At 59.9% G+C, this 230,686-nt stretch carries 183 protein-coding genes, 3 pseudogenes and 2 riboswitches (2 of these 188 only partly in view); of the genes and pseudogenes, 102 read left to right on the top strand and 84 right to left on the bottom strand.

All coding sequences use genetic code 11. The annotated features are described in order from the left end of the window. A protein-coding gene (gene mobH, locus GH769_RS09605; protein ID WP_153649626.1) for a MobH family relaxase crosses the window boundary here: on the top strand, positions 1–1,312 show its 3' portion. 413 nt of this gene lie to the left of the window's left edge; the window shows 1,312 of its 1,725 coding nt (coding positions 414–1,725); its start codon lies off the left edge, out of view; its stop codon occupies positions 1,310–1,312. Between the two features lie 17 nt (positions 1,313–1,329). On the opposite strand, the gene GH769_RS09600 is transcribed toward mobH, so the two are convergent. From GH769_RS09600 to GH769_RS29050, 12 genes and pseudogenes are all read right to left on the bottom strand, one after another. Further along, a complete protein-coding gene (locus tag GH769_RS09600) occupies positions 1,330–3,237 on the bottom strand; it encodes a hypothetical protein (protein WP_153649625.1) in 1,908 nt (635 codons plus the stop codon). Next, the gene (locus tag GH769_RS09595; RefSeq protein ID WP_153649624.1) at positions 3,234–3,782 is read right to left on the bottom strand and encodes a hypothetical protein; all 549 of its coding nucleotides are present in this window, start codon (positions 3,780–3,782) and stop codon (positions 3,234–3,236) included. The genes GH769_RS09600 and GH769_RS09595 overlap by 4 nt, the downstream gene beginning before the upstream one ends. Continuing rightward, positions 3,779–4,948, bottom strand: a complete 1,170-nt coding sequence (locus tag GH769_RS09590) for a dsDNA nuclease domain-containing protein (RefSeq protein ID WP_029290812.1) — start codon at positions 4,946–4,948, stop codon at positions 3,779–3,781. The genes GH769_RS09595 and GH769_RS09590 overlap by 4 nt, the downstream gene beginning before the upstream one ends. Positions 4,949–5,284: 336 nt before the next feature. Beyond that, entirely contained in the window at positions 5,285–5,593 is a 309-nt protein-coding gene (locus tag GH769_RS09585) for a hypothetical protein (protein ID WP_029290810.1), read from the bottom strand. After that, a complete protein-coding gene (gene avs1c, locus GH769_RS09580) occupies positions 5,583–5,834 on the bottom strand; it encodes an AVAST type 1 anti-phage system protein Avs1c (RefSeq protein WP_175581887.1) in 252 nt (83 codons plus the stop codon). Before avs1c ends, GH769_RS09585 begins: the two co-directional genes overlap by 11 nt. A 19-nt stretch (positions 5,835–5,853) precedes the next feature. Further along, positions 5,854–11,658, bottom strand: coding sequence for an AVAST type 1 anti-phage system protease Avs1b (avs1b, locus tag GH769_RS09575; protein WP_153649623.1), 5,805 nt, complete (start codon positions 11,656–11,658; stop codon positions 5,854–5,856). Then, positions 11,648–12,835 (bottom strand): AVAST type 1 anti-phage system MBL fold metallo-hydrolase Avs1a, encoded by a 1,188-nt coding sequence (gene avs1a / locus GH769_RS09570; protein ID WP_029290804.1) that lies wholly within the window; start codon positions 12,833–12,835, stop codon positions 11,648–11,650. The genes avs1b and avs1a overlap by 11 nt, the downstream gene beginning before the upstream one ends. After that, positions 12,828–13,082 carry a hypothetical protein gene (locus GH769_RS09565; RefSeq protein ID WP_153649622.1) on the bottom strand — a complete coding sequence of 85 codons (255 nt, stop codon included), beginning with the start codon at positions 13,080–13,082 and terminating at the stop codon, positions 12,828–12,830. Before GH769_RS09565 ends, avs1a begins: the two co-directional genes overlap by 8 nt. Before the next feature lie 396 nt (positions 13,083–13,478). After that, entirely contained in the window at positions 13,479–18,764 is a 5,286-nt protein-coding gene (locus GH769_RS09560) for an AAA family ATPase (RefSeq protein ID WP_153649621.1), read from the bottom strand. Between the two features lie 148 nt (positions 18,765–18,912). Further along, positions 18,913–19,224, bottom strand: coding sequence for a hypothetical protein (locus GH769_RS09555; RefSeq protein WP_029290800.1), 312 nt, complete (start codon positions 19,222–19,224; stop codon positions 18,913–18,915). 147 nt (positions 19,225–19,371) lie between these two features. Next, the gene (locus tag GH769_RS09550; RefSeq protein ID WP_029290798.1) at positions 19,372–20,250 is read right to left on the bottom strand and encodes a putative phage abortive infection protein; all 879 of its coding nucleotides are present in this window, start codon (positions 20,248–20,250) and stop codon (positions 19,372–19,374) included. 808 nt (positions 20,251–21,058) lie between these two features. After that, positions 21,059–21,624 (bottom strand): annotated as a pseudogene (locus GH769_RS29050) (IS5/IS1182 family transposase); the annotation flags it as partial. Between the two features lie 399 nt (positions 21,625–22,023). Here GH769_RS29050 and GH769_RS09540 point away from each other — a divergent pair. From GH769_RS09540 to kefC, 5 genes are all read left to right on the top strand, one after another. Next, positions 22,024–22,356, top strand: a complete 333-nt coding sequence (locus GH769_RS09540; protein WP_029290796.1) for a carboxymuconolactone decarboxylase family protein — start codon at positions 22,024–22,026, stop codon at positions 22,354–22,356. Positions 22,357–22,401: 45 nt separating this feature from the next. Continuing rightward, positions 22,402–23,508 (top strand): alkene reductase, encoded by a 1,107-nt coding sequence (locus GH769_RS09535; protein ID WP_029290793.1) that lies wholly within the window; start codon positions 22,402–22,404, stop codon positions 23,506–23,508. Positions 23,509–23,538: 30 nt separating this feature from the next. After that, the gene (locus GH769_RS09530; RefSeq protein WP_029290791.1) at positions 23,539–23,757 is read left to right on the top strand and encodes a 4-oxalocrotonate tautomerase family protein; all 219 of its coding nucleotides are present in this window, start codon (positions 23,539–23,541) and stop codon (positions 23,755–23,757) included. 108 nt (positions 23,758–23,865) lie between these two features. Further along, positions 23,866–24,387 (top strand): glutathione-regulated potassium-efflux system oxidoreductase KefF, encoded by a 522-nt coding sequence (kefF, locus tag GH769_RS09525; RefSeq protein ID WP_029290789.1) that lies wholly within the window; start codon positions 23,866–23,868, stop codon positions 24,385–24,387. Next, positions 24,388–26,214: a glutathione-regulated potassium-efflux system protein KefC gene (gene kefC, locus GH769_RS09520; protein ID WP_135196265.1), complete on the top strand. Its 1,827-nt coding sequence runs from the start codon at positions 24,388–24,390 to the stop codon at positions 26,212–26,214. A gap of 29 nt (positions 26,215–26,243) precedes the next feature. Here kefC and GH769_RS09515 read toward each other — a convergent pair whose 3' ends face one another. The 6 genes from GH769_RS09515 to GH769_RS09490 form a co-directional block, all read right to left on the bottom strand. Next, positions 26,244–26,573, bottom strand: coding sequence for a co-chaperone YbbN (locus GH769_RS09515; RefSeq protein WP_029290787.1), 330 nt, complete (start codon positions 26,571–26,573; stop codon positions 26,244–26,246). A 64-nt stretch (positions 26,574–26,637) separates the two neighbouring features. After that, the gene (locus GH769_RS09510) at positions 26,638–27,336 is read right to left on the bottom strand and encodes a DsbA family oxidoreductase (protein WP_029290786.1); all 699 of its coding nucleotides are present in this window, start codon (positions 27,334–27,336) and stop codon (positions 26,638–26,640) included. A 3-nt stretch (positions 27,337–27,339) separates the two neighbouring features. Continuing rightward, positions 27,340–27,930 (bottom strand): TetR/AcrR family transcriptional regulator, encoded by a 591-nt coding sequence (locus tag GH769_RS09505; protein WP_029290784.1) that lies wholly within the window; start codon positions 27,928–27,930, stop codon positions 27,340–27,342. A 92-nt stretch (positions 27,931–28,022) separates the two neighbouring features. Then, positions 28,023–28,796, bottom strand: a complete 774-nt coding sequence (locus GH769_RS09500; protein ID WP_029290782.1) for an SDR family NAD(P)-dependent oxidoreductase — start codon at positions 28,794–28,796, stop codon at positions 28,023–28,025. A 72-nt stretch (positions 28,797–28,868) separates the two neighbouring features. Further along, complete coding sequence (locus tag GH769_RS09495; protein ID WP_029290780.1) at positions 28,869–29,423, bottom strand: OsmC family protein; 555 nt, start codon at positions 29,421–29,423, stop codon at positions 28,869–28,871. A gap of 702 nt (positions 29,424–30,125) precedes the next feature. Continuing rightward, on the bottom strand, positions 30,126–30,686 hold the full coding sequence (locus GH769_RS09490; RefSeq protein ID WP_029290777.1) for a TetR/AcrR family transcriptional regulator: 561 nt from the start codon (positions 30,684–30,686) through the stop codon (positions 30,126–30,128). Between the two features lie 449 nt (positions 30,687–31,135). Between GH769_RS09490 and GH769_RS09485 the strand changes: the two genes are divergently transcribed. From GH769_RS09485 to GH769_RS09420, 15 genes and pseudogenes are all read left to right on the top strand, one after another. Further along, positions 31,136–31,426 carry a type II toxin-antitoxin system ParD family antitoxin gene (locus tag GH769_RS09485; RefSeq protein WP_029290775.1) on the top strand — a complete coding sequence of 97 codons (291 nt, stop codon included), beginning with the start codon at positions 31,136–31,138 and terminating at the stop codon, positions 31,424–31,426. A 2-nt stretch (positions 31,427–31,428) separates the two neighbouring features. Beyond that, positions 31,429–31,785, top strand: a complete 357-nt coding sequence (locus GH769_RS09480) for a type II toxin-antitoxin system RelE/ParE family toxin (RefSeq protein ID WP_029290773.1) — start codon at positions 31,429–31,431, stop codon at positions 31,783–31,785. Between the two features lie 713 nt (positions 31,786–32,498). Continuing rightward, positions 32,499–32,736 (top strand): annotated as a pseudogene (locus tag GH769_RS29045) (integrase); the annotation flags it as partial. Between the two features lie 613 nt (positions 32,737–33,349). Then, positions 33,350–34,078 carry an AraC family transcriptional regulator gene (locus GH769_RS09475; protein WP_019820103.1) on the top strand — a complete coding sequence of 243 codons (729 nt, stop codon included), beginning with the start codon at positions 33,350–33,352 and terminating at the stop codon, positions 34,076–34,078. A 182-nt stretch (positions 34,079–34,260) separates the two neighbouring features. Continuing rightward, positions 34,261–35,325: an SDR family oxidoreductase gene (locus tag GH769_RS09470; protein WP_072434674.1), complete on the top strand. Its 1,065-nt coding sequence runs from the start codon at positions 34,261–34,263 to the stop codon at positions 35,323–35,325. Then, entirely contained in the window at positions 35,322–36,581 is a 1,260-nt protein-coding gene (locus GH769_RS09465) for an aspartate aminotransferase family protein (protein WP_020301469.1), read from the top strand. Before GH769_RS09470 ends, GH769_RS09465 begins: the two co-directional genes overlap by 4 nt. A 15-nt stretch (positions 36,582–36,596) precedes the next feature. After that, positions 36,597–37,040 carry a type II toxin-antitoxin system RatA family toxin gene (locus GH769_RS09460; protein ID WP_019820107.1) on the top strand — a complete coding sequence of 148 codons (444 nt, stop codon included), beginning with the start codon at positions 36,597–36,599 and terminating at the stop codon, positions 37,038–37,040. Positions 37,041–37,043: 3 nt separating this feature from the next. After that, complete coding sequence (locus tag GH769_RS09455) at positions 37,044–38,186, top strand: acyl-CoA/acyl-ACP dehydrogenase (RefSeq protein ID WP_014718384.1); 1,143 nt, start codon at positions 37,044–37,046, stop codon at positions 38,184–38,186. After that, a complete protein-coding gene (locus GH769_RS09450; RefSeq protein ID WP_014718383.1) occupies positions 38,183–39,010 on the top strand; it encodes an SDR family oxidoreductase in 828 nt (275 codons plus the stop codon). Before GH769_RS09455 ends, GH769_RS09450 begins: the two co-directional genes overlap by 4 nt. Positions 39,011–39,020: 10 nt before the next feature. Then, a complete protein-coding gene (locus tag GH769_RS09445; protein ID WP_014718382.1) occupies positions 39,021–39,980 on the top strand; it encodes a fatty acid desaturase in 960 nt (319 codons plus the stop codon). A gap of 46 nt (positions 39,981–40,026) precedes the next feature. Beyond that, positions 40,027–40,842 (top strand): DUF3050 domain-containing protein, encoded by an 816-nt coding sequence (locus GH769_RS09440; protein ID WP_032902186.1) that lies wholly within the window; start codon positions 40,027–40,029, stop codon positions 40,840–40,842. A 29-nt stretch (positions 40,843–40,871) separates the two neighbouring features. Next, entirely contained in the window at positions 40,872–41,939 is a 1,068-nt protein-coding gene (locus GH769_RS09435; protein WP_032902184.1) for an HlyD family secretion protein, read from the top strand. Then, positions 41,936–43,453, top strand: coding sequence for a DHA2 family efflux MFS transporter permease subunit (locus GH769_RS09430; protein ID WP_014718379.1), 1,518 nt, complete (start codon positions 41,936–41,938; stop codon positions 43,451–43,453). Before GH769_RS09435 ends, GH769_RS09430 begins: the two co-directional genes overlap by 4 nt. 22 nt (positions 43,454–43,475) lie before the next feature. Continuing rightward, the gene (locus tag GH769_RS09425) at positions 43,476–44,819 is read left to right on the top strand and encodes a TolC family outer membrane protein (protein WP_014718378.1); all 1,344 of its coding nucleotides are present in this window, start codon (positions 43,476–43,478) and stop codon (positions 44,817–44,819) included. An 87-nt stretch (positions 44,820–44,906) separates the two neighbouring features. Continuing rightward, the gene (locus tag GH769_RS09420; RefSeq protein WP_019820111.1) at positions 44,907–45,803 is read left to right on the top strand and encodes a LysR substrate-binding domain-containing protein; all 897 of its coding nucleotides are present in this window, start codon (positions 44,907–44,909) and stop codon (positions 45,801–45,803) included. 2 nt (positions 45,804–45,805) lie between these two features. Here GH769_RS09420 and GH769_RS09415 read toward each other — a convergent pair whose 3' ends face one another. Further along, positions 45,806–46,261 (bottom strand): hypothetical protein, encoded by a 456-nt coding sequence (locus GH769_RS09415; RefSeq protein WP_019820112.1) that lies wholly within the window; start codon positions 46,259–46,261, stop codon positions 45,806–45,808. Between the two features lie 388 nt (positions 46,262–46,649). Between GH769_RS09415 and mexE the strand changes: the two genes are divergently transcribed. The 3 genes from mexE to GH769_RS09400 are packed head-to-tail and all read left to right on the top strand — an operon-like array spanning position 46,650 to position 52,495. Beyond that, positions 46,650–47,891 carry a multidrug efflux RND transporter periplasmic adaptor subunit MexE gene (gene mexE / locus GH769_RS09410; protein ID WP_020302065.1) on the top strand — a complete coding sequence of 414 codons (1,242 nt, stop codon included), beginning with the start codon at positions 46,650–46,652 and terminating at the stop codon, positions 47,889–47,891. A 12-nt stretch (positions 47,892–47,903) separates the two neighbouring features. Continuing rightward, a complete protein-coding gene (locus tag GH769_RS09405; RefSeq protein ID WP_003191086.1) occupies positions 47,904–51,083 on the top strand; it encodes an efflux RND transporter permease subunit in 3,180 nt (1,059 codons plus the stop codon). Continuing rightward, positions 51,080–52,495, top strand: coding sequence for an efflux transporter outer membrane subunit (locus tag GH769_RS09400; RefSeq protein ID WP_014718375.1), 1,416 nt, complete (start codon positions 51,080–51,082; stop codon positions 52,493–52,495). The genes GH769_RS09405 and GH769_RS09400 overlap by 4 nt, the downstream gene beginning before the upstream one ends. An 85-nt stretch (positions 52,496–52,580) precedes the next feature. Here the strand turns inward: GH769_RS09400 and GH769_RS09395 are convergent, their stop codons facing one another. Continuing rightward, entirely contained in the window at positions 52,581–53,597 is a 1,017-nt protein-coding gene (locus GH769_RS09395) for an AraC family transcriptional regulator (RefSeq protein ID WP_032902182.1), read from the bottom strand. A 168-nt stretch (positions 53,598–53,765) separates the two neighbouring features. On the opposite strand from GH769_RS09395, the gene efeU reads away from it, so the two are divergent. The 4 genes from efeU to efeO (GH769_RS09375) are packed head-to-tail and all read left to right on the top strand — an operon-like array spanning position 53,766 to position 57,984. Further along, the gene (gene efeU, locus GH769_RS09390) at positions 53,766–54,611 is read left to right on the top strand and encodes an iron uptake transporter permease EfeU (RefSeq protein WP_014718373.1); all 846 of its coding nucleotides are present in this window, start codon (positions 53,766–53,768) and stop codon (positions 54,609–54,611) included. A 10-nt stretch (positions 54,612–54,621) separates the two neighbouring features. Then, complete coding sequence (gene efeO / locus GH769_RS09385) at positions 54,622–55,824, top strand: iron uptake system protein EfeO (RefSeq protein WP_032902179.1); 1,203 nt, start codon at positions 54,622–54,624, stop codon at positions 55,822–55,824. Positions 55,825–55,838: 14 nt separating this feature from the next. Further along, positions 55,839–57,143 carry an iron uptake transporter deferrochelatase/peroxidase subunit gene (gene efeB / locus GH769_RS09380; RefSeq protein WP_032902191.1) on the top strand — a complete coding sequence of 435 codons (1,305 nt, stop codon included), beginning with the start codon at positions 55,839–55,841 and terminating at the stop codon, positions 57,141–57,143. Between the two features lie 25 nt (positions 57,144–57,168). Then, entirely contained in the window at positions 57,169–57,984 is an 816-nt protein-coding gene (efeO, locus tag GH769_RS09375; RefSeq protein ID WP_014718370.1) for an iron uptake system protein EfeO, read from the top strand. A 71-nt stretch (positions 57,985–58,055) separates the two neighbouring features. Here efeO (GH769_RS09375) and pssA read toward each other — a convergent pair whose 3' ends face one another. Continuing rightward, positions 58,056–59,399 carry a CDP-diacylglycerol--serine O-phosphatidyltransferase gene (gene pssA / locus GH769_RS09370; protein WP_019820125.1) on the bottom strand — a complete coding sequence of 448 codons (1,344 nt, stop codon included), beginning with the start codon at positions 59,397–59,399 and terminating at the stop codon, positions 58,056–58,058. A gap of 124 nt (positions 59,400–59,523) precedes the next feature. Here pssA and GH769_RS09365 point away from each other — a divergent pair, with 124 nt between their 5' ends. Further along, the gene (locus GH769_RS09365) at positions 59,524–60,087 is read left to right on the top strand and encodes a TetR/AcrR family transcriptional regulator (RefSeq protein ID WP_032902190.1); all 564 of its coding nucleotides are present in this window, start codon (positions 59,524–59,526) and stop codon (positions 60,085–60,087) included. A 54-nt stretch (positions 60,088–60,141) separates the two neighbouring features. Beyond that, a complete protein-coding gene (locus GH769_RS09360; RefSeq protein WP_019820128.1) occupies positions 60,142–60,621 on the top strand; it encodes a nuclear transport factor 2 family protein in 480 nt (159 codons plus the stop codon). A gap of 153 nt (positions 60,622–60,774) precedes the next feature. On the opposite strand, the gene GH769_RS09355 is transcribed toward GH769_RS09360, so the two are convergent. Both GH769_RS09355 and GH769_RS09350 read right to left on the bottom strand, forming a co-directional pair. Beyond that, positions 60,775–61,932, bottom strand: a complete 1,158-nt coding sequence (locus tag GH769_RS09355; protein ID WP_014718366.1) for a PQQ-dependent sugar dehydrogenase — start codon at positions 61,930–61,932, stop codon at positions 60,775–60,777. Positions 61,933–61,944: 12 nt separating this feature from the next. After that, positions 61,945–62,253 (bottom strand): hypothetical protein, encoded by a 309-nt coding sequence (locus tag GH769_RS09350; protein WP_032902176.1) that lies wholly within the window; start codon positions 62,251–62,253, stop codon positions 61,945–61,947. Positions 62,254–62,438: 185 nt separating this feature from the next. Between GH769_RS09350 and GH769_RS09345 the strand changes: the two genes are divergently transcribed. Continuing rightward, positions 62,439–63,278, top strand: a complete 840-nt coding sequence (locus GH769_RS09345) for a Ku protein (RefSeq protein ID WP_014718364.1) — start codon at positions 62,439–62,441, stop codon at positions 63,276–63,278. Between the two features lie 24 nt (positions 63,279–63,302). Continuing rightward, positions 63,303–65,822 carry a DNA ligase D gene (ligD, locus tag GH769_RS09340; RefSeq protein ID WP_032902173.1) on the top strand — a complete coding sequence of 840 codons (2,520 nt, stop codon included), beginning with the start codon at positions 63,303–63,305 and terminating at the stop codon, positions 65,820–65,822. Positions 65,823–65,840: 18 nt separating this feature from the next. Here the strand turns inward: ligD and lpxO are convergent, their stop codons facing one another. Both lpxO and GH769_RS09330 read right to left on the bottom strand, forming a co-directional pair. After that, positions 65,841–66,740, bottom strand: a complete 900-nt coding sequence (gene lpxO / locus GH769_RS09335) for a lipid A hydroxylase LpxO (protein WP_032902171.1) — start codon at positions 66,738–66,740, stop codon at positions 65,841–65,843. Between the two features lie 263 nt (positions 66,741–67,003). After that, positions 67,004–68,329 (bottom strand): Wzz/FepE/Etk N-terminal domain-containing protein, encoded by a 1,326-nt coding sequence (locus GH769_RS09330; RefSeq protein ID WP_014718361.1) that lies wholly within the window; start codon positions 68,327–68,329, stop codon positions 67,004–67,006. A 340-nt stretch (positions 68,330–68,669) separates the two neighbouring features. Here GH769_RS09330 and GH769_RS09325 point away from each other — a divergent pair, with 340 nt between their 5' ends. Beyond that, positions 68,670–69,056, top strand: coding sequence for a TIGR03067 domain-containing protein (locus GH769_RS09325; RefSeq protein ID WP_032902170.1), 387 nt, complete (start codon positions 68,670–68,672; stop codon positions 69,054–69,056). A gap of 318 nt (positions 69,057–69,374) precedes the next feature. Here the strand turns inward: GH769_RS09325 and GH769_RS09320 are convergent, their stop codons facing one another. After that, a complete protein-coding gene (locus GH769_RS09320) occupies positions 69,375–70,187 on the bottom strand; it encodes a bifunctional 2-polyprenyl-6-hydroxyphenol methylase/3-demethylubiquinol 3-O-methyltransferase UbiG (protein WP_032902168.1) in 813 nt (270 codons plus the stop codon). A 154-nt stretch (positions 70,188–70,341) separates the two neighbouring features. On the opposite strand from GH769_RS09320, the gene GH769_RS09315 reads away from it, so the two are divergent. From GH769_RS09315 to GH769_RS09305, 3 genes are all read left to right on the top strand, one after another. Next, positions 70,342–71,580: an MFS transporter gene (locus GH769_RS09315; RefSeq protein WP_014718358.1), complete on the top strand. Its 1,239-nt coding sequence runs from the start codon at positions 70,342–70,344 to the stop codon at positions 71,578–71,580. 142 nt (positions 71,581–71,722) lie between these two features. Continuing rightward, positions 71,723–73,309, top strand: coding sequence for an ABC-F family ATPase (locus GH769_RS09310; protein ID WP_003191057.1), 1,587 nt, complete (start codon positions 71,723–71,725; stop codon positions 73,307–73,309). A gap of 420 nt (positions 73,310–73,729) precedes the next feature. Further along, positions 73,730–74,902 carry an MFS transporter gene (locus GH769_RS09305; protein ID WP_014718357.1) on the top strand — a complete coding sequence of 391 codons (1,173 nt, stop codon included), beginning with the start codon at positions 73,730–73,732 and terminating at the stop codon, positions 74,900–74,902. Here GH769_RS09305 and GH769_RS09300 read toward each other — a convergent pair. Both GH769_RS09300 and GH769_RS09295 read right to left on the bottom strand, forming a co-directional pair. Beyond that, positions 74,896–75,933: a dienelactone hydrolase gene (locus GH769_RS09300; protein WP_032902166.1), complete on the bottom strand. Its 1,038-nt coding sequence runs from the start codon at positions 75,931–75,933 to the stop codon at positions 74,896–74,898. The genes GH769_RS09305 and GH769_RS09300 overlap by 7 nt on opposite strands. 191 nt (positions 75,934–76,124) lie before the next feature. Continuing rightward, positions 76,125–76,736: an FMN-dependent NADH-azoreductase gene (locus tag GH769_RS09295; protein WP_003191051.1), complete on the bottom strand. Its 612-nt coding sequence runs from the start codon at positions 76,734–76,736 to the stop codon at positions 76,125–76,127. Positions 76,737–76,861: 125 nt separating this feature from the next. Here GH769_RS09295 and GH769_RS09290 point away from each other — a divergent pair, with 125 nt between their 5' ends. Further along, positions 76,862–77,770 carry a LysR substrate-binding domain-containing protein gene (locus GH769_RS09290; RefSeq protein WP_014718355.1) on the top strand — a complete coding sequence of 303 codons (909 nt, stop codon included), beginning with the start codon at positions 76,862–76,864 and terminating at the stop codon, positions 77,768–77,770. Then, complete coding sequence (locus tag GH769_RS09285; RefSeq protein ID WP_014718354.1) at positions 77,767–78,123, top strand: MmcQ/YjbR family DNA-binding protein; 357 nt, start codon at positions 77,767–77,769, stop codon at positions 78,121–78,123. Before GH769_RS09290 ends, GH769_RS09285 begins: the two co-directional genes overlap by 4 nt. On the opposite strand, the gene GH769_RS09280 is transcribed toward GH769_RS09285, so the two are convergent. Beyond that, on the bottom strand, positions 78,112–78,495 hold the full coding sequence (locus tag GH769_RS09280; protein ID WP_032902164.1) for a DUF1294 domain-containing protein: 384 nt from the start codon (positions 78,493–78,495) through the stop codon (positions 78,112–78,114). The two genes, GH769_RS09285 and GH769_RS09280, sit on opposite strands and share 12 nt — an antisense overlap. Continuing rightward, a complete protein-coding gene (locus GH769_RS09275) occupies positions 78,492–79,322 on the bottom strand; it encodes an undecaprenyl-diphosphate phosphatase (protein ID WP_014718352.1) in 831 nt (276 codons plus the stop codon). Before GH769_RS09275 ends, GH769_RS09280 begins: the two co-directional genes overlap by 4 nt. A 226-nt stretch (positions 79,323–79,548) precedes the next feature. Here GH769_RS09275 and GH769_RS09270 point away from each other — a divergent pair, with 226 nt between their 5' ends. Then, positions 79,549–81,183, top strand: a complete 1,635-nt coding sequence (locus GH769_RS09270) for a methyl-accepting chemotaxis protein (RefSeq protein WP_019820153.1) — start codon at positions 79,549–79,551, stop codon at positions 81,181–81,183. 47 nt (positions 81,184–81,230) lie between these two features. On the opposite strand, the gene dctM is transcribed toward GH769_RS09270, so the two are convergent. The 8 genes from dctM to GH769_RS09230 all read right to left on the bottom strand — a co-directional run bounded on the left by dctM (position 81,231) and on the right by GH769_RS09230 (position 89,957). Continuing rightward, on the bottom strand, positions 81,231–82,511 hold the full coding sequence (gene dctM / locus GH769_RS09265; protein WP_032902162.1) for a C4-dicarboxylate TRAP transporter large permease protein DctM: 1,281 nt from the start codon (positions 82,509–82,511) through the stop codon (positions 81,231–81,233). After that, complete coding sequence (locus GH769_RS09260; protein ID WP_153649619.1) at positions 82,511–83,152, bottom strand: TRAP transporter small permease; 642 nt, start codon at positions 83,150–83,152, stop codon at positions 82,511–82,513. The genes dctM and GH769_RS09260 overlap by 1 nt, the downstream gene beginning before the upstream one ends. A 199-nt stretch (positions 83,153–83,351) precedes the next feature. Next, positions 83,352–84,335, bottom strand: coding sequence for a C4-dicarboxylate TRAP substrate-binding protein DctP (gene dctP, locus GH769_RS09255; protein WP_014718349.1), 984 nt, complete (start codon positions 84,333–84,335; stop codon positions 83,352–83,354). A 214-nt stretch (positions 84,336–84,549) separates the two neighbouring features. Further along, the gene (locus GH769_RS09250) at positions 84,550–85,368 is read right to left on the bottom strand and encodes a CoA ester lyase (protein ID WP_032902160.1); all 819 of its coding nucleotides are present in this window, start codon (positions 85,366–85,368) and stop codon (positions 84,550–84,552) included. Positions 85,369–85,382: 14 nt separating this feature from the next. Continuing rightward, on the bottom strand, positions 85,383–86,576 hold the full coding sequence (locus tag GH769_RS09245) for a CaiB/BaiF CoA-transferase family protein (RefSeq protein ID WP_032902158.1): 1,194 nt from the start codon (positions 86,574–86,576) through the stop codon (positions 85,383–85,385). Between the two features lie 10 nt (positions 86,577–86,586). Then, a complete protein-coding gene (locus tag GH769_RS09240) occupies positions 86,587–87,936 on the bottom strand; it encodes an MmgE/PrpD family protein (RefSeq protein WP_019820158.1) in 1,350 nt (449 codons plus the stop codon). A 10-nt stretch (positions 87,937–87,946) separates the two neighbouring features. Beyond that, positions 87,947–89,110, bottom strand: a complete 1,164-nt coding sequence (locus GH769_RS09235; protein WP_032902156.1) for an acyl-CoA dehydrogenase family protein — start codon at positions 89,108–89,110, stop codon at positions 87,947–87,949. A gap of 28 nt (positions 89,111–89,138) precedes the next feature. Continuing rightward, positions 89,139–89,957, bottom strand: a complete 819-nt coding sequence (locus GH769_RS09230; protein ID WP_032902188.1) for a MaoC family dehydratase N-terminal domain-containing protein — start codon at positions 89,955–89,957, stop codon at positions 89,139–89,141. A gap of 284 nt (positions 89,958–90,241) precedes the next feature. Here GH769_RS09230 and GH769_RS09225 point away from each other — a divergent pair, with 284 nt between their 5' ends. The 3 genes from GH769_RS09225 to GH769_RS09215 all read left to right on the top strand — a co-directional run bounded on the left by GH769_RS09225 (position 90,242) and on the right by GH769_RS09215 (position 93,889). Further along, on the top strand, positions 90,242–91,141 hold the full coding sequence (locus GH769_RS09225) for a LysR family transcriptional regulator (RefSeq protein ID WP_014718343.1): 900 nt from the start codon (positions 90,242–90,244) through the stop codon (positions 91,139–91,141). 116 nt (positions 91,142–91,257) lie between these two features. Then, positions 91,258–93,081: a serine hydrolase gene (locus tag GH769_RS09220; RefSeq protein WP_032902153.1), complete on the top strand. Its 1,824-nt coding sequence runs from the start codon at positions 91,258–91,260 to the stop codon at positions 93,079–93,081. A gap of 16 nt (positions 93,082–93,097) precedes the next feature. Continuing rightward, the gene (locus GH769_RS09215) at positions 93,098–93,889 is read left to right on the top strand and encodes a MipA/OmpV family protein (RefSeq protein ID WP_032902151.1); all 792 of its coding nucleotides are present in this window, start codon (positions 93,098–93,100) and stop codon (positions 93,887–93,889) included. Positions 93,890–94,026: 137 nt separating this feature from the next. Here the strand turns inward: GH769_RS09215 and GH769_RS09210 are convergent. Continuing rightward, positions 94,027–95,303, bottom strand: a pseudogene (locus GH769_RS09210) (ATP-binding protein). Continuing rightward, on the bottom strand, positions 95,304–96,011 hold the full coding sequence (locus tag GH769_RS09205; protein WP_014718339.1) for a response regulator: 708 nt from the start codon (positions 96,009–96,011) through the stop codon (positions 95,304–95,306). It lies immediately after the preceding pseudogene. Positions 96,012–96,168: 157 nt separating this feature from the next. Between GH769_RS09205 and GH769_RS09200 the strand changes: the two genes are divergently transcribed. Continuing rightward, the gene (locus tag GH769_RS09200) at positions 96,169–97,368 is read left to right on the top strand and encodes an MFS transporter (protein ID WP_032902149.1); all 1,200 of its coding nucleotides are present in this window, start codon (positions 96,169–96,171) and stop codon (positions 97,366–97,368) included. Here GH769_RS09200 and GH769_RS09195 read toward each other — a convergent pair. Beyond that, complete coding sequence (locus GH769_RS09195) at positions 97,324–97,926, bottom strand: tRNA-(ms[2]io[6]A)-hydroxylase (RefSeq protein WP_014718337.1); 603 nt, start codon at positions 97,924–97,926, stop codon at positions 97,324–97,326. The two genes, GH769_RS09200 and GH769_RS09195, sit on opposite strands and share 45 nt — an antisense overlap. A gap of 149 nt (positions 97,927–98,075) precedes the next feature. Here GH769_RS09195 and GH769_RS09190 point away from each other — a divergent pair, with 149 nt between their 5' ends. Next, positions 98,076–98,939 carry a universal stress protein gene (locus GH769_RS09190; RefSeq protein ID WP_014718336.1) on the top strand — a complete coding sequence of 288 codons (864 nt, stop codon included), beginning with the start codon at positions 98,076–98,078 and terminating at the stop codon, positions 98,937–98,939. 134 nt (positions 98,940–99,073) lie between these two features. On the opposite strand, the gene GH769_RS09185 is transcribed toward GH769_RS09190, so the two are convergent. Continuing rightward, a complete protein-coding gene (locus GH769_RS09185) occupies positions 99,074–99,541 on the bottom strand; it encodes a DUF1289 domain-containing protein (RefSeq protein WP_003190830.1) in 468 nt (155 codons plus the stop codon). Positions 99,542–99,936: 395 nt separating this feature from the next. On the opposite strand from GH769_RS09185, the gene acnB reads away from it, so the two are divergent. From acnB to GH769_RS09160, 5 genes are all read left to right on the top strand, one after another. Beyond that, positions 99,937–102,546 (top strand): bifunctional aconitate hydratase 2/2-methylisocitrate dehydratase, encoded by a 2,610-nt coding sequence (acnB, locus tag GH769_RS09180; protein WP_003190828.1) that lies wholly within the window; start codon positions 99,937–99,939, stop codon positions 102,544–102,546. Positions 102,547–102,910: 364 nt separating this feature from the next. Continuing rightward, positions 102,911–103,804: an alpha/beta fold hydrolase gene (locus GH769_RS09175; protein WP_032902147.1), complete on the top strand. Its 894-nt coding sequence runs from the start codon at positions 102,911–102,913 to the stop codon at positions 103,802–103,804. A gap of 25 nt (positions 103,805–103,829) precedes the next feature. Then, positions 103,830–105,101 (top strand): glycosyltransferase, encoded by a 1,272-nt coding sequence (locus tag GH769_RS09170; protein ID WP_032902145.1) that lies wholly within the window; start codon positions 103,830–103,832, stop codon positions 105,099–105,101. Positions 105,102–105,218: 117 nt separating this feature from the next. Further along, the gene (locus GH769_RS09165; protein ID WP_032902143.1) at positions 105,219–105,944 is read left to right on the top strand and encodes an autoinducer binding domain-containing protein; all 726 of its coding nucleotides are present in this window, start codon (positions 105,219–105,221) and stop codon (positions 105,942–105,944) included. 28 nt (positions 105,945–105,972) lie between these two features. Then, on the top strand, positions 105,973–106,551 hold the full coding sequence (locus GH769_RS09160; RefSeq protein WP_032902141.1) for an acyl-homoserine-lactone synthase: 579 nt from the start codon (positions 105,973–105,975) through the stop codon (positions 106,549–106,551). Between the two features lie 52 nt (positions 106,552–106,603). On the opposite strand, the gene GH769_RS09155 is transcribed toward GH769_RS09160, so the two are convergent. Next, positions 106,604–107,881 (bottom strand): serine/threonine transporter, encoded by a 1,278-nt coding sequence (locus GH769_RS09155; RefSeq protein ID WP_014718329.1) that lies wholly within the window; start codon positions 107,879–107,881, stop codon positions 106,604–106,606. Between the two features lie 415 nt (positions 107,882–108,296). Between GH769_RS09155 and GH769_RS09150 the strand changes: the two genes are divergently transcribed. The 5 genes from GH769_RS09150 to GH769_RS09130 all read left to right on the top strand — a co-directional run bounded on the left by GH769_RS09150 (position 108,297) and on the right by GH769_RS09130 (position 112,383). Then, complete coding sequence (locus GH769_RS09150) at positions 108,297–108,791, top strand: DUF4822 domain-containing protein (RefSeq protein WP_019820181.1); 495 nt, start codon at positions 108,297–108,299, stop codon at positions 108,789–108,791. 90 nt (positions 108,792–108,881) lie between these two features. Further along, positions 108,882–109,295: a hypothetical protein gene (locus GH769_RS09145; protein WP_032902139.1), complete on the top strand. Its 414-nt coding sequence runs from the start codon at positions 108,882–108,884 to the stop codon at positions 109,293–109,295. 148 nt (positions 109,296–109,443) lie between these two features. After that, positions 109,444–110,397 (top strand): 2-hydroxyacid dehydrogenase, encoded by a 954-nt coding sequence (locus GH769_RS09140; protein ID WP_014718326.1) that lies wholly within the window; start codon positions 109,444–109,446, stop codon positions 110,395–110,397. 129 nt (positions 110,398–110,526) lie between these two features. Then, on the top strand, positions 110,527–111,594 hold the full coding sequence (locus tag GH769_RS09135) for a phosphotransferase family protein (RefSeq protein ID WP_020301516.1): 1,068 nt from the start codon (positions 110,527–110,529) through the stop codon (positions 111,592–111,594). Between the two features lie 21 nt (positions 111,595–111,615). Continuing rightward, positions 111,616–112,383 (top strand): SDR family oxidoreductase, encoded by a 768-nt coding sequence (locus GH769_RS09130; RefSeq protein ID WP_014718324.1) that lies wholly within the window; start codon positions 111,616–111,618, stop codon positions 112,381–112,383. Between the two features lie 51 nt (positions 112,384–112,434). On the opposite strand, the gene GH769_RS09125 is transcribed toward GH769_RS09130, so the two are convergent. Together GH769_RS09125 and GH769_RS09120 are read right to left on the bottom strand one after the other, a co-directional pair. Beyond that, positions 112,435–114,165: a hypothetical protein gene (locus tag GH769_RS09125; RefSeq protein WP_177480943.1), complete on the bottom strand. Its 1,731-nt coding sequence runs from the start codon at positions 114,163–114,165 to the stop codon at positions 112,435–112,437. 24 nt (positions 114,166–114,189) lie between these two features. Continuing rightward, positions 114,190–117,558 (bottom strand): calcium-binding protein, encoded by a 3,369-nt coding sequence (locus GH769_RS09120; protein ID WP_032902135.1) that lies wholly within the window; start codon positions 117,556–117,558, stop codon positions 114,190–114,192. A gap of 161 nt (positions 117,559–117,719) precedes the next feature. Here GH769_RS09120 and GH769_RS09115 point away from each other — a divergent pair, with 161 nt between their 5' ends. Continuing rightward, on the top strand, positions 117,720–119,153 hold the full coding sequence (locus tag GH769_RS09115) for a PLP-dependent aminotransferase family protein (RefSeq protein WP_019820194.1): 1,434 nt from the start codon (positions 117,720–117,722) through the stop codon (positions 119,151–119,153). A gap of 84 nt (positions 119,154–119,237) precedes the next feature. Next, on the top strand, positions 119,238–119,639 hold the full coding sequence (locus GH769_RS09110; RefSeq protein WP_014718320.1) for a cupin domain-containing protein: 402 nt from the start codon (positions 119,238–119,240) through the stop codon (positions 119,637–119,639). A gap of 127 nt (positions 119,640–119,766) precedes the next feature. On the opposite strand, the gene GH769_RS09105 is transcribed toward GH769_RS09110, so the two are convergent. Continuing rightward, positions 119,767–120,396, bottom strand: coding sequence for a DNA-3-methyladenine glycosylase I (locus GH769_RS09105; protein ID WP_014718319.1), 630 nt, complete (start codon positions 120,394–120,396; stop codon positions 119,767–119,769). A 215-nt stretch (positions 120,397–120,611) separates the two neighbouring features. Here GH769_RS09105 and GH769_RS09100 point away from each other — a divergent pair, with 215 nt between their 5' ends. The 3 genes from GH769_RS09100 to GH769_RS09090 all read left to right on the top strand — a co-directional run bounded on the left by GH769_RS09100 (position 120,612) and on the right by GH769_RS09090 (position 123,500). Further along, positions 120,612–121,937: a C4-dicarboxylate transporter DctA gene (locus GH769_RS09100; RefSeq protein WP_178128934.1), complete on the top strand. Its 1,326-nt coding sequence runs from the start codon at positions 120,612–120,614 to the stop codon at positions 121,935–121,937. Between the two features lie 158 nt (positions 121,938–122,095). Next, complete coding sequence (locus GH769_RS09095; protein WP_014718317.1) at positions 122,096–122,797, top strand: FadR/GntR family transcriptional regulator; 702 nt, start codon at positions 122,096–122,098, stop codon at positions 122,795–122,797. Between the two features lie 16 nt (positions 122,798–122,813). Beyond that, positions 122,814–123,500: a GntR family transcriptional regulator gene (locus GH769_RS09090; RefSeq protein ID WP_014718316.1), complete on the top strand. Its 687-nt coding sequence runs from the start codon at positions 122,814–122,816 to the stop codon at positions 123,498–123,500. Between the two features lie 184 nt (positions 123,501–123,684). On the opposite strand, the gene GH769_RS09085 is transcribed toward GH769_RS09090, so the two are convergent. Beyond that, positions 123,685–128,553, bottom strand: a complete 4,869-nt coding sequence (locus GH769_RS09085) for an NAD-glutamate dehydrogenase (RefSeq protein ID WP_032902133.1) — start codon at positions 128,551–128,553, stop codon at positions 123,685–123,687. Positions 128,554–129,035: 482 nt separating this feature from the next. Here GH769_RS09085 and GH769_RS09080 point away from each other — a divergent pair, with 482 nt between their 5' ends. From GH769_RS09080 to GH769_RS29025, 11 genes are all read left to right on the top strand, one after another. Further along, a complete protein-coding gene (locus GH769_RS09080) occupies positions 129,036–129,389 on the top strand; it encodes a hypothetical protein (protein WP_003190803.1) in 354 nt (117 codons plus the stop codon). 265 nt (positions 129,390–129,654) lie between these two features. Then, positions 129,655–130,614, top strand: coding sequence for a MoxR family ATPase (locus tag GH769_RS09075; RefSeq protein ID WP_020301524.1), 960 nt, complete (start codon positions 129,655–129,657; stop codon positions 130,612–130,614). A 5-nt stretch (positions 130,615–130,619) separates the two neighbouring features. Then, complete coding sequence (locus tag GH769_RS09070; protein ID WP_014718313.1) at positions 130,620–131,552, top strand: DUF58 domain-containing protein; 933 nt, start codon at positions 130,620–130,622, stop codon at positions 131,550–131,552. Continuing rightward, on the top strand, positions 131,549–132,043 hold the full coding sequence (locus GH769_RS09065; RefSeq protein WP_003190798.1) for a DUF4381 domain-containing protein: 495 nt from the start codon (positions 131,549–131,551) through the stop codon (positions 132,041–132,043). The genes GH769_RS09070 and GH769_RS09065 overlap by 4 nt, the downstream gene beginning before the upstream one ends. Then, positions 132,036–133,124 carry a VWA domain-containing protein gene (locus GH769_RS09060; protein WP_019820200.1) on the top strand — a complete coding sequence of 363 codons (1,089 nt, stop codon included), beginning with the start codon at positions 132,036–132,038 and terminating at the stop codon, positions 133,122–133,124. Before GH769_RS09065 ends, GH769_RS09060 begins: the two co-directional genes overlap by 8 nt. Continuing rightward, positions 133,121–134,860: a tetratricopeptide repeat protein gene (locus GH769_RS09055; protein WP_032902131.1), complete on the top strand. Its 1,740-nt coding sequence runs from the start codon at positions 133,121–133,123 to the stop codon at positions 134,858–134,860. The genes GH769_RS09060 and GH769_RS09055 overlap by 4 nt, the downstream gene beginning before the upstream one ends. Further along, positions 134,857–136,497 carry a BatD family protein gene (locus GH769_RS09050; protein ID WP_019820202.1) on the top strand — a complete coding sequence of 547 codons (1,641 nt, stop codon included), beginning with the start codon at positions 134,857–134,859 and terminating at the stop codon, positions 136,495–136,497. The genes GH769_RS09055 and GH769_RS09050 overlap by 4 nt, the downstream gene beginning before the upstream one ends. 103 nt (positions 136,498–136,600) lie before the next feature. Beyond that, positions 136,601–136,723 carry a hypothetical protein gene (locus GH769_RS29040; protein ID WP_254989527.1) on the top strand — a complete coding sequence of 41 codons (123 nt, stop codon included), beginning with the start codon at positions 136,601–136,603 and terminating at the stop codon, positions 136,721–136,723. A 103-nt stretch (positions 136,724–136,826) separates the two neighbouring features. After that, a complete protein-coding gene (locus GH769_RS29035; protein WP_254989527.1) occupies positions 136,827–136,949 on the top strand; it encodes a hypothetical protein in 123 nt (40 codons plus the stop codon). Between the two features lie 103 nt (positions 136,950–137,052). Continuing rightward, entirely contained in the window at positions 137,053–137,175 is a 123-nt protein-coding gene (locus GH769_RS29030; protein WP_254989527.1) for a hypothetical protein, read from the top strand. A gap of 103 nt (positions 137,176–137,278) precedes the next feature. Continuing rightward, entirely contained in the window at positions 137,279–137,401 is a 123-nt protein-coding gene (locus GH769_RS29025; protein WP_020301528.1) for a hypothetical protein, read from the top strand. Between the two features lie 156 nt (positions 137,402–137,557). Here GH769_RS29025 and GH769_RS28815 read toward each other — a convergent pair whose 3' ends face one another. After that, positions 137,558–138,028, bottom strand: coding sequence for a hypothetical protein (locus GH769_RS28815; protein ID WP_173877528.1), 471 nt, complete (start codon positions 138,026–138,028; stop codon positions 137,558–137,560). A gap of 408 nt (positions 138,029–138,436) precedes the next feature. Between GH769_RS28815 and GH769_RS09040 the strand changes: the two genes are divergently transcribed. The 4 genes from GH769_RS09040 (at position 138,437) to GH769_RS09025 (ending at position 144,325) form a co-directional block, all read left to right on the top strand. Then, complete coding sequence (locus GH769_RS09040) at positions 138,437–138,685, top strand: DUF6124 family protein (RefSeq protein ID WP_032903195.1); 249 nt, start codon at positions 138,437–138,439, stop codon at positions 138,683–138,685. A gap of 173 nt (positions 138,686–138,858) precedes the next feature. Further along, positions 138,859–140,100 carry an exonuclease SbcCD subunit D C-terminal domain-containing protein gene (locus GH769_RS09035; RefSeq protein ID WP_032903194.1) on the top strand — a complete coding sequence of 414 codons (1,242 nt, stop codon included), beginning with the start codon at positions 138,859–138,861 and terminating at the stop codon, positions 140,098–140,100. After that, positions 140,097–143,735 carry an AAA family ATPase gene (locus GH769_RS09030; RefSeq protein WP_032903193.1) on the top strand — a complete coding sequence of 1,213 codons (3,639 nt, stop codon included), beginning with the start codon at positions 140,097–140,099 and terminating at the stop codon, positions 143,733–143,735. Before GH769_RS09035 ends, GH769_RS09030 begins: the two co-directional genes overlap by 4 nt. Further along, positions 143,732–144,325: a glutathione S-transferase gene (locus GH769_RS09025; RefSeq protein WP_019820206.1), complete on the top strand. Its 594-nt coding sequence runs from the start codon at positions 143,732–143,734 to the stop codon at positions 144,323–144,325. Before GH769_RS09030 ends, GH769_RS09025 begins: the two co-directional genes overlap by 4 nt. Before the next feature lie 115 nt (positions 144,326–144,440). Here the strand turns inward: GH769_RS09025 and GH769_RS09020 are convergent, their stop codons facing one another. The 5 genes from GH769_RS09020 to GH769_RS09000 all read right to left on the bottom strand — a co-directional run bounded on the left by GH769_RS09020 (position 144,441) and on the right by GH769_RS09000 (position 149,861). After that, positions 144,441–144,620 (bottom strand): hypothetical protein, encoded by a 180-nt coding sequence (locus tag GH769_RS09020; RefSeq protein ID WP_003190784.1) that lies wholly within the window; start codon positions 144,618–144,620, stop codon positions 144,441–144,443. A 156-nt stretch (positions 144,621–144,776) separates the two neighbouring features. Beyond that, complete coding sequence (locus GH769_RS09015) at positions 144,777–145,949, bottom strand: lactonase family protein (RefSeq protein WP_019820208.1); 1,173 nt, start codon at positions 145,947–145,949, stop codon at positions 144,777–144,779. Further along, positions 145,939–146,226: a DUF5629 family protein gene (locus GH769_RS09010; protein ID WP_014718303.1), complete on the bottom strand. Its 288-nt coding sequence runs from the start codon at positions 146,224–146,226 to the stop codon at positions 145,939–145,941. Before GH769_RS09010 ends, GH769_RS09015 begins: the two co-directional genes overlap by 11 nt. 203 nt (positions 146,227–146,429) lie before the next feature. Then, positions 146,430–148,805, bottom strand: coding sequence for an RND family transporter (locus GH769_RS09005; protein ID WP_032903192.1), 2,376 nt, complete (start codon positions 148,803–148,805; stop codon positions 146,430–146,432). Positions 148,806–148,823: 18 nt separating this feature from the next. After that, the gene (locus GH769_RS09000; protein ID WP_032903191.1) at positions 148,824–149,861 is read right to left on the bottom strand and encodes a YCF48-related protein; all 1,038 of its coding nucleotides are present in this window, start codon (positions 149,859–149,861) and stop codon (positions 148,824–148,826) included. A 431-nt stretch (positions 149,862–150,292) separates the two neighbouring features. On the opposite strand from GH769_RS09000, the gene GH769_RS08995 reads away from it, so the two are divergent. Further along, on the top strand, positions 150,293–151,408 hold the full coding sequence (locus GH769_RS08995) for a Gfo/Idh/MocA family protein (RefSeq protein WP_032903189.1): 1,116 nt from the start codon (positions 150,293–150,295) through the stop codon (positions 151,406–151,408). A 114-nt stretch (positions 151,409–151,522) separates the two neighbouring features. Here GH769_RS08995 and GH769_RS08990 read toward each other — a convergent pair whose 3' ends face one another. From GH769_RS08990 to GH769_RS08945, 10 genes are all read right to left on the bottom strand, one after another. Beyond that, complete coding sequence (locus GH769_RS08990; protein WP_032903188.1) at positions 151,523–153,226, bottom strand: AMP-binding protein; 1,704 nt, start codon at positions 153,224–153,226, stop codon at positions 151,523–151,525. A gap of 31 nt (positions 153,227–153,257) precedes the next feature. Then, positions 153,258–154,556 (bottom strand): acetyl-CoA C-acetyltransferase, encoded by a 1,299-nt coding sequence (locus GH769_RS08985; protein ID WP_032903187.1) that lies wholly within the window; start codon positions 154,554–154,556, stop codon positions 153,258–153,260. Beyond that, positions 154,553–155,443, bottom strand: a complete 891-nt coding sequence (locus GH769_RS08980; protein WP_032903186.1) for a MaoC/PaaZ C-terminal domain-containing protein — start codon at positions 155,441–155,443, stop codon at positions 154,553–154,555. The genes GH769_RS08985 and GH769_RS08980 overlap by 4 nt, the downstream gene beginning before the upstream one ends. A gap of 3 nt (positions 155,444–155,446) precedes the next feature. Next, on the bottom strand, positions 155,447–156,790 hold the full coding sequence (locus GH769_RS08975; protein ID WP_103452261.1) for a 3-oxoacyl-ACP reductase: 1,344 nt from the start codon (positions 156,788–156,790) through the stop codon (positions 155,447–155,449). Positions 156,791–156,941: 151 nt separating this feature from the next. After that, a complete protein-coding gene (locus GH769_RS08970) occupies positions 156,942–159,452 on the bottom strand; it encodes an acyl-CoA dehydrogenase (RefSeq protein ID WP_020301538.1) in 2,511 nt (836 codons plus the stop codon). Between the two features lie 217 nt (positions 159,453–159,669). Further along, complete coding sequence (locus GH769_RS08965) at positions 159,670–161,115, bottom strand: outer membrane protein transport protein (protein ID WP_014718294.1); 1,446 nt, start codon at positions 161,113–161,115, stop codon at positions 159,670–159,672. A 141-nt stretch (positions 161,116–161,256) separates the two neighbouring features. Beyond that, positions 161,257–161,742, bottom strand: a complete 486-nt coding sequence (gene praB / locus GH769_RS08960) for an alkane oxidation protein activator PraB (protein WP_014718293.1) — start codon at positions 161,740–161,742, stop codon at positions 161,257–161,259. Positions 161,743–161,876: 134 nt separating this feature from the next. After that, positions 161,877–162,371, bottom strand: coding sequence for an alkane oxidation protein activator PraA (gene praA, locus GH769_RS08955; RefSeq protein ID WP_019820220.1), 495 nt, complete (start codon positions 162,369–162,371; stop codon positions 161,877–161,879). Positions 162,372–162,496: 125 nt separating this feature from the next. Continuing rightward, the gene (locus tag GH769_RS08950; protein WP_014718291.1) at positions 162,497–163,777 is read right to left on the bottom strand and encodes an alkane 1-monooxygenase; all 1,281 of its coding nucleotides are present in this window, start codon (positions 163,775–163,777) and stop codon (positions 162,497–162,499) included. A gap of 297 nt (positions 163,778–164,074) precedes the next feature. Next, positions 164,075–165,073, bottom strand: a complete 999-nt coding sequence (locus GH769_RS08945) for an alpha/beta fold hydrolase (RefSeq protein ID WP_032903562.1) — start codon at positions 165,071–165,073, stop codon at positions 164,075–164,077. A gap of 286 nt (positions 165,074–165,359) precedes the next feature. Here GH769_RS08945 and GH769_RS08940 point away from each other — a divergent pair, with 286 nt between their 5' ends. From GH769_RS08940 to GH769_RS08930, 3 genes are read left to right on the top strand one after another with little or no spacing between them, the layout of a single operon-like run. Beyond that, on the top strand, positions 165,360–166,898 hold the full coding sequence (locus GH769_RS08940; RefSeq protein WP_032903561.1) for an NAD(P)/FAD-dependent oxidoreductase: 1,539 nt from the start codon (positions 165,360–165,362) through the stop codon (positions 166,896–166,898). Next, a complete protein-coding gene (locus GH769_RS08935) occupies positions 166,895–167,785 on the top strand; it encodes an SDR family oxidoreductase (RefSeq protein WP_032903558.1) in 891 nt (296 codons plus the stop codon). The genes GH769_RS08940 and GH769_RS08935 overlap by 4 nt, the downstream gene beginning before the upstream one ends. A gap of 15 nt (positions 167,786–167,800) precedes the next feature. Further along, complete coding sequence (locus GH769_RS08930; RefSeq protein ID WP_019820224.1) at positions 167,801–168,658, top strand: metal-dependent hydrolase; 858 nt, start codon at positions 167,801–167,803, stop codon at positions 168,656–168,658. A gap of 121 nt (positions 168,659–168,779) precedes the next feature. On the opposite strand, the gene pepN is transcribed toward GH769_RS08930, so the two are convergent. From pepN to GH769_RS08900, 6 genes are read right to left on the bottom strand one after another with little or no spacing between them, the layout of a single operon-like run. Then, positions 168,780–171,437 (bottom strand): aminopeptidase N, encoded by a 2,658-nt coding sequence (gene pepN / locus GH769_RS08925; protein WP_019820227.1) that lies wholly within the window; start codon positions 171,435–171,437, stop codon positions 168,780–168,782. A gap of 13 nt (positions 171,438–171,450) precedes the next feature. Continuing rightward, positions 171,451–172,281 carry a DUF2797 domain-containing protein gene (locus GH769_RS08920; RefSeq protein ID WP_032903556.1) on the bottom strand — a complete coding sequence of 277 codons (831 nt, stop codon included), beginning with the start codon at positions 172,279–172,281 and terminating at the stop codon, positions 171,451–171,453. Next, complete coding sequence (locus GH769_RS08915; RefSeq protein ID WP_003190750.1) at positions 172,278–172,538, bottom strand: YeaC family protein; 261 nt, start codon at positions 172,536–172,538, stop codon at positions 172,278–172,280. Before GH769_RS08915 ends, GH769_RS08920 begins: the two co-directional genes overlap by 4 nt. A 14-nt stretch (positions 172,539–172,552) precedes the next feature. Beyond that, positions 172,553–173,422: a rhomboid family intramembrane serine protease gene (locus GH769_RS08910; protein WP_019820232.1), complete on the bottom strand. Its 870-nt coding sequence runs from the start codon at positions 173,420–173,422 to the stop codon at positions 172,553–172,555. Continuing rightward, positions 173,419–174,393, bottom strand: coding sequence for a metallophosphoesterase (locus tag GH769_RS08905; protein ID WP_162236638.1), 975 nt, complete (start codon positions 174,391–174,393; stop codon positions 173,419–173,421). Before GH769_RS08905 ends, GH769_RS08910 begins: the two co-directional genes overlap by 4 nt. Then, positions 174,390–175,280: an NAD(+) kinase gene (locus GH769_RS08900; RefSeq protein ID WP_003217892.1), complete on the bottom strand. Its 891-nt coding sequence runs from the start codon at positions 175,278–175,280 to the stop codon at positions 174,390–174,392. Before GH769_RS08900 ends, GH769_RS08905 begins: the two co-directional genes overlap by 4 nt. A 144-nt stretch (positions 175,281–175,424) precedes the next feature. On the opposite strand from GH769_RS08900, the gene GH769_RS08895 reads away from it, so the two are divergent. Further along, positions 175,425–176,372, top strand: coding sequence for a DUF1853 family protein (locus tag GH769_RS08895; RefSeq protein WP_032903555.1), 948 nt, complete (start codon positions 175,425–175,427; stop codon positions 176,370–176,372). Between the two features lie 322 nt (positions 176,373–176,694). On the opposite strand, the gene GH769_RS08890 is transcribed toward GH769_RS08895, so the two are convergent. The 5 genes from GH769_RS08890 to GH769_RS08870 form a co-directional block, all read right to left on the bottom strand. Further along, a complete protein-coding gene (locus GH769_RS08890) occupies positions 176,695–177,297 on the bottom strand; it encodes a VWA domain-containing protein (RefSeq protein WP_019820242.1) in 603 nt (200 codons plus the stop codon). Between the two features lie 53 nt (positions 177,298–177,350). Beyond that, the gene (locus tag GH769_RS08885) at positions 177,351–178,355 is read right to left on the bottom strand and encodes an ATP-binding protein (RefSeq protein WP_019820244.1); all 1,005 of its coding nucleotides are present in this window, start codon (positions 178,353–178,355) and stop codon (positions 177,351–177,353) included. Positions 178,356–178,480: 125 nt separating this feature from the next. Continuing rightward, the gene (gene cobN / locus GH769_RS08880) at positions 178,481–182,242 is read right to left on the bottom strand and encodes a cobaltochelatase subunit CobN (protein WP_032903554.1); all 3,762 of its coding nucleotides are present in this window, start codon (positions 182,240–182,242) and stop codon (positions 178,481–178,483) included. Positions 182,243–182,244: 2 nt separating this feature from the next. Continuing rightward, positions 182,245–183,306, bottom strand: a complete 1,062-nt coding sequence (cobW, locus tag GH769_RS08875; protein ID WP_014718278.1) for a cobalamin biosynthesis protein CobW — start codon at positions 183,304–183,306, stop codon at positions 182,245–182,247. 92 nt (positions 183,307–183,398) lie between these two features. Further along, positions 183,399–183,599: riboswitch (cobalamin riboswitch) on the bottom strand. A gap of 64 nt (positions 183,600–183,663) precedes the next feature. Beyond that, complete coding sequence (locus GH769_RS08870) at positions 183,664–185,031, bottom strand: M10 family metallopeptidase C-terminal domain-containing protein (protein ID WP_003190737.1); 1,368 nt, start codon at positions 185,029–185,031, stop codon at positions 183,664–183,666. A gap of 191 nt (positions 185,032–185,222) precedes the next feature. Next, a riboswitch (cobalamin riboswitch) is annotated at positions 185,223–185,435 on the top strand. Between the two features lie 95 nt (positions 185,436–185,530). On the opposite strand from GH769_RS08870, the gene GH769_RS08865 reads away from it, so the two are divergent. From GH769_RS08865 to cobM, 4 genes are all read left to right on the top strand, one after another. Next, positions 185,531–185,719, top strand: a complete 189-nt coding sequence (locus GH769_RS08865) for a CbtB-domain containing protein (RefSeq protein WP_003190735.1) — start codon at positions 185,531–185,533, stop codon at positions 185,717–185,719. A gap of 11 nt (positions 185,720–185,730) precedes the next feature. Next, entirely contained in the window at positions 185,731–186,435 is a 705-nt protein-coding gene (locus GH769_RS08860; RefSeq protein ID WP_020301552.1) for a CbtA family protein, read from the top strand. Further along, positions 186,432–186,824, top strand: coding sequence for a cobalamin biosynthesis protein (locus GH769_RS08855; protein WP_019820250.1), 393 nt, complete (start codon positions 186,432–186,434; stop codon positions 186,822–186,824). Before GH769_RS08860 ends, GH769_RS08855 begins: the two co-directional genes overlap by 4 nt. 70 nt (positions 186,825–186,894) lie before the next feature. Further along, positions 186,895–187,641 carry a precorrin-4 C(11)-methyltransferase gene (gene cobM, locus GH769_RS08850; protein WP_032903553.1) on the top strand — a complete coding sequence of 249 codons (747 nt, stop codon included), beginning with the start codon at positions 186,895–186,897 and terminating at the stop codon, positions 187,639–187,641. A gap of 115 nt (positions 187,642–187,756) precedes the next feature. Here the strand turns inward: cobM and nfuA are convergent, their stop codons facing one another. Further along, entirely contained in the window at positions 187,757–188,341 is a 585-nt protein-coding gene (nfuA, locus tag GH769_RS08845) for a Fe-S biogenesis protein NfuA (RefSeq protein WP_003190728.1), read from the bottom strand. 214 nt (positions 188,342–188,555) lie between these two features. Here nfuA and GH769_RS29020 point away from each other — a divergent pair, with 214 nt between their 5' ends. Further along, the gene (locus GH769_RS29020) at positions 188,556–192,908 is read left to right on the top strand and encodes an SET domain-containing protein (protein ID WP_032903551.1); all 4,353 of its coding nucleotides are present in this window, start codon (positions 188,556–188,558) and stop codon (positions 192,906–192,908) included. Positions 192,909–193,096: 188 nt separating this feature from the next. Here GH769_RS29020 and GH769_RS08835 read toward each other — a convergent pair whose 3' ends face one another. Next, positions 193,097–195,388 (bottom strand): fatty acid cis/trans isomerase, encoded by a 2,292-nt coding sequence (locus GH769_RS08835; RefSeq protein WP_032903546.1) that lies wholly within the window; start codon positions 195,386–195,388, stop codon positions 193,097–193,099. A 167-nt stretch (positions 195,389–195,555) separates the two neighbouring features. Here GH769_RS08835 and metH point away from each other — a divergent pair, with 167 nt between their 5' ends. The 3 genes from metH (at position 195,556) to GH769_RS08820 (ending at position 205,015) form a co-directional block, all read left to right on the top strand. Next, positions 195,556–199,266 (top strand): methionine synthase, encoded by a 3,711-nt coding sequence (gene metH / locus GH769_RS08830; RefSeq protein ID WP_032903545.1) that lies wholly within the window; start codon positions 195,556–195,558, stop codon positions 199,264–199,266. Positions 199,267–199,899: 633 nt separating this feature from the next. Then, the gene (locus tag GH769_RS08825; RefSeq protein WP_032903544.1) at positions 199,900–204,744 is read left to right on the top strand and encodes a dermonecrotic toxin domain-containing protein; all 4,845 of its coding nucleotides are present in this window, start codon (positions 199,900–199,902) and stop codon (positions 204,742–204,744) included. A gap of 52 nt (positions 204,745–204,796) precedes the next feature. Beyond that, the gene (locus tag GH769_RS08820; protein ID WP_014718269.1) at positions 204,797–205,015 is read left to right on the top strand and encodes a DUF2970 domain-containing protein; all 219 of its coding nucleotides are present in this window, start codon (positions 204,797–204,799) and stop codon (positions 205,013–205,015) included. On the opposite strand, the gene GH769_RS08815 is transcribed toward GH769_RS08820, so the two are convergent. After that, complete coding sequence (locus tag GH769_RS08815) at positions 205,012–206,079, bottom strand: ABC transporter substrate-binding protein (protein WP_014718268.1); 1,068 nt, start codon at positions 206,077–206,079, stop codon at positions 205,012–205,014. The genes GH769_RS08820 and GH769_RS08815 overlap by 4 nt on opposite strands. Positions 206,080–206,504: 425 nt before the next feature. Between GH769_RS08815 and GH769_RS08810 the strand changes: the two genes are divergently transcribed. From GH769_RS08810 to poxB, 4 genes are all read left to right on the top strand, one after another. Then, a complete protein-coding gene (locus GH769_RS08810; RefSeq protein ID WP_032903543.1) occupies positions 206,505–208,163 on the top strand; it encodes a nitrite/sulfite reductase in 1,659 nt (552 codons plus the stop codon). After that, the gene (locus GH769_RS08805) at positions 208,147–208,641 is read left to right on the top strand and encodes a DUF934 domain-containing protein (RefSeq protein ID WP_032903542.1); all 495 of its coding nucleotides are present in this window, start codon (positions 208,147–208,149) and stop codon (positions 208,639–208,641) included. Before GH769_RS08810 ends, GH769_RS08805 begins: the two co-directional genes overlap by 17 nt. Before the next feature lie 134 nt (positions 208,642–208,775). Beyond that, positions 208,776–210,008 (top strand): NADH:flavin oxidoreductase/NADH oxidase family protein, encoded by a 1,233-nt coding sequence (locus GH769_RS08800; protein WP_032903541.1) that lies wholly within the window; start codon positions 208,776–208,778, stop codon positions 210,006–210,008. Positions 210,009–210,086: 78 nt separating this feature from the next. Then, positions 210,087–211,811 (top strand): ubiquinone-dependent pyruvate dehydrogenase, encoded by a 1,725-nt coding sequence (poxB, locus tag GH769_RS08795; protein ID WP_032903540.1) that lies wholly within the window; start codon positions 210,087–210,089, stop codon positions 211,809–211,811. Positions 211,812–211,863: 52 nt separating this feature from the next. Here the strand turns inward: poxB and GH769_RS08790 are convergent, their stop codons facing one another. Beyond that, positions 211,864–212,421 (bottom strand): NADPH-dependent FMN reductase, encoded by a 558-nt coding sequence (locus GH769_RS08790; protein ID WP_032903539.1) that lies wholly within the window; start codon positions 212,419–212,421, stop codon positions 211,864–211,866. A gap of 227 nt (positions 212,422–212,648) precedes the next feature. Here GH769_RS08790 and GH769_RS08785 point away from each other — a divergent pair, with 227 nt between their 5' ends. Next, positions 212,649–212,885 carry a hypothetical protein gene (locus GH769_RS08785; protein WP_032874044.1) on the top strand — a complete coding sequence of 79 codons (237 nt, stop codon included), beginning with the start codon at positions 212,649–212,651 and terminating at the stop codon, positions 212,883–212,885. A gap of 49 nt (positions 212,886–212,934) precedes the next feature. Here the strand turns inward: GH769_RS08785 and GH769_RS08780 are convergent, their stop codons facing one another. Then, complete coding sequence (locus tag GH769_RS08780; RefSeq protein WP_020301563.1) at positions 212,935–213,273, bottom strand: hypothetical protein; 339 nt, start codon at positions 213,271–213,273, stop codon at positions 212,935–212,937. A 183-nt stretch (positions 213,274–213,456) separates the two neighbouring features. Here GH769_RS08780 and GH769_RS08775 point away from each other — a divergent pair, with 183 nt between their 5' ends. Then, positions 213,457–214,365, top strand: a complete 909-nt coding sequence (locus GH769_RS08775; protein WP_014718261.1) for a LysR substrate-binding domain-containing protein — start codon at positions 213,457–213,459, stop codon at positions 214,363–214,365. Between the two features lie 4 nt (positions 214,366–214,369). Here GH769_RS08775 and GH769_RS08770 read toward each other — a convergent pair whose 3' ends face one another. From GH769_RS08770 to dnaQ, 3 genes are all read right to left on the bottom strand, one after another. Beyond that, positions 214,370–214,939, bottom strand: coding sequence for a GNAT family N-acetyltransferase (locus tag GH769_RS08770; protein WP_032903567.1), 570 nt, complete (start codon positions 214,937–214,939; stop codon positions 214,370–214,372). A gap of 20 nt (positions 214,940–214,959) precedes the next feature. Continuing rightward, positions 214,960–217,215, bottom strand: coding sequence for an Orn/Lys/Arg decarboxylase N-terminal domain-containing protein (locus GH769_RS08765; RefSeq protein WP_108538502.1), 2,256 nt, complete (start codon positions 217,213–217,215; stop codon positions 214,960–214,962). A gap of 585 nt (positions 217,216–217,800) precedes the next feature. Then, a complete protein-coding gene (dnaQ, locus tag GH769_RS08760; protein ID WP_164692278.1) occupies positions 217,801–218,541 on the bottom strand; it encodes a DNA polymerase III subunit epsilon in 741 nt (246 codons plus the stop codon). A gap of 202 nt (positions 218,542–218,743) precedes the next feature. On the opposite strand from dnaQ, the gene GH769_RS08755 reads away from it, so the two are divergent. After that, complete coding sequence (locus GH769_RS08755; protein WP_032903831.1) at positions 218,744–219,049, top strand: DUF2388 domain-containing protein; 306 nt, start codon at positions 218,744–218,746, stop codon at positions 219,047–219,049. Positions 219,050–219,184: 135 nt separating this feature from the next. Here GH769_RS08755 and rnhA read toward each other — a convergent pair whose 3' ends face one another. Then, a complete protein-coding gene (gene rnhA, locus GH769_RS08750) occupies positions 219,185–219,637 on the bottom strand; it encodes a ribonuclease HI (protein WP_003173571.1) in 453 nt (150 codons plus the stop codon). Between the two features lie 31 nt (positions 219,638–219,668). Beyond that, positions 219,669–220,427, bottom strand: coding sequence for a class I SAM-dependent methyltransferase (locus GH769_RS08745; RefSeq protein WP_003190694.1), 759 nt, complete (start codon positions 220,425–220,427; stop codon positions 219,669–219,671). 65 nt (positions 220,428–220,492) lie between these two features. Between GH769_RS08745 and gloB the strand changes: the two genes are divergently transcribed. The 8 genes from gloB to GH769_RS08705 all read left to right on the top strand — a co-directional run. Then, positions 220,493–221,260, top strand: a complete 768-nt coding sequence (gene gloB, locus GH769_RS08740) for a hydroxyacylglutathione hydrolase (protein ID WP_032903833.1) — start codon at positions 220,493–220,495, stop codon at positions 221,258–221,260. A 98-nt stretch (positions 221,261–221,358) separates the two neighbouring features. Further along, positions 221,359–222,759, top strand: a complete 1,401-nt coding sequence (locus GH769_RS08735) for a transglycosylase SLT domain-containing protein (RefSeq protein ID WP_032903834.1) — start codon at positions 221,359–221,361, stop codon at positions 222,757–222,759. Positions 222,760–222,995: 236 nt separating this feature from the next. Then, positions 222,996–224,825 (top strand): extracellular solute-binding protein, encoded by a 1,830-nt coding sequence (locus GH769_RS08730; protein ID WP_014718255.1) that lies wholly within the window; start codon positions 222,996–222,998, stop codon positions 224,823–224,825. Then, entirely contained in the window at positions 224,822–226,660 is a 1,839-nt protein-coding gene (locus tag GH769_RS08725) for an extracellular solute-binding protein (protein ID WP_014718254.1), read from the top strand. Before GH769_RS08730 ends, GH769_RS08725 begins: the two co-directional genes overlap by 4 nt. Continuing rightward, entirely contained in the window at positions 226,661–227,734 is a 1,074-nt protein-coding gene (locus tag GH769_RS08720) for a microcin C ABC transporter permease YejB (RefSeq protein WP_153649617.1), read from the top strand. It abuts the gene before it with no gap. A 1-nt stretch (position 227,735) separates the two neighbouring features. Further along, positions 227,736–228,755: an ABC transporter permease gene (locus GH769_RS08715; RefSeq protein ID WP_153649616.1), complete on the top strand. Its 1,020-nt coding sequence runs from the start codon at positions 227,736–227,738 to the stop codon at positions 228,753–228,755. Position 228,756: 1 nt separating this feature from the next. Beyond that, positions 228,757–230,358 (top strand): ABC transporter ATP-binding protein, encoded by a 1,602-nt coding sequence (locus GH769_RS08710; RefSeq protein ID WP_020301569.1) that lies wholly within the window; start codon positions 228,757–228,759, stop codon positions 230,356–230,358. Between the two features lie 35 nt (positions 230,359–230,393). After that, positions 230,394–230,686 carry the beginning of an AraC family transcriptional regulator gene (locus GH769_RS08705; RefSeq protein ID WP_032903836.1) on the top strand. It continues 601 nt past the right edge of the window, so 293 of the gene's 894 nt are visible here — the first part of the coding sequence; it begins with the start codon at positions 230,394–230,396; its stop codon lies off the right edge, out of view.

The raw sequence follows: 230,686 nt of genomic DNA, 5'->3' as shown, positions 1-230,686 counted from the left end.
AGGCAAGATTGCCGTGGACCTGCTGGTCGAACGCCAGGATGGCCGTGTTTGGCATCCTTGGCAGGGCTCCCTGGATCAGCCCTACCGTTTTCGTTACATCAAGGGTCGTGACTACCACCTGCACGGCGCCGCCGCAGGCTTGCTCTACACCCACATTCTCGACCGCCCAATCCTCGATTGGCTCAGTGGATTTCCGCCACTGTGGGCCAGTCTGCTGTATGTCCTGGCGGGCCAGTACGAACGTGCCGGCGTTCTCGGTGAGTTGGTGATGCAGGCCGACCGTGTTTCCACCGCGCAGAACATCGGTGGCAACCCGAAGAAGGCACTGCAGGCCCCGACGCATTCGCTGCAACATCACTTGACCACCGGACTACGTCATCTGGTTCAGCACGAGCTGAAACTCAACCAGCCGGGTGCCGCGGGATGGCTGACCCAGGACGCCCTCTGGCTGGTCAGCAAGACGGTCACGGACAAGCTGCGAGCCTATCTGCTGTCGCAATCGATTGAAGGCATTCCTTCGTCCAACCTAGCGGTGTTCGACGAGCTGCAATCGCATGGGCTGGTCGAGTCCACCCCGGAAGGTAAAGCCATCTGGACCGCGCTTGTGGCACAGGGAAATTGGCAGCAGAGTTTCACCTTTCTGCGCCTTCAACCAGCACTGATTTGGGGAAACGAAGACCGGCCCGAGGCTTTCAGCGGAACGGTTAGCATTGCAGCCCATGACCACTCAACTGACACCCAGATACCAACACCAGCGCCCGAGACAGTCAGTGCACGATCAGGTCAAAGCCAACCGCAGCCGGATCCCACGGCGCTAGAGGATGCCGATTACCTCGGCACGCTGCTGGACATGTTCGAGTTGGAAGAGCCTGAGGCCAGTGACGCACCGTCAGAAAGCGCTCTCGAAACTTCAACCCTCCCTTCGGATAACCCTGGCCAGGCATTTCTGAATTGGGTCAAGGAAGGCATCCTGAGCCACAAGCTGGTCATCAATGACAGCAAGGCAAAAATCCACACGGTGAGTGGCAGCGTATTTCTGGTCACGCCTGGTCTCTTCCAACGCTACGCGCAGGAGTTTCCCGACATCTCACTAGGGGCCGATTCCGCAGGTGAGGAATGGCGATGGGTGCAAAAGCAGTTTGAGAAACTGAAGGTCCACAGAAAGAGAGACAATGGCCTAAACATATGGGCATGCCAAGTGCAGGGCCCTAGGAAGAGAACCACCTTGAAGGGGTACTTGATTGAGGATCCGAAGCAATTTTTTGAATTGATACCACCCGACAATCCTTTTCTTAAAATCGCAGAGCCTTAATACATGGTATGAAGGCGTCACCCAACATAAGGCTTGGTGAGTTTGTTCCTATGAACGCCTTCTAGGCCCTGGAAGGAAGCACCCGTGATGATGACTTGCGCTCCCGCATAAGCTTCTTGGCCCAAAAGGTCGATGAAAGGTTGAACGATAAAGTTCTCTTTGTCCTCGACCGACTCTCCCAGAAAGTCTCCGGGGAGGTCGATAATCGTCAAGCCCGGGTAGTGATACCCAGGCGTGGCACTTAGCGAGAGAAGGCCGTAGTGGTACGACATCAGGAAATACAAAGTGTCCGTCCCGCCCAAAGCAGAGTTCCACCGTCTGGTGCCAACCTTGATGCTGAAGCTTGACCGGGAAAGATTCACGTCTGGTGCGCTGTGCCGCCAGACTTTGGGTTTTAGGGTGTTAAGTGAGTTCAAGTAAGTAGACATACCTGCCGCGAGCATTTCTTCGCCATGACTAAAATCCGTCGTACGCATCTTTGCGTCGACCTGATCCTGCAACGGCTCAATGGTAGTTTCCATCTCCTGGATCTGTGCGGTCAGTTGCTCACCCAACTCGAGCGCCCCTTTGAGACGCTGTACTTGGCACTGCCGCTCGTTTAGCTCACCCATGGACATGTCAATCGCGCGTAGATCCTCGTTGACCAGGGCGGAAACCGCTTGCCGTGCCGGCGCAAGCTCAGTCTCAGCAGCCTTGAGTTGCTCATTGAGTGTCTCGTGCCTACGGGCAAGTCGTATTGCCTCCCGTTCCAAAACATCGAGTAAGCTTTCCGCTTCGTGCATCTCACCGGTGAGCCGATCGTTCTCGAACTGCAGACGTGCAGCGCCCATGCCCTCAACCATCGGGTCGCTCGGCAGATGCTGATGGCACAGATGGCAGCTAACGTCGGCGACAGCTTGAGCCGCGACGGGCTGATCACATGCGGGGCAATGCGTGACTTTCAAGTCGGCAAAAACTGCGCCTGCATCTTCTGCACGATGCAGCCGAGCCAGCTCATTATTTAGATCGTCGCGGTAGCGCTTCATTTCCTCAAGGCGCTCATTCGTCGCTTTGGCCTGAATAAACAGCTCCTCCCGTTCTATGATGAGAGTCGCCCTTTTTTCGCTCAATGCATCGATGCGACCACGCGACTCGGTCGCAACAACTTTATCCCTCCCATAGGTGAGCGTCCTGTTGCGTTGGACGTGCAGGTCGTCGAGTTTCCCAATGATGCACTCTTCTGCCAGTCGGACCATTTCTGAATTTACTGTCAGATCGAGGCCTTCAGCGGTCAAAAGGTCGCCGGCGAGCTCACTAAGCGTAGCGCCATACTGTTCACGACGCGCTTTGAGTCGCTCCGCAGTGAGCTTCATCTCTACCAACTTTCCATACTCGTCGGTATAGATATGCTCGGCGAGCCCGAGAAACTGCAGCATGCAGGCATGCTGTTCTGCGTCGATCTGCTGATCCGCGATCCCACCCCAGAATCGCTGCTGTCGATAGATGTGGCGCAATAACATCCGGAAGCTGAGCTCAGGCCACGTTTGGCCCGAGAAGGGATTGCCCTTCGGAAAGTGCAACAACGGAATGCCCAGCTTGTCGAGCAACACATGCTGAAAATCGCGAGGTGACAGCGGCTCGCCATCAACGAATACTTTGCTTTTGCTACCAGGCTCTTTCCAGCGCCTCTCAACATTCAGCATTTGCTCGCCGATTACAAGCTCGGCGCTGATCGCGTCATATTTCTCGTAGAGCTGCTCATCGAACGTGGACTCAAAGGAAGATGGATCACCCAACAGATGATCAAGCATCTGCAGCCACTTTGTTTTGCCCGTATTGGGCTGGCCAATCAGTAGATTGACGCCTGGCTGGAAAGTTAGTGCTTCCGTGGTGCCGGTAGTGAGCCGTCGAGACAATCGCGCGATCGAAAGGTAGGGGGCGCTCATGCCTCGATCACCTCGCCGAGACGACGCTGTCCAACTTCTTCATCAAAGACTTTGTAAATCATCTGCTTGAGCGAGGAGCCGCTGCGAGCGCCAAAAGCGCGCTTTACATCCTTCATACGATCCACAATTGGCTCAAAGGATGGAAGACCGAGCAAACGTTTCGCTCGACTTTGCCCGAGTTCGGTCAGGGCGATTTGATATGAGTTCTTCTCTTTAGTCAGCGAAATCAATCCCTTTGCTTCCAGATTTGCCAGCACGTGATAGTAGCGCTTGTCCCAAGGACCATAGTGATGCCGCACCATGGCTGATTCGACAGCGTGATCACTCCCCACTGTTCCGACCGACTGATCGCGCGCGACATTGAAGAAGTCTGGGTATCTAACGAAGAAGTCTAGCTTTGCCATCTTAGTCAAACCGTCAATTCGGCCTGCGGTCCCACATAGTTTCAAGAGCAGCAGCAGTCTTGCCATATGAAATTCGATGACGTCGTCGGCCGCTAGCGGCAAGCTCACTGCACGGCTACCCAAGCGTTCGAGTGACTTCATCGTAGTGGTCTCCCAAATCGGTGCAAGCATCGATCTGTGATGTCGTACATACATCCCTGTAAGAAGGCCGAGCGATCCTGCTCACTGTCAGGCCGTGCTTCGTTCACTTCGTCCAGGCGGTCCAAGCACAGTGAAAGGAACTCCACCCCGTCGATGTCCAGGTGCCCTGCAGAATATCGTGCTCGCAAACGCATCATTTCCGACTTAACCCGCTGTTGGAGCTCAGCTGTTTCGTCCGCTTCCATGTAACGAGGGGTCCTCATCAGCGCGGCATAGTCTCTTCTCAACTCAACAGCAAGCGCTATCATCTCGCTGCCAGCACCGATTTCATCGAGCTTGTGTGAGAGTTTGCCCCCTCCGGGCGCTGCGGCTCCGTCGCGAATTTCTGCTGTACGCCGCTCCCACCAAGCGCAAACTTCATCGCGCGCTATGACCTTCTTGTCACGATCGGGAGTCCATCGCGCCTCTCCAGCCCTTTTTGCCCATTCCCGTAATTCTGTGAGTAACACTTGAGCTTGCTCAGGAAGTAAACAACGACTATCGAGAGCAGATAGTTCGATCAATTTGATCAGATTTGCATTGGCGATGTTGCTTTGGTCGTTTCGAATGTCCCAGACGCAATTTTCAATCCAAAACTGTGTGTCGTTGCCCTTCGGCGATTTGGCGTCAGGGTGGTACTCGCTAATTGCGGCCTGCAGCGCAACTACAGCACTCCCATCTGATTCTCGTCCGAGCGAGCCGAGCGGATATGTCAAAACGCGAAGTGGAGGCGCTACGGGCCTATGGGTGACCAACCTGAAGAGAGAAGGTAGATCGTGCCGGTCACGAGCTAGCGAAACCTCAAAAATCGAAGTCCCTAAGCCTTTCTTGCGAGTACAGAGATTGGCTACGGACCATAGCTGGTCCAGCTGGTTACCTTTGACCTGGACAAACTCGGCATATCGAATACCGTCGATACATCGAACTATTAGAATGTCATCGTGCGATTCGCAATGAACCTTTACGATAGCTGAAGAGCGCAGCATCTCAATGAGAAAGCCAACGGCAACTTCATCCTGATAACTGAAGCCAGCTCTGGCAATTGGGCCTCCCTCTTCTTGTGGAGGGATTTCGTCTATAGATGGCCAGACAATGGGCCCAGGCAGGGTATCGTCAATAACGGTCATCAATTTTTTCCATTTTTCGCCCTTCCCTGGATGCCGCTCGATAAGTTGCGGCAACTTAACGCTTGAGGGCCGTTTCGGCTTTACAGGAGTGTGCCTGTGTGAGCCCTAGACTCGCAAGCAGTTGGCCGCCAGAAAAGAAAGGCATGAGACGGTCACGGTCCTCAGCGCGACATCTGGCACAGTGAAACTGGCGAAACTGACGTAGGGCGGTGAGCGACCTTAGATTTTATAGGCTCTCACGGAACGTCAATACACACGTCTCATTGCCGACTGATCAGGATCCAAGGCGAATGCTCATTCAATACCTATTCGGACAAATTTTGCCCCATTGGTTCGCTAGCTGGAAAAATGTTTGGCATAGCAATCAATCAGGGCTGACGCCTGAGTTACCTCGCGAAATGCGATCTGGTCTTCAATGTCTAACGAGGGCAGCATATGGATAAGCTGATCATCGGCATACAACCTCAGCACTGCTTCCGGCTCAAGCCCATTGCTGATACGGCCAGTAATCCTCTGAGCCATCTCGATAGCCGCGCCGATCATCACGTCGGCGAGCTGCACGGCGGGGCTATTTGATGTAATCCTTTTATGGCAAGCCGTTATGATCATCTCGTATGAATTGTGAATGGTGGGTTCAATCTTCATCGGAATCAAATGAGGGGGCGAACGTTGGCATTTGATGAGCCATATTCGCTTGCAAGCGAGCAGACTCGTCAATACTGAGGAAATCGACCCTGCCATTGGGCAGATATCTGACCCGAGAGATGCTGTCATACCCCCCTACTCCTTCGACAAAGCGCATACGGCCGGTTCGGCACATTTCTACCAGGACTCCCATCCGCTCCTCAAAATCAGCCCGGGTTTCTGGCGTATCAAAAGTAGCCATAATTTAAATCTCCTTTCTCTCAAGACTTCATTACTGCCCAGACTTTTCCATTCAGCCGAAGCTCCCAGCCGATATTCCACCCAGGCGGAAGTGTCAAAGCACCTTCATGAATGGCAAGCATGGCCGCCTCACAGCGACGACTGCCCCCGTTCGCCGCGACCGTACTACCATCACGCCAGTGATAGCGAACGGTGGCTGACTCACTGACACCGATCAACTGAAGAAATTTGCGCGTCGGTACGGAAGGCGTGCGCGACGCAAAATAGGCCGCCGTAGGCCGAGCGCGAACGCAAATTGCCATCTGCCCGTCAGGCGCCTGTGGCGCATCCTGGTTGGCCTTGAACCCCTCAAGCGATACGAAAGGTGACTGCCGAGGATCGGGTGAGCGGAGATGGGCCAGCAGCTCAACGGTGACAATTTCCCCATTCAATTCGATCACACATTGCACGTCGAGAAAAACTAAACCCTGACTGAATGGCCGAAAGCCCTTTAGCGAGCGCATCTTGAGCGATGCAATAAGGTCAGAGAGAAACTGATGACCATTCGGAGGTGCTGCACAATGGTTAGGGTTATGGCACCGTAACAGTTCTTCGATGACGTGCAACTGCTCGCGGGACATGGATTGGTAAAGGCCGAGATTGAACGCATAACGGACTTTGTTCGCCCAGCGGCCCGTCGGGATTTGTTCCGGCTCTCTGAAGTTTTCTGCAACACGCTGCTCCAAGAGATGTGTGACCTCCGTCGACAGCGGCGAGCAGAGTTGCGCCAGCACCTCTTCAGTTTTGTTCCGCGTGCTTGCCGTAATCAGACCTAGCCTTGCCAATGTAGCCCACTGCGAACGCAGCCCCTGTGGGAAGTGGCTCGGCGGAGCGATCGGATCGTCAGATGGCTCAGTGGCTTGCTGGTCTAGGACGGTATTTAGAGTGGTCTGTGCGGCCTGCGCGGTGGTGCTATCCTGCTCTGCGGCACGATCAACGATCCGGGAAAGAATGGCCAGGCGCGATACGTGTCGACATTCGACGAGCAGCATAGCTAGATCGAGATGCGGAGCAAGGCGCTCCCACAAGGCCACAGGATTGCGGCGGGACAATACGTCCAAGACTGCTGCAGCGAGATCGGCCCGATTGTGTGAATCCATCGAAAACGCCAGCCGTATAACGGGAACAAAATAGGTCTCTCCCGTGCTCACTAACCAAAGCAACATAGCTGCCGCGCTATCCCGCCGCTCCCAAGATGGATGATCGAGCGTCCACAAGAAAAAATCGAATAACGCTACCTCTACACTCGTGGTTGCGCCTTCCAGATACTCAAATTCCTGCGTCGCGTTTTCTCCGACCATGTGGCCGACGTGCTCGATAGCATGGTGGAGTAGCGTGCATTGTTGATCCGCGTTCAGCTTGCTGGCCACCTTATCGATCATGTGCGACGCAATCAGCCAACGTCGAACATGGCGCTCTTCTAGCGCCAGGGGACCATACAGTCTGGCTAAGGCGTCAGCCTCTGGAACCGCGTCTTGTATTATTTTTTCTGCGGCTGATCCGGTGTGGTTGCTCGTCCAGACGGACCAGCCGCCATCCTGCAGTGTCTGCAATACGCGAACCGCTGCTTTGACTGCCGCGGTAGTATTACCCCTACGCTTGAGCGTTAGCGCGGTTTGCAACTCGACGCGCGCCTGCTCATCAAACGAGAACTTTCCAAAAAGCCCGGGCTGGTAAAGCGACTCCTCCACCGAGGTGTCGCCAACAGATTCTGCCTTTGACTCCGACTCAGGTTCAGCCGATGTGGGCTGAGCAGTGGCGGCGGCACGACTGAAGCTGTCTGTGAACTGCTCAAAGGGTTCAGGTCCTGCGCTCGTCTCAATAATCGCAAGCACAGGCTCAAAAATAGCTGTATGTGTCGTCGGTAAGGCGGCAACCAAGGCTCGTAGCAGGCGGAGCGATCGTTCGGCATTCATATTCTGCGAGATAGTTCGGACGCGCCCCTCCGCCCACTTTAGGTCATCAGAGCCGACAACCATGGCGCTAATTAACCGGGCATAGTGCATCCCCCAATCGTCAAGATGACGGTCATCACCACTTTGAAAGACCTCCAACAAAGCCCAGTACAACCGCCAATCTAGACTATCGGGCGTTTCCCATAACAGCGAGAGTAATGCGGCCTGCTCTTCAAGCGCACCTCCCGGGAAATGCATGCCGGTCAACGGCGCCACCCGATCCAAGCCCCCTGCTGCCGCTTGTTCATAAAGTTGGGGCGACGTTCCACATGTTTGGTGCTTGAAGTAATCAACAGCCTGGCTGTACAGGGCTCGTCGGCATAGTTGAGCTATGAAGTTGCCCTTATCTGCCCGCACATAGCGCTGGAATGTCATCTCCCCGCTTGCACGTTCAAGATACGCAGCAATTTGCTGCAGTGAGGCGGTCGGTATCGATGTAGCCGCTGGCAGCGCTGCCAGCGTGCTGGACATGAGCGAAAGCTGGTCCTCCTTATACCAACTGGGCCCCATGGAGAAGCGCAACACCGTCTGATAAGTTTTGACCGCCTCTTCCTCCGCGTCCAGTCGCTTCAGTAATGGGACAATACGCAGTAATTCAGGAATGAGCTCGTAGCGGTTCTCGACGTTTGTCTGGACGAAATCACGCCACCGGATTAGCAAGTCAAACAGCGCATCGGCGATAGTCGGTTGCAGCTCCATGGTCATGAACTGATCCGCCACCATGGCCAATGTTTGTCGAAACCCTTCGTTGTATAGGCCCAGTTGCTCGGCAAACCCCTGCTTGAGTACCGTTAACAACTGGCCGACGAATTGTGGCAGGCATTCCACCAGCAGTTTTGCCAATCGCTGGAACAGCGCAGGGAAAATGGATTCCGGTATGGCATAGGCGTGCTTCCAGTGCATGCGCTCACTCAAAGGACGCGTCATGTTCGGCAGAACGCGGTCCGATAAGTACGACCACACCTGACCCAGTACTTGCGCGTCATTAATGGCTTTTGCTCGGCGGGCGGTGCCATCCGCCCAGGCGACGGAAGCCACCAGCGAGCGTAACCACGCCTCCCAGTCGGCCCCAACCTCTGAGCCAATCGCCGGTTCCTGATAGCTTTCATTGAGAAAGTCCGCTGCCCGCCACAGCTCGTACGATTCTAGGAATCCCGTAAGGTCCGGTCGTGCGCGATTGGACGAATACAACATCAATGGCTGGACTTTGGTGAGAGTGGGACCCCCACACTTGCTAATGAGCTGCGGTGATGCCCCGCTTTCAATCAAAGTATTGACTGTGCTTAAAGATAATTCGGTAGGTTGGTCGAGCCGTTGACTAGCCTCGTCCAGATCACTGAGCAATGGTCCAACCATGCTTGCAGACAAGGGTATGCCATACAGATGCGAATTGATTCTGGCATGATTGAGCACGCCGAGCAGTGTCGAGACCACTGCCTCAGGCGGAATAGCTGTCAAAGGCAATCGCGCAATCGGGGTATACAGTCCTTCCAGGCATAACTTTGCCCCGTAGAAACTGCCGCCCAGATTGGCGATAACCTCGCCCAAGTCGATCTCACCGAAAGCCTCAGGGACAGCGCGGACCTGTCGTATCGCCGCTGCTAAGATAGGGTTTACGGGTGGTTCGCCACCAGCTGCGCTTTCCAATGCCAATCCATGCAGGCGCAGCATTACGGTCTGGAGAAACACATCCGTTTCAATGCTGCCTGTCGCTTGAAAATTTTCAAAAACCGAATCCAATGATTGATGCATTGCGTCAATCAGCTGCATGGCTTGCGCTGTACTGCCCATCCGAATCAAAGCATGAACGACTGCACAAGTACCGAGGGGAGGAGCAACAAGACGACCATTGCGAATCAGATGGCGCAGCGCCTGGTCGGTATGCCCGAGCGCGCACAAGGCCAAGGCCACTTGTTCAGCGGCTTGGGTAAACAGGGTGTTGTAACGAAAGGTCAGGCGTTGCGACAACAGCAGCAAGCGAATCGTATCTTGGGCGGCACCGATCTGAGTCGCTGCGGTAAGCGTAGCCTCAATGTCTCCCAAGAGTACGTCCGGTTCGGCACCGAGCGTGACCGAGGTGTCCACCCAGGTTTGTTGGCAGTGCTGGATTGCCTGTTTTTGCCCCGCTGTGCCGCCCAACAACCCGTGGTAAACCCGATTCAGCTGACCATAGTCTCCGCTCTGGACCAAGTAGCAAAACTCGGCCAGCCGTTCTTGTAGACGCTCCCCCACCGTAGAGGTTTTATGCTTGATGAACTCTGAAAACGAAGCATGGTAAATCTCGGTATTTCCCGCTTCAGAAAACAGATGACGGATTCTCGCGAGCGTGGGGACATATACCATGCTCTCGGCTGGTTCCAGCATCGCGACCAGGTCCTTGGTGGGGAGTCCCCAGCGTAGGCGCGCCACAAGCCCCAGCAAATTCACCGCATCCTGGTCGGTGAGCAACTGTCCCCACAAGGTTTCATAGTAGTCTTCAATGGTGCCGCTGAATGCCGGCATCTGGATAATATCGGCTTCGCTTGCCCCGTCGTTCACCATATCAGTAAGGTAGCGCAGGTACAGCGGATGCCCTTTTGCCCGGTCACACAACAGGCTAACTAGCTTTGAAGTTGCTACGGTCGGGTCGAGTAACTCTGTACACAGCTCTTGTTGACTGTCTTGCCCCAGTGCGGGCAAGGTCAAACGAGCAGCACCCTGTAACAAACCGCCCATGCTCGCTGCATGTACATCCAAGCCGGCGACGGTTATGACAATCACCAACCCAGTCGGTAACGTTGGTGGTATTAGCGCGACGAGTCGTTGAAGAGCGTCCGTGCCGACGCTAGCGGCTTCGTTCAGACCGTCGATAAAAATGACACCGACCTTGCCCACTGCCGCTTGGCGGTGTGCCAGATCCTGGATTCGTTTATGGCTGGTTCGGATCAGCTCTGGATAAGAGAGCTCCTGCAAACGCGCCGGTTTTCCGCTCACCGCACTCGACCACAGTGAATTGATCCAATCGAAAAATACTTCCGGCTGGGCCTGATGCGCCGGAGTGATCCCGCGCCCCCGCTCAGATAGCGCGTATATCCCCAACACTTCGAGCGACTTACTAACAGGTTCAAATTGCCGGCAGTAGGTTGACTTGCCGATACCATGGGCCCCCTCCATGACCAAGTAACCGTTCTCGAGTGTGGCCAAGCGTTCTTCAAGCAATCGGTCGAATTCGGGTCGAGTACCAAAAGGCATACGTTGTACCTCAACTGAGGCAACGTCTGCCAGTACACCATTGGCTTCGAGGAAAGGAGATAGCTGGTGGAAGCTTATTGCCGCGAGCGCAGTGTTGACGCTTACGCGTAACATTCCGCGGCACTCCCCTTCGACCATCAACGCCGCGCCAGAGAGACCACCATAATCTGTCAGGTGGGTGTCCGGGCTGACTGATAGATCTAGATCGACCCCATGAACGAGTTCGTCTAATGCTTGCTGGATCCCGCCGTTGAGTAAGTGGCCCAAGTTAAGCTTGTGCACGGCATAGCCGAATGCGGACCATTTTTCACCGCCCCTGAGCCGCCGGGTGCTGATTACTAGTGGTTCAAATGGATGCTCGATAGGTAGACGGAGAAGGCAGATATCCAGGTCTGCATCTTGAGCCTGAACCGTCACGTTATGCTGCAACGATGCGTCGCCGGAGCCAAACTGAACGATGATGTCTGCGCCTGAAGCTACAGCCGCCTCAACGCAGTGAAAGGCCGTTAATACGAGTGAGGGGGTAATAAGCCAGCCGGTGCCTTCTTCGTGGGCATTGCTGACACGGCAAGTTGCTTGTTTTACCACTTCATCCGCCACAGTTGACGTCTCCTAATTGAATCCATTCATCCTTGACGACGTGAACACTGAAGCGCGCCCCGGATTGTGATGAGTGACTCCGCAGCCGTTGCACGGATGCGGTTTCATAATTGAAATAGAGCTTGCGCTCAAAAGTCGCAGGTCGATCTACGATCGCTGCCAAGACTTCGAAGTCTGGATGACAGTGCCTGCTTCCGTTGGAGGAAACGAGGTAGCAAGGCGCATCGATCAACGCGAGGAGTTCCGGACTGGTATTACAGAGGCTCCCGTGGTGAGCGACTTTAATCGCACTGAACATCAAGCCCTGAGCGCCCGGGTAGTGTCGTTGCAATGCCTCGACAACTTCTTCGGCCCAAGCGTCGCCCAATAGGAGCACACAAGCCGAGCCAGCAGAAAGCACCAACACAATGGAGCTGCCATTGGCTCTTGCCGTATCCGGTGTGTAGGCATCGGCGAGGGTTCGATCGCGCCGAGCAGCAATGGGGCGAACACTGGGTACGCGCGATTGTTGCGCTGCATGGCTGCACCACATCTCGTAAGCGTCGTCTACTAAATCGTTGCTCAAAGGCTTACCCCGGTAGCCCAACCGACGCATCTCTTGTAACCACAGTTTACTTAGGGCTTCCAATCGCTCAAGGGTAGGCCCCAGTACTTCCAGTTGCACCTGGTTGCCCAAGGTGTAAGGAGCACAACGGTTATCGATCGAGCGAGAGCCATCACTATGATTCCAATGGTAGCCCTTGGATCTGAGAAGCTTAGCCAAGGAGCTTCCTTGGCTCGCCCCGATAGGATTAGGGGAAAGCGCCGGCGGCACAGGAAAACCGCGGCGTTTAAAGGCCTGTAGAACGCCAGCATGATCGCCCAGGTCTGGTCCATCAGACGTGTACGGCACCGAACGCAGACTATTGTGCCAGACAGCGTCAACCTCGATCCTACGAGAACCGGGATCACCGTTATCGTCGAAGAAGGCCAACAACCCACCGATGTGATCTGCGTCGATGTGACTGCAGACCACCAGACTAAGACGCTCTCCCCGCTCCGCTAGCATGGCCAAGTCGGGGGAAATGCAAGACGTGTAGGTGCTGGCATAACCTCCATCAATCAGAACGTACTGACCGTTAGCATTGATCAAAAAGGCATCGCCGTTTTTGGCCGGATACATCTTCAACTCAAGCATAAGCGGGGCAACCAGTGGACAGACCAATAGCAGAAGTGAATTGCGAACTACGCCAGACATACAGGGAGTGGGCCTGCCTTTTAGCGCAAGCCACCCTTACGTAAAATCGGCGGCCTGCGTTTTCTAGCCACTTAACGTCTGTTTTCTCATTTCCTTTGGGAAATGTGCTGCCCTCTAAACCAACCGCGGTCACCGCCTGAAATTGCTGCTTCCTGAAACGCTTGATAGTGATGCGACGCAAATGCATACGTCATCTTCCTTGTTCGACGCGATCGCACCGTGATATCAGATTTATCGATCCACCACAATCAATGCCCCCTGGACATCACGGGTGTAGCGTTGCTGTTCGCCGGGCGTTTGCCCGGATTGCAGGTGATTATCCGGCAGCCGGTGATGTTGCGTCGCCACCCCCAGGAGGCCGTCCGGGAGAATGAACGCAATAGCTTAGGGATTAACCTCGCACGAGGCCTCGCGGCACAGCAGTGAATGCAACAACCAACCCTGCGGCTGAAGCTCGTTTGGTCCGTCCTAGAGTGAAGCGAAATCGAATGAGCTTAGGTAACTCACTAGATTTACTCTGGGAGCAAGCGAACTTGAACTGATCGGACACGGGCGGAGCCTTCACTTTGTTGGCGACACACAGTCAGCAATTTTTGCGTACAGCTCTGAACGCTTCACTTTGCTCTAAGGCACAACTGCGACGGTCACCTAGATCGATCAACGCGTCGAGTATACGCAGCAAGCCAAGCGACTGGCTCTGATCGAGAGGGAAGTACCTGTCGGCGAGGCGCTGTACAACAGCAGCAATACGTGCTGGTAGTGTAGAGCCCGTCCAGCTTCCGTGGGCCCGCTCAAGGGATTCAAGTGCAGCTGACACCTGATGGATGAACGCATCCAAAGGATAGACATCTGCAGCTCGTTCACAAAGGCTCAAAAACTTACCCATTACATACGACGACCAACCGATGGAGGACATGATTTTAGTAATCAATGGCATGACTGCCTCGATTTCTGACCAGTTGCCGTTCGCGAATCGATTCGCACCTGGCTTATCCTCTGTCGCTACAAACAGCAACGCATCGATGAGTCGTGACAACGCATTATCGTGGACAGAACCATCATTTCGTTTTGAAAACGCCCGATCACTGATCAGCCTTTCAGTACACATGTCTAACAACGGCAAAGTGCTCGAGGGAATGACGGGAGCACCTACAATATGGCGGATCGTCAAGGACTGAGCGATACGGCTTAGCATTTGAAGTGCATTCCGCTCTGGCACTAAAAACGGCCTTAAGCAGGAATCGATGAACCATCGCTCTTCGACTAGTGGTGCTGAGCGAGCAAACAAATCACCGAGTGAGGTATGCCAGTCGTACTCCTCTGGGTGATGTTCTTTCCCTCCTTCAGGCATGGGTGGAACCAGCCTCGAAGCCGTCCATGCTGCGAGGTCACCAAGCGCCGACTGCCAAAAATCCCCATACACATCTGAAGAGCACCACCGTTCAACGGGGAAGTACTTAAAGATTCCCGCGGCAAAATGCCAGTCAAAGAATGGGTCAGGATCACGCAGGACCTGATCGCCCTCCTTACCCATAGCCTCTGATAACTGCTCCCAGGGCTTTGGCATACTTGGGAACTGAGTAGGATGTGCCTCAGAAAGCGCTTCATGGGCGAGCAGCAGAGACTGATCACGATTGATGCGGTCTCTGGAATGGTCGTGGCCATCTTTGGGTGTCCAGGACGAGCGCCAACGAACGGCCATCCGCATGGCTAACTGGGCAGACACCCAAGTTACTGCCAGGTCAGGATCTTGGAACAATCCTGAAAAAGCCAGAGCCGAAACACCCTCCAGCGGATGAGAGGTCAGATCGATTAACGCTGTAACGGCATCGACATCCAGGCTATCGGTTTGCCTTTTATGCACCAACGCCACAATTAGGTGGTTAAACGGATGCCATGAAACCTGCGAGCCATTTAGAGGGCGTTCCCGCATATTCCAGACGCGCCCCATGACCTCCCAAGCCCACTCAAGCTCCCCGCTCTCCTCTGAGCCAAGCCGTATGACGCATGCGGCAATGCAGGAAATCGCACTCTGCACCGCATGATCACCTACGTCGTAACGCACCTCAAACATCTCATCGGTGTCGTATTGTTTGGCAAATGCAATCGCGCGCTCCAGATTTAAGCGAGGCTGTAACGCATTTTGCTCGAGTGATCGGGTTGCCCAATCAAGTACGCTCGATGCGTGAAGAAACGCCGTCGTCTCCTCCAGTCTTATCTGTTGCTCTGTATCCAATGGCACTGGTGACTCATACAAAATTTCGGTAAGGCCCGATTGTGTTGGAACTGCTCGGTAGTTATCACTATCACCTTGTCCCGCCCACAGCACTGCTAACTCCATAAAGCGCTTGGTGGTGAGAGCATCATTAGCGTCTTCTTCAAATTCGAAAGGGAGCGCGGTTGGGAATGCGGCGAGGGCAACCCGAAAACGATCACGTAACTGATCATTACCCGTCATCGCAAAAGCTGCTGCGAGTTGCCGCACATTACGTTTCCGACTATTCCGTGCTTTCAAAAAAGCTTGGGCTTGGGCTTTGTCCCCCATCAACCTTGATTCCAGGCCGAGTCCAAAAATGTCGATGTCCAAGGTAGGCGTTTGGACCACCCTTTTTAGGTCATGCTGCCAGAGCCTTTGGCAGCCTACCAATACCAACGTGGTTTCGGACACATGAAGCGATTCAAGTGCAATAACCAGGGCCAATCCAAGAGCAGCGATACCATCTGAGTTTTCTACGATCAGCCGGATGATTTCGTCTGTCGGCCGGCCATGTTCAAGTTGTTGGAATGCCCAATAGCTAAGCGCCAAGTATGCACATTCGAGCGGGGCGGCGCCTAATTGGCCCTGAGACCAGCTGTAGACTGGCCAATCGCCCCAAAAAGCCTGCACGCCCCAAGGAAATTCCAGTATGACTGGCACGGGAGTCTTCAGGTCATCCCGGAGTGCATGAACCTGCCGCCAACCCTTCACTGCGTGGTTGGACATATCGTTTATGAGCCCGAGAGCTTGATCAGGGGCGTGGGCAAATAGGCTGGCAAACGGCTCGTGCAGAGCCGAGGGATCAGAGTAGTAGCGGTGGTATTTTCTGATGCCTGACTCATCGATCTTCGGAAGCTGTTGGCCCAAGGAGTGAAACATATGGCCCAGCAGTTGCTGTTGCTTAGGAGATCGTTCTTCTTCAGGAATTGCGCGTATGGCTTTCCTGCGCTCGGCGCTCCTTCGACTTTCCTCTTCCTCGCGTGCAAAGCGATCACCAGGCAACTCGTCCAGCAACTCTGCTTTGGCTAGTTTAACGACGGCCTCTGGATTAACGGACGCCATAACGTGTGTGTATGCCATTAGCGTACTGTATGCATCATCTCGTAAGTGCTCGGTATCCGCTGCGCGCGTGTAAAGCTCAACGGCTGCATGAGGGAATGCAGCTGCACTTCGTAGGATAGCGCGGCGAAGAGAAACGGCGAGCTGATTGATGGCGTCACGGCCAAGATCGACCCATTTCCGGTGATTTGAATCAGCACGGTTCGAGGTTTCAAGATGCAGCAGCCAATTGCTACTCTGAGCCACGATACCGCGGGTGCGCTTGTTGCCGTGGTTGGCCCACATGTTCAGCCATACTTCAAAAACATCCACCACACATGGAATCAGGCGACCGGGCAATGTATCGGCAACTGATAACAACCAATCTATGAGCCGGCCCCAGCTTCTGACATCCGAAGGCCAACCCAGAAGGTGCGCAATACGTATGGAGTCCTCCCCGTCCTCAACACCTCCAGCACGCTCTAATACCACGGGGTTGGGAATAGTGTGCTCCGCCTGAAACCACACTAAAAGCTTTTCTAAGAGTTGGAAATCGACCTTCTGCATGGCAGAAGTGAATTCTGCTTGTGTGCCTTCTGCAATGAAGGCTGCGGTGAAAGGGGGCGCGGTCAGCCAGACTCTTCGCCATTGCGGCCTCAGTGGCCTGCTCTCCAGCAAACGATATCCTTGCGTCCATTGTCCCGGAACACCCAGGCTCCGCTGGGCGAGTAATCCCACCACTCGACCGAGTAAGGGGGGCTCGCCGGCTTCACCGATCGCGCCGTGCCAATCAGGGCCAAGATCGATTAACAATTGATAAAACGCCCACTCAAAGAAAATATCGTGGGTAAAAGAGACGGCCGCTCCATCATCATGGTCGCGAACAATGAGGTCAGCCTTGAGCGAGGCTAGCTGGGACACGGTACTAGGCTCTAATCTGCGAAGCCGAACACTTTTACCCAACTCTCCTACACCTTTCTCCGCGAGATCGAGGATGGCGCGTCGCCTTACGTAAGCGGAATCGGGTGATGCATCGTAGCCTGCACGGGACCACCAGGCTGCGATCAGATCAATTTCTGTCTGCAGCGCTGAGCCTTGAATTGTTGCGCTGTTTCTCGCTAGTACTGCGGCGAAAAAAGGCCGCCGTGCAATTTCCTTCACCGCAGATGAGTTACTTAGCAGCGAACGGAGTGCTGGAATTTGGTCCGCCAGCCTACCGGCTTCCGCATCCGAAAAGGGTTCTACAAAGACATCGCCAATCCCGTCATCGTGATAGAAACTGCTTGGAAACCATGCTCGGTACGGTTCTAACCCTTGGTCCCGAGATGTTGCTAAGACTCTCCAATTGCTGAGGGTCTCATGGGTTTCAATGACCCTCAGCAGATCAATGATGATGCCCTTACGATCCAAAGGGACGCGATCAATGCCGTCGATAAACAGGATCGGTGTACCCGTGCTCCCGATTTCAGCAAGGATTTCTTCTGCGGCATGCCTTAGGCCCAAGGTTGCGGAGAATGCTGACCAGCTATTTCCGAACAATCGGTCAGACTTGATGAATAGGCATGGTCCCTTCGCGGAGGCAGTCTTAACGAACTGCTTTAAAACCACCGATTTCCCGCAACCAGGCAAGCCCGTTAGATTTACCAGCCGAAACTTCTCTAGATGTGCAGCAACTTCCTTGGCAACACTGGGTCGCTCGACGTGGTAACTGCCAACATCCTCCAGGATGTCAGCCATGCCGTCCGTAGAATACCGTTGAATCAGGTCAAGGTCCGCGACATAGCTGGGAGCGCACCGGAGTGGCACTGCGCCCCGCAACTGCTGCACAAGTGTCGTTCGCGTCCATTTTCTAGCCTGCCCAGCCCCATCGCTTGCGATCTGGCATAACCGATTGAACAACAACTCTGCAAGCCCTTCCTGATCGCTAGCGATCACCCCTTTCAACTGGGTGATTACGGCGCCACGATAAATGCCGCCCTCACCGAGCCCGTCAATACGCAGTGCTACAAGGTGTTGATAGAAGTCCTTTTCTTCGTTCTTTGTCTGTGTCTCAGTCAACGGCTGCAGTTCTGTCCGCAAAGAACGCTCTGAAGCGGCCGCAGTTCCCCCGACCTCGAAGCGCCTAGCAAAATCTTTTCCACAGACATCTGCGCGGGCCCAGTCAATCAACCGGTTGATCGAACGGTAACTCGCCACCGCAACATGCTCGGTCACAAAGCCATAGGCATCGCGGCCGACCTGGAAAGTCGGCAGCCGCCGGGTAGCGGCAGCGGCAGTCATAGTGCTGAGAAAATCTGAATTGCTAGCCGCCGCAGTGAGCCGCAACGAACGTTTTACTTGCAGGCCGAGCACTCGCTTACCGGCTTCGTCCTTCATCTCCACGATAAGATCATCCATCGGATGATCGGCCGCCTGCTGTACCGCAACGGACCTGACCACCCCGGTACATCCCGCCGCATGTCCTTCGAGCAGTAGCGCCACGAGGTAGTAGGCCACTACTTGGTCTTCGTAGTTGAATCCTGCCCCACCAGTCAGTTCCGTGGAGGTGGATTGGCTTCTGCTACCTGCAGTCATGAAGAGTCCTTTCGATTTTGAATTCTTTGGGTTTCAGCAAGTGAGCGCTACGAAATGCTCGATCAAAACCGATGCAGGGCTTACGCCTTAACCCCCCTTAATACAGTGAGGGCCAAGATGAGAATTGTAGAGTTTCTGAACCTTGCTGTCAGTGGTCGATGAACCATTGCAGTTTGCCCATGAGGTAGGCTATGTCGATATTATCCACCTTCAGATCGACGCGCCGTTGCGAGCCATCGATCTTCAGGTTTACGGCTGGCTGACGCTTGCTCTGCAACGTGCCCCGCAGTTGAGCTAAACGGGCTCCCACGAATCCAAAGCAGCTCGCGACTGTTTCCAGGAGCACGGACCGATTAGCAACATAGCCATGTTGATGACCCTGCGTCGCGTGGATCATAGAGACCTCGAAGATGAGGGCAAAGGCCCGCGTGATAGCAATGACAGAGTCATCACTGCGCATCGGTTTCGTAGCACATTCAGAGATTGGGCAGCCGAATGTATACACCATGCTCGAGAGGTCTAAATCACGCCCATTTTTTAGACACCTTGCGGGCTAATGATGCACCCTAGCTTTCCGAGAGACCAACCCCGCTCGCTTGCAGTCGTCCTACAAAAAACTCGTCGTCGGCAACAACTGCATATGACTTTTATGAAGGAGAAGATCAGCGGGTAAGTTTCTCAAAAAACCCAACTCTAAAACCAGCTTTTTCAACCGAGCTTGATCGTGAAGAGCAACATGATAAAAAACTAATATTTTTTCATATTCCGATAGCTGAGCAGATACCATCGACAGGTAGGGTTCATTTGAACTGGACTCCGACTCTATATATCCCAAAATTACTGAAAGGCTTTCATGCCAGCTATGCAAATTTTTTCTAGTAGGCTCCCAATACTCAACATACATAGATTTTAGTTCCTCCATACCTTGCAGTGTCATGCCATCAAAAGACATTCCATTGCCTTTAAATTTACTACGGTATTTTGTTTTTAGCCTCAAATGGAAGCGAGCCATACAGTCTGTCCCGGTGACGGTCTTGTTGGCTTTTACTAACAACAGATCTATCGACTGGGTAAGCGCGGAGTGAATCTCGAGCATTTTCAAAAAAGTCACCTCAAAGCTCTGCTTCCTGAAGGCCACTACCTGCTCACTCAAAGCATCTGCGGAGCGCTTCATTTCCTCCCTTGAATCTCTTAGTTCCACTTTCTGAACAACTATTGTCAGAAGCAAGCCCATAAATGTAAGGAACGTCAAAAAAGGGTTGGCCACTCCGCCAAAAAAATCACCAAAAACCCCGTGACTTGGTTCGCTCTCCTTATTTGTGGAGAGGGTCAATGCCACATCGATTAAAAAAATCGCCGAAACAACTAATAATGCGAAAATAAAAATTCGATATAGTCCTTTGACGCCAAGATCATCTCCTGGTTTAACGAAAGACTCAAACCATTGAAATGGCCTATTCATTAACCTCGCCATCCAAGCTGCCATACTAATGCTCCTGCTTTCGAATGGCATCATAATGCTATGCCTCATCCTCGGCGTAAACCGACGCCAAGACTTATTAGGAGCGGCACAATCGAGCTTGGGGCGGAGCACTGCTAGAGGAACACCTACAGCGCCCGCGGATGGCGCCTTCGCGCTATTTCATCTCCAAGTAGGCAAATTGCATCAGCTGGGCTACTCGTGCGACCGACCGGCTTTCTCGTCCGAGCCTGCCAGCGCAGCACGGGTCCAGGCTGTCATCAACCATCTCGCAGACCAAGAATGACTGGCTAGGAAAACTCTCACACCGATAGATGTATGGTGCGGAAAATATCAGCGGAGCAAAAAGTGGCGACAAAATATGATTTCACAGTAAGCGACAAAACAAAAAATCCAACCACAGCTAAGTGATTGGATTCTTGAGAAAAGTATGGTCTGGACCGAGTATTCAAGCACTTGCCCCCTAGCACGCCATGCAGGCAGTGGAGGTTCACTGACCGAGTTGCATTCTCGAGGAGCACTAGGCATTGGCCGAGTATGATGAGCTCCTAACCGCGACTCCCCCTTAGGGTGGATGGACGCACACTGAAAGTCACCCAGAGCCATACTGGATTTCGTCAGGAATCGCCATTCGTGATCGCTCGCCTACGGTATGTGAGCGGGGGCAAAATTGGGGGCACATTAAGATTCTTTCAAGCTGAAACTACTGTGCTAGAGCCCAGTCAAAATGTTTTTTGGCTTGCCTGAGAGTCTCTAACCCTCTCTGGACGGTCGAATTGGTTGTTTGATCACTTCGAAGCAATAAACGGGCGCAGCGATTCGACGTGCATCGCGGTTTCATTGCGCAGCCCCTGCATTTCGAACTCCAGTAATGGTGCAGCGTCAGGCCTTTTTCAACGTTGGTATAACGCCAAATCAGTGCTTCTGCGTCCGGGTAAATATATTCTTTTTTTGCCGCGTCATAGATGAAGGCATCGTTATTGAAACACCCATCCGCTTTGGCTCCAGAGGTCATCTGGATTGGGCACATAGGCATTGATGCCTGCATCGTGACAAGCAAGAATCTCCTCGCTTTTCAAGTAACCTCGATCAGCCACTACCGACAGAAATTTTTCTGAAGCTACAACCTCGCGGGCCTGCATGGCCATCGAGCTGAGTAGATCGCAGTCGGGACCGACGTTAGTGACCTCATGTGCAACGATCAAATGGTGTTGGGTATCGACGGCTGTCTGGATCGGTCAGTGAAACCTGTGTGACCGGAGAGTCGTTGAGCTGGACTTCGTGCGCCCGAAGCTCCTTAATTTGAGTTTCGAGCTTGCCGATTTTCTCTTCCAGCCGCACGGCACTTGGCTCAGGGGCTGTCGATTCTTGCAGATCAGCATACCTTCATCTGTTGCGCCTCAAGTGCTCGCGTAGCTAGCAGGTGGGCTGCTGCCGGATGGGATGTTTTCTAAAAGCAAAGACTTAGAGTCTTAGCTCCCTTGGAAGCTGGGAGCGCGGTAGCAAATCAATAAGCAGTCGCACCGCGAATCAACCAAACGCCTCAGCTACCTTCATGTAGGCCTGTACTTCAGAAAACATACATGAGCATGAGAGTTGATACAGCCGCTCTTCCAACGTGCCGCTCGCAACCTCTTTCATAAAACAAACAATAAACCGTTTATTCGATTGCGTTGATAGTGAAAATCACCACAGAACCGTTGAAAACCTACCAACTGGATGGTAGCTTTGTTTAGTGTTTTAAATCACTACAAACAACGCCATCCCTGTGAGAATCCCATGCAAGATTGGAAGCAAACCCGCAAAGACATCAATACTCGTTTGGTAGAGCTCAACGGCCTGTCGCCGGAAACGATGAAAGGCATGGCCGCACTCGGCGCCGCCGGTGGGAAAACCAACCATCTGGACGCCAAGACTCGCGAGCTCATCTCCCTTGCAGTGGCCGTGACGACCCGCTGCGACGGCTGCATTGCCTTCCACGCAGCAGAAGCCAAGAAGCTCGGTGTAACCAGCGAAGAGGTAGCTGAAGCCTTAGGCGTAGCCATCAACATGAATGCTGGTGCTGCGATGGTTTACAGCACCCACGTACTCGACGCGTTCGATAAGTCCTAACTCAAACGCCGATTTTCTTCCCCTTCAACGACGTCGAGATTAACCATGAATAAGCTGTTCACTCCTTACGATCTGGCCGGTATTTCTTTGAAAAACCGCGTTGTCATGGCCCCTATGACTCGCACACGAACCTTGAACAACATTCCCAATGAGTCCAACGCGCTGTACTACGCGCAACGTGCTTCTGCAGGTTTGCTGATCACCGAAGGTCTGCCGATTTCCGATGAGGCTCGCGGCTATCTGTACACCCCTGGCATTTACGAAGATGTGCACTTACCAGGCTGGCGCAAAGTGACTGACGCGGTGCACGCCAAGGGCGGGAAGATTTTTGCGCAGCTCTGGCACGTAGGCCGTATGTCCCACACCTCGGTACACGGCATGGTGCCAGTCTCCTCGGGCACGGTGCCTGCGGTGGACACCACGGTGTATGCCTGGATCGAGCCAGGCAAATCTGGCCCTGTACAGCCCAGCTCTCCACGTGCGCTGGAAACTGCAGAAGTGAAACGCGTCATCGCTGACTTCGTGAAGTCCGCACGGATGGCCATGGACGCCGGCTTTGACGGTATCGAAATCATGGCAGCCAACGGCTTCCTGTTCGACCAATTCCTGAGCAGCGCCCTAAACACTCGGACAGACCAGTACGGTGGCTCCATTGCCAACCGTCAGCGCTTCCTTCTGGAAACCATTGACGCGATTGCTGCTGAAATCGGCGGATCTAAGATCGGTGTGCGCTTCTCTCCTTTTGGTCGCCTCTACGACTTCGGTGTGTACGAAGGCGAAGAAGAAACCTGGATGAGCATGGCAGCTGCCCTCAACGAAAGAGAGCTGGCATTTGTTCACCTGAACTACCAACCGACCATCCTCGCCGCGCAAACGCCACCAGGTTTCGGCGCTGCATTCCGTGAAGCGTACAAGGGCACCTTGATGGCTGCGGGCGGCTTCACCAAAGAGATCGCAGAGTCTGAGCTGGTTAAAGGCGAGCTAGATCTGATTGCTTTTGGCACAGCCTACATTGCCAACCCTGATTTGGTAGAGCGTATGCAGAACGATTGGCCATTGGCCGAGGGTGATCGCGCGACCTACTACGGCGTAAGCGGTTCGATTGATAAGGGCTACACCGACTATCCGGAATACGCAGCCGCCAAAGCCTGATATTCCTTCACAAACATTTAGGAGAACACCATGCCACTCGTAACTATCAAAGGGATTGAAGGCGTTTTTTCCGACGAACAAAAGGCTGAAGTGATTCGCAAAGTGACTGACGCTATGGTGTCGGTTGAAGGCGAAAATATGCGCGCCCTCACGTGGGTCATCTTCGAAGAGGTGAAAAGTGGAGACTGGGGTATTGGTGGCAAACCTGTGACCGCGCAGGAAGTATTGAAGCTGCAAGCCGGTCAGTAAGGCTTCTCCTTCAGGTCATTAGCTCCCTGTTCGTTGAGTGCGGTTATGCTCAACGAACAGGGAGCTTTTTCCGTTCTTAAAGAACGCCAGGTTTGTGGGGACTACTCCGTGATTCTGATCATCTACGCCCATCCTTACCCTGATAAATCTAACGTCAACATGTTGATGCTCAAGCTGGCAGCCAACAATCCCGATGTCGCAATCCGTTCGCTGTACGACATGTACCCCGATTTCAATATCGACGTTGAAGCTGAGCAGAGGGCGGTGGAACAGGCAGATCTCCTCGTTCTGCAACACCCTCTGTACTGGTATAGCTACCCACCTCTCTTGAAGCTGTGGATCGATAAGGTTTTCACACAGGGCTGGGCCTACGGCGCGGGCGCTACTGCCTTGAAAAACAAAAAAATGCTGTGGGCCGTGACTACTGGCGGAGAGCATGATCATTTTGAAGGCGGCGACCACCCAGGTTTTGCGGTGCTGTCCCAGCCCATTCAGGCGACGGCGAATTACTGCGGGATGCGTTGGTTGAGTCCAGTCGCAGTCCATGGTGCTTACAGAGCAGATCAAACCGCATTGCTTAAACAGATCCGGAATTATGGCGAGCGCCTGACGTCATGGAGGGAAGATTGAATGGACACTCACAGTCTGATTGAAATGCTTATCTACCTGGGCTCGGCTGCCTTGATAGTCCCAATTGCCGTCCGGTTAGGGCTCGGCCCGGTTTTAGGCTACCTGATAGCCGGCTGCCTGATCGGCCCATGGGGTTTAAAGCTTGTGACCGATGTCGAGTCCATCCTGCACTTTGCTGAAATTGGCGTGGTGTTGATGCTGTTCATCATTGGTCTCGAGCTCGACCCCAAGCGTCTTTGGGCTATGCGCCGCATGGTTTTCGGCGGCGGCGCTTTACAGATGCTGGCATGCGGTGCGGCCATCGCAGTTTTCTGCGCTGCACTTGGGTTGAATTGGACGGCTGCGCTGTTGGTCGGGCTGACGTTGAGCCTGTCTTCGACTGCTATCGCCATGCAGGCCATGAACGAACGAAATATGACCTCGACCGCTGTGGGTCGCAGCAGCTTTGCCGTGTTGCTTTTCCAGGACATCGCAGCCATTCCCTTAGTAGCAATGATCCCACTGCTGGCCGCAAATGGTGGTACGCCTTCCGGTGCAGAGTTGGCCCTGTCCATTGCCAAAATCGTAGGTGCAATTGTCGCAGTGGTTCTCTTGGGTCAGTACGTCTCTCGGCCCGTCCTTCGCTTTGTAGCGCGCTCAGGCCTGAGAGAAATCTTTAGTGCCGTCGCACTGTTCTTGGTGTTCGGGTTCGGCCTCTTGTTGGAAGAGGCCGGCTTATCCATGGCCATGGGCGCTTTCTTAGCCGGCGTCCTGTTGGCCAGCTCGGAGTATCGGCATGCTCTGGAAAGCGATATCGAACCCTTCAAAGGACTTTTGCTGGGTCTGTTCTTTATCGGTGTAGGGATGTCGATTGACTTCGGCACGCTGATCGATTCGCCGCTGAAAGTCATCACCTTGACCTTGGGCTTCATCCTGATCAAGCTGCTCGTGATCAAGCTCCTGGGTCGCTTCCTGAATGTCCCAAGTGACCAGCGTTCATGGCAGGCGGTGTTCCTTGGCCAAGGCAGTGAGTTTGCCTTTGTAGTATTTGGCGCAGCGACCGTCGCCGGCATCCTGGTCGACCCTTGGGGTAAGAGCCTGACGCTAGCGGTGGCGTTGTCCATGTGCGTGACGCCTTTGTTGATCCTTTTACTCAATCACCTGGAGTCGTCGAGCAAACAGGGCAGTAATGAAGCTGACACCATTGATCAGAGCAATCCTCGGGTCATCATTGCTGGCTTCGGTCGATTCGGTCAGATCGCTGGGCGTCTGTTGATGTCCTGTGGTTTTGAGGTAGTGGTCTTGGATCATGATCCAGACCATATCGAGACGCTGCGTAAGTTCGGGGTCAAGGTGTTCTATGGGGATGCCACCCGCCTCGATTTACTGCACGCTGCGGGTGCTGCCCAAGCCGTGGTGCTGATCAACGCCATCGATAATCAACACGATAACCTGGCACTGACCAAGTTGGCCCAGGAGCATTTTCCATCCCTAAAACTGGTGGTGCGCGCTCGAGATATGGGGCACATCATTACCCTACGTCAGATGGGTGTGGAAGAAGTCGAGCGAGAGACATTTGAAAGCGCATTGTCCCTGGGGCGCAGGGCTTTGGAGCAACTCGGGATAGGACGCTACGAAGCTCGTGAGCGTGCGGATCGATTCCGTCGCCTTAACTTGGAAATGCTAGAAGAGATGGCCGCTCAGCCCGAGGACGATACCGAATTCAAGTACGACGCTTACAAACGAGCCAACGCTTTACTAACGGAAATATTCAATGAAGATCGCGCTCATCCAATTGACGCAGGCCCAGGAAAGGTGAGCCTTCCACGCAGCGAGTCAGATAGCTGACTGACTTACCGGTCGAGGAGGATGCTTGTTTAGCTAGCGTCCTCCAGCTCAGTGACGATTGCTTTTTTCAAGGCTGAAACTGATTTAGACCCGGCGAAGACTTTCAACAATCGGCCTTCGTGGAACACTGCCAAGGACGGCACAGTACGAATGCCATACATCTGCGCAATCGTCGGTGATACCGCAATATCAATTTTTCCAAACACTGCCAGAGCATGGAGCTTTGCTTCCAAGTCCACGAAGACTGGCTTCATCTCTTTACAAGGTTTGCACCAAGATGCTGAGAACAGTACGACACTGCTGCCTTTGGCAACAAAGCGGGCAAATTGGGGAGCGCTCAACTCAACGATACGGCTCATTTGGGTCTCACGTGTTGTATTAAGGAAAAGGGGGCACCTTGTGAGTGCCACGTTCCGTTGCCGATCAAACTTTGCAGCCATCGACGCCGCAGACTTGGCCTATCAATGAGCTATCGTCGACTTTCGCGCTTTCTACCATTTGATTGAGCGCGTCAAGAAAAGCAGCTTCAGGTTGTGCACCGGAAACAGAGAATTCTTCGTTGAAGACAAAGAGAGGCACGCCAGAACCCAACTGGGCGGCGAAATGCTCATCCGCTTCCATCTCTACGCGCAGTTCTACAGATGACCACGCCAATTGAATTGCCGCATCCGACACACCTGCATCTTTCGCAATCACCGCCAAGCTGGCGCGATCAAAAAGTGACTTACCGTGGCTGGTGCTTTTTTCGTACAGCGCTTCCACAAGGCGCTTTTTCACTGCCCCGTCTTCAACCGCTTTCACCAAGACATGAGCATCAGCAGTATCGCCGAACATCATAGTGTCGAAGCGGTAATCCAGCCCGTCGGCCTGGCCATATTTACTCACAGTGTTCATCATCGCTGCTGCGGAATCTGGGTTGCCGAGCTTACGTTTCAGTGCTGCGACCATCGGTTCAGGGGCGTGATTTGCAGCCAGTCGATAGGCCCGAACGTTGACCTGTACATCGTCTTTCTGCGGGAAGTTTTCGAGCGCTTTTTCAAAACGACGCTTGGCAATCCAGCACCAAGGACACACATAATCAGACCAGATATCGACTACATATTTTTTCGAAGGGGTTTGCATAATTTATCCTGCACGGAGAAGTGAAGATTGCATTGCGGCTATTTCAAGCAGATGGTTAAAGCCAGCCAACGGGTCGGCTGAGCGACCCAGTGTCCAATCAATGAGACTTGCTCCCTCCAGCATGCTCAGCAGCATGAAAGCGAAGTGCTCAACAGATGTTCCCAGCAACCAGCTGTGCTGCCGGACTGCGTCATTGAGGGTGCTTTGGAGCCAGGTGAGCTGCGAATTGAAGAAGTCCCTTGTGAGGCCTTGGAGCGACAAAGGCAACGCAGCCATTTCTGCCGCCAAGGCGCCGCATAACGGCAGCAGCCCCTCATTCGCGCTTATCACGAAAAGTCGGGAAAAAGCCTGTAAGCGCTGCTGTGGCTCGGGATGCATGATCTCGATTGACACCAACGTCTCGTTGAACCGAGCGATGTAGTCGTTGATAAGCTCCGCGCCTAAGCACTCCTTGGTAGGAAAGTGATGGTGAATACTGGCTTTTCTAATACCGACTTTCGCTGCGAGATCCGCGTAACTGAACGCTGAGTAACCCTTTGAGCGCATCTGGGTTTCCGCGTAGCTCAGCAGCGCGGCTTTTGTCGTGATAGACATTTGAAACTCCTACAGCCAGCACCCTTGTCACCGAAGCAACTGCTGGAACGCGCCCCAATGAGAGGCGCTTCACGCAGCGCTTGCCTCGGTGTTTAGGCACGTACCGCCATCACCCCTGCATCAACATCCCAGATAGCACCGGTCACCCAGGAGGTTTTATCGGATAGTAAGAAGAGGATGGTATTGGCGACGTCTTCAGGAACACCGACTCGACCCAGTGGGTGGAAATCGTTTAGCGACTTCATCGCATCCGGGATCGCTTCCTTGTCCATGAAGCCTTCATAGATCGAGGTGTGAACGATGCCAGGCGAAACGGCATTGACTCGGATACCTGAGTGAGCCAATTCAATTGCCAGGTTTCGAGTGACTGCGTGCAGGCCCGCCTTGGCCATCGAATAAGCAGTTGCTGGAGAGCCGGCCAGCGCAGCTTGCGCGCCAATCGAACCGACGTTGACAATGGAGCCTTCGCGCTTGGCAGCAAGCATATTTTTGACCACTGCCTGCGTGATAAAGAATGTGGCGCGGTTCAGATCCAGGTACATGTCGTAGTCAGCCTCATCGTGCTCGATGAAAGGCTTCGGAATGAATATGCCTGCAGAGTTCACCATAAAGCCGATGTCACTGTGGTTGGCATTGATTTCGCTGCGTACATGATTCATCCCTTCCTCGGTCATGAGGTTGGCAACGATCACTGATACGTTCCCCAGCGGACTCAGCTCGGCGCGCACAGCATCGGCTTTATCCTGTTTACTGCCGGTGAGAACCACGCTGCCACCCGCCTTTAAAAACTGGCGCGCTGTTTCCAGACCCATGCCGCTCGTGCCGCCGACGACCAACAGTTTTTTGCCTTTAAAAAAATCGTCCATTACAGACTCCGGTATCAGATAAGTGAGAGGTGGTCAGCGGCCAGGTGCCGTGCTGACCTGTGACCAGGACAGTTAGCCTTCGATGACTTCGAGCTTAGGGAGCATGCGGATGGCTTTAGAGAAGTTGGCGTAGTTGACCGAAGTCTTGAGCACCACGTTGTGCAGCTCCTCAACACGCTCACGCGAAGCATCTGTGTGCAGGCGAATCACGACACTCACCTCGTCGTAGCCTGGGTTAACGCTTTCGTCGATCCCCAGGAAGCCACGCAGGTCGAGAGTGCCGTCGGTCTCAATTTCCAGGCTGTGAATCTTGATGCCCATCATTGCGGCATTGGCGGCATAGCCGACCGACATGCAGGCGTTTAGAGCAGCCATCAGCAGCTCCTGAGGGTTGGGCGCGGTGTTCTCGCCCAGCAATTCATTCGGCTCATCGGCTGCAATTTCAAAATCGCGGGAATAGGTCTCACCGGCCAAGCTGTAACGGCTGACTTTGGCTACAGAACGGGTCTGACCCTTCCAAGCGGTTTTAACGTTGAAGCTTGCGTGGCGCTTGGTCGCATCACCAGCAACGCCTTCGGCGAAATTCTGGAGTGCGGCGACATCGATACCATTCAGGTTGCTGCTCATGTGGACGTTCCTCTTCAGATAAGCCGGACGATTAGACCGGAAGAGAAACAAGCCTACCAAGTAGTAGGTTGGTTTACAAGAGAGGTGACGATACCAATAGTTTTGAAAAGCTAGGCTGCATAGAGGAATTGGGAATATTGATGACAACACAGTGAGTGTCGTGACCAACAGAGTCACTTCGAAAGCGACGCCATGAAACGATCTTTCACACCTCTATGCATCGGGTGAAATTTGTGTGATCGTACGAATTGATGGCATAAGGCCGTCACCACATGGATAAAAATCAGGGAGGTTTTATGGCTGCTTATGCACCAGGGCACGTGTTGGGGCGAGATGGAGGTTCGTTTCAAGAAGTCACTTTGAACGCAGCCAAGAGCGCGGTCGTCGCTAAGCATGGACGGTACTGTACAATTCGCGATCACGAAAAAGCGCCGCCTACAAGCAAGCCTTCGCGTCATTGGCTGCAAATCTACCGCACACCAGATAATACCGAGTGATCTATTCGGTGGATTTTAGTCTGCACTAATTGATACAAGCGTAGATCGGCACGCGGCCCTGAATCAAATAACTCAAGGCCGCCTGCTCTTGGCAGGCGACCAAATCGAGAAGCTTTTGAAAGATGTACTAAAGATACAGCGATGAAAGATGCCCCCTGGAAAGGGAATGCAGCGATAGAGTCGATAAGTGTGCTTGCTAGAGCTTTCAGTGACGAAGGGTAGATAAAATCAAATCAAATCCCGAAGATTTCTCGTAATCATCGCTCATCGCCCAAGAAACAAAGCTCGCACCTTCCAAAGTATTCAATATGAACCTTGAAACTCTGATTACATCCAGGTCGGCTTTAAGCTCTCCTCGATCTTGACCCTGCTTAATGTTTGCTTGGAGCCAAGTGAGATGGATCTCAAAGAAATCCTTTGTCATTTCTTTGAGGCTTTCAGGCAGGGCCAGAAGCTCTGCGGCGAGGGCTCCACAGAGTGGGAGCATCCCGTTTAGACTGCTGTGTGCGAACATCAAGGCGAACGCATTCAGCCGGTCGACAACACTGACGTGTTCATCATTGATAGCGTCCAGCTGCTTTTTAAACCGGAACAGGTAGCTCTCGACGATGGCAATTGCCAAGCCTTCCTTGGTCGGGAAGTGATGGTGAATACTCGCTTTTTTAATGCCGATGTCGTCCGCAAGGTCGGCATAGCTGAAGGCCGCATAGCCTTTCGTGCGCAGCAGAACCTCGGCGCTGGTCAAAAGGTCTGAACGTGTACTCATGATCGTGTATCCAAATTTATCATCTAGACATCATAAATTAGTCACACCTCATAAGACAGCGTTCGCCTTGCAAAGTACTGAGCTGCCTATACTTTGTGCCTCCTGCGGAATGCTTCTTCCATCTTGAGGCCTGTACGGAAACGCGGCATAGGACAAACGTCCGCGGCGCGTTCAAACGATCGGTGAGAACGCCGGACACATCAAGCAGGGCTTGTCCAGGCTGAGGCCTCAAGGCCCACACGAATCAAACGGCCCTCAACGCCCCGCCTGCTACATCCTTTGAACTCTGTGCGCATGCAGTCCGGAGCCAGCACGCGCTGTTCGGCGCGAAGGATGACCCCGCACGACACAGTTCGTCAGATACAAGTCCCAAACTATGTGCTGGCAGGTAAAATGGCATAATATGCCAATAGTCGAAAGGACCTGTATGTCCAGAGCTGGAGCTAATCATGGCGACGCGAAACGTTGTACTCACCCCTCACCAGGAACAGGTTATCCATGACCTGGTGCAGTCCGGCCGTTATCAGAATGCCAGCGAAGTGATGCGAGAAGGTTTGCGGCTATTGGAACAGCGCGTCGCCGAAGACACCGCCAAAATTGAGGCCCTGCGTCAGGCGACCTCTATCGGCATCATGGACCTTGAGCAAGGGCGCTTTACTAAGTTGAACGAAGGGGATCTGGAGCACTACCTCGAGGGCTTGAGCCTGGAGGCAACCCTACCCGCGCGCGAGAAACACTGAGCATGTCGCAGTATCGGATTTCCAACGCGGCGCGCGCCGACATTGTCGACATCCTCAGGCTCTCCCAGACGCAGTTCGGCGATCAAGCACGCCAGCGGTATCAGGCGCTAATCCTCGCCGCGCTGCAAGCGATTGCCGACACGCCTTATCGCATTGGCAGCTACGAACGCGGTGAGCTGGCACCGGGCCTTCGCAGCTATCACCTCATCTATTCACGCCAGCAGGCCAAACAGCCCCATGGGGCGGTCAAAAGCCCACGCCATATCGTGTTTTATCGTGTAGCAAGCGACGACGTGATCGAGGTCGTCCGACTCCTTCATGACGCCATGGAAGTGCAATTGCACTTGCCTAATGACTGATCCTGGCCCAAAGGCTTAGCTGTCCATGAACAGCGAAGGTAAGGCGCCCGCCTCAACATGCAACCTGAGCGCCTTCGCTGCCCGCCGACTCAGTGGCCAATTGAAGCGGGAAGTTATGGGCCCGACCGGATTATCGAGACCCACCACCAGAAGCACGATGCGCAACGTTGCCTGCCACTTTCAATACCGAACAACCGCTTCTTAAGCGCTTTCCGTGGCCAGGCGCCTGGCATTACGCTCCGGTTGTCGATGGACACGCGGATCGATCTCTCTGGCGACCGGCGCCATTGCAACATCTCGCAGAGCATGAGCATTTCACGCTGCCAATTTCAGGACAGGTGCTGAAAGGCGGCCCGGACAACTCCGATTAAGGATATCGACTCATCTAACGACCAAGAATTTTCCAGATTCGGGTTGGTCATCCAGTACACAAAGGCGCACTGAATGCCAGTCACGGCCACCCCGCTCCGGGTCAGAAATAGCCATTCGCGATCGCTCGCCCACCCTGTGCAATTGGGGGCAAAACTGGGGGCAAAATTTGTTTTTTCCAGCCTGTAAATACCGATCTAGAGCCTAGTCAAAATGTTTTTCGGGGACCCCGATAGCCTGTAATAGAATTCCACTAAATTCCATAAACCCGTTTTATAACAATAATTTATTGGTTATTTCAGTCCATCGTCGTCTGTCTAAATCCAACGATTGCGCAGTCAGTAGGCAAAGGCTGGGTGTTCGTCTCTCCGGTCTATCCGGGACGTCCCATAAACCCGACCTCTATGCTCAAGTCTTTTCAGCGCATCTGGCCGGAGTACAACATGACGGCCCATGGCTTTCGTGCCCTACAGGACCATTGCACACGAGCATTTGGGTATAGATCCTATCGTGCTTGAACTGTCTTTATCCCACCGAATGCCGGCTGCGCTCGGAGCAGTGTACGCACGGGCTCAATTGCTCTTGACGGTGTACTTGTTTATTACGGGGTTCAAACACGAAAAGAAGAACGGTGGATACCGGCTATACCCACCACCAGCCCCCACACGTCAGGGCAATGACCGCGCCTACTCCCAGCAGCCACCAGAACAGGGTGCGCTTACGCACTTGTGCACCCGCAGGTACGCATTCAGGAGGGCCCTCAGGGAGCGGTTCAATTGGCACAATCACCACGGGCAAGTTGTCTCGGTTGAAGGGCTCTATACCGGCAAGCCCCATGCAGCGAAAGCCAACGTGGAGGGAATCGTAATCAGCAGGTCGAAGCAGGCTCTGACAGCCCGTGAGGGTGAAGAAAAACAAAAGAAGGCAGGCCTGGTTTTAACATGGCGTCCGTGCGTCCTTGCGGTAAAAACAGGCATTATGCCGGCGATTGATCCCATGCCCAATTCGCAGCTCCCCCAGGTCAAAGCGTTTTTGCAGAGCAAAGGGGGCTCCTTTGGCGACCCGATAGCCTCTAAGCGTCGAAAGTCCGGCATGCGTGCGGCGTTATGCCGGTAACCCACGCTTGAATCCAGACCTGCACAGGCCTACCCTGCACGCGTCGAACAATCACCCAACACGTCAAGGAAGACTTCAAATGTGGGATGGCAGCGTTACTTTTGGCGACTCATGGGCCGGTTACATTGGCCGTGCCGATCAAAACACTGCTCACTCCCATGTCGCCATCCAACTGTGCATCGGCGTAGGCCAACCCGCCACCCTGGAGCTGCCGGGAAAGGTGATCCGTGCGGCAGGCGTGATCATCGGTCCCAACGTCGAACACCGTGCCGTGGCCGAAAGTCATCCGGTGGCATTTTTGTATGTCAGCCCGGACACGGCGTTGGGCCGTGCGCTCAATGCGTTGCTGCAAGACGATGGCATCGCCCTGGCCAGTGACGAACTGCTGGAGTGTTTTCGCCGGAGCACGTCCCTGTCGCACTTTGTCGACGCCCTCTCGCGGCTGCTGGCAATTACCCCGCCGATCGACCACAGGCTCTACAAAGCGCTGAATATTTTGCGCCTTGACCGCGACGGCCCTGGTTGCGTCAGTCGCGCAGCCCAAGCGGTGGGGTTGTCCAGCCCGCGCTTGCGCTGCGTCGCCACCCACCAGATGGGTGTTTCCCTCTCCCAATGGATCATCTGGAACAAATTGGAGCGCGCCTCCAAATCCCTCGCCGGTGGGTCGACGTTGTCGGACGCCGCTGCCGACGGCGGCTTCTCCGACCAGGCGCATCTGGCTCGCATGATGCGCCGCATGATTGGCATGACGCCGCGCACCGCCGCCGAGGTTTTGCGTAAGACAAGCGTTTCGTTCAAGACGCGCTGATATCAAAACGCCAATATCAATCGCATCTTATTCGCGACCACGTTAAGCGCTGAGCACCGGCTCCCAGAGCACCTCAGCGCCACCGAAAGTGAATAGAAGAGTGTTCGCCCGGGGCACCTGTGCCTGCGATTCGGCGAAACGCACCATGAATTCTTTCGATGAATCCGCAGGATGCGCCCTACATGTCAGCACAGCAAAAATTAACCGTCCTTCTCACTGGAGGCTCAGGGGTGCTCGGTGAGTCACTGATCGACTGCCTGGCAGAGGACTTTCACTTGGTCTGCCTGGCGCGCAAAAGCCGTATCCGCGATCCCCGAGTGGAAGTGCTCAAGGGTGATATTTGCAGCGCTGACCTGGGCCTGGCCAGCGACGTTTATGCGGCGCTGGTTGAGCGTGTCGACTGGGTGATCCACGCCGCGGCGGTGACGCGACTGGACGGTGATATCGACCAGATTTTTTCGGTTAACTACCTCGGCACCGAAAACGTCGTGGCCTTTGTGCAGCAAGCCAAGGTGCCGCTGTATCACATCAGCACCGCCTTTACTCACCCCTGCGACTATTACGAAGGCGTACAAGCAGAAACGCCTTACGAAGTCGCCAAGCGCCAGGCCGAAACCCTGGTGCGCTCGGCCGGCATCGACGTGTCGATCTTTCGTCCGTCCATCATTATTGGCGACGCCAGCACCGGGCATATGCCCAACTTCCAGGGTTTCCATATGACCATGGGGCTGATGATGTCTGGCGTGCTGCCCATCGTGCCCTGCCCGCCTGCTGGCTATGTCGACCTGATCGCCCGTGACGTCGCGGCGCGAGCGATCGCCAACGCGCTGCACCAGCGTTTGATCGGCGACGATTATTTTCTCACAAGCGGCCCGCAGGCCCTGGATCTGACGGGTCTGCTGGACCTGATGTGCCAGTCCATGGACACCCAGAAACAACCCTTCACACGGCCACGCTGCATGGCGCCGGACATTTATGAACGGTTGATCCGCCCGGTATTTCTACCGGCGCTGAGCGGCAATATCCAGGCCGCCCTGACCCGTGCCACCCAGTTGTGCCGCTATGCCTGCCTGCGCACGCCACTGCCCACTTCATTGCCGCAGTTACTCGGCGAGCCGGCATTCAGCCAACGCGACGTCAGCCGTGAGTTGCTGCTCTCGCTCAACCACCTGGCGCCCAAGCTGGGGGCTCTGACGCGCATGCTCAAGCAGCCGGTGACAACGCCCACAGAAGCGAGCGTGGCATGAACCACACTGTTATCGAACCTACTCTCGACGCCGCACAGGTCGACCAATACCTGCGCCAGCACGTCAACTCAGGCTACGCACGCCTCGCGTCGCTGATGAACCTGCCAATCGAGCAGTCCAGCCGTGGCGTCTACATCTACGACGAGCAAGGCCGCCAATACCTGGATGCAGGCGGCTATGGCGTGTTTTTCCTCGGGCACGGCCACCCGGTCGTCGTGGAAGCGGTTACTCGGCAACTGCAGCAAAACCCTTTGGCCAGCAAGTTGTTGCTCAACCCGCAACAGGCCTTTGCTGCCCACGCTCTGGCCGCACTGTGCCCGGGTGACCTGGACTATGTGTTTTTTTGCAACTCGGGCGCCGAGGCCACCGAAGCCGGCTTGAAACTCGCCCGCCTCAACGGTTGCCGCCGCACGCTGTCGACGCTCGGAGGCTTCCACGGCAAGACCCTCGGCGCCCTCGCGGTCACTGGCCGCGAGAGCTACCGAGAGCCTTTCAGCGGGTTGCTCAGCAACAGCGAGTTCGTGCCGTTTGGCGACAGCGTCGCGCTGGAGCAGCAACTGCGCGCATCGCCGGACAAGGCTTGTGTGATCCTCGAACCGATCCAGGCCGAAGCGGGGGTGATCCTGCCGCCATCCGGCTACCTCAGGCGCGTGCGCCAACTGTGCGATCAATATGGCGCCGTGCTGATTATCGACGAAATCCAGTCTGGCCTGGGTCGCACCGGCTATTGGTGGGGCTGCGATCAGGAACAGGTGGTGCCCGACATCATGCTGGTGGGTAAAAGCCTGTCCGGCGGCTGCGTACCGGTGAGCGCCATGGTGGCCCGCGCCGAGATCTACGCGCCGTTCAATCGCAACCCTACGGTCCATACCTCGACCTTCGGCGCCAACCCGCTGGCCATGGCGGCTGTGCAGGCCACGCTGCAAGTGATGGTGCAAGAAGACCTGGTCACGCGTGCCCGCCTGCTCGGCCAGGACCTGCACGCCCGCTTCAGCGCGCTGTTGCAGCAACAGGGCTTGGCCGAACGCGTGCAACTGCGCAGCGCGGGCTTGCTGCTGGGCTTTGAATTCGCCGAGGCCTCAATCGCCGCCAACATGGTCATGGCGCTGATCGAGCAACGCATCATTGTGTGCCACTCGCTCAATGACCACCGGGTGCTAAGGCTCACGCCGTCGCCACTGCTGACGGCCCAGGATTGCAACTGGCTGATCGAAGGCTTCGCCCAGGCGCTGACCACTTCGATGCCATCCCTTTAAATGGAGTTTCCCCCCATGCAAGAAGTCAACGTGCAGGCCCATATCCCCCATGCCTGCGCTGATGAAGTATTTGCGGTGATCAGCGATTTCAGCAACTACGTCGAGCTCTGCGAATCGGTGCGCAATATCAGCATCAACAAGGTCAGCGACCAGGTGTCGTTCACGTCCTGGGAGGTCAACTTCCACAGCGGCATTCTCAAGTGGCAGGAGCGTGACACCTTCAATGCCGACACCCGAGAGATTCATTTCGAGCAGATGGCCGGCGACGTCGATCACTTCTCCGGCACCTGGCACGTCTTGCCGGATGGCAAAGACGCGATCATCACCTTCAAATCACGCTTCGACCTGGGCCTGCCGATGCTCGCGGACATGCTCGACCCTGTGGCTAAACAAGCTATCCGGGACAACATCCACTCGATCATCACCGGCCTGTTTCCGGCGAGCTACTTGAAGGCCTGAACCATGTCACTGTCGTTACTCAATCGCTCACGCGATTTGCTTGAACGCTACGCCCCGGGTTTTGACGAGCGTTTGGCGGCCATTCCGAGTGCCCAGCGCGAAGCGCCACAGAGCGAGGTCATCGCCCTGTTCAAGCAACATGGCCCGGTAGGTCTGCTGGTCAACCGTGAAGCCGGCGGGCTGGGCGCGAACATCCTTGACGCGGTGCATGTGCAGATCGCCCTGGGCGCCCGCTCGCCCTCGCTGGCGGTGGCCAGCACCATGCACCAGTTTTCCGTGGCGAGCCTATTGGCACTCACGCAAAACGGCGGCGGCGCCGAAGGCCTGTTGCTGGCCGCCGTCGCGCAAAACCGCTTGCTGCTGTCTTCGGGGTTTGCCGAGGGCACCTCCGGAGCGGGCATTCTCGACTCGGCCATGCAGGCAGTGCACACCCCAGACGGGGTGTTACTCAGCGGCAGCAAGAAGCCCTGCTGCCTTGGGCAGTCGATGGACTTGCTCACCGCCAGCTATATCCGCCAAACCCCTGGTGGCGAAGAGCTGATGGTCGCATTGATTCCGGCCACTGCAGCGGGCATCAGCCGTAATCCTTTCTGGCAGAACAGCGCCCTGGCCGGCGCAGAAAGCATCGAAGTACGCCTCAACGAAGTGCTGGTGCCCGAGCGCATGGTGTTTTCCGCCGGTTACACGCACCAACTGGGAGACGTGCAAACCGTGGGTTTCATCTGGTTCGAACTGTTGATCTGCGCATCTTATGTGGGTGCCTGCGCCAGCCTGATCGAGTCGGTCACAGACGCCGCTCGCTGGACCGCGCATCACCGCGTGGACCTGGCAGCCGACCTGCAATTGGCGATCAGTGCCCTGGAAGGCGCGGCCCTGGATATCGAGCGTAACCCACAGGACTTGCCTAACGTGTTGGCCCGTCTGCTGCTGGTGCGTTACGGCATTGAGCAACGGCTTGCCCAGCTCTCCGACCAGGCCCACGCCATGTTGGGCGGGATGGCGTTCATCACCAGCAACCTGAGTTCCAACGGACTGATGGCCTGCCGCGGCTTGCAATTTCATCCACCGGCCAGGATCTCGATGGCGACCAACCTTGACACCTACCTGTCAGCATCAACCTTCAGCATGACCGGAGCGCACTCATGAACCTGCTCGGAAAAACCATTGTTATCACCGGTACCGCGCGCGGCCTGGGTTTCGCCGCGGCCAGCAAGCTCAAGCGACTGGGCGCCACCGTGATTGGCCTCGATATCCTCGCACCGCAAGACAGCGGCCTGCTGGACGCGTTTTATCAAGTCGACCTGTGTGACCGCCACGCCGTGGCCAACGTGATCAGCGCTATCAGCACCGATTTCGGCGACATCGACATTCTGGTCAATAACGCCGGCACCCTGACACTGGAACGCGGCGAAACCGGGGTCACCGATGAGGTGACCCGCGCAGTGGACGTCAACCTGTTCGCGCCTTGGCAACTGACTTCGGGGTTCCTGCCGGGGCTACTGCGAAAGCGCGGCAAAGTGGTCAACGTGTCCTCATTGTTCGCGCTGGTGAATGCGCCCTACGTGGCCGCCTATGCTGCGAGCAAACGGGCGCTGAGCGCTTATTCGGATGTGCTGCGCATGCAGTATCGCGGGGAGCTTGACGTGGTCACGGTGTACCCGGGGTTCATCGACACGGCGATCCACTTGCCCGCGCAGCGTGTGGGCCTGTCGGTCAAACGCCTGGTGACCTTCAAGTGGGGTGACAAGACCCTGCTGTCCCTGGAAGAAAAACTGGATGCCGCCGCGAACGGCCTGGTGCGCGCCTGCCAGAAAAATGGCCTGCGCAACCGGGGGCTGACGTTCATGGGCACGCTGGCCATGTACACCGCGCGCAGCGTGCCGAGCGTGGTCGATGCCTTTATCGCCATGCGCCTGCGTACGCTCACGCGTGGCGGTCATCTGGTGCTCAACCCTGAACTGATCGAGTAAGCCCTCGCCAATGGCCAGCCATTTACACCCCAAGCCCCAGGTCCGTCTCGACCGTGCCTTGTTCAAGGCCCGATCGAGGGAATCCTTGCTGATCATCGCCTACACCTTGAGCCTGTACCTGCTGCCACTCGCGCTGTTTGTGTGGGTGGCCAACACAGCCTCCACCCTGTGGACGCTGGTGTGTTTGCCATTGGTGGTATTGGCGGGATATGGGTTATTTCTGCAAGCGATCCTTGGGCATGAAGGCTTCCACTTCAACCTGAGCGCGAACCCCATGCGCAGTTGCTACCTGGGCATTGCTACCAGTTCGCTGCTGCCGGGGTTCTGTGTGACCGGTTACTTCGTCGACCATTGGCAACACCACCGGTACAGCAACAGCGCGAAAGACCCGGACTACCAGCTCTTTTCGCGTTATCACACACTGGCGAGCCGCATCACCCTGTCGCGCTTGATTGCCACCCTGCGTTATCTGCAGACCACCTGGCGCCTGGCGTTCGGGCCATTGGTCAATCCTTCGGCGCTGCCGTTGAGTTCGGCGCAAGTGCAATGGCTGGCCCGCTGCAATATCGCCTGCCAGGTTGTATGGCTCAGCCTGTATGGGCTGGCTATCTGGCTAGTCGACGGCCTGTTGTTGGGGTTTTCCTTGAGCCTGGCGGTGGCGTTCCTGCTGTCGGCGGTCAACGCTTATCAGGAACATGCTTTCGACACAGGCCATCTGTTGCCGCCAGCGCGTTCACGCACTTCGCGTCTCAACACCTGGCTGCACGCGGGCTCGAACTTTCACCTGGAACATCATTTTTACCCCGCGGTGCCTTGCTGGCGACTGCCCAAGGTACACCGTCAACTGCTGGAAGCGGGATGGTACGAAAGCCGGCAATACCTGCTGGAAAAGCACTTTGTGCGCTCCTTCCGGTACGCCACCGGTCGCCATCCTTATCGTACAAACACGGTAAACGACACACACCCTTAATTTCCGATGGATTTTGGGCCTGACCCTTCAGGCCGCAGGAGCACGCATGCCTTTTGATATCGACAGCCACATTGAAACCGAGCGCGAACAGCTGTTCAGTCACCCACTGTTCGGCAGTATCCGCAGCGTAGAAGATGTACGCACCCTGATGGAGTTTCACGTGTTCGCCGTCTGGGACTTCATGACCTTGCTCAAGCGTATCCAGCGCGACCTCACGTGCGTGGAGTTGCCCTGGGTACCGCCGGTCCACATCACCGCCGCGCGCCTGATCAACGAAATCGTGGTGGGTGAAGAGACCGACGAGCACCCCGCGGGCGGTTTTATCAGCCACCTGGACCTGTACCTCGCCGCCATGGATGAAATCGGCGCCGACAGCAGCGTATTCCGCCGCTTCCTGGCCGCCATCCAGGCCAAGGTACCTCTGGCTAAGGCGCTCAACGACGCGCAGATTCCGACGGCCGCCAAAGTGTTCATGTGCCAGACCCTCGATGTTGCACAACACGGCAGCACCGAAGCGGTCCTGGCGTACTTCTTCTTCGGGCGTGAAGACATTATCCCCGACATGTTTGGTCGCCTGCTGTCGCAATGGTCGGTCAGTGAACGCGATGTACCGATGCTCACGTATTACTTGAAGCGCCACATCGAGATGGATGGTGACGATCACGGCCCGGCGGCCAAACGCATCATCGCCGAAATCGTCACCAGCCCCGCGCAACACCTGCACATGGTCGAGAGTGCGAAAACCGCAATCAACTCACGGATTGACCTGTGGAATGGCGTGCATCAGTTCCTGCTGGACAAGGCTCAGCCGACGGTGAGCCGTCCTGCGCGGGAGGTCCACACCGTTTCTGAGCCTGCTTGACCTCAACGCGCATCGACAGGGAGTACCACATGACCAAAGGCAAGTTGATAAAACTGACGCTGTGCGGCGTCGTGGTCGGCGGGTTGCTGATACTGGGCTGGCAGCGCTGGCAGTATTCCAGCACCTACGTGAGTACCGACAACGCCGAGCTCGACGGGGTGATCATCCCGGTACGAGCCAAGCTTTCGGGCGTGGTGATCAGTGTGCCGGTGGTGGACAACGTCAGGGTACAAAGCGGCGACCTGCTGTTTCAGATCCGCGACAGCGAGTACCGCTATCAGTTGCAGCAGCGCGAAGCACAGTGGCAAGCATTGCTCGCCGCCGCCGGGCGCGCAGGCGTGCCCGGCGCGCTGGACAGTCAGGTGCTCGGCGCGGTGGCCATGCGCGAGGCCGCGCAGGCGGCCCTGGCTCAAGCAAGCGCCAACCTTGAGCAAGCGCGCAACGACTACCAGCGTGCCCGTCGCCTCGGCGCCCAAGGCGTGCTGAGCACCCAGGACCTGGAAGTGGCCAAGGCGCGTTTCGACGCCCTCAGCCACGCCCAGGGAGTGGCGCGCAGCAACGCCCAGGCCGCCGCTCAAAGTACCTTGGCCAACAAAGCCGAACTCAAGGTGCAGGACTATCGGATCGCGGCCGCGCAAGCGGAGCTGGAACAATCCAGGATCCAGCTCAACGACACCCGCCAGACCGCGCCGATGCGCAGCATTGTCTCGAAAAAAGAGGTGGAACCCGGCCAGTTTGTGGTCGCTGGCCAAAAGCTCATGAGCCTGATCGCCACCGACGCACTGTGGATTACCGCCAACTTCAAGGAGACCCAGGTGGGCCGCGTGCGCGTGGGCCAGACTGCCCGTGTCACCGTGGACGCCTTCCCCGGGCACGCCTTCGACGGCGTCGTCGAAAGCCTGGCACCGGCCACCGGAGCCAAGTTCTCATTGTTGCCCCAGGAGAATGCCACGGGCAACTTCACCAAGGTGGTGCAGCGCGTGCAGGTACGCATCGCGCTCCACGATGTGCCGGATGACTACAAGCCGCTGTTGAGCCCGGGCATGAGCGCGTTTGTCGAAGTGGCCGCACCTGACGACACCGGCCACACGCTATGAAGTCGCCCTATCTGATTGCGCTGACCGTCACGCTGGTGTCGATGATGGAGCTGCTCGATGTCACCATCGTCAACGTAGCGATTCCCAGCCTGATGGGCACCTACGGGGCGTCGGTGGATGAAATCTCCTGGGTCTCCACCGGTTATGTGGTGGCCAACGTGGTGATTCTGCCGGTCAGTGGCTGGCTGTCGGCGTGGTTCGGCCGGCGGACTTATTACCTGGTCTCTACCGCGCTGTTCGTGCTGGCATCGTTGGGTTGCGCGATGTCTGCCGAACTTTGGCAACTGGTCGCGTTCCGGGTGCTGCAAGGCCTGGCGGGCGGCGGGTTGCTGGGGATTTCCCAGGCAATCATCTACGACGTGTTCCCCAAGGAAAAGGTCAGCAGCGGCATGGCGCTTTACGGCGTGGGCGTGATGATGGGGCCCACCTTGGGTCCGACCGTCGGCGGCTACCTGATCGACACGTTGTCGTGGCATTGGATCTTCTTGATCAACTTGCCGATCGGTGCCGTGGCCTTGTTGTTGTGCTGGCTGTGCATCAACGACTCGCCCAACGAACAAAAACCTTCCAGTGTCGACTACAGCGGCTTTTGTTTGCTGGCGCTAGGCGTGGGCAGCCTGCAGATCCTGCTGGAGCGCGGCGAGCACTGGGACTGGATGGCGTCCAACTGGACCGTGGCCTGCCTGTTGCTCAGCAGCTTCAGCCTGGTGGGTTTCTTCTGGTGGGAGCGGCGTGTGGCCAACCCGATCGTCAACGTCGCGCTGTTCCAGAACCGCGAATTCCTGATGGGGTGCATCTGCGCGTTCTGCGTGGGCTTCGGGCTGTACAGCACGTTGTTCATGGTGCCGCTGTTCTTGCAGACCCTGCTGGCGCAGAGCGCTTACCAGAGCGGGTTGGTGATTTTCCCTGGGGCGGTGGCCAGCGCCATCAGCACCTTGGTGATCGGCAAGCTGTCCCAGGAAAACAAGATCGACGAGCGTGTGTTCGTCACCCTGGGCATTGTCATGTACTGCTATGCGATGTTCCTGCACACCCAGTTCACTCTCGACAGTAACCCCGACTCGCTGTACTGGCCCTTGGTGATCCGCGGCCTGGGGCTGGGCATGATCTTCGTGCCGCTGACCAACCTGGCGATGCGTCGCCTGCCGCTGACATTGATCTCCGGCGCCTCAGGCGTACTCAACCTGATGCGCCAGTTGGGGGGCAGCGTGGGCATCGCCATCGCAGCCACCTTGCTCACACGGTTCTCGTGGGAACGCTACCGCCTGCTCTCCGAGCATGTCACCGAATCGAGCCTGGTGGCCAGTGGTTGGGGAGGTGTGGAAACCGACCCGTTGTTTCTTTCCCTGGGCTTGGCGAGCCATCAACAAGCCCTGGCCCTGATGCCTTACCTGCAAGCGCGCGAACAAGGGCAAATGCTGGCGTTCAGCATGCTGTTCGGCACCTTGGGAGCGGTGATGGCCATCGGGATTCCCATGGTGCTGATGATGCGCAGAAGCCACATCAGTCGATAAATCTTTCAGTGGAGCACACCCCTTGCGTATTCCAGGCCTGCATCTGAACACCACCCCGCTGCTCATGCCGCTGTATTGGCTGGCACTCGCCTGCGCGCCCACTCAGGTGTTGGCAGATGACTTGTACCAGCTGTACCAGAAGGCGTTGACCCACGACATGCAGTTCGCCGCCGCCCAGGCCCAGCAATTGGCCACGGCAGAAAAGGAACCGCAAAGCCGTGCCAACCTGCTACCGGACCTGTCTGTCACCGGCGGCGCGGCCTGGGTCGATGCCGAGGATTCCTCCGACTATCATCGCAATCGCAATAACACCAACGCCTACGCCGTGGTCCTCACACAGCCGCTGCTGCGTTGGCAGAATGTGATCGCACACGACCAAAGCAAACTGTTGATCAGCGCCAGTGAACTGCACACCGAACAGGCGCGCCAAGCGCTGATGCTGCGCGTCGCCCGCGCTTATTTCGACGTACTGCTCAATCAGGAACTGTTGAACACCCGCACGCAACAGCTACAAACCTTGCGCGAGAGCCAGACGCGCAGCCAGCGACTGCTGGCCGACGGCGCCACCACCGCTAATGCGCTCGCCCAGGTGCAGGCCAAGTACGACCAGGCATTCGCCGAACAGGTGGCCGCCCGTGGCGCACTGGACATTGCCAACGAAACGCTCACCCAATTAACTGCCGCACAGGCAGGCCCGTGGTCAGGCAAAGAGCCGCAGTTCAGTGCCCCGGTGCCCGCTGCCATCGATGATTGGGCCACGACCGCGCAACAAGGCAACCTTGCCGTACAGGCCGCGCAGATTGCCCAGCGCCTGGCCGAAATGGACATCGACAAGGAACGGGCCGGCCATTTGCCGACCCTGGATCTGATCGCCGCCCATGGCCGCTTCGCCTCTGTCGGCGGTGATGTCTACGATGTGACGTTGCCGGAAAACCGCTATAACCAGACCGTGGTCGGGGTCAAACTGAGCGTTCCTCTCTACAGCGGTGGCCGCACCAGCAGTCGCGTGCGCGAAGCCCATGCACTGCAAAGCAAGGCGGCGGACGAAGTCGAAGATGCACGTCGCAACGCCGGGCTGAAGGCGCGCCAGGCTTACCTGCAAGTCACCAACGGCATGAGCCAATACCAGGCACTCAAGCAGGCCTTGAACTCTAGCCAGATCAACCTTGCCGCCGTGACCCACGGCTTCGAAGCCGGTTCCCGCATCAACACCGACGTGCTGGATGCCCAACAAAAAGTCACCGATACCCAGCAACGCCTGGCCCAACAACGTTATGCGATCCTGATGGCCCAGTTGCACCTGTTGGCATCCACCGGCAACCTGAGCGACGCGCGCCTGCGGGATATCAGTCATACGCTGAACTGACGCACTGATCAGTAATGCGCTGACATTCGCTCAACGTGAGGGCTGATTTGGATTAAGCTTGGGCATCTCAAAAATGGAACACTGCCCATGTTCGACCTCAACGAACTCTTCCTCTACGCCAAGGTGGTCGAGCACGGCGGGTTTGCGGCGGCGGGTCGAGCGTTGAACCTGCCCAAATCGACCTTGAGCCGCAGGGTCAGCCAGCTTGAAGCCAGGCTGGGGGCACGGCTGATACAGCGTTCGACGCGCCAATTCCAGGTGACCGATATCGGCCATGCCTATTACCGCCATTGCGTGGCGATGATTGCCGAAGCCGAGTCAGCAGAAGATGTGATTGCCTTCAACAAATCAGAGCCGCGGGGCGTGATCCGCCTGAGCTGCACCACCGCATTGCTCAACTACTGGGTGGCGCCGATGCTCGCCCAATTCATGGCGCAATGCGCCAGCGTCGAACTGAACGTGAAGAGCTTCAACCGCAAGGTCGACATCATCAGCGAAGGCTATGACATGGCCTTGAACCTGTGTTTCCCACCGCTGGAAAGCAGTGAGCTGGTCATGAAGGTACTGGCTAAAAGTCCTCAGGTACTGGTGGCGAGCGCGACTTTTTTGCAGGACGCTCCCCTGCCCTCGCTACCGGCTGACCTTGCCGGGCTGGCGACTATCCATTGGGGCAACCCGTTGCTTCAATACCTGTGGGACCTGACCGGGCCGGACGGCGCGACGGCCCAGGTCGCGCACACGCCGCGCCTGGTCAGTGATGACATGTCGACCCTGAAAAATGCAGCACTGGCGGGCGTGGGCATCGCCAACCTGCCCCAAGTCGTCGTGAAAGACGAGTTGGCCGATGGCCGCCTGATTGCCGTATTGCCTGAATGGCAACCCGCTGAAGGCGTGATCACCGCCGTGTTCCCCTCCAGGCGCGGGCTGATGCCGTCGGTGCGGTCCTTGATCGACTTTCTGGGCGATGCGTTCGAGGCGCCGTGATCTTAACTAGCCGCCGTTGCATGAACCAAAGCTAGGCCGGCTACATCATAGACCACACTGTCATATTCAAATGCCAGGTAAAATTGAGCCTGGATGGTATCTTTGTCACCGTCCTTGAATCTTTTTATATTCAATTTCCCACTGTCCGCCTTGATGAGCGACGGTAAAGCAAAAGTAGCATTAACACCTGCCTCATCCCTGCTTACGTCATGCTCGCCATCTTTTATAGGTGGCGGCATCTTGAAGGTGAGCAGCTCAAATCGCCCCGTCTCCTCTTCATTAAGGCTCCCACGAAGAATAAGAACGCCATCGTCCGACTCATAATAGCGGAACTCTAATGCCCTCCAAAATTCCTCTACCATAGGAAAGGGAGGAGCAAACATGAAGTTAAAATAATCAGCGCCGACCTTTGAATTCTTCGCTGCGCCAGAAGACTCGCTGGGTTTAGTGTTATTCATGGCTCAATTCCTTGAACTGATTGATTAATCTACGCTCGGCATTTCGAGAGCCCTCCGGGCATGAATATCAGCCTACGCAAACGCCATTAATCAAACTACTGTCAGACTTCTCAGTTGACATCTGTGCCATGTGATGCGCATTAGCTTCTGGCCGAATCAGCGACACCACTGCCCATCGATACCTACTCGGGCTGCATCCATGCATTCGCTGCAACAGTCTTTTGTCATCAATCACATTGATAGCTCCCTAACAAAAGCCCCATGCTAGAGGGCTGACTCCGCGCTTATATCATTCCGAATGATAGTTACCTTTGCTTCATTCGATTCGTGACCTAGCACCTCCCCGCGCATGATCCGCCCATCTCAAATACATTGGCGGATGCACCTCATGGAACAGTCACTCAAACTTTTGCGCTTCCCCTTGGCGATCTTGGCCGTGGTGGTGATCAGCGCGTGCGGCAAGTCTCCCGAACAAGCGGCCGCCATGCCCCCAGCCAAGGTCAGCGTGGCCAAGGTGCTGGAACAACCGGTCAACGAGTGGGACGAGTTCACCGGGCGCCTTGAAGCGCCGGAAACCGTGCAGATTCGTCCGCGGGTGTCCGGCCAGATTGACCAGGTGGCGTTCACCGAAGGCGCGCTGGTGAAGAAAGGCGACCTGCTGTTCCAGATCGACCCTCGCCCATTCCAGGCCGAAGTGCGCCGCCTCGAAGCCCAGCTTGCGCAGACTAAAGCCGCCGCCACTCGCAGTGAAAACGAAGCGCAACGTGGCGAGCGCCTGCGCCAGAGCAATGCGATCTCTGCCGAACTGGCCGACTCGCGCACCACCGCCGCCCAGGAAGCCCGCGCCGCCATGGCCGGGATCCAGGCGCAGTTGGACCTGGCACGCCTGAACTTGAGCTTTACCCGTGTCACTTCGCCTATCAGTGGCCGCGTCAGCCGTGCCGAAATCACCGCCGGCAACCTGGTGACCGCCGATACCACCGCGCTGACCAGCGTGGTCTCCACCGACAAGGTTTACGCCTACTTCGACGCCGATGAGCGTGTATTCCTCAAGTACACCGAACTGGCCCGTGAAGGCCGGCGTGGCGCCACCACCCCGGTGTATCTGGGCCTGTCCAACGAAACCGGCAACCCGCACCTGGGCCAGATGAACTTCGTCGACAACCAGGTCAACCCGGCCACCGGCACCATCCGTGGCCGCGCGGTGTTCGACAACAGCAAGGGCGAATACACCCCTGGCCTGTATGCGCGTTTGAAGCTGGTCGGCAGCGGCACCTATTCGGCGGTGTTGATCAATGACGAAGCCGTCGGCACCGACCTGGGCAAGAAATTCGTGCTGGTGATGGACGGCGACAAGCCGGCTTATCGCGCGGTGGAACTGGGGCCGAAAATCGAAGGCTTGCGCATCGTGCGCAGCGGCCTGACCAAGGATGACACCGTGATCGTCAAGGGCCTGCAACGCGTGCGCCCTGGCTCGCCGGTCGCACCGGAAACCATTCCGATGGCCAGCAAGGAAACCCTCGCCGCCTTGGCCCAACAACGACAAGCGCTTGAAGCCAGCAACCTGGAGCAAGTAGCGCCGCAAACCGCAGCGCCCAAGCTCGCCAGCGCTGCGACTCCACGCGGTTAAGGGATACCTAAGATGAATTTTTCCAAGTTCTTCATTTCACGGCCGATCTTCGCAGCGGTGCTGTCGCTGTTGATCCTGATTGCCGGTGCAATCTCGCTGTTCCAACTGCCGATCAGCGAATACCCGGAAGTGGTACCGCCGACCGTGGTGGTGCGCGCCAACTTCCCGGGCGCCAACCCCAAAGTCATCGGTGAAACCGTGGCCGCGCCGTTGGAGCAAGCCATCACTGGCGTTGAGAACATGCTGTACATGTCCTCGCAATCCACCGCCGACGGCAAGCTGACCCTGACCATCACCTTCGCCCTGGGCACCGACCTGGACAACGCGCAGGTGCAGGTGCAAAACCGTGTGACGCGTACCCAGCCCAAGCTGCCGGAGGAAGTGACACGCATCGGTATTACCGTGGACAAGGCCTCCCCCGACCTGACCATGGTGGTGCACTTGACCTCCCCGGATCAGCGTTATGACATGCTGTACCTGTCCAACTACGCGATCCTCAATATCAAGGATGAACTGGCCCGCCTGGGCGGCGTCGGTGACGTGCAGTTGTTCGGCATGGGCGACTACTCCCTGCGCGTCTGGCTGGACCCGAACAAAACCGCTTCGCGCAACCTGACCGCCACCGATGTGGTCACGGCGATCCGCGAACAGAACCGCCAAGTGGCAGCCGGTGCCCTGGGCGCCCAACCCGCGCCGAGTGACACCAGCTTCCAGTTGTCGGTCAATACCCAGGGCCGCCTGGTCACTGAAGAAGAGTTCGAGAACATCGTGATTCGCGCCGGCGCCAACGGTGAAATCACGCGCCTCAAGGACATCGCCAGGGTCGAACTGGGCTCCAGCCAATACGCGCTGCGCTCGCTGATCGATAACCAGCCCGCCGTTGCGATTCCGATTTTCCAGCGTCCCGGCTCCAATGCCATCGACATCTCCAACGATGTGCGCAGCAAGATGGCCGAGCTGAAAAAGAGCTTTCCGGCGGGCATGGATTATCGCATCGCCTATGACCCGACCATCTTTGTACGCGGCTCCATCGAAGCGGTGGTGCATACCCTGTTTGAAGCACTGATCCTTGTGGTGCTGGTGGTGATCCTGTTCCTGCAGACCTGGCGCGCTTCGATCATCCCGTTGGTGGCGGTGCCGGTTTCATTGATCGGTACCTTTGCGGTGATGCACCTGTTCGGGTTCTCACTCAATGCCCTGTCATTGTTTGGCCTGGTGCTGGCGATCGGTATTGTGGTGGACGACGCCATCGTGGTGGTGGAAAACGTCGAGCGTAATATCGAGTTGGGGCTTGAGCCGTTCCCGGCGACCGAAAAAGCCATGAGTGAAGTGACCGGCCCCATCATCGCCACGGCGCTGGTGCTGTGTGCGGTGTTCATTCCGGCCGCCTTTATCAGTGGCTTGACCGGGCAGTTCTACAAGCAGTTCGCCTTGACCATCGCGATCTCAACCGTGATCTCGGCGTTCAACTCCCTGACCTTGTCCCCTGCCCTGGCCGCTGTGCTGCTGCGCGGCCACGACGCGCCGAAAGACCGTTTCTCCAAGTTCCTCGACAAGGTCTTCGGGGGCTGGCTGTTCCGTCCCTTCAACCGCTTTTTCGAAAAGGCCAGCCATGGCTACGTAGGCACCGTACGCCGAGTGATTCGCGGCAGCGGTATTGCCTTGTTCGTCTACGCAGGTTTGATGGTGCTGACGTTCTTCGGGTTTGCCCACACGCCGACCGGTTTCGTACCGGCCCAGGACAAGCAATACCTGGTGGCCTTCGCCCAACTGCCCGACGCCGCAAGCCTGGACCGCACCGAAAACGTGATGAAGCGCATGTCGGAGATCGCCCTGAAACAACCCGGCGTGGAAGCTGCGATTGCCTTCCCGGGCCTGTCGATCAACGGGTTCACCAACAGCCCAAACAGCGGCATCGTGTTCGTGACCTTGAAGCCGTTCGATGAGCGTAAAGACCCGAGCATGTCCGCCGGTGCGATTGCCGGTGCACTGAACGGCCAATACGCCAATATCGAAGAGGCCTACATGGCGATCTTCCCGCCGCCGCCGGTACAAGGCCTGGGCACCATCGGGGGCTTCCGCCTGCAGATCGAAGACCGTGGCAACCTCGGCTATGACGAGCTGTATAAAGAAGTGCAGAACGTGATTGCCAAGAGTCACAGCGTGCCTGAACTGTTCGGCCTGTTCACCAGCTACACGGTGAACGTGCCGCAAGTGGACGCGGCCATCGACCGCGAAAAGGCCAAGACTCACGGCGTGGCGATCAGCGACATCTTCGACACCCTGCAGGTCTACCTGGGTTCGTTGTATGCCAACGACTTCAACCGTTTCGGGCGTACCTATCAGGTCAACGTGCAGGCCGAGCAGCAGTTCCGCCAGGACTCCGACCAGATCGGCCAATTGAAAGTGCGCAATAACAGAGGCGAGATGATCCCGCTGGCGACCTTTATCAAGGTCAGCGACACCTCGGGCCCGGACCGTGTGATGCACTACAACGGCTTCATCACCGCAGAAATCAACGGCAACGCCGCGCCGGGCTACAGCTCTGGCCAGGCCCAGGCCGCGATTGAAAAGCTGCTCAAAGATGAACTGCCCAACGGCATGACCTACGAGTGGACCGACCTGACCTATCAGCAAATCCTCTCGGGCAATACCGCGCTGTTCGTATTCCCGCTCTGCGTACTGCTGGCGTTCCTGGTGCTCGCCGCCCAATACGAAAGCTGGAGCCTGCCGCTGGCGGTGATCCTGATCGTACCGATGACACTGCTGTCGGCCATTACCGGGGTGATCATCTCGGGCGGCGACAACAACATCTTCACCCAGATCGGCCTGATCGTACTGGTGGGCCTGGCGTGCAAGAACGCGATTCTGATCGTCGAGTTCGCCAAGGATAAACAGCAGGAAGGCCTCGACCCGCTCGCCGCAGTACTGGAAGCCTGCCGCCTGCGTCTGCGGCCGATCCTGATGACCTCGTTCGCGTTCATCATGGGTGTGGTGCCGTTGGTGCTCTCCAGCGGTGCCGGTGCCGAGATGCGCCATGCCATGGGCGTGGCGGTGTTCTCCGGGATGATCGGTGTGACCTTCTTCGGTCTGTTGCTGACACCAGTGTTCTACGTACTGATCCGTCGCTATGTCGAGCGCAGTGAAGCGCGCAAAGCGGCCAAGGCCTTGAAGCTGGAGACACAGCAATGAGTGTGAAAGTATTCCTGCCGAGCCTGTTGGTGCTGGCGCTCGCCGCCTGTGCCGTAGGCCCGGACTACAAGACCCAGCCACTGGAGGCGGCCAATATCACGGCCGCCGCCGACAGCAAAAGCTACGACCATGCCAAGTACGAAGGCATCTGGTGGCAGCAGTTCGAAGACCCCACGCTCAACCAGCTGGTAACCCAGTCGCTGAGCGGCAACCGTGATTTGCGCGTAGCCTTTGCCCGCCTGCGGGCGGCACGGGCTATCCGTGATGACGCGGCCAACGACATCATGCCGGTGGTCACCTCCCGCGCCAGCAGCGATGTGGGCAAGGGCCAGATTCCCGGGCAGACCACCAAGCGTGTCAACAGCGAGCGCTACGACCTGGGCCTGGACATGGCCTGGGAAGTGGATTTGTTCGGGCGCATCCGCCGCAACCTGGAAGCCAGCGACGCCGACCAACAGGTGGCCGAAGCCGACCTGTACCAACTGCAAGTCACCATGATTGCCGAACTGGTGGATGCCTACGGTCAACTGCGTGGAGCGCAACTGCGTGAACGCATTGCCCTGGACAACCTGAAGAACCAGCAGGAATCGCGCACCATCACCGTCAGCCTGCGTGATGCCGGCGTCGGTGATCAGCTCGACGTGGAACGTGCCGACGCGCGCCTGGCAGCAGTTGAAGCCAGCGTGCCGCAACTGCAGGCCGAACAAGTGCGCGAGCGCAACCGCATCGCCACCCTCCTCGGCCAGCGCCCCGACAAACTGAGCGTGGACCTGAGCCCGAAAGACCTGCCAGCGATTGCCAAGGCGTTGCCGATTGGCGACCCGGGGCAACTGCTGCAACGACGCCCGGACATCCTCAGCGCCGAACGCAAACTGGCCGCCGCCACCGCACGTATCGGCGTGGCCAAGGCCGACCTGTTCCCACGGGTGAGCCTCAGCGGTTTCCTCGGGTTCACCGCCGGGCGCGGTTCGCAGATCGGCTCCGCCGCGGCGAATGCCTGGTCCCTGGGCCCGAGCATCACGTGGGCCGCGTTTGACCTGGGCAGCGTGCGTGCGCGTCTGCGTGGCGCGAATGCCGAAGCCGATGGCGCGTTGGCGACCTATGAACAGCAAGTGTTGCTGGCATTGGAAGAGTCCGAGAACGCCTTCAGCGATTACGGCAAGCGCCAGCAACGCCTGGTCTCGCTGATCCGCCAAAGCGAATCCAGCCGCGCCGCCGCCGACCTCGCGGCGATCCGCTATCGCGAAGGCACCGTGGACTTCCTGGTACTGCTCGACGCCCAGCGCGAACGCCTGGCCGCCGAAGACGCCCAGGCCCAGGCCGAAGTGGATCTGTATCGCGGCATCGTGGCGATCTACAAGGCCTTGGGTGGTGGCTGGCAGCCGGATACGGTGGTCGCCAGCAACCGGTGAGGTAAGAGCTCCTTTGGTTGGTCGCATCCAGCCAATTTTTAGCCCTGCGGTCCATTCGGTCGCGGGGCTTTTTTTCGTGTGGGATTTAGCTGGCCTCACCCAGAATCAGGCTACGGTAATGCCCCGGATTCGATCCCACCCACTTACGAAAGGCCTTGTAGAACGAACTCGCATCGGCAAACCCCAGCCGCGTGGCGATCTCGGCAAAACTGATCTGCGGCTCGGCCAACCACACAATCGCCAGTTCCTTGCGCACGCTGTCCTTGAGGCCCTGATAGGTCTGCCCTTCTTCCGCCAGGCGGCGGCGTAGTGTGGACGCAGAAATACACAACCTGGCGGCAAGCGCCTCGGTTTCCGGCCAGGTGTCGGGGGGCATCTGCCGCAAATCGTGCTTGATGCGCGTGGCGAGGCTTTCCGGGTCGCGGTATTTCACCAGGATGTTAGCCGGTGCATGAGCCAGGAAACGTTGGAGCTCCTGCGGGCTGCGCTTGATCGGCAGGTCCAGGCAGTCGGCAGAAAAAATCATGCGGGTGCGTGGCCGATCAAAGCGCAGGTTGTCAGAAAACATCACCTGATAATCGTCACAGAAGTCCGGCTGCGCGCAACGCAACTCGATGGCGAGGATCGGAATGCGCCGCCCTGCCAGCCAGCAGGCGACGCCGTGGACGATCATCCAATAGGTGAAGTAGGTAAACGCACGCTTGGGTTCATGCTCAGGTTCGAGCAGGACGATCTCCGCCAGGCTCTGTTGACGCACCAGCTGGGCTGGCATGTGCTCCAGCATCAACGACAGAAACCCCAGGCCGGTTTCCAGGCCCGCTGCCAGGCTGGGTTGCGCCACGGCGGCGCGACACAGGAACGCCAAGCTGCCGGACTTGAGCTTGCGCGGGTCCATGCCAAAAAACTCATCGTCCCTGCGCCGCGCCAGCAAGCGCCACAGGCGTGCATAGGCCGTGGCCGCCACGCGAGCGTCGGGCTGCTCAAGCAACGCCGGATCAATCCCGACTTTGCTCAATGCCTCAACGGTGGCCGCTCCCGGCGCGCAACTCTGCAACAGCGCTTCGCGCACGAGGTGGATGGAGATGGTGTCTTTTTCCGACATGGGGCGTTGAGCTATCCGGCTGCGGTCTGATTGCCCCGCATCATAAAGGCGGTTGCGCTTCGCCACCACTGTTCAGCCCACGTTCAGCAAAGGTCAATATTTCTTGTTTAGCAATGAGTATCATTATGTTACAACTTAGCTCCCTAACTAGTTGCGCCCGGGTGCCCGATGCTCGTTCCTTTTTTAATCATGCTGCGCGAAGGCATTGAAGCGGCATTGATCGTTGGCATTATCGCCAGTTACCTGCAACAGACCGGGCGTGGCCAGTGGATGCCTGCAGTGTGGATCGGCGTGTTCCTGGCGGCCGCGCTGGCGCTGCTGGTGGGCGGCGGCCTGGAATTGGTCAGTGCGGAGTTCCCGCAAAAGCAGCAGGAATTGTTTGAAGGTGTCGTCGGCCTGGTCGCCGTGGGTATTCTCAGTTCCATGGTGTTCTGGATGCGCAAAGTGGCGCGCTCGATTAAACACTCGCTGCATGAATCTCTCGACCATGCGTTGGCCGGCTCCAGGCACCAGGTGTTTGCCCTGATCGCCATGGTGTTTTTTGCCGTGGCCCGCGAAGGACTGGAGACGGTGTTCTTCCTGTTGGCGGTGTTTCAGCAGAGTGAAGGCCCAGGCGCTCCGATAGGCGCCCTGCTCGGCCTGGTCCTGGCCATTGTCGTCGGCTTGCTGATTTATTCCGGCAGCATGCGCCTGAACCTCGGTGCATTTTTCCGCTGGACCGGCCTGTTCATCCTGGTGGTTGCGGCCGGCATTCTCGCCAACTCGGTGCAGGCCCTGCACGAGGCCGGCGTGTGGAACCACTGGCAGACCGTGCTGTTCGATTTCAGCGCTGCATTACCCATGGACAGCCCGCTCGGCTCGGTACTGGCCGGCATGTTCGGTTACCAGGAGGCGCCAACCGTCAGCACCCTGGGCGCCTATCTGATTTACCTGGTGGTGGCCCTGGTGATGTTCTTCCTGCCCTCGGCCCCTACCCAGCCCGTTGCCAATACCTCTTCCGTTTCCAGCCAGTAAGGACCGTCTCTTGTCCAACCCAACCCCTCAATCGGCCCCGCCATCCCGCGCCTTGCGCTGGGGCGTGGCCGGCTCGGTGGTGGTGATGATCGCCGCCGGTGGCCTGTTCTACTACGCCTCGCAATTGGCCGCGACCAAGCGCCAGACCAACCACAATGAAATCGCGGTCACGATTCACAGTCACGCCTGCGAGCCCAACGCTCTCACCGTGCCGGCCGGGCGCGCAAGCTTTCGTATCATCAACCGCTCCGACCGTGCGGTGGAGTGGGAAATCCTCGACGGCGTGCTGGTGGTCGAAGAACGGGAGAATATTGCCCCGGGCCTGAGCCAGGTGATCAATGCCAACCTGTTGCCCGGTGACTACGCCATTACCTGTGGCCTGTTGAGCAACCCGCGCGGCACCTTGCATGTCACGCCCACGGCAGAGTCTGACGCCCAGGCCAAGGCCAAGCCGTCGATGGTGGCCTTTATTGGCCCGTTGTCGGAGTTTCGCGTGTACCTGAGCGGCCAAGGCGGTGCACTGGTCAAGGCCGTGACGGCGCTGCAACAGGCCATCGCCGCCGGTGATCTGGCCCAGGCGCAGGCCATGTATGTGCCGGCCCGTGAGGCGTATCAGCGCCTGGCGCCGGCGTCCCAGCGCCTGGCCGAATTGGATAACGCGATCAACGCCCGCGCCGATTACTTTGAAAAGCGCGAGCAAGACCCCGCCTTCAGCGGCTTCCATCGCCTGGAATACAGCCTGTTCCAGCAACACAGCCTTGATGGCCTGGCGCCGGTCGCCCAACGCCTGGTTACCGACGTCACCACGCTCAAGCAACAGTTACTGGCCCAGTCCCTGCCACCAGAGCAACTGGTGAGCATTGTGGTACGCAACCTCGACAGCCTGGCAGACGTTCGCGCGGCGAGCGGTGAAGAGGAACGCTACAGCCACATCGACTTGAACGGCTTTGCCGCCAATCTTGAGGTGGCCCGCAAAGTGGTCGACCTGATGCGCCCGTTACTGGGCAAGTCCGCCGCCGACCTGTTGCCCGCTATCGACAGCGCGCTCAACGCCTTCGACACCGAACTCGAGGGGCTCAAGGTGAATGACCGCTACCCAACCTACGACAAGGTTACAGCCGATCAGCGCAAGCAGATCGCCGATAAGGCCAAGGCACTGGCCGTTGCACTCGATGGAATCGACCCCGCCCTTGGCCTTTCCGGCCTGCAGTGAAGACGACCGCATACATGAGTGATACAGAACAGTTTGACCTCCAACGTCGCCGCGTCCTGTTGGGCATGGCGGCCACCGGCGCTGCGATTGCCGGCAGCAGCCTGAGCTGCCCGGCGATGGCGGCAGCGGCCGAGCAAGTCACCACGGCCCCGCGTAGCGACAAGACCCAGGACCACCAAGCGTTTTTCGGCAAGCACCAAAGCGGCATCGTCACCCCGCGCCCGGCCTGCGGCATGGTCGTGGCGTTCGATGTACTGGCCAGCGACCGCGAAGACCTGGAACGCCTGTTCCGCACCCTCAACGAGCGCATCGCGTTCCTGATGACCGGCGGCACCGTGCCCCAGGTCGACCCGAAATTGCCGCCTGCCGATTCCGGCATCCTTGGCCCGGTGGTCACGCCGGATAACCTGACCATTACCGTATCGGTCGGCGAGTCGTTGTTCGACGAACGCTTCGGCCTCGCGGCGGCCAAACCCAAGCGCCTGAGCCGCATGGTCGGTTTTCCCAACGATGCGCTGGAACCGGCGCAGTGCCACGGCGACCTGAGCCTGCAGTTCAGCTCCAACACGCCAGACACCAATATCCACGCGCTGCGCGACATCGTCAAAAACCTGCCCGACCTGCTGCTGGTGCGCTGGAAGCAAGAAGGCAGCGTGCCGCCCCAGGCACCGACCAAACCCGGTGAGCCGGCGCAGAGTGCGCGCAATTTCCTGGGCTTTCGCGATGGCTCGGCCAACCCCAATTCCAACGATGACAAGGCCATGGACCAGATCGTCTGGGTACAGCCCACCAGCGACGAACCGGCCTGGGCCGCCCATGGCAGTTACCAGGCCGTGCGCATCATCCGTAACTTTGTCGAGCGCTGGGATCGCACCCCGTTGCAAGAACAGGAAAGCATCATCGGCCGCGTCAAACCCACGGGCGCGCCCATGGACGGCCAGCATGAAACCCAGGTCCCGGACTACAGCAAGGACCCTGAAGGCAAGTTGACCAAGCTCGATGCCCACATCCGCCTGGCCAACCCGCGCACCCCGCAGGCCCAGGCCAACCTGATCCTGCGGCGGCCGTTCAACTACTCCAACGGCGTCAACAAAAATGGTCAACTGGACATGGGCTTGTTGTTCATCTGCTACCAGGCTGACCTGGAGAAAGGCTTTATCAGCGTGCAAACCCGGCTCAACGGCGAGCCGCTGGAGGAGTACCTCAAGCCCGTGGGTGGCGGGTATTTCTTCACCTTGCCAGGGGTCACCGGCCCCAAGGATTTCATCGGGCGCACGCTGCTCGCGGCAACGCACTCTCAAACTCCTGCCAAGACCTAAAACACACCAGAGCGGAATGTCTCCCATGAAGAAGTCGTCTATTGCGTTGTTGTTACTCAGCCTTTCGCCACTGGCAAGCTTCGCCGCTACTGCGCCGTTGGACCTGGTGGGCCCGGTGTCGGATTACAAAATCTACGTCACCGAAGAAATCGGCGAACTGGTCACCCAGACCCAGGCGTTCACCGACGCTATCAATAAAGGCGACCTGGCCACGGCCAAGAAACTCTATGCGCCAACCCGCGTGCACTATGAGTCCATTGAGCCGATCGCCGAGCTGTTCAGCGACCTCGACGCGTCCATCGATTCGCGTGTCGACGACCATGAAAAAGGCGTGACGGCCGAAGACTTCACGGGCTTTCACCGGATCGAATACGCGCTGTTCTCGCAGAACTCGACCCAGGGCCTGCAAGCACTGACGGCCAAGCTCAACGCGGACGTGAATGACCTCAAGACCCGCGTCGACGGCCTGACCTTCCCGCCGGAAAAAGTCGTCGGTGGTGCCGCTGCGTTGCTTGAAGAAGTCGCGGCCACCAAGATCTCCGGTGAAGAAGACCGCTACAGCCACACCGACCTGTACGACTTCCAGGGCAACATCGACGGCGCGAAGAAAATCGTTGACCTGTTCCGTGGCCAGATCGGGCAGCAGGACCAGGCCTTCCTGGCAAAAGTCGACAAGAACTTTGCCAGCGTCGACAAGATCCTGGCCAAGTACAAAACCAAGGATGGCGGCTTCGAGACCTATGACAAGGTCAAGGACAACGACCGCAAGGCCCTGGTCGGCCCGGTCAACACCCTGGCCGAAGACCTCTCGACCCTGCGCGGCAAGCTGGGTTTGAACTAACTGCCGCGCACAAAAAAACACCCAGTCCCTGTCGAGGGGCCTGGGTGTTTTTTTGCCGGCACGTTGCTCAGTTAGAGAATGCGGTACAGCAAGCGCTCGATCCGCACCCGGCTGACACGCCGCAGGAACTTGCCGACAGCGGGCGGGTAATCCACCAGCGTCTGCAATTGCTGGTAACCCTGGATACGCGTGGTGTGTTGGAAAATATTCGCAAGCTCAGCGCCTCGCGGCCCTAGCCATTGGCCTTGAGGGTCGTCGATCAGCAAGCCGTTTTCCAGGTCGAGGCGAAACGCCCGCGGGTTGAGGTTGTTGCCGGTGAGCAAGGTGTAGCGCTCATCCACCCACATGCCCTTTAGGTGATAGGTGTTATCGCCGTCGCGCCATAGGTGCAGGTTCAACTGGCCGCTGTTGATCATCGGCTGGTGCCGTTTGGCAAAGCGCCGCAGGCTGATCTCGTACAGGTACGGCAACGCCGCAATCACCTTGAAGGGTTCAGTGGGCGGAATATAGAAGTCGTTGGCGGTTTTGTCGCCCACCACGATGTCGATCTTCACACCGCGTGCCAGGGCACGGTTGATCTCGCGGGTCACCGGCAATGGCAGGTTGAAATACGGCGTGCAGATGGTCAGTTGCTGCTGGGCGCTGGCGATGAGTTCGAGGATCACCCGGCTCAACGGGTTGTTCTTGCCGACGCCCAGCAAGGGGCTGACCGACAGATGGCCATTGGGCAACTGCCCGGCTGTGGTGTCGTAGGTCGCATGCTTGAGACGGCTGCGCAGGTCGCCGATGTCGTTGCGCAGGCTGCGAGTGGTGGGCGGGTTTGGCAGGTCCAGGCGATGCACGGCCTTGGACGCCACCAAGCCGTGTTCCACCAGGTGCTGCATCGAATCGGCCAAGGGTTGGCTATGGATCAGGTGATAACGGTCGAAGCGGTATTTGTCGAACTTGTGCAGGTACACATTGTTCAGGCTGGCGCCGCTGTACAGCACGCTGTCATCGATCACGAAACCCTTGAGGTGCAACACGCCGAACAGCTCGCGGGTTTGCACCGGCACGCCGTACACCGGCACTTCGGTGGCGTGGCGCTGGGTCATGGCCTGGTACCAGGCGCTGTTGCCCGGTTGCTTGCCAGCGCCGATCAGCCCGCGCTGGGCGCGCAGCCAATCCACCATCACCACGATGTCCAGTTCGGGCCGTGCGGCCTTGGCGGCATGTAGCGCGTCGTAGATTTCCTGCCCCGCCTCGTCCTGCTGCAAGTACAAGGCAACGATGTAGATACGCCGCGTGGCCTGGGCGATTTTCTCCAGCAGGCAGCGACGGTAGGCGTCGGCGCTTGGCAGCACCTCAAGGGCCTCGTTGGACAACGGAAAACCGCGCAGCTTGGGCAACAGGGAGCGTTTGAAGAACGACGGCATAGGGCTCGCAATGGGTCGAATCCGAAGAGGCCCAAAGCTTACACCATGAGGCTGCTCAGGTCTCGCAACGGGCAATCGAAAAAGACTGTTGACCATGAAGAACGATCGTTCCACTGTACTCGACATGAACGATATAACCCAGAATGAAACCCGCGACATTATTCTCGACGTCACCGAGAAGTTGATCTATCGCCACGGCATCGCTGCCACCGGTATGGACTTACTGGTAAAAACCGCTGGCGTGTCGAGAAAAAGTATCTATCGCTACTTCGCCAACAAAGATGAGTTGGTGGTGGCCGCCTTGCAACGCCGCGACGAGCGCTGGATGCACTGGCTGCGCAGCGAAGTGGAACGCAGCGACGACAGCGGCGAACGCCTGCTGGGGCTGTTCAGCGCGCTCAAGCGCTGGTTCGGCTCGGCAGACTTTCGCGGTTGCGCCTTTATCAACACCAGTGGTGAAACCGGCGATGCCCAAAACCCGGTGCGCCTGCTGGCCAAGGCCCATAAACGCAAACTGTTCGAGTACGCACTTGAACTGTGCCAAGCACATGGCACCCCCGACCCGGAGCAGCAGGCCGCGCAACTGCTGATCCTGATCGATGGCGCCATTACCGTTGCCCTGGTCATGGGTGATTCAACAGCTGCCGATAATGCGCAATGCATGGCGCGGACCTTACTGCAACTTTGAACCCACAGCCCAGGCAACTTTCGACCCAACCTTTATTGCATTGAGGAGTCGCCCATGTCAGCCCAAGAAGAAGTCCGCCCGCCCCTGCCGCCGTTTACCCGCACCTCTGCCATCGAAAAAGTCCGCCTGGCCGAAGATGGCTGGAACTCCCGCGACCCGCAACGTGTATCCCTGGCCTACACCCTGGACACGAACTGGCGTAACCGCGCCGAATTTGCCCATAACCGCGAAGAAGCCAAGCAGTTCCTGACCCGCAAATGGGCCAAGGAGCTGGATTATCGTCTGATCAAGGAATTGTGGGCCTTTACTGATAACCGCATCGCCGTGCGCTATGCCTATGAATGGCACGATGATTCGGGTAACTGGTTTCGCTCGTACGGCAACGAAAACTGGGAGTTCGACGAGAACGGCTTGATGGCCAACCGCTTTGCCTGCATCAACGATATGCCAATCAAGGAGAGCGAGCGCAAGTTCCATTGGCCGCTGGGGCGGCGCCCGGATGCGCATCCCGGCCTGTCAGAGCTGGGGCTATAACCCCGACTCTGCAGACCGAATGAGATCCAATGTGGGAGCTGGCTCGCCTGCGAAAGCGCCTGACACACCGCCTTCGCAGGCAAGCCAGCTCCCACACTTGGATCGCGGGGCGTCAATTGGATCTGCGTCTGCTGCCAGCCCCCTCCCACACGTTTAGTCCTGATTCAGCCCAACGCGATACAACACACCATCATCCTCATCGGTCAGCACATACAGAAAGCCATCCGGCCCCTGTCGCACATCGCGGATCCGCGCTTTCAATTCGCCCAACAAGCGTTCCTCGTGGACCACTTTGTCACCCTCGAACTGCAACCGAATCAGCTCCTGACTCACCAGCGCACCGACAAACAGGTTGTGCTGCCATGCCTTGAACCGGTCGCCGTCATAGAACGCCATGCCACTGACGCCCGGCGACTTCTCCCACACATGGTGGGGCGCCACTGTGCCCTCTGCCGTTTTGCCCTTGGCTTCGGGAATTGGCAGCAGGGAATAGTTGATGCCATGGGTTGCCAACGGCCAGCCGTAGTTCTTGCCGCGCTCGATGATATTGACTTCATCACCGCCACGGGGCCCGTGTTCATTTTCCCAGATCGTGCCGCTCCAGGGATTCAAGGCCAGCCCTTGCGGGTTACGCTGCCCATAGGACCAGATCTCGGGACGCACGCCGGGTTGACCGACAAAAGGGTTGTCATCCGGCACGCGCCCATCCGGGTAGATGCGCACCACTTTGCCTTGCAACTTGTCCAAATCCTGGGCCGTGGGGCGGTCGTTGTTCTCTCCAAGAGTCACGAACAGGTAGCCATCACGGTCGAAGGCCAGGCGCGAGCCGAAGTGGTTGCCGGTAGACAGCTTGGGCTCCTGGCGCAGGATCACCTTGAAGTCCTCCAAGCCGCTCAAGTCAGCGGCCAAGCGACCACGCCCTACGGCTGTGCCGGCCTTGCCACCCTCGCCACCGCCTTCGGCGTACGACAGGTACACCAGGCGGTCCTGCTTGAAGTCTGGCGACAGCACCACATCCAGCAACCCGCCCTGCCCTTTGGCCCATACCTGCGGCACGCCCTTCAAGGGCGCAGACAGCTTGCCGTCCGGGCTGACAAACCGCAGGTGCCCAGGTAACTCGGTCACCAGGAAACCTTGCTGGTCCGGCAAAAACGCCAGCGCCCATGGATGGTCCAGGCCCTTGGCGACCGGCGTGGCGGTGATGCTGCCTTGCTCAGTGGGAAACTGTTGGCTATCGACGGCATACGCCGCGCTCAACGGCAGCAACGCGGTGGCGCACAGGGCGGCTAGCAGGGTTTTACGTACAAACATAAGGCGAAATCCTCAGTGGCGATTGCCGTTGGCATCATAGGTGGGCGCTTTGGGTGCGGTGGCCGGGCGGCTGGGGGCCGCCTCCTGCTTGGGGTAGCGGTTGCCGATGCCACCGTTTTCCAGCGTTGGCCGCGGGTTGGCCGGGACGGGCTGGATACTGCGAACAGCCGGTGCATTGGGCTGGGTGCCCTGCATGCTATTGGGGTTGGCCCGGTGAATAGGGCCGTGGTCGCTACGCCCCGGCAGGTTTTGCGCCTGGGCCAATGGCGCAAGGGCCAGGCCCAGCGCCAGTGCTGCGAGATGACGTACACAACGGTTCATGGCCAAACCTCTCTATGCCAAGTACTACGTGCTTTCGATAACACGCTACGCCGCGGGTTCGCGTTGTGACACTAAATAGTTTCTCATCAGGTGTAACACGATCTGTCCGAGCATCTATCCGCCGAAACTTTTGCCCTGCCCTGTGAGTCACCAGCACACAGGCTCTTCGTTGAGGAATCACACCTATGCCACGGGCAATCTGGAAAGGCGCCATCAGTTTCGGCTTGGTTCACATCCCGGTATCGCTGGTCTCGGCGACCTCTTCACAAGGCGTCGACTTTGACTGGTTGGACAAGCGCAGCATGGACCCGGTGGGCTATAAGCGCATCAACAAAACCACCGGCAAGGAAGTCACCAAGGAAAATATCGTCAAGGGCGTGGCCTTTGAAAAAGGACGCTACGTGGTGCTCAGCGAAGACGAAATTCGCTCGGCCCACCCCAAGTCCACCCAGACCATCGAAATCATCGCCTTCGTCGCCAGCGACCAGATCCCCCTGCAAAACATCGACACGCCCTACTTCCTCGCTCCGGATAAACGCGGCGGCAAGGTCTATGCACTGCTGCGCGAAGCGCTGAAAAAAACCGGCAAGGTGGCCCTGGCCAATGTGGTACTGCACACCAAGCAACACCTGGCCGCGTTGATGCCGCTGGAATCGGCTCTGGTGCTGGTCATGCTGCGCTGGCCCGCTGAAGTGCGCAGCCTGGATGAGTTGGAACTGGGCAGCGATGTGACAAAGCCGACCCTGGCCAAAGGTGAGTTGGACATGGCCAAGCGCCTGGTGGAAGACATGAGCGCCGATTGGCAGCCCGATGAATACCGTGACAGCTTCCAGGACAAGATCAGGGCGCTGGTGGCGAAGAAGGCCAAGGCCGGCAAGATCGAAGATGTGGAAACGGTCGAAGGCGGCGAAGAGCGAAAATCCGCGGATGTCATCGACCTGACCGAACTGCTCAAACGCAGCCTGGCGGGTAAACCTGCGGCGAAAAAAAGCACCGCGAAAAAGTCCAATAACAAGGCCTCTTGAGCCTGCCATTGACGGGAGAATGACATGGCAAAGCCCCTGAGTGAGTACAATCGCAAGCGCGATTTCAAGATTACCGCCGAACCCGCCGGCAGCTCACCCGCCAGCAAACGCAACGTCTCGGCCCTCAGCTTCGTGATTCAAAAGCACGATGCGCGCAACCTGCACTATGACTTTCGCCTGGAACTCGATGGCGTGCTGCTGAGCTGGGCGGTGCCCAAGGGCCCAAGCCTGGACCCGAGCCAGAAACGCCTGGCGGTGCATGTTGAAGACCACCCACTGAGCTATGGCAGTTTCGAGGGCAGCATTCCCGCCGGCCAATACGGTGCGGGGGATGTGATCGTATGGGACCGAGGCATTTGGCAGCCCCACGATGATCCGCGCAAAGCCTACGCGGCGGGCAAGCTCAAATTCACCCTGGTCGGTGAAAAACTCTCCGGTGACTGGGCGCTGGTACGCACCCGGCTCAAGGGCAGCGGCGACAAGGAGCAATGGCTGTTGATCAAGGAAAACGATCAGCAGGCGCGCCCGGCCTCTGAGTTCGATATCGTCCAGGCCGAGCCCGCCAGCGTGCTCAGCGATGCGGTGGTGGGTAAGCCAAAGGCAAAGGCCAAGGCCAAACCCAAGGCCGCGCCAAAAGCCAAAACGCCCAAGCGCATCGCTGCCCTGCCGGATGAGTTTGCCCCCCAATTGGCAACCTTGGTGGACCGGGCGCCCGAAGGTGATTGGCGCTACGAGATCAAGTTCGACGGCTACCGCATCATGGCGCGCATTCGCGACGGCGAAGTGCGCCTGTTCACCCGTAACGGCCACGACTGGACCGAACGCCTGCCACGTCAGTGCAAAGCCTTGCAAGCCCTCAAGCTCAAGGACAGTTGGCTGGATGGCGAAGTGGTCAGCCTCAATGGCGACGGGCTGCCGGATTTCCAGGCGCTGCAAAACGCGTTCGATATCGGCCGCAGCCTGGACATTGTCTATTACCTGTTCGACGCACCGTTTTTGAACGGCCGCGACCAGCGTGAAGACCCGGTCGAAGAGCGTCGGGCTGCGCTTAAATCTGCGCTGTCCGCCAGCCGAAGCAAACTGCTGCGCTTCTCCGAAGCCTTTGCCGCCAGCCAGCGCGATATTTTCGAGAGCGCCTGTGACCTGGCGCTCGAAGGCGTGATCGGCAAGCGCGCCGGCAGCCCCTACGTGTCGCGGCGCAGTGCCGACTGGATCAAGCTCAAATGCCGCCTGCGCCAGGAGTTCGTGATTGTCGGCTACACCCGCCCCCAAGGTTCGCGCAGCGGCTTTGGGGCGCTGCTGTTGGCGGTCAACGATGACACCGGCCTGGTATATGCCGGGCGCGTGGGCACAGGCTTTGACCAGGCGGCGCTGAAAAGTATCTATGCCAAGCTCACCCCGCTTGAGCGCAAGGACTCGCCCCTGCAAAAACCATTGACCAGTGCCCAGGCCCGTGGCGTGCATTGGGTTGAGCCGAGCCTGGTCGGCGAGGTGCAATTTGCCGAATGGACCCGCGAAGGCGTGGTGCGCCAAGCCGCGTTTGTGGGCCTGCGCACCGACAAGCCAGCCTCGCAGATCATTCATGAACAGCCGCGCGCGGCCAAGTCGGTCAAGGCACACGAAACGTCGAAAGCCGGTAAAGCGCAGGCAACGGTGAAGAGCGTGAAAATCACTCACCCCGAGCGCATTATCGACAAGCACAGCGGCACGCAAAAACAGCAACTGGCGCAGTTCTACACCGATATCAGCGAATGGATCCTGCCCTTCCTGCGCGCACGTGCCGTGTCATTGCTGCGGGCGCCTGAAGGGATCGAAGGTGAGCAGTTCTTCCAGAAGCACTCAGAGCGTATGGCCATCCCCCACATCAAGCAATTGGACCAGGCGCTGGACCCAGGCCATGCGCGCCTGATGGAAATAGACAGCGTGGAGGCCCTGGTCGGCGCGGTGCAAATGGGGACGGTCGAGTTTCACACCTGGGGCGCCACTGCAGACAAGATTGAAACGCCTGACCTGTTTGTTCTCGATCTCGACCCGGACCCGGCCCTGCCCTGGAAAGCCATGCTGGAAGCGGCCCAACTGACCCTGTCGGTACTCGATGAGCTGGGCTTGCAAGCTTTCGTCAAAACCAGCGGCGGCAAGGGCCTGCACTTGATCGTGCCGTTGGCCCGGCGCGACGGCTGGGACACCGTGAAGGCGTTCGCCAAAGCCATTGCCCAATTCATGACCCGGCAACTGCCCGAACGCTTTACCGCCACCAGTGGCCCCAAGAACCGCGTCGGCAAGATATTTATCGATTACCTGCGCAACGCCCGTGGCGCCAGTACCGTAGCGGCGTATTCCGTGCGGGCCCGCCCGGGCCTGCCAGTGTCGGTGCCGGTGAGTCGAGAGGAGTTGAAAGGATTGCGGGGCGCCCAGCAGTGGACAGTGGCGAACCTGCATCAGCGGCTGCAAACGTTGAAGGATGACCCCTGGGCGGGGTATGCCAATCGCCAGAAGATCAGCAAAAAGATGTGGGACAAGCTGGGCGCGCAACCCCCTGGGTGATCCGCGCCTTGAGCCAGGTCAGATAAGAATGAAGATCAGCGCCAGACCGGCAAAGATCGCCCACTTTTCCAGGTAGTAGCGCGTGCGATTGCGCTTCTTGAGCTCTTTGCCACGCAGGCGAATCTTGTACAGACGGGTAAAGGCACGGTTGAGGCCGCCGGTCTTGTCGCCCTCATCGTTGGGCGAACCCGCGGCCGCCATCACATTGCGGCTGAACCAGCGGTTGAACGCAGCTGCCCAGCGGTACTTCATCGGCCGTTCGATATCACAGAACAGAATGATGCGGTTCTGTTGGGTGGTGTTTTCCGCGTAGTGAATGTAGGTCTCGTCGAACATCACCGGCTCGCCGTCGCGCCAGTAATAGCTTTCGCCATCCACATTGATGTAGCAACCTGGATCGTTAGGGGTATCCAGCCCCAGGTGATAGCGGTACGAGCCCGCATACGGGTCACGGTGACGTACCAGCTTGGAGCCCGGTGGCAGCTCGGCGAACATGGCCGCCTTGATCGAGCCGATGCTCTGCACCAGCTCGGTGGTACGCGGGCACAGCTTCATCGCCGAGGGGTGACTGTCGCCGTACCACTTGAGGTAAAAACGCTTCCAGCCGGTCTTGAAAAACGAGTTGAACCCTACGTCGTTGTAGTGCTCCGAGCGTTTGATCTCCCCCGCCCGCATCAGATTCTGGCCTTCTTCGCGGATCTCTTCCCAGTGCTCCTGCAATGGGCTCAGGTCTGGAAAGTCGCTGGGCGAGAGGTAGGGACGGCTGGGCTGCTTGGAGAACAGGTACAGGAAACAGTTGATCGGCGCCAGGAACGTCGAGTGATCGCTAAGCTGGCGACCCAGCTTGTGTCGCACCCGACCGCGCAGGTGTACATACGCAATGGAAGCAACGTAGAGAGCAACAATGATGAGTTTCAAGGGATTCGTCACACGTCAGGGAGAGAACAGGCTGCTCCTGCGGGCCCACAACGGCCGAGGATGGATAAGCAGCACCTGAAATCACAATTCACATATAGGCGACACGGCCGGCGGATAACCGCCTGCGTGCGACCATTGGCAGTTATTTAGCCACACTTTGTAACCAAAGGTTAACTAAGAATTGTGAAAAGCTGTCTACTGAGTGTGCTGGGGGTAGGAGCAGGCAGGCCCTTGAGCCTGCCTGTTTGAGGGCGTTTGAAGGGTTACAGCGGCGAGTCGTTACCCTCGCGGCGATCCCCTAATGCCGTATAGGGCACGGCCTGAGTGCGGCTGCGAACGAAGTAGCGGATCAGCGCAATCATCAGGCCCAGCAACAGGCCGCCAACAAGGCTCAACGCGATAACCAGCGGCTTTTTCGGCTTGATCGGCGACAGAGGCTCCTGGGCTCGACGGTCAATCGTCACCAGCTTGAGGTTGCTCATATCGATATTCAAACCACGCAACCTGGCGACTTCAGCGCGAAGCGGCTCGACGTCCTGCAAGAAGATGTCTTCATTGCCACGCTTGCGCAGCACCTCAACCTCGCGGTTGCTTTCCAGCAGTTGCAGCTCTTTGCCGATCTCGGCAATGCGCGGGTTGGTGAAATCGTCGCTGGTACGCTGCTGCAATGCAGCGCGTTCGGCTTCCAACGCCTCGGTCCCCATGAAATACAGCGGGATCTTCTGGTTGTTCACCTCGGTCCGCATGACCTGGCTCGAACCCGTGCGGGTGGAGTCGGCCATTGAGGACGGCGTTGTCGGTGTACGAATGCCCATGGACTTGGCAATGCTGATGGCTTCGGCCAACTCGGCGAGGCGGTTGGTGCGTTCCATCTTCATCTGCAGGCGCAGGGCGCTGAGTTCATCCTGCAGTTGGGCACGCTTGAGCCGGTCCGCTTCCAGCAGCTTGGCGATTTTCGATTCTTTATCGGTATCGTAGTTGGCGCGGGCGGCGTCGATCTTGCCCTTGAGCTCGCTCAAGCGGTTATTGACGATCACCTTGAGGTCGGCCCCCACTTGCTGGCGCTCGGCGGCAATGGCGTAGTCCACAAAACCGTTGAGGATCGCAACACCATCGACGTCGGTCGGGTATTGCAGTTCCAGACGGATATAGCTGCTCAACGAATCGGATTTCTTGGGGTCAGGCAAAATCAGATTGACCGAATTGCGGTTGAACGCCTCAAAGCTCTGCTCAAGGGTTTGCCCCGGTTTCTTGAACGCCTTGAACAACTCCTCATGATCCTTGAAGAACCCCAGGCGTGCATCATAAGAGTCCAACTGCGCGCCCACTTTGAGCAGCGCATCGGCAGGCGGCAACTTATACACTTCCGAACGGTTCAAGGCGTCTAGCTCGTTGATTGCAGCAGGCCGCAACACACTGCTGACTTCATAGGTCTTGGGTGCCAGGAAGGCATAACCTGCGCCTAATACCCCGGCCAGAAGCGTACACCCGATCACCAGCTTTTTTTGTCGCCAGATGGCGTGAAACAATTCAAATAAATCAATTTCATCAGACGCTGCGGAAGGCGGAAGCGGGGAAGTACGATTCAAAATAAGAACACCTTAAAATAATACTAAAAGGCCATCATTCTCAGAAGTCTAAAAGACTTCAAAAATCAGGGACAACGCCCTGGATACGGCAGACCAATGGCGATGTGACCACTCAGTCCCCTGAAATATCCCACAAACTTAGGGATTATTTCGGTTTCATTTCGGTGAGTAAGCCAAATGACACAGCCATGTCAGACTGATCTGGTTGCAAGCGTAGTCAATACAACATGAAAAAGCTGTCAAATAGCTGTCTTATAAAGAAAAAAATTTCGCCTACAGGCGGAACAGTGTCAGCCTCAATACAATTGAACATTTTTTTGAACAGCAATAAGGAGTTTGCATGTCACCCCTTTCCGCTTCGGACTTTCGCGCACTGCAAGGCACTTGGGAACAAACAGCCCTTGAAGACAGTGGCGTGCTTGACCCCGGGGATGCCCACAGCGCGCCGGGAGCAACGACGACAATTGCGGGGGATCGCTTCGAAGTGACCACGGTCAGTGGCGAAGTATTATTGGCGGGACGCTTCGTACTGGACGCCAGTACCACGCCCAAAAGCATTACCTGGACGGACGACATGGGCGATGATGCAGGCAAGCAACTCCCCGCCAGTTACCGGCTCGACGGCGATGATTTCGTATTTATCGCAGCGGATGAAGGCATGCCCAGGCCCACTGTATTCAGCACTGGCCCAGGGCAAACCATGCGCACCTTCGTGCGGCGCTCTTGATCAAATGTGGGAGCTGGCTTGCCTGCGATAGCGGTGGGTCAGTCAACTAATCTGTCACTGATACACCGCTATCGCAGGCAAGCCAGCTCCCACAGGTTTGAACGCGGGGCGTCAGGCAGATAGGCGGTGGCTGGCAGGCCGTTACGGGAGCAAGCTCCCTCGCCACAGGTGGACACATAAGCCGTGATTATCCGATTTGATCACGGCATTTTCACAAGGACTTCACTTTTCGACCTATAAGGTCAGGCCTACCTACTCCAGTGAATCACTTGGCCCGCCCTCTCCTCGCGGGCCTTTTTTTGCGTGCGCAAACCTTGATCAGCCATCACGCCTGATCGCTGTCATGGTAAAGCACAGGGGCAGTTGCGCGGCCTGATGCTCATATTGATCGTAGAGTTCTTCCCGGTTTGAATGCGGGTATTCCTGCAAATGAGCGATCTGCAACTGCGCTGCGATAGCCCCGCTGACTACATTGCCCAGGGTATGTACATACCAATAGGAGGTCGGCCCGGGCCGCTCATCCTTCCCTTCATAGACAATTGCCTCCTGCAGCACAAAGGGTTCACGCTGGAAGTAAGAACTGGCAGGCAGCATAGGGTTGGCCCCACAGGGGTCAAACATCTCAAGAAAGGGATGGGTTTCGTACATGACCAACGTACCGCCGGGCTTCAGCACACTGGCAACCTGGCGCATGAACAACGCCACATCCGGCATCCAGCCCAGCACGCCGATGGTCACCAGGGCAATATCGAACCGTGCCCGCAAACCCTCGGGCAAATGGTGGATATCGGTCTCAATGAACTCAGGGCTGTGTGGCGAGGCCTCGGCCAACTCCCGCGCCTGTTCAAGAAACGCCCGGGATTGATCAACCCCCACCACCGAACGGGCGCCCAAGCCATACAACGAAAGGCTTTCGCGCCCGTTGTTGCAGCACAATTGCACCACGTCCTTGCCCACCACGCCTACCTCTTGCAGCAAGGTGGTGATGGTCGGGTCCAGGCAGGAAAAATCAGGCTCGGCTACCGAGGCCAGCAGTGCCGCCCAGGTCGCGGTGTCTTTATGCAAGCCGGCGGATTCGTCCCAGGCATTTCTATTGCTGGCGATCGCCTCTTGCGCTGAGGGCATGTCCATTGCTTCTCCAGAAATTCATTCCAGTGGGCTTCGGAAAGTAAATTAAATGCGCGCAGGAGGAAACCCTGGCCCACCGCGAAACTTATCACCCAGCCCACCAGTCATTAATCCAACGCGTGTTCAGCCCCTGAACGCCGCTCTTGAAGGTCGCATCGTGGCCCGTCATTCAGACCTGCGTATCGCTTTATCCCTGGACAGCCTGAACTTCTTTCTCGCCGATGTACGCGACGGTCTCGGACCGTACCTGGCGATCTACCTGCTGGCCGTGCATCAATGGGAGCCGGCCAGTATTGGTGTGGTCATGACCCTGGCAGGCATCGCTGCCTTGCTGACCCAAGGCCCCGCGGGTGCGCTGATCGATCGCACTCGCAACAAACGCGCGGTGGTTGCCATTGCTGCGCTATTGGTGACGGGCAGTTGCCTGATGCTGCCCTTCGTCAGTTCGTTTGGCTGGGTAGCGTTGACCCAGGCTGCCAGCGCCGTAGCCGCCTCTGTCTTTGCCCCGGCAATTTCCGCCATTTCGCTGGGGATCACCGGGCCCCGCGCCTTCACCCGGCGTACCGGGCGCAACGAGACCTTCAACCACGCTGGCAATGCCGTGGCCGCGTTGCTGGCCGGCGGGCTGGCCTACTTGTTCGGACCGGTGGTGGTGTTCTACCTGATGGCGTTTATGGCGGTTGCCAGTGTCATTGCGGTCAGTTGCGTGCCGGCCAAGGCGATTGACCATGAGGTCGCCCGTGGTTTCGATCCGGCCCATCACACCGACCACGAACAACCCTCGGGCCTGAAAGCGTTGCTGACCAACCAACCGCTGCTCCTGTTCGCCATCTGCTGCGCACTGTTTCACTTGGCCAACGCCGCAATGCTGCCGCTGGTCAGCCAGAAACTGGCGCAGATCAATTTGCAGATGGCCACCCCGCTGACTTCAGCCTGCATCGTCGCCGCCCAATTGGTGATGGTGCCGATGGCCTGGCTGGTCGGGCTCAAGGCCGATGTCTGGGGACGCAAGCCGCTGTTGCTTGTAGGTTTCCTGATACTGCCGTTGCGTGGCGTGCTCTATACCTTATCCAGCGACCCCTACTGGCTGGTGGCGGTGCAGATGCTCGACGGTATCGGTGCCGGCATTTTCGGCGCCCTGTTCCCGGTGATCGTCAAAGACCTGACCCAAGGCACCGGGCGCTTCAACGTCAGCCTGGGCGCCCTCTCCACCGTATTCGGCCTCGGCGCGGCGCTCAGTAGCAGCCTGGCCGGTTTCGTGGTGCAGCAGGCTGGCTACAACGCGGCGTTCCTGACGTTGGCGGCAGTTGCAGCCGCTGCCTTGATGCTGTTGTGGCTGGCGATGCCGGAGACCTTGGCAAAACCATCCTTCGCTCGCCATACAACTGTCGCCTGACATATGCGACAATGCGCGCCAAATTCCAACACACATCCCAAATTTTGTGTTCAGCGACCGGGTTTCGCGCCTTGATGTCGCTGTTGACGCATGCCTGAAGGCACCTGCCGTCACGCTCGCAACCCATTGATAGGTAAAGTAATTGATCTCCACAGCTAACATCACCATGCAGTTCGGCGCCAAGCCGCTCTTCGAGAACGTCTCGGTCAAGTTCGGCGCCGGCAACCGCTATGGTTTGATCGGTGCCAACGGTTGCGGCAAGTCGACCTTCATGAAAATCCTCGGTGGCGACCTCGACCCGTCCGGCGGGCAGGTCATGCTCGAGCCGAATGTGCGCCTGGGTAAACTGCGCCAGGACCAGTTCGCCTACGAAGAATTCACCGTGCTCGACACCGTGATCATGGGCCACGAGGAGCTGTGGAAGGTCAAGGCCGAGCGCGACCGCATCTACTCGCTGCCGGAAATGAGCGAAGAAGATGGCATGGCCGTGGCCGAGCTGGAAACCGAGTTCGCCGAGATGGACGGCTACACCGCCGAATCCCGCGCCGGCGAGCTGCTGCTGGGCCTGGGTATTCCTCTGGAACAGCATTTCGGCCCGATGAGCGAAGTCTCCCCCGGCTGGAAGCTGCGCGTACTGCTGGCCCAGGCGCTGTTCTCCGACCCGGAAGTGCTGTTGCTCGACGAACCGACCAACCACTTGGACATCAACACCATCCGCTGGCTGGAAAACATCCTGACCCAGCGCTCCAGCCTGATGATCATCATCTCTCACGACCGTCACTTCCTGAACAGCGTGTGCACCCACATGGCTGACCTGGACTACGGCGAGCTGCGCCTGTTCCCGGGCAACTACGACGAGTACATGACCGTGGCGACCCAGTCCCGCGAGCAATTGCTGTCGGACAACGCCAAGAAGAAAGCGCAGATTTCCGAACTGCAATCCTTCGTCAGCCGCTTCTCGGCCAACGCCTCGAAAGCCAAGCAGGCGACCTCCCGTGCCAAGGCGATCGACAAAATCCAGCTGGCCGAAGTCAAGCCGTCGAGCCGTGTGAGCCCGTTCATCCGTTTCGAGCAGAACAAAAAGCTGCACCGCCAGGCCGTCATGGTCGAAAAAATGGCCAAAGGTTTCGACGGCAAGCCGTTGTTCAAGGACTTCAGCTTCCAGGTTGAAGCCGGCGAGCGCGTGGCGATCATCGGCCCCAACGGTATCGGCAAGACCACCCTGCTGCGCACCCTGGTCAACGAACTGACCCCGGACGCCGGCAGCATCAAGTGGACCGACGCCGCCGAGCTGGGCTACTACGCCCAGGACCACGCCCACGACTTCGAAGACGACGTGAGCCTGTTCGACTGGATGGGCCAATGGACCCAAGGCGAGCAAATGATTCGCGGCACCCTGGGCCGTATGTTGTTCTCCAACGACGAGATCCAGAAGTCGGTCAAAGTGATCTCCGGTGGTGAACAAGGTCGCATGCTGTTCGGCAAGCTGATCCTGCAAAAGCCGAACGTGTTGATCATGGACGAACCGACCAACCACTTGGACATGGAATCCATCGAAGCGCTGAACCTGGCGCTGGAGAACTACCCGGGCACGCTGATCTTCGTCAGCCACGACCGTGAGTTCGTATCGTCCCTGGCCACCCGCATTATCGAGTTGAGCCCTAGCGGCGTGATCGACTTCAGCGGCACCTATGACGACTACCTGCGCAGCCAGGGTGTGGTGTTCTAAGAGCAGCACTTAGCTGCAAGCTACAAGCTGCAAGAAAAAGCCCTGTCCCTGTGACAGGGCTTTTTGCATCCGCACTGTGCCGGGCGCTGATTTTATGGGCCATGCATAACCAGTGTGGGAGCTGGCTTGCCCGCGATAGCGGTGGTTCAGTTAAAGATGCAGTGACTGACAGGCAGCCTTCGCGGGCAAGCCCGCTCCCACAGGGAATCGGTGCCAGGCGCTGATTTTATAGGCAATACATAACCCGTGTGGGAGCTGGCTTGCCTGCGATAGCGGTGGTTCAGTTAAAGATCACCGATCTGACACACCACCTTCGCAGGCAAGCGCGCTCCCACAGGGGCCTCTGTAGGCGTCCCCTCGCTCCTACAGTCGTGCGGGATATGCCATGATGCTTCACCGCCCGCCAGCGATTGAGTATTCATGCCTGCCGCCCCCTCCTCCCTGTCGATCACCCTGCAGATCGTTTCCATCGTGTTCTACACCTTCATTGCGTTTATCTGCATCGGCCTGCCGATTGCGGTGATTCCAGGCTATGTGCACGAGCAACTGGGCTTCAGCGCCGTGGTGGCCGGGGTGACCATCGGTTCGCAGTACCTCGCCACGCTGCTCAGCCGCCCGATGGCCGGGCGAATGTCGGATAACGTCGGCACCAAACGCGCGATCGTGCTGGGCCTGGCCGGTATTCTGATCAGCGGTGTGCTGACCTTAATCGCCACGCTGCTGGACAGCCTGCCGAGCTTGAGCCTGGGTATTCTGATCGCCGGTCGCCTGTTGCTCGGCGTGGCCCAGGGCCTGATTGGCGTGGGGACCATCAGTTGGTGCATGGGCGCAGTGGGCGCCGAACACACCGCACGCTCGATTTCCTGGAATGGCATCGCCTCCTATGGCGCCATTGCCATTGGTGCGCCACTTGGCGTGGTGATGGTGGCTGATTATGGCTACGCCAGCCTCGGCCTTGCACTGGCGGTGCTGGCGGCGTTGGGCCTGGTGCTGATCCGTAATAAACCCTCGGTGCCGGTGGTACGCGGCGAACGGCTGCCGTTCTGGGCTGTGTTTGGACGTATCGCGCCGTTCGGCGCCAGCCTGTGCCTGGCCTCGATTGGCTACGGCACGCTGACGACCTTTATCACCCTGTATTACCTGAATCGTGGCTGGGCCGGTGCGGCGTATTGCCTGACGGTATTTGGTGTGTGCTTTATTCTCTCGCGCCTGGTGTTTATCTCAGCCATCAGCCGGTTTGGCGGGTTCACCGCCGCCATCGCCTGCATGCTCATTGAAACCCTGGGCCTGACGCTGTTGTGGCTGGCACCGTCTACCGGCGTGGCCTTGATCGGCGCCGGGTTGACCGGTTTTGGTTTATCGCTGGTTTACCCGGCGCTCGGCGTGGAAGCTATCAAGCAAGTGCCGGACAGCAGCCGCGGCGCGGGGCTGAGTGCGTATGCGGTGTTTTTCGACCTGGCCCTGGCGATTGCCGGGCCGTTGATGGGCGCCGTGGCATTGAACCTCGGCTATGGCTGGATCTTCTTCTGCGCGGCGTTGCTGTCGGTCAGTGCGCTCGGCCTGACCGTACTGCTCAGGCGCCGCGCCTACTGATCAGCGGTCTGCAAGCCGGCGCGCGTGGCCTCGCCCAGGGTATGGCTGAAAAAACGCCCGGCCTCGGAGACCAGATCGCGGTGGATGCCTTCGCGATCGACACCATCGGCATCCGTGCAAATGGCGGGCATGCTTGCCAGTTGGTCACTGTCACACGGCGCCATGAAAACAAAGTGCCCGGCCCCGGCCAACAGTTTGAAATCCGGTGGCTGCGGCAGCTTGCGCGCCAGGGCGGCTGCGTTCTTGTCCACGGCCACCAACTGGTCGCCATCGCCACTGTAGAGCAGCACCGGCACATGCACATCTGCCAGAGTGTGGCGGCCGAACATCAAGCTCAGCGGCGCCATCAGCATCAAGGCATGGATACGCGGGTCAGCCTGGGGTTGCAAGTCGTCGCGATCAACCACCAACTCGCCCTTGGTGGTGCACGCGTCGCGGTCTTCGGGGCGTTCCTGGCAGTAGCGACGCAGACGTTCGAAATCAGGCTTGGCGCCGGCCAGGATCAATGCCGTTTCGCCACCGGCTGAATAACCGATGACGCCGATCTGATCAATATCCACAAAGGGCGACAGCATCGGCTCGGCCAAGGCGGCGGTGATCGCCTGGGAGATCTGGATCGGCCGCCCATACAAATTGCTCACGGTGCCCAGGCGGCTGTGGTCCTTGTAGTTGTCACCGGGATGCAGCACCGCCACCACCACAAACCCCTTGCGCGCCAAGGCGGTGGCCAGGTCATGCAGGGCCAGCGGCGTGCCGGTATTGCCGTGGGACAACATCAGCATCGGGAAACGCCCGATCGCCACCTTGGCATCTTCGCTGGCCGCCACATGGTAGGCGCCCAGCGCGGTAGTGCGCTCGGCATCGGTAGAGGGATAGAAGGCGATGGCTTTCATCGGCTGCGCATCCAGCGGGTCGAGAAAACTCATGCGATGAAACCCCACACTCCAATGGGGGTGCGGTGCCGGCGCGGCGTGCACTGAAACCACGCCGCCCAACAGCGAAAGAACCAAAACAGCACAAAGACGCATCATGGGGATGTCCACCTTTGCTGCACAAGAACCGGCCTGTCGAAGAAAAAGTCCAGGGTATCGAATGGATGTCTGCATAACCTGGGCCACAACGAAAAAACTCCGTACTCCGCTCGCGTTCAGGCGATCAGAATACAGAGTTTAGGCGCTCGGTTTCAGAATGAAACCGAGGACAGGGCACATTTACATAAGCCTTACGCAGCGGCGAACAGTTGCTCGTTGATGCGCACGTTGGCGTCGCTCATGGCTTTGCTGCGCACTTCATCACCGTAGGCCAGGCCTTCGGCGCGGACGATCTCGATGTCGGTGATGCCGAGGAAACCGAACAACAGCTTCAAGTAGCCTTCGTGGGCAGCGCCCGAAGCTTGGTCGGCATGCAGGCCGCCGGCGGTGGAGACAATAATGACTTTCTTGTTGCCGCACAGGCCTTCAGGGCCGGCTTCGGTGTAGCGGAAGGTCTGGCCGGCCACCGCGATGCGGTCGATCCAGGCTTTCAACTGGGTGGGAATGGTGAAGTTGTACATCGGCGCACCGACTACCACGGCATCGGCGGCGAGGAACTCAGCCAGCGACGATGCACTCAGTTCAGCCTCGTGCTTTTGCGCCGCATCACGCAGTTCAGCGGCAGTGCCCAAGGCGCCCAGGGTAGCGCCGGAGAAATGGTTGATGCCTTCGCTGGCGAGGTCACGGTAAGTCACTTCCACGCCCGGTTGGGCGGCTTGCCATGCCTTGACCACACCCGCGCTGAGCTGGCGGGAGGCCGAGTTGTCGCCGAGGATGCTGGAATCGATGTGCAAGAGTTTCATGATGGATCTCCGAGGTGGGATCGACAGTGGCGATCAGATGGTGGTGATGCTACGCATGAAACCAATGGTCGATAAGCCGCCTGAAATGCGATAGTTTGTCCCACTGACAGGACAATAGGCCCACCATGCAAGACCTCAATGACCTCTACTATTTCGCCAAAGTCGTCGAAGCCGGCGGTTTTGCTGCGGCTGGCCGGCTACTCGGGATTCCCAAATCCAGGCTGTCGCGGCGCATTGCCGAGCTGGAAGACCGCCTGGGTGCACGCCTGCTGCAACGCACTACCCGACAACTGACGCTCACCGCCGTGGGCGAGCGCTACTTGCGCCACTGCCAGGCCATGCTGTTGGAGGCGGAAATGGCCGACGAGGCCGTGGCCAGCATGTCCAGCGAGCCACGGGGGCGCTTGCGGGTCAGTTGCCCGGTGGGGCTGGCCCAGCAGATTCTGCCAGAGCTGGTAGCCGGTTTTCTGGCCGCGCACCCGTTGGTGCAGTTGGACATGACCCTGGTGAATCGCCGCGTCGACCTGGTAGCCGAAGGCATTGATGTAGCGCTGCGCGTACGCGAACTGGGCGACGAAGACCCGTTACTGGTCACCAAACGCCTGCGCCAGGCGCATACCGTGCTGGTGGCCAGCCCCGTTTTCATGCGTGAGCGGCGGGTCGAAACCCTGGAAGACCTCAAGCAGTTGCCAATCCTTGGCGCACTCGAGGCGGACCGAATGGTGCACCAACGCATCATCGACCCCCAGGGCAACATGCACGAGCTAGTGATGGAGGCGCGCCTGGGCATCGAAGACTTTATCGTGCGCAAGGCCAGCGCAATGATGGGCGTGGGCTTTACGGTGCTGCCAATGATGTACTGCGAAGAAGAACTGGCCAGCGGCCGCCTGGTGCAACTGCTGCCGCAATGGTCATTACCAGGCGGCTGGCTGCAAGCGGTCTACCCGCACCGGCGCGGCGTGCTGCCGGCCATCCGGGCCTGGATCGACTACCTGGAAGAAGGCTTCAAAGGCTGTGGAGATCGGCTGTTATGAGCATGACGGAAGAACAAGTCGCACGTTTTTGCCTGAGCCTGCCAGGCGCACGGGAAGACTATAAATGGGGCGGCGTGCGGGTGTTCTCGGTTGCTGGCAACAAGATGTTCGCCTTGCAGAACCTGCGCGGTGAGTCGCTGGCCTTCAAGGTCGACAAAGAACTGTTCCTGGGTCACGTCGACCGCCCGGGCATTCACCCGGCGCCTTACCTGGCGAGGGCGCAGTGGGTCATCATGAACACGCCCTACCCTTTGGGCGCAGAGGAACTGCGTGGCTTGTTGCAGCGCTCCCACCAGTTGGTGGTGAGCAAGCTGCCCAAGCGCACACAGATTGGCTTGTGGCTAGAGGATTGACAGCAAGGTGCCGCCAAGAAACAGCTGGTCCAGCCAGAACACCTGGTGCAACAGCACAATCACCCAGAACAGCACCTGGTAAGACACCTTGCGCGTCTTGTGCCGGAGCACCTGCTGGGCAATCAACGCCCCCGGCCAACCGCCCGCCAGCTCCACCGCATGCAGGATGTTTTCCGGGGTGCGCCAGCCTTCGGTCTGCGCCTTGCGCTTGTCGCTCCAATAAAGAAAGAACGCCACCACACTGACCACGCCGTAGGCCATCAACGGAATCGCCGTTTCGCCGCGATACCACAGCAAGGCCGAGCCCAGCAGCGGCGCGGCACACAGCAGTACAAAGATCAGCGCCTTCAGGCGTGGGTGCTGGATAGTCATGGCTTGACCGCAGTCCAGTCGATCCAGCCGAACTGCCAGGTCGCCAGGATGACCAGGCCAAAGGCAATCCGGTACCAGGCAAACACCGCGTAGCTGTGGCTGGCGATGAATTTGAGCAAGCCCTTGACCGCAATCATCGCGAAGATGAACGAGGTGACAAAACCAATGGCGAACACTGGAAAATCCGCCGGCTGGAACAGATCGCGGTACTTGTAACCCGAGTACACCGCCGCCCCAACCATGGTCGGCATGGCCAGGAAGAATGAAAATTCGGTGGCCGTCTTGCGCGACAGGCCGAACAACAGGCCGCCGATGATCGTTGCACCGGAGCGCGAAGTGCCCGGGATCATCGCCAGGCACTGGGCCAGGCCGACCTTGAGGGCGTCTTTCCAGGTGATGTCGTCGACGGTTTCAGCCCGCACTGCATGTTGGCGGCGCTCGGCCCACAACATGATCACGCCACCCACTACCAGGGCAGTCGCTACAGTGATCGGGTTAAACAGGTAGTGCTTGATCAGGTCGGCAAAAATCACCCCCAATACCACCGCCGGCAACACGGCGATGATCAGGTTGACGGTAAAGCGCCGGGCCTTGGGCTGGGTCGGCAGGCCGATGACCACGTCAAAGATCTTGCGCCGAAACTCCCAGACTACCGCCAGGATCGCGCCCAGCTGGATGATGATGTTGAAGGCTTCGAAACGCTCGCCGCCAAAATTGATCAGGTCGGCGACGATGATCTGGTGGCCAGTGCTGGAGATCGGCAAGAACTCCGTAAGCCCCTCGACGATGCCGAGAATCAATGCCTGTATGGCGGTCCAAAAATCCATGCTGTCTCCAAAGGTCATGCGCGTGGCATGCCTCTTAGTCTTTTTTAAGTTCACTGACGACGAGCGCACACAAGCGCCCGCGGTTGATTCTCAACGCCGGTCTGCAAAAATTCCGTGAAAAATCAGGCAGTACTCAGGTTTTTCGATTCCGGGCCGAAAGCCTATCAGACACGCCGGAAATCTCGAAGCAGCACCACAATTATAAAGAGCAGGGAGTGACAGGACGATGAACAGTTTGCGCAGCATGTCGATCAGCCGCCGCCTTTGGCTGATCCTGATAGTCGCCGTGTTGATGCTGCTGGCCTTGGGGCTGTTAATGCTCAACCAGATCCACGGCGACCTCTACCAGGCCAAGCGCCAGCAGACCCAGCACGTGGTGCAGACCGCCAGTGGCGTACTCAGCTATTACCAGAGCCTGGAAAAAACCGGCGTACTGACCCGCGACGCCGCGCAACAACAGGCCCTGAGCGCGGTGCGCGGGCTGCGTTATGACCATGACGACTACTTCTGGATCAACGACCTCACCCCCGTGATGATCATGCACGCGGCCAACCCCAAGCTCGACGGCCAGAACCTTTCGGCGATTCGCGACCCGGACGGTTTCGCCGTGTTCAACGAATTCGTGAGCCTGGCCAAGGCCAAGGGCGCCGGCATCGTCAACTACCGCTGGCCGAAGCCCGGCGCCGAAGCGCCGGTAGAGAAAACCTCGTACATCCAACTGTTCGAACCCTGGGGCTGGATTATCGGCTCCGGGGTCTACGTGGACGATGTGCAGGCCGAATTCAGGGGCCAGGTGTGGAAAGCCTCGGCCATTGGCCTGGGCATTGCGCTGATGATGGCCGTGCTGGTGGTGCTGATTGCCCGCAGCATCGTGCAGCCGTTGCAGGCCGCGGTGAATGCCATGGGCAATATTGCCAGTGGCGAAAGTGACCTGACCCACAGCCTCGATACGCACGGCCGTGACGAATTGACGCAACTGGCCCAGCACTTCAATAGCTTCACCGCCAAGCTGCGCCAGGTGGTCGGCCAGTTGCAGGTGTGCGCGAACGCCCTGGGCCAGTCGTCCAGCGAGCTGGGCCACAACGCCAGCCAGGCCCACGACCGCAGCCAGCAGCAGTCCCAGCAGATGGAACTGGTGGCCACCGCCATCAACGAAGTCACCTACGGCGTGCAGGACGTGGCCAAGAATGCCGAGCACGCCGCCAGCGAAATGCGCGATGCACAGGCCCAGGCACAGCAGGGCCAGGTCAATATCGACGGCAGCTTGCAGCAGATCGACCAGCTCTCCACCACTATCAGCCAGGCCGTGGAGGTGATCCGCACGCTCTCCAGCGAGAGCACGCAGATCGGCGGGGTACTGGAGGTGATCCGCTCCATCGCCGACCAGACCAACCTGCTCGCCCTCAACGCCGCCATCGAAGCCGCCCGTGCGGGCGAGCAAGGCCGCGGGTTTGCGGTGGTCGCCGATGAGGTGCGCCTGCTGGCCCAGCGCACGCAGAAATCCACCGCCGAGATCCAGGTGATGATCGAGCGCCTGCAAGGCCACTCCGAAGCGGCGGTCAAGGTCATCAGCGACAGCCACAGCGCCTCGCAACTGACCATTGAACAAGCCGGCCAGGCGGGCGCAAGCCTCACCGCCATCGGCCAGGCGCTGCACAACCTCAACGGCCTGAACGCCTCGATTGCCAGCGCCACCCTGCAACAGGCCCACGTGGTGGAAGACATCAACCAGAACGTCACCCAAGCGGCCGGGCTGTCCCACAGCACCGCGCTGGCAGCGGAGCAATCGAGCGTGGCGAGTGCACAGTTGCGTGGTTTGAGTGAACAGCTTGATGGGCTTTTGCGTCAGTTCAAGGTTTGACATCCCTCAGCGGTGGGAGGGCTGCCCTCTCCCACCGTCTAGCGGCCTCACATCCCCAGCCACTGCGGCAGCGCGAGGGAAATGAACGGCAGGTAGGTGACCATAATCAGGAACACCAACAGAATCATCAGCCACGGCATCGCGGCGCGAATGGTCTGCCCTAGAGTCAGCCCCGTCACCGCCGAGGTCACGAACAGGTTCAGCCCCACCGGCGGGTGCACCAGGCCGATTTCCATGTTCACCACCATCACGATGCCCAGGTGAATCGGGTCAATCCCGAGCTTCATCGCAATCGGGAAAAAGATCGGCGCCAGGATCAGCACAATGGCCGAAGGCTCCATAAAGCTGCCGGCAATCAGCAGCACCACGTTGACCATGATCAAAAAGCCAATCGGCGTCAGCCCTTCGGAGATCACCCAGGCCGTGATTTCCTGCGGGATCTGCTCGGTAGTCAGCACGTGGGCAAACAGCATGGCGTTGGCGATGATGAACATCAGCATGATCGACAAGCGCCCCGACTCCAACAGCACCTTGGGGCAGTCGCGCAGCTTCATGTCCTTGTAGACGAACAGCGCGACGAATGCTGAATACACGGCTGCCACTGCCGCCGCTTCGGTCGGGGTGAACATGCCGCTGTAAATGCCGCCGAGGATGATCACCAGCAGCAACAGCCCCCAGAACGCTCGGCGTGCACAACTCAGCCACTCACGGAATGTCGCCTGGGGTTGCGCCGGCAGCTTCTTGATACGGGCGACGATGTAGATCGCGACCATCAACATCAGGCCCAGCAGCAAGCCCGGAATCACCCCGGCCATGAACAATTTGCCTACTGAGGTTTCGGTCGCCGCCGAATACACCACCATCACGATCGACGGCGGAATCAGAATGCCCAAGGTCCCGGCGTTGCAGATGATGCCCGCCCCAAACTCCTTGGGGTAACCGGAACGCACCATGCCCGCCACGGCAATCGAGCCCACCGCTGCCACCGTGGCCGGTGATGAGCCGGACAGCGCCGCAAACAGCATGCACGCCAGCACCGCCGCAATCGCCAGGCCACCGCGGATATGCCCGACACAGGCGTTGGCAAAGTCGATCAGCCGCTGGGCCACGCCGCCGGTGGTCATGAAGGCGCCGGATAACAGGAAAAACGGAATCGCCAGAAAGGTATAGGCGTCGCTGGTTTCAAACAGTTTGATCGCCAGGGAACTCACAGAGTCCTGGCTGAACATCAGGATCGACACCGCACCGGACAACCCCAGGGCAATCGCAATTGGCACGCCCAGAAACATGAACACGAACAACAGGAGAAACAGACAGAGCACGGCCATCAGTGACGCTCCTCATGGCTGCCGGCCAACTTGCTGGCCTCGCCGGCCTCGTCGGCCTCGTCGGCCAGGCCCAACCCGACCTGGCGGTGGGTAAAGATGCGGTAGAAAATTTCCAGGTAGCGGATCAAGACCAAGGCAAAGCCAATGGGCACGATCACCACGATGTCGCCGACATCGATGCCGAACTGGTCGAGGTCTTCGGCGCCGATATGCGCGGTCATCACCGCACTCACCCACTTGTAGCTGGCCACCATGAACAGCCCGGCATAGGCCAGGCAGCACAGGCAGGCGAGCATGCCGAGCAGGCGTTGCACCGGGCGCCGGGTCAGCCGCACCAGCGCGTCCACGCCCAGGTGGCCAGCGGTGCGCACGCCGTAGGAAATGCCGAAGAAAATCAACCAGCCGAACATGGCCTTGGTCAGCGCCACACTCCAGGTCATCTCTTGGGCCCAGGCCATGGTGCCGTCGCCCAGGGCATTGAAGAAGGCGCTGCTCCAGGCCCATTTGTCGGCCAGGGCAAAAAACAGGGTGTAGACGTTGTTGAGCATGACGTAGACGAATGTCACCAGGGTCATGGCGGCCAGCAGGAAAGCAATGAAGCCTTCCTCCAGGTGCTCCCAGACGCGCCTTAGCGTTTGCATGGCAAAACCTCGCGTGGCAGAGATAGGTAAAAACCAGGTCAACCTGTAGATCGTTCCCACGCTCCGCGTGGTAATGCCGCCCCGGACGTTCCACGTCCTGTATCACGCCGTGCGTAAGGCGACGCGGAGCGTCACGGGATGCATTACCACGCGGAGCGTGGGAACGATCAGTCGCGGGCAAGCCCGCTCCCACAGAGGTTTACTGGTTGGAAGCGTCCGCCGCCTTGATCAGGTCAGCCCCAATCTCGCCCTCGAACTTCTGCCACACCGGGCGCATGGCTTCGCGCCACAGCGCACGTTGCTCGGGGGTCAGTTCGATGATTTCGCTGGTCTTGGCGTCGACGATCTTCTGCTTGGCCGACTGGTTCAGCGCTTCGGCCTGCTTGTTCACCTCCACGGTGACCTCGGCCATGATCTGCTCCAGGGTGCTGCGCACATCCGGCGCCAGGCCATTCCAGAACTTCGCGTTGGTGATCACCATGTAGTCGATCAGGCCATGGTTGGACTCGGTGAAGTACTTCTGCACTTCATTGACCTTCTGGCTTTCATAGTTCGACCAGGTGTTCTCGGTGCCATTCACGGTACCGGTCTGCAGGCCCTGGTAAACCTCGGCAAAGCTCATCTTGCGCGGGTTGGCGCGGATCGCCTTGAACTGTTCTTCGAGCACACTGGAAGCCTGCACGCGGAACTTCAGGCCACGGGCGTCCTTGGGTTCATGCAGGGCCTTGTTGGCGGAGAGTTGCTTGAGGCCGTTGTGCCAATAGGCCAGGCCGAGGATGTTCTTATCCTGCATCGAGGTCAGCAGTTGCTTGCCCTGAGCGGCCTGGAAACGGTCGACGGCGGCCAGGTCGTTGAACAGGAACGGCAGGTCGTAGATCTGCACTTGTTTGGTGTAGTGCTCGAATTTGGCCAGGGACGGCGCCAGCATTTGCACGTCACCCAACAGCAATGCTTCCATTTCCTTGCCATCGCCAAACAGCGACGAGTTCGGGTACACCTCAACCTTGACCTTGCCGGGCAGGCGCTCTTCAGCAAGTTTTTTGAACAGCAGCGCGCCCTGGCCTTTGGGGGTGTTTTCGGCCACCACGTGGGCGAACTTGATCACAATCGGGTCTGCCGCCTGGGCCAGGCCAGCGGTAAACAAGGTGGCGGCGCACAGCAGCGCCCGGGAAAGCTTGAGCATGGGAATCACCTTCTTATTGTTGTGTTTAAGGCAAGGTGCCTGATGTAACGCGTGTCGTGAATTTCGAATTTTAGATACCTGCGTTCGGCCTGGCCGAACGCGCCCAGTGTGGGAGCTGGCTTGCCTGCGATAGCGGTAGAACAGTCAATGTCTGTGTTGCCTGATACACCGCTATCGCAGGCAAGCCAGCTCCCACATTTGGCTCCAGGTTCCGTCAGTCAGAGCTGGCAGTGAGCAGCCGTTGCGCGCGCAGCAGTACCGGCGCATCCACCATCTGCCCATCAATCTGATAAGCCCCTGCCCCATGGGCGCCCGCCTGCACCACCCGCCTGGCCCAGGCCAGCTCTTCAGCGCTCGGCGCCAGCGCAGCATGGATCACCGCGACTTGCTTGGGGTGAATGCACAATGCCCCGGCAAAGCCCATTTCATAAGCGTGCCGGATCGAGCGATGCAAGCCCTCGGGGTCGTCAATGGCCGGGTGCACACCGTCCAGCGGCGCCGCCAGGCCAGCGGCGCGCGAGTGCACGATCAACGCCAGGCGCGCCTGGTCGAGGGCCAATTCGGCGGCACGGGAGTGACTGCTCAGGTTCAGGTCCAGCGCCAGGTCCAAGCCACCGAACGACAGGCGCTCTACCTGGGGCGCCTGGGCAATCTGCGCCAGTGCCAGCAAACCGCGTGCGCTTTCGATAATCGGCCAGATAGCCTTGCCGGTAGCGGCCACCACAGCCACCTGGGCCGCGCTTTCGACCTTGGGCAGCAATACCCCGGCGACATTTGCATGGGCCTTGCAGAAGGCCACGTCCTCAAAATGTTCGGCATGTTGCGGCGCGTTGATGCGCACCCACACCTGGGCCTCGGGATGGGCGCACAGGAATGCCCCCAGATTATCCCGGGCCTGACGCTTGAGCGGTTCTTCCACCGCGTCTTCAAAATCCACAATCACTGCGTCGGCGCCGCTGGCCAGGGCCTTGGCAAACCGCTCCGGGCGGCTGCCCGGCACAAACAGCGCAGAACGTACTAAAGGCTTTGGCATCACTTGATTCCTGATTAGATAACGCCGCGCTCGCGCAGGCTGTTAATGGCCTCAACGGAGTAACCCAGCTGATCGAGGATGCCTTGGCTGTGTTGCCCCAGCGCTGGCACGCCGTCCATGCGCGGGGTAAACGCGGCGTTACGGGCCGGTGGCAGCAGCGACGGCAACGGCCCCGCCGGGCTGTCGACGTCGCGCCAGCTGTCGCGGGCCTTGAGTTGCGGGTGGTCCCACACGCCTTGCATATCGTTGACCCGGGCGCTGGCAATTTGCGCGTCTTCCAGGCGCTGGATCACCGCCTCGACGTCCAGTTGGGCAAAGCGCTCCACGATGATCTGGCGCAGCACCTCGCGGTTGGCCGAGCGCTTGAAATTGGCGCTGAAGCGTTCGTCCATGGCCAGCGCCGGGGTGAGCAGCACTTTGTCGCAGAACGCCGCCCATTCGCGCTCGTTCTGCAAGCCGAGCATCACGGTGCCGCCGCCCCCGGTGGGAAACGGCCCATAGGGGTAAATCGTCGAATGCGCGGCACCCGCACGCGGTGGCGGCGCCGCGCCGTCGAAGGCGTAATACATCGGGTAGCCCATCCACTCCACCAGGCTTTCGAGCATGCTTACATCGATGCGGCTGCCCTGGCCGGTTTTGCCGCGTAGCAGCAGCGCCGACAGAATGCCGCTGTAGGCGTACATGCCGGCGGAGATATCCGCGATGGAGCAACCGGCCTTGGCCATCTGTTCTTCTTCTGGGCCTCCGGTCACCGAGAGGAAGCCGCCCTCGCTCTGGATCAGCAGGTCGTAGGCTTTCTTTTTCTCGTAGGGCCCGCCTTCGCCATAGCCGGAAATATCGCAGACGATCAGGCGTGGAAAACGTACGTGCAGCGCCTCGAACGATAAGCCCATGCGCGCCGCCGCGCCGGGGGCAAGGTTCTGCACCAGCACATCGGCATCGGCCAGCAGCGCATCCAGAATGGCGCCCGCCTCGTCCTGCTTGAGGTCCAGGGTCAGGCTTTCCTTGGAGCGGTTGGTCCAGACGAAATGTGACGCCAGGCCACGCACCCGCTCGTCATAGCCACGGGCGAAATCGCCGGTGCCGGGGCGCTCTACCTTGATGACCCGGGCACCGAGGTCGGCCAGTTGGCGCGTACAGAACGGCGCGGCAATCGCGTGTTCCAGGCTGACGACGGTGATGCCGTCCAGCGGTCGTTGTTCAGTCATGACAAATCCCTCAAAGCCAATGGGCCATGGACGCGGTAGTTCGCAGGTTCCACACCTGCTCGATCAGGCGGTTGGCCTGGGCCGGGGTGCGGGCGCCACTGAAGTCGGCCAGGCGCTGGAACTTGTCCGCCAGCTCGGCACGGCTCAGGGTGTTGCCCGGGTCGCCCTTGGGTTCATCAATGGCACCGTGCAGCGTGCGGCCATCGGTGGTGGTGACGGTAACGCGGCCCAGCCAGCGTTGCGGGTAGGCGTTGTCGACTTCGGGGTCCAGGCTCATGCAGACCTTGTCGCGAAACGCCGCGACCGCAGGATCGGTCAACGCCAGCTCATGGAATTCAGGCAAACCGGCTTTGCCATGCACAGCGATCAGCCCAAGCACCGTGCCCATGGAAAATTTGGCCTGGTGCACGGTGGTCGGCACCGTCACTCGGCCGAGTACGTCAATGGCGCCTTGGTGCACGTGGGTTTGCACCTGGGAGATCTGCGCAGCGCTCAGGCCTTCACGCTGCATCACGTCCAGCAGCGCATCGGCAGCAGGATGGGTGTGGCGACAGGAGGCGTGGAATTTGAACGAGGTTTCCACCAGCGCCCAACGGCTGCCCAGCTCGGAAGACAATTTGCCCGGTTGGGCATCACTGGACATCCCGGCCGCCAAACCTTGCTCACCTTCAAGGATATTGCGCGCGCCGGTCAGCCCATCGGCCGTAAGGTAAGCCGCCAGCAAGCCGTCCGCCGCCGCCTTGGCCGTGTGCAGTTGCTTGGAGTCGGCGGCATCGCGCAGAAACTCCCACAGCCCGGCAGCCTGGGTGCCGGCGCTGCCGAGCAGGTTGATGAATTGTTCTTCGTTGAAGTCGAGCAACTTGCCCACCGCGACCGCCGCCGCCAGGGTGCCGACCGTGGCCGTGGTGTGGAAGATGCGGTAGTGGGAGCGGCCCATGAACTCACCGATGCGAATCCCCGCCTCATAGCCGGCTACAGAAGCCAGCAACAGCTCACGGCCAGACTTGCCGAGGTCCTGGGCAGCCGCCAATGCAGCGGGAAACACCACGGTGGCCGGGTGCAGCACGGAGCTGTTGTGCAGGTCATCCTGCTCCACCAGATGTGAGGAAGCGGCGTTGACCAGTGCGGCAAAATACGCGCTGGTGCCGGTGCCGTTGACGATCACCTGGGCCGGGCCGCTGCTCGGGCCCATCTTCTGCGCGTAGCGTTCAAACAAGGGGATCGGGTGCGCGCCTTGGCTGGCCAAAGCGGACGCGAGCCAATCCAGATACAGCTCTTCGGTGCGCGCCAGCACGGGCTCGGGCAATTGTGAGTACGTCAGCTCGGCCAGGAACCGGCACAGGGCTTGGGTAGGGCTCATGCTCAGGCCCTCAGAAGCTACGTGGCAATTCGAGCAAATGCTCGGCCACGTAGGACAGGATCAGGTTGGTGGAGATCGGCGCCACCTGGTACAGGCGGGTTTCGCGGAACTTGCGCTCCACGTCGTACTCGCAGGCAAAGCCGAAGCCGCCGTGGGTTTGCAGGCAGGCATTGGCCGCTTCCCAGGACGCCTTGGCCGCCAGGTACTTGGCCATGTTGGCACTGGCCCCGGCGTTCTTGCCGCTGTCGTATTCCTCGCAGGCACGCCAGCGCATCAGGTCGGCCGCTTCGATCTCGATATGCGCCTCGGCAATCGGGAACTGCACGCCCTGGTTCTGCCCGATGGGCCGGCCAAACACCACACGCTCGCGGGCATAGGCGCTGGCCTTTTCGATGAACCAGCGGCCGTCACCGATGCACTCGGCGGCAATCAGCGTGCGCTCGGCATTCAGGCCATCAAGGATGTATTTGAAGCCCTTGCCCTCCTCGCCAATCAGGCTGTCCAGGGGCAGCTCCAGGTTGTCGAAGAACAGCTCGTTGGTCTCATGGTTGACCATATTGGCGATGGGCTGCACGGTCAGGCCGTTACCGATGGCCTGGCGCAGGTCCACCAGGAAGATCGACATGCCTTCGGATTTTTTCTTTACGTCGGCCAAGGGCGTGGTACGTGCCAGCAGAATCATCAGGTCGGAATGCTGTACCCGTGAGATCCAGACTTTCTGGCCGTTGATCACGTACTTGTCGCCGCGCTTGATCGCCGTGGTCTTGATCTTGGTGGTGTCGGTGCCGGTAGTGGGTTCGGTGACGGCCATCGACTGCAAGCGCAATTCACCGCTGGCCAGCTTGGGCAGGTAGTAGCGTTTTTGCGCCTCGCTGCCATGACGCAGCAGGGTGAACATGTTGTACATCTGGCCGTGCACGGTGCCCGAGTTGCCGCCGCAGCGGTTGACTTCCTCAAGGATCACCGAGGCTTCGGCCAGGCCCAGGCCGGAACCGCCGTATTCCTCGGGGATCATTGCCGACAGCCAACCGGCGTCGGTCAGGGCCTTGACGAAGGCTTCGGGGAAGCCTTTTTCTTCATCGATCTTGCGCCAGTAAGCGGCATCGAACTCGGCGCACAAGGCGCGCACGCCGTCGCGGATCGCATTGAGTTCTTCGTTGTCATGGGCATTCATCTACGGCTCTCCGCCTGTTGTTATCGGGTTATTCGAAATGCACCTGGGCGGTCTGTGCCAGGCCTTCAGTGTCGCCAGCCCAGAGTTCTGCGACGCCGGTGGCGGTGATGCGCCCGCCGACCTGAAAAGGCTGTGGCGCAATCAGTGGGCGCACGCCGCGATAGGCAAAGCGGCGCAAGGTCGCCTCAGGGTGCGCTCGGCAAAACGCACGCAGGTTCAAGGTGGCGATCAGCGGGCCATGCACCACCAGGCCGGCATAGCCTTCGGTGCCGGTGACATAGGGGTAGTCGTAGTGGATGCGGTGGCCGTTGAACGTGACGGCGCTGTAGCGGAACAACAGGGTCGGCGTCGGCTCGACGGCCTCTGTCCATTCGCCCCGGGCCAGCGCGTCGCCGCTGCCAGGCTTGGGTGGCGTGGGTTCGCGGTAGACGATGTCCTGCTCCTCGCGGATGGCCAGGCGCCCTTCCTGGGAGTAGTCATGGCGCACGGTGACAAATAGCAGTGAGCCGGTGCGCCCGGTCTTTTCTTCGACCTGGGTGATGGTCGACACGCGCGTAGCCGCCTCGCCAGCCCGCAGTGGGTGCAGAAATTCAAGACGCCCACCGGCCCACATGCGATTGCGGTTATCGGCCGGCGGCAGAAACCCGCCGCGTGCCGGGTGGCCGTCGCTGCCCAACGCCACCTCCGGCAGCGGGTCCTGGAAAAAGCACCATTGCCACAACGCAGGCACAGCGTCGCCGTCCGCAGGCACCTCTTCACCTAATGTGGCGGCGATGCGCTTGAGCAGGTTATGGCTCAGGTGGTCGTAGGCGGTCTCACTTCGGCCGATCCAATCAGTGGCGCTCATCGGGTGCAGGTCCTCAGGCAGTGGGTGTCTGCCGAGGATCATGCAAGGGCCAGCCCGTTCTGAGAATTTGCATTTCAATAAACCAGCGTTCGGTTATGCTGAACGCTTACAGCCACACCGTGAACCAATGTGGGAGCTGGCTTGCTGTGGCGAGCAAGCTTGCTTGCGCTGGGGTGCGTAGCGCCCCCAAAAAAGCCGGCTCCAGCTGCGCTGTCGAGCGGGAGCAAGCTCCCTCGCCACAGCAAGCCCGCTCCCACAGGAAACCTGTTGTCCGGGAGCCTTGCATGCACTTCGATCTCGCCGACCTGCGCCTGTTTATCCATATCGCCGAATCCCCCAGCCTCACTCAGGGTGCCAAGCGCGCCTTCCTGTCGCCGGCTGCCGCCAGTGCGCGGATCAAGGCCCTGGAAGGACAGCTCGACACGCGCCTGTTGTACCGTGACAGCCGGGGCGTGGAAATCACTCCGGCAGGCGAGCGCCTGTTACACCATGCGCGGTTGATCATGCGCCAGGTGGATTACCTCAAAAGCGAGTTCACCCAATACGGCGTGGATTCGGCCGGGCATATCCGTATCTTCGCCAACACCACGGCGGTCACCGAGTTTTTGCCGGAAGTCCTGGCAGGCTTTCTGTCACAGCGCCCGGGCGTCACCGTCGACCTGCAGGAACGCCTGTCACGAGACATCGTGCGCGGGGTGCTCGATGGCACCAGTGACATGGGTATCATCGCCGGCCCCGTGGAAGCCTCCGGCCTGCAAGTGTTGCATTTCAGCACCGATGAACTGGTGCTGATGGTGCCCGTCGGGCATGCCTTGGCCGAACTGCCTTCGGTCACCCTCGAGCAGACCCTGGCGTATCAGCATATCGGCCTGCATGAAGGCAGCACGCTGTTGAGTTTCCTGCGTGAACACGTCGAGCGTCTGGGCAAGCAATTGTCGCTGCGTATCCAGGTCTCGAGCTTCGAGGCGATCTGCCGGATGGTCGAGGCCGGCGTGGGCATTGGCATCATTCCAGAGTCCGCCGCCCTGCGTCACAGCCGCACCATGCAGCTGGTGACGGTGAAACTGGACGAGCCCTGGGCGATTCGCGAGCGCAGCATCCTGGTACGCGAGCTGGAAGCGCTGCCGGGGACCATACGCGCCCTGATCGCCACGTTGATGCCTGCCCCCCTGGGCAAATCCTGATGTTTTTATAAGCGGCCGTTAACAGTCTTTGACAGTTTCCCGACAAAGCACCCAAAGATTCTCAGCACCCGCCGCCCTAGCATTCCAGCATCCAAATCATCATTCGGGTGCTCTTGATGTTTCGCAGACTGCGCGGTATTCCGCTATTGGGTTGCCTGTTGGGCAGTATCGGTTGCCACTCGCAACCGCCTGCCCCGCCGCCGATTCAAAAAGGTGATTACGGCGCAATCATCCGCTACCTACAAACCCGCATTCCCCAGGAGATGGCGCGGGACAATGTGGCGGGATTGTCGATTGCCCTGGTCAATGGCCAGGAGCTGATCTGGGCCCGCGGCTTTGGCCTGGCTGACAAAGACCTGGGGGTGCCGGTCACGCCCAATACCGCGTTTCGCGCCGGTGGCATCTCCAAGCTGCTGACCGCCACGGCGGCGCTGCAACTGGTGGAGCAGCAACACCTGGCGCTGGATGCGCCGATCCAGCAGACCCTGCGTGAGTTCTACGTACGCTCCCGCTTTCACAGCGACCAGGCCGAGGCGGATCGAGCGATCACCTTGCGGCGCTTGCTCAGCCATCAATCCGGTTTGCCCAGCGAGCACCTGCGCGACCTGCGCAGCACCTATGCCATGGGGCAAATGCCGATGCGTGTGTCGGGTGTGTGGCTGAGCAGCCTACCGGGCTCCCAGGTGGCGTATTCCAACCTTGGCTATGCCTTGGTGGGCGCCGCCATTGAGCGTAGCAGCGGCAAAAGCTTCGAAGCCCAGTTACAAAGCAGCCTGCTCACACCCTTGCGAATGAACCAGTCCAGTTTCCTGGGTACCGGTGCGCAAATGAGCTATCGCGCCCACGGCTACGAGGATGGCAAGGCCAGCACCGACCCCCAGGTGCGTGACCTCGCCGCCGGTGGCCTGTGGACCAGCCCCAAAGACCTCAGCCGCTACGTGCGCATGCTGTTTGCCAAGGGCACCTACAAGGGCCGTCAGATCCTCGGCAGCGCTTCTATCGATGCCATGTTTACCCAGCAAAACACCGGCAACGCCTTGGATTTCGACTGCCAGATGGGCTTGGGCTGGTTCTTGGCGCCCTGTGGTGACGAGCCCATCGGCCCCGGTGTGCGCACCTACCAGCACAGCGGTGGCGGCGACGACTTCGTGGCCCAGTTGACCCTGCTGCCGGATCAGCAACTGGCCGTGGTCATCATGGCCAACGACAGCAACGCCGAAGACATGGTGGTGTCGCTGACCACCGACAGCCTGCGCCTGATGCTCCAGGCTCAGACCGGCAAGCCCGTATGCGCCGACGACTGCCAGGCCCCCAGCCACGGCCTCAAGCTGCGCCATGTACCGGCGGCGGTGGATCGCAAGCGCCTGGCCGGCTTCTACGCGACCGCCTGGGGCGTGTTCCGCATCAGAGATGAGCGTGCGCGCTTGAGCGGTGAACTGGCCGGCTACGATTTCCAGCTATTGCGTGATGAGCAAGGCTGGCTGCGGGCGCAGAAAAAGATACTGGGGTTCTGGCGCAAGGACCTCGGCGAGTTGGGCCGCGTGCAGCTGGATGTGCTCACGGTACAAGGCCGCCAAATGCTCACCGCCCGCAGCCACGGCCAACGCATTGCCATCGGCGAGCGCATCGAGCCGCCGCCCTTGTCCGCCGCGTGGGCCAACACGGTCGGCACCTACCAGGTGCTCAGCAGCCATGAACCCGACGCGCCATTGAGTGGCATCAGCGTGCGCCAGGAGGACTGTTTCCTGGTGATTCGCGGCCAATTAAACGGCGAGCCGCTGACCGACTACATCCTGCTGCCCATCGACAACGCCCATGCGGTGCTGGCCGGCAACGGCTACGGCCTGGGCGATACCGTCAGCCGCCAGGTCAACGGCCTGAGTGCTTCGGGCTACTCGTTCAAACGCACCCATTCACCCCACACACCCTTGAACCTCTAACCAGGAAAACACCCTGATGCACTCAAAAAACCTGTGCCTGTCATTGACCTCACTGTGCCTGCTCGCCGCCGCCGATACGGCGCTTGCCGAAGACTGGCAATACAGCCTCAAGGCCGGCATGGCCAACGCACCCCGCTACAGTGGCAGCGACGAACGTATGACGGCGCCTGTGCTCGGCGGCAAAATCATCAGCCCCTGGGGCGTCTTTCTCGACACTGATACGGGCTTGGGCTGGGGTTACGAAGGTGATGCCCTGAGCTTCAGCGCATACGTTGGCGCAAGCGATTCGCGCAAGGATAAAAATGAAAGCATGCATGCCGGCTCCAAACGCCTCAAAGGCATGGGCGAGATCAAGTCACGTCCGCAATTGGGGGTAAGTACCGCCTACAACCTCGGCGGTGTGATCATCGGCGCCACCCTGGAACATGCGCTTGAAGAAGATAAACACAAGGAAACCGGCAAGGCTTTTACCCACCTGGAGTTGAGCCTGGGTACCCATCTCTATGAAGGCCGCTACGGCTCCGTCGATGCCGCCATCAACAGCCACTTCGGTGACCGCAACTACCTGCAAACCTGGTACGGCGTGACTGCCGACCAGGCCACCCGCAGCCGCTTCAAGGAATACAAGGCCAGTGCCGGCAATATCAGCAATGGCATGAACCTCTCATGGAGCGTGCCGATCAACGAACACACGCAGTTCTCGACCTTGCTCGATGTGCAATACCTGGCGAATGAAGCAGGCAAGAGCCCGATTGTGGAGCAGCGGCTGCAGGCGTCGGTGTTGGGGGAGCTGCAGTACACCTTCTGATCTGACTTGCCCTCTGTAGGAGCGAGCTTGCTCGCGAAAAACTCGCAGGCGCCGCGTTTATCCAGAAAACACGCGTTATCGTTGAGGTTCTTCGCGAGCAAGCTCGCTCCTACAGGATGGCATGGGGGCAAGCCCTCTTACTCTGCATAGGCCCACGTCATTCGAAACGACGCCCGCCCCACTCCGAATCCTGCACTTCCACCTGCCCGCCATGCCACTGGCTGACACGCTTGACCAGCGCCAGGCCCAGGCCAAATCCGCCTGTGCGGCGGTCGCGGCTGGCGTCAAGGCGCAGGAAGGGTTCGAATATCTTGGTGCGACCCTCCAGCGGTACCCCCGGCCCATCGTCGTTGACCCGCACTTCGTAACCGCTGCCAAACTTGACCAGCGACACTTCCACGCGACGATCGGCATAACGAATCGCGTTGCGCAGCAGGTTGATCACGGCCCGCGCCATAAAGCGTGGCTCGATCTGGATAACGTCCACCTCGCAGGTGCGCAACGACAACTGCACCCCTTCTGCTTCGGCCTCCAGGGCCACGCTGCCGATCACACTGTCGAGCCAACTGTGGGCCTCGATTTGCTCGCGGGTGACCTGGGTAGCGCCTGGCTCAAGGCTGGCATAGGTCAACAGCTCGGAGACCATTTCTTCCAGTTCACCGAGGTCGGCGTACATGTCGTTGATCAACGCTCGGCTTTGCCGTGGGTCACTCTGCTGCCTGAGCTGGTCCAGCTCGAATGACAGCCGCGCAATCGGCGTGCGCAATTCGTGGGAGACCGCGTTGGTGAGTTCGCGCTGGTTGGCGATCAAACCTTCGATGCGCTCGGCCATCTGGTTGAAGTGCCCGGCCAGAGAACGCACGGTGGAGCGACTCGGCAGCAAGATGCGCGAGCCCAGGTCATTGTCACCGAAACGTTGCGCTGCCAGGCGGATGTGCTCCAGGTCGCGCCAGTGTGGACGCACCCAGAAATACAGGACGATGGCCAGGCTCACGCCCAGGAAGCCATAGGCCCACAGGTATAACCACTTGGGTTCTTCCGGCAATCTGATTTCGAGCAGTTGCGGGCCGTCGTCGATAGGCGCGAGAAATTTCATGAAGTCTTCGCGCACCACCACCTGGTCAGCCGCCAGGAGTTTCTGTTCCCGTTCGCTCAAATCCTGGGTGTCGCGCTGCACCAGTTCGAGCCGCAAGCCGTAATGCGGTTGCAGCTCGTCCAGGCGTGCCTGGCGTGCCTCTGCCTGCACGGGGCGCAGTTGCTCCACCAGGGCCCAGGCCGGGCCGCGCAGGGCTTCACGGTTATAGGTTTCGTTGGACTCGGGCATGTAGGCGTCCAGGCCGTAGTTGACCAACCAGATCGACCCGGCCAGACCGAGCGCGAGAATCAGATAGAGGCGCAGATACAAGCGCAGCATCTACACCTCCCACGCGAACGGATTGAACAGGTAGCCCTTGCCCCAGATGGTCTTGATGCACACCGGCTCGCGGGGGTTGTCATTGAGCTTGCCGCGCAGTTTGCTGATGTACACGTCTACGCTGCGGTTCAGGCCGTCAAAAGCGATGCCGCGCATGCGGTTGAGGATGTCGTCGCGAGAGAGAATCTTGCCCGCGCTGCTGGCCAGCAACCACAGCAACTCGAATTCCATGGTGGTGAGGTCAATGGTCTCGCCGCCCAGGCGGACCACCCGGCAACTGCGATCAATGGACAAGCGGCCAAATTCCAGGGCACCGCGCACGGTGGGCTCGGGCACTTGACGGCGCTGCAGCGCACGCAGGCGCGCCAACAACACCGGCGGTTTGATCGGCTTGATCACGTAGTCGTCAGCACCGGACTCAAGGCCAAGGATATGGTCCAGGTCATCTTCCTTGGCGGTGAGGATCACGATGGGCGTGTCCGACACGTTGCGAATCTCGCGGCAGACATGCAGCCCGCTCTGACCCGGCAGCATCAGATCGAGCACGACGATCTTCGGCTTGAAATCCAGGAACGCCGCCAAGGCTTCATCACCCCGGTACACCACCCGTACCTCGAAACCATGCTGCGACAGAAAATGCGAGACCAGCCCTGCCAGCTTTTCATCGTCCTCAACGAGCAAGACCTTGCCCAGACCCAGGTTTTCCATAAGTTCTCAGTGTGGATGCGCGGATTGAAATGGGGCCATTATAGGTGGCAAGCTGGCCGACAGATGTGGCTGACCAGTCCACAGCGACGAAGCTTCATGCTTTTAAGAGTTTTTAACAAATAGCCTGCACTTTTTAACGCCATTGACAGGGAGTTCTATGCGCAAGGATTACCTGGCGTTCTTCATTTCGCTGTTCCTTTCACGGCTGGCCGACCAGGTTTTGCTGTTTATCGTGCCCCTGATCGTATTCCAGACCACTCAAAGCGTGTCGTGGGCGGGGCTGGCGTTTTTTGTCGAGTCACTGCCGCGCTACCTGGCTTTTCCGGTGTGCGGGGCATTATGCGACAGGTTTTCACCGGTGCGTATCCTGCATATCAGCCAGGTGTATCGGGCCGTGGCCTGCGTGGTGGCGATGGCGCTGTATGGGCTGTTCGACGGTATTGAGTGGCTGGTCATGCTGTCCGCGTTGTGCGGCGTGTTGACCACCCAGGGCATCATGGCGCGGGAAGTGGTGATGCCGCATATCTTCGAGCATTACACCTACGCCAAGACCTTGTCCTATTCGCAGATCGCCGACCAGAGCGGGCTGGTGCTCGGGCCATTGGTGGCGGCGCTGATGCTGGAAGTCTGGGCGTGGCCTTGGGTGGTGCTGGGGGTCGCCGTGCTGTTTGTGCTGGCGGACCTGGCGATGCTGATCTGGCAGCGCCACACCACGGTGGACCTGCACATCCATGAACAACAGCCGGGTAACTGGCTGCAACCCCTGCGCACCGCTTTTGGCCACATCCTCAACCGGGTGGAGTTGAAACGCATCATCGTCCTGGCGGTCGGTGTGAACCTGATGGTCGGCGTGACGCTGGCCACCTCGGCTGCCATGGTCACCGGCCACTACGCAGCGGGCAAAGACACCTATGCCCTGCTGCAAGCCGCCGGGGCGCTGGTGACCATCGCGATTCTGTTCTACCTGGCGCATTCATCACTGAAGCTGAAGGTACTGGGCGGGTTGTCGTACTCGATGATCACCGTCGGCGCGCTGATCACAGCGCTCAGCCCCGGCGTGTGGGCCTACGCGGTGGGGTTCCTGCTGCTGACCGGCTTTGACAAGATGTTCAACGTGTACCTGCGCAGCACCCGACAACGGGTGATTCCGGTGCAGGACTTCGGCAAGACAGTCGGTGTGATGACCTTGCTCAACAACCTGGCCCAGCCCTTGGCGGGCTTGATGATTGCCGTGCTGGCAGCACCCTTTGGCACGCCAACGGTGATCCTGCTGCTGGCGGGGATCACCGCGTTGATCGGTGTGGCCGTGGCCTCAGGCTGGCACGCCACTGTGAAAGCGGAACTCGACGTCGGGTGATTCGATCAGGTCTTGCTCGGTGGCTCGCACCCGGTCGATCACCTGGGCGATGTCCTTGGCGTCGCCGTACTGGTAAGCCAGCTTCAAGTAACCCTGGAAGTGCCGCGCCTCGCTTTTGAGCAAGCCGAAGTAGAACTTGCCGAGTTCTTCGTCCAAATGCGGCACCAGCGCTTCGAAACGCTCGCAACTGCGTGCTTCGATAAAGGCGCCCACCACCAGGGTGTCTACCAGCTTGACCGGCTCATGGCTGCGCACCACCTTGCGCAAACCCGAGGCATAACGGCCGGCGTGCAGTTGACGCAGTTCGACCTTGCGCTTTTTCATCAGGCGCATGACCTGCTCGTGGTGCACCAACTCTTCGCGGGCCAGGCGGGACATCATGTTGATCAGGTCAACGTGGCCGTAGTACTTGGCCATCAGGCTCAAGGCGGTGCTGGCGGCTTTGAATTCGCAGTTCTTGTGGTCGATCAGCAGGGTTTCCTGATCGGCCAACGCGGCCTGGACCCAGGCATCGGGGGTGCGGCAGCCGAGGAATTCATGGATTTCGGGCAGGTTCATCGGGCTCACGGGCAAAGGATCACAAAAGGGCGCCGATTATACCGACCCCGTCGCAGACCACCAGCCACCGGCCTTGATGTGTATCAACATGACGGCTGCCGGCCAGCAACTATAGTTATCCAACGCCCGCCCTTTTGGAGATCCCGACCATGCAAGCCATCCGCAGCATCCTGGTGGTCATCGAACCCGAGCATTCGGAAAGCCTGGCCCTCAAGCGTGCCAAGCTGATTGCCAAAGTGACCGACGCGCACCTGCACTTGCTGGTCTGTGACAAGAAGCACGAGCATTCGGCGCTGCTGAGCCTGCTCAAGGAAGGCTTGAAAGAAGACGGCTACAGCGTCACCACCGAGCAGGCCTGGAACGACAGCCTGCATGAAACCATCATCGATGTGCAGCAAGCCGAAGGCTGTGGCCTGGTGATCAAACAGCACTTCCCCGACAACCCTCTGAAAAAAGCCCTGCTGACCCCGGCGGACTGGAAGTTGCTGCGCTATTGCCCGACGCCGGTGTTGCTGGTCAAGACCGCCACCCCTTGGGCAGGCGGCGTGATCCTGGCGGCCATCGATGTGGGCAACGCCGACGGCGAACACCGCTCGCTGCATAATTCGATCATCGACCATGGCTTTGATATCGCCAGCCTCGCCAAAGCGCAGTTGCATGTGATCAGTGCTCACCCCTCGCCCATGCTGTCGGCGGCAGACCCGACCTTTCAGCTCAAGGAAACCATCGAGGCGCGCTATCGCGAGCAATGCAAGGCCTTCCAGGCCGAGTTCGACGTGGACGACAGGCACCTGCATATCGAGGAAGGCCCCGCCGATGTGCTGATCCCCCATATTGCCCATCGCTTGCAGGCGGCGGTGACCATTATCGGCACGGTGGCACGCACGGGGATTTCCGGCGCGTTGATCGGCAATACGGCGGAGGTGGTGCTGGATGCGGTGCAAAGCGATGTGCTGGTGCTTAAACCGCAGACGCTCATGGACCATCTGCAAGAGCTGGCGACCAAGCCCTGACACCGACCTTCAGGCAATGTGGATCAAATGTGGGAGCTGGCTTGCCTGCGATTGCGGTGGGTCAGCTGGCGCATTTGCTCCTGATACACCGCTATCGCAGGCAAGCCAGCTCCCACATTGACCTCGCCAGTCAATTAACCCAGCGCATCTTTCAAGAACCCAGGCGCGATATAGCGCTGGTAATGCGCCTCGGACAGGATAAAGAACTCGCGATCAATGGCATCGCGCAGTTCAGGCAGCGCCCAGTCGCGAAACTCCGGCAACAGCACCATGCCGTACGCCTCCAGGTTATTGATCACCCGGGCCCCACGGGCGATCAACTGGTAGGCCCAACAATACTCGGACTGGTGTGGCACAAAGCGAATCTTGCGTTGCTCCAACTGCCCGCGCAGTGTCTTGGGGTCGAAAACCTCCACTTTGCCGGCCATGACCTGCACCAACAGCTGCTCAAGCCTGAGCCAGACCGCACGCTTTTCTTCTTCGTTATAGCCGTTCCACTGGATCACTTCATGGTGAAAGCGCTTGCATCCACGGCACACGAGATCGCCGTAGACCGTAGAGCACAGGCCGACGCAGGGGGTCTTGATGGTTTGGTTGGGCATGGGCAGCAACACGCAAATCAGCGAAACAGTGCGCCATGTTAGCCCTTTGTCTAAGGTTGATCACCCAGCAAACTTGAGTAGGCAACTTACCTTTAGATTTTTTTTGCCGTAGAATCACCCGGCCTTGTAAGGCGCCAATAATCCGCTGGAAGCTGTTTTCAAAGCGTCACGAGCACAGTCGTTCCTTCAGAACGGTGTTGGCGCAGGTTCGACCCGGTAGGTCAGAGCCCGCGCCAACCCTCATCAGCTCCGTTCTGCAGGCGTAAAACTTTGAAAGCAGCTTCTGTAAGAAATGGCGGCAGCGCTGGCTTTGCGGCCCAAAAAGCCCCCGAGCGCATGCGTGCCGTTCATTTCTGGATGAGCGTCCCGTGGGACCACTGATGAGGGTAATAACTGTGCTTGAAGCCTACCGCAAACATATCGAAGAGCGTGCCGCACTGGGTATCGTTCCCCAGCCGCTTAACGCCGAACAAACCGCAGGCCTGGTCGAGCTGCTGAAAAATCCTCCGGCTGGCGAAGAAGAATTCCTCGTTGACCTGATCACCAACCGCATTCCACCAGGCGTTGACGAAGCCGCTTACGTCAAGGCCGGTTTCCTGTCTGCCCTGGCCAAGGGCGAAGCCACTTCCCCCCTGATTGACAAGAAACGCGCTGTTGAACTGCTCGGCACCATGCAAGGCGGCTACAACATCGTGACGTTGGTCGAGCTGCTGGACGACGCCGAACTGGCACCCGTCGCGGCCGCCCAACTCAAGCACACCCTGCTGATGTTCGATGCGTTCCACGACGTCGCCGAAAAAGCCCGCAACGGCAACGAGCACGCCAAAGGCGTGATCCAGTCCTGGGCTGACGGCGAGTGGTTCCGCAACCGCCCTACCCTGGCCGACAAGATCAGCCTGCGCGTCTTCAAGGTCACCGGCGAAACCAACACCGACGACCTGTCGCCTGCGCCTGATGCCTGGTCCCGTCCTGACATCCCGCTGCACGCCCTGGCCATGCTGAAAATGGCGCGTGAAGGCATCGTGCCGGACGAGCAAGGCAAGACCGGCCCGATGAAGCAGATCGAAGAGATGCGCGGCCAAGGCTTCCCGATCGCCTACGTCGGTGACGTGGTCGGTACCGGTTCGTCGCGTAAATCGGCAACCAACTCGGTATTGTGGTTCTTCGGTGACGACGTGCCTTACGTGCCGAACAAGCGTGCTGGCGGTTTCTGCTTCGGCAGCAAGATCGCTCCGATCTTCTACAACACCATGGAAGATGCTGGCGCACTGCCAATCGAATTCGACGTTACCAACATGAACATGGGCGACGTGATCGACCTGTACCCGCATGCTGGCAAAGTCTGCAAGCACGGCACCGACGAAGTCCTGACCACCTTCGAAATGAAGACCCCGGTGCTGTTGGACGAAGTTCGCGCTGGCGGTCGTATCCCGCTGATCATCGGCCGTGGCCTGACCGACAAGGCACGCGCTGAGCTGGGCCTGGGCCCTACCGACCTGTTCAAGCTGCCTGAAGCGCCTGTCGACACCGGCAAGGGCTTCACCCTGGCGCAGAAAATGGTCGGCAAGGCCTGTGGCCTGCCAGAAGGCAAAGGCGTTCGTCCAGGCACCTACTGCGAGCCGAAGATGACCACCGTGGGGTCCCAGGACACCACCGGCCCAATGACCCGTGATGAACTCAAAGACCTGGCGTGCCTGGGCTTCTCGACCGACCTGGTGATGCAGTCCTTCTGCCACACCGCGGCTTACCCCAAGCCGATCGACGTGACCACCCACCACACCCTGCCTGACTTCATCATGACCCGTGGCGGTGTATCGCTGCGTCCAGGCGACGGCATCATCCACAGTTGGCTGAACCGCATGCTGCTGCCGGACACCGTCGGTACCGGTGGTGACTCCCACACCCGTTTCCCGATGGGCATCTCGTTCCCAGCCGGTTCTGGCCTGGTCGCGTTTGCCGCCGCCACCGGCGTCATGCCGCTGGACATGCCGGAATCGATTCTGGTGCGCTTCAAAGGCAAGATGAAACCTGGCATCACCCTGCGAGACCTGGTGCATGCCATTCCTTACTACGCGATCCAGGCTGGCCTGCTGACCGTAGAGAAGAAAGGCAAGAAGAACGCCTTCTCTGGCCGCATCCTGGAAATCGAAGGCCTGAACGACCTGACGCTGGAACAGGCTTTCGAGCTGTCCGACGCCTCGGCTGAACGTTCGGCTGCCGGTTGCACCATCAAGCTGTCCAAAGAGTCCGTCACCGAGTACCTGAACTCCAACATCACCCTGCTGCGCTGGATGATCGGCGAAGGCTACGGCGATGCACGCACCCTGGAACGTCGCGCCCAAGCGATGGAAGCCTGGGTTGCCAACCCGGAGTTGATGGAAGCCGATGCCGACGCCGAATACGCCGAAATCATCGAAATCGATCTGTCGGAAATCAACGAGCCGATCCTCTGCGCGCCAAACGACCCGGACGACGCCCGTCTGCTGTCCAGCGTCGCTGGCGAGAAGATCGACGAAGTGTTCATCGGTTCGTGCATGACCAACATCGGCCACTTCCGCGCTGCCGGTAAGCTGCTGGAGCAGGTCAAGGGCCAGCTGCCTACCCGTCTGTGGCTGTCGCCGCCGACCAAGATGGACGCGCACCAACTGACCGAAGAAGGCTACTACGGCATCTACGGCAAGGCTGGCGCACGTATGGAAATGCCAGGCTGCTCGCTGTGCATGGGTAACCAGGCACGCGTTGAGCCGAACTCCACCGTCGTGTCGACCTCGACCCGTAACTTCCCGAACCGCCTGGGTGATGGTGCAAACGTCTACCTGGCATCGGCTGAGCTGGCGGCAGTCGCCTCCACTCTGGGTCGCCTGCCGACCGTCGAAGAGTACATGGGCTACGCAGCGAAACTGGACACCATGGCCAGTGACGTCTACCGCTACCTGAACTTCGACCAGATCGCTGAGTTCCGCAAGATCGCAGCAAGCGCCAACATCCCGGTGATTCAAGCCTAACGGTGTGTTGATGTGAAAGGCGCCGCGTATCGCAAGGTACGCGGCGTTTTTTTGCGTGCGCCAAAAGGGTAACGGATGTCAATCCAGGCTCCCGCTCCCCCTTAAAGAGTTGTATCAGACTGAAAAGTACTGGCCGCCGACAACCTTTGCACGACGACCTACCAGATCAGGTAGTTGTCCCTCTACGCCTTGAAGGCTAAAACTCTCTACACCCTGACGCCTGTATCACGGAACCCACCAGCTCTGGATGTACTTCGCGCTGTAAGCCGTACCCCTTAATAAAAAAAACAAACCCTGCCCTCGACACCCAAGCCCGGTGCCAGGGGCGCTCTCGCCTGTTTTTTGTGCTGACTGGAGGTGTGTTATGTCGCGTAGCCAATATGTGATCAAGAAAATCTTCAAGCATTATTCGGTGTCGGTGGAACACATCGGCGATGCGCCTGATAGAAAGAACGTCCTGTTGGTCAACGGCGCCATGGCCACGACGTCGGCCTTTGCCCGTACCAGTAAATGCCTGGCCGAACACTTCAACGTGGTGCTGTTTGACTTGCCGTTCGCTGGAAACTCCCGCGCTCACAACCCTGACCGGTGCCTGGTGACCAAGGACGACGAAGTCCAGATCCTGCTGGCATTGATCGAGCGCTTCAACATTCACCACTTGGTTTCCGTGTCCTGGGGTGGCCTGTCCACCCTGCTGGCACTTGCCAAAAATCCAGACAGCGTTGAAAGCTCAGTGGTGATGTCGTTTGCGCCTGGCCTCAACGCGCCGATGCTCGATTACGTCAGCGGGGCGCAGGCACTCATGGCCCGGGATGACAACGCAGGGATCGGCCATTTGCTCAACCAGACGCTGGGCAAGCATCTCCCGGCTCGACTCAAGACCGCCAATCAACAGCATATGGCGCAGTTGATCAACGCCGAGCAGCATCAAGCGCGCTTCCATATCGAACAGGCACTCAAGCTCAATGAAGGGGCCTACTTGCCGCAACTCTTGAACATTGACAGTCATGTGCACTTCCTGAATGGCGCCTGGGACGAATACACCAGCGCCATGGACGTGCAGTCCTTCAAGCAGTACATCCGCGATTGCAGCTTCTCCATTGCCCAGAGCAGCGGACATTTTCTAGACCTGGAGTCCAAGGCCGCGGCCAACGGCGTGCACCGCGCGTTGCTCGGGCATTTGCTGAGGGCATGCGATGCCCAGCCAGAGGCGTTTTGCGAGCAGTCGGCTCAACGAGCGCGGCTGAGCTTTGCCTAAATACTTTTCAACAAGGACGTGGATGATGCGAGTAATCATGGTTGCCATCGGCTCGGCCGGTGACGTTTTTCCCTTTATCGGCCTGGGGGCTGCCCTGACTGTGCGCGGTCATCAGGTCACCTTGTGCAGCATGCCGACGTTTCAGCGCGCCATTGAGGCGCAGGGGCTGAACTTCGTGCCGTTATGCGATGAGGCGACCTACAGCGCCGCCATGGGCGATCCCCTATTGTGGGACCCGAAGACCTCATTCGCGGTATTGTGGCAAGCCATCGCCGGCCTGCTGGAACCCGTCTACGACTATGTAACCACTCACAATACCGACGATACGGTGGTTGTCGGCTCACTATGGGCCTTGGGGGCACGTATCGCCCATGAAAAATACGGCATCCCTTATCTGTCCGTCCAAGTGTCGCCATCCACGTTGCTTTCTGCACATTTGCCGCCCGTGCACCCCACCTTCAATGTGTCGCGGCGCTTGCCATTGACTCTGCGCAAGCTGCTCTGGCGCGGGATCGAATACCTGAGCCTGGACCGTACCTGTGCTCCCCAAATCAACGCACTACGCCACAAACATGGGCTACCAGGCGTGGTGAAGAACATCTTCAGTCAATGGATGCATGCGCCCCAAGGGGTGATATGCCTGTTCCCCGAATGGTTCGCCCCCGCACAGAAAGACTGGCCACAGCCTTTGCACATGGCCGGTTTCCCTCTGTTCGACGGTGGCGCCCCTGGGCTCGATGAGTCCACACGAGCCTTTCTGGTTGCCGGAGCGCCCCCTATTGTCTTCACTCAAGGCTCCACTGAGCACTTTGACCAGCAGTTTTATCGTTTCGCCCTGGCAGCGCTGCACAGGGTCGGTGCCCGCGGCATTTTTCTGACCGGTGATCGACCGCTCTTCACGGACCTGCCGCCCACCGTGATACAGCGTCCGTTTTTGCCGATGAGTTCGCTGTTGCCCCACGCGGCCGGTCTGGTCCACCCCGGCGGCATTGGTGCCATGAGCCAGGCGCTGGCGGCCGGCATTGCGCAGATTGTGCTGCCTATCGCTCATGACCAGTTCGATAACGCCGAACGCCTGGTGCGCATGGGATGCGGCATACGCCTTGCCCTACCGTTAAACAAACAGGACCTGGACGATGCGATCACAACGTTCTTGCACGACAGCCGGCTGCAAACGGCCTGTCGTCGAGCGAGCAGCCTGATGCCCTGCGACGCTGCCTCTTGTGAAACAGCGGTCAACGCCATTGAGCAGTGCCACGCGCGGCATTCAATGCCTCGCCTGCGCCAGGCCTCATAAACCACGAACGTCCAAGTGTAAGCACCGTGCCAGAGCGGTCGGGAAGCCTCGGCAAAGTTTGACAGAAATAGCTTGTGGGCTAGATTGCCAAGAATGCAGTAATCGAGGCGACTGTCCATGGAGAAGGAAAACGACCTCATTCGTTGGTGGGATTGCTTGCGCATCGAGATGTGCAAGCAACAGGATGAGACTCAAGTGTTAGCGCTTCTGGAGCGTGAAGTGTTGCAACTGGGGTTCGAGTACTACGCCTATGGCGTACGTCACCTGACCCCTTTTACACGCCCGAGAACCGAGATATGCGGGTCCTACCCCGCAAGCTGGCTGGCACATTACGAGAAACAAAACTACGCGGCTGTCGATCCGTCAATCCTTAGTGGCTTGCGCTCTACCGAGATGGTGGTATGGAACGACGCACTGTTTGATAACAGCCGCACGCTGTGGCAGGAAGCTCGGGACTGGGGCTTGTGCATCGGCGCCACACTGCCGATTCGAAGCCACGACCGTTCACTGCGGGTACTGTCCGTGGCTCGGCGCCAAGACATTATTTCGCAGGCTGAAAACAACGAGATTCAAGTGCGCCTGCGCTGCATCCTTGAACGGGTGACACTGCGCCTGACAGACCTGGGTGATAGCGAACGCGCCCACCAATCGGTCTGCCTGAGCCGGCGTGAGCGGGAGATCCTGCAGTGGACCGCCGACGGCAAGAGTTCAGGAGAAATCGCGCTGATCCTCACTATTTCCGTCAACACCGTAAACTTTCACCTCAAAGCCATTCAGAAGAAATTCGGGGCTGGCAACAAAACACTGGCGGCAGCCTACGCCGCTGCACAGGGCCTTATCTAGGGCCCGACAATTGCGATAAGGACATCCAATGATCAGCATCATCACCCGTCGTCACCATGAACTGTCTGCAACGCTTGAGGACGACCTGGGCCGCTACCGACACGAAGTTTTCATCCAGCAATTGGGCTGGCAACTGGATTCCACGCACGCCCGGCCCCAACGCGAATTCGACCAGTTCGACCACGCGGATGCTCGTCATATCCTCGCCCTCGATGCCGAGCGCCAAGTCTGCGGTTGCGCGCGGCTCTTGCCGACCACGCAACCTTATCTGCTGGCGCAAGTGTTCGGTTTTCTGTGCGACCAGCCAACCCCGCGAAGCAGCGACACCTGGGAGGTGTCGCGTTTTGCCGCGCGCGCCCTGGAGGAAGGCACCTTACCGATGCGCGTCTGGTGGAACAGCCTGAACCATGCCTGGAGCCAGGGCGCCAATCGGGTAGTGGCGGTGACCACACCCGCACTGGAACGTTATTTTCTCAGGCATGGCGTGCAGTTGAGCCGCCTCGGTTCTCCGCAACGCGTGAATAAAGACCATGTGGTAGCGCTGAGTTTTCCGGCCTGGCAGAAAAACGGCCAAATCGCGTTACACGCAGAGTCGGCCGTTGCCTAGCGATGGGTGATCCCCACCTGTGCTTAAAGCCGGGGCATCGGCTGCGAACGCCTCAGGGAATCAGCGAGTAAATCAGTGAGGAAATGGCCACCAGACCGACCAGCGTCACGAACACATTCGAGGCCTGCCCCCGGTACTTGGCCATGGCCGGGACCTTGCGGATCGCGTACATCGGCATCAGGAACAGTATCGACGCGATGATCGGCCCGCCCAGGGTCTCGATCATGCCAAGGATGCTCGGGTTAAGCGTGGCGACGATCCAGCACACCACCAACATGAAGGCGGCGGTCATGCGGTCCAGGGTCTTGGGTGCCGGGCGGCGGCCAGTCTTGACCACCAGGCCCTTGAGGCCCTCGCTGGCGCCGATGTAGTGGCCCAGGAACGACTTGGCAATCGCCACGAACGCAATCAACGGTGCGGCAAAGGCAATCGTCGGGTTATCGAAGTGGTTGGCCAGGTACGACAGGATCGACAGGTTTTGCGCTTTCGCTTCAGCCAACTGCGCGGGCGACAGAGTCAGCACGCAACTGAACACGAAGAACAGCACCATCGCCACCATCAGCAAGTGCGCGCGGGACAGGATCTGCGAGCTGCGCTCGTCGGCGTGTGCGCCGTACTGGCGCTTCTGGTCCACCGCGAAGGCCGAGATGATCGGTGAATGGTTGAACGAGAACACCATCACCGGAATCGCCAGCCACAACGTGTTGAGCAGCGCCGAGGGTGCCGGCACTTCGCTGGCGGTGCTGAGAATGCCGCCATTCCAGTGCGGTACCAGGTACACCGCCAGGAACAGCAAGGCCACAATAAACGGGTACACCATCAAGCTCATGGCCTTGACGATCACTTGCTCACCGCAACGCACCACGGCCAGCAGACCCAAGATCAACACAAACGCCAGGATGGCCCGGGGCGGCGGCAGGATATGCAGCTGGTGCTCCATGAAGCTGCTGACGGTATTGGTCAGCGCCACGCTGTAGATCAGCAGGATCGGGAAGATCGCAAAGAAGTACAACAAGGTGATCAGTGCACCGGCCTTGATACCGAAATGCTCTTCAACCACGTCGGTAATGTCGGAACCTTCACGGCCGGACAGCACGAAACGGGTCAGCCCACGATGGGCAAAGAACGTCATCGGGAAGGCCAGCAACGCCAGGATCACCAGCGGCCAGAAGCCCCCCAGGCCCGCGTTGATAGGCAGGAACAAAGTACCGGCGCCAATGGCGGTACCGAATAGCCCGAGCATCCAGGTAGTGTCCTGGCGGCTCCAGCTTGTGAGCGTTGCAGGTGTCGTTGCATAGCGTTCGTCGACGCTATTGGCCTGATCATTCATCCGGTGGGATCTCCGCATTCACACGGCCAGCACGAGTCAGAAAAACCTGACAGGCAGCGCCCTGGCCGAAACAAGGGCCGGATTGTCCGGGATTCTCTTGGAGAAGCAAAGACTTAGCTGAGGAATGGTTAGGCGGAGCAGCTGGTCAAGTGGCCGCCCCCGTGAAGGTTTTGGATGGCTGAAACGTCGTACAAACATTACGTCTAAGTTTTAATAGGCCACCTATTGCGAGAAGAGTCCGACAACAAGTTCGGAAGCAGCCCGCTTCAAAATCATATTCTTAGTCATACAACCCCTCAACTGTTACAGGACCATACATAGCTATTGAGCACGCGCAAATTCACACACTAATATCTTCGCGCATTGACCGACAAAGACGATAACAACACTTAACCAACCAGTAAGGAGTTTGATAATGCGAAGACTCACCCTTGCTTTTACCGGCCTGTTTTTCGCGGGTTTATTAGGCGCGCCGTCAAGTTACGCGAAACCGGTTGAGGCTGATGTTCGTGCCCTGGCCTCTTCGCCTCAATGGCTGACCACCAAGGTGTATATAGAGGGCGAGCCAGAAAACGACGTCAAGGCCAAATACCCCGGCGTGGTCGGAATCTCAATGTGGGACCCGCAACGCAATCGTTACGAATTTTTCTACACCGATACAGGGCGCTCGAAACACCCTGATGGCGGGGGCGGTTATTTCCTGGTCACTGGCGACAAGCAGACCCACATCCTGGTGCCCGACCTTGGCCCGCATCGCACCATCGTCAGAAGGCTGGAAAAATTGGACAACACCGAATTCACCTATTCTCGTGAAGTCCCTCGCGACATGGTAGCGACCAACCCTCCCGTTAGAATCTATGTGGTACATGCGCCTTACACGGGACCAATAAAGACTCAGATGTCAAACTAGTTAAACACCCTATTTATATCCAGCCATAAAAAACCAATAACAAACGAGGCACTTGTGATGAATCCATACGCTTCATGCAGATATCTATTCATGCCTGCACTGCTGGTAGCCGTACTGTTGCCCAGCGCAACCACGGTACAGGCCAACACGACACTGCCCACCAAAAGCATCGCCGCCACGCCCGATAGCACCGTCATGTTGACCGTGTTTCTTAAACACGATCAATCACGCCCGCTGGGCGAATTGAAAGCCCAACTGGCCAAGCAGGAATTTCACAAGGTCTTCCCGCCGGAAGGTGTCGAAGTCGTCAGTTGGAATATCACCATGGGCATCGGGCAAGTCATCGTGCTGCGTTTACCGGCGTCTCGCCTGGCTCAAGTCAACCTGGCCATCGAGAACACGGCGTGGGGTGTCTACAAGACGGAATTCTTCCCGACCTACGATTTCATGCCGATCGCACAAAGAGAGCGGGCCCAGGCACGGCAACCGGGGACTACTCAGTAGCTGGCGCGACAGCGAAGGAGCCTGGGTGCGCGGGTTTGGGTTGCGCAGCCAGGTTTGACGTATCCGGAAATCTTGCAGGAGGTCAGCGCAATAACGGGTAGGTTCGGCGCATACTCATGCTCTCAAACCCTTCAGGAAGAGCCTTGCGATGCCCACCACTGTTCTGGTCCTGGTTGAAACCATCAACGAATACCTGCAAATCATCGAGAGCAACGACTTTCATGTGATCCTGGCGCCGACGCCTACTGAACGCGCCCAAGCGATCAAGACCCATGGGGGGCAGATTCAGGCCGTGCTGACCCGCGGGCCGCTTGGGTTGTATGCCGAAGAGATCGCCGCGTTGCCATTACTGGAGATCATCTGCGTGATTGGCGCCGGCTACGAACATGTGGACCTGCAAGCGGCAAGCAACCGCGGGATAGTGGTGACTAACGGTGCCGGCGTGAACGCACCCTCGGTGGCTGATCACGCCATGGCGTTGCTGTTGTCACTGGTGCGCGGGATTCCTCAGACCGACGCCGCTGTTCGCCGCAGCGAGTGGCCGAAGGTCATGCGCCCTTCCCTGGCCGGCAAACAACTGGGCATTCTCGGGCTGGGGGCCGTGGGCATGGAAATCGCCAAGCGCGCCGCCCTCGGGTTTGGCATGGAAGTGAGCTATCACAACCGCCAACCTCGCGATGACGTGGATTACACCTACTGCTCAACGGCCGTCGAACTGGCGCGCACTTCGGACTTCCTGATCCTGGCCACGCCCGGTGGGGCCGGCACTCGCCATCTGATCGATAAACATGCGCTGGATGCGTTGGGGCCCAATGGCTATCTGGTGAACATCGGCCGCGGCAGCGTAGTGGTGACCGCCGACCTGGTCGCCGCGCTGGAGCAGCGCCGCATCGGCGGCGCCGCGCTGGACGTGTTTGACGATGAGCCTGCAGTGCCCGATGCCCTCAAGCGCCTGAGCAATACCGTGCTGACGTCCCACGTGGCCGGCCTGTCCCCGGAGGCGGCCCATGACACGGTGCAGCGCGTCGCTGATAACCTGGTGGAATACTTTGCCGGCCGCCCCGTGCTTACACCGGTGGCCTTGCCAGCGCCTGCAAAATGACCGATCAGGCACGCTGATCACCCTTCAACACGCTAACCTATTAAGCCGCCCCGGCCTTGTCGCTGGGCGGCTGTGCGCATTAGATTAGGAAATAGTCCAAGGCCTTTAGAATAAGCAGAAGGGATAAGCATGGCGCTGAACGACCAATCGACCCAGATTCGCCCAGGCGAAGAACTTGATGCCAGCCTGATCGATCCCTACCTCAAAGCTCATATTCCGGGCCTGAGCGGTACCGTCAAAATCAGCCAGTTCCCTGGTGGCGCGTCGAACCTGACTTACCTGCTGGAATACCCCGACCAGGAATTTGTGCTGCGTCGCCCGCCGTTTGGTCACAAGGCCAAGTCTGCCCACGACATGGGCCGCGAATACCGCATTCTCAACCAGCTCAAAGATGGCTTTCCGTACTGCCCCAAGGCTTATGTGCACTGCACCGATGAATCGGTGATCGGCGCCGAGTTCTATGTGATGGAGCGCGTCAACGGCATCATCCTGCGTTCCGACCTGCCGGCTGAGCTGGGCCTGGACGCCACCCGCACCGAGGCCTTGTGCAAGAGCTTTATCGACAAATTCGTCGAACTGCACCAGGTCGACTACCACGCCTGCGGCCTGGCCGACCTGGGCAAGCCCGAAGGCTACGTGGCGCGGCAGATTCGCGGCTGGGGCGAGCGCTATGAAAAAGCCCTGACGCCCGATGCGCCAAAATGGGAGGCGGTACGCGCCTGGCTCAACGACAAGATGCCTGCCGATCACTCCACCTCCAGCATCGTGCACAACGACTACCGCTTCGACAACGTGATCCTCGACCCGCACAACCCGATGCAGATCATCGGTGTGCTGGACTGGGAGCTGACCACCCTGGGCGACCCGTTGATGGACCTGGGCAACACCCTCGCCTACTGGATCGAGGCCGCGGACCCGGCGCCGGTGCAACTGATGCGCCGCCAGCCGAGCAACGCCCCCGGTATGCTCACCCGCCGCCAGTTTGTCGACTACTACGCCGAGCGCTCCGGCATCCAGATCGACAATTTCGATTTCTATTACACCTACGGCCTGTTCCGCCTGGCCGGGATTGTGCAGCAGATCTACTACCGCTTCTTCCATGGCCAGACCCAGGACAAACGCTTCGCGCAGTTCATCCACATGAACAAACTGCTGGAGCAGATGAGCCTGAATGTCATCGGCAAATCAGCGCTCTGAGTGCAACTACAAGGAACCCTCATGTCCAAGACCAACCTGTTCGACCTCGATGGCAAGATTGCGTTTGTTTCCGGCGCCAGCCGTGGCATCGGTGAAGCCATCGCCAAGTTGCTGGCCCAGCAAGGCGCCCATGTGATTGTCTCCAGCCGTAAGCTGGAGGGTTGCCAGCACGTGGCCGATGCGATCATCGCCGAGGGCGGCAAAGCCACGGCCATTGCCTGCCATATTGGTGAAATGGAGCAGATCACCCAGGTGTTCGCCGGCATTCGTGAACAGTTCGGCCGCCTGGATATACTGGTCAACAACGCCGCCACCAACCCGCAGTTCTGTAATGTACTGGACACCGACCTGGGCGCATTCCAGAAGACCGTTGACGTGAATATCCGTGGTTACTTCTTCATGTCGGTGGAAGCCGGCAAGCTGATGCGCGAGAACGGCGGCGGCAGCATCATCAACGTGGCCTCGATCAACGGCATCTCGCCGGGCGTGTTCCAGGGCATCTACTCGGTGACCAAGGCCGCCGTAATCAACATGACCAAGGTGTTTGCCAAGGAATGTGCGGCCTTTGGAATCCGTTGCAACGCGCTGCTGCCGGGCCTGACCGATACCAAGTTTGCCTCGGCGCTGGTCAAGAATGATTCCATCCTGAAAATGGCCCTGGCCCAGATCCCGCTCAAGCGCGTGGCCGACCCCAGCGAAATGGCTGGCGCGGTGCTGTACCTGGCCAGTGATGCGTCGAGCTATACCACTGGGGTTTCGCTGAATGTGGACGGTGGTTTCTTGTCCTGACGCCCCAAGCGCCATCGATGGCAGACGGGGCTGAGCCGTCTGCCATCAGACTCAGACTCGCACGCCGCTCATATCGATCTTGAATAGCACCAGTTTGCCGTCTGGCAGGGTCGCGCCAATCACTTTGAACAGCCGCTGACGGTCCAGCGCATCCGCTACCTGTTGCCTGGCCCCTGGATCACTGCGGTCCAACTTCTTCAACACGCGTCTAACCCAGCCATCCTCCATCTGGAAATGCTCATAGACCCTCTGCATGCTGACATTGCGCGGTTTGGCATGCTTGACCTCAAGCACGTAGACATCGCCCGCGGGCCCTTTGAACACCAGATCGAAACCGTTTTGACCGCCACCGTAGGTTCCACCAGGGATGATTTGATAGCCATCATTGACCAGTAGTGCGCGGTACATCTTCTCATTGGCAAGCCCACGGCCCTTTGCATCCTGAATACTCAGCGTCTTCCATTGATCAAACAACGCTATTTCATCCGCGCGCCTTTGCCGATGGGGATAATGAAACTGGTCGTTGGCGGCCACTGCGTCGACATTGAATGAGCCCTCACGGCGTACCGCAACGGTGGCCATGCCTTGAAACGGATCAAACTGCACAATGCCCATGGGTAGGGCGAGGCCGTCGGCCTTGGCCTGTATCCCCTGTAACAGCCGACCATAGGGATAACCGTGGGTCCAGATGTGCGTATCAATCTTGCGATCTTGCAGGTGCGCGGGTGCATTGCGGATAGCCGGGTTATCGAATGCAATCATCTGCCGCGCATACTGGCGCATGTAGCAGTACGTTTGCCTGTCCTGCGTCGACATCACGCCCTGGCTCATATCACTGGTAACAGTGGTGTAGCCCAGAACCTTGCGGGCCGCGCGAATGATGGCGCCGATGCTGCCCAAGCGCATCTCGGGCACCCACGAAGCACGGCTGCCACCGGTATCCAGGTAAACACCCGGCGCATGGCTGTGTGCATTGGGAATCATCTGGTATTTATTTCTCGTGCTATCAAGATCGACGCGAACCACTACGCCCCCCACCTCCAGATAGCTGGCGATTGAGTCACCAGAGATCTGAATGATGCCGTCTTCGGTGATGGCCCCGCTTTGCTGCCACACCCCACGCGCGTCAGGTACGTAAAGTTTGTTATCGCCCGCTTTGAAGGATGCCAACGAGAACCGGGCATCGCCGTAGTAGCTCTGCCCGCCCATGACGTACTGTCTTTTCCCCTGGATAGCCGGCCCCGTCGTTGCGCCCCCACCTCGTGCATCGTAAAGCTGCAGATCCAACCGTGGATCCCGCGGCACGGCGGCGGCCATCGGCATCGACACCGGTGCACTGGCATGAGCCGCCGTCGTCACGCCGGTCCAGGTCCAAGTGCCACCCACTCTGCTGACAGCAGATGGGCTGGCCGCCAGTTGATGAGCCAAGCGCGGGTGATAAGTGCCGCTGGCCGGGTGATAGTCCACTTGCACTGTCTGCCCGGTATCCAGATCAATGTAACTGCGGCCGGCAGCCTGACGAACACCCTCGGCATTTGCGGGCCCAAGCGCATCGCCCGTTACCCACACTGCCTGCGGCGGCAGCGGCCCAGGCAGATCCAGCGCACTTATGTGCGCGCCCCCAAGCGCGTCGCCGTGCCCGGCGCGCTGCACGCCTTGATTCACAGGTTGAAGGGAAGGAACCAGACGGCCATAGTCCCTGACCATGACGGTGTCGGCACCCAAGCCGATACGTGAGGGTGATACATGCGCGGTCCTGGGTGATTGAGGTTTTTGCTGCATAAAAAATCCCTTTTCAATGATCTATCAAACTGAATCGGCACCGATAAACCGCAGTTGCGCAGACGTCACAGTGCGCTGGGGATCAGCGTCCGCTCCCCAGCAATCGCGACCTGCATCGTAATGAATACCTGACACCGTACCGTCCTCCAGCTCAAGGCCGACGATACGCAACTGACGCACCATCACGGTCGTCCACTGGCGAGAACGGCGCAGCGCACCCAGTACCTCATCGATGTTCGAATAACGGCAAGCATCCAGTTGCACGAGGCAGATCGCGCCCAGGTCCTGGCGAATGTCGTACTGCTCGCCCTGCAGGGTGTGTACGCTGACCTGTTCCAGCGGTATCGAAGGGTCTGTCACGGGAGGCAGCAACACTGTCACGCTGCCAATGGTCAACGTGTCGTTGATCAGGGCGATATGCGCCCGCTCAATCAACTCGCCAAGACCGGCGGTATTGATCCGCCAGAACGACGCGTCCGCCGTTTTGGCCAACGCCCCCGGCGTGGACAGGGCAATCGTTGAGCCTGCGCTGGGCACGACCTCGTAGGTCGATGAGCGCCCCATCAGCGCATAAGGCCTCTGGTAATGGGGCGGTACAGGAATAACGACTTTCTGTTGCACCGATTGCAACCAGATGCCCTTGGCGCTGTGCGGTCGAAAAAACCCGTGCACGCCGGGCTTTTCTATCAAGGCAGAGCTGCCGTCGAAGGTCTTGAACCCGGGCGAGGCACGGTCTTGGATATAGGATTGCTGGGCCGCCTGCACGCGGTATGAGACGCCGTCATTCATGACCAGCACGAATCGGCAGTCCAGCGTCAAAGCCACCGCGATGATGTTTGAGGTCACGTTGGTGCGCGCCGAAGAACGATCGCTGGCATAGTGGGCGAGGACCAATTGGCTGCCGTCGATGAACCTGATGGTCAATCTCACGTCGCTGTAGGTCAGCGAATCGAAGTGTCCCCTCCTGCGCAGGGTCACGCGGTAATGGGCCAAGGCCTGGAGAATCTCCCGCGACGAATAGTCCACGTACAGCACGCACGCGGTGGTGTCGCCCTTGAGGCGAACATCGAGCACCTTTGCACCTGGCCCGCGTTCGACGAACCCACGCGTAGAACGCCCATGGGGCACCACGAACGTGCCAGCGCCCAACACCTTGTCCAGGCTGACGTCCTGGCCGCCCGCTCTCACGGCAACGGTGACGTTAGTGTCCTCGCTGCCCATCAACACCGGTTCAAGGATCGGCTCAAGCGTATAGCCGTCCTCCGTGAGAAACAGCAGGTTGTGCGTGTTCAAGCGGCGCTGCTCATCACTGGACGTATAGAGCCGCTCAAGCTTGATGACTTGCTCCGGCAGTTCGCCGTCCACGCCCCTCCACGCCACGATGACCAGCGCACAGCCCTGGATACGCCAACTGCTGATAGACGCCAACGGCCAGCGCATCTCAATCACAGAGCCCTCGGCCCAGTCCTGCTCATGCAATGTCACCGCGCCAGGGTTGCTGGCAATCACATAACGATCCTTGCCCGCCCCACCGTCCACCCAGGCGCCAGCGCCCAGCACAATCACTGTATCGTTGCCCTCTGCGGCTTCGATCCGATCGTTGTGACCGGCGGCGACCAGGGTATTGGCCTGTGCTGAACCCTTGACGTGGCTGGCTAGCCCGGTTGGGGTGTAGATATTTTCTATCGAGTCCAGGCTGATCGAAGGATAAGGCGGCGACTTGTCGATATCCTTGCGCCGCACCACAGTGCCCGCCTGCAGGTCGATGGCATAACCTGCCGTCCCGTCCTCATAAATTGTCGAGTTGGCCAGGTAAAGCGTATCGCTGCCCTCCTCGCCACGCAGCTCGCTGGCCGGGCTATTCGCATCGGTTTCGTCCAGTATGGCCGTCGGCATGTCATACCTGAACAGGTCGTTCCTGGCGCCCCCGGTGAGCTGCTTGTGGCCTTCACCGAAGCGGAAAATGTTCGGGTTGCCAGTCGAACCTTTGACCTTGTCATTACCTCCCCCCAGTTGCCAGAGCACAGCCGCATCCACGGCAGTACTGTCAAACACCGCACCCGGCAGACGGTCAACCGGGGTATTGGACGCATCGACTTCATCATCTTGGTCAATCACCGTGGGCTCTGTGGTATCGATGTACGGATCTTCACCCTCGGCCTCGTTCCAGCGGCGCTTCCAATAGCGGACTGGCCTCAACCGCACCTCAAACCCGCCATTGACCACCGCCTGCACGGTGCCTTTGAGCGCGCCTTTAAGCCAGGCATCGGCCTGCTCCTCCAGTTGCTGCGCATACTGTTGTTCCATCCGGGCCACGACGTACCGATCGCGTATGGCCCTCTCCTGCTCCTTGCCTTGAAAGGCCAACCAGCCCGCGTGCAGGCGCTCGAAGATACTCAGTTCGATGTAATCATCAATGTCATCCACCTGACGAACCGCAGCATAGAGTTGCGTGCCAAAGATCAGTACGGCAGCGGCGGCAATGCCCAGCGGGCCGGCCACGCTGAACCCGGCCAACGCAGCGGCACTCAGGGCCACAGCCACGCTGGCGCTCACAATACTGAAGCCGGCATTGACGTAATGGTCCATGGCTTCCTTGCCGGTACTCTTGGCTGCCTTGGCGAACGACTCCTTGGCATTGAGATAATCAAAGGGCAACGTCAGCACCAACGCAAACAGGCTGGCCCCCCGTCGCAGGGCCTGGCCAAGGCAACTGGTGCTGAAACCTGCAAATACCTTGCGACCGTTTTCCAGCAGCCGTCTGCCGAGTTTTTCCAGCGCCAGCTCCAGTGCAGCCCCTGTGAGGTTGGCCAATAACTCAGCGCCGGTGACCACCGACCTATTGATGTCGCCGGTTTTGATCGCCTCGGCCAAGGCGCTGATTGCGCTGTAATACCCGTAAGCTGCAAGCCCCGCGCCCATGACCGCCAGGCTTCGGCTTTTCTTCGGCTCGACCCAGCGAGGCATTCCCTCCAACTGCGCCGCTTGGTTGAGATTGGTTTTCTGTACTGAACGCAACAGGTTATCGAGCTTGCCGACTGCACCAGGATGTTCGTCTCCCGGCTTCGCCAACAGCAGAGGTGGTGCCTGTAGCGAACGCAATGCCGCGAACTCGAATAACAGCGCGGCACTGTTGTCACTGACCGAGTCATTCCTGCGCAGACACCGATGCAGTCTGGATGCCGAGAATCGGATCGCATCAAGCAGCGTCTGGTCTGCTTCGCGTACCGCCAGGTGATGGGCCTTTACCGGTTTTCCCGCCATGTAGGCCCCCATGGCGGCAAGGTCTCTACGCTGCACAGTCAGCTCACCCACAACCAATGGCCCCAGGCTCTGATCCAGGGCAAGCAATGCTGCTTGCCTTTTTTTCGCAGGTGTTTCGATTGTCGCCATGCGTCCGCCTCCCTATGCCACGACGTAAACAGGGATAGTGGCGGCCAACAGGACCCAGGCAACGGTAGATGCTTATGCGTACCGGCAATTGACGCACAGATAGTTTGAGCCCATAGCGCAAGCGAGTAATCTTGGCGCGGAGTGAAGCCTTGGGATGAAACATGGAACTGCACGTGGTAATCAATGGCCGCAAGGACCTGGCCGAACAGCTCTACCAGCAGTTGCGCGAAGCCATCGCCACCGGGCGGCTGTCGGCAGGCGCACAGCTGCCCCCCAGCCGACTGCTCGCCGAACAACTGGGCATCTCGCGCAAGACCGTGTCGGACACCTACGCCACCTTGACCTACGAGGGCCTGCTGATTGGCAAGATCGGCCGCGGTACTTTCGTCAATGCCTGGGCGCCACAGCCCGACCGCGTGCAAACCGCCACCGACCTGGCGTGTGCCGCCAACCTGGGCAAATGGGCGGCACTGCCCTCACCCATGGGCCACCCCGCCCGCGAGGAGATCCTGCGCTACGAATTTATCGGTGGCGCGACGACACGCCACCAATTCCCACAGGATGAATGGCGGCGTTGCACCCAGGATGCGTTGCGTCGCATCGCCCAGAACAGTGGTTTTTACAGCCAGCCAGAAGGCGTGCCCGCCCTGCGCGATGCCATCGCCGGGCATATCGCGTTTTCCCGCGGGGTCAAATGCAGCGCCCGCGATATCGTGGTCACCAACGGCGCACAGCAGGCGCTGGACCTGCTTGCCCGCGTGGTGCTTGAACCCGGCAGCCTAGTCGCGATGGAAGACCCCGGCTATAGCCCCGCACGCCAATTGTTCGTCGCGATGGGCGCCCGCGTCGCCAGTGTTGCCGTCGACGAACAGGGCCTGCAGGTCGACCAGATCCCGGATGGCACGCGCCTGATCTATGTGACGCCGTCCCACCAGTTCCCCCTCGGCATGCCCATGAGCCAGGCGCGGCGCGAGGCTCTGCTGGACCGCGCCATTGCGCTCGGCGCGATCATCATCGAAGACGATTACGACAGCGAATTCCGCTACGAAGGCCGCCCCACCGACTCCCTGCAAAGCATGGATACCCGAGGCGTGGTCACCTACGTCGGCACCTTTTCCAAAACCCTGTCGCCGGAGTTGCGCCTGGGCTACGCGGTGCTGCCGCCGGCCATTTATGGTGCGGTGCTCAAGGCCAAGCAATTGACCGACCAGCACAGCGCTACCTTGCCGCAGTGGGCACTGGCCAAGTTCATCAGCGAAGGCTACCTGCTCAAGCATATTCGCCGCTGTCACGGGGTCTATGCGGGGCGTCGCGAACGCATCCTGCAGCGTCTGGCGGGCGATCTGTCGCCGTGGTTCGAGGCAGTACCGACGGTGGCGGGCTTTCACCTGGCGGCCCTGTGCAAGGTGCCGGTGAATATTCCATTGCTGATGGAACGGGCGCGCCAGGTTGAGGTGGGTTTATATCCCTTGGACGTGTTTTTTCACGACAAGCCGGTGCGCTCGGGGCTGATTCTGGGGTTCGGCGCCATCGAGACCCTGGACATCGACCCGGCGCTGGACAAGGTCCGCGATATTCTGCTGCAGATTGGCTAGGCAGTTTTCCGGCGCATTGGTCATTGGTGGCAAGCCGTCGGCGGCGTAGGGTGAAGCGATCTTTCACCCGATGGAACCCTCATCATGAAACGCTTATTCGCTGCCACCCTGATGCTCGCCTCCCTCAGTGCATTTGCCCACGACCCGGTCTACAACCAGGAAACGCTCAAGGTGCTGCAAGAGCACGCCTTGACCAACGTGCCGGGCAAGAAAACCATCATGCTCACCGTGGACTACGCCCCCGGCCAGGCCACCGTGCCCCACAGCCACACCGGCACCGCCGTGGCTTATGTGCTCGAAGGCGAGATCACCTCGCGGGTCAATGATGAAAAGGCGATCACCTACAAAGCCGGGCAATCGTTCTACGAACCGGCCGGCTCGCGGCATTTTGAGTCAAGCAATGCCAGCCAGACCCAACCGGCCAAGCTGCTGGTGGTGATGGTGCTGGATGACAAAGCTGAGGTACTCACCCCGCTTCCCAAATAATCAGCAACACCACAAAACCCATGTGGGAGCTGGCTTGCCTGCGATAGCGGTGGACCCGCCAGCTCATCTTTTACTGGCCCACCGTTATCGCAGGCAAGCCAGCTCCCACAGTTTTAACCGTATCTGGTCAGGGACGTTTGAACAAGTTGCGCTGGTGTTCAATGCGCTGGCGGCACTCACAACCCTCCAGATGATCATTGACCATTCCCATCGCCTGCATCAACGCATACATCGTGGTCGGGCCGACGAAGGTCCAGCCGCGTTTCTTCAGGGCCTTGGACAAGCGCACCGAAGCCGCTGAGGTCGGATTGGCCGTCCAGTAAGCCATGTCCACCACTGCCGGCCGCTCTTGCGCGCCGGGTTCGAACGCCCACAGCCAGCGCGCCAGCGAACCGGTCTCCTCCACCAGCTCACAGGCCCGGCGTGCGTTGTTGATGGCCGAGATGATTTTCGCCCGATTGCGCACGATGCCCGGCTCGCTCATCAACCGCTCGATGTCCGTCTCGCCGTACTGCGCCACCCGGCGAAAATCAAAACCCTCGAACGCCTGCCGAAAGTTTTCGCGCTTGCGCAGGATGGTGATCCACGCCATCCCCGCCTGAAACCCCTCCAGGCAGATCTTCTCGTACAACGCGATGTCATCCGCCACCGGCACACCCCACTCGTGGTCGTGGTAATGCAGGTACGCAGGCGCTGCAGTGCGCCAGGCGCAATACATGCGCCCTGCTTCGTCGGTTGTCAGCCCTGATTGATCCATCCATCACCTCGTATGCCCAAGGCGATGATACGCAAAAAAAATTAATCCCCGCCAACCGCTCAAGCATCGTACTTACCGACCAACTGGTCAGACCGGGACCTGCCAACCGCCAAATATTTACTTGTGATTTGAAAAAACCCGAGCGTAGACTGGCCCCGCACTGGACTTACCGGTAAGACCACAACAATTAAGCCCTGGAACCACCAGGGCACCGAATAGAGATCCCTCCCATGCTCAGATGGTGCTCGCGTTCGATTTTCCTGCAAGTCGTGATTGGCCTGATACTCGGCATCGTCTGCGGCCTGGCCCTTCCCGAATTCTCCTCGCAACTCAAACCTTTGGGTGACGGCTTTATCAAGCTGATCAAAATGCTGATCGGCCTGATCGTGTTCTGCGTAGTGGTCAGCGGTATTTCCGGCGCGGGCGACTTGAAGAAGGTCGGACGCATCGGCCTCAAGTCGGTGATCTATTTTGAGATGCTGACCACCGTCGCCCTGGTGCTCGGCCTGATCATGGCCTTCAGCACCGGCATCGGCAGCGGCGCCAATATTCACCTGGAGCAACTCTCTTCCGCCGGTTTGAATGAACTGGCGGACAAGGGCCAGCACATCCGCGGCACCAGCCAGTTTCTGATGGAGTTGATCCCCAACTCGGTAGTCGGCGCCTTTGCCGATAATAACGTGCTGCAAGTGCTGTTGTTTTCGGTGTTGTTCGGCAGCGCGCTGAACCTGGTGGGCGAAGCGGCCAGCGGGATTTCGCGACTGATCAACGAATTGAGCCATGTGATCTTCCGCATCATGGGCATGATCGTGCGCCTGGCGCCGATTGGCGTATTCGGTGCCATTGCGTTCACCACCAGCACCTATGGCCTCGATTCACTGCAACACCTGGGCAGCCTGGTGGGGCTTTTCTACCTGACCTGTTTTGCCTTCGTGGCGGTGATCCTCAGGCTGGTGATGCGCCTGTCGGGCCTGCGCATGTTGCCGCTGCTCAAGTACCTGCGCGAAGAACTGCTGATCGTGATGGGCACCGCGTCGTCCGACGCGGTGTTGCCGCAGATCATGCGTAAACTGGAACACCTGGGCATCGGCAGCTCCACCGTGGGCCTGGTGATTCCCACCGGCTATTCGTTCAACCTCGACGGTTTTTCCATCTACCTGACCCTGGCTATCGTGTTTATCGCCAACGCCACCGGCACACCGCTGTCGATGACCGACTTGCTGACCATCCTCCTGGTATCGTTGATCACCTCCAAGGGCGCCCATGGCATTCCAGGCTCGGCATTGGTGATTCTGGCGGCAACGCTCACAGCGATTCCGGCGATTCCGGTGGTCGGCCTGGTGTTGGTGCTGGCCGTGGACTGGTTCATGGGCATCGGCCGTGCGCTGACCAACCTGATCGGCAACTGCGTGGCCACCGTGGCGATTGCACGCTGGGAAAAAGACATTGATATCCAGCGCGCCAACAAGGTGCTCGACGGCCAGCAAGGCTATGCCTTCCAGGCCAAGAAGCCGGTACTGCCGGCGCATCAGGAGTTCTAGGACAACACCCATCCAATGTGGGAGCTGGCTTGCCTGCGATAGCGGTGGGTCAGCGTCAACTGTAGTGCCTGACACTCAGTCATCGCAGGCAAGCCAGCTCCCACTTTGGACCTTCGCCAGACTGAATACTGTATGAGCAACATCAAGGAGCCTTCGACGTGATCAGCACTTCAACCGTCGTCAATTCAGTGGTAGAAAAACTGCGCGCCGCCTTGGCGCGAGGCCAGTGGCGCCGCGGTGAAATGCTGCCCGGTCAACGCGAACTGGCCGAACAGCTAGGTATCAGCCGCCCGAGCCTGCGCGAAGCGGTAATCGTGCTGGAGACCCTCGGCCTGGTGCGCTCCATGCCCGGCAAAGGCGTGGTCGTGCTGGAAACCAGCGTCAGCGAGCCGCAATCGAGCGACGCCGTGGCCGATGCCAGCCTCGAGGACATCCTGCAACTGCGCTACACCCTCGAACCCTTCATCGTCGGCCTGGTGGCCCAGTCCATCAGCAGCAAGGAAATCGGCCAACTGCGCCTGACCCTGATGGACATGCGCGAGGCCCTCGATGCCGGCGATGCCGAAGCCGGCATGAACGCCTATATCGACTTCCATGAAGAATTGTTCGCCCTGACCTCCAACCCGATCTTCCAGAACGTGGTGCAGCAAACCAGCACCGCGCTCAAACAAAGCGCCCAGGTACTGCGCAACTCGCCTGAACACCTGGCCGAACGCCTGCAAGAGAACGAGGCCGTGGTACGCGCCATCCGCAACAAGAACAGCGCCCTGGCCAGTGCCGAAATGCGTCGGCACATCCTGCAGGAAGGCCTGCGCATGGGCATTCGCTTGAATATCCCGGACGACCATCTGGGCAGTTGATTTTCGGAGACCGGCCATGAACGCTCACGCCCTGCAACGCGACTCCACCCTCACGTCCCTACGCTGGACGCCCGAAAAAAAGCCCTCGGTGGACGATATCTACCCACGCTTGTTCGACGCCATTCTTGAGCAACGCATTGCGCCCGCCAGCCGCTTCACCGAAGAAGGCCTGGGCGAACTCTTTGGCGTGAGCCGCAGCGTGATTCGCCGAGTGCTCGCCAAGCTGTCCCATCAGCAAGTGGTCATCCTGCGCCCCAACCAGCGCGCCCAGGTCGCCGCGCCGGATGCCCAGCACACACGGCAGATTCTGGAAGCACGGCGTCTCACCGAAATGACCGTGGTGCAACTGGCCTGCGCCCAAGCCACAGCGATGCAGATTCGCCAACTGCGCGAGCTGATTGCACAGGAGCGCGACGCCATTGAGCGTGACCAACGGGGGCCGGCGATCCGGTTTTCGGGAGAGTTTCATCTGCAACTGGCGCACATGGCAGGCAATGCGCCGTTGGCGCAGTTTCTCAACAGCCTGGTGCCGTTGACGTCGTTGATCATTGCGCAATTTGAAGTAAAAGCCTGCACCTATTGCGCGTGGCAGGAGCATGTGGCGATTGTGGATGCCGTGGAACAGCGCGACGCTCACACGGCCGTCGCCCTGATGACCCAGCACCTGGATCACCTGGAAACCCGACTACTCAAACACCACTGACGCCAAGTGAGTAAAGTTAAAACTGTGGGAGCTGGCTTGCCTGCGATAGCGGTGTATCAGTGACCAAATTATTAACTGACCCGCCGCTATCGCAGGCAAGCCAGCTCCCACATTGATCGCATTCCAGATCAAATAAAAAAGCCCCCGCATCTCAGGATGCGGGGGCTTTTGGTTTAGCGAGGCATCAAGCCGGTTGCACCACCGACTGACCGCTCAACGCCAGGTCCAGCAACTCACGGTTGGCCACCGCGTACATGGCGTAGTCCGTGCCCACTGCGGCACGAATTTCCACCATCATGGCACGCCAGCGATCCGCCATGTCCTGATGCTGCTCAAGCCACAGGGCCACGCGGGCTTCCATGTCTTGTGGCGCATCGGCCATTTGCAGGACCGAAATGGTGATCGCCCGTTGCTGCCAGTCCACGTCGTCGCGGAAGGCTTCGCGGGCCTGGGCTTGCCAGTTGTTGGCCACTGGCAGATCGCTGATCTGCTGCAGGTACCAAGGCAGGTCCAGGGCGCTGCCGACGGCGAAGTAGGCCTTGGCCACTTCGGCGGCGTCATGCCCGGTCACGTCGGCGGCTTCGATGATCGGCAGCAAGGTGTACAGGTGGGTAGTGCCTGCAACCATGCGCGCCAACAACTCTGGTACGCCGGCCTGGGTGTAGGCCTGGTAGCGGTTCTGCCAGCCTTCGCGGGTCGGGCCTTCCAGCAGTTCGTCGAGCTTGAGGCCCAGCGCCGCCAGGTGCGGACCGAAGTGCGCGGTGTCGCGCCCGGCGTCTTGCTCGTTGCGACGGCTGCGCAAGAACCAGCGCGTAGCACGACGGCCCAGGCGCATCAGTTCATCCATGAGCTCCAGTTGCACGTCAGCGGAAACCTGGTGGTCCAGGGCTTCAATCTGACGGAACCAGTGCGGGAGATGGAAGATGTCCCGCACGATCACATAAGCGCCCGCCACGTTCGCTGGGCTCATGCCGGTCGACTCTTTGAGTCGCTGCACGAAGGTGATACCCATGTGGTTGACCAGGTCGTTGGCGATCTGGGTGCTGACGATCTCGCGCTTCAGACGATGGCGACGCATGGCTTCGCCGAACTTGGCCACCAGGCTCGGTGGGAACGCGGTCTCCATGTCACGGGTCAGGTACTCGTCATCCGGTACCAGCGACTTGAGCAGTGCTTCCTTGAGGTCGATCTTGCTGTACGAGATCAGTACCGACAGTTCCGGGCGGGTCAGGCCCTTGCCGGCAGAGGCGCGTTCAGTAAGCTGTTCCTCGGTCGGCAGGTACTCGATGGCACGGTCCAGCTTGCCACGGCCTTCCAGGTCGCTCATCAGGCGCTTGTACTCGGCAGCACGCTCGTAAGCCTTGCGCGCAGCCAGGGACAGGGCCTGGGTCTGCTTGTAGTTGTTGCCCAACACCAGGTTGCCAACTTCGTCGGTCATGCTCGCCAGCAACTGGTTGCGCTGCTTGTCGGTCATATCACCGGCCTGCACCACTTCGTTGAGCAGGATCTTGATGTTCACTTCGTGGTCGGAGCAATCCACGCCACCGGCGTTGTCGATGAAGTCGGTGTTGGAACCGCCGCCATTGAGGCCGAATTCCACACGGCCCAGTTGGGTCATGCCCAGGTTGCCGCCCTCGCCCACCACCTTGCAGCGCAGTTCGTTGCCGTTCACGCGCAGCGCGTCGTTGGCCTTGTCGCCCACGTCGGCATGGCTTTCGGTGCTGGCCTTGACGTAGGTACCGATACCGCCGTTCCACAACAGGTCCACCGGCGCCTTGAGCAAGGCGTTGAGCAGTTCGGTCGGGGTCAGCTTATCGGCCTGGATGTCGAAGCGTTCTTTCATCTGTGGCGAGATGGCAATGCTTTTCGCGCTGCGCGAGAAGATACCGCCACCTTCGGACATGATGCTGGTGTCGTAGTCGGTCCAGGCCGAACGCGGCAGTTCGAACAAACGCTTGCGCTCGACGAAGCTGGTGGCCGGGTTCGGGTTCGGGTCGACGAAGATATGCAGGTGGTTGAAGGCTGCGACCAGTTGCAGTTTGTCCGACATCAACAAGCCGTTACCGAACACGTCACCGGCCATATCGCCGACGCCTACCACTGTGATGCTGTCTTCCTGCACGTTGATGCCGCGCTCACGGAAGTGACGCTGTACACCTACCCATGCGCCCTTGGCGGTGATGCCCATTTTCTTGTGGTCGTAACCAGCCGAACCACCGGAGGCGAACGCATCGCCCAGCCAGAAGCCGTAGTCGATGGCAATGCCGTTGGCGATGTCGGAGAAGGTTGCAGTGCCCTTGTCCGCCGCTACCACCAGGTACGGGTCATCGTCGTCATGACGCACGACGTTGGCCGGCGGCACCAGGGCGCCGTCTTTCAGGTTGTCGGTGATGTCCAACAGGCCGGAGATGAAGATGCGGTAGCAGGCGATGCCTTCGGCCGCGATCTCGTCCCGGCTGCCGCCCAATGGCAGGCGACGCGGCAGGAAGCCGCCCTTGGCGCCCACCGGCACGATTACCGAGTTCTTCACTTGCTGGGCTTTTACCAGGCCAAGCACTTCGGTGCGGAAGTCTTCTTCACGGTCAGACCAGCGCAGGCCGCCACGAGCGACGTTGCCGAAGCGCAGGTGCACGCCCTCGACCCGTGGCGAGTACACGAAGATTTCAAACTTCGGCACTGGCTTGGGCAGCTCGGGGATGGCACGCGGGTCGAACTTGAAGCTGAAGTACGACTTGTTCTGGCCGTTGGCATCGGTCTGGTAGAAGTTGGTGCGCAGGGTGGCCTTGATCAGGTCCAGGTAGCGACGCAGGATGCGGTCTTCGTTGAGCACCTGAACGTCGTCCAGAGCCGTGAGAATCGCTTGTTCCAGGCGTTGCTGCTTGTCTTCCAGGTCGTCGGCAGTGAGCTTGCGCGCCAGGTAGAAGCGGGTCTTGAACAGCCGGGTCAACTCGCGGGCGATGTCGGTGTGGTTGTTCAGGGTGCTGGCGATGTAACCCAGGTCGAAGCCCAGGCGAATCTGCTTCAGGTAACGGGCATAGGCACGCAGCAGCGCCACGTCGCGCCATGGCAGGCCGGCGGTGAGGACCAGGCGGTTGAACGCATCGTTCTCGGCATCGCCATGCACGATGTGCACGAACGCATCCTGCAGGGTGTCGTTGAGCTGCTGGATATCCAGGTTCACGCCTTCGGCGGCGATGAACGCAAAGTCATGAATCCAGAACTCCCGGCCATTGGCATGACGCAGGCGATACGGAAACTCGCCCAGCACGCGCAGGCCGAGGTTTTCCAGGATCGGCAGTACGTCGGACAGCGCCAGCGGGGTGTCAGCGTGGTAGAGCTTGCAATGCAGCTCACGCTGGCCGGAGACCTGGCCCAGCGGCTGATAGAAGCTCATCACCAGCGGGTTGGCTTCGGTCAAACTGTTGAGGTGCTGCATGTCGACCACTGCCGAATGCGCAGCGAAACGCTCGCGGTAGCCGGCCGGGAAGCCCTTAGGGAAATCCGCCAGCACGTTGGTGCCCTGGGCTTCGCCGAAGCTTTCCACGACCAGACTGGCGTAGTCGTCCTGCCAGCTGCGGCAGGCCTGCACCACTTCTTTTTCCAGTTGCAGCGGGTCGATGTCCAGGCGGTTCTTCGGGTCAACTCGCAGAATCAGTTGCACACGGGCAAGGACGGACTCGGAGAAGAAGGTCCAGAACTCGCAGTCCGAGGCCTTCAGACGGTCCATCAGCACTTGCTGGATCTTCTGGCGCACTTCGGTGGAGTAGATGTCGCGTGGCACGTACGCCAGGCAGTAGCAGAAACGACCGTAGGGGTCTTTGCGCAGGAACACGCGGATCTTGTTGCGCTCCTGGATCTGCACGATGGACATCACGGTGCTGAACAGCTCGTCGACTGGAGTCTGGAACAGGTCGTCACGGGGCAATACTTCCACCACCTGGGCAAGCTCTTTACCCAGGTGCGCCTTGGCCTGGAAGCCCGAACGACGTTCGATTTCCGCGACCTTGCGACGAATGTACGGAATCACTCGCACGCTTTCGCCGTACACCGAGGAGGTGTACAGACCCATGAAACGGTGTTCCTTGATGACCTTGCCGTCGACGCTGATCTCACGGATCGACACGTAGTCCGGGTAGGCCGGACGGTGCACGCGGCTTGGGTGGGCGGCCTTGGCGAACGACAGTACGGTCGGCTCGCGCAGGTAGGCCACCGCGTAGTCCTCGATGCGCAGGTCTTCGGCGGTGAGGCCGGCGCGCAGCAGCTTGGTCAGACCGAGGAAGGAGCTGGCGTCATATTCGATATGACCGCCGTCCGCCTCGTCACGTACCACGAACTCTTCGTAGCCCAGGAAGGTGAAGTGGTTGCCCACCAGCCATTCGAGGAAGTTCTTGATCTCGGCTTTTTCTTCGCCGTCGATGGCGAACGCGCTGGCGTCGATACCGGCGAGCAGGTCCTGAACCTTGGCTTTCATCGGTTCGAAATCGGCCACGGCTACGCGCACTTCGCCCAGTACCTGCTCAAGCTCTTTGCTCAGCACGTTCAGTTCGGCGGCGTTGGCGCAGCGGTCGATCTCCAGGTACATCAGCGATTCTTGCAGGATGCCGTCGCCCTGGGTGCCCTTGGGCAGGATTTCCAGCAGCTCGCCCTTGTTGCCACGACGCACGCTGAGCACGGTGGTTTGCAGGGTATGGATGCTGTAGCCACGGCGATTCAGCTCGGTGCGTACCGAGTCGACCAGAAAGGGCAGGTCATGGTGCAGCACTTCGACCGCAGTATGAGTCGATTGCCAGCCATGACGCTCATAATCGGGGTTGTAGACCCGCACTTGCGGTTGGGTGTGATCAAAGCGCTCAAGCAGGCGCCAGGCAGACAGGGTGCAACCGGCCAGGTCGGAAAGGCGACGCTGGGTCAGTTCGTCCAGGGAAATGATGCCGAAGAATTGTTCAGCGAACAGCGCCACTTGTGGCAGTGCCTGTTCACTGAGGTGCTGCGCCAGTGCCGCTTGCAGTTGATGCTGGAAGTCGGCCTTGCTGGCTGCGGTGAAGAACGCCATCTGTGGTACTCCGCTTGGGCTTGTTATTGATGAAAGCGTCGCGTGTTATCCCCTTGCGGGGAGACCGTCAGCTCTGTTCGCTGGTGTGCTGACAAGCACCATAAACGAATCAGGGTGACAGGTGGGTGAAGCTGGACAGGACAGTCAGGTCACATACAACTTCCATACGGCATGCCGTTGGCCAGATGACGATACGACGGGCAGGTCAGGCGCCTGGCACAGGGCACATCCGTTGCGCAGCTTAACGAGTGTAGGAAGAACGCTGCTTGCGACGCTGCGACATATTCGGTCATCGGTAAGCAGGGTACCGGTTGCAACTTGGGCAACCCCGGATTTTCGGTAGAAAATCTTGCTACTTTGCACACCATCAGTACCAGAAATGACCGATCCGGCCCGTCAGGTCATGCACAAGTTCCGACACAGGATGAAGCACAAAATTCGCCGCAGTGGCACAATTGCCCTCCCCAACACAGGATTGCCCCATGCTGCAGCTGAAAACCGACGCCCTGATGGCCACTCCGTGCGACGACGAAGAAGACAACATGGCCATGCTTTGCTGTCACGGCAAGAACGGCGAAATGTTCATGCTCACCCGTTACCCGGATGAAGATGAAGTGGAGCTGACCTGGGATTACGAGCCTTCGACCCTCGATGGGCTGAAAGTGACGCTGGGCGACACCACCTTATTGATCGAACTGGCGGCCGGCGATGCCGATGCCCTGGGCGGCAAGGACCAGTTGGAGATCACCCACAGCACCGCTGCGGCAGACATGGCCGAAGTGCAGGAAACGCTGCAGAACATCCTCACAGGCACCGGCACTTTCATTCGGATCTGAATGCACCGAAGACCCCATGTGGGAGCTGGCTTGCCTGCGATGCAGGCGGTGGGGTCTTTCAGCCAGACCGAGTTGAGGCCATCGCAGGCAAGCCAGCTCTCACAGTGACCGTGCTTTACCAGCCCAAACGCTTGTATCCCATGGGTTTTGCTAAAAATACCCATCAAGCCGTTAGTCGCCGCACCCCGCGATGCATTAAAGTAAACGCCCCAGGCCCGGTGTTCTGTCACAACACCCAGGCTCATCTTTCCAGGAACCGTCATCGATGGAACATCGTGAAGCGCTGCTTGCGCTGCGAACCTTTCTTTCTACGCAGATTCTCGGCCAGGAAAAACTCATCGATCGCCTGCTGATCGCCCTGCTCGCCGACGGCCATATGCTGGTCGAAGGCGCACCCGGGCTGGCCAAGACCAAGGCGATCAAGGAGTTGGCCGAAGGGATCGAAGCGCAGTTCCATCGTATTCAGTTCACCCCCGACCTGCTGCCCGCCGACATCACCGGCACTGAGATCTATCGCCCGGAAACCGGCAGTTTCGTATTCCAGCAGGGGCCGATCTTCCACAATCTGGTACTGGCCGACGAAATCAACCGTGCCCCGGCCAAGGTCCAGTCGGCCTTGCTGGAGGCGATGGCCGAGCGTCAGGTCAGCGTAGGCCGCAGCACCTATGAGCTGTCGCCGCTGTTTTTGGTGATGGCCACGCAGAACCCCATCGAACAGGAAGGCACCTACCCGCTGCCCGAAGCGCAGCTCGACCGGTTCCTGATGCACGTCAAGATCGGCTTCCCGGACGCCGCCGTCGAGCGCCGCATCCTGCAGCAAGCCCGCGGCGAAGCACTCAATGGCGAAACCAAGCCCGAGCGCCGGGTCAGTCAGCAGGCCATCTTTGCTGCGCGTAAGGAAATCCTCGGCCTGTACATGGCCGATGCCGTGGAGGAATACCTGGTGCAACTGGTGATGGCCACGCGCACCCCTGCCAAGTTCGACCCAGAAATGGCCGAGTGGATCGCCTATGGCGCCAGCCCCCGTGGTTCCATCGCCCTGGACCGTTGTGCCCGAGCCCATGCCTGGTTGGCCGGTCGCGATTTTGTCAGCCCGGAAGATATCCAGGCGGTGCTGTTCGACGTGCTGCGTCACCGCATCATCCTGTCGTTCGAGGCCGAAGCCGCCGGTGTCGACCAGGACCGCGTGGTGCAACGCATTCTCGACGTCGTTGCCGTCGCTTGAAGTCGATGAACGCAAGCGATGGTATCCGCGTAACCCTCAGTGAATTGATTGAGATGCGCCACCGCGTGCGTGAAGTGCAGTTGTTCTCCACGCCTGGCCAGCGTAGCCCGCTGGTGGGCCTGCATCACTCCAAGCTGCGCGGGCGTGGCGTCGATTTCGACCAGGTGCGCGTGTACCAGGCCGGCGACGACGTGCGCACCATCGACTGGCGCGTGACGGCGCGTACCCAGGAGCCGCACACCAAGCTGTTCCACGAAGAGCGCGAACGGCCGATTTTCATCATGGTCGAGCAAAGTTGCCGGCTGTTTTTCGGCTCGGGGCAAATGTTCAAGTCGGTGCTCGCCGCCCAGGCCGCCAGCCTGATCGGCTGGGCCGCCCTGGGCCATAACGACCGGGTGGGCGGGCTGGTGTTCGGCGACAATGAGCACTACGAGATCAAGCCACGGCGCAGCAAGCAAAGCCTATTGCAACTGCTTAACCGGCTGGTGCGGGTCAACCAGAGCCTGGATACCGAGCGTCAGCCGGAAGCGGATGCCCTGGGCATGGCCTTGCGCCGTGGCCGCGAGGTACTGCGCCCGGGCAGCCTGGTGGTGGTGATCTGTGATGAACGCGCCCTCACCGAAGGCGCCGAGCAACAGCTGAGCCTGCTGGCGCGCCATTGCGACCTGCTGTTGTTGCCAATCTCCGACCCGTTGGACCACGCCCTGCCCGCCGCCGGGCTGCTGCGTTTCGCACAAAGAGGTGCGCAACTGGAACTGGACACACTGAACATCGACCTGCGCCAGGCCTACAAGGCCCAAGCCGAAGCGCGTATCGCCCGCTGGGAACTGCTCGCGCAGAAACTGCGGCTGTTGTTGATGCCCTTGAGCACCCAGAGTGAAATGGTCGAGCAACTGCGCGAATACCTCAACCCGCAACGCCCGGTTAAAAAACCATGAGCAGCCTGGACCAACTGCAACCGCTGATTGCCCCGCCCGCCATTGGCTTCTGGCCACCTGCGCCGGGCTGGTGGCTGTTGCTGCTGGTGATCCCACTGCTCGGTTGGGGCTTGTGGTGGCTGCGTCGTTTCCTGCCGGCCCGCCGCCCCGTGGCCCGTGCCGAACAACCGCTGGACCCGTTGCGTATCGCCGCCCTGGCCGAGTTGGCGTTGATGCCCAAGCCCTACGACGGAGCGCCAGCGGGCGCCTGGTTGCAGCAACTCAACGGCCTGCTCAAGCGCCTTTGCCGTAACGACTACCCTTATAGCCAGAGCCACACCCTCAACGGGCGCAAATGGCTGGCCTTCCTGGATAACCGCTGCCCCGCCGCCGGCCTGACGCGCTGGATGGTGTTGGTGGAAGGCGCCTACAAACCCGAATGCAAGCTCGACGACAAAGCCATCGCCGGCCTCACCCAAGCCGTCGACACCTGGATTCGCAAACATGTTTGAGTTCGCCTGGCCGTGGATCTTCGCCCTGTTGCCATTGCCCTGGATCATGCGCCTGGTGCTGCCCGTGGCCGACAGCGGCGAACCGGCGCTCAAAGTCAGTTACCTCAGTGACCTGGAAGGCTTGGCCCGGCGTCGTGCCCGGGTCAACCTGCCCGGCTGGCGCCAGCAAGCCCCATTCGTGGTGCTGTGGCTGCTGCTGTTGACCGCCGCCGCCCGCCCGCAATGGCTGGGCGAACCCTTGCCGATTGCTGCCAGCGGCCGGGATTTGCTGGTGGCGGTGGATGTCTCCGGCTCCATGGATTTTCCCGACATGCATTGGCAGGACGAGGACGTCAGCCGCCTGGCCCTGGTCAAGCACCTGCTGGGAGACTTTCTGGAGGAGCGTGAAGGTGACCGCGTGGGCCTGATCCTGTTCGGCAGCCAAGCCTACCTGCAAGCGCCCCTGACCTTTGACCGCCGCACCGTGCGCACCTGGCTGGATGAAGCGCGCATCGGCATTGCCGGCAAGAACACCGCCATCGGCGACGCCATCGGCCTGGCCCTCAAGCGTCTGCGCCAACGCCCGGCGCAAAGCCGCGTGCTGATCCTGGTCACCGACGGCGCCAACAACGCCGGGCAGATCGACCCGTTGACCGCCGCGCGCCTGGCGGCCGAGGAAGGCGTAAAAATCTACCCCATCGGCATCGGTGCCGACCCCGAGCAAACCGGCTCCCTGGGCATCCTTGGCGTAAACCCGAGCCTGGACCTCGACGAACCGGCGCTCAAGGCACTGGCCGAGGCCACCGGCGGCCAGTATTTCCGCGCCCGGGACGGCGAGGAACTGCTAAAGATCAAGGACACCCTCGACACCCTTGAACCCGTGGAGCAACAACCCACCCAGGCCCGCCCGGCTCAGGCGCTATACAGCGGCCCATTGGCCTTGGCGTTGGTGTTGAGCCTGTTGCTGGTGATCCAGGAACGCTGGCCGAACAACGCTTTGCAACGAGCCTTCAATAGGCTATCGAGCAGGGGCATCTTTTTGCAGCAACACCCTGAATGGCGCCAGCGCCTACAGCGCCTGCGCTTGCGGAGGCGTCGATGATCGCGCTGTGGCCGCACTGGTTGCGCCCCTGGTGGCTATTGCTGCTGCCCCTGCTTGGCTGGTTGCTGTGGCAGCTATGGCATCGGCAAAAGCGCGCCGGGCGCTGGCAGATGATCCTGCCGCCGGCGTTCCATGCCGAGTTGCTCAGTGGTGGCAATGGCCGCGAGAGTAAATCGCCATGGGTGGTGCTCGGCATCGCCTGGCTGTTGGCCGTGCTCGCGTTGCTGGGCCCCAGTTGGCAACGGGTTGAACAGGCCAGCCAGAAACCTTCCGACCCCCTGGTGGTGCTGCTGGAACTGACCCCGGAAATGCTCGCCACCGACAGCCCGCCCAACCGCCTGGAACAGGCGCGGCGCAAGCTGTATGACTTGCTGCAAGCACGCACCGATGCGCAAACAGCCATCATCGTGTATGCCGGCAGCGCCCATACCTTGGTGCCGCTGTCCGATGACCTGGCTACCAGCCGCAACCTGTTGGAAGCCCTGCGCCCATCGATCATGCCCGAGCCCGGCCATCGTGCCGATCTGGGCGTGGAAAAAGCCCTGGGCCTGCTCAAGCAAGGCGGTCTCGGCCAGGGGCGCCTGCTGCTGATCGGTTCTTCACTGTCCAAACAGGAGCGCCAAGGCATCCGCCTGCAACTGCAAAGTGCCCAGTCTCCAACGTTGTCGATCCTCGGCATCGGCAGTCGTGAAGGCACGCCGGTGACGCAGGAGAGCGGCGAATTCCTCAAGGACGACCAGGGCGCGATCCTGGTGCCGCGTCTCGACAGCCCGACCCTCAAGGCGTTCGCCAGCGAAATGGGCGGCCGCTACCGTGCGGCACGCCTGGATGACAAGGACCTGCGCCAACTCGGCATGCTCGACAGCGCTCAAGCCCTGCGCGACGACGGCCAACGGCTGCGCCTGGACAGCTGGGCCGACCAGGGTTACTGGCTGCTCTTGCCGTTGTTGCTGCTGGCCGCGTGCGCCGGGCGTCGCGGCTGGCTGTTCTGCCTGCCCTTGTTGCTGATGGGCGCGCCGCAACCCAGCTACGCCTTTGGGCTGCAGGACCTGTGGCTGCGCCCCGACCAACAAGGCCAGTACCTGCTCAAGCACAAACGCCCGGCCGAAGCCGCCGAACACTTCCAGGACCCGCAATGGCAAGGCGTGGCGCTGTATGAAGCCGGCAATTACGCCGAGGCCATCAAGCGGTTTGCCCAAGGCAGCGACGCCTATTCCCACTATAACCGCGGCAATGCCCTGGCCAAGGCCGGTGAACTTGAAGCGGCCCTTGATGCGTATGAACAAGCCCTGGAAGCCCAGCCCGATTTGCAGCCCGCGCTGAAAAACAAAGCCCTGGTTGAAGCGCTGATGCAGGAGCAAGCGCAGCCCGAGCCGGACCCGCCCGCAAAAAACGCAGATGACGAAACCGCCCAACCCGGCCAAACTGCGCAACCGGGCACCAGCGCGCAAACGGCCCAGGGCGGCGAGCAATCGTCCCACGGCCAGGGCGAAGCCGGCACGGGTGAGACCCAGGCCAACGCCCCGCCACAGGCCGGTGGCAATGAAGTGCCAGGCAGCGAACTGGGTGACGAGCAAACCACCACGCCGCCACTGCGCCCTGCCGACACGCGCCTGGAAGGCGAGCGCCGCCAAGCGCTGGAGCAATGGTTGCAGGAAATCCCGGACAACCCCGGCGAGCTGTTGCGCCGCAAATTCTGGTACGAACAGCAACAACATCAGGACACCACTCGATGAGCCGCCGCACTACCCTTTTGCTCCTGCTCGCGTTGTCGGCAGGCCACGCCCAGGCGGCGGACCTGGTCGCCAGCGTAGACCGCAGCCGCCTCAACTCCGGGGAAACGGTGGAGCTGACGGTGCAATCCAGTGATGTAACCCAGTTTGGCAAACCGGACCTGTCGCCCCTGGACGCGCAGTTCGAAGTCAGCGGCACCCGCCAGATCAACCAACTCACCACGCTGGACGGCGACAACCACGCCACCACCCGCTGGATCATCACCCTGTTGCCCAAGGTAAACGGCAACGTGGTGATCCCGCCGCTGCAGGTGGGCGCGCTCAAGACCCAGCCGATCACCCTGCAAGTGGTGGAAAGCGCCAGCCAGAACACCAGCGCCGAACTGGCCCCGGTGTTCATCGAAGCCAGCCTCGACCAGACCAGCGTGTACGTGCAGGCCCAGGCCCTGTTGACCGTGCGCGTCTACCACTCGGTGTCGCTGTATGACGACAGCAGCCTCACGCCCTTGCAGATACCGGATGCACGTGTCGAACAACTGGGCGAATCACGCACCTATGAAAAGGTCATCAACAGCATTCGCCATGGCGTGATCGAAACCCGCTACGCCCTCTACCCGCAACACAGCGGCGCTGTGGTGATTCCGGCGCAGACCTTCAGCGCTACCCTGGTGGAATCGCGACCGCCCCAGGAAAACACCCTGCAGGGCACCAAGCCGGGCAAGATGATTCACGTTAGCTCAGCGCCCCTGCCCTTGACGGTCAAACCCAAACCGGACGCCTACCCCGCCGACACCCCCTGGTTGCCCGCGCGCAGCCTGACCTTGAGCGAAGGCTGGAACCCCACGCCGGACCACGTGCAAGTCGGCGACTCTCTGACCCGCAGCCTTACCGTGGAGGCCGAAGGCCTGTCCAGCGCACAACTGCCGGCGCTGCCCGGCACCGAGGTCAACGGCCTGCGCCGCTACCCCGACCAACCAGTGATGGCTAACCGTACCAGCGACCGCGGGCTGACCGGCAGCCGTGAAGACCGCGAAGCCCTGGTGCCGACCCGCGCCGGCGAACTGGAACTGCCCGCCGTGGAAGTGGTGTGGTGGAACACTCACGAAGATCATCTGGAACGCACCAGCCTGCCGGCGCGCACCGTGCACGTGGCGGTGAACCCCAGCCTGGTGGTGGACACACCGGCGACACCGACGATCATCACCGCCCCCGACGATGACCGCCTGTGGCTGTGGCAACTGAGCACACTGATACTGGCCTGCACCACCCTGCTGGGCTTTGGCCTGTGGTGGCGCGCACGCCGGCAACCGGCGGTACAACGCGCCGCGCAAACCGGTCCCAGCCCACGCACCCTGCTCGACGACCTCAAGCGCGCCACCCAGGCCAACGACCCCCACGCCACCCGCCAGGCCCTCGACGCCTGGGCGCGGCAACAACCCGAAACCCTGGCCGACATGGCCGCACGGTTTGTGCCGCTGTCAGATGCCCTGGATGGCCTGAATGGCGCGCTGTACAGCGAAAGCGGTCAATACTGGTTGGGTGATGACCTGTGGCGAGCGATCAAAGCCATCCCCGTGGCCGAACGCGAGCAAGACCCGGCCACCGACACCACCAGCTTGCCGCCGCTCTACCCCAAGTAACCCCCGAGCCTGCTCGTTCCCACGCTCTGCGTGGGAATGCCGCCCCGGACGCTCCGCGTCCAGGTTTTACGCCCTGTGCAACGGTGACGCAGAGCGTCACGGGATGCATTACCACGCAGAGCGTGGGAACGATCAATGGCGAGCGATCAAAGCCATCCCCGTGGCCGAACGCGAGCAAGACCCGGCCACCGACACCACCAGCTTGCCGCCGCTCTACCCCAAGTAACCCCCGAGCCCGCTCGTTCCCACGCTCTGCGTGGGAATGCCGCCCCGGACGCTCCGCGTCCAGGTTTTACGCCCTGTGCAACGGTGACGCAGAGCGTCACGGGATGCATTACCACGCAGAGCGTGGGAACGATCAATGGCGAGCGATCAAAGCCATCCCCGTGGCCGAACGCGAGCAAGACCCGGCCACCGACACCACCAGCTTGCCGCCGCTCTACCCCAAGTAACCCCCGAGCCCGCTCGTTCCCACGCTCTGCGTGGGAATGCCGCCCCGGACGCTCCGCGTCCAGGTTTTACGCCCTGTGCAACGGTGACGCAGAGCGTCACGGGATGCATTACCACGCAGAGCGTGGGAACGATCAATGGCGAGCGATCAAAGCCATCCCCGTGGCCGAACGCGAGCAAGACCCGGCCACCGACACCACCAGCTTGCCGCCGCTCTACCCCAAGTAACCCCCGAGCCCGCTCGTTCCCACGCTCTGCGTGGGAATGCCGCCCCGGACGCTCCGCGTCCTGGTTTTACGCCCTGTGCAACGGTGACGCAGAGCGTCACGGGATGCATTACCACGCAGAGCGTGGGAACGATCAATGGCGAGCGATCAAGGCCATCCCCGTGGCCGAACGCGAGCAAGACCTGGCCACCGACACCACCAGCTTGCTGCCGCTCTACCCCAAGTAACCCAGCCTCAACCAACACCACAAAACCCCTGTGGGAGCTAGCTTGCCTGCGATGGCGTTGTAACAGGCGGCAGATGTGCTGGCTGATACTCCGCCATCGCAGGCAAGCCAGCTCCCACAGTTGATCTGCATCGCCTGCTCGGACGCCTGCTTGCACTCAGTGATTACGACGCGGCACCTTCCATTCCCGATGGGGGAACTTGTACAGATAGTTCAGGTTATCCATATCGAACCGGCCATCCTCCTTGCCGGGGCCACCGAAGAAGCTGATGCCGATATCCAGCTTGCGCAGCAGTTTAGGGCGTGAGAGTAGCTCCTTGGCCGCGTGGTGGGCCTCGGGTGAGAACGTCCTGTCGGTGGCGATCAGGCCGGCGGCCTCTTTCAATTCATTGAAGTTCACATAGCTGTCTGTCGCCCCTGCGGCGAATTCACGGAAGTGATCGCGGATCAACCCTATTAGTTGCCGGTCACTCACGCTTGCGTACGGGCGCAGGTCCGGGGCGCTGGCCTGGGTTTGAGTGCTTCGTGCCTGACGATGGTTAGCTTGGGTTGAGCGACTTTCAGCATCCAGTTGCTCTGGTAGAGCGGTGAAAGCGCTAGTGGAAGGTGGGTTTACTGAAAAAGACATGGTGGGCCTCTGATTCATTCAGGGGTTGATTGAGAAATCCACGTTGTGCGTGGTCGCCACTCGCCCTGTGGTTCCACTTCGTTCGTCACGCCCGCTCGACATGCATTGTTAAAGGCCAGCAATCCATATCCCTTTAATTTGCAGGACGTTTCCTAGACAATCCTTTGGCCTTGCGCCTGCTCATTTCGCTGGCTAGCCTTCGCTTCGTCGCTGCCTATCAGCGATCGGGTGTGAGATCCCGTTATTAGCAGGCGCACTGCGCTACAACCGTCAATGGCGGCTGTGTGCGGGCAGACTTCGGTCTGGCCGGGTCCTGTTTTCCGGTATCTCACCCCGCACATAGCTGCCACCTTTTGACGTGTGAGATCGGCAAAAGAATGGCTCCCAAGCCAAGCAGGAGCTTTATCCATGAACAAACTTATCCCCGACCCACCCTTTCCGATTTTCGTCGCCCACGAAGACCTGAGTTTCGAAGACGCTATCGCCAGCATCTCCTCGCTACTGCGTTGCGCCACCACCGCCACCGAAACCGCCGAGGGCCTCAAAGGCACCCGGCGCGACATGGCCTGTTCCACCGCTCACCTGATCGACATGGCCCGCACCCTCGCCGACCGTGCGCTGGATTGCCTGCAACCCAACTCCACTAACGCCCCATAACCCCTGTGGGAGGGGGCTTGCCCCCGATGGCGGTGGTTCAGTGCCAGGGATGCTGGCTGACCCAGCGCCATCGAGGGCAAGTCCTCTCCCACATTTGACCTGCGTCGCCTGGAGCAGCAGGTACGCAGAACAGGTAAACTCCCCTCCTTTTCATCTTCTCCACGGAGTTCGCCTTGCGTCTGTTTCATACCTCCGACTGGCACTTGGGCCAAAACCTCCACGGCCAGGAACGCGACTTCGAACACGCCTGTTTCCTTGAGTGGCTGCTGGGCCAACTCAAGGCACAGCGCCCGGACGTGCTGTTGATCGCCGGCGATATCTTCGACACGGTCAACCCGCCGCTCAAGGCCCAGGAGCGCTTGTATGACTTCATCATCAGCGCCCACGAACAACAGCCGACACTGACCATTGTGATGATTGCCGGCAACCATGACTCCGGTTCGCGCATTGAGCTGCCTGCGCCTCTGATGCGCCGCTTGCGCACCCATGCCCTGGGCCGAGTGCTGTGGCTGGATGACGGGCAACTGGATGCCGACCGGCTGCTGATCCCGCTGCCCAATGCCAAAGGCAAGATCGCCGCCTGGTGCCTGGCGCTGCCCTTCCTGCGCCCGGCGGAAGTCACCGGCGCACAGCTGGGCGATGATTACCTGCGCGGCATCGGCCAAGTGCATGAATGGCTGATCGCGGCCGCCAATGCCAAGCGCAACAAAGGCCAGGCGTTGATAGCCATCAGCCATGCGCACATGGCCGGTGGGTCGGTATCCGAAGACTCCGAACGCAGCCTGATCATCGGCAATGCCGAGGCGCTGCCCGCCACACTGTTCGACCGAAGCGTGGCATATGTGGCCCTCGGCCATTTGCACAAGCCGCAAAAGGTCAATGGCGAGGAGCGCATTCGCTACAGCGGCTCGCCAATCCCCCTGTCGTTCTCCGAAATCGGCTACAAGCACCAGATTCTCGACGTGACGTTCCAAGGCGAACGGCTGGTGGGCTGTGAACCGATCCTGATTCCCCGCTCCGTCAACCTGCAACGCCTGGAAGCTGCGCCCCTGGCCGATATCCTCAAGCAACTCGGTGAGTTGCCCGATATCGACCTGCTCGCCGAAACCCAGCGCCACCCTTGGTTGGAAGTGCGCGTGCGCCTCGACGAGCCGCAACCGGACCTGCGCCAGCAGATCGAAACCGCCCTGCAAGGCAAGGCCGTGCGCCTGGTGCGGATCGCCGCCGACTATGCCGGCACACGCGGCAGCGCAGAGGCAGACGATGCGCAACTGATCGAACTCGACCAGCTCACGCCCCAGGAGTTGTTCAGCCGCGCCTGGCAGGACAGCTACGGCAGTGAAGTGGATGAACAGACCTTGAAGGACTTCGCCGTGCTGCTCCAGGAAGTGCAACAGGAGGGCGAACAGCCATGAAGATCCTCGCCATCCGCCTGAAAAACCTCGCCTCCCTGGCAGGCCCGTTCGAAATCGACTTTACCGCCGAGCCCCTGGCCAGTGCTGGCCTGTTCGCCATCACCGGGCCGACTGGCGCGGGGAAAAGCACCCTGCTCGATGCGTTGTGCCTGGCGCTGTTTGGCGCGGTGCCGCGCCTGGGTGATACCGGCCAGGCCAAAATGCCGGATGCCGACACGGACATTTCCATCGGCGACCCGCGCACCCTGATTCGCCGCGGCACTGGCGGCGGCTATGCCGAGGTGGATTTTGTCGGTGTCAGTGGCCGTCGCTACCGCGCCCGCTGGGAAGCCAACCGCGCCCGCGACAAGGCCAGCGGCAAGTTACAGAACAGCCGACAAAGCCTGATCGACCTGGACAGCGACCAACTGCTGGCCAGCCAGAAAACCGAATACAAGACCCAGCTGGAATTGGCCCTGGGCCTGAACTTCGAACAGTTCACCCGTGCGGTGCTGCTGGCGCAAAGCGAGTTCAGCGCCTTCCTCAAGGCCAATGACAATGAGCGCAGCGAACTGCTGGAAAAGCTCACCGACACCGCGCTCTACACCCAGCTCGGCCGCCGTGCGTTCGACAAGGCCAAAGAGGCCAAGGACGCCCACAAACAGCTACAGGACCAAGCCACCGGCGTGGTGCCCCTGGCCCCCGAAGCCCGCGCCGAGCTGGATCAACAGTTGGCCCAAGCCCAGCAGCAGCTCAAGAGCCAGCAAGCCCAGCTCAAGCAGCTGGAGTTGCAGCACACCTGGCTCAAGGAGCTGCGTGAATGGCAGGAGCGCCATCAGCATGCTGTGGAGCAACTGCAACGCGACGAGCAGACCTGGGCCGACCAAGGTCAGCAACGCCAGGACCTGAGCCTTCTGGAGCAGTTGGCACCGCAACGCCATCACTTCCTGCGCCAGGCAGAACTCGCCACCTTGCTGACGCCCCTGGCGGCACAGATTGCCCAGCACCTCGAGCAACAAACCGCCCTGCACACCCGCCAGGAGCAGGCGCAACACCAGCAAGTGGTCGCCCAGGCAGCACTGGCCGCGGCCCTGAAACACCAAGCCGACGCCGCGCCCCTGCTGCGCCAGGCCATCGAAGAGCAAAACACCCTCGCCCACGTGAGCCGCGAACTGGCCAAGCGCAACGAGGAAAAACACCAGCACGAAAGCGCCTGCACCGAAGGCCAGGCCCTGCTCGACGGTTTGCAACACACGCAGGCCCAAGGCACCGAGCGCCTGCAACGCCTGGCCACCGAGCTTGAGCACAGCGCCGCCCTCGCGCCGCTGAGCGATGCCTGGAACGCCTACCGTGACCGCCTGCAACAGTTGGTGTTGATCGGCAATCGCCTCAACCAAGGCCAGGCCGAGCTGGGGCAGCTCGAACAGCGCGCCAGCGCCGCCATTGAACAGTTCACCCAACAGCGCGAAGCCCTGGACCTGCTCTACCACGAGGCCGGTGCCGAACCGCACGCGGTGGCCGAACAAATCCAGTTACTGGCCAGCCTGCTGCAAGACAATCGCAAGCAACAGCGCGCCTTCGAAGACCTGGCCCGCTTGTGGGACAGCCAGCAACAGTTGGATCAACAGGCCTCTGCGCTCACGCAAAGGCTCGCCGAGGCCGCGCAAAAACGCGAACAACTGAACCAGACCGGCCTGCAAACCAAGGCCGAACTCACCGTTGCCGAACAAACCCTGACGGTGACCAAGCAACTGCTTGAGCGCCAACGCCTGGCCCGCAGTGCCAGCGTCGAGGAATTACGCGAGCAGTTGCAGGATGACCAACCCTGCCCGGTGTGCGGTAGCCACGAACACCCCTATCACAAGCCCGAGGCTCTGCTACAGAGCCTGGGTCGCCATGATGAAAGTGAAGAGGCGGCTGCGCAGAAAGCCGTCGACAGCCTCAAGGAACAACTCACCGAACTGCGCGGTGAAGTGGGCGGCCTGATCGCTCAGCAAAAAGAGTTCCTGCAACAACAGGAACAGTTGGCCACCCAGCAGCAGGGTTTGGCACCGAGCCTGCAAGCCCACCCACTGTCGGCCTCGCTGCTCGCCCAGGACGCCGCCAAGCGCAGCCCTTGGCTGGCCCAGCAATTGGCCCAATTGACCCAAAGCATCAGCCAGGACGAACAACGCCAAGGCGCCCTGCTCAACCTGCAACAGAACGCCGGGCGCTTGCAGCAACAATTGCAAGCGGCCCAGGACGCCAGCCAGCAAGCCCGGCAATTGCTGGTGGACCAACAACGGCAACTGGCCGGCGACCGCGAACGCCTGGAGGCGGAACTCAGCGCCTTCGCCAGCCTGTTGCCCAGCGAAACGCTGGAAGGCTTGCGCAGCGCGCCTGCGGCGACCTTCATGCAGCTCGACCAGCAGGTCAGCCAGCGCCTTGAGCAGTTGGGCCATCAACGCGATGAGCAGGCCGAGCAGCAGGAGCGCCAACAGGCCATCGAGAAACAACACACCCACCAACAGCATCGTCAGCAGCAACTCGACGCCTTGAATCTGCAAGTCGCCGAGCTGGCCGACCAGCAACACGCCGTCCAGGAAAAACTCCGCGCCTTGCTAGGGGACCAACCCAGCGCCGAGCACTGGCAACAGCAGCTGGAGCAAGCGGTCACGCAGTCGCGCCAAAGCGAGACCGACGCCAACCAGGAACTGCACGCCGTGCACACGGCCCAGGTACAGCTGGCCGCCGACCTCAGGGCCCAACAGCACCACCAGCAGGCATTGGAGGCGGAGCAGCAAGCCCTTGCGACACGCATCGGCGAATGGCGCGCCCTGCACCCAGACCTGGATGATCAGGGCCTGGCACGCCTGCTGGCCCTTGATGAAGCCCAGGTCGCGCAGTTGCGCCAGCACCTGCACAGCAGCGAAAAGGCCGTCGAGCAAGCCAAGGTTCTGCTGCACGAGCGCGAACAGCGCCTGGCCGAACACCAGGCCCTGCACAATGGCAACCTGGAGGCCGAGCAGTTGGCCGCCACCCTGGCAACGCTTGAGCAGCAATTGCTCGAGGGTGAGAAACACTGCGCCGAACTGCGCGCACGCCAGTCCGAAGACCAGCGCCGCCAGAATGCCAACCAAGCCCTGGCCGAACAGATTGCCAAGGCTTACGAGCAGTGGCAGCGCTGGGCACGCCTGAATGCGCTGATCGGCTCGGCCACCGGCGACACCTTCCGCAAGATCGCCCAGGCTTACAACCTCGACTTGCTGGTGCACCATGCCAACGTGCAACTGCGCCAACTGGTGCGCCGCTACCGGCTTAAACGCGGCGGCAGCATGCTGGGGCTGCTGGTGATGGACACAGAGATGGGCGATGAACTGCGCTCGGTGCATTCCCTGTCCGGTGGCGAAACGTTCCTGGTGTCGTTGGCACTGGCGTTGGGGCTAGCCTCGATGGCGTCGAGCACCTTGAAGATCGAGTCGCTGTTTATCGACGAAGGTTTTGGCAGCCTTGATCCGGAGTCCTTGCAATTGGCGATGGACGCTCTGGATGGTTTGCAGGCCCAGGGTCGCAAGGTGGCGGTGATCTCCCACGTACAGGAAATGCATGAACGCATCCCGGTGCAGATCCAGGTACAGCGCCAGGGCAATGGCCTGAGCACGTTGGAGGTCAAGTGAGCGAAGCGCTGCTGTATTCGTTCCGGCGCTGCCCCTATGCAATGCGCGCGAGACTGGCGCTGCGTTATTCCGGCGTTGCGGTGAGCATCGTCGAAGTCAGCCTGAAAGCCAAGCCGGCCGAGATGCTCGCGCTGTCGCCCAAGGGCACGGTGCCGGTGTTGAGCGTCGAAGGGCGAGTGATCGAGGAAAGCCTGGAGATCATGCAGTGGGCGCTGGCCCAGCACGACCCCGAAAACTGGCGGCTACAGGGCGATCCGGCGGTGTATGCGCTGATTGAAGAAAATGACCAGGTGTTCAAACATCATTTGAATCGATACAAGTACGCCGAGCGCTACCCGGAGCAACCGATGGAACACTATCGGGCCGAGGGCGAGGTGTTCTTGCGCAAGCTGGAAGATTTGCTGGCAGACCGTGAGTATCTACTCGCCGATCACCTGAGCTTGGCAGATGCAGCGCTGGCGCCGTTTGTGCGCCAGTTTGCCCATGTGAATCGGGAGTGGTTTGCGGGCACGCCCTATCGGCGTTTGCAGGCCTGGTTACAGCGGTTTCTGGATTCACCGTTGTTTATAGCAGTGATGGCAAAACCCTGAGGCCAATCCAATCCAATGTGGGAGCTGGCTTGCCTGCGATGGCATCGACTCGGTACATCAGCTATACCGAGTGGTCCGCATCGCAGGCAAGCCAGCTCCCACATTGGACCGTGGCTCAGTGCTGGGTCTTGTGATCCAGCGCCGCATAGAAATTGGCGCTCTGTTGCAGGTATTTCTGGGTATAGGCCGTGACATTGGATTTTTTGCCGGTGACTTCCACGCTGGCGGCAGCAGGCAGTGCCACGGTGGCGGAAACAGCAGAAGCAGCAATGATCGAGAAGAGATTGAAATTCATGGCGGTAACCCTTGTGTGCGTTTGGTTGGGTGGCCTGGGAAGGCCTTGGAACCCAACTTACGCCCGAGGGTTGAACCTTAGAAATGCTTTGAAACAGTAGCCGTTATCACTGCGATTAATACAAAGGCTCAGGCCCCGCAGTGCGGGGCCTGTGGCTTATTGACGCACCAGGAACTTGAGGTCACTGGGGGCATCAATCGGCAATTTCTGCACGGTTTTACCCAGCAGGCCGGTCTTGGGGTCGCGCTCGACGACGACAATTTCATTGCTTTTCTGGTTGGCGATCAGCAGGAATTTGCCGCTAGGGTCGAGGCTGAACTCACGCGGATGGTCGCCTTCGACAGAACGGCGCTGGATTTCCTTGAGGTGCGCGGTGGCCGGGTCGATGCTGAACACCAGCATCTGATTGGCCGTGCCACGGTTGCTCACGTACAGGAATTTGCCGTCGTTTGACGCATGCAACGCCGCACCGGCTTTGTCGGACACCGGTTGGCCGGCGGCATAGTCGAGCAACTGGGTTTGCGTCAGCTTGCCGTCGTTGTAATCGAACACGGCTACCTGGGCGCTCATCTCAGTGGTCAGCCAGGCGTGCTTGCCGTCCGCGCTGAACAGCAAGTGACGCGGGCCGCTGCCCGGTGGCAACTGCACCGACGCCGGGTCGGCCGCCGTCAGTGGCAGCTCATGATTGGCCTTGGGGTCGTAGCGGTAGGCAAACACCTTGTCCGCCCCCAGGTCCTGCACAAATACATACTTGCCGTCCGGCGACGACACCACCGAATGCACATGATTGGACGCCTGGCGCTCCGGGTTCACACGGCTGGCCGGGTGCCCGCTCAACTGCACCGGTGCCGACAGCTTGCCGCTGGCATCCACCGGCAGGATCGCGAGGCTGCCACCCGGGTCTTCCACCACCGAGTAGTTGGCGACGAACAGGTAGCGCCCATCGGCGGCCACACTGGAATGGGTCGGCTCATTGCCCAGGCTCTGCACCTGGTTGATCAGGGTCAACTGGTGGTTCTGGGGGTCGATGCTATAGCTGCTGACACGCCCCACCGGGTCTTCCTGGCCGGGGCCGTTTTCATTGACCACAAACAACTGCTTCTGGTCTTTGGAAATCGTCAGCCAGGAAGGGTTGGCGGTTTTCGCCGCCAGCACCGGCTTGCCGCTGAACTGCCCGGTGCTACTGTCGAATTGCAGGCGGTAGATCCCTTCACTGGTGCCGGCCGTATAGCTGCCGACCAACAGTTCATGGATATCGGCCGGTGCGGCCTGCACCGACATCGCACCGACACTGCCTGCCATCAGCAGGGGCCAGAATTTACGCATCATCTGCTTCGTCCTCGTCGTTATTGTTGTCGCCCTGGATGGCGCTCAAGCAGACCAGACGGTGTTCACCGTCGTCGTTGATCAGCAACCAGCTTTGCAAGCTCTCGTCAAAGGTAGCCGCCTCCAACTGTTCTGGACTGAAGGTCCAGCGCTTGAGTTCCCGGCCATCCATGCTTTGGATCTGCAGTTGCTGATCAAGCTCGAAGTCAAAGGCGTGCAGCCCATTGATGATCAGCATATCGCTGGTAGCAAGGACGCGAGTCAGGGTGTCGGCAGTCATGGCAGTCAATCATTTTGGGGAAAGCCGCAATGATAGCCCAGGCTGTAGCCTAGAGGTTGAACACCGCACCCATGTGGGAGCGATGTGTGGGAGCCGGGCTTGCCCGCGATGCAGATGCCTAGGTGTATCAGTGACACCGCGGCGATGCTATCGCAGGCAAGCCCGCTCCCACACAAGCCCGATCTCGCCATTGGGGAGCAGAATCAGTGCGCGAACAACGAGTTGCCCTTCTGCCCTGCCAGCTTCTCAGGCTTGATCAGGAATCGCGCCAGCGCCGGCAACAGCCACAGCGCGCCGAACATGTTCCACAGCAACATGAAGGTCAACATCAACCCCATGTCGGCCTGGAACTTGATGGCCGAGAAGATCCAGGTGCACACGCCGATGGCCAGGCACAGGCCGGTAAACAGCACGGCCTTGCCGGTGGATTTCAGCGTCTGGTAGTACGCCTCTTGTAGCGGCAGGCCGGCGCGCAGGAAGCTTTCCAGGCGGCTGTAGATGTAGATGCCGTAGTCCACGCCAATCCCCACACCCAGGGCCACCACCGGCAAGGTCGCGACCTTGACGCCAATGCCCATGAACGCCATCAGTGCGTTGCCCAGTACCGAGGTCAGCACCAGCGGCAACACGATGCACAGGGTCGCCGCCCAGGAGCGGAAGGTGATCATGCACATGGTCGCCACGCACAGGTACACCAGGATCAGGATGATCAGCTCCGACTCCTTGATCACCTCGTTGGTGGCCGCTTCGATCCCGGCATTACCCGCTGCGAGGATGAATTCCAGGCCGTCCTTGTTGTTTTCCTTGGCGAAGTCCTGCACCGCATGCACGGCACGGTCGAGGGTTTCGGCCTTGTGGTCGTTGAGGAACACCAACACTGGCGCCAGGGAGCAATTGTTGTTGTACAAGCCATCGGCACGGGCGATGGAGTTGTTCAGCACATCCGGGTTGCGCGACAGGGTTTCCCATTTCAAGTTGCCTTCGTTCATGCCCTTGATCATTTGCTTGGACACGGTCACCAACGAGATCGCCGACTGCACGCCCTCGGTGTTCTGCATCTTCCACATCAACTGGTCGATGGGCGCCATGGCTTCATAGCGTGAGCAGCCTTCGGCCTTGGTCTTGACCATTACCACCAATACGTCGGAGCTGGTGGAGTAATTGTTGATGATGAAATTGTTGTCCTTGTTGTAGCGCGAATCCGGGCGCAATTCCGGTGCGCCTTGGTCCAGGTCGCCGATCTTCAGGTTCTGGCTGTACCAGAGGCCACCACCAAAGGCGATCAAGGCGAGGAACACCGACACCGGCGCGACTTTCGGGCTGGCAAATTTGGACAGTAGGCGCCAGAAGCTGTGTTCGCGGTTCGCGTCTTTCTTGCTCTTGGCGATGGCACGCTTGCTGATGCCCACGTAGGAAATCGCGACCGGCAGCAGGATCAGGTTAGTGAACACGATCACCGCCACGCCGATGGACGCGCCGATAGCCAGTTCGCGGATCACGCCGATGTCGATGATCAGCAGCGTGATGAAGCCCACCGCATCCGCCAGAATGGCGATCATCCCCGGCAGGAACAGTTGCCGGAAGGTGCGCCGCGCAGCGGTCAGGGCGTTGTCTGCCTCGCTGGATTGCAGGGCAATGCCGTTGATCTTTTGCACGCCATGGGAAATGCCAATGGCGAAGATCAGGAACGGCACCAGCATTGAATACGGGTCCAGTCCGAAACCGAAGAAGTGCATCAGCCCGAGTTGCCAGACCACCGCCACCAATGTCGTGCTCAACACCGCGATGGTGCTGCGCAGGCAGTTGGTGAACCACAGCAGCAGAATCAGGGTGATGACGAACGCAACGCCGAAGAACAGCACCACCATCACCAGGCCATCGATCAGGTCGCCGACCTTTTTGGCAAAGCCGACAATATGAATCTTGACGTTGGGGTTCTGGGTTTCGAACTTGTCGCGGATCTTGTCTTCCAGTTCATGGGAGAACTTGCGGTAGTCCAGGGCCAGCAACTTGCCCTGGTCTTGCGGGTCCGGGTAGGACTCCAACAGCGGGATATCAACGATGCTCGACTTGAAGTCATTGGCCACCAGCCGCCCGACCTGGCCGGACTTGAGCACGTTATTACGCAACTGGTCGAGGCTCTGCGGCGAACCGTTGTAGCTCTGCGGGATCACTTCCCCGCCGGCAAACCCTTCTTCGGTCACCTCGGTCCAGCGCACGCTGGGGCTCCACAGCGACTTGAGGCCCGAGCGGTCCACACCGGAGATGTAGAACACCTCGTCGTGGATCTGGCGCAGGGTCTCCATGTACTCCTTAGTAAAGATGTCGCCGTCCTTGGCTTCCACCGAAATACGCACGGTGTTGCCCAGGTTGGCCAAATCGTTGCGGTGCTCCATCATTTTTTCGATGAAGGGGTGCTTGAGCGGGATCATCTTTTCAAAGCTGGTGGACGGGCGAATCAAGGTCGCCTGCCAGAACAGGAAGATACTCACCAACAGGCAGATGACGATCACCGCCGGGCGATTGTTGAAGATCAGACGCTCAAGAAAGGTCGCTTTATCGTTGTGATGACTGCTCATTGGATCCCCGCCTTCTTATTATTTTGAGAGCTCTGCGCCGGCCGATGTGGCAACCCGCACGCCACCCTGCCCCGCGAGGATCAAATTGCCATTGCCTGCTGCCGTGACCGCTGAGAGTGAAATGCGGTCCGGGCGATTGAACACACTGAAGGTCTGGCCGTCGTCATGGCTGACCACCACGCTGCCGCCGTTGCCGACCACAACAATGGAACCGTCCTCCAGCAAGGTCGCCCCCGACAGGCCAAACTCCAACGCGCCACGCGCCGCGTTCAATTGGACCTGCTCCCAGGTGCTGCCGAAATCGGTGGAGCGGTAGAGGTTGCCGCGCAACCCATACGCCAGCAGGGTTTGCGGCTGTGCGGTGCTGATCACGCCAAACAGCGAACCCTCGTAGGGGCCTTCGAGTTTTTCCCAGGTCTGGCCGTCGTCGCTTGAGCGAAACATGCTGCCTTGCTCACCGACAATAAACAGGCCGGCGCCCTTGACCTGGGCGATGGCGTTGAGGTGGTACTGGTCTTCGTTGTCGAGACGCTCGCTGACATCGTTCCAGGTTTTGCCGCCGTCGGTGGTTTCGATCAGCGCCCCGTAGGCGCCCACGGCCAGGCCGTGGTTGGCGTCGTTGAACCACACATCGAGCAACGGTGCTTCGCGCTTGAGGTCTTGATATTGCTGGGTCCACGTGGCGCCGCCATCGGTACTGGCAAGAATCTGCGCATCATGGCCGACGGCCCAGCCGTGCTGGTCATCGACGAAAAACACCGCCGTGAGCAGTTGCCGAGTGGGCACTTTGGCTTGGGTCCAGGTGTTGCCCTGGTCATCGGAATAGAGGATATGCCCACGATCACCGACCGCCACCAGGCGCTTGCCTGCGTGAACCACGTCGATCATCAAGCCTTTGGCGGCCCTGGGGGATTCAATTGCAAAGACTGCGGCGGCGGGGGTATCGCTGGCAGCCAGAACCGGCAGCGACAATGCGCTGCCAGCAAGCAGCGAGAGCGCTGTGGCCAGCAACGCAACCCTGCGTGCGGCGCGTGGGCGGCAAACAACCCAACCCATGACAGGCTCACTCATAGACCTTTCTCCCATTTATTATTGTTAGGTCGTCTTCTGTTCCAGGACCTTGAAACCTGCAATCTAGAGCGCCTGGAGGAAGCAGGGGCCATCCTATCGGGCTTTGGAATCGTCTGACAATCGGCGCTACGTTATCTTTTGTTAACTGGCGGCTTTTGGCCATATGCTGAATATAGCTACATCAGCTGAAATGATGGCCCCACGTGATCGTTCCCACGCTCCGCGTGGGAATGCATCCCCTGACGCTCCGTGTCATCACCGCGCAAACAGCGGGGCGCAGAGCGCCCTGGGCGGCATTCCCACGCGGAGCGTGGGAACGATCAGGGAGAATGAATTTTTATTCCATCTATTGAATTTAGTGAATTTTTATTCCATTAATGGCGTTCCTGAAAACAATAATCCAAAGGACCACGACGATGCGTGAACTCGGAATCGGCTTGATCGGCACAGGCTTCATGGGCCGCGCCCACGCGCTGGCGTTCAACAACGCTCGGGCGGTATTTGAACTGCCCGTGCAGCTCAAGCTGGCCGCCCTGGCCGATGCCGACACCGAACGCGCCCAGCGTTGCGCCAGCGCCTGGGGGTTTGCCCAGGCCCATGGCAACTGGCAAGCGTTGATCAATGACCCCAAGGTCGATGTCGTGGCTATCACCACCCCCAACCACTTGCATTACCCCATGGCCATGGCCGCGATTGCGGCGGGTAAAGCGGTGTATTGCGAGAAACCCCTGGCCGTCAGCCTTGAACAAGCCGACGCTATGCGCCGCGCCGCCCATACCGCCGGAGTGGTAACGCGGGTGGGTTACAACTACCAGCACAACCCGATGATCGTGTTGGCGCGGCAGATGATCGCCCAAGGCGAACTGGGCCAACTCATCAGCTTCCAGGGTGAGTTCAGCGAAGACTTCATGGCCGACCCGGCCTCCCCTTGGTCGTGGCGCTGCGAAGTGGAGCATGCTGGCGGCGCCCTGGCCGACCTGGGCAGCCATTTGCTGTCGATGGCCCGCTATCTGCTGGGCGAGGTAACCCACGTTTGTGCCGATACCCAGACCGTACACAGCCAGCGCCCCGCCACCGCCGGCAGCCCAACCTCAAAAGCCATTGCCGTGGATGACCAGGTGCATGCCCTGTTGCGCTTCGCCAACGGCGCCCGTGGCACGGTGAGCAGCAGTTGGCTCAAGCACGGCTACAAAAACCATCTGAGTTTCGAGATCAGCGGCACCCAAGGCACGCTGGCGTTTGACCAGGAACGCTTGAATGAACTGCGCCTGTACCGCATCGGCCAGGACGGCTTCCAGCGCGTGCTGGCTGGCCCTGCCCTGCCCGGCTATGCGGCATTCAGCCCGGCGGCGGGGCATCAGTTGGGTTACAACGAATTGAAAACGTTGGAAGTGCACGAGTTGATCATGGCCCTGGTCGGCCAAGGGGCGCTGGGGACGGACTTTGAGGCGGCGTGGGAGGTGGAGCGGTTGGCGACGGCGATTCGAGTGGCCGCCCTTGAGGAACGCTGGGTGAAAGTGGGCACGGTTTAAACAGTGGGAGCGGGCTTGCTCGCGAATACGCTGTGTCAGTCGGCACATTCAGTGCCTGAACCGCCGCTTTCGCGAGCAAGCCCGCTCCCACATTTGGTCATCTGAACCATTCAATCAGCGCAAGGCCCGGCGCAGCACTTTGCCCACCGTGGTCTTGGGCAATTCCATGGTGCGGAACTCCACATATTTAGGCAGCTTGTACCCCGTCAGGTACTCTCGGCAGTGAGCAAGAATCTGCTCCTGTGTCAGGCTCGGGTCCTTGCGCACGACGATGATCTTGACTTTCTCCCCGGTCACCGCATCTTCCACACCAATGGCGGCCACTTCGGCGACCCCAGGGTGCATGGCCACCACGTCCTCGATTTCATTGGGGTACACGTTGAAGCCCGAGACCAGGATCATGTCCTTCTTGCGGTCCACCAGGCGGATATACCCGCGTGCGTCCATCACGCCGATATCCCCGGTAGACAGCCAGCCCTCGGCATCCAGCACCTCGGCGGTTTCCTTCGGTCGTTGCCAGTAGCCCTGCATCACTTGCGGGCCACGTACTTGCAACTCGCCCTGCTCGCCGATATTCGCCAGTTCGCCGTCTTCGCGTAAAAAGCGCACCCAGGTCGAGGGCAACGGCACGCCAATGCTGCCGGTGAATTCCATTTCGCGCATGCGCGAAATATCGATGGGGCTGATGCTCACCACGGGCGAGCACTCGGTCAGCCCGTAGCCTTCGATGATCGGCAGCCCGGTTACTTCCTTCCAGCGCTTGGCCACCGCGGTGTGGGTGGCCATGCCGCCAGCAATCACCAGGCGCAGGTCGGAAAAGTCCCGTGCACAGAACTCCTTGTTTTCCAGCAAGCCATTGAACAGCGTGTTCACCCCGGCGATGCCATTGAAGCGTTCCTTGCGCAGGATCATCTGCACGCGCTTCACGTCCCGAGGGTTGGCGATGAGGATATTGCGCCCGCCCAGGCACATGAACATCAGGCAGTTCACCGTCAGGGAGAAGATGTGGTACAGCGGCAGCAAGGTCACGTTGGTTTCCTGCTTGTGCAGGTTTAACTGATCACCGACCCAGGCCTTGGCTTGCAGCAGGTTGGCGATGATATTGCGGTGGCTGAGCATCACGCCCTTGGCATCACCGGTGGTGCCGCCGGTGTATTGCAGGAAGGCCAGTTCATCGCGGTGCAGGCTGACCGGTAAATGGTGCATGGCCCTGCCCTGTTTGAGCACTTGGTTGAAACGCAGCGAGCCGGGCAGCCTGAAGGCTGGTACCTGCTTCTGCACGCTGCGCAGGATGAAGTTCATTGCCGCGCCCTTGAAGGTGCCCAGCAAGTCGCCAATGGCCGCGACCACCACACGCTTGACGCTGCTGCCGACCATGGCTTTTTCCAGGGTATGTGCGAAATTTTCGAAGATCACCACGGTTTCGGCGCCACTGTCCTTGAGCAGGTGCTTGAGCTCGTGGGCGGTATACAACGGGTTGACGTTGACCACCACCGCCCCGGCCAGGATCGTGCCCAGCAGGCAGATCGGGTACTGCAAGCAGTTGGGCATCATCAGGGCCACGCGATCGCCCTTCTTCACGCCCTGGTCCTGCAGCCAGGCGGCAAAGGCAATGCCCTGGGTGCGCCAGTCGGCATAGGTCATTTCAGTACCGATGCTGACGTAGGCCACCCGCTCACGGAATTTTTCCAGGTGCTCAAGGAACACTTCGCGCAACGACGGGTAGTCCTCGATCCCGGCCTCTATATCCGCCGGCACGCCAGGCAGGTATGTGTTCAACCAGATGCGTTCGGTGTGTTCCAGGCTGATCGCGTTCATCGCAGTGTCCTTATTGTTGTTTTTGATAGCGCTACTTTTCGACGATGGCGGTGATGCCCAACCCACCCGCCGCGCAGATCGAGATCAGGCCGCGACCGCCACCGCGTTCATGGATAGCCTTGGCCAGCGTCGCCAGCTGCCGGCCACCGGTGGCCGCAAAGGGATGGCCGCAACCCAGTGAGCCGCCGTTGACGTTCATCTTGGCCCGGTCGATGGCGCCCAGGGGGGCGTCAAGGCCGAGTCGCTCGCGGCAATACTGCGGGTCTTCCCAGGCCTTGAGCGTGCACAGCACCTGGGCGGCGAACGCTTCGTGGATCTCGAAGAAATCGAAGTCGGCAAACCTCAAGCCTTCCCGCGCAAGCATGCGTGGCACGGCGTAAGCCGGCGCCATCAGCAGGCCCTCGGTGCCGTCGACAAAATTCACCGCAGCCGTTTCGCCCGTGCGCAAGTAGGCCAACACCGGCCAGCCATGGGCGGCGGCCCATTCTTCACTGGCCAGCAGCACCACCGAGGCGCCATCGGTCAGGGGCGTGGAGTTGCCGGCGGTGAGCGTGCCGTTCTGGCGGTCGAAGGCCGGCGACAAGCCGGCGAGCTTTTCCAGGCTGATATCGGCACGCAAGTTGTTGTCACGGGCCAAGCCGCGGTGGGGGCTGATCAGGTCGTCGAAGAAGCCACGTTTATAAGCCGCATCCAGGCGCTGGTGGCTGGTGAGGGTCAGCTCGTCCTGGGCCAGGCGTTTGATCTGCCAGCGCTTGGCCATTTCTTCGCAGTGCTCGCCCATGGACAGCCCGGTGCGCGGCTCGCCATTGCGCGGCAGCAGTGGTTTGAACAGCATCGATGGGCGCACTTTCATCAAGGCCTTGAGCTTGTCGCCCAGGCTTTTGGCGCGATTGGCCGCGAGCAAGGTATGGCGCAAGGACTCGTTGATGCCAATGGGCGCGTCGGAGGTGGTGTCAGCACCACCGGCAACGCCCACTTCGATCTGGCCGAGGGCGATTTTATTCGCCACCAGCAGCGCAGCTTCAAGCCCTGTGCCACAGGCTTGTTGCACATCATAGGCAGGGGTTTGCGCAGACAACGTGGTGGACAACAGCGCCTCGCGCGCCAGGTTGAAATCCCGCGAGTGCTTGATCACCGCCCCGGCGGCAAACTCGCCCAGGCGTTGGCCGTGCAGGTTGTAGCGCTCCACCAACCCTTGCAGGGCGGCGACCAGCAGGTCCTGGTTACTGTCGTGGGCATACACCGTGTTGGAGCGCGCAAATGGAATACGGTTGCCGCCGATAATCGCCACGCGGCGGGTCGGGGCCGGGGTAAAACTGTAGTCACTCATTGCTGGCTCTCTTTCCAAATGAATAGCCCGCGCATATGGGGCTTGTCCCCGACAAAATTGCGCACTTCGAACTCGCGCCGTGGCCCGCTCGCCGGGTGGAGCCACAGGGCGACCTGGCCGGGCAGGAAGATCGGCAATTTGAAGTCGCAATGTGCCTCGGCCTGGTCCAGGCCACCAGGCGGCTGTTGCGCTGCCAATGCGCGGCCCAGGGTCCACATGCCATGGGCGATGGCGCGACGAAAGCCGAAGAGCCTGGCACCGATGACCGACGTGTGAATGGGATTGAAATCCCCCGAGACCTTGGCAAAGCGTCGCCCCAGGTCGGCGGGCAGTACCCAGCGCTGGGTGCGTAACAGGCCGTCTTCCTTTAGCGGCAGAGGGTCATTCCAGGGTTCACCCACCGGATTGCTGACGTCACGGCGCAAATACAGGCTATCGCTTTCCCACACCAGGGTTTCCTGGCTGTAGGCACGGGTAGCAATGCTCAACGCCTGCCCTTTGAGATGGGCCACCCAGCGCTCGCAATACACCTCCAGGCGCAACGCCTGGCCCTCGTGCAAGCGCTGGTGCTGACGAATACGATTGGCCAGGTGCACCATGCCACTGGCCGGGTACGGAAAGCTTGGCCGAGTCAGCAGCATGAGGTGCAGTGGGAACGCCAGCACATGGGGATAGGACAATGGCACGCCCTGCTCGCGACGAAAACCACACGCCCGTGAGTAAGCGGCGATACCGGCCGACGAAAGCTCCACCGCGCTGCGCACCAGGCGTGCGGTGGGCAATGGCGGCGCACCGTCGGGCTTGGGTTTGCGCAAGGCGCGCAGGCCGTCGAGCAACAACTGCGTGCGCGACGGCGGTGGGTCGATGATCTGTGTCACGTAGTCCATGGGTCAGGCTCCCAACAGGCTTTGGCCGCACACCCGCACCACCTGGCCATTGACGCCGCCCGACGCCGGATGCGCCAGCCAGGCGATGGTCTCGGCCACGTCGATGGGTTGCCCGCCCTGGGACAACGAATTCATGCGCCGCCCCGCTTCGCGGATCATCAGCGGGATCTTCGCGGTCATCTGGGTCTCGATAAAGCCGGGTGCCACCGCGTTCACCGTGACCTGCCGGGCTGCCGCACGCGGCGCCAGGCCCTGTACCAGGCCGATCACCCCGGCCTTGGACGTGGCGTAGTTGCTCTGCCCCAGGTTGCCGGCGATACCGGAAATCGACGACACGCACACAATGCGCCCACCAGGGTTCAAACCCTGACTGTCGAGCAAAGCCTCACTGAGCTGCCACGGCGCTTCGAGATTGACCGCCAGGACACTGCGCCAGGCGGCCTCGGTCATTTTGGCGATGGTCTTGTCGCGGGTGATCCCGGCGTTGTGCACCACCACATCAAAGGCGCCGTATTGGCTGACGTGGGTTTGCAACAGTGAGGCGGTGTCGGCGGCGGTGATATCCAGGGGCAACGCCGAACCGCTCACGCTGGTCGCCGCCTGCTGCAAGGCTTCCTGGGCCTGGGGCACGTCCACACACACCACATGGGCACCGTCGCGCGCCAGCGCCTGGGCAATCGCCAGGCCGATGCCACGGGAGGCGCCGGTGACCAGGGCGCGTTTGCCAGCAAAGGGTTTGTCCCAGTTGATGGCGGCATGGCCATCGACCGGTTTTTCCAGGCGCACCACCTGCCCCGAGACATAGGCGGAACGGCGCGACAGGAAAAACCCCAGGCTGCTGTCCAGCGCGTCTTCCGCGCCCGGCGCCACGTACAGCAGTTGCACGGTGATCGCGCGGCGCAGTTCCTTGGCCAGCGACCGCACCAAGCCTTCAAGGGCGCGTTGGGCGATGGCCTGGGGCAAGTCGTCGCAATGCTCGGGTGCCGTTCCGAGCACCACTACTCGGCCATGCTGGCCGAGGCGCTTGGCATTGCTGTGAAAGAACAGGTAGAGCTCATCCAGCTGTTGCAGGTCGGTCACGCCGCTGGCGTCGAACACCGCGCCTTGCACCTTGACCGTGGACGGTGCCTTGAGCGTCGCCGGGGTCGCGGCGACGGTGTCGGTGGCGCTGAACACGCGCTGCACCGAGGCCACCAGGCGCCCTGCCCCGGCGATGATCACAGGATTAGCCAGGCCGGCTTGGCCGCTGCGATGCCGTTGCAGGGGCAAGGGTTGCGGCAAGCCGACCGCCTGGGCCAGACGCCGGCCCCAGGGGGAATTGACGAACGAAAGGTAGCTGTCACTCATAGAGGTTCCACTCACAACACAATGGCTGTCTTGTAAACCCGATCGAATGGGGGAGCTGGCTTGCCTGCGATGCCGACGACTCGGTGTATCAGTCAAACCGAGGTGATGCCATCGCAGGCAAGCCAGCTCCCACAGGTGGACCGGGGTTCTCTTAATTGACCGGAGCGCTGCGCCGTTTGGCCACCGGCTCGAGCGCCTGCTTACGCTGCTGCAGGGCCTCCAGCAAACCAAAGTCCTGGGGAAAGTCGTCCACCTGGATACCGTGGTCGGCGTATTCCACATAGCGCGCCAGCAAGGCGTCTTCGTCGTCGCTGATCAAATCCAGCGCCCGCGCCTTCACGCGCCAGTCGGTGAAGGCCGTGGCAGAGATCGGCAGCGGACCGAGCAGACCTTGCTTGATGGCGGGCTTGAGCCGCGCCTCGATCAGCTCCACTTGGGGCAGCAAACGGAAACCCAATTCGCCGTAGGCCAGCTTGTCGACTTCCGGACGGGGAATGTAGGAGTTGGCCAGCAAACGGTCGCGGGTTTCGCCAGGGGTCTGCACCACCTCCGCCACCTGCGCCAACAGGCGATCCGACGGTTTGCGCTGCGGGATGCCAAACGGAAAACTCAACGCCCGCACCACTGCTGCTGCGGGCTTTGAAGGGTAGTTGTCGAGCACTTCGGCCAAGGCTTCGTGGGCGCGCAACAAGGCGTCTTGGGCCGCCCAGTGCACCAGCGGCAAGTCCGCCTGGGGCCTGCCGTCATCCTCGAAGCGCTTGAGCACGCAAGACAAGATGTACAACTGCGACAAAATATCCCCCAGGCGCCCGGTGATACTTTCCTTGCGCTTGAGGGCACCGCCCAGCACGCCCATGGAAATATCCGAGATCAGCGCCAGCACCACCGACAGCCGATTGGCCTGGCGGTAGTAGGCAGCCAGCGCCGAGTCGGTCTTGGCCGGGGCCGCAATCAGGCGTCCGCCGGTCAGGGCATGCACCGCTGCGCGTACAGTGTTGGCCACGACAAAACTCACATGGCCAAACATTGCGCTGTCGAAGTCTTCCAGGGCCTTGCGCCGGTCGGGGTTGTGCGCCGCTTCCATCTCGCGGAACACGTAGGGATGGCAACGAATCAAGCCCTGGCCAAAGATGATCAGGCAGCGGGTCATGATGTTCGCACCTTCCACCGTAATGGCGATGGGGCTTTGCTGGTAGGCACGGGCGAGGAAGTTATTGGGGCCCATGCAGATGCCTTTGCCGGCGACGATGTCCATGCCGTCGTTGACGATGATGCGCGCCCGCTCGGTGACGTGGTACTTGGCAATGGCCGAGATCACCGACGGTTTCTCGCCGGCGTCCAGGGATGCCACCGACACCTTGCGCACCGCATCACAGGCATACAGATGCCCGGCCATGCGCGCCAGCGGCGCCTGTACACCTTCGAACTTGCCGATGGGCAGGCCGAATTGCTTGCGCATCGCCGCATAGGCTGTGGTACCGCGCACCGCCACTTTACCCAGGCCGACGTTGGCCGATGGCAGGGAAATCGCCCGGCCTGCCGCCAGGCATTCCATCAACATGCGCCAGCCGTTGCCGATTTGTTCGCGACCACCGATCACCCACTCCAAGGGAATGAACACATCCTTGCCGGTAGTAGGACCGTTCTGGAAAACCGCATTCAACGGCCAGTGACGCCGGCCGCTGTTTACCCCTGGATGGGAGGTGGGGATCAACGCACAGGTAATGCCCAGGGAACCTGGCGCGCCAAGCAAGCCCTGCGGGTCTTCGGCGCGGAACGCCAGGCCCAGCACCGTGGCAATCGGGCCGAGGGTGATGTAGCGCTTGTCCCAGGTCACTTTGAAACCCAGTACTTCCTCGCCCTCATGCATGCCTTTGCAGACGATGCCCAGGTCAGGGATCGCGCCGGCATCGGAGCCGGCATACGGGCTGGTCAGGGCGAAACACGGAATATCGTCACCGCGTGCCAGGCGCGGCAGGTAGTAGTTGCGCTGAGCGTCGGTGCCGTAATGCAGCAGCAGCTCGGCCGGCCCCAGGGAGTTGGGCACCATCACCGAAATGGCTGCCGCCGAGCAACGTGTCGACAGCTTCATCACCACCTGGGAATGGGCGTAGTGGGAGAAGCCTTTGCCGCCGTACTGCTTGGGAATGATCATGCCGAGGAACCCGGCCTCCTTGGTGTACTGCCAGCCCTCGGGGGACATGTCCTGCCAGACTTGCGTGGTTTCCCAGTCGTTGGCGATGTCGCACAGGGTTTCGACTTCGTTGTCGAGGAAAGCTTGCTCCTCGGCGCTCAGGCTGGCCGGCGCGGCTTGCAGCAGGCGCTGCCAGTCGGGTTTGCCGCTGAACAGCTCGGCATCCCACCACACCGTGCCGGACTCGATGGCCGCACGCTCGGTATCGGACATCGCCGGCATGATTGTACGAAACAGGCCCAAGGCCTTGGTAGTCAGCAGCTTGCGGCGCAGGGGTTTGATTGCCAGCACCAAGGCGGGCACCACCACCAATACCGCCGCCAGGGTAATGCCCGGCACGGCCACCGCGTTGAACAGATAACCCGCCGCTAACCAGACCAGGCCAGCGCCCAGCCAGAGGGTGGCGGCGGCTTGTCGATACGCCAGGGCAATCGCGGCGGCGAGACCCACCAATAACCAGATAAGCATGGGGATACCTCTACTTGATTCAGGGCGTAAAACCACACTACAAACTTCAAATCATAAATTCAAATAATGTTTTGAAATTTTTATTTAGTATGTTGACGAAAAAAATCAGGCTGAACGACTCAGCCTTGTGGAATAAGAAACCAGAACAGCCTAAACAGCCCCGGCAGGGTCTCCAGGTGCACTGGGAACCCTGCTCGACAACTGCTCCACGTGCCCTTTAGAACTTGTAGGTAGCCGACAGACTGACCACATCACCTGATGATTCGGCTTTGCCGTCCAGTTGGGCGGCTCCGAGACGATCAACGTTCTTGGTCTTCAGATTGACCTTCTGGACGAATTGGTGCGAATACGCGGCATCCACTGACAGACCAGGCACAGCCTTGATGTCATAACCGGCACCAAACGCCAAGAAATAGCGGTCGCCGTCAGGGATCCGGGGGTCACGCGTGGAGTTACGGGTAGGTGTCTGGTCGTAAGCTACACCGGCACGCAGGGTAAGTTCGTCAGTGGCTTTATAGTCGCCACCGATCGAGGTCATCCAGGCGTTCTTGTAGTTGTACGGGATGGCAACAATAGTCGAGCCTTGCGACTTGAGTGTCAGGTCTTTGAACGAAGACCATTCAGTCCACTGGGCGCTGACACCTAATGTCCAGCGATCATTGAACTGGTGGACCCAGTCAATCGCCGCAGTAGCCGGAATATCCAACTGAGTGCTGGCATGCGCCCCGTCCGGGAAAAGCTTCAGCCCCGGATACGCCATTTCAACCAATGTTTCGCCGTTCGGTCCAATAGGATTGGTCATCGCGTTGCGACCGATAGCATCCGTATAGACATTGTATTTGCCGGTCATCTTGTTTTTGATTTTGGCGTGATAGTTCAAGCCCAGTGTGTCTTGCGCCGTCGGCTTCCATACCACACCGCCAAACCAACCGACCGAGATATTATCGACTTTCACACGCATCAACGAATGCCCTACACCGGTCGGAAAGCCGGTCCCGCCGAGTCCGGGAGAGACGTCCGCCGCTGCCAGCAAGTCGACGTTCTGGCTGACAAATCCCTGGCTGCGTTGGACGATGGCGCCACCGCCGACCGAAAACTGGTCATTGACCTTGAACGACAGTGAGCCTGTCAGGCCAACGGTCTCAATTTTGGTGTCGACTGCAAAATCCCGCAGCTTGGAGTCTTCGTTCCAAGTTGTTCTCATGCCCTGGGGGACCACCTGGCTCAAGCCAAACGCAAAGCGGTCGCCGATGGGGATCACCAGGAAACCGGTTGGCAGCCACGCGGTAAAGCCACCTTGCCCCCCGTTATTGTTATTGAGCGTCGGATCGCCCATGCTGCCCTGATCATCCAATACCGGCGTATTGGTCACAGGATTACCGTTGTGGTCAAAAGCCTGACCCGAATATTTGATCTTGACCCGGGCATAATCGACAGTCTGCTGCGCGATAGTTGAATCGATGAACGCCATGGCCGCCGGGTTGTTGTACGCGGCACTGGGGTCGTTCTTGAACAATGAACCGCCGCCAAACGCGCGGCCCCAGCCAGGCGCACCGTAGGTTGGCGTGGAGAAGCCGCCCGCCTGCACATGTCCCGTGGTCATCAAACCTCCCAACAGCGCCAACCCCAGTAACGTGTGAGCGTGTTGTTTCTTATTATTCATGCGCTGCTCCTTATTATTATTTCGCCCGGCCCCTGCCGGTGGGTCGTGTGGCCGCAGGCACACCGTAAGTACCCTGCCCAACCGATGCCTCGCATGAGGCATCGGCCTTTCACGGGTGATCAGCCCTCTGGAGTCACATGCTTACGGGTTAACCGTCAGCGTCGGGGCAACAACATTCAGCGATACGACGGTGCAGTTGCCGGTCAGCGACTGATTGGTGGCCGAAAGTGTTTTGGTACCAGGAGTCCACGCCACGGCAATGGTGGTAGGGCCGCAGTTAGTGGCCGGAATCGAGGAGATTTTGTAGCCTACGTTGGTCACGGTGCCGGTGGTGCCCGTCGCTGCGGTAAGAACCCAAGGCAGGTTAGTCAGCGTGGGCAGTGCGCACAGGCCACCGCCGGTCAAGGACGCACCGTTGATAGAAGCCACGCCACCGCTAACGTTGCCGGTAAAGGTAATGCCGCAAGTCACTGCCGCACCGAAGGATGAGGGCGACTTCACCACGATGGTACCGGCATTAGTCGAGAACGGACCGTCTGGAGAAACGGACGCCGCGCTCGCCATGGAGGCGGCACCAAAGCACAGAGCAAACGAAGTTGCACAAACGAGGGTTTTCAAGCTTTTCATTGTTTTTCCTCACATGTTATGGCGATTCATTTCGCCAGGGGTAATGGCCATGATCGAGAGGTCACGGTGAAACTGCAGAACTTCCCTTTCCAGCCAAATTTCAATGCATTTACCGCTACAACTGTCGGAACGTGTTATTCGACAACTTTGAAGTTGGCCGGCATCTTGATCGACACCGTCTTGATCTTGCAGTCTTCGCCAATCGCAACATCGGCGGCTTCCAACTTGCCGGTGGCGTTATCCCAAGTACCGTCGGCCGTCGACGGCCCACACTTGCCACCCAGGCCAAAGGCATGCACGTCCACGCTGATCTTCGACATGGAGCCGCTTTTTGTATCTTTGGCGATTAACACCCAAGGCAAGTTGATGGCTTCGACACGGCTGCACTTGAGGCCACCGTCGAACTCGACTTTGTCGACATTCACCGATGAACCATCGGCTGCAACCTTGCCGGCTACCTTGATGGTGCAGTCGGCACTGATGAGCTTGCCTTTGGAAAAGCTGATAGGTCCTTGGGCAGTGAAGGCACTGCCAGCGGGTTCGATACGCGCAGCCTGAGCCTGGTGATACACAATCAGGCCCATGGCCGCCAAGAAGATGTGGGCGGTGAACTTGGCAGAACTTTGCATGGTGTACGTCCTTCCCTTGAAATTATTGTTGTAGGGTCAAACCAGGTTCTTGCACTCAAAACGCCGGGCGACAAGGACCCGCGCGATACACAGATCCCGAGTACACCCTGAAGGCTTACTTCATCTCAAAACGGCTTGGCACTACCGCTGTACTTCTCCAGATACTTCAAACGCTTTGACGGCTGAAGATTGGTCAGGTTGATATCGCCGGCATAGTGATTCAGTACACGATGGTCCATGCGACGCCGCCACAAGTACGGCACATAAGCCCAGACAATCATGCTGGCGTAGCCATATGGAAGTTGCGGTGATTCATCAAAGTGACGCAGCGACTGATAACTGCGCGTGGGGTTGGCATGGTGATCGGAGTGCCGCTGCAACTGGAACAGAAAGATATTGGTGACAATTCGATTACTGTTCCACGAGTGACGCGGCGAGCAGCGTTCATAACGGCCATTGGGCAACTTCTGACGCTTGAGGCCGTAATGCTCGACATAGTTCACCACTTCCAGCAACGAGAACCCGTAGATGCCCTGGATAATCAGAAACGGAATTACCGCCGCCCCCAGCCAGGCAATCATTGCGCCCCACAACACCACGCTGTACATCCAGGCGCTGAGCACCGCGTTCTTCCAGTGCAGGGCCGGCAGGCCGAGTTTGCGCAGGCGTTCGCGCTCCAGGTTCCAGGCCGACACAGCGCTGAACCACACCGAACGCGGCAGGAATGCCCAGAAACTTTCACCCAGGCGCGAGCTGGCCGGGTCTTCCGGCGTGGCGACCCGTACGTGATGGCCACGGTTATGTTCGGTGTAAAAGTGGCCATAGAAGGTTGGCGCCAGGGTGACCTTGGCCAGGAACACTTCCAGAGGCTTGGGTTTGTGCCCCAGCTCATGGGCGGTGTTGATGGCAATGCCGGTGGCGGCCCCGGTGGACATGGCCATGCCCACATACGTCAACCAGCTGACTGCACCGTGAAGTTCAGTGCGGGCGGTGATGAACGCGGCGGTCCTGGCCAGCCAGTTCGAGGGTTCCAGGGTGGCCGTGGCCCGCAACAGGCCGCCGTTGATGATCCAGTCGATACCGCCCGCAGCGAGCCAACCGGTGATCACCACCGAGGCAATCACAAACAGCACGCCGGTGTAGACGATCCAGCGGTAGTAGCGTTGGGATTCAAGGTGGCTGACCGCAGATTCGGGCGGGTTGCTGACGTCTTCGCCGAGCAGGCCGTCAATCAGCGGGATCAAGCCGAAGATCACCAGCACGCCCACCCACCACAGTTGTTGCACGCCTGTGGTGATGGCAAGGGCGCCGGAGAGCAAGGGCGTCGCCAGCGGCATAATGCCCAGCCACCACAGGTGGCGTTTGCCGTCGGCCCACACGGTCGCAGCTGCCAGAGTCTGGTTCATGGCAGCCTCCGCACACATTCGGTAGGCAATGCGGCAGCGGTGCGCTGACTGCTGCGAGAAATCATGCATGCGATAAAAGGCGTTTTTTTCATTATTTTATTCGCTCTTAGGCATTTCAAAAATAATTTCAAATTACACATTGAAATAATTTTTTTAAATAAATAGCGCGGAATCGTTAGGTCGTCAACTAGTTTCTCCAGCCCTTTTTTCCGTGACCGAGCAGTCTCTTTTTTCAGCCATTTGGTCAGGTGCTCAGGGGCAAGCGTCAACGCCAGGCGCCGCAGTCAGGTGGCACTGTTACTGGCTCGCCAGGGCGACAGGTGGGTTTAACGGCCGGACGCTCTCGCCGGGGCGAGCCCGCTTGGCCACCTGCTCCACCAGCGCCGCCACGCGCTCGGTGGCGGTGATGGGCAACATATGCCCACGGCCTTCGATCACTTGCATTTTCAGCCCTGGCACCTTGCTGGCCAGGGCCTGGCCGTGTTTCTGGAAGTCGAGCACCTTGTCCTGCGCGCCGTAGATCAGGCCGATGGGCAGGGTCAATCGGGAGTAGCGCTTGACCATCTCCGGCAGGTGGTCGTTGACCCGGTTGATCTCGGTGGACGCGGCGTAGAAATTGTCGGGGCGCATGCCCAGCAAACCGCCGCCACGGGTGGCAAAGTCCGGCGGCGCAGGATCGGGGGCAAATACGCCCTTCACCACCGAGTCTTTGGTCAGCAGCCCGATGGGCAAGGTCAAGGTGTGCGCCACCCAGCGCCGCAGCCAGGCCGGGCGCACGGCCAGAGACAGGAACACCAGCGGCAGCATGCGTTGGGGGTGAGTCAAGGGCGCAACCAGCACCAACCCGGACACCGCATGAGGATGGTCGAGGGCCAGCGCCAGGGCAATCGCTCCGCCCAGGGAGTGCCCCAGTATCAGCGGTTTGCCCAGATCCAGCGTCTTGATGAAGGCCGCGATTTGTCGCGCCTGGGCCGGCAAGTCTGCCGGCGTGCCGCTGTGCCGGGTGGAATAGCCTGAGCCCGGCCGGTCGAGGCTGATGACCCGAAAATGCTCACACAACTGGCCGGACAAGGCATAGGTCAGGTTGCGACTGCTGCCCATCAGCCCGTGAATCATCACCAGCGGCGGGCCCTTGCCCTCTTCGACATAATGAAAGCGCTCGCCATCCACCTCGACGAAACGCCCGTTGATCGGCACGGTCGCTTCAATGCGCCGCGTCATCCAGGCACTCAAGCCCCATAACGCCGCACTGGCGCCCGCCAGCACACCCGCAGCGACAACCCACTCGACAGCCATAGCTCGGTCCTCTGCTTCCCTGCTGCTGGCGACCCGACCGGAATTGATCTGGCCCCAGCCATCGTCCACACCCTGGACCTAGACTTCATGCATACCACGTTCGTCCGTCGGACAAATCGCTCATGCGCAACAAGGCCCTAGCGTAGGCGAATTTTTCAGGTAGATTATTTAAAATCTTTTTTAAAATAAATAATTCAATTTTACTTTGCAATGGTGTTCTATCTAAAAGACAAAACAAAACAGGAGCACATCCGATGCCCAAGCGCTTTATTGATGAGGCAGCCCTATGAATGCCCCCAGTGACTCAATCGACATCGCCATCATTGGCTCCGGGTTCGCGGGCCTGTGCATGGCGATCAAACTCAAGGAAGCCGGGCTCACCGACTTCTTTATCGCCGAACAGGCCCAGACCCTCGGCGGTACATGGCGCGACAACCACTACCCAGGTTGCGCCTGCGACGTGCAGTCCCATGTGTATTCGTTTTCCTTTGCGCCCAACCCGAACTGGACGCGACAGTTCGCGGCGCAACCCGAGATACGCGCCTATCTGGAAGACTGCGCCAGGCGCTTCAAGCTGGCGCCCTACCTGCGCTTTGGCATGGGCCTGCAACGGGCGCTGTTTGATGAACAACAGCAGCGCTGGCAACTGACCTTCACTAACGGCCGCCACGTCAGCGCACGGGTGCTGGTGTCGGGAATGGGGGGCTTGTCGCGCCCGGCAATGCCAGATATCCCAGGGCTGGACAGTTTCAAGGGCAAGCGCTTCCACTCCCAGCAGTGGGATCACGAGTACTCCTTGAAGGGCAAGCGCGTGGCGGTAATCGGCACCGGTGCCAGCGCCATCCAGTTCGTGCCGCAGATCGCCCCGCAGGTGGCGCACCTGGACCTGTTCCAGCGCACACCGCCGTGGATCATGCCCAAGCCTGATCGGCCGATTTCCGCTGCCGAGCGCTGGTTGTTCAAGCATGTACCGCTCACCCAGAAGCTGGTGCGTGCTGCGCTTTACTGGGCACTGGAAGGCCGCGTGGTGGGCTTTGCCCTGCATCCACGCCTGATGAAAATGGTGCAGAAAATCGCCCTGCGCCATCTGCGCAAACAAGTGGCCCGCCCTTCCCTGCGCAAAACCCTGACGCCGGACTACACCATCGGCTGCAAGCGCGTGCTGATTTCCAACGATTACTACCCGGCACTCTCGCGCAGCAATGTTGAGGTGGTCACCGACAACGTGCTGCGCATCGAAGCCGACGGCGTGATCACCGCCGACGGTATCAAGCACCCCGCCGATTGCCTGATCTTCGGCACGGGTTTCCAGGCCAGCGACCCGTTGCCCCGTGGCTGCATCATCGGCCGTGACGGCATCGACCTGATGGATGCCTGGCGCGATGGCGCCCATGCCTACAAAGGCACCACCGTGCCGGGCTACCCGAACCTGTTTCTGATCGTGGGCCCCAATACTGGCCTGGGGCATAACTCGATGATCCTGATGATCGAGGCCCAGGTCGCGTACATCCTCGACGCCCTGAAACACATGCAGCGCCAGCGCCTTACCACGGTAGAGGTCAAGCCCGCCGTGGAGCACGCCTACAACCAGCAGTTGCAGGACAAGCTCAAGCGCACCATCTGGAACACCGGCGGCTGCCAGAGCTGGTACCTCGACCCGCGCACCGGCAAGAACACCACGCTGTGGCCCGGCTCGACCTGGCGCTTCAAGCAGGTCACCCGGCATTTTGCCCTCAAAGACTACAGCGTCAGCCAGGCGCCGGCGCCCGCCCTGCCGCGAGCGGTTGCAACGCCCCACTCCACCACAGAAGGCAGCCTGTCATGAAGTCATTCAACGGCCGCGTTGCGGCGATCACCGGCGCGGCGTCCGGCATGGGCCGCTCATTGGCCCTGGCCCTGGCGCGGGAAGGGTGTCATCTGGCGCTGGCAGACAAAAACAGCCAGGGCCTGGAACAGACCCTGGCGCTGATCCGCACCTCGACCTTGTCGCCCGTCACTGTCACCACCCAAGTGCTGGACGTGTCCGACCGCCAGGCCATGCACGATTGGGCAGCACGCTGCGTGGCCGAGCACGGCAAGGTCAACCTGGTCTTCAATAATGCCGGGGTGGCGCTGTCGAGCACCGTCGAAGGCGTGGATTACGCCGACCTGGAATGGATCGTCGGCATCAACTTCTGGGGAGTGGTGCATGGCACCAAGGCATTCCTGCCGTACCTCAAGGCCAGCGGCGACGGGCATATCATCAATACGTCCAGCGTGTTCGGCCTGTTCGCCCAGCCCGGCATGAGCGGCTACAACGCTACGAAGTTCGCGGTACGCGGCTTCACCGAAGCCTTGCGCCAGGAACTCGACCTGCAACGCTGCGGCGTCTCGGCCACCTGTGTACACCCCGGTGGCATTCGTACCGATATCTGCCGCAGCAGCCGCATCGACGCGAACATGACCGGTTTTCTCATCCACAGCGAGCAACAAGCCCGCACCGATTTCGAAAAACTCTTCATCACCGACGCCGACCAGGCCGCCAAAGTGATCCTGCAAGGCGTACGCAAAAACAAGCGTCGCGTGCTGATTGGCCGCGATGCCTATTTCCTCGACCTGCTCGCCCGTTGCCTGCCTGCGGCCTATCAGGCGCTGGTGGTGTTTGCCAGCAAGCGCATGGCGCCCAAGCCGCGCACGCCGGTGTTTGAAACCAACGACGAGCCTCGACTCTGAACAGGAGCACGCACCATGTTGCCGATCCGTCGCGATATCCGTTTTGCCTTGCCTGCCGAGCGCATCAAGAACTGGCACGAACAAGGGCCTGTGGTCAGCCATTTCTTCAATGCCCTGTCGCTGCTGTTTCCCCAGGGCGAGCTGTTCTTCATGGACAGCGTGCGCCACTACCGTGGGCAGATCGACGATGCCGAACTGAAAAAAGAGATCCAGGGGTTTATCGGCCAGGAGGCCATGCACAGCCGTGAACACGTGGCGTATAACGACTTGCTGCAAGCGGCCGGCCTGCCGGCGCACTCCCTCGACCGACGCCTGAAGTTCTTCCTCGACCTGCAGAAAAAACACCTGCCGGCGTCGTTCAACCTGGCGGTGACCATCGCCCTGGAACACTACACCGCCATGCTCGCGGAAATCCTGCTGAGCGACCCTTCGCGCTTTGGCGACTCACTCAAGGGTTACCAGCAGATGTGGTACTGGCACGCCCTGGAAGAAACCGAACACAAAGCCGTGGCGTTCGATGTGTGGAACAGGGTGATCAAGCCAGGGCCTGCACGTTACCTGCTGCGCACCGGCACCATGCTGACCACCAGCGTGCTGTTCTGGGTGGTGGTGCTGGATTTTCACGTGCGCCTGTTGATCGCCGACCGCACTTCGGGCGGCACGCTGAAGGGCTTGTGGCGCATGGTGAAGTTCTTGTATGGGCCCAAGGGTGTGTTTCCACGGATGTGCCGGCCGTGGCTGCATTACTTCAAGCCGGGCTTTCATCCCTGGGATCATGACAACCGGGCACGATTGGCGGGCATTGACCGATTGGTCGAAGAGATAGAGCGCACGCGCCGCAGCTACGACGCTTATCAAACTGACGCCTCCTGACCTAAATGCGGGAGCGGGCTTGCTCGCGAAAGCGGTGGGTCAGTCATACTGATGTCGACTGACACGCCGCCTTCGCGAGCAAGCCCGCTCCCACAGGGGGATCGCGTTAAGGCAGTGAGGGTTACGCCAGGCTCTTGCTGACCACCTCAAACACATCGCTGGACAGTTCACCTGCGCCCAGGATGCGCTCCAGCTCCGCCTTCATCAGCGCCTGCCGGGCGCTGTCGTATTTACGCCAGCGTGTCAGCGGCGCCAGTTGGCGCGAGGCGATCTGCGGGTTCAAGGTATTGAGCTGGATTACCAGGTCGGCCAGGAAGCGATAGCCCGAGCCATCCGCCGCATGGAAGTTGATCAGGTTCTGCCCGGCAAATGCGCCCACCAGTGCGCGCACCTTGTTGGGGTTCTTGATGGTGAACGCCGGGTGCTCCATCAACGCCTTGACCCGCGCCAGCCCGCCCGGCAAGGTGCTGCCGGCCTGTACGCTGAACCATTGGTCCATGACCAGCGGGTTGTCCTTGAAATTTTCGGCAAACACCGCCAAGGCCTGGGCTTTCTCTGCTTCGAACGGCGAGTTCACCAACACCGCCAACGCCGTCAGGCGTTCGGTCATGTTATCGCTGGTGTCGAACTGATCCAGGGTGGCCGCCAACACTTCTGGCTTGCCGCTGAGCATCAGGTACGACAGCGCGATGTTCTGCAGCGCACGCCGGGCGAAGTGCTCGGCTTCTGCCACGTAAGGCGTTTGCTTGGACAGCTCGCGGTTGGCCTGGTAGCGCAGCCACAAGCCTTCGAACAGGTTGTCGGCCAGTTGCTTGCGGGCAAACTCGCGGGCAGCGTGGATAGCGTCCACATCCGCCACCTCGCTGATTTCCGTGAGGTAGGCTTCGCTCGGCAACGAGAGCATTTCGGCGACCATGGCCTGGTCCAGGCTTTCATCACTCAACACCGTGCGCAGCGCGTCGATCAAGCGTTGATCAAGCTTCAGCGGCTGGCCCGCCTGATGCTGGCCGATCAGCTCCTGCAACACCTGCACGGCCAACTGCTGGCCGGCATCCCAGCGGTTGAAACCGTCGCTGTCGTGCTGCATCAGGAACATCAGTTGATCGCGGCTGTAGGGGAAGCTGAGCTTCACCGGCGCCGAGAAACCACGCAACAACGAAGGCAAGGGTTTTTCAGCGATGTCGACGAAGGTAAAGGTCTGTTCCGCTTCGGTTACCGAGATTACCCGCGAAGTGTCGCCCGCCGTCGCTTCACCGGCCAGGCGCAAGGCAATGCCGGCGCCCTGCCCGTCCAGCAAGCCCAGCGCCACCGGGATCACGAAGGGCAACTTCTCGACCTTATCCGGAGTGGGTGGGCAGCTCTGGCGGAAGGTCAGGCTGTAGGTCTTGGCCGCCGCATCGTAGGCTTCGCTCACCGCCAGGCGCGGGGTACCGGCCTGGCTGTACCAGCGCTTGAACTGGCTGAGGTCGGCGCCGTTGGCGTCTTCCATGGCCTTGATGAAGTCGTCGCAGGTCACGGCCTGGCCGTCATGGCGGTCGAAATACAGGTCGCTGCCTTTGCGAAAGCCCTCGGCACCGAGCAAAGTGTGGATCATGCCGACCACTTCCGAGCCCTTTTCATACACGGTCAGGGTGTAGAAGTTGGAGATCTCGATAAAGCTGTCCGGGCGCACGGCGTGGGCCATGGGGCCGGCATCTTCAGCGAACTGGTGGGTACGCAGGTACGCCACGTCCTGGATGCGTTTGACCGTGGCCGAGTTCATGTCGGCAGAGAAGCCCGAGTCACGGAACACGGTGAAGCCTTCCTTGAGCGACAGTTGGAACCAGTCGCGGCAGGTCACGCGGTTGCCCGACCAGTTATGGAAGTATTCGTGGGCGACGATGGCTTCGACGCGCTGGTGAGCGGCGTCTGTAGCGGTTTCGGCGCGGGCCAGCACGGCGCTGGAGTTGAAGATGTTAAGGCCCTTGTTCTCCATGGCGCCCATGTTGAAGTCGTTGACCGCGACGATCATGAAGATGTCCAGGTCGTACTCGCGGCCGTAGGTCTCTTCGTCCCAGCGCATGGATTTTTTCAGGCTGGTCATGGCGTGCTGGCACTTGTCGATATTTTCCGGCTCGACGTAGATGCGTAGCGCGACTTCGCGGTTGGTCATGGTGGTGAAGCTGTCTTCAACGCACCACAGGTCACCGGCCACCAGCGCAAACAGGTACGCCGGTTTCTTGAACGGATCTTCCCAGGTCGCCCAGTGCCGGCCGTCTTCACCGGGGCCGCTGGCGATCGGGTTGCCGTTGGACAACAGCACCGGGTAGCTGTGCTGCTCGGCGATCACCGTGGTGGTGAACACGCTCATCACGTCCGGGCGGTCGAGGTAATAGGTGATCTTGCGGAAACCTTCGGCCTCGCACTGGGTGCAGAACATACCGCTGGATTTGTACAAGCCTTCCAGGGCGGTGTTGGTTTCTGGGTGGATCTTGACGGTGGTGTCGAGGGTGAAGGTCTCACTCTTGGGCTGCACGGTCAGGTGGCTGTCGGTCAGCTGGTAGTCAGCGTCCGTCAACGGCTGGTCGGCCAGGTTGACACTCAACAGCTCAAGTTGCTGGCCATCGAGCACCAATGGCGGCAAACCGGCGCCGCGCTCGGGGTTGCGGCGCATCACCAGCTGCGCGTGGACCAGGCTGTGGTCCTCGAACAACTCGAAGGTCAGGTGCGTCTCGTCGATCAGGTAGTCCGGCGCCTGATAGTCCTTAAGGTAAATCATCTTCGGTTGTTCGGTGCGCATGCTGGGGATCCTTCTACTGATGCACGGCGAGCTGATAGGCCGTGTATTTACGAATGTTGATGACGCCGGTGTCGAAGATCAGGTATTGGCCCTTGATCCCCAGCAGCGTGCCTTCGGCAATCGGGTTCTTGTCCAGGTTGAAGCTGACGATCTTGGTCGGATACTGCTCGACCGGGTAGCGGATTTCAATCGGCTCGATGTCGGCAATGGTTTGGATGGCTTGCAGGCCAAAGCGTTCCTGCAAACCCAGCAAGCCCTCGGCGCAAGAGGCGAACAGCCCATCACGCACCTGCTTGAGGTCCACCGCTTGCGCGTCGCCCTTGAGCAAGGCGCGCCAGTTGGTCTTGTCGGCCACCTGACTGCGGAACAGGTCTTCGACGAAGCCCGATTGCTGGCGTGTCGCCACGCGCATGATCGGCAGCGCCTGGCTGGCGCCCTGGTCCAGCCAACGGGTGGGCAACTGCGTAGCACGCGTAATGCCGACCTTGATGCCCGACGAGTTGGCCAGGTACACCACGTGGTCGGTCATGCAGAATGTCTCGCCCCAGCCCGGATCGCGGCAGGTACCGGCGTCGTAATGGCAACGCTCGGGGCTCATGATGCACAGGTCACACTGGGCCAGCTTGGTCATGCAGGGGTAGCAGTAGCCCTGGCTGAAGCTGGTCTTGGTCTTGCGCCCGCAATGGCTGCAATGAATCGCGCCCAGGTATTCCAGGCGGATATGGGTACCGATCAGCGGATTGACCGGCACCTCGGTGCTTCCTAAGCGAAAGGCGTATTGAACGGTCGGCTCACCGAGCTGCGCCGACATTTTGCTGACTGCACCGCGACCAATTTCAATCAATGGATCGCATCCGACTTGAACAGGATATTCGGTACTGGCGCGGATTTGGACGCGCACTCCTGCGGGCCCATATAGCCGGTGCGCTGCTCTTCGGGCAGGTTCTGGATCTCCCAGGCGATCATCGCTTGCAACGACAATTCGCGCTGCTCGGCGGTGAGCTTGCGGCCATCGGACCATTTACCAATCTCTACCGCGAGCTTGAGGCTCTCGTAGATGTCCGGGGTGATGTTTTCGATCATTTCAGCAAAAGAGGACATAAGGCTCTTCCTTATCAAAGAGACGCTTTGCGACGGTTGTACAAACCGCCGAGCAAACCCGTCAAGCAACCGATGACCAACCCGCCCACATGGGCCGCGTTGGCGATTTCGCCGAAACCGATCATCGAGACCAGCCCCGACAGGCAGAGCAACAACCACACCAGCATCATCACCAGCACCCCACGGGGCAGGCGATAGGCCGGGTTGGGCGACAATAATTGAAAGATCCAGCAGTGCCCGAGCAGGCCGTACAAAACGCCAGACAAGCCGCCAAACAAGCCGGGGCCACCGTAGGCGTATTGCACGTAGTTGGAGACCAGGCTGAACAACAGGGTCAGGCCCAGCAGGTTGATGCTGCCCTGGCGCGCTTCAATGCGCCGACCCAGCTCCCAGTACCACATGCCGTTCATCGCCAGATGCAGGATGCCGAAGTGGATCAGCATCGGCGTGACCAGGCGCCACCACTGCCCCGAGGCCAGGGTGTCAGCCAACGGCGTGAACTGGATGTACTCGCCCAGCACCCGGAACGGCAGGAAGGTCAGCCAGGCCATGGTTTGCAGGTTTTCACCCAGCAGGGTCACCGCACCCACAATCAGGCTGGCCAACAGCACCAGCGCGGTGACTGGGCTGTGGCGCACCTGCTGGACAAAACCTGGCCGCGCAACCGGCGCCTGCTCGGGAATGTCCAGTTGCTGGTCGGGGTCGCCAGCGGGGAAACGTTGATACAGCACGCGCACGTCGTCGCTGATGGCCTCGGGCACCCACAGCACCTGTTCACCGGCCTCCTCGCTGACGCGGTGCGGCACCTGCATGCGGTGCAGCAACTTGACGAAACCACCCAGGTCGACGCTCAGGGGCAAGCGCAATACAGCTACGGTACTCATGGAATGGCCTCTGGTCGCTCAACGTCGACCCATACGAATTTACGCGGATCCAGCTGGGTTTCCTGGTCCAGTCGATACGCCACCAGCTTGCCGTACAGCACCGCGCTGTAGTCCAGGCAGGCCAGGTTCGGGCGGATCGGCGCGGGTTTGCCGCTACGCCAGTAATGGCCGACGAACAACAACGGTTCATCGACGCCATAGCGCAGCAAAGAATTCTTTTGTGTGGACGACAACGGCGTGCGTGCCACCGGCTCCGGCAAGGCGTCGGGCTGGAACACGATGTCACCGTAGGTCTTGGGGTCGTCTTCCCAGAACTTGGTGCGAAAGAACGAACGCGTCAGGCCATCGCCACCGGTCAGGGTGAGCCCATCGGGCAGGCGCATATCGGTGCCGCGCAACAGGCGGTCGAATGCATTGCAGGCGAAACTGCCCGGTACGGCGGCGGCTTGCAGGAAGTGCGGGTCGATGCAGCCATCCGGGAAGGTGGCGCGCAGCGGCTGGATAAAACTGTCGTCCCAGCACGCGTGCACCACGCGGAAACGCCCGGCATCGACAAACAGCGGCATGTCGTAGAACCAGCCGAGGAAGTCGTGCCAATCAGCCGGGTGGTGTTCGAACTGGGTCAGGGTCTCGTGGATCAAGCGGGCGTGGCGCGGGTTGTGCTCACGCACAAACTGCTTGCCGCTGCCCGGCGGGGCCGGCGTGGTCCAGCCCAGCGCATTGAACTCGTGGTTGCCCATGATGCACAGCGCCTGGCCGGCCTCGGTCATATCGTGGACGATATGCAGCGCCTCACGGATGCGCGGGCCACGGTCGATGATATCGCCCAGGAACACCGCCATGCGTGACGGATGGCGCCAAGTGCCGCCCTGCTTGTGGTAACCCAATTGGTCGAGCAAGTGCTCAAGGGTATGAGCGCAACCGTGCACGTCACCAATCAGGTCGTAGCTACGCGCGGGATCGAGCATCAGTCGCCTCCACCTCCCAAGCGGCTGCCCCAGCCCAACTTGGTGCGGCACACTTCGTAGTAGTTGTGATCCAGCGGGTGGATCAAGCGCAACTTCTGTGCCTTCTTGCTCACGGTGATGGTGTCACCGGGGGCGCAGGTGAAATGGTTCTGCCCGTCGCAGGAGACTTGCGGGTAGATTTGCATGTCTTTGGACACCACGATTTTCAGCTCACTGTTGCCATCGACCACAATTGGCCGACTGGACAACATATGGGGGTACATCGGCACGATCACAATGGCATCGAGCTTGGGGTGCATGATCGGGCCGCCGGCCGACAGCGCGTAGGCGGTAGAACCGGTGGGTGTGGCGACGATCAGGCCGTCGGCCTTCTGGCTGCAGACGAACTGGCCGTCGATATACAGCTCGAACTCGATCATGCGCGTGGATTTGCCGGGGTGCAGCACCACGTCGTTAAGGGCATCGCCCTGGCCGATCGCCTCGCCATGGCGGCGCACTTCGGCCTGCAGCAGGAAGCGGTTCTCCACCAGGTAATGGCCGTCGAGCACCTTGGCCACTTCGACTTCCAGCTCATCGGGGCGGATGTCGGTGAGGAAGCCCAGGCTGCCGCGGTTGATCCCCAGCACCGGCACGTTATGGCGCGCCAGCGCCCGGGCAGCGCCGAGCAGGCTGCCATCGCCACCGACCACGATGACCATGTCGCACACCTCGCCGAGCATCTTGCGCGACGAGGTTTGCAGGCCGTGGCCAGGGAGGATTTCAGCGATGGTGTCTTCGAGGATCACATGCAGGTGGCGCTCGAGCAGAAACTTCTTCAGCCGGCGGACGGTGTCCAACACCTGGGTACTGCCCAGGCGACCGATAATGCCGATATTGCGAAATTGCTCCATGGGGCTCCTGCTGGATCTGGGGTGAGGCAAAAAGAGCGATTATGGGCGAAAGGCCGCCTCAGGCAAAATCCTTTGTCGCCGCCAAGCCTTGATGACAATGGTTCTCAGGCACCTTCTGCGCGCTGAAAAGGCTATGCTCGGACCATGACGCCATTCCCCGACTTGCACACCCTGCCCCGCCAACTGCGCCACCCCGAGGTGCGCGACCTGGCGTGGGTGATGCTCGCACCACCGATGCTGGCGCAGACGCCTTGGCCGCAGCGCCATCCGCTGGCGGGCAGTGACTGGGTGCAAGCCCCTCACCAACTCGAAGCCTGGCTGCGCCAGCTGGACCAGGACAGCAGCGCGTTGCAGCAGTGGTTGAGCCTGGCACGTACCCGGCGCCTGGGTCTGTACTACGAGCGCTTGTGGCAATTTGCGGTGCAGCATGCGCCGGGCGTGGAGTTGCTGGCCGCCAACCTGCCGATCCGCCGTGCCGGGCACACGCTGGGCGAGTTGGACATGCTGCTGCGCGACCGCGATGGGGTGCACCACCTGGAACTGGCGATCAAACTCTACCTGGGCCCGCAGGACGGCAACGGCCAGGACGCTACGCAATGGCTGGGGCCTGGCTGCCATGATCGGCTGGACCGCAAGCTGGCACACCTGGCCGAGCATCAATTGCCAATCTCTGCGCGGGCAGAAAGCCGCGGGGCCTTGGCGGCACTGGATATCCAAGCGTTCGATGCGCACTTGTGGCTCGGCGGCTATCTGCTCTACCCCTGGCCCGGCGCGGCGCTCTCCCCCCTCGGCGCTCACCCGCAGCACCTGCGTGGACGCTGGTTGCATCAGCGCGACTGGACAGACTTTGTCAGCACCCGCCCAGAGGGCCGTTGGCAACCCCTGCCCCGCCATGCCTGGCTGGCGCCCGCGCATTACCCGGCCGATAAAGTGTGGAGTGAAGTGCAGATGCAAGGTTGGCTGGCAGACCTGGACCCGATGGCCCCGGCGCAGTTGCTGGTGCGCATGGTGCCGAACGGTGAGGAGTGGGAAGAAGCAGAGCGGTTGTTTCTGGTGGCCGATCTTTGGCCGAATGTACCGGGGACAGGCTGATAGGTGTGCGGTGTAATTGAGGGCCTCATCGCAGGCAAGCCAGCTCCCACATGGAACCGGCGGCGCCGCCACAATGTGGGAGCTGGCTTGCCTGCGATGGCGATAGCCCAGGCGCTACAGCTTATCGATGTGCTGATACTCCAACTGAAGCCACACCGTTTGACGCGCCGCCTATCCCTGTGGGAGCTGGCTTGCCTGCGATGGCGATAGCCCAGGCGCTACAGCTTATCGATGTGCTGATAATCCAACTGAAGCCACACTGTTTGACGCGCCGCCTATCCCTGTGGGAGCTGGCTTGCCTGCGATGGCGATAGCCCAGGCGCTACAACTTATCGATGTGCTGATACTCCAACTGCAATCCGACCGCCAATTCCTCAGCACGCCCCAACCTGATAGGCCCACGTTCGATGTCAATCAGCATGCCTGGACACTCCAACCGCGGCAGCGCGCCCGTCGCCTTGAGCCGCCCATCGGTCACCACCAGCAGCTTCTGTTGCTCGGCCCGATAGCGCTTGCGCCGTGCCGCCAACCAATGCCCCGCCTCCGTCAGCGCAGCCAGCAACGGCGTCCCGCCGCCTGCTCCCAACTGCCCCAACCAATCGGCCAAGCCTTTCGCCGCCTTCAAGCCTTGCACCTGCCACTTCGGCGATTGCCCGCTGGCCGTCAATAACGCCATGCGCGCCCGTTGCCGATAAGCATCGTCAAACAGCTGAGCCAACAACCCCTTGGCATCGGTCAACGCCCGATGGCGCCGCGTGGACGCCGAGGCATCGACAATCACCAACCACAGTTCAGGAGCCGACCGGCTACGCAGGTGGAACAGCAGGTCCTCACGGCATTGCGGCCGCCCACCCAGCAACGTGCCCGGCCAATTGATCGCCCCGCGCTGTGCGCTGCGGGCCTTGCCCTGCCGGCCAGTGTTCAATCGCCCCGCCTGGGGCCGGGCATCCGCCCCCGTGTCAGCTCGGGGGCGGATGCCTAGGGCTTTTTTGGCCAGGTGGGTACATCGCGGCGGGTGCCCGTGGGCAAGGCGGGTGCGGGCATATCGCCCCACTGGCCTTGGCCGGGCGAGGGGTCAGAGGGTGACGATGACGGCCCGTCATTCGGCGGGGGCGGCGCGCCTGCAGGCGCTTGCTGCTGACGTCGATGGCGCAAGGCGAACTCCGCCACCGCGTCGATATCGTCCTGCTCGATAGCGACGGCGCCACGCCACGCCGCATGGGCACGGGCGCCACGCAACCAGACCAGGTCGGCACGCAGGCCGTCGACCCCTGCGGCAAAGCAGCGCTCGGTGATGTGGGCCAACGCCTGGTCATCCAGGGCGATACTGTCTAGCCGTGCCCGCGCCAGGGTGCAGCGTTCGCGCAAGGCAGCTTGCGCTGGCGCCCACTGCGCGCAGAACGCCGCCGGGTCAGTGTCGAAATCCAGGCGACGCCGAATGATCTGCCCGCGCTCGGCGGGCAAGGTTTGCCCGCTCAAGGCCACGTTGAAACCGAAGCGGTCGAGCAACTGCGGGCGCAGCTCGCCCTCCTCCGGGTTCATGGTGCCGATCAGTACAAAGCGCGCCGCATGGCGATGGGAAATCCCGTCGCGTTCGATCAGGTTGGTGCCGCTGGCGGCTACGTCCAGCAGCAGGTCCACCAAGTGGTCGGCCAGCAGGTTGACTTCATCCACGTACAACACCCCGCCGTCGGCCTTGGCCAACACGCCGGGGGAGAATTGCGCGCGGCCTTCGCCCAGCGCGGCATCCAGGTCCAGGGTGCCGACCAGGCGCTCTTCGGTCGCGCCCAGGGGCAAAGTGACAAACTGCCCGCTGGCCAGCAGGTCTGCCAGCCCGCGGGCCAGAGTCGACTTGGCCATGCCCCGTGGCCCTTCGATCAGCACGCCGCCGATCTTCGGGTCGATGGCCGCCAGGCACAGCGCGAGCTTCAAGTCATCGGCGCCGACCACGGCGGACAGCGGAAAATGGGGAGTATCAGTCATAGTCAACTCTTAATAGCTCGTTCCAACGCTCCCGCGTGGGAACGCTTCGCTGGACGCTCGGCGTCCGTTCTTGTGACGCAGAGCGTCACGGGCTGCATTCCCACGCGGAGCGTGGGAACAATCACTCAGCTGTCTTCTTCTATGTCCAGCAACAGGTTTTCCAAGGCTTCGCGGTACGCCCCCGGTGCCTGCCACAAGCCACGTTGCTGGGCTTCGAGCATGCGCTCGGTCATGTCGCGCAGGGCATCGGGGTTGTGCTGTTGCACAAAGGCACGGGTATCAGGGTCCAGCAGGTAGGCATCGGCGAGCAAGGCGTATTGGTGATCGTCAATCAGCGCGGTGGTAGCGTCGAAGGCGAACAGGTTGTCCACGGTCGCGGCCATTTCAAACGCGCCTTTATAGCCATGGCGCTTCACGCCCTCGATCCACTTGGGGTTGGCCGCGCGGGAACGGATCACCCGGTTGAGCTCTTCCTTCAAGGTGCGGATTTTCGGCACGTCCGGCTGGCTGTGGTCGCCATGGTAGCTGGCGGCCTTTTCGCCGCTCAGGGTTTCCACGGCGGCCAGCATGCCGCCCTGGAATTGGTAATAGTCGTTGGAGTCGAGCAAGTCGTGCTCGCGATTGTCCTGGTTCTGCAACACCGCCTGCACCTGGCTCAACCGCTGGGCAAATTGCTCGCGGGCCGCAGTGCCTTCGTCAGCCCCCCCGTAAGCGTAGCCACCCCAGTTCAGGTAGACCTCGGCCAAGTCCTCGCGGCTCTGCCACAAGCGCCCGTCAATCGCGCCCTGCACGCCCGCGCCATAGGCACCCGGTTTGGCGCCGAAAATGCGCCAGCCGGCTTGCTTGGCCGCGGCACCTTCATCCAGGCCCGCCTCAAGCAATGCTTGGCGTTCACTGCGCACTTTGGCGGCCAGCGGGTTCATGTCGTCGGGTTCATCCAGGGCCGCCACCGCCTGCACCGCCGCATCGAACAGGCGGATCAGGTTGGCAAACGCATCGCGGAAGAACCCGGACACGCGCAGGGTCACGTCCACGCGCGGACGGTCCAATAAGCTGATCGGCAGGATCTCGAAATCGTCCACCCGCTGGCTGCCGGTGGCCCATACCGGGCGCACGCCCATCAGCGCCATGGCTTGGGCGATATCGTCCCCGCCAGTGCGCATGGTGGCAGTGCCCCATACCGACAGGCCGAGCTGACGCAGGTGGTCACCGTGGTCTTGCAGGTGCCGCTCAAGAATCAGGTTGGCCGACTGGAATCCGAGACGCCAGGCCGTGGTGGTTGGCAGGTTGCGTACGTCCACGGTAAAGAAGTTACGCCCCGTAGGCAGCACATCCAGCCGACCGCGACTCGGCGCACCGCTGGGCCCCGCCGGGACAAAACGCCCACTCAAGGCATCGAGCAAGCCACGCATCTCTGCGGGGCCGCAGGCATCCAGGCGTGGCGCGACGACGATGCGCAGGCCTTCGATCACCGCCTTCACCTCCTGCCAGCCGGGCTCTTCCAACTGTTCGATGGGGCCTTCCAGTGCCTGCTCGATCAAGCGCGCCGCGTACAACTCCAGACGTTCACGGGTATCCCCGGCCGTACGCCACAGCTGATCGTCAATCTTCTGCAACACCAACGGGCGCCGCCCCGTCCAGGGCTCGGCCAGTGCGCAATCGAGCGGATCAAGCCCCAGATCGAATGCCTTGGCCAACACTCGCAGCAGGCTCGACTGCGGGCCCCGGCCATCGCCACGGGGAATGCGCAACAGCGCCAGCAAGGTGTCGATACGCAAGCGGCCCTCGGGCGACTCGCCAAAGATATGCAGGCCATCGCGGATCTGCGATTCCTTCAAGTCGCACAGGTAGGTATCCAGGCGCGGCAGCCACACCGCCGCGTCCGCCTCACTGCCCAGTTCAAGCTCCTGGTCGATACGGGTTTCGCGCACCAGTTTGAGGATGTCTTTTTGCAGCTCCAGCGCACGGCGCGGGTCGAGCAATTGCGCCTCGTAATATTCGTCGGCCAATAACTCAAGGTCACGCAGCGGGCCGTAGGTTTCGGCGCGGGTCAGCGGTGGCATCAGATGGTCGATGATCACCGCCTGGGTGCGCCGCTTGGCCTGGGCGCCCTCACCCGGGTCGTTGACGATAAACGGGTAGATATTCGGCAGCGGCCCCAGCAATGCATCCGGCCAGCAGTGCTCCGACAGGCCCACGCCTTTGCCGGGCAGCCACTCCAGGTTGCCGTGCTTGCCCACATGGATCACGCCGTGGGCGCCGTAGGTATGGCGTAGCCAGAAATAGAACGCCAGGTAGCCATGGGGCGGCACCAGGTCCGGGTCGTGGTACACCGCGCTGGCATCTACCTGGTAACCCCGGGCCGGCTGGATGCCGACAAAGGTCAGGCCCAGGCGCAGGCCGGCGACCATCAAGCGGCCATCGCGGCACATCGGATCGTTTTGCGGCGCGCCCCAACGCTCCAGCACGGCCTGGCGATTGGAGGCCGGCAAACGATCAAACATCGCCTGGTATTCCACAAGGCTCAGGCTTTGATGGCAGGGGCGCAGGTCGAGGCTGTCGAGATCGTTGGTGACGCCGCCGAGCAGTTCATGGATCAGCGCGGTGCCGCTGTCGGGCAGCCGCTCCGCCACCGGGTAGCCCTCGGCTTGCAAGGCGCGCAGGATATTCAGCGCTGCCGCAGGGGTGTCCAGGCCTACGCCATTGCCGATGCGACCGTCGCGGGTCGGGTAGTTGGCGAGGATCAACGCAATCCGTTTCTCGGCATTGGGCACCCGCGCCAACTCGACCCAACGGCGTGCCAGCTCAGCGACAAAATCCATGCGTTCGGGCGCTGCGCGGTAGCACACCACGTCCGACTGGCTGCGCTCGCTGCGCCATGCCAGATCCTTGAAACTGATCGGCCGGCTGATGATGCGCCCGTCCAACTCCGGCAAGGCAATGTGCATCGCCAGGTCGCGGGGCCCCAGGCCTTGTTCGCTGGCCTGCCAGCCGGGCTGGTTGTCCTGGGCGCAGATCGCCTGGATCACCGGGATATTACGGCGAAACGGGCGCAAATGCGGCGCTTCCGGGCTCGATTGGGCAAAGCCGGTGGTGTTCAGAATTACCGCGGCTTGCACGTCATCCAGCAGGTCCTCGACCACCGTGAGGCAGCCGGGTTCTTTCAAACTGGCCACCGCGACAGGCAAGGGGTTGAGGCCCGCCGCCTGTAAGCGCTGGCAGAACACATCAATAAAACCGGTATTGGCCGCCTGTAAATGGGAGCGGTAGAACAGCACCGCAGCCACCGGCCAATCAGCGTGCCAATCGGCCTGCCAGTCATTGAGGCGGGCATTGGCGTTGTGCGGGTGATAGATCGCCGTGCGCGGCAGCGCTTGCGGCTCGGCCCAGGCATAGTCGCGTCCCAGGTGGGCACTGGCCAGGCAGTGGTAAAAATCCAGGGCATTGCCCAGGCCACCTTGGCGCAGGAAGTGCCACAGGCGCTCGCGGTGTTCGGCCGCAACGGTGCTCAGGCCGCTGAGTTCCGGGTCTGGGCGGTCGTCACCCGGCACCAGGATCAGGGTGACGCCGCGTTCGGCCAACTCCACCAGGCGCTCGATGCCGTAGCGCCAATACCCGATGCCGCCGTGCAATGACAGCAGGATGACCTTGGCGTGGCGCAATACCTCGTCGACGTACAGGTCGACCGAGGCATGGTTCTGCACCTGCATTGGGTTGGCCAGGCGCAGGCTGGGGTAATCCTCGGGCAATTGCTGGGCGGCTTCGGCGAGCAGCGCCAGGCTGGAATCGCCGCTGCACAGGATCACCAGTTCAGCGGGGGTCTGGCCAAGGTCGGCAATATTGTCGTCCGCGACGAAACCACCGGGTTGGGTCCTGAGCAGGTGCATGGTTAAACGCTGAGGGCAGCGCGCAATTGCGCTTCGAGGCCGGCGGCGTCCAGTTCCTGGCCGATCAGCACCAGGCGCGTGGTGCGTGCTTCGTCAGCGCCCCAGGCACGGTCGAAGTGCTTGTCAAAGCGCGTGCCCACGCCCTGGATCAGCAGGCGCATCGGTTTGTTGGGGATCGCGGCGAACCCTTTCACACGCAGGATGCCGTGCTGCACCACCAATTGGGTCAGGGCGTCGAGCAGCAGCGCCTCATCGGCTTGGGGCAAGTCGATGGAGATGGAGTCGAAGGCATCGTGATCGTGGTCGTCTTCACCTTCGTGGTGATGGTCGTGATGGCTGTGACGCCCGTCGATATGTTCCTCGGAACCGGCGCCCAGGCCGATCAGCACGTCCAGAGGCAGGCGACCGCTGCTGGCTTCGATGATCTTCACCGCGGCCGGCAGTTCTTCGGCGACCTCCAGGCGCACGCGGGCCAGGTCTTCGGCGCTGATCAGGTCGCTTTTGTTGAGGATCACCAGGTCGGCGCTGGCCAGTTGGTCGGCGAACAGCTCATGCAACGGCGACTCGTGGTCCAGGTTCGGGTCAAGTTTGCGCTGGGCGTCGACCTGGTCCGGGAAGGCGGCAAAGGTACCGGCGGCCACGGCCGGGCTGTCGACCACGGTGATCACCGCGTCAACGGTGCAGGCGCTGCGGATTTCCGGCCACTGGAAGGCTTGCACCAACGGCTTGGGCAGGGCCAGGCCCGAGGTTTCGATGAGGATATGGTCCAGGTCACCGCGACGGGCGACCAATTCGCGCATCACCGGAAAGAACTCTTCCTGCACCGTGCAGCACAGGCACCCGTTGGCCAGTTCGTAGACGCGGCCATTGGCTTCTTCTTCGGTGCAACCGATAGAACACTGCTTGAGGATTTCACCGTCGATGCCCAGCTCGCCGAACTCGTTGACGATCACCGCAATGCGACGGCCCTGGGCGTTGTCGAGCATATGGCGCAACAGCGTGGTTTTGCCCGAGCCAAGGAAGCCGGTAACGATGGTGACGGGAAGTTTGGCCAGTGTTTTCATCGAATGCCCTTTGGGGCGGGCATACGGGACGACAGGCCCTGCGGCGGCGCGCAGCAGCGGATTTCGTCACCGGATCACCCCGCCCGGTTGAATTGGAAAATCAGTGGCGAGGCAGGTCTCCTGGCTAGGGGTGTGCAGGTCTTGCGACCAACGCTGACTGCGCCTTCCCGCCCTATCGGCAGTGGCGTGGCAGTCAACTGAACCCTTCACAGTTGCGGGGGCAGCCGCGGCTTGAACCGCGTTCCCTTCTTAGCTTCGGCCTGGGCCGAAGAACCTCGAGGGTGCAAGGCTACGCAGTGCACGGCAGGCGGTCAATGCTCAAGCACCTACCGGCAAGTCGGTCCAGGCAGCGGCCAACTAGGCGTAGCGCTGCCTGCCAGGATTGGCGGTGATGATGTCGGGCACATTGATCGGGCCGTAAGCCTTGAGGAAAAAATCAAATCGGCCATTCCCTGTGAGGTCGATGGCCAGCCTAGACAGGTTAGTCGTACGGTTGTAATCCAGAATCGCTTCACCTGGTTTGCCCGTCAGCCGCCTGACGAACCTCAGGGCATCAACCCCCGCGTTGCCCAGCAGGTTCGACAGATCGATTCTGTCCACACCCGTGACAAAATCCATAATCTGATCGGGATATTCCGGCGTGGAGTCGCTGGCATTGTCGTAAGCGAAGGTGTCAGCGCCCCCCGCACCTCGGAGTCGATCCGCACCCGCCCCACCTTTAAGCACGTTGTTTGCTTGGTTACCAATGATCGAGTCATGCCCGGAGCCGCCGATTGCATTCTCCAGCGTAACCCCCTTGGCAATGGAAACATTCCCCACCAGGCCGCCAACATCCGAAAAGGACTCCGCCCGCAAATTGATAGTCTGGTTTTGGTGATACTTGGAAAAGTCCAACGTATCGACACCACCACCGTCCCATACACAAAACAAGGCCGTATCGTGACGCGAGTTCAACTCCAAATAGTCTCGTCCCGCATTGGAGTTGAAGCCATAGGTGGTATCTGAATTGCGCGTCGTGTTATTGGCACCATAAACCCGCTGCGCAGCGGCGATATCATCCATCATCGGCGCCGACGGTAACTTTCCATTGAAGTGTTTACCCGCTTCAGGTGCATCGAAGTAGCTCATCACGCTGTAAGCCCGCGTATCCTGAGCATATAAGGCGTGATCGCGGTAATTGGGATTACCAAAATTATAGGTGCCTGGGTGTAACAGGCCCAGGTTGTGCCCAATTTCATGGGTCAGGGTCATTCGCCCATGGTTGTGCAAGGCTGGATTAGTATTGGTGCCAAATCGGGGATTGATCAGCACTTTACCTTCCTGGCCCGGATACTGGCCGAAGGCGACCTCGTAGTCCGTGCTATTGGAGAACGCTAGAAGCCCCTCGGGGCGACGACTGCCTTCCTGGAATGAAACATTCGCGACATCCTCCCACGATTGCATCGAGCGCCGGGCCTGCTCTTTCTGGGTCGCATTGAACGCCGTGTGCCCTCTTGCGTGCTTGTTGAATGAATAGGAGATCTGCGTGATGCCGTCGCGATTGGCGTCAAACCAACGATGGCCGGTTCGAGTGATTTGACGCGCGGCCTGATCAACCGTGAAAGAGGGTTTATCAACGTTCGATTCAGAGGGGTCGTTGGGCCTGAGGGTCGCATCGGCCACCGCTGATTGCTGATCGCCAGCAAGCGGCGCATGAAAACTTTGCAGCGTATTGGAAAGTCGCATAAAGCCCACCGTTAATTTCAATGTTGCGCGGGGAGATAAACCGGGTTTCCTTCTGAGTTATCGAAAAAAGCGCAGGCGTTCCCAAACACTTCATACATCGCGTGTCTGCCTATTGCGTCTGCAAATACTTCATCGCCGTGTACTTCGTAGGTGTCCTCATCCAATTGACGCTGACCTGCACACCATGCTCTCCTACACACCTTGTTTCGGGTGCCCTTCACAGGGTGAAACGGGAAACCGGTGCGTCAAATCCAATGACAAGTCCGGTGCTGCCCCCGCAACGGTAAGCGAGCGAAGCGTCATGGCCACTGTGCTTTTGCATGGGAAGGCGATGCTTTCAGGAGGACTCTTTGATGAGCCGCCCCTCGCAAGCCCGGAGACCGGCCCGAAAAAATCAGATAACAAACCCGCGGTGGGCGGGCGCTGTTCGAACCCTGCGTGCCTGGCGCGTGGGGTTTTCATGCGCTCGTTTCACCCTGACACCTGAAAGGGACGCGCCATGTCGATCATCAGCAGCACTTCGCACACCGCCACTAGCACCGCCACCCTCAGCCAACGCCTGACCGCCGCCATCGGTGCGTCGATCCTTGGCGCGTGCCTGGTGTATTTCGCCGGGTTCTCGCATATCGAGGCAGTGCACAACGCCGCCCACGATACCCGCCACAGCGCCGCGTTCCCGTGCCATTGAGAGCTGCCGACATGATCAAGCGTATTGCGCAAACCGCAGGTTTCACTGGGCTATTGGCTGCCTTGCTGCTGACCCTGCTGCAAAGTTTCTGGGTGGCACCGCTGATTCTGCAGGCGGAAAGCTTTGAAAAAGCCCCGCCAGCCGCCGAAATGGTGCATGAGCACGCCGCTGGCGCTGCAGCCCACAGCCACGATGCCCAAGCCTGGGAGCCGGAAGATGGCTGGCAGCGGGTGTTGTCCACCACTGGAGGCAACCTGGTGGTGGCCGTAGGCTTTGCACTGATGCTCGCCGGCCTCTACACGCTGCGTGCGCCGACCCGCACCGCGCAAGGCCTGCTCTGGGGCCTGGCCGGCTACGCGACCTTTGTACTGGCCCCCACCCTGGGCCTGCCACCGGAACTGCCGGGCACTGCGGCGGCGGACCTGACACTGCGCCAGACCTGGTGGATCGGCACCGCAGCCTCCACCGCCGCCGGCCTGGCGCTGATCGTGTTCGGCCGCAACTGGCTGTTGAAAGGCCTTGGGCTGGCGATTCTTGCCGTGCCCCACGTCATCGGCGCGCCGCAGCCTGAGGTACATTCGATGCTGGCCCCGGAGGCGCTCGAAGCGCAGTTCAAGATCGCCTCGCAATTGACCAACGTCGCTTTCTGGCTGGCCTTGGGCCTGATCAGCGCCTGGTTGTTCCGCCGCAACCGCGACGACCAATACTCGGCATGATCCTGGTTGTCGGCTTGGGCTGCCAGCGGGGCTGTGAGGTTCACAGCCTGCTGGCGTTGCTAGACAGCGCCCTGGTCGAGGCCGGCATTGATCGCTCACGCGTGACCGCGCTGGCAAGCATTGACCACAAACGCGAGGAACCTGGGCTGCTGGCACTGGCCCAGCGATCGAACCTGCCCTTGCAGTGCTTCAGCGCCGAGCACCTGGCGGGCTATGAACATCGGCTGAGCCATCGCTCAGCGCTGGCTTTTGCCCACACCGGCTGTTACGGCGTGGCCGAAAGCGCCGCCCTGGCCCTGGCCGAACAGCTGTCCGACAGCCCTGCCCGCCTGCTGATCACCCGTCAAAAAAGCGCGCAGGCCACCTTTGCGTTAGCCTGCGCGGGTTAAAAACCCGATAATTTCCGCTCTTGAGCATGAGCCGTGTTCATGCTCGCCCGTTTTTCAACAGGATTTCTCCATGACCGTCTACTTTATCGGCGCCGGCCCCGGTGACCCGGAATTGATCACCGTCAAGGGCCAGCGGCTGATCCGCAGTTGCCCGGTGATCATCTACGCCGGCTCGCTGGTGCCCGCCGCCGTGCTGGAAGGTCATCAGGCGCTCCAGGTGGTCAACAGCGCCGAACTGCACCTGGAGCAGATCATCGAGCTGATCAAGACGGCCCATGCCCAAGGCCAGGACGTGGCGCGGGTGCACTCCGGTGATCCCAGCCTGTATGGGGCGATTGGTGAACAAATACGCCATTTGCGTGAGCTGGGCATCCCTTTCCAGATCATTCCAGGGGTCACGGCGGTCGCCGCGTGCGCGGCCCTGCTGGAGACCGAACTGACCCTGCCGGACATCGCCCAAAGCGTGATCCTGACCCGTTACGCCGATAAAACCCGCATGCCTCCCGGTGAAGACTTCGACAGCCTGGCGCGACATGGCACCACGATGGCGATTCATCTGGGGGTCAATCATCTGGAGAAAATCGTTGCCGAGCTGCTGCCGCATTACGGTTCGGACTGCCCGATTGCCGTGGTACACCGTGCCACCTGGCCGGATCAGGATTGGGTGGTCGGTACGCTGAGTGACATTGCCGAGAAAGTTGCGGCGAAGGGGTTTCGGCGGACAGCGTTGATTGTGGTGGGGCAGGTGTTGGCCAGTGACAGCTTCAGCGAGTCGTCGCTGTACCGCGCAGGGCATGCGCACCTCTATCGCCCCTGAAGCCAGCTCCCACACTTGATCTGCTTTATCAGATATATTTTGCAACTCTATGAATTTAAATAATAAAAAACGGCGCTCACGGGCGCCGTTCTTTTGTTCGCAGTGAACACCTTACTCAGTAGTAGGCGTTTTCTTTCTGCGTGTGGTCAGTCACGTCACGTACACCCTTGAGTTCAGGAATACGTTCCAGCAGCGTGCGCTCGATGCCCTCACGCAAGGTCACGTCCGCCTGGCCGCAGCCCTGGCAGCCGCCGCCGAATTTCAGCACGGCGATACCGTCATCCACCACGTCGATCAGACTCACCTGGCCGCCGTGGCTGGCCAACCCCGGGTTGATCTCGGTTTGCAGGTAGTAGTTGATACGCTCATTGACCGGGCTGTCGGCGTTGACGTTCGGCACCTTGGCGTTGGGGGCCTTGATGGTCAACTGGCCGCCCATACGGTCGGTGGCGTAGTCGACCACGGCGTCGTCCAGGAAGGCTTCGCTGAAGGCATCGATGTACGCGGTGAAGCTTTTGAGCCCCAGGGCGGTGTCTTCAGGCTTCTCTTCGCCGGGCTTGCAGTAGGCAATGCAAGTCTCGGCATACTGGGTGCCGGGCTGGGTGATAAAGACGCGGATGCCGATACCCGGGGTGTTCTGCTTGGACAGCAGGTCAGCCAGGTAATCGTGGGCGGCGTCGGTAATGGTTATGGCAGTCATGGAAACTCCTCACAGGCTTGCCCGCAGTTTACGCCAAATTATTACGCAGGTACAAAGTCCGAGTATTTTTGTCGGGAAAGACCTGTTCCTGTTGGCCTGACGCATCGTGACACCTGGCCATTTCTGCGAAAACCTGTGCCTACCTATATAGCCCCCCCCGCAAACCCCGGCTCAATAGAGTGAATCCTCTTCGACTACGGATTGTGAGGATTGAATGAATAACGCATTGCAGAGCTTCTATTTCAAGGGCTTGCCGGAACAGCAAGTGCATTTGGACCATCTGATTGATTTCGTGACGACACAAGGCTCGCTGACGGCATCCGCCGCCGAGGTGTACTACTGCCCCCCGCACAACAGCGAACTGCATCGCGAGTGCAAGGAAGCCTTTCGAGTCTTGGCAAAGCTGGAAGCCGATGAAGACTTTCAGCGCTTCCTGCGGGAAAAGCCCGAACCGGATGATTCCATTATCGGCCGGGACTTCCTTTACGACCTGCTCTCCACCTTGTTCAGCAGCACGCGCTCACCGATACCCGACTCTGCCGAAACGTTCAGCATTGCCGACCATTCGGTCATCCTGCGCCATATGCCCACCTATTGGTACATCGACGCCGACGTGTTGCTGGATATCAACCGGCGTGTGGGTAACGGCCTCAAAAGCGACGGTTCGGTGCGGTTTGATCTGGTGCTCAAGTATTACTCGATCATCCCGGCACAGCCCAAAACCCGCGAGCAGTGGAAAGCGGTTCTCGCTGTCTTGCAGGAACATCACACCCTGAAAAAACTCGGACACGAAGGCAACCTCAGCGATTTGCAGCACTTGCTGGATGCGCCTGCCGACCAGAAAATCAAGGAGATTATCCGCCAGATCGAAACACAAACCCGTCAATCGCTGTTCCGTCATGTATTGCCCGAAACATTCACCGCCTCACAACAGGACATGCTCACCACCACCCCCACCGTGCTGCTCGAGCAATTGCTCAATAGCCCCGATAACCTGGCACTGGGCGAACGGATTGCCAAGGCCTTGGACTGGTATGGCAGCCAGAAGGACGAAATCTGCCCAGACCCGGTACGGGTGAAATTACTGTGGCGCGCGTTGTGGCTGACGATCATTCCCAGCACCGACTCGCTGATCGACAACGAATTGAAACTATTCATCGCGCCTGGCGCGTCTTATTCGTCGGTCCGCCAATCCTTGATCAGCCGCTATGAACATAGCTTGTCGATCAGCGCTGACGCGGCACAATTGGCGGTGTGCGTCCTCAAGGCCAATGTTGCCAGCGAAGTCTGGGTGGCCGATATTCCCGATGACCTGCCCTACGCTGCCACCAGTACCTGGGTCAATTTCAGAAGCGGCTTTCTGCTGGCCGAAACGATTGCACCGGGTTCATCGCGCCACATGAGTTTCGAACAATTGCTCAACCTGGCGGCGGAACACTTTCGCGCCAGCGGCGATGACATTAAACAACAGGCACTGGTCGCAGCGGCCAAGTTGGGCCCCACCGTGCAATGGGCACAGGCCAACGGCCTGATCGCCAGCCGATCGTCGGGCCACTCACGGGATGAGCTCACCCAGGCCGTCACCGCCCTGGAGCAGCATGAATATGAGATGTTCAACGCAATTCAGAACCTCAAACTCAAACTGCCCAGCCGTTGGCGCTTTGTCTCGGACATGGAGTACGACAAAGCCTTTCGCGACGCCCTTGAGATGCCGAGAAACGCCTACAAGACCTTAATCCAGTCACTGCTTGCGCACCTGGGCAATGCGACCCTGGATGTGGATCAGGACGAGATCACCGTGTATTCATTAAGAGAAGCCCTGGACAAGGTGCCCATCGAATATGAAACCAAAGCCAAGACCGATGCCGTTCGTTACCGGACAGGTTTTATCCTACGCATCGCCAAGCCCCGCTCGCCCCTCCATGCCATCTACATCGAGGTATTCCCCTTCGCCGGCCTGCTGCGTCGACGCAAAGACCTGCAAAGCCTACCGCTAAACGGCAAAGTGGTAGAGCTACGCGACGCCATGAGCTGGGACAAGTACAGGCTGGCCACCGAAGTACCGTTTGATCGAGAGGCTTACCGCGAGAACAAAGCGCCCAGACCAGGCAAAAAAGCTGAGTTGATCGTTGAACAAGTCGGCGAGACACTGCCTGGCATCGACGCAGGGCCGCGCATCCCATCGTTCGCGCCCAACACGCTGTATGCGCCGCGCAGTGAAACCCTGGCAAGCATGATTGCCCGCGAGCTGTTTTTCTGCGATGAGCAAGCCCTCCTGGAAAAAACCCGCAAAGACACGCGGGAGGTAGACATTCCCGCTGAGGTACTCGAAGACTTGGCGTTCTGGGGCAAGATTTTTATCCCGTTTTGGGGCGGTATCGACGACATCGCCTCCGGTGATCCCCAGCGCATCAAGTCAGGCGTCGCCGGCCTGTTCATTGACATCGTAGCTTTCGCGTTGCCGGTAGGGCGGTATGTGGCCGGCTCCACCCGCCTGCTCATCCACGCAGGCAAGACCGGGCTGCGCCTGGCGCTGCCTAAGCTCGCGAAACTGACCGGGAAGCTGGTAATTGCCACGCTCCACGAACTCAACCCCCTGGCCGCCCTGCCCAGCCTGCTCAGGCTCGCGCGCTTTGGTTTGCTCAAGCTGGGACATAAATTGATGCGCCAGGCAAAACGGGGTATTGCCCAGCTGCGCGATGGGACGATCGCCGCAAGGCACATACGCTCGGTTGACCCTGACAGCTGGAAGCCGCTGCAGGCGGGCGATCAACTGTTTACCGTGGACGGCTTCGCCAATGTCCCGATGCGCAACGTCGGCAGCCTCGAGGCGCCGGATTATCGCTTGATCGATACCGCCTCCAATAAAGCCTTCGGGCCGCGCTTTAGAGAGCCGATCACGGTCATCAGCAACAGCAGCCCGTTGATTCGTCAGTACGCGGTTGACCCGGAGTTGATCCGAGGCCTCAAGCCCGACGCACGCGGTATCTTCTCCCGAGCGGACTACAACCAGAAGTTCATCTGTAATGTTGATGACAAGGGCAAAATCGCGGTGTACCAGGTCCGCGACAATTCCTATGGGTTCATTCAGGAGGCCGCCGCGGGCGCCGACACCAGCTTTTCTATCGTACTGGTCAATCCGAGGAGCAATCGCGATTTGTCGATCACGCTGTCGTCGGTGGAGCCTGGTCATTGGTATTCAGGCCCGATCAAGCTCGCGGGCGGCGCGCCGGATGCGCCAAGCGTGGTAACGCCCTCAGTGCTGTTGAAATGGACCGAGGCCAGTGAAGACGCCCTGAAAAAAACCATGGACAACTTCGTCAGCACTTACAACCTGGACCCCAGCGCCTTTCGGCAGTTCGTCAACAGCCGCAACACCCTGACACCCCGAGGGCGAAAGATGCTGGACCGTGCAGGGACCGCCCGCACCTGCGTCACTTACGAGCATATGGAGCACTGGAGCAAGGCGTCCCAGCGCGAGCGCAACAGCCTCACCCTTGAAGGCTTCGCCGCCGACCATAACCTGGACCCGGTGGCCTTTGCCGAGCATGTAAACATTGATGGCACCTATCGAGCGGCAGGCAAAGTACTCGCCAAATACGCCAGAGGTGAACAATTCGACGACCTGAAACCCGAACACCTGCAAGAGTGGAACAAGCACTACAACGCCACCAACTCAAGGGTGTCCATGCACGCATTTGTCGAGCAGAACAACCTCAACCCGCTTATCTGGAGTGACTACGTCAATGACAATGGCAGCATGACCCGCGCCGGTAGAGAAAGGTGGCTGTTCGGACAACGAAGCCCGGTGGACGAGCCCGTGGCCAGGAAGCGGCCTGCGCCCCCCACGGCAGGTAGCTCAAAACGTCCGCGGCTGGACGATGACGCCACACCCACGCGGCGCCGATCCACTTCAATCACGGCGTCTTTTGATCATAAAATCAACAATAATGCGCCAATTCTGCAAGACCCCAACGACGTCAGGCGCAGCTTGACCCTTGAACTTGAAGGTCCGTTGCAAAAAATAGAGATCACCGACGCCAACCAGTTTTTTGACGAGTTCACCGGCCTGCAATACGTCGAAGTCAAAGAGGCTGCAACCAAGAGTATCCGTGAATGGATCGCCAAGGAAGGCAATCATCATCGCCGGCTTGATCGCCTTTTGGAGGTCAAGAAACTGCAGGAGGGCCCAGAGCGTGGCCTGTCGGTCGTAGCCAGAACCGATATAAAACGCTTCGATGTCCTTGGGCCGTATACCGGCAAGCTGCACTTGGATCAAGCCTCGATCAATACCGAGATACTGGAAAAAGGTGAAGCGGCCGTCGGCACGTATTTATTCCAGACCCACACTCATGGCGCGACTATCAGCGGCCACGGTAACAGCAACACGCTAAGCCTGATCAATGCGGTCAAGGTGCCCAATCTGCCCGACGTTGGCATCGAAAATGTCGGCGCCGTGTATGTAGGCAAATACATGGTGTTCATAGTCGCTTGGCGGGATATCCCTGCCGGGACCGAGTTGCTGATGGACTATGGTAAAGCCTACTGGAAGTACGTGAGGCCCTGAGCCGCCAAACGGCGGTCCTAATGCTTTTGCCTGATGGGTAACGCATCATCAATGCCAAACCAATGTTTGAGCCTGCGATGCGTAGCCTTATACAACACCTGGTAACTGGCCAATACGCCCAGCGCAATGACGGCGATGCACACCGCTATCATTGCCCTGTGCTCGATGGCCCAGCGCAACGCGAGCAGTTATAGGTTCTCATAGCGGTTCATGTCCAATACGCCCTCTTCCACCGGCGTGGTTTCGTGAATGTACCGCGACAAGTCATGGAAGTACTGCCAGAACAGCGGGTGACTGCGGCGCACACCCCAGCGGTCGACGATTCTCTCGAAGCTCTTGGCGTCCTTGGCCTGCTCCATCTGCGCGACAAACTCAGGCACTTGCCGGGCCGGGATATTGAACATGAAGTTCGGGTAGCTGCTGAGCACGCCTGGGTAGATCGTCACCGTGTCCAGCCCCGGCTGATAGCGATATGCCTCACCCAGCAGGAACGCCACGTTACTGTGGGCACGGTTGCGCAGCAGGCTGTAGACCTCGCGCTTGCCGCTGGCGGTTTCGATGCGCAGCATGGTGGCTTCGGGCAATTGCTCGATCACCTTGAGCCCCGCCGCCGGCCGCGAGGTCAGGCGGCTCAGGGCTTGCTCGGCATCCTGCAAGGCCGGGTCAATGCCGTCGCGGGAGCAGAACGCGCCGCTGCAGCGGTTGATCGGGTCGGGGCTGGCGTTCAAATGGCCGTAGCGGGTCAGCAACTGGTTGGCGAAGTCACGCTTGGGGTCCTTCTTGCTCAGGTGCAAACCACTGGCCTTGTCATCGTCAATCGCTTCGTAGTCCAGCCACAGCTTGAGCTTGCCGCTGTTCTGGTACCAGTCGTCCAGGAAGTCTTCGCGGGTGTCGGCGGGCATCAGGCGCAGGAAGTTCTGCTCGGCGCCGTTGCGGATCAGGTCGAAATACAGGCGGGTCTGGGCCTGGTGCGAGACGTTGCCAAACACATCGAAATTCACCGCTAGCTGGTAATAGGTGCGTTCCAGCAGTGGGTAGTCGAACAGCCACATCGTCTGCGGAACCTCGCCAATCAGGCCCTTGGTCACCGAGGCGCTGTCGAAATGGCGGAAAATGCTCAACAAGGCGTTGTCATTGCCCGCCCACAATGTCGACCAGCTCGGCGCCGGCAGGTCTGCATAGTTGTCACGGCGCAAGGCTTCGTATTGGTTGCGCTTGTCACGATAGGCCAGCCACAGGCTCAGCACACTGCCCACGTCGTCATTCTGCCCGGGCATGGCCAGCAACGGCGTGGCCTGGCCGCGATAACGCGCATCGGTGATGTACAGATCGTGGTCGGGGTCCTGGAACAGCGTCCAGAAGTTATCGCGGATCACGTCCGTGGCGATCTGCCCACGGCACACCGGCCCGCGAATGAAGGTACGCACGAAGTACTCAGCGTTATCGAGCATGAATTGGTAGCGCGCTTTAGCCGGGATGGCTTCGAATGTCGCGAACGGGTTGGCGCGGCTGCCGGGGCCGTAGCCTGGCAAGGCCGTGACCTGCCAGTCGCCGCCGTAGAACAACGCCTTGATCCGCGCCATCTTCGCCGCGCTGAAGGGGTAAGTGATGTGGGTTTTATGCACGATCACGCCCTGCACTGGCCACAGGCGGTAGTACACCTGGGTGCCTGGGTCGTCGTTGGGGCGACGTGTGGCGATCAGGTCAATCGGCTGGCCACTGGGCGTACGCGAACGCACCCACTGGAAGTAATGCCCCGGCTCGCCGTTCTCGAAATAGATATGCGCCAGGAACAAATGCTCGAACAGCCAGCGCGCCACCAGGCTTTCCCGGGCGCCCGGCTGGTTGAACAGGTTTTCCCACTGTTGCACTTGCAACGCTTCCCTGGCACTCGGCGCCAGGCCCTGCTCGTCAATCGGCGCGCCGGAGGCCAGCCAGCGTTGCAAAGTCTGGTATTGCTGATCGGTCAGGCCGGTGACCGCCAGCGGCATACCTTCCTTGGGGTGAGCGCCGGCATAGGCACTGAACTCGCCGGGCGTTGCGCACATATTTTCGCGGTTGAGCCCCAGCACAATGTTGTCGGGCAGCTTGGCATTGGGCGCCAGCGGCGCGTTGTGCCCCAGCTCCAGCATGCGCGCCATCAGCGCAGCCTGCCTGCCCTGGGCATCCAGCACCGAATAGAAGCCCTTTTGCTGCCACGCCTGCTTCCCGAATGCGTCATAAAACAACCGCGTAGTTGGCGTGGCCTGGCCGCGCTCGCCGTCATACACCGGCATTTTGCTTGCACCGCGTGCGGCGCCCTCGGCGCTCCCCAAGTTGAGCTGGCAGGCGGAGTCGTAGCAGGCGTGGCAGGCCACGCATTTCTCGGTGAAGATCGGTTGGATATCGCGGGTGTAGGAGATCGCCGAAGCGGGACCCTCTGCCTGCGCAGTACTGGCTATCAAGGCCAGGACGGCGCTGACGATCAAACGAAGTGACATGTATCGGGTCCCGATTCAAGGCGTGCGGTCTGTGAAATGGCGGTGATTCTACCGGGCCATGACCGCCAGCAACATGAGCGATATTCATGCACAACCCGGACATGCTCCAAATCGGCACAGGTTTGCTATGATTCACGCCCTCCGTAATGCCTGACCAGAGTAGTCCCATGCCCGATCGTAGCGCTCGCCTGCAAGCCCTTCACCAAGCCCTCAAGGAACGCATCCTGATCCTTGATGGTGGCATGGGCACGATGATCCAGAGCTATAAACTCGAGGAGCAGGACTACCGTGGCAAACGCTTCGCCGATTGGCCAAGCGACGTCAAGGGCAACAACGACCTGCTGGTGCTGACCCGCCCGGACGTGATCGGCGGCATTGAAAAAGCCTACCTGGACGCCGGCGCCGACATCCTTGAAACCAACACCTTCAACGCCACGCGAATCTCCATGGCCGATTACGGCATGGAAGAACTGGCCTATGAACTGAACGTGGAAGGCGCACGCCTGGCGCGCAAGGTGGCCGACGCCAAAACCCACGAGAACCCGGCCAAGCCGCGTTTTGTCGCCGGTGTACTGGGCCCGACCAGCCGCACCTGCTCGCTGTCGCCAGACGTCAACAACCCCGGCTACCGCAACGTGACCTTCGATGAGCTGGTGGAAAACTACACCGAAGCCACCAAGGGCCTGATCGAAGGCGGCGCCGACCTGATCCTGATCGAAACCATCTTCGACACCCTTAACGCCAAGGCCGCGATCTTCGCCGTGCAAGGGGTGTTCGAGGAACTGGGCGTGGAACTGCCGATCATGATCTCCGGCACCATCACCGACGCCTCCGGCCGAACCCTGTCGGGCCAGACCACCGAAGCGTTCTGGAACTCCGTGGCACACGCCAAGCCGATCTCGGTCGGTTTGAACTGCGCCCTTGGCGCCAGTGAACTGCGCCCCTACCTGGAGGAGTTGTCGAACAAGGCCAACACCCACGTTTCGGCGCACCCTAATGCTGGCCTACCCAACGAATTCGGCGAGTACGACGAACTGCCGTCAGAAACCGCCAAGGTCATCGAAGAATTCGCCCAAAGCGGCTTCCTGAACATCGTCGGCGGTTGCTGCGGCACCACGCCGGGGCATATCGAAGCCATCGCCAAGGCCGTGGCCGGTTACGCGCCGCGCCCGATCCCGGACATTCCCAAGGCCTGCCGCCTGTCGGGCCTGGAGCCGTTCACCATCGACCGCAATTCGTTGTTCGTCAACGTCGGCGAACGTACCAACATCACAGGCTCGGCCAAATTCGCCCGCCTGATTCGCGAAGACAACTACACCGAAGCCCTGGAAGTCGCCCTGCAGCAGGTGGAAGCCGGCGCCCAGGTGATCGATATCAACATGGACGAGGGCATGCTGGATTCGAAGAAGGCCATGGTGACCTTCCTCAATCTGATCGCCGGTGAGCCAGACATCTCCCGCGTACCGATCATGATCGACTCTTCCAAGTGGGAAGTGATCGAAGCCGGGCTCAAGTGCATCCAGGGCAAGGGCATCGTCAACTCCATCAGCATGAAGGAAGGCGTAGAGCAGTTCATTCACCACGCCAAGCTGTGCAAGCGCTACGGCGCGGCGGTGGTGGTGATGGCGTTCGACGAAGCCGGCCAGGCCGACACCGAAGCGCGCAAGAAAGAAATCTGCAAACGCTCTTACGACATCCTGGTCAATGATGTCGGTTTCCCGCCGGAAGACATCATCTTCGACCCGAACATCTTCGCGGTCGCCACCGGTATCGAAGAGCACAACAACTATGCCGTCGATTTCATCAACGCCTGTGCCTATATCCGTGATGAGTTGCCCTACGCGCTGACCTCCGGTGGCGTGTCCAACGTGTCTTTCTCGTTCCGGGGCAACAACCCGGTGCGCGAAGCGATCCACTCGGTGTTCCTGCTGCATGCGATCCGTGCGGGCCTGACCATGGGTATCGTCAACGCCGGCCAGTTGGAGATCTACGACCAGATCCCCGCCGAGCTGCGTGACGCCGTCGAAGACGTGGTACTCAACCGTACGCCAGACGGCACCGACGCCCTGCTGGCGATTGCCGACAAGTACAAGGGCGACGGCAGCGTCAAGGAAGCCGAGACCGAGGAATGGCGTGGCTGGGAGGTCAACAAACGTCTGGAACACGCGCTGGTCAAGGGCATCACCACGCACATTGTCGAAGACACCGAAGAATCGCGCCTGTCGTTTGCGCGCCCGATCGAAGTGATCGAAGGTCCGCTGATGTCCGGCATGAACATCGTCGGCGACCTGTTCGGCGCCGGTAAGATGTTCCTGCCCCAAGTGGTGAAATCCGCCCGGGTGATGAAGCAGGCGGTGGCCCACTTGATCCCGTTCATCGAGCTGGAAAAAGGCGACAAGCCTGAAGCCAAGGGCAAGATCCTGATGGCCACGGTCAAGGGCGACGTGCATGACATCGGCAAGAACATTGTCGGCGTGGTGCTGGGTTGCAACGGCTATGACATCGTCGACCTGGGGGTGATGGTACCGGCGGAGAAGATCCTGCAGGTGGCCAAGGAGCAGAAGTGCGACATCATCGGTCTGTCCGGCCTGATCACGCCGTCTCTGGATGAAATGGTGCATGTGGCCCGCGAGATGCAGCGCCAGGATTTCCACCTGCCGCTGATGATCGGGGGCGCCACCACCTCCAAGGCGCACACGGCGGTGAAGATCGAGCCCAAGTACAGCAACGACGCGGTGATCTACGTCACCGACGCCTCCCGCGCCGTGGGCGTGGCCACCCAGTTGCTGTCCAAGGAGTTGAAGGCCGGCTTCGTCGAAAAGACCCGTCTGGAATACATCGACGTACGTGAGCGCACCTCCAACCGTAGTGCACGCACCGAGCGCCTGAGCTACCCGGCGGCCATCGCCAAGAAGCCGCAGTTCGACTGGAGCAGCTACACCCCGGTCAAACCGACCTTTACCGGCGCCAAGGTGCTGGACAATATCGACCTCAACGTCCTCGCCGAATACATCGACTGGACGCCGTTCTTCATCTCCTGGGACCTGGCCGGCAAGTTCCCGCGCATCCTCACCGATGAAGTGGTGGGTGAAGCGGCAACCGCGCTGTATGCCGATGCCCAGGAAATGCTCAAGAAGTTGATCGACGAAAAACTCATCAGCGCCCGTGCGGTGTTCGGTTTCTGGCCGACCAACCAGGTGCAGGACGATGATCTGGAAGTCTACGGTGACGACGGCCAGCCCATCGCCAAACTGCATCACTTGCGCCAGCAAATCATCAAGACCGACGGCAAGCCGAACTTTTCCCTGGCCGACTTCGTCGCGCCCAAGGACAGCGGCGTGACCGACTATATCGGTGGTTTCATCACCACCGCCGGCATCGGTGCCGAAGAAGTGGCCAAGGCTTACCAGGACGCCGGCGATGACTACAACTCGATCATGGTCAAGGCCCTCGCCGACCGTCTCGCCGAAGCCTGCGCCGAATGGCTGCACCAGCAAGTGCGTAAAGAGCACTGGGGTTATGCCAAGGACGAGCAACTGGACAACGAAGCACTGATCAAGGAGCAGTACAGCGGCATACGCCCTGCCCCCGGCTACCCGGCGTGCCCGGACCACACGGAAAAGGCCCAGCTGTTTCAACTACTGGACCCAGAGGCGCGTGAAATGCACGCCGGGCGCAGCGGCGTATTCCTGACCGAGCACTACGCGATGTTCCCGGCGGCGGCGGTCAGTGGCTGGTACTTTGCCCACCCACAGGCGCAGTATTTTGCGGTGGGCAAAGTCGACAAGGATCAGGTGACCAGCTACACCGCACGCAAAGGCCAGGACCTGAGCGTGACAGAGCGCTGGCTGGCGCCGAACCTGGGTTACGACAACTGAAGGCCTGCCCGGCTCGTTACCGCCGTGTCGACGGCCCCGGTTGCGGCGATGCCGGACCGGGCCGTGGCGCTACGGTGACAGTTGCCTGTAATGCCTGCACCTCCTTAACAATTGTCGGGACAGCCCCAGCAAACGCTGGCCCTTGATCAGCCGTCGCATACCGGTACGCCTCGGTATCGTGCAGTGGTTCGAGCAAATGGAAAAACCGCTCATGCCCCGGCTCATCGGCCAGTTGTTGCCATAACTGCCGCCTGGGGACGGCCAGGTCCTGCGGTGGTCGCTGTACTTGTCGCCAATGGCAAAATACACACAGCCTGTCAGCCTGATTTTCATCAGGCTCATTCCCGCACATAACCTGAAGTCGCTGCCGGTTGCTTGTCAACGAAGCGCTGGGTGGGTAGATCAGACATTCGGTCATTCCTGTGATTGGGAATGACAGAACATCACCCTCCAGACGCTGCTCGGTGGTGAATATATACGGTGCAGGGTCGTTAGCACCCCAACTGATAGGCTCGCGGTAATCACCTACCGCACCCGCAATGACCAAATGCGATTTCCTGTGCCGGACCGATTCCCGGTCCGCTGGGCCGGCAGCTCAGAACAACCGGTTTTACACAGGAAACGGATTTCGTCATGCCCGAACCCATTACCCCCGCGTCAACCCTGGCCTTTCGCCAATTACCCGCCCAGGCCGTACATGCGCGTTTCGCCACCCGCCCAGCCTTGTATTCAGTGCTGTTGAACGCCCTGCGCGAGCGTATTCTGGAACGCTACCCGTCGTTGAAGCTGGACTGGCAGACGGTCAAACTGGCAAGCCCTCAGCCATCCGGCGGTTACGCCTATCCTGCATTGATGGAAGTGGCTATCGCCCATGTGCTGAACCCGCGGACGCTTGACCTGCACTCCGTGCGCGAGCGTCCCTACTTCCTCACCCAGACGCCACCCGAAGTGATCAAGCCCGAGGGCCTGCCGGGTCTCGACATGCAAGTCATCGCACAGATCATCGACGAGCTGCCAGCCTCGCTTTATCTGTACATGCAGCATGAACTGGCCGACTACTGGAGCCAGGTTGACGAGCATGGCAACAGTCGCTGGCAGTGGCTCAGCGAGTTCCTCAACGGTCGGATGACCGCCGCGGCGGCGGGTCCTTCAACCCTGACCGACACGCAGCGTGACATGTTGGCGGTGGTCTCCGCCTGGCCGGCACAACGTGAGCGCCTGCCCCGCTCCTCACCGGCCACCTATGTGTATTTCATAGAAACCACGCTCGCCGACGCCGGCGAAACCGTGCGCGTACTCACCCCAGATCTGCTGCTGGTACGTGAAAAACAGCTGCTGCTGTACAGCGTGGCCGGCAAGATCGACGCGTTCGACTCACTGGCGGCGTTCAGCCAGGCCTGGGGCGCGAAGATGCAGGAGCAGTTCCGATGCGACAGCCTGACCTGGCGGCGCAACGAGCCGGTCGCCAATGTGTTTGAGCAACAGGCGGGGCTGATCCTCAATACACACCTGGAAGACCTGGAGACCCTGTCTTTCCAGGGTCAAGACGAAAAAACCATTGAGCAGCACCTGGAGAAAATCACCGATCCGGCACGCTATTTCAACGACGTCCCGATCGCCGCCGCCGAACGGCTCGATGCCGTGAGCCAGCGACTGCCGGCATGGCTCGCACAAGCCAGCAGCGCTGATCGATTTGCCTACCATCGCCATCTGCAGGACATGGCGCAGGTGCTGCAAAAAAACCAGGGCCGCGCGTTCAACGAAGGCATTGAAAACATCCACACGTTCAGCCGGGCCGCGCTACGCAAGCAGATGCAGGCTGATCACGGCGACGTCGACCCCGATGCCGTGCTGTTGGATTTCACTGTGGCCGCCGGTTATCCAGGGGGAGCCGGAATTGTCGAGCATGTGCGCATGTCGCTGACGGACCTGGCTCTGAAGAACCTCGCTGGCAAGCCCTCTGGCACGCTGAAGCTATCCTCCAGCACGACAACACCGTTGCCAGGCTGGTTGAACGAAGATTACCTGTTGGGCAGCAGCGGCCTGATCCAGCGCGTTGATATTGGCACTACCTACCCTGACGCTCTCAAAGAGCTGTTGTTATCCGACACCGCCGATGCCCAGCGCAGGGAGTCGCTGTTTACTCGTGAACTCAAGGTTCATCTGCCGATGCAGGCACTGGAATACAAGATCCGCCAGCAACACGGCATGACCGTCACCGGTTATCGGTACGTCCAGGCGCTGATGGCGCAAATGCCCGCCGACAGAGTGGTTGATGGCCAGGAAATCGTCTTGCGCCCGCTGGCCCTGTGCCGCAAGACCGGGGCTGCGCCGGATCAAGCCAGCAATATTTTCATCATCGAGCCACGCGATATCAGTGCGGGCCCACATTTGCTGTATCGACCGTTGTATGCCGACGCCCTGCATCAATACCCCAGCCGCCAGGCGCTGTTGGAGGCCATTGCCCAGCCAGGCGAGTTGCAAAACAGCGTGCTGGACTGGTTATCGGAGAAAGCCCGCCCCATCTATGCCCACGGCGGTATCAAGGAACCGCACATCATTCGTTTCCTGCCCGGCGATGAATACAGCCTGGCCGAGAAACCCGCCCCGGCGACCCTGGCGGTTGATGAGGGTGCCGGTGAATGGCTGCAATCGCAGGTCAACGGCCAACTGCTTAATCATCTGTTCGGCAGTACAGCGCGGGCGCTGGTCGATTTGGCGGACCGTGAATCAGTCTCCAACACCGAAAGCCGCTGGGCCGTCTTGATGGAAGGTGCGTGGTTGCTGTTCAACACCTTGTTGCTGCCGCTGGTACGCGGCCCAGCCATGTTGGCGGACTGGTTCCTGGTGCTGGTCGCCAGCCTGGAGCAGGATCTGGCGGGGTTGGACAGCACGGACCCGATTACGCGTGAATCGGCATTGATCGATCTGCTGCTCAATACCGCCATGGTGTTGCTGCATGGCGCATCCGCGTCTGGCAGGCCGTTACTGGAAGCTGATACAGAGGCCCGTGGTTTGCGACTGGCAGCCTGGCGCCGTGCCCCGGGCATGCCGGAAGCGGAACAACTGCCAGCGATACGCGAGGGCGTGGTGTCGCTGCCCGGTGAGCCGCCGGCGACGGGTGATACGGTGCTGGACTTCAGCCGGTCCCTGGCCAGCCCTCAAGCCAGTGAACGGCTCAGAGCGATGCTCGATATTCAGGTGCCCTGGCCCTCGTCACTGCCGGCCCCGCAAGCGAGCGGTGCACTCAAGGGCCTCTACCGCATTGACGGCGTCTGGCACGCCAGCCTTGGCGGGCTGCTGTTCCAAGTCAGCGTGACACCGGGGTTCGGCGAGGTCTACCTGGTGCACCCCAAACATCCTCAACATCCAGGCTTCAGGCTGATAAGCGACGGCCAAGGACATTGGCGCCTTGACCGCCACGCGAGGCTCAACGGCGGCATGCCCCGTGACCGATTGAGTACCTGGCAAAAGGAACGTGCCGAACGCCTGCGGACTCTGAATTCAGAGCTCACTGCGCTCAACGCCACGATGTTTTCCTTGATGGGTGCCTCTTTTACCTCTGAAAGAGCCCTGACGATCGCCCGTACCAATCTGGTCGAACAGAGTAAGAACCTGCGCAAGGATTGGTTGCTGCTGGCCAGTTCCAAGAGCATTCCGAAACTGCACGCCGAAGTGGTCAAGCGTCATGAGCAACGCCGCATTGCAACCGCACAGGCCAGGATCCAGTGGGATATTGCCCTGGACAACCAGCGCCGACACGGGCTACCCGTTGTCGAACTGATGAAAAAAATCCAGGCCAAGGCCAACGAGCTGATGAGCCTGGACAGGACTGACCCGGCCCACGAGCGCGCGCGGGACAGGGCCATCAAAACCCTTTACAGCTTCTGGGGCGGGCTTTATGAGTCTCTCTCCCAACGAATGTCAGACACCCTTGAGACCGAGCGCGGCGAAAGTTATGACGAACTGAATGCGCGCACTAAGCAGGAGTTGCCCAATGACATCACCGACGCCTACGACGACTACATCAACCTGCAGAAACGCCAGGTCCAGGCGCTCGAACACATGATCGAGCCCGCAGAAAAAATCGAGACACTGCTCAAGGAAGCTACCCCGGCAACGCGTCAGTTTTTACTGCAAGACAGGCCCACCGATCAAAACATCCATTCCGTGATCATCAAGCAACATGCGCTGCTGGTGTTTATCGACTTGGTATTAAACCGTGCGCATAGCTCAAGGGAGTTGGCGGAGTATCCTTTCGTCAGTGAACTGACCGACCCACGCACGGCAACCAGCCTGTCGGCGCATACGGAAATGATGACGACCAGCGGCTACTCGACCCTGGAACAGATCGATGTACTCAAGAGTGTCCTGGAGCGCTACGAGCAATTGGAAAACGCCGTCAACTCATTGACTGAAATGGGTTCAGGGTTTATTCGCGAAGAATACCGCGAGCCCTTCCTGCAACATCTGGCCCAAGCCCGCACCAGCCTTGAAACCCAACTGGCCCATTCGATTCTGGTCGAGGAGGGTTTTGCCCCTGTCACGCCCCCCGACAGCGCCACGCGACTCAAAGCCTCGAGTCGCAGAGTCATCACCACCCGCGACAGGAGGACCCTGGTAGGAGACTTGCGTGCCGGCCAGCCGGATGCGCCAGGCAATTTCGTCGATATCAAAGACCCGCTGACCGGCAAGACGCTCGCCACCTACCTTGAACACGCCAGTGAGGGGTTCTGGAATGTCGTAGAGCCAGCCCGCGCCGCACCGCCTGCTGAGGTGGCGCTTAAGCGCCCACTGAGGGCAATAGAGGCACAGGCACAAACGGTCAAAGACGAGCGCGCGGGAATTGATCGCAGTATTCATTTTCAACAACGCAAACTCAACGACCCCAGCCGACTGGAAAGCCTGGCCCCCCATGAATGGGATGTCATGCTAACGCAACATGCGCAAAAATTCACAACCCTGGCTGAAGAACTCAAGCGCGACCATGCCACAGACGCCCGTGCCACCGAGCTGATCGACCGTTACCAGGAAGAGGCCGCCGCCGCCACCCGGCAAGCACGCGAGGCATGCAGCCTCGGTTACAAGTTGCAGCGCCCCAGGGCAGCCCATGTGGCCTATTTATGGCGACACGGTTTTGTCGACATCAACCTGGTCCGCAGCCGTGTCCCGTTAAAAGCGGGGGACTACCTGACCGAGTATGCGATACGCGATAAAAGCAAAATCAGGGAAGGCAAACAAGGTGAGGACGCCGTGCTGTGGTACGCCCACTTCCACTACGCGACGGCCGACAAGCCGCCTGCCAGCCCTGACTTCGGGCATCTGAAAACCAAAGCTGAACGGCTGTATACCCGCAAGGACCTGATCGAGCGGGCACGTGCCGACAACCGGGCCGTGGTCAACCTGGAGAAAGCCGAGATCAAGCCGCCGCTGGACCAACAGCTATTCCTGGGTCTGGAGGTGCTCAGCCCAAGATAAGCCGTAACCGATTGTCTATGCTCTGTACGATGACCCCGTTGACGAGGGCTGTATGGACGACCCAATCGATAACAAGCCGCCGACCTTCTGGCAGATGCTGCACAGCGTGATGGCGGCGGCTTTTGGTGTGCAAAGCGGCAAGAACCGCGCCCGCGATTTTACCCACGGCAAGCCTAGCCATTTCGTGATCCTGGGTATTGTGTTCACGGCGGTGTTTGCCTTGACCCTGTTTGGCATCGTCAAGCTGGTGCTGCACCTGGCCGGGGTTTAACGCAGCAACAGTTGCAGGCTGAATGGGTAACGGTAGGATGCGGGCTTGCCCACCGCTGACAATGCGCGAAAATCCACCGATGGCAGGGGGCCCGATAGCCGGCGTGCCTGGGCGGAGTCGATCAACTGGAACAACGCTTGCTGGCGGTTGCGACCGCCACGGGCGCCGATATCGACACCCTTGGCCTCATCATGGATCAACACCATTGCCCAGCCGCCCAGGGTGAAGTGCCCCGCCACCAGCGTACTCAGGCGCCCGTCCAGGCGTGCTGCAAGGATCTGCGGCGAACTGTTGACCGCACTGAACAACACATCCTTGCCCGGTACCCGACCGCTGTCTTGCAGGGCCTGCATGGCGCCCAATGCCATCTCATCATTGGCCGACCACACCAGGGCCGATTGTGGATAGCGCTTGAGCATCTGCGTGGCTTGTTCGTAGGCGCGCTGGCGGTTCCATTCACCGTAGACCAACTGGCGCAGGCGCACTTGCGGATGTTCGGCCAGGGCGCGGCGCAGGCCCTGTTCACGCAACTGCGCCGCCGGTGTGGTCTTGGCACCGGAAAATGCCAGCAGGTCCAGCGTTGCGCCAGAAGCGATCGGCCCGTGTTGGCGCAACAAGTCGGTCAACATCAGGTAGCCGGCCTGCTCGTCGTCCGCGACCATGCTGCCGATCAACCGGGTGTCGTGGTAGGCGTCCAAGAGCTGCGTCTGGTCGGGCGTCAGGGCGTTGTTGACGATCAGTAATTTCACCCCGCTGCCCTGGGCCATGCGCATGATTTGCGGGGCAACGTATTGCTCATTCACCAGCACCAGGTAATCAGGTCGTTCAGTGCCCAGCAATGCCTCTCGCGCATGGGCCAGGGTGACTTGGTTGTCACGCTCGGAATAGCGCACACGCAAATCCAGGCCGAGGTCCTTGGCGCCGGCCTGCATGAATTGCGCATAACTGACCCAGAAGGTTTCCGAAGACCGGCCAGGGTTGAGAAACACCACCGACGCAGCCTGGGCGATTGCCCCGTACGCCGACCCCAGCAACCACACACACGCCATCAGAACCTTCAACATGGTTGTCTGAACCTTGAACATAGAGCGCCATGATAGTGGCAATTAGATATTCAATCGAGGTTCAATCAACCCGCTGCTTTACTGGTGGCTAACCCAGAACACGGCGGTTCCCACCACCAGGATGATCAAAAATAAAATGGCCCAGGCATCCACGGTACTGTCGGGTTTACGGGCTTTGGTGGAATTGCTCATCGCATCGCCTCTTGTCGGTTTTATAGGTGACTGCACTAAGACTCGATCACAGTAAAGACCAGAGTTTTCCCTATGACAAATGTGGGTATGGCGATAACGGTTCTCATTAGTCAGTTTGGTTATTTACATATACCCAAACATCACTTTTGCGCATATACGCAAACTGGTATCGTGCGCCGGCTCCGTTGGGAGTGCGCGGCCGTGCGCGCAGATTTGCCGAGAACAGGACCTATATGTACGTATACGACGAATACGATCAGCGCATCATCGAGGACCGCGTCAAGCAGTTCCGTGATCAGACCCGACGCTACTTAGCAGGTGAACTGAGCGAAGAAGAGTTCCGCCCTCTGCGCCTGCAAAATGGCCTTTATGTGCAGCGCTTTGCGCCGATGCTGAGGGTGGCCGTGCCCTATGGCCAACTGACGTCGCGCCAGACGCGAATGATGGCCAAGATCGCCCGCGACTTCGACAAAGGCTATGCCCACATCAGCACCCGCCAGAATGTGCAGTTCAACTGGCCGGCCCTGGAAGATGTGCCGGACATCCTGGCTGAACTGGCTACCGTGCAGATGCACGCCATTCAGACCAGCGGTAACTGCCTGCGCAACGTGACCACCGACCAATTTGCCGGCGTCGCTGCCGACGAGTTGATCGACCCGCGGCCGTGGTGTGAAATCGTGCGTCAGTGGACCACCTTCCACCCCGAATTCGCCTACCTGCCGCGCAAGTTCAAGATCGCCATCAATGGCTCGACCTCGGACCGTGCCGCCATCGAAGTGCACGACATCGGCCTGGAGCCGGTGTACAACGCCGCCGGCGAGCTGGGTTTTCGCGTATTGGTCGGCGGTGGCCTGGGCCGTACCCCTGTGGTCGGCGCCTTTATCAACGAGTTCCTGCCGTGGCAGGACCTGCTGAGCTACCTCGACGCCATCCTGCGGGTCTACAACCGCTATGGCCGTCGCGACAACAAGTACAAGGCCCGGATCAAGATCCTGGTCAAGGCGCTGACCCCTGAGGTGTTTGCCCAGAAAGTCGACGCCGAAATGGAACACCTGCGCGGCGGCCAGACCACCCTGACCGAAGCCGAAGTGCACCGCGTCGCCAAACACTTCGTCGACCCTGAGTACCAGGCCCTGAGCAATCAGGACGCCGAGCTGGCCGCACTCGACCAGCAACACCCAGGTTTCGCCCGCTGGCGCACGCGCAATACCCTGGCGCACAAGAAGCCCGGCTACGTGGCAGTGACCCTGTCGCTCAAGCCCACCGGTGTTGCCCCTGGCGATATCACCGACAAGCAGCTGGATGCCGTCGCCGACCTGGCCGAGCGCTACAGCTTTGGCCAACTGCGCACCTCCCACGAGCAGAACATCATTCTTGCGGACGTTGAACAAAGCCAATTGTTCACCCTGTGGGGCGAACTGCGCGAAGGCGGCTTTGCTACGCCGAACATAGGCCTGCTGACCGATATCATCTGCTGCCCGGGCGGCGACTTCTGCTCCCTGGCCAACGCCAAGTCGATCCCGATTGCCGAGTCGATCCAGCGCCGTTTCGACGACCTGGACTACCTGTTCGATATCGGCGAGCTGGACCTGAACATTTCCGGTTGCATGAACGCCTGTGGTCACCACCACGTCGGCCACATCGGCATCCTGGGCGTGGACAAGAAAGGCGAAGAATTCTACCAAGTGTCCCTGGGTGGCAGCGCCAGCCGCGATGCGAGCCTGGGCAAGATCCTCGGCCCATCCTTCGCCCAGGAAGCCATGCCAGAGGTGATCGGCAAGCTGATCGACGTGTATATCGAACAGCGTACCGAAGATGAGCGCTTCATCGACACCTACCAGCGCATCGGCATCGACCTGTTCAAGGAGCGTGTCTATGCAGCGAATCATTAAGAACAACGCAGTCGTCGACGAAACCTGGCACCTGCTGCCCAAGGACGCGAGCTTCGACGGCATCTCCAACTGCGACGACCTGATCGTGCCGCTGGCACTGTGGCGCGAGCACGGCCATGCCCTCAAGGCCCGCGATGGCGGCCTGGGTGTGTGGCTGGACGCCGATGAAGAAGCCGAAGAAATCGGTGATGACGTGCAACATTTTCAGGTCATCGCCCTTAACTTCCCGGCCTTCACCGACGGGCGCAACTACTCCAATGCCCGCCTGCTGCGTGACCGTTATGGCTACAAGGGTGAACTGCGGGCCATTGGCGACGTGCTGCGTGACCAACTGTTCTACCTGCACCGCTGCGGGTTCGATGCCTTCGCCTTGCGCGCGGACAAAGACCCGTACGAAGCGCTGGAAAGCCTCAAGGATTTCTCGGTGACCTATCAAGCGGCCACCGATCAACCTTTGCCGCTGTTCCGCCGCCGCTGACACTCTGTAGGAGCGAGGGGAACGCCTCGCTCCTGCCGTTCCATCGCCCGTCAATCCTGTGTGATCGACTCCCGCTTGACATTAAAGTTAACTTTAAGCTTAGCCTGAGACCTCCCCTGCTCAGGAGTTAACCCATGTCACCGTTCGAATCGCTGCAACTGCCTAACGGCCAAGTCATCGCCAACCGCATCGCCAAGGCCGCGATGGAAGAGAACATGGCGGACCTGCATCAGGCACCGTCCAAAGCCTTGAAGCAGCTGTACAAGACCTGGGCCGACGGCGAACCCGGCCTGCTGCTGACCGGTAACGTGATGGTCGACCGCCGCGCCATGACCGGCCCTGGCGGTGTCGCGCTAGAAAACGAGCAACACCTGGCCAGTTTTCGTGAATGGGCCGACGTAGCCCGGGCCAAAGGTGTGCACTTCTGGGTACAGCTCAGCCATCCGGGCCGCCAGACCATGGCCAACCTCGGTCAACAAGCGTTGGCCCCCTCGGCTATTGCGCTGGATGTGGGCAGTTTTTCCAAGATGTTCGCCAAACCCAAGGCCATGACCGAAGACGACATCCAGGACGTCATCAAGCGCTTCGCCACCAGCGCCCGCCTGGCCGAGCAAGCCGGGTTCACCGGGGTGCAGATCCACGGCGCCCATGGTTATTTGTTGAGCCAATTTCTCTCGCCCTTGAGCAACCATCGCACCGACCGCTGGGGCGGCCCCTTGGAAAACCGCGCACGCCTGTTGCTGGAGGTCGTCCGTGCCGTACGTGCCAGCGTCAGCCCTTCATTTTGTGTGTCGGTAAAGCTCAATTCCGCAGACTTCCAGCGCGGCGGCTTCGATGAGACCGATGCGCGCGCAGTAGTGGAGATGCTCAATACACTGCCGATCGATTTGCTTGAGTTGTCCGGCGGCAGCTATGAAGCGCCGGCCATGCAAGGTGAGGCGCGGGACGGCCGCACCTTGGCCCGTGAAGCCTACTTTTTGGATTTCGCCACACAAATGGCGAGCATCGCCACCATGCCACTGATGGTGACCGGCGGTATTCGCCGCTTGCCGGTGGTTCAGCAAGTATTGGACAGCGGCATCGCCATGGCCGGCATCGCCACCGCCCTGACCCTGGAGCCGCAACTGATCAAACAGTGGCGTGAAGGTCGCGACCTCAACCCACAACTGCGGCCCATGGAATGGAAGCGCAAACCCCTGGCCGCCCTCGCCACCCTCGCCGTGGTGCGCGACCAGATGCGCCGTCTGAGCCGCGGCCGCCTGCCCAACCCCAACGTTGCGCCCTGGCTGGCATTGGCCTGTGACCAGTGGTTTATCGCGCGGCGTACGCGGCAATACCGCGCAAGCATGACGCAATCTTCACATTAAAGGCGGAGCATTCGCCGTGATTGAACTGTCCCCTACTGATCAGCAGTTTTTCAACCTCACTGACGATTGGAGTTCCTCATGGCGAAAATCAACCTGGCCCAGCAGTTGGCGTCCACCCTGGAACAAGCGGGTATCAAGCGTATCTGGGGGCTCACCGGCGACAGCCTCAATGGCCTGACCGACGCCCTGCGCAGCATGGACAGCATCGAGTGGATGCATGTGCGCCACGAGGAGGTCGCCGCCTTCGCTGCCGGTGCCGAAGCGGCGGCCACCGGCGAGTTGACGGTGTGCGCCGGCAGTTGCGGGCCGGGCAACCTGCATTTGATCAATGGTTTGTTCGATTGCCATCGCAACCATGTGCCGGTGCTAGCGATTGCCGCGCAGATTCCGTCATCGGAGGTTGGCCTGAATTACTTTCAGGAAACCCATCCCCAGGAACTGTTCAAGGAGTGCAGCCATTTTATCGAGCTGGTGAGCAACCCCGAGCAGATGCCTCAGGTGCTGCACCGTGCCATGCGTTCGGCGATCCTCAACCGAGGCGTGGCGGTGGTGGTGATTCCGGGAGATGTATCGCTGCTGGAGGTGGAAGATAAGCTCAAGCCGTGGCCGGCCTTGCACGCACCGCGCACCCTGCCGGTTGAGCAGGACTTGCAGCGCCTCACCGACATGCTCCAGAGCAGCGAGAAAGTCACTCTGCTGTGTGGCAGCGGCTGTGCCGGTGCCCACGATCAAGTGGTGGCGCTGGCCGACGCCCTCGGCGCGCCGGTGGTGCACGCACTGAGGGGCAAGGAGCATGTGGAGTGGGATAACCCGTTCGACGTCGGCATGACCGGCCTGATCGGTTTCAGCTCCGGCTACCACGCCATGCTCGATTGCGACACCTTGGTCATGCTCGGCACCGACTTCCCTTATCGCCAGTTCTACCCGACCGACGCCAGGATCATCCAGGTGGACCGCAACCCCCAAGCCCTGGGGCGTCGTGCGACCCTGGATCTGGGCATCGCCGCCGACGTCAGTGAAACCATCGCCGCGCTGTTGCCGCGCCTGACCCGCAAGACCGATCGCAGCTTCCTCGAGACCTCCCTGAAGCACTACGAAAAAGCCCGCCAAGGCCTGGATGACCTGGCGCAACCGTCCAAGGCCGGCCGGCCGATCCATCCCCAGTATGTGGCGCGCTTGCTCAGCGAGCTGGCCGATGATGATGCGATCTTTACCGCCGATGTCGGCTCACCCACCGTGTGGGCGGCGCGTTATCTGAAGATGAACGGCAAGCGCCGGCTGATCGGCTCGTTCAACCATGGCTCGATGGCCAACGCCATGCCTCAGGCTATCGGCGCCCAGGCGGCATTCCCTGGACGGCAGGTGATCTCGATGTCTGGGGACGGTGGTTTCACCATGTTGATGGGGGATTTCATTTCCCTGGCGCAACTGCAATTGCCGGTCAAACTTGTGGTGTTCAACAATTCGTCCCTAGGCTTTGTCGCCATGGAGATGAAGGCTGCAGGTTACCTGGACACCGGCACCGAGCTGAAAAACCCGGACTTTGCGGCCATGTCCAATGCCATGGGCATTTTGGGCATACGTGTGGAGCAATCCGAAGACTTGGAGCCGGCACTGCGCCGTGCCCTGGCCCACGATGGCCCGGTGTTGGTGGATGTGGTGACCGCGACTCAGGAACTGGTGATGCCGCCGAGCATCAAGCTGGAACAGGCCAAGGGTTTCAGCCTGTACATGCTCAAGGCGGTGATGAGCGGGCGTGGCGATGAGGTTATCGAACTGGCACGCACCAACTGGTTGCGATAACCCCATTGTGGGAGCGGGCTTGCTCGCTCCCACATTTGAGCGCATTGCCAAATCAATCCTTCTGTTTTTCTACCCACTTACCGTAGGCATCGATGAATGCCTGCAGGAACGGCTTGGTCTTTTCCGACACCTTCCCCGCCTCATCGAACACATTGCCCGCCCCGCCCAGGTAGGCTTCCGGCTGTTGCATGCACCACACATCCAGGAACACCAGGGACTGGCGCAAATGGTGGTTGGCGCCAAAACCGCCAATGGCACCCGGCGACACGCTGATGATCGCCCCGGGCTTGCCACTCCAGGCGCTCTGCCCGTATGGGCGCGAGCCCACGTCAATGGCATTTTTCAAGGCCGCCGGCACGGAGCGGTTGTATTCGGGGGTGACGAACAGCACCGCGTCGGATGAACTCACTTGTTTGCGAAAAGTACTGTAGGCTGCGGGCGGTGTTGCACCGTCGATGTCCTCGTTGTAGAGCGGCAAGTCGCCGATTTCAACAATGTTCAACTTGAGATTGGCGGGGGCCAGTTCGGCCAGGGCCAGGGCGACCTTGCGGTTGATCGACTCTTTTCTCAAGCTGCCCACCAGGACGGCAATCGTGTAGACCTTGCTCATTGAGGTTTCCCGACTTCTGAATAAAGGAGCTTGTAGTTATAGAGGCTTCGCGACGCGTTCACCAGAGGGTTGTGCGGATTCCCTCGACGTTTTCCTTGCAAGCACTTGCGTAGGAAGCGTCTGAAAATATCAGCGAATAGTATTTTTTTCTTATAGGTAAACTACCCCGCTCCCTGACGGTCTACAGAACCGCAAATCGAGTGTTTATCTCCAGAGGTTCTAAACAGATGGCTGCAGTACTTGTTGGACAGTTTCATGCCAGAGACGCGGAAGGCCGCGTGTATTCGGTGCATGAGTTTCAGGAATCCAACCCGGCGCAAGGCGACCTGGCCGGATCGACGCCCACCACGACCTACAAGCTGGCCATTGGCGACCGTGTAGAAAAGCTGGAAGGTGATGAATTCAAACTGATCCAGTCGGGCACCATTCTCGTGCGCGAGTCCGAAACCACTCTGGCATCGTAAGCGCTTGCCTTGTTCACCTGCTCAGTCCTGGGGGCTGGGCTGGTGAAGCTCATGGGCGGCGGATCTGCGTCATCTCTATGCCCTGTTCGTCTTGCTTGAGCGTCACCAGCACCTGGCCGTGCTCCCCTTGCACGGTAAACATCGAGCGCTTGTAACCTGCTGCGTTGTACGCGGGGTAAGCCTCCACCTCCCTGATCAGGCTGATCCCCACGACTGCGCCCACCTGCTCGCCCACCTGTTGCTGGGAGCGAATAAAGGCTTCCAGTGCGAGATTGTCCGGCGTCGGTTCATCCTGATGATTGAAGAAGTAAGCCGCCAGGCCTCCCACGGTCACCAGGACCACGAGTTGCTTGGCCGTTACCCCGAAGAAAGTCGAGGGTAGAGGCATATGAGACCAGACCTGTTTTTTATTTTAAGTACCGGCAAACCGGCAGGGGTCGTTGCTGATCAGACCCGCCATTCTAATGGGGTCCTGGCTGAGCGCCATAGGCCGGGACGACCCCGGCAGTCTTTTTTGCGCACGAAGGCCTGCGCCATTGAATCCCCTGCGCACTGCACATAGACTCCGGCCATGCGTTTACGTCATATCGAAGTGATTCAGGCCATCTTGCAGACCGGCCACCTCGGCACCGCCGCCGAGTGGTTGCAACTCCCCGTGGGCGATGTAGACGCCACCCTCAAGGATGCCGAGCAGCAACTGGGCTTCATGCTGTTCGCCAGCGTGCGCGGGCGCTTGCAGGCCACGCGGGAAACCCTGGAGTTGCAGGCACAAATCACAACTCTGTATGAAGCCCTGGAGCCGTTGCAACGCCTTGCCAGCCGCTTGAAACACCATCATGCTCCGCCCCTACGCGCCCTCTGCACACCGCCGTTGGCCAACCAACTGTTGCCGCAGAGCATTGCCGCGCTGCGTCGACGCTTCCAGGACATGCCGTGCAACCTGTCGAGCCGGCCAGTTGGCCAGATCATCAACAGCCTGCTGTTGCATGAAGCCGATGTGGGCCTGAGCCTGCATGACCCAGAACACCCCCATATCCAGAGCACGGTGCTGGCCCAAGGCAAATTGCAGTTGCTGGCCCCCCATGGCTGGCTCAAGCCCAAGCAAAAGTACATTGCGCTGCAGGAGTTGGCCGGCCAATCGTTGATCGGCCTTGAAGGCCATGATCCGCTCAGCCGTTTGCTGGACGCCAAGCTGCATGCCCTGCGGCCAGTGCCCGTGGTGCAGACGCGCGTACAAACCTACCCGATGATGCGCGGCCTGGTGGAAGCCGGGGAAGGCCTGGCGATTGTCGACCCGTTCACCGCCTTGGGTGCACGCGAGTCCGGGCTTGATGCGTGCCCGGTGTCACCACCGATAGTGGTCAGCCTGTATGCGCTGACCTTGAAAGACGCTGCGGCCTCCCCTGCATTGAATGCGCTGCTGGAGATCGTCATCCAGAAAGCCGAAAGCCTGCTTGGTAACGACACCAAGCCCCTGTAGGAGGTCAGACCGCCTCCACTTGCGCCTTGAACAACCGATACCAGAAAATCGCGACCTCGCGGGTTTGCGGGTCAATCCCGCGATAACGCAGTTGATCGATGCCGCCCATTACATAGCCACAACGCTCATACAGGCGACAGGCGCCGAGGTTGTTGTTCTGGGTCTCAAGCATCATGCCCGGCAGGTTCTTCTTGCGAGCCCAGAACTGCGCCACGTCCAACAACGACTTGGCCACGCCATGTCGACGCGCCGGTAACGCCACAGCCAACTCGTCAACATGGGCGAAACCGTTCCAGTTGGTGCTGACCACGATATGCCCCACTGCGCGGTCATCCAGGTACGCCATGAAGATCGAGCTGTCGGCGGCATCACGAAAACTGGCGAATTCTTCCGGGTCGATGCCATAGCACTTGCGGTACGGCAGCACTTTTTCCACCGGCCATTGGTCGACGCGCTGGCCCATTTGCGGCACCCCATAGGCGCTGACTTCAAAGCTGAAATCGTTGCCCCACACATAGGCGTCAAAACCTTCGTCGGCGACTCGCACACTGAGCCCTGGATACTTCGGGTTCATCACAGCTTGCATAAACTTCCTTAACCCTTGATGCAATCGACGGTGTAACGACGGCCACTGCCGTCATCTTCGTGTTGCAGCCCATGCACATCCGCGACAAAACCGGGGAAACTGCTATCGAACGTGCGGGCAAATGCCAGGTAATCGATGATTGAACGGGTTGACTCGGTGAAGCGTTCGCCGGGCATGATCAGAGGTATGCCCGGCGGGTAAGGCACCAGCATCACGGCGGCGATGCGTCCGGCCAAGGCATCGATGCAGACCGCCTCCACCTCGCCCCTGACCAGTTGGTCGTAGGCATCGGCGGGTTTCATCGCGATTTGCGGCAATACCGTATACATACGTTTGAGGTGCCTGGCCGTGGCATTACTACGGTAACAGCTGTGCAACTGGTCGCAAAGGTCGCGCAGCCCCAGGCCTTGATAACGCGCCGGGCCTTGGGCATACACCGACGGCAAGCAACTGGCCAGGCTGACATTGGCATCGTAGCTACGCTTGAACTCCAGCAACTCAGTGAGCAAGGTGCTCCATTTGCCTTTGGTAATGCCCATGGAAAACAGCACGAGGAACGAATACAGCCCAGTCTTCTCCACTACCAGACCGCGCTCCCAGAGGAACTTGCTGACCACTGCAGCGGGAATCCCACACTCGCTCAAGGCCCCACCGGCGTTGAGGCCAGGCATCACCAGCGTGACTTTGATCGGGTCCAGCAATACGTAGTCTTCGACCACGTCGCCAAAGCCATGCCATTCATCCCCAGGGTGCAACAACCAATCCGCCGTGGCGACCCGGTCGATGCCCGCGACCGAGGGTGGCTGCCAGATAGAGAACCACCAGTCTTGGGCCGCTATATGCTGGCGCAAGTTGGCCAGGGCACGGCGAAAACTCAAGGCCTCGTCGAACATTTCCTGAAGCAGCGAGCGTCCGGCCGGGCCCTCCATCATTGCCGAGGCCACATCCAGCGACGCGATGATGCTGTATTGCGGCGAGGTGGAGATATGCATCATGAAGGCTTCATTGAAGCGGTCACGGTCCAGTTGCCTTGCGCCGCCGTCCTGCACGTGGATCATCGACGCCTGGCTGAATGCCGCCAGCAACTTATGCGTACTGTGGGTGGTGAACACCAAGGGGCTGTCCGGCGTGCGCGAGGTGCCCATGCCATAGCGCCCGGCGAAGAACTCGTGAAAGGCAGCATAGGCATACCAGGCCTCATCAAAGTGCAGCACCTCGACACTGTTGCCCAGTTGCTGCTTGATCAGTTCGGCGTTGTAACACAGGCCGTCATAGGTGGAGTTGGTCACCACCGCCAATTTCACTTTCGGTGGTCGCCCACGGGTCAAGGGGCTGGCGTCGATCTTGGCGCGGATCGACTCAGGGCTGAATTCGCTCAGGGGGATAGGGCCGATGATCCCCAGCTCGTTGCGCTCCGGGCACAGGTACAGCGGGATCGCGCCGGTCATGATGATCGAATGCAACACCGACTTGTGGCAATTGCGGTCCACTAGCACCAGGTCATCGCGCCCCACCATGGAATGCCAGACGATCTTGTTGGCGGTGGACGTGCCGTTGATCACGAAGAACGTATGGTCGGCGCCAAAGTTGCGCGCGGCGCGTGCCTCGGCTTCGGCCAAAGGCCCGGTGTGATCGAGCAGCGAGCCCAGTTCGGGCACCGACACCGACAAGTCAGAGCGCAGGGTGTTTTCCCCAAAGAACTGATGAAACGCCTGCCCCACCGGGCTTTTGCGATAGGCCACGCCACCGCCATGACCGGGGGTGTGCCAGGAATAATTGGAGTCGGCGGTGTGTTGCACCAGCGCCTTGAAGAACGGCGGCAACAGGCCATCCAGGTACGTGCGTGCGGCGCGGGCGACTTGGCGCGCCAGAAACGGCACGGTGTCTTCGAACAGATAAAGGATGCCGCGCAGTTGGTTGAGCTCGCTCATGGCATCGGCGGGCGCGTTTTCCAGCGTGACTTGCTCGCCCAGCGCAAAGATCGGCAGGTTGGGTGCGCGCAGGCGCGCCAAGCGAATCAACTCCACCATGTTCTGCAACAGATGGGTGTTTTCCCCGGCGCCTTCGGCGGCAATCAGCATGCAGGCCAGACCGTGATGGGTAGCGGCCACTAGCCGCCCCTCGGCGTAGTCCACCGCAGAAAAAATACTGAAGCCCTCCTGTTCCAACTCCCTGGCGATGCCTCGAACCCGGTCACCGGCAACGGTGTCGGCCTTGATGTCACGGTGCACGATCAGAACGGGGAACTTCAGGTCTTTGTACATGAGCACTCTTACTCCGGAGGCTTTGCACAAAGGGTAGAAGCTGGAAGCAGATGTGGCGAATGAAGATTTCACAGGTGGTCGAGAGGTATCTACATAAGTCGCGAGGGAGCTTGCTCCCGTGACGGCCCGCCTGCCGGGCCATACCTGCCTCACACCCCGCGATCAAACTGTGGGAGCTGGCTTGCCTGCGAATGCGGCCTGCCAGCCGACACTTATCTACCTGAGGCTCCGCAATCCAAATGTGGGTGGGCTGGGCCGGCATTCCGGCTTTTCCAAAGTGACCCGCTGTCAGAGCGCAACGCTAAGTGGCCATTACCGCAGGAATGGAGATGTACCCAATCCAACCGTGTTGACTGTCAGGCCGCATTCGCGAGCAAGCCCGCTCCCACAATTTGATCGCGGGGCGTCAGGTCGATAGGCGTTGGCTGGCAGGCCGCTATCGCAGGCAAGCCAGCTCCCACAGTTTGATCGCGCAGCGTCAGGTAGATAGGTATTGGCTGGCAGGCCGCCACGGGAGCAAGCTCCCTCGCCACAGATGCAACTGTGTAAGTACCCATGGCTGCAAGCCTGCTCCTACATGAGCGGTTATTGCTGAGTGAGTTGAGTCCACAACGCCGGCGCACCGGCTGCCTTGGCGATCGCTTCCAAGCGTGCCGCATGCTCGGCCAGGTCCTGCTCGCTGGCACGGATGATCGGCGTCGGTTTGCGATCAGCTGGCAAGCGGCGGATTTCCGAAGGGCGGTTGCCCGAGCCTTCCGCCGAACCGCTGCCATCGGACGCATTACCGGCCAGGGACAGGCTGGTCTGCCCGCCGGTCATGGTCAGATAAACGTCGGCCAGGATCTCGGAGTCGAGCAAGGCGCCGTGGAGTTCACGGCCGGAGTTGTCGACGCCATAGCGCTTGCACAAGGCATCGAGGCTGTTGCGTTGGCCCGGGTGACGCTCGCGGGCCATCATCAAGGTATCGAGGATCGTACAGTGCTGGGAGATGTCCGCACGGTCGGTCTGCCCCATCAGGGCAAATTCGTTATTGATGAAGCCGATGTCGAACGCCGCGTTATGGATGATCAACTGGGCGCCATTAATGAATTCGAAGAACTCATCGGCCACTTCGGCGAAGCGCGGCTTGCCCTTGAGGAATTCGTCGGTGATGCCGTGGACGCCAATCGCGCCCTCATCACTGTCGCGGTCCGGTTGCAGGTAGACGTGGAAGTGGCGGCCGGTCAGGCGGCGCCCCATCAGTTCGACACAGCCGATTTCGATGATCCGGTGACCATCGGTCACCGGCATGCCGGTGGTTTCGGTATCGAGTACAACAGATCGGATGGCCATCAGGGTTCAGCTCTCAACGGTTCGGTACAGTTCAAGGGGCGGGATATTAGCACGCTCTGTAAACGAAGCGCCCATGGCACCCAACCACCGGTGGACACCCAACAGTTATTTACAAGATTTCGCAAACTTGCTGCGGATTACTACGCCCCTCATCGCTAACCTGCGCGCCTCCTCCAGATACGGAATTCCCTGACTCATGTTCAACCTGAAATGGCTGTTCATCCCCTGCCTGCTCAGCGCTGCCGGTGCGCAAGCCACCAGTTTCGTGATGACCACTGACGCCTTGGTGAGCCTGTCGATGAGTGCCACGGGCGGCACCAGCAGCAGCTTCAAGGACGACAAGATTGTGCTGGCAGCCAAGGCCGATGCCGCCTCGTTTGTCGCAAGCGAAGGTGCAATACGCGGTGCCCAACTAGAGTCAGCCTTGCGGCATATTCGCCAGACGAGAGTGGACCTGCGATACACGGACGAACAACTCGCCCGTGCGATCCTGGTTCTGTAAGCGACAACAATCACGGGATCTTTGTGATCAGGCCAACGTCTGCCTGCCTGAAGCTCAATGCCGTGCTGGTAGATTCGCCACACGCGATGGCGGCGGTGAAGCAGCGGCTCGAGCGGCCGCTGCGGTGTCGCTGACTCAGCTCTGCTTGTAGCCGCGCACTTCATCCACGCCACGGTTGGCCAACTGGTCGGCGCGCTCGTTGCCAGGGTGCCCAATGTGCCCGCGTACCCATTTCCAGGTGATGTCGTGACGGTTGCACTGTTCATCGAGCAATTGCCACAGGTCGGCGTTCTTGACCGGCTCCTTGGCCGCTGTCTTCCAGCCACGTTTTTTCCAGTTGACCATCCACTCGTTGATGCCCTTCATCACGTACTGCGAGTCGGTCACCAGGAGTACGTTGCAGCGCCGCTTGAGTTCTTCGAGGCCGCGAATCGCGCCCATCAGTTCCATGCGGTTATTGGTGGTATTGGCTTCGCCGCCCCACAATTCCTTCTCCACGCCCTTGCACACTAGCAAGGCGCCCCAGCCGCCCGGGCCGGGGTTGCCCTTGCAGGCGCCATCGGTGAAGAGTTCTACGCTATCGGTCATCGGTTATTCGGCCTGAAATCAAAAAGAGGTTTTACGGTTCGCGTTGTTCGCGGTTGACCTTGGCCAACGGCATCGGCACGAGCTTGCCGATCGGCTCGCGGCGCACTTGTTGCACCGGTCGCAGCCCGACCACGATCTTGCGTGCAACCAGCAAATAGAAGCCACCACCCGACAGCTGCCAGGCCCCTGCGCGGCGTTCCCAACCGGCCAGGCGGCCCTGCCACTTGGCCGTCGCAAGCGGCGGACGATAGCACCCGAAGCGGCGTTTCTCCAGCGCGAAGCCCAGCAGGTTGAGCCAGTCGCCCACCCGTGATGGCGCGATGCAACGCGCCTGACGCAGTCCGTCATGGGCGAACACACGGCGCAGGCCCCAACTGCTCCAGGGGTTGATGCCGACAATCAGTAAATGGCCACCAGGGCGCACGCTGCTCGCCGCTTCGCGCAACAAACCGTGGGGCGACAGGCAGAAATCCAGGCCATGCTGCAACACCACCACATCGGCGGCGTGTTCGCTCAAGGGCCAGGCCTGTTCCTCGCAGACGATTTCCACACCTGGCAATGGCGCGCCCAGGCGTACATTGCGTTGCACCTGCGGTGCCGAGGGCGGCGTGTCGGCCGACGGCCCGTAATGCACCAGGTAGCCCCCAAAGAACCGGCCCAGCTCGTCTTCGAGCATGCGCCGCTCTTCTTCCAGCAAAAACTGCCCAATCGGCCCGGACAACCATTCGCGGGCGGCGCTGATCAGGGCCAGCCACTCAGGATCGGCCTGGGCGAACGCTTTATCAGTCATTGCATTCTCCAACTCGCCTAGACGTTCTAAGATGCACCAATGTGTTCAGCTTGGCGAATCGAAGAATGATACAGATCAGTGCCCTACCCGCCTTCACCGACAACTACATCTGGTTGTTACAAGACCCCACGACCCTGCGCTGCGCCGTGGTCGACCCCGGCGATGCCGCGCCAGTACTGGCCTGGCTCAAGCAGAATGCCGAGTGGCGCCTCAGCGACATTCTGGTCACCCATCATCACCATGATCATGTGGGCGGTGTGGAGCAACTGAAAACTGTCACCGGCGCCACGGTCTACGGCCCGGCCAACGAAAAGATCCCGGCGCGGGATGTGGCCTTGCAGGATAACGACCGTATCAGCGTGCTGGGCTGGGACTTCGACGTGTACGCCGTGCCTGGCCACACCCTCGGCCACATCGCCTTTTACCACCAGGGCGTATTGCTGTGTGGCGATACCTTGTTCGCCGCGGGTTGCGGTCGCCTCTTCGAAGGCACACCCGAACAGATGTACAGTTCCCTGGAACGCCTGGCCGCCCTGCCCGCCGATACGCAGGTGTACTGCACTCACGAATACACGCAAAGTAACTTGAAATTTGCCCAAGCCGTGGAACCGCACAACGCCGACATCGCCGAACGGGTGGAAAATGTCGCCCAACTTCGCGCCCGTGGCCAGATGACGCTGCCATCCAACCTGGCCCTGGAAAAACGTACTAACCCTTTTCTGCGCACCGCTGAAACATCCGTTAAACAAAAAGCGGACGAACGGAACGGCCGCGACAACCGCTCTGGGGCCGAGGTGTTTGCTAGCTTGAGGGCTTGGAAAGATAAGTTCTAACCAGATGCAATCTGATACGTAATTTCTGAATGGTTGACCGGAACCAAAGCGCTTTCTAGAATCGCCCGACATTTTTGCCCGGAACTTACTTCCAGCCAATGTCGTCATCTATTCGTAAATCCATTTCTTCAGACGCATTGACCCGCCTGGCTCAAGCCGTGGCGGTGGCCGTTTCCGCGACTCTGGCGGGCTGCCAATCGACCAATTACGCTGCACAATCCACCGTGCAACCCAAACCGAATCTTGCTGCCAAGATCAAGCAAAAACCTATTTGGCTATCAGAGAAGCCCAGCCCCGAAATACCCCAGGACGTCTGGGAACGCATGCGTCGGGGCTTTCAATTGCAGGACGGTGTCGGCGTCAACCCGCGCATCGAGCAACAGCGCCTGTGGTTCGCCAGTAACCCCTCGTTTCTGGAGAATGCCGGCGAACGCGGCAGCCTCTACATTCATTACATCGTCGAACGCCTTGAAGAACGCAACATGCCTCTGGAACTGGCGCTGCTGCCAGTGATTGAAAGTGCCTACAACCCAATGGCCTATTCGCGCAGCGATGCGGTCGGCTTGTGGCAGTTCATTCCCTCCACCGGGCGCTACTTCAATCTGCGCCAGACCCGCGCCTACGATGGCCGCCGCGACATCACCGCCTCCACCACCGCCGCCCTGGACTATCTGACGCGTCTGCATGACATGTTCAACGGCGACTGGCTGCTGGCCCTGGCGGCCTATAACGCCGGCGAAGGCACGGTCAGCCGGGCAATCGAGCGCAACGAAAAGCTCGGCCTGCCCACTGACTACTGGAACCTGCCCCTGCCTCAGGAAACCAAGGACTATGTGCCCAAATTCCTGGCCTTGTCCCAGGTGGTACTGGCGCCCAAGGCCTATGGCGTCAACCTGAACCCGATTGCCAACACACCGTACTTCGAAGTAGTTGAAGTCAAGCAAAGCATGGACCTGTCACGGGTTGCCGCGCTGGCCGAGATCGACGAAGACGAACTGTTCCAGCTCAACCCGGCCTTGAAACAACGCACCACTCTGGATGGCCCCCAGCATCTGCTGGTACCAACCTCCAAGGCCCAACTGCTGACCAGCACCCTTTCGACGATGAAGCCGGAAGAATTGCTGAGCATGCGCCCCAAGAAGCCGGTGTTCGACGAAGTCGAGACCAAGGCGGTTGCCGGGCGTACCCGCAGCTACAAGGTACGCAGTGGCGATAACCTCACGCTGATCGCCAAGGCCAACAAGGTTGACGTGCATGACCTGCAGCGCTGGAACAAGCTCAACGGCCAGGCGCTCAAGGTCGGCCAGACCCTGGTGATGCAGGACACGCGTAAAGTCGCGGCGAAAAAACCGGTGCAGTACAAGGTCAAGAGAGGTGACTCGCTGTACATGGTGGCCAAGCGCTTCAACGTTGAGATGCAACACCTCAAGCGTTGGAACCCGCGCACCGGCCAGGCATTGAAGCCAGGGCAGATGCTGGTGGTTTCCGGGCCGCGCTAATACCTCGGGGAGAGCTGGCTTGTGTGGGAGCTGGCTTGCCTGCGACGCAGGCACCTCGGTCTATCAGTCAGACCGCAGTGATGCTATCGCAGGCAAGCCAGCTCCCACATTTGACCTTCACACCGTCCAATAGCTCGCAGTGCGCAACATGGCCTTCCCGACAGCCTTTTTCCAACCGGAACAAGCTGTTACTGTACCGATCATAAAGCCCAAGCCGCCTGGATCGGATCTCTGACTTGAAGCGTCCCCTCCTTCTACTAATAAGCCTGGCCTTGAGCTTTGCGGCGAACGCGACGATCACCGAGAGCCACGGTTATGCGCAGTTCGGCACACTCAAGTACCCGGCCAAATTCACCCATTACGATTGGGTAAACCCTGCAGCGCCCAAAGGCGGGACGCTGCGGGTGATGGCATTTGGCACCTTCGATACGCTCAACCCCTACACCTTCAAGGGTTCAAGCCCGGTTTCCACCGCCAACTTCCTGCAGTACGGCGTCAACGAGCTCAATGAACCCTTGATGGTGGGCACCGGGCAATACGCGCCGTCGGGCGATGAACCCACCTCCAGTTATGGCCTGATTGCCCAGTCGGTGGAATACAGCGAGGACCGCAGTTGGGTGGTGTTCAACCTGCGCCCCGAAGCACGCTTTCACGACGGCAAGCCGATCACCGCCGATGACGTGGCGTTCTCCTATCGCACCCTACTGACCGAAGGCCACCCGCAGTACCGCACCAATCTGCAAGAAGTGGCACGGGTCGATATCCTCAACCCTCACCGTATCCGCTTTGTGTTCAAGCGCGCCGGCAACCCCTTGCTGATCCTGCGCCTGGGCGAGTTGCCGGTGCTGCCCCAGCACTATTGGAAAAACCGTGATTTCAAGGCCACCACCTTCGAGCCGCCCCTGGGCAGTGGGCCTTATCGCATCACCAAGGTTGCGCCTGGGCGGCAACTGGTGTTTGAACGGGTCAAGGATTACTGGGGCAAAGACCTGCCGGTCAACCAGGGTTTCTATAACTACGACAAGGTTGAAGTGGAATTCTATCGCGACAGCGATGTGGCCTTTGAAGCCTTCAAGGCCGGTGAATTCGATATTTATATCGAGCATCAGGCCAAGAACTGGGCCACCGGTTACAACTTCCCGGCGGTCAACCGCGGCGATGTGATCAAGGCGCAGATCGCCCATCAGATCCCCACCCAGAGCCAGGGCCTGTTCATGAATACCCGGCGACCGGCGTTCAGCCAGGCCAAGGTGCGTGAAGCCCTGGGGTTGATGTTCGATTTTGAATGGACCAACCGCACGCTGTTCAGCAGCGCCTACAAGCGTTCGGTGAGCTATTACCCCAACAGTGAATTCTCGGCCACCGGTCTGCCCGTGGGCCATGAGTGGTTGATGCTCTCGCCCTACCGCGACCAACTGCCGGCCGCGCTGTTTACCCAACCGTTCAGCCTGCCGCACACCGATGGCCGTGGCATTCCCCGCGAAACCCTGCGCCAGGCCCTGGCCCTGCTCAGCGAGGCCGGCTGGAAACTGTCGGGGCAGCGCCTGCTGGACAAGGGCGGGCAACCGCTGCGCCTGGAAATCCTGTTGGTCAACCCGAACCTTGAGCGCATCCTGCAACCTTATGTCGAAAATCTGACCCGCATCGGCATCGACGCCCGCTTGCGCACCGTTGACCGCGCACAGTACAAACAGCGCCTCGATCAATTCGATTTCGACATGATTCTGATGACTCTCAACCAGACCTTGAGCCCCGGTCTTGAGCAGTGGCAGTACTTCCACTCCAGCCAGGCCGCAATCAAGGGCAGCAAGAATTACGCCGGTATCGCCAACCCGGTGGTCGACCACCTGCTGGACCAACTGCTGGCGGCGCAGACCCGCGACGAACAACTGGCTGCCGGCCGCGCCCTGGACCGGGTGCTGCTGTGGCAGCACTACAGCATTCCCAACTGGTACCTCAACTATCATCGCCTGGCGTACCGCAACCGGTTCGCCTTCGTCACCACGCCGCCCTACAGCCTGGGCCTGAGCGCGTGGTGGCTGAAAGCTTCGGAGAAAGCCCAATGATGTCCTTGCGTACTACCCTGCTCGCCAGCCTGTTGCTGTGCACCGCGGCGCACGCCGCGCCGCAACATGCGCTGACCCTCTACAACGAGCCCCCCAAGTACCCCGCCGACTTCAAGCATTTTGACTACGTAAACCCCGACGCACCCAAGGGCGGGACCTTCCGCGAATCAGCCATGGGCGGCTTCGACAGCCTCAACCCCTATATCAGCAAGGGCGTGCCGGCAGACAACCTGCCGCTGATCTACGACACCTTGGCCATGCAAAGCCTGGACGAACCCATCACCGAATACGGCCTGGTGGCTGGCAAAATCGAAAAAGCCCCGGACAACAGCTGGGTGCGCTTCTACCTGCGCCCCGAAGCGCGCTTCCATGATGGCCACCCGATCCGCGCTGAAGACGTGGTGTTCACCTTCCAGACCCTGATCAAGGAAGGCAACCCGCTGTACCGCAACTACTACGCCGACGTCGATGAAGTCGTGGCTGAAGACCCGTTGCGCGTGCTGTTCAAGTTCAAGCGCACCAACAACCGCGAATTGCCGCTGATCCTGGGGCAGTTGCCAGTGCTGCCTAAACACTGGTGGGCGACCCGGGATTTTTCCAAGGGCAATCTGGAAGTCCCCTTGGGCAGCGGGCCTTACCAAGTGGCGGAGGTCAAGCCAGGCCGTATGATTCGCTACGAGCGGGTCAAGGATTATTGGGCCAAGGACCTGCCGGTCAATAAGGGCTTCTACAACTTCGATACCCGCATCACCGATTACTACCGCGACAGCACCGTCTCCCTGGAAGCCTTGAAGGCCGGGCAGTTCGACTACTGGTTGGAGTTCAGCGCCAAGAACTGGGCCAATGCCTACAATATTCCAGCGGTGAAAGAAGGCCGTTTGATCAAGGAAGAAATCCCCAACGGCAACCCCACCGGCATGCAGGGCTTCGTGTTCAACATGCGCAAGCCGATGTTCCAGGACGTGCGGGTGCGCAAGGCCATCAGCCTGTTGCTGGATTTCGAATGGAGCAACAAACAGCTGTTCAACGGTGCCTACACCCGTACCCGCAGCTATTTCGAAAACTCGGAAATGGCCGCCACCGGCCTACCCGGTCCGGACGAGCTGGCGATTCTCGAGCCGCTGCGCGACAAGATCCCTGGCGAAGTCTTCACCCAGGCATTCGAACCGTCCCACACCGACGGCAGCGGCATGATTCGCACCCAACAGCGCGAGGCCTACCAACTGCTGCAAGAAGCGGGCTGGAAGATCGTTGACGACAAAATGGTCGACAATACCGGCAAACCGGTGACCATCGAGTTCCTGCTGGCCCAGACCGAGTTCGAGCGCATCCTGCTGCCGTTCAAGCGCAACCTGGCGGACCTGGGCATCGACCTGGTGATTCGTCGGGTGGACGTCTCGCAGTTCGTCAACCGCCTGCGCTCCCGCGACTTCGACATGCTGGTGGGTAGCTTCCCGCAATCCACCTCGCCGGGTAACGAGCAGCGCGAGTTCTGGAAATCCTCCAGCGCCGACAAGCCCGGCAGCCGCAACTACATGGGCCTCAAGGACCCCGCCGTCGACCAGTTGGTGGAAGAGTTGATCGACGCCGGTTCGCGGCAAAGCCTGATCGCCCACGCCAGGGCGCTGGATCGCGTGCTGCAGTTCGGCTACTACGTGATTCCCAACTGGCACATCAAGACCTTCCGCGTGGCGTACTGGGACCACCTGGGCCACCCCAAGGTCTCGCCACGCTACGACGTCGGCACCGCCACTTGGTGGGCTAAACCCGACGTCAAACCGGCGGTATCCCTCGACACCACGCAGAACGCCGATGCGGCGAGCGGAGGCGATTGAATGCTGGCCTATATTGTTCGCCGCCTGTTGCTGATCATCCCCACGCTGTTCGGGATCTTGCTGATCAACTTTGTCATCATCCAGGCCGCTCCCGGCGGCCCGGTGGAGCAAATGATCGCCAAACTCGAAGGCTTCGACGGCGCCACCAGCAGCATTGCTGGCGGCGGGGCCGAAGTTGCGGTGGCCGGTTCCAGCTACCGTGGCGCCCAGGGCCTGGACCCGGCGCTGATCAAGGAAATCGAAAAGATGTACGGCTTCGACAAATCGGCGCCGGAACGCTTGTGGATCATGGTCAAGAACTACGCCCAGCTGGACTTCGGTGACAGCTTTTTCCGGGACGCCAAGGTCATCGACCTGATCAAGGAAAAGATGCCGGTGTCCATTTCCCTCGGGTTGTGGAGCACCCTGATCATGTACCTGGTGTCCATCCCCCTGGGGATCGCCAAGGCCACGCGCCACGGCAGCCATTTCGATGTGTGGACCAGCTCGGCGATCATCGTCGGCTACGCGATACCGGCGTTCCTGTTTGCGATTCTGCTGATCGTGGTGTTTGCCGGTGGCAGTTATTTCGACTGGTTCCCCTTGCGCGGGCTCACCTCCAACAACTTCGAGGAGTTGAGCTGGGGCAGCAAGATCCTCGATTACTTCTGGCACCTGGCGCTGCCCGTCACCGCCCTGGTGATCGGCAACTTCGCGACCATGACCCTGCTGACCAAGAACAGCTTTCTCGACGAGATCAACAAGCAGTACGTGGTCACCGCCAAGGCCAAGGGCCTGACCAACCGCCGCGTGCTGTATGGCCACGTGTTCCGCAACGCCATGCTGCTGGTGATCGCCGGTTTCCCTTCGGCCTTCATTGGCATCTTCTTTACCGGCTCGTTGTTGGTGGAGGTGATCTTCTCCCTCGACGGCCTGGGCCTGATGAGCTTTGAAGCGGCGATCAACCGTGACTACCCAGTGGTGTTCGGCACGCTGTTTATCTTCACCCTGCTGGGGCTGATCGTGAAACTGATCGGCGACCTCACCTACACCCTGGTCGATCCGCGAATCGACTTTGCCAGCCGGGAGCATTGAGATGAACCTGTCCCCCCTCAATCGCCGCCGGTTCGAGCGGTTCAAGGCCAACAAGCGTGGCTGGTGGTCGCTGTGGCTGTTTCTGGTGCTGTTCGTGCTGAGCCTGGGCGCCGAGTTGATCGCCAACGACAAGCCCCTGGCGGTGCACTTCGACGGCGGCTGGTACTTCCCGGCGCTCAAGCGCTACCCGGAGACTACCTTCGGCGGTGAATTCCCGCTGGAAGCCAACTACAAGAGCCCGTATATCCAGGAACTGCTCAAGGCCAAGGACGCCTGGACCTTGTGGGCGCCGATTCCGTTCAGCTACCAGAGCATCAATTACGACCTGAAAGTCCCGGTCCCGGCGCCGCCGTCCTCGGTCAACCTGCTGGGCACCGATGACCAGGGGCGCGATGTGCTCGCGCGGGTGATCTACGGCTTTCGTGTATCGGTGCTCTTCGCCCTGACCCTGACCATACTCAGCTCGATCATCGGCGTGATTGCCGGCGCCTTGCAGGGCTTTTATGGCGGCTGGGTCGACCTGGCCGGGCAACGTTTCCTGGAGATCTGGTCCGGCTTGCCGGTGCTCTACCTGCTGATCATCCTGGCCAGCTTCGTGCAACCCAACTTCTGGTGGCTGCTGGGGATCATGCTGCTGTTTTCCTGGATGAGCCTGGTGGATGTGGTGCGCGCCGAGTTCCTGCGCGGGCGCAACCTGGAGTACGTGCGCGCGGCGCGGGCGCTGGGCATGCAGAACGGCGCGATCATGTTTCGTCACATCCTGCCCAATGCGATGGTCTCGACCATGACCTTCCTGCCCTTCATCCTCACCGGCGCCATTGGCACCCTCACCGCCCTGGACTTTCTCGGCTTCGGGCTGCCGGCAGGTTCGCCGTCGCTGGGTGAGCTGGTGGCCCAGGGCAAGTCCAACCTGCAAGCGCCGTGGCTGGGCATGAGTGCCTTTGCGGTGCTGGCGATCATGTTGAGCCTGCTGGTGTTTATCGGCGAGTCCGCTCGCGATGCGTTCGACCCGAGGAAATGAGATGAATCCGGACAATCTGATCGAAATCCGCGACCTCAGTGTCGAATTCGTCACCGGCGAGCACCACCACCGGGTGGTCAACCACGTCAGCTTCGACATTAAGCGCGGCGAAACCCTGGCGCTGGTGGGTGAAAGCGGTTCGGGCAAATCGGTCACCGCCCATTCGATCCTGCGCCTGCTGCCCTACCCGTTGGCCAGGCATCCGTCGGGCACTATCGAGTATTCAGGGCAAGACCTGCTGACGCTTAAAGAGAAGACCCTGCGGCATATACGCGGCAATCGGATTGCGATGATCTTCCAGGAGCCGATGACCTCGTTGAACCCGCTGCACTCCATCGAAAAACAGATCAACGAGGTGCTCGGCCTGCACAAGGGCCTGACCGGCACGGTCGCCACCCAGCGCACGTTGGAATTGCTGGAGCTGGTGGGTATCCCCGAACCGCACAAACGCCTCAAGGCCCTGCCCCATGAGCTGTCCGGCGGCCAGCGCCAGCGGGTGATGATCGCCATGGCCCTGGCCAACGAGCCGGAGTTGTTGATTGCCGACGAGCCGACCACGGCGCTGGATGTCACCGTGCAGTTGAAGATCCTGGAATTGCTCAAGGAGCTGCAGGCGCGGCTGGGCATGGCCCTGCTGCTGATCAGCCACGACCTCAACCTGGTACGGCGCATCGCCCATCGTGTGTGTGTGATGCAGCAAGGTTGCATCGTTGAACAGGCCGATTGCGAGACACTGTTCCAGTCGCCCCAGCATCCCTACACCCAGGAATTGCTCGCGGCGGAGCCCAGTGGTGGGCCAGCCAACAATGATGTCGGCCCTCCGCTGCTGGAAGTGGACGACCTGAAAGTCTGGTTTCCGATCAAGAAAGGCTTTTTGCGCAATACCGTCGATTACGTCAAGGCTGTGGACGGCATCAACTTCAGCCTGCCCCAGGGCCAAACCCTGGGCATCGTTGGCGAAAGTGGCTCGGGCAAGTCCACCTTGGGCCTGGCAATTTTGCGCCTGATCGGCAGCCAGGGCGGGATTCGCTTCGAAGGCCAGCAACTGGACCGCCTCAGCCAACAGCAGGTGCGCCCGTTGCGCCGGGAAATGCAGGTGGTGTTCCAGGACCCGTTCGGCAGCCTGAGCCCGCGCATGTGCGTCAGCGAGATCGTTGGCGAAGGCCTGCGTATCCACAAGATGGGCACGCCCGCCGAACAGGAAGCGGCGATTATCGCGGCGCTCAAGGAAGTGGGCCTGGACCCCGAATCCCGGCATCGCTACCCCCATGAATTTTCCGGCGGCCAGCGCCAACGCATCGCTATCGCCCGAGCGCTGGTGCTCAAGCCGCGCCTGATCCTGCTGGACGAACCCACCTCGGCCCTGGACCGCACGGTACAGCGCCAGGTGGTAGAGTTGCTGCGCGGTTTGCAGGCCAAGTACAACCTGACCTACCTGTTTATCAGCCATGACCTGGCAGTGGTGAAGGCGCTGAGTCACCAGTTGATGGTGGTCAAGCAAGGCCAGGTGGTGGAACAAGGCGATGCCCAGGCTATTTTTGCTGACCCGCAACATGCCTATACCCGGCAGTTGCTCAAGGCGGCTTTTTTGGTGCCGGCCTGACGGCACGCGGGTGCAAATGCAGGAGAAATAACGCCATGTCGCTCAGCCCAATCGCCCGTCCCGCAGACACGCCGCGCTTCTGGCGCGACGAACGCCTGCCGTTCATCGAAGCGCGCACCATCGCCGACGGGCGCAAGGTCACCTACACCCGGCACGCCCATGAGCATTTTTCCATCGGTGCGATCACCACCGGCTGCAGCTATTACCACTATGGCGCGCGCACCTTCGAAATCAGCGCCGGCACCGTGGTGCTGATGAACCCAGGCGATGTGCATGCGTGCAACCCCATCCATGACCAGCCCTGGTCCTACCACATGCTGTACCTGGA

Source organism: Pseudomonas sp. CFSAN084952 (genome assembly GCF_009648855.1).
Taxonomy (GTDB): Bacteria; Pseudomonadota; Gammaproteobacteria; order Pseudomonadales; family Pseudomonadaceae; genus Aquipseudomonas; species Aquipseudomonas paracarnis.
Note: the sequence above shows the minus strand (reverse complement) of the source record. Positions and strands in the feature narration are given on the sequence as shown.

What these genes read in the sequence shown, in the direction of transcription:
- GH769_RS09600 (WP_153649625.1), bottom strand. Translation starts at nt 3,237, where the DNA reads ATGAGCGCCCCCTACCTTTCGATCGCGCGATTGTCTCGACGGCTCACT.
- GH769_RS09595 (WP_153649624.1), bottom strand. Translation starts at nt 3,782, where the DNA reads ATGAAGTCACTCGAACGCTTGGGTAGCCGTGCAGTGAGCTTGCCGCTA.
- GH769_RS09590 (WP_029290812.1), bottom strand. Translation starts at nt 4,948, where the DNA reads ATGACCGTTATTGACGATACCCTGCCTGGGCCCATTGTCTGGCCATCT.
- GH769_RS09585 (WP_029290810.1), bottom strand. Translation starts at nt 5,593, where the DNA reads ATGAAGATTGAACCCACCATTCACAATTCATACGAGATGATCATAACG.
- avs1c (WP_175581887.1), bottom strand. Translation starts at nt 5,834, where the DNA reads ATGGCTACTTTTGATACGCCAGAAACCCGGGCTGATTTTGAGGAGCGG.
- avs1a (WP_029290804.1), bottom strand. Translation starts at nt 12,835, where the DNA reads ATGCTTGAGTTGAAGATGTATCCGGCCAAAAACGGCGATGCCTTTTTG.
- GH769_RS09565 (WP_153649622.1), bottom strand. Translation starts at nt 13,082, where the DNA reads ATGCATTTGCGTCGCATCACTATCAAGCGTTTCAGGAAGCAGCAATTT.
- GH769_RS09560 (WP_153649621.1), bottom strand. Translation starts at nt 18,764, where the DNA reads ATGACTGCAGGTAGCAGAAGCCAATCCACCTCCACGGAACTGACTGGT.
- GH769_RS09555 (WP_029290800.1), bottom strand. Translation starts at nt 19,224, where the DNA reads ATGCGCAGTGATGACTCTGTCATTGCTATCACGCGGGCCTTTGCCCTC.
- GH769_RS09550 (WP_029290798.1), bottom strand. Translation starts at nt 20,250, where the DNA reads ATGGCAGCTTGGATGGCGAGGTTAATGAATAGGCCATTTCAATGGTTT.
- GH769_RS09540 (WP_029290796.1), top strand. Translation starts at nt 22,024, where the DNA reads ATGCAAGATTGGAAGCAAACCCGCAAAGACATCAATACTCGTTTGGTA.
- GH769_RS09535 (WP_029290793.1), top strand. Translation starts at nt 22,402, where the DNA reads ATGAATAAGCTGTTCACTCCTTACGATCTGGCCGGTATTTCTTTGAAA.
- GH769_RS09530 (WP_029290791.1), top strand. Translation starts at nt 23,539, where the DNA reads ATGCCACTCGTAACTATCAAAGGGATTGAAGGCGTTTTTTCCGACGAA.
- kefC (WP_135196265.1), top strand. Translation starts at nt 24,388, where the DNA reads ATGGACACTCACAGTCTGATTGAAATGCTTATCTACCTGGGCTCGGCT.
- GH769_RS09515 (WP_029290787.1), bottom strand. Translation starts at nt 26,573, where the DNA reads ATGAGCCGTATCGTTGAGTTGAGCGCTCCCCAATTTGCCCGCTTTGTT.
- GH769_RS09510 (WP_029290786.1), bottom strand. Translation starts at nt 27,336, where the DNA reads ATGCAAACCCCTTCGAAAAAATATGTAGTCGATATCTGGTCTGATTAT.
- GH769_RS09505 (WP_029290784.1), bottom strand. Translation starts at nt 27,930, where the DNA reads ATGTCTATCACGACAAAAGCCGCGCTGCTGAGCTACGCGGAAACCCAG.
- GH769_RS09500 (WP_029290782.1), bottom strand. Translation starts at nt 28,796, where the DNA reads ATGGACGATTTTTTTAAAGGCAAAAAACTGTTGGTCGTCGGCGGCACG.
- GH769_RS09495 (WP_029290780.1), bottom strand. Translation starts at nt 29,423, where the DNA reads ATGAGCAGCAACCTGAATGGTATCGATGTCGCCGCACTCCAGAATTTC.
- GH769_RS09490 (WP_029290777.1), bottom strand. Translation starts at nt 30,686, where the DNA reads ATGAGTACACGTTCAGACCTTTTGACCAGCGCCGAGGTTCTGCTGCGC.
- GH769_RS09485 (WP_029290775.1), top strand. Translation starts at nt 31,136, where the DNA reads ATGGCGACGCGAAACGTTGTACTCACCCCTCACCAGGAACAGGTTATC.
- GH769_RS09480 (WP_029290773.1), top strand. Translation starts at nt 31,429, where the DNA reads ATGTCGCAGTATCGGATTTCCAACGCGGCGCGCGCCGACATTGTCGAC.
- GH769_RS09475 (WP_019820103.1), top strand. Translation starts at nt 33,350, where the DNA reads ATGTGGGATGGCAGCGTTACTTTTGGCGACTCATGGGCCGGTTACATT.
- GH769_RS09470 (WP_072434674.1), top strand. Translation starts at nt 34,261, where the DNA reads ATGTCAGCACAGCAAAAATTAACCGTCCTTCTCACTGGAGGCTCAGGG.
- GH769_RS09465 (WP_020301469.1), top strand. Translation starts at nt 35,322, where the DNA reads ATGAACCACACTGTTATCGAACCTACTCTCGACGCCGCACAGGTCGAC.
- GH769_RS09460 (WP_019820107.1), top strand. Translation starts at nt 36,597, where the DNA reads ATGCAAGAAGTCAACGTGCAGGCCCATATCCCCCATGCCTGCGCTGAT.
- GH769_RS09455 (WP_014718384.1), top strand. Translation starts at nt 37,044, where the DNA reads ATGTCACTGTCGTTACTCAATCGCTCACGCGATTTGCTTGAACGCTAC.
- GH769_RS09450 (WP_014718383.1), top strand. Translation starts at nt 38,183, where the DNA reads ATGAACCTGCTCGGAAAAACCATTGTTATCACCGGTACCGCGCGCGGC.
- GH769_RS09445 (WP_014718382.1), top strand. Translation starts at nt 39,021, where the DNA reads ATGGCCAGCCATTTACACCCCAAGCCCCAGGTCCGTCTCGACCGTGCC.
- GH769_RS09440 (WP_032902186.1), top strand. Translation starts at nt 40,027, where the DNA reads ATGCCTTTTGATATCGACAGCCACATTGAAACCGAGCGCGAACAGCTG.
- GH769_RS09435 (WP_032902184.1), top strand. Translation starts at nt 40,872, where the DNA reads ATGACCAAAGGCAAGTTGATAAAACTGACGCTGTGCGGCGTCGTGGTC.
- GH769_RS09430 (WP_014718379.1), top strand. Translation starts at nt 41,936, where the DNA reads ATGAAGTCGCCCTATCTGATTGCGCTGACCGTCACGCTGGTGTCGATG.
- GH769_RS09420 (WP_019820111.1), top strand. Translation starts at nt 44,907, where the DNA reads ATGTTCGACCTCAACGAACTCTTCCTCTACGCCAAGGTGGTCGAGCAC.
- GH769_RS09415 (WP_019820112.1), bottom strand. Translation starts at nt 46,261, where the DNA reads ATGAATAACACTAAACCCAGCGAGTCTTCTGGCGCAGCGAAGAATTCA.
- mexE (WP_020302065.1), top strand. Translation starts at nt 46,650, where the DNA reads ATGGAACAGTCACTCAAACTTTTGCGCTTCCCCTTGGCGATCTTGGCC.
- GH769_RS09405 (WP_003191086.1), top strand. Translation starts at nt 47,904, where the DNA reads ATGAATTTTTCCAAGTTCTTCATTTCACGGCCGATCTTCGCAGCGGTG.
- GH769_RS09400 (WP_014718375.1), top strand. Translation starts at nt 51,080, where the DNA reads ATGAGTGTGAAAGTATTCCTGCCGAGCCTGTTGGTGCTGGCGCTCGCC.
- GH769_RS09395 (WP_032902182.1), bottom strand. Translation starts at nt 53,597, where the DNA reads ATGTCGGAAAAAGACACCATCTCCATCCACCTCGTGCGCGAAGCGCTG.
- efeU (WP_014718373.1), top strand. Translation starts at nt 53,766, where the DNA reads ATGCTCGTTCCTTTTTTAATCATGCTGCGCGAAGGCATTGAAGCGGCA.
- efeB (WP_032902191.1), top strand. Translation starts at nt 55,839, where the DNA reads ATGAGTGATACAGAACAGTTTGACCTCCAACGTCGCCGCGTCCTGTTG.
- efeO (WP_014718370.1), top strand. Translation starts at nt 57,169, where the DNA reads ATGAAGAAGTCGTCTATTGCGTTGTTGTTACTCAGCCTTTCGCCACTG.
- pssA (WP_019820125.1), bottom strand. Translation starts at nt 59,399, where the DNA reads ATGCCGTCGTTCTTCAAACGCTCCCTGTTGCCCAAGCTGCGCGGTTTT.
- GH769_RS09365 (WP_032902190.1), top strand. Translation starts at nt 59,524, where the DNA reads ATGAACGATATAACCCAGAATGAAACCCGCGACATTATTCTCGACGTC.
- GH769_RS09360 (WP_019820128.1), top strand. Translation starts at nt 60,142, where the DNA reads ATGTCAGCCCAAGAAGAAGTCCGCCCGCCCCTGCCGCCGTTTACCCGC.
- GH769_RS09355 (WP_014718366.1), bottom strand. Translation starts at nt 61,932, where the DNA reads ATGTTTGTACGTAAAACCCTGCTAGCCGCCCTGTGCGCCACCGCGTTG.
- GH769_RS09350 (WP_032902176.1), bottom strand. Translation starts at nt 62,253, where the DNA reads ATGAACCGTTGTGTACGTCATCTCGCAGCACTGGCGCTGGGCCTGGCC.
- GH769_RS09345 (WP_014718364.1), top strand. Translation starts at nt 62,439, where the DNA reads ATGCCACGGGCAATCTGGAAAGGCGCCATCAGTTTCGGCTTGGTTCAC.
- ligD (WP_032902173.1), top strand. Translation starts at nt 63,303, where the DNA reads ATGGCAAAGCCCCTGAGTGAGTACAATCGCAAGCGCGATTTCAAGATT.
- GH769_RS09325 (WP_032902170.1), top strand. Translation starts at nt 68,670, where the DNA reads ATGTCACCCCTTTCCGCTTCGGACTTTCGCGCACTGCAAGGCACTTGG.
- GH769_RS09320 (WP_032902168.1), bottom strand. Translation starts at nt 70,187, where the DNA reads ATGGACATGCCCTCAGCGCAAGAGGCGATCGCCAGCAATAGAAATGCC.
- GH769_RS09305 (WP_014718357.1), top strand. Translation starts at nt 73,730, where the DNA reads ATGCCTGCCGCCCCCTCCTCCCTGTCGATCACCCTGCAGATCGTTTCC.
- GH769_RS09300 (WP_032902166.1), bottom strand. Translation starts at nt 75,933, where the DNA reads ATGATGCGTCTTTGTGCTGTTTTGGTTCTTTCGCTGTTGGGCGGCGTG.
- GH769_RS09295 (WP_003191051.1), bottom strand. Translation starts at nt 76,736, where the DNA reads ATGAAACTCTTGCACATCGATTCCAGCATCCTCGGCGACAACTCGGCC.
- GH769_RS09290 (WP_014718355.1), top strand. Translation starts at nt 76,862, where the DNA reads ATGCAAGACCTCAATGACCTCTACTATTTCGCCAAAGTCGTCGAAGCC.
- GH769_RS09285 (WP_014718354.1), top strand. Translation starts at nt 77,767, where the DNA reads ATGAGCATGACGGAAGAACAAGTCGCACGTTTTTGCCTGAGCCTGCCA.
- GH769_RS09280 (WP_032902164.1), bottom strand. Translation starts at nt 78,495, where the DNA reads ATGACTATCCAGCACCCACGCCTGAAGGCGCTGATCTTTGTACTGCTG.
- GH769_RS09275 (WP_014718352.1), bottom strand. Translation starts at nt 79,322, where the DNA reads ATGGATTTTTGGACCGCCATACAGGCATTGATTCTCGGCATCGTCGAG.
- GH769_RS09270 (WP_019820153.1), top strand. Translation starts at nt 79,549, where the DNA reads ATGAACAGTTTGCGCAGCATGTCGATCAGCCGCCGCCTTTGGCTGATC.
- dctM (WP_032902162.1), bottom strand. Translation starts at nt 82,511, where the DNA reads ATGGCCGTGCTCTGTCTGTTTCTCCTGTTGTTCGTGTTCATGTTTCTG.
- GH769_RS09260 (WP_153649619.1), bottom strand. Translation starts at nt 83,152, where the DNA reads ATGCAAACGCTAAGGCGCGTCTGGGAGCACCTGGAGGAAGGCTTCATT.
- dctP (WP_014718349.1), bottom strand. Translation starts at nt 84,335, where the DNA reads ATGCTCAAGCTTTCCCGGGCGCTGCTGTGCGCCGCCACCTTGTTTACC.
- GH769_RS09250 (WP_032902160.1), bottom strand. Translation starts at nt 85,368, where the DNA reads ATGCCAAAGCCTTTAGTACGTTCTGCGCTGTTTGTGCCGGGCAGCCGC.
- GH769_RS09245 (WP_032902158.1), bottom strand. Translation starts at nt 86,576, where the DNA reads ATGACTGAACAACGACCGCTGGACGGCATCACCGTCGTCAGCCTGGAA.
- GH769_RS09240 (WP_019820158.1), bottom strand. Translation starts at nt 87,936, where the DNA reads ATGAGCCCTACCCAAGCCCTGTGCCGGTTCCTGGCCGAGCTGACGTAC.
- GH769_RS09235 (WP_032902156.1), bottom strand. Translation starts at nt 89,110, where the DNA reads ATGAATGCCCATGACAACGAAGAACTCAATGCGATCCGCGACGGCGTG.
- GH769_RS09230 (WP_032902188.1), bottom strand. Translation starts at nt 89,957, where the DNA reads ATGAGCGCCACTGATTGGATCGGCCGAAGTGAGACCGCCTACGACCAC.
- GH769_RS09225 (WP_014718343.1), top strand. Translation starts at nt 90,242, where the DNA reads ATGCACTTCGATCTCGCCGACCTGCGCCTGTTTATCCATATCGCCGAA.
- GH769_RS09220 (WP_032902153.1), top strand. Translation starts at nt 91,258, where the DNA reads ATGTTTCGCAGACTGCGCGGTATTCCGCTATTGGGTTGCCTGTTGGGC.
- GH769_RS09215 (WP_032902151.1), top strand. Translation starts at nt 93,098, where the DNA reads ATGCACTCAAAAAACCTGTGCCTGTCATTGACCTCACTGTGCCTGCTC.
- GH769_RS09205 (WP_014718339.1), bottom strand. Translation starts at nt 96,011, where the DNA reads ATGGAAAACCTGGGTCTGGGCAAGGTCTTGCTCGTTGAGGACGATGAA.
- GH769_RS09200 (WP_032902149.1), top strand. Translation starts at nt 96,169, where the DNA reads ATGCGCAAGGATTACCTGGCGTTCTTCATTTCGCTGTTCCTTTCACGG.
- GH769_RS09195 (WP_014718337.1), bottom strand. Translation starts at nt 97,926, where the DNA reads ATGAACCTGCCCGAAATCCATGAATTCCTCGGCTGCCGCACCCCCGAT.
- GH769_RS09190 (WP_014718336.1), top strand. Translation starts at nt 98,076, where the DNA reads ATGCAAGCCATCCGCAGCATCCTGGTGGTCATCGAACCCGAGCATTCG.
- GH769_RS09185 (WP_003190830.1), bottom strand. Translation starts at nt 99,541, where the DNA reads ATGCCCAACCAAACCATCAAGACCCCCTGCGTCGGCCTGTGCTCTACG.
- GH769_RS09175 (WP_032902147.1), top strand. Translation starts at nt 102,911, where the DNA reads ATGTCGCGTAGCCAATATGTGATCAAGAAAATCTTCAAGCATTATTCG.
- GH769_RS09170 (WP_032902145.1), top strand. Translation starts at nt 103,830, where the DNA reads ATGCGAGTAATCATGGTTGCCATCGGCTCGGCCGGTGACGTTTTTCCC.
- GH769_RS09165 (WP_032902143.1), top strand. Translation starts at nt 105,219, where the DNA reads ATGGAGAAGGAAAACGACCTCATTCGTTGGTGGGATTGCTTGCGCATC.
- GH769_RS09160 (WP_032902141.1), top strand. Translation starts at nt 105,973, where the DNA reads ATGATCAGCATCATCACCCGTCGTCACCATGAACTGTCTGCAACGCTT.
- GH769_RS09155 (WP_014718329.1), bottom strand. Translation starts at nt 107,881, where the DNA reads ATGAATGATCAGGCCAATAGCGTCGACGAACGCTATGCAACGACACCT.
- GH769_RS09150 (WP_019820181.1), top strand. Translation starts at nt 108,297, where the DNA reads ATGCGAAGACTCACCCTTGCTTTTACCGGCCTGTTTTTCGCGGGTTTA.
- GH769_RS09145 (WP_032902139.1), top strand. Translation starts at nt 108,882, where the DNA reads ATGCCTGCACTGCTGGTAGCCGTACTGTTGCCCAGCGCAACCACGGTA.
- GH769_RS09140 (WP_014718326.1), top strand. Translation starts at nt 109,444, where the DNA reads ATGCCCACCACTGTTCTGGTCCTGGTTGAAACCATCAACGAATACCTG.
- GH769_RS09135 (WP_020301516.1), top strand. Translation starts at nt 110,527, where the DNA reads ATGGCGCTGAACGACCAATCGACCCAGATTCGCCCAGGCGAAGAACTT.
- GH769_RS09130 (WP_014718324.1), top strand. Translation starts at nt 111,616, where the DNA reads ATGTCCAAGACCAACCTGTTCGACCTCGATGGCAAGATTGCGTTTGTT.
- GH769_RS09125 (WP_177480943.1), bottom strand. Translation starts at nt 114,165, where the DNA reads ATGCAGCAAAAACCTCAATCACCCAGGACCGCGCATGTATCACCCTCA.
- GH769_RS09120 (WP_032902135.1), bottom strand. Translation starts at nt 117,558, where the DNA reads ATGGCGACAATCGAAACACCTGCGAAAAAAAGGCAAGCAGCATTGCTT.
- GH769_RS09115 (WP_019820194.1), top strand. Translation starts at nt 117,720, where the DNA reads ATGGAACTGCACGTGGTAATCAATGGCCGCAAGGACCTGGCCGAACAG.
- GH769_RS09110 (WP_014718320.1), top strand. Translation starts at nt 119,238, where the DNA reads ATGAAACGCTTATTCGCTGCCACCCTGATGCTCGCCTCCCTCAGTGCA.
- GH769_RS09105 (WP_014718319.1), bottom strand. Translation starts at nt 120,396, where the DNA reads ATGGATCAATCAGGGCTGACAACCGACGAAGCAGGGCGCATGTATTGC.
- GH769_RS09090 (WP_014718316.1), top strand. Translation starts at nt 122,814, where the DNA reads ATGAACGCTCACGCCCTGCAACGCGACTCCACCCTCACGTCCCTACGC.
- GH769_RS09085 (WP_032902133.1), bottom strand. Translation starts at nt 128,553, where the DNA reads ATGGCGTTCTTCACCGCAGCCAGCAAGGCCGACTTCCAGCATCAACTG.
- GH769_RS09080 (WP_003190803.1), top strand. Translation starts at nt 129,036, where the DNA reads ATGCTGCAGCTGAAAACCGACGCCCTGATGGCCACTCCGTGCGACGAC.
- GH769_RS09075 (WP_020301524.1), top strand. Translation starts at nt 129,655, where the DNA reads ATGGAACATCGTGAAGCGCTGCTTGCGCTGCGAACCTTTCTTTCTACG.
- GH769_RS09070 (WP_014718313.1), top strand. Translation starts at nt 130,620, where the DNA reads ATGAACGCAAGCGATGGTATCCGCGTAACCCTCAGTGAATTGATTGAG.
- GH769_RS09065 (WP_003190798.1), top strand. Translation starts at nt 131,549, where the DNA reads ATGAGCAGCCTGGACCAACTGCAACCGCTGATTGCCCCGCCCGCCATT.
- GH769_RS09060 (WP_019820200.1), top strand. Translation starts at nt 132,036, where the DNA reads ATGTTTGAGTTCGCCTGGCCGTGGATCTTCGCCCTGTTGCCATTGCCC.
- GH769_RS09055 (WP_032902131.1), top strand. Translation starts at nt 133,121, where the DNA reads ATGATCGCGCTGTGGCCGCACTGGTTGCGCCCCTGGTGGCTATTGCTG.
- GH769_RS09050 (WP_019820202.1), top strand. Translation starts at nt 134,857, where the DNA reads ATGAGCCGCCGCACTACCCTTTTGCTCCTGCTCGCGTTGTCGGCAGGC.
- GH769_RS29040 (WP_254989527.1), top strand. Translation starts at nt 136,601, where the DNA reads ATGCATTACCACGCAGAGCGTGGGAACGATCAATGGCGAGCGATCAAA.
- GH769_RS29035 (WP_254989527.1), top strand. Translation starts at nt 136,827, where the DNA reads ATGCATTACCACGCAGAGCGTGGGAACGATCAATGGCGAGCGATCAAA.
- GH769_RS29030 (WP_254989527.1), top strand. Translation starts at nt 137,053, where the DNA reads ATGCATTACCACGCAGAGCGTGGGAACGATCAATGGCGAGCGATCAAA.
- GH769_RS29025 (WP_020301528.1), top strand. Translation starts at nt 137,279, where the DNA reads ATGCATTACCACGCAGAGCGTGGGAACGATCAATGGCGAGCGATCAAG.
- GH769_RS28815 (WP_173877528.1), bottom strand. Translation starts at nt 138,028, where the DNA reads ATGTCTTTTTCAGTAAACCCACCTTCCACTAGCGCTTTCACCGCTCTA.
- GH769_RS09040 (WP_032903195.1), top strand. Translation starts at nt 138,437, where the DNA reads ATGAACAAACTTATCCCCGACCCACCCTTTCCGATTTTCGTCGCCCAC.
- GH769_RS09030 (WP_032903193.1), top strand. Translation starts at nt 140,097, where the DNA reads ATGAAGATCCTCGCCATCCGCCTGAAAAACCTCGCCTCCCTGGCAGGC.
- GH769_RS09020 (WP_003190784.1), bottom strand. Translation starts at nt 144,620, where the DNA reads ATGAATTTCAATCTCTTCTCGATCATTGCTGCTTCTGCTGTTTCCGCC.
- GH769_RS09015 (WP_019820208.1), bottom strand. Translation starts at nt 145,949, where the DNA reads ATGATGCGTAAATTCTGGCCCCTGCTGATGGCAGGCAGTGTCGGTGCG.
- GH769_RS09010 (WP_014718303.1), bottom strand. Translation starts at nt 146,226, where the DNA reads ATGACTGCCGACACCCTGACTCGCGTCCTTGCTACCAGCGATATGCTG.
- GH769_RS09005 (WP_032903192.1), bottom strand. Translation starts at nt 148,805, where the DNA reads ATGAGCAGTCATCACAACGATAAAGCGACCTTTCTTGAGCGTCTGATC.
- GH769_RS09000 (WP_032903191.1), bottom strand. Translation starts at nt 149,861, where the DNA reads ATGGGTTGGGTTGTTTGCCGCCCACGCGCCGCACGCAGGGTTGCGTTG.
- GH769_RS08995 (WP_032903189.1), top strand. Translation starts at nt 150,293, where the DNA reads ATGCGTGAACTCGGAATCGGCTTGATCGGCACAGGCTTCATGGGCCGC.
- GH769_RS08990 (WP_032903188.1), bottom strand. Translation starts at nt 153,226, where the DNA reads ATGAACGCGATCAGCCTGGAACACACCGAACGCATCTGGTTGAACACA.
- GH769_RS08985 (WP_032903187.1), bottom strand. Translation starts at nt 154,556, where the DNA reads ATGAGTGACTACAGTTTTACCCCGGCCCCGACCCGCCGCGTGGCGATT.
- GH769_RS08980 (WP_032903186.1), bottom strand. Translation starts at nt 155,443, where the DNA reads ATGGACTACGTGACACAGATCATCGACCCACCGCCGTCGCGCACGCAG.
- GH769_RS08975 (WP_103452261.1), bottom strand. Translation starts at nt 156,790, where the DNA reads ATGAGTGACAGCTACCTTTCGTTCGTCAATTCCCCCTGGGGCCGGCGT.
- GH769_RS08970 (WP_020301538.1), bottom strand. Translation starts at nt 159,452, where the DNA reads ATGCTTATCTGGTTATTGGTGGGTCTCGCCGCCGCGATTGCCCTGGCG.
- GH769_RS08965 (WP_014718294.1), bottom strand. Translation starts at nt 161,115, where the DNA reads ATGAATAATAAGAAACAACACGCTCACACGTTACTGGGGTTGGCGCTG.
- praB (WP_014718293.1), bottom strand. Translation starts at nt 161,742, where the DNA reads ATGAAAAGCTTGAAAACCCTCGTTTGTGCAACTTCGTTTGCTCTGTGC.
- praA (WP_019820220.1), bottom strand. Translation starts at nt 162,371, where the DNA reads ATGCAAAGTTCTGCCAAGTTCACCGCCCACATCTTCTTGGCGGCCATG.
- GH769_RS08950 (WP_014718291.1), bottom strand. Translation starts at nt 163,777, where the DNA reads ATGAACCAGACTCTGGCAGCTGCGACCGTGTGGGCCGACGGCAAACGC.
- GH769_RS08945 (WP_032903562.1), bottom strand. Translation starts at nt 165,073, where the DNA reads ATGGCTGTCGAGTGGGTTGTCGCTGCGGGTGTGCTGGCGGGCGCCAGT.
- GH769_RS08940 (WP_032903561.1), top strand. Translation starts at nt 165,360, where the DNA reads ATGAATGCCCCCAGTGACTCAATCGACATCGCCATCATTGGCTCCGGG.
- GH769_RS08935 (WP_032903558.1), top strand. Translation starts at nt 166,895, where the DNA reads ATGAAGTCATTCAACGGCCGCGTTGCGGCGATCACCGGCGCGGCGTCC.
- GH769_RS08930 (WP_019820224.1), top strand. Translation starts at nt 167,801, where the DNA reads ATGTTGCCGATCCGTCGCGATATCCGTTTTGCCTTGCCTGCCGAGCGC.
- pepN (WP_019820227.1), bottom strand. Translation starts at nt 171,437, where the DNA reads ATGCGCACCGAACAACCGAAGATGATTTACCTTAAGGACTATCAGGCG.
- GH769_RS08915 (WP_003190750.1), bottom strand. Translation starts at nt 172,538, where the DNA reads ATGTCCTCTTTTGCTGAAATGATCGAAAACATCACCCCGGACATCTAC.
- GH769_RS08910 (WP_019820232.1), bottom strand. Translation starts at nt 173,422, where the DNA reads ATGAGTACCGTAGCTGTATTGCGCTTGCCCCTGAGCGTCGACCTGGGT.
- GH769_RS08900 (WP_003217892.1), bottom strand. Translation starts at nt 175,280, where the DNA reads ATGGAGCAATTTCGCAATATCGGCATTATCGGTCGCCTGGGCAGTACC.
- GH769_RS08895 (WP_032903555.1), top strand. Translation starts at nt 175,425, where the DNA reads ATGACGCCATTCCCCGACTTGCACACCCTGCCCCGCCAACTGCGCCAC.
- GH769_RS08885 (WP_019820244.1), bottom strand. Translation starts at nt 178,355, where the DNA reads ATGACTGATACTCCCCATTTTCCGCTGTCCGCCGTGGTCGGCGCCGAT.
- cobN (WP_032903554.1), bottom strand. Translation starts at nt 182,242, where the DNA reads ATGCACCTGCTCAGGACCCAACCCGGTGGTTTCGTCGCGGACGACAAT.
- cobW (WP_014718278.1), bottom strand. Translation starts at nt 183,306, where the DNA reads ATGAAAACACTGGCCAAACTTCCCGTCACCATCGTTACCGGCTTCCTT.
- GH769_RS08870 (WP_003190737.1), bottom strand. Translation starts at nt 185,031, where the DNA reads ATGCGACTTTCCAATACGCTGCAAAGTTTTCATGCGCCGCTTGCTGGC.
- GH769_RS08865 (WP_003190735.1), top strand. Translation starts at nt 185,531, where the DNA reads ATGTCGATCATCAGCAGCACTTCGCACACCGCCACTAGCACCGCCACC.
- GH769_RS08860 (WP_020301552.1), top strand. Translation starts at nt 185,731, where the DNA reads ATGATCAAGCGTATTGCGCAAACCGCAGGTTTCACTGGGCTATTGGCT.
- GH769_RS08855 (WP_019820250.1), top strand. Translation starts at nt 186,432, where the DNA reads ATGATCCTGGTTGTCGGCTTGGGCTGCCAGCGGGGCTGTGAGGTTCAC.
- cobM (WP_032903553.1), top strand. Translation starts at nt 186,895, where the DNA reads ATGACCGTCTACTTTATCGGCGCCGGCCCCGGTGACCCGGAATTGATC.
- nfuA (WP_003190728.1), bottom strand. Translation starts at nt 188,341, where the DNA reads ATGACTGCCATAACCATTACCGACGCCGCCCACGATTACCTGGCTGAC.
- GH769_RS29020 (WP_032903551.1), top strand. Translation starts at nt 188,556, where the DNA reads ATGAATAACGCATTGCAGAGCTTCTATTTCAAGGGCTTGCCGGAACAG.
- GH769_RS08835 (WP_032903546.1), bottom strand. Translation starts at nt 195,388, where the DNA reads ATGTCACTTCGTTTGATCGTCAGCGCCGTCCTGGCCTTGATAGCCAGT.
- metH (WP_032903545.1), top strand. Translation starts at nt 195,556, where the DNA reads ATGCCCGATCGTAGCGCTCGCCTGCAAGCCCTTCACCAAGCCCTCAAG.
- GH769_RS08825 (WP_032903544.1), top strand. Translation starts at nt 199,900, where the DNA reads ATGCCCGAACCCATTACCCCCGCGTCAACCCTGGCCTTTCGCCAATTA.
- GH769_RS08820 (WP_014718269.1), top strand. Translation starts at nt 204,797, where the DNA reads ATGGACGACCCAATCGATAACAAGCCGCCGACCTTCTGGCAGATGCTG.
- GH769_RS08815 (WP_014718268.1), bottom strand. Translation starts at nt 206,079, where the DNA reads ATGTTGAAGGTTCTGATGGCGTGTGTGTGGTTGCTGGGGTCGGCGTAC.
- GH769_RS08810 (WP_032903543.1), top strand. Translation starts at nt 206,505, where the DNA reads ATGTACGTATACGACGAATACGATCAGCGCATCATCGAGGACCGCGTC.
- GH769_RS08805 (WP_032903542.1), top strand. Translation starts at nt 208,147, where the DNA reads ATGCAGCGAATCATTAAGAACAACGCAGTCGTCGACGAAACCTGGCAC.
- GH769_RS08800 (WP_032903541.1), top strand. Translation starts at nt 208,776, where the DNA reads ATGTCACCGTTCGAATCGCTGCAACTGCCTAACGGCCAAGTCATCGCC.
- poxB (WP_032903540.1), top strand. Translation starts at nt 210,087, where the DNA reads ATGGCGAAAATCAACCTGGCCCAGCAGTTGGCGTCCACCCTGGAACAA.
- GH769_RS08790 (WP_032903539.1), bottom strand. Translation starts at nt 212,421, where the DNA reads ATGAGCAAGGTCTACACGATTGCCGTCCTGGTGGGCAGCTTGAGAAAA.
- GH769_RS08785 (WP_032874044.1), top strand. Translation starts at nt 212,649, where the DNA reads ATGGCTGCAGTACTTGTTGGACAGTTTCATGCCAGAGACGCGGAAGGC.
- GH769_RS08780 (WP_020301563.1), bottom strand. Translation starts at nt 213,273, where the DNA reads ATGCCTCTACCCTCGACTTTCTTCGGGGTAACGGCCAAGCAACTCGTG.
- GH769_RS08775 (WP_014718261.1), top strand. Translation starts at nt 213,457, where the DNA reads ATGCGTTTACGTCATATCGAAGTGATTCAGGCCATCTTGCAGACCGGC.
- GH769_RS08770 (WP_032903567.1), bottom strand. Translation starts at nt 214,939, where the DNA reads ATGAACCCGAAGTATCCAGGGCTCAGTGTGCGAGTCGCCGACGAAGGT.
- GH769_RS08765 (WP_108538502.1), bottom strand. Translation starts at nt 217,215, where the DNA reads ATGTACAAAGACCTGAAGTTCCCCGTTCTGATCGTGCACCGTGACATC.
- GH769_RS08755 (WP_032903831.1), top strand. Translation starts at nt 218,744, where the DNA reads ATGTTCAACCTGAAATGGCTGTTCATCCCCTGCCTGCTCAGCGCTGCC.
- rnhA (WP_003173571.1), bottom strand. Translation starts at nt 219,637, where the DNA reads ATGACCGATAGCGTAGAACTCTTCACCGATGGCGCCTGCAAGGGCAAC.
- GH769_RS08745 (WP_003190694.1), bottom strand. Translation starts at nt 220,427, where the DNA reads ATGACTGATAAAGCGTTCGCCCAGGCCGATCCTGAGTGGCTGGCCCTG.
- gloB (WP_032903833.1), top strand. Translation starts at nt 220,493, where the DNA reads ATGATACAGATCAGTGCCCTACCCGCCTTCACCGACAACTACATCTGG.
- GH769_RS08735 (WP_032903834.1), top strand. Translation starts at nt 221,359, where the DNA reads ATGTCGTCATCTATTCGTAAATCCATTTCTTCAGACGCATTGACCCGC.
- GH769_RS08725 (WP_014718254.1), top strand. Translation starts at nt 224,822, where the DNA reads ATGATGTCCTTGCGTACTACCCTGCTCGCCAGCCTGTTGCTGTGCACC.
- GH769_RS08720 (WP_153649617.1), top strand. Translation starts at nt 226,661, where the DNA reads ATGCTGGCCTATATTGTTCGCCGCCTGTTGCTGATCATCCCCACGCTG.
- GH769_RS08715 (WP_153649616.1), top strand. Translation starts at nt 227,736, where the DNA reads ATGAACCTGTCCCCCCTCAATCGCCGCCGGTTCGAGCGGTTCAAGGCC.
- GH769_RS08710 (WP_020301569.1), top strand. Translation starts at nt 228,757, where the DNA reads ATGAATCCGGACAATCTGATCGAAATCCGCGACCTCAGTGTCGAATTC.